This window comes from Mycobacterium sp. pR1184 (assembly GCF_041287235.1).
Taxonomy (GTDB): domain Bacteria; phylum Actinomycetota; class Actinomycetes; order Mycobacteriales; family Mycobacteriaceae; genus Mycobacterium.
On record NZ_JBGGKR010000009.1, the window covers coordinates 56,537 to 257,340 of the forward strand.

General features: G+C 66.2%; 199 protein-coding genes, 1 pseudogene and 2 riboswitches. Of the genes and pseudogenes, 91 read left to right on the forward strand and 109 right to left on the reverse strand.

Annotated elements, in window-relative coordinates; all coding sequences use genetic code 11:
* Nucleotides 1–93: 93 nt before the first annotated feature.
* Nucleotides 94–546, reverse strand: a complete 453-nt coding sequence (locus ACAG21_RS17025) for an SRPBCC family protein (RefSeq protein ID WP_370497433.1) — start codon at nt 544–546, stop codon at nt 94–96.
* Nucleotide 547: 1 nt separating this feature from the next.
* Complete coding sequence (locus ACAG21_RS17030) at nt 548–1,360, reverse strand: SDR family NAD(P)-dependent oxidoreductase (RefSeq protein ID WP_370497434.1); 813 nt, start codon at nt 1,358–1,360, stop codon at nt 548–550.
* 62 nt (nt 1,361–1,422) lie between these two features.
* Here ACAG21_RS17030 and ACAG21_RS17035 point away from each other — a divergent pair, with 62 nt between their 5' ends.
* From ACAG21_RS17035 to ACAG21_RS17050, 4 genes are all read left to right on the forward strand, one after another.
* On the forward strand, nt 1,423–2,046 hold the full coding sequence (locus tag ACAG21_RS17035; protein WP_370497435.1) for a TetR/AcrR family transcriptional regulator: 624 nt from the start codon (nt 1,423–1,425) through the stop codon (nt 2,044–2,046).
* 327 nt (nt 2,047–2,373) lie between these two features.
* Complete coding sequence (locus ACAG21_RS17040) at nt 2,374–3,630, forward strand: glycosyltransferase family 4 protein (protein ID WP_370497436.1); 1,257 nt, start codon at nt 2,374–2,376, stop codon at nt 3,628–3,630.
* Nucleotides 3,624–4,382, forward strand: coding sequence for a class I SAM-dependent methyltransferase (locus ACAG21_RS17045; protein WP_370497437.1), 759 nt, complete (start codon nt 3,624–3,626; stop codon nt 4,380–4,382). Before ACAG21_RS17040 ends, ACAG21_RS17045 begins: the two co-directional genes overlap by 7 nt.
* Nucleotides 4,363–5,445: a prenyltransferase gene (locus ACAG21_RS17050; RefSeq protein ID WP_370497438.1), complete on the forward strand. Its 1,083-nt coding sequence runs from the start codon at nt 4,363–4,365 to the stop codon at nt 5,443–5,445. Before ACAG21_RS17045 ends, ACAG21_RS17050 begins: the two co-directional genes overlap by 20 nt.
* On the opposite strand, the gene ACAG21_RS17055 is transcribed toward ACAG21_RS17050, so the two are convergent.
* Nucleotides 5,426–6,109 carry a class I SAM-dependent methyltransferase gene (locus tag ACAG21_RS17055; RefSeq protein ID WP_370497439.1) on the reverse strand — a complete coding sequence of 228 codons (684 nt, stop codon included), beginning with the start codon at nt 6,107–6,109 and terminating at the stop codon, nt 5,426–5,428. The genes ACAG21_RS17050 and ACAG21_RS17055 overlap by 20 nt on opposite strands.
* A gap of 161 nt (nt 6,110–6,270) precedes the next feature.
* Here ACAG21_RS17055 and ACAG21_RS17060 point away from each other — a divergent pair, with 161 nt between their 5' ends.
* Nucleotides 6,271–6,912 (forward strand): cutinase family protein, encoded by a 642-nt coding sequence (locus tag ACAG21_RS17060; protein WP_370497616.1) that lies wholly within the window; start codon nt 6,271–6,273, stop codon nt 6,910–6,912.
* Here ACAG21_RS17060 and ACAG21_RS17065 read toward each other — a convergent pair.
* A complete protein-coding gene (locus ACAG21_RS17065; RefSeq protein ID WP_370497440.1) occupies nt 6,909–7,706 on the reverse strand; it encodes a glycerophosphodiester phosphodiesterase in 798 nt (265 codons plus the stop codon). The genes ACAG21_RS17060 and ACAG21_RS17065 overlap by 4 nt on opposite strands.
* Before the next feature lie 206 nt (nt 7,707–7,912).
* On the opposite strand from ACAG21_RS17065, the gene ACAG21_RS17070 reads away from it, so the two are divergent.
* Both ACAG21_RS17070 and ACAG21_RS17075 read left to right on the forward strand, forming a co-directional pair.
* A complete protein-coding gene (locus ACAG21_RS17070; RefSeq protein ID WP_370497441.1) occupies nt 7,913–8,554 on the forward strand; it encodes a carboxymuconolactone decarboxylase family protein in 642 nt (213 codons plus the stop codon).
* A gap of 1 nt (nt 8,555) precedes the next feature.
* On the forward strand, nt 8,556–9,251 hold the full coding sequence (locus tag ACAG21_RS17075) for a GntR family transcriptional regulator (protein ID WP_370497442.1): 696 nt from the start codon (nt 8,556–8,558) through the stop codon (nt 9,249–9,251).
* A 23-nt stretch (nt 9,252–9,274) separates the two neighbouring features.
* Here ACAG21_RS17075 and ACAG21_RS17080 read toward each other — a convergent pair whose 3' ends face one another.
* Both ACAG21_RS17080 and ACAG21_RS17085 read right to left on the reverse strand, forming a co-directional pair.
* Nucleotides 9,275–9,514: a hypothetical protein gene (locus ACAG21_RS17080; RefSeq protein WP_370497443.1), complete on the reverse strand. Its 240-nt coding sequence runs from the start codon at nt 9,512–9,514 to the stop codon at nt 9,275–9,277.
* On the reverse strand, nt 9,484–9,957 hold the full coding sequence (locus ACAG21_RS17085; RefSeq protein ID WP_370497444.1) for a hypothetical protein: 474 nt from the start codon (nt 9,955–9,957) through the stop codon (nt 9,484–9,486). Before ACAG21_RS17085 ends, ACAG21_RS17080 begins: the two co-directional genes overlap by 31 nt.
* 660 nt (nt 9,958–10,617) lie before the next feature.
* On the opposite strand from ACAG21_RS17085, the gene ACAG21_RS17090 reads away from it, so the two are divergent.
* Nucleotides 10,618–11,445, forward strand: a complete 828-nt coding sequence (locus ACAG21_RS17090) for a family 16 glycosylhydrolase (RefSeq protein ID WP_370497445.1) — start codon at nt 10,618–10,620, stop codon at nt 11,443–11,445.
* A 6-nt stretch (nt 11,446–11,451) separates the two neighbouring features.
* On the opposite strand, the gene ACAG21_RS17095 is transcribed toward ACAG21_RS17090, so the two are convergent.
* The 3 genes from ACAG21_RS17095 to ACAG21_RS17105 all read right to left on the reverse strand — a co-directional run bounded on the left by ACAG21_RS17095 (nt 11,452) and on the right by ACAG21_RS17105 (nt 14,006).
* Nucleotides 11,452–12,111: a hypothetical protein gene (locus ACAG21_RS17095; protein ID WP_370497446.1), complete on the reverse strand. Its 660-nt coding sequence runs from the start codon at nt 12,109–12,111 to the stop codon at nt 11,452–11,454.
* A gap of 46 nt (nt 12,112–12,157) precedes the next feature.
* Complete coding sequence (locus tag ACAG21_RS17100; RefSeq protein ID WP_370497447.1) at nt 12,158–13,009, reverse strand: LLM class flavin-dependent oxidoreductase; 852 nt, start codon at nt 13,007–13,009, stop codon at nt 12,158–12,160.
* A 157-nt stretch (nt 13,010–13,166) separates the two neighbouring features.
* Complete coding sequence (locus tag ACAG21_RS17105; protein WP_370497448.1) at nt 13,167–14,006, reverse strand: class I SAM-dependent methyltransferase; 840 nt, start codon at nt 14,004–14,006, stop codon at nt 13,167–13,169.
* A 44-nt stretch (nt 14,007–14,050) separates the two neighbouring features.
* Between ACAG21_RS17105 and ACAG21_RS17110 the strand changes: the two genes are divergently transcribed.
* On the forward strand, nt 14,051–15,064 hold the full coding sequence (locus tag ACAG21_RS17110; protein WP_370497449.1) for an NADP-dependent oxidoreductase: 1,014 nt from the start codon (nt 14,051–14,053) through the stop codon (nt 15,062–15,064).
* A gap of 3 nt (nt 15,065–15,067) precedes the next feature.
* Here ACAG21_RS17110 and ACAG21_RS17115 read toward each other — a convergent pair whose 3' ends face one another.
* Nucleotides 15,068–15,436, reverse strand: a complete 369-nt coding sequence (locus ACAG21_RS17115) for a hypothetical protein (RefSeq protein WP_370497450.1) — start codon at nt 15,434–15,436, stop codon at nt 15,068–15,070.
* 131 nt (nt 15,437–15,567) lie between these two features.
* Between ACAG21_RS17115 and ACAG21_RS17120 the strand changes: the two genes are divergently transcribed.
* Both ACAG21_RS17120 and ACAG21_RS17125 read left to right on the forward strand, forming a co-directional pair.
* Nucleotides 15,568–17,025: an amino acid permease gene (locus ACAG21_RS17120; protein WP_370497451.1), complete on the forward strand. Its 1,458-nt coding sequence runs from the start codon at nt 15,568–15,570 to the stop codon at nt 17,023–17,025.
* 115 nt (nt 17,026–17,140) lie between these two features.
* Nucleotides 17,141–17,395: a hypothetical protein gene (locus tag ACAG21_RS17125; RefSeq protein ID WP_342927852.1), complete on the forward strand. Its 255-nt coding sequence runs from the start codon at nt 17,141–17,143 to the stop codon at nt 17,393–17,395.
* Nucleotides 17,396–17,459: 64 nt separating this feature from the next.
* Here the strand turns inward: ACAG21_RS17125 and ACAG21_RS17130 are convergent, their stop codons facing one another.
* The 4 genes from ACAG21_RS17130 to ACAG21_RS17145 form a co-directional block, all read right to left on the reverse strand.
* Nucleotides 17,460–18,914 carry an aldehyde dehydrogenase gene (locus ACAG21_RS17130; RefSeq protein WP_370497452.1) on the reverse strand — a complete coding sequence of 485 codons (1,455 nt, stop codon included), beginning with the start codon at nt 18,912–18,914 and terminating at the stop codon, nt 17,460–17,462.
* 124 nt (nt 18,915–19,038) lie between these two features.
* Entirely contained in the window at nt 19,039–19,509 is a 471-nt protein-coding gene (locus ACAG21_RS17135) for a hypothetical protein (protein WP_370497453.1), read from the reverse strand.
* A gap of 52 nt (nt 19,510–19,561) precedes the next feature.
* On the reverse strand, nt 19,562–20,422 hold the full coding sequence (locus ACAG21_RS17140) for a lysophospholipid acyltransferase family protein (protein ID WP_370497454.1): 861 nt from the start codon (nt 20,420–20,422) through the stop codon (nt 19,562–19,564).
* The gene (locus tag ACAG21_RS17145) at nt 20,415–21,221 is read right to left on the reverse strand and encodes a class I SAM-dependent methyltransferase (protein WP_370497455.1); all 807 of its coding nucleotides are present in this window, start codon (nt 21,219–21,221) and stop codon (nt 20,415–20,417) included. The genes ACAG21_RS17140 and ACAG21_RS17145 overlap by 8 nt, the downstream gene beginning before the upstream one ends.
* Nucleotides 21,222–21,288: 67 nt before the next feature.
* Between ACAG21_RS17145 and ACAG21_RS17150 the strand changes: the two genes are divergently transcribed.
* Together ACAG21_RS17150 and ACAG21_RS17155 are read left to right on the forward strand one after the other, a co-directional pair.
* Nucleotides 21,289–21,861: a TetR family transcriptional regulator gene (locus ACAG21_RS17150; protein WP_370497456.1), complete on the forward strand. Its 573-nt coding sequence runs from the start codon at nt 21,289–21,291 to the stop codon at nt 21,859–21,861.
* A 36-nt stretch (nt 21,862–21,897) separates the two neighbouring features.
* On the forward strand, nt 21,898–23,181 hold the full coding sequence (locus tag ACAG21_RS17155; RefSeq protein WP_370497457.1) for a hydroxyacid-oxoacid transhydrogenase: 1,284 nt from the start codon (nt 21,898–21,900) through the stop codon (nt 23,179–23,181).
* Between the two features lie 6 nt (nt 23,182–23,187).
* On the opposite strand, the gene ACAG21_RS17160 is transcribed toward ACAG21_RS17155, so the two are convergent.
* On the reverse strand, nt 23,188–24,090 hold the full coding sequence (locus tag ACAG21_RS17160; RefSeq protein WP_370497458.1) for an NAD-dependent epimerase/dehydratase family protein: 903 nt from the start codon (nt 24,088–24,090) through the stop codon (nt 23,188–23,190).
* A gap of 59 nt (nt 24,091–24,149) precedes the next feature.
* Here ACAG21_RS17160 and ACAG21_RS17165 point away from each other — a divergent pair, with 59 nt between their 5' ends.
* Entirely contained in the window at nt 24,150–24,971 is an 822-nt protein-coding gene (locus ACAG21_RS17165) for an alpha/beta fold hydrolase (protein ID WP_370497459.1), read from the forward strand.
* Between the two features lie 117 nt (nt 24,972–25,088).
* A complete protein-coding gene (locus tag ACAG21_RS17170; protein WP_370497460.1) occupies nt 25,089–25,877 on the forward strand; it encodes a PE domain-containing protein in 789 nt (262 codons plus the stop codon).
* 11 nt (nt 25,878–25,888) lie between these two features.
* Here ACAG21_RS17170 and ACAG21_RS17175 read toward each other — a convergent pair whose 3' ends face one another.
* Nucleotides 25,889–27,073: an acyl-CoA dehydrogenase family protein gene (locus ACAG21_RS17175; RefSeq protein WP_370497461.1), complete on the reverse strand. Its 1,185-nt coding sequence runs from the start codon at nt 27,071–27,073 to the stop codon at nt 25,889–25,891.
* An 84-nt stretch (nt 27,074–27,157) separates the two neighbouring features.
* Complete coding sequence (locus tag ACAG21_RS17180; RefSeq protein ID WP_370497462.1) at nt 27,158–27,622, reverse strand: winged helix-turn-helix transcriptional regulator; 465 nt, start codon at nt 27,620–27,622, stop codon at nt 27,158–27,160.
* Nucleotides 27,623–27,692: 70 nt separating this feature from the next.
* Here ACAG21_RS17180 and ACAG21_RS17185 point away from each other — a divergent pair, with 70 nt between their 5' ends.
* From ACAG21_RS17185 to ACAG21_RS17195, 3 genes are all read left to right on the forward strand, one after another.
* Nucleotides 27,693–28,568, forward strand: a complete 876-nt coding sequence (locus tag ACAG21_RS17185) for an alpha/beta fold hydrolase (protein ID WP_370497463.1) — start codon at nt 27,693–27,695, stop codon at nt 28,566–28,568.
* A gap of 21 nt (nt 28,569–28,589) precedes the next feature.
* On the forward strand, nt 28,590–28,970 hold the full coding sequence (locus tag ACAG21_RS17190; protein WP_370497464.1) for an NYN domain-containing protein: 381 nt from the start codon (nt 28,590–28,592) through the stop codon (nt 28,968–28,970).
* Nucleotides 28,971–29,047: 77 nt separating this feature from the next.
* The gene (locus tag ACAG21_RS17195; protein WP_370497617.1) at nt 29,048–29,917 is read left to right on the forward strand and encodes an NAD(P)H-dependent flavin oxidoreductase; all 870 of its coding nucleotides are present in this window, start codon (nt 29,048–29,050) and stop codon (nt 29,915–29,917) included.
* On the opposite strand, the gene ACAG21_RS17200 is transcribed toward ACAG21_RS17195, so the two are convergent.
* Nucleotides 29,914–30,225, reverse strand: a complete 312-nt coding sequence (locus ACAG21_RS17200; RefSeq protein ID WP_370497465.1) for a DUF4333 domain-containing protein — start codon at nt 30,223–30,225, stop codon at nt 29,914–29,916. The two genes, ACAG21_RS17195 and ACAG21_RS17200, sit on opposite strands and share 4 nt — an antisense overlap.
* A 155-nt stretch (nt 30,226–30,380) precedes the next feature.
* Complete coding sequence (tpx, locus tag ACAG21_RS17205) at nt 30,381–30,878, reverse strand: thiol peroxidase (RefSeq protein ID WP_370497466.1); 498 nt, start codon at nt 30,876–30,878, stop codon at nt 30,381–30,383.
* 109 nt (nt 30,879–30,987) lie between these two features.
* Between tpx and ACAG21_RS17210 the strand changes: the two genes are divergently transcribed.
* The gene (locus ACAG21_RS17210; RefSeq protein WP_370497467.1) at nt 30,988–31,938 is read left to right on the forward strand and encodes a GlxA family transcriptional regulator; all 951 of its coding nucleotides are present in this window, start codon (nt 30,988–30,990) and stop codon (nt 31,936–31,938) included.
* Nucleotides 31,939–31,956: 18 nt separating this feature from the next.
* Nucleotides 31,957–32,712 carry a DJ-1/PfpI family protein gene (locus ACAG21_RS17215; RefSeq protein WP_370497468.1) on the forward strand — a complete coding sequence of 252 codons (756 nt, stop codon included), beginning with the start codon at nt 31,957–31,959 and terminating at the stop codon, nt 32,710–32,712.
* Here the strand turns inward: ACAG21_RS17215 and ACAG21_RS17220 are convergent.
* On the reverse strand, nt 32,709–33,188 hold the full coding sequence (locus ACAG21_RS17220; RefSeq protein WP_370497469.1) for a nuclear transport factor 2 family protein: 480 nt from the start codon (nt 33,186–33,188) through the stop codon (nt 32,709–32,711). The genes ACAG21_RS17215 and ACAG21_RS17220 overlap by 4 nt on opposite strands.
* 58 nt (nt 33,189–33,246) lie before the next feature.
* Here ACAG21_RS17220 and ACAG21_RS17225 point away from each other — a divergent pair, with 58 nt between their 5' ends.
* The gene (locus tag ACAG21_RS17225; RefSeq protein ID WP_370497470.1) at nt 33,247–34,014 is read left to right on the forward strand and encodes an SDR family oxidoreductase; all 768 of its coding nucleotides are present in this window, start codon (nt 33,247–33,249) and stop codon (nt 34,012–34,014) included.
* A gap of 7 nt (nt 34,015–34,021) precedes the next feature.
* On the opposite strand, the gene ACAG21_RS17230 is transcribed toward ACAG21_RS17225, so the two are convergent.
* The 6 genes from ACAG21_RS17230 to ACAG21_RS17255 form a co-directional block, all read right to left on the reverse strand.
* Nucleotides 34,022–34,774 carry a YqjF family protein gene (locus ACAG21_RS17230; RefSeq protein ID WP_370497471.1) on the reverse strand — a complete coding sequence of 251 codons (753 nt, stop codon included), beginning with the start codon at nt 34,772–34,774 and terminating at the stop codon, nt 34,022–34,024.
* Nucleotides 34,775–34,807: 33 nt separating this feature from the next.
* Complete coding sequence (locus ACAG21_RS17235) at nt 34,808–35,272, reverse strand: STAS/SEC14 domain-containing protein (protein WP_370497472.1); 465 nt, start codon at nt 35,270–35,272, stop codon at nt 34,808–34,810.
* Between the two features lie 21 nt (nt 35,273–35,293).
* Entirely contained in the window at nt 35,294–35,950 is a 657-nt protein-coding gene (locus ACAG21_RS17240; RefSeq protein ID WP_370497473.1) for a hypothetical protein, read from the reverse strand.
* 57 nt (nt 35,951–36,007) lie between these two features.
* Nucleotides 36,008–36,679: a GAP family protein gene (locus ACAG21_RS17245; RefSeq protein ID WP_370497618.1), complete on the reverse strand. Its 672-nt coding sequence runs from the start codon at nt 36,677–36,679 to the stop codon at nt 36,008–36,010.
* 28 nt (nt 36,680–36,707) lie between these two features.
* Nucleotides 36,708–39,035, reverse strand: coding sequence for an arylsulfatase (locus tag ACAG21_RS17250; RefSeq protein WP_370497474.1), 2,328 nt, complete (start codon nt 39,033–39,035; stop codon nt 36,708–36,710).
* A 133-nt stretch (nt 39,036–39,168) separates the two neighbouring features.
* Nucleotides 39,169–40,989, reverse strand: a complete 1,821-nt coding sequence (locus tag ACAG21_RS17255; RefSeq protein ID WP_370497475.1) for a fatty acyl-AMP ligase — start codon at nt 40,987–40,989, stop codon at nt 39,169–39,171.
* Nucleotides 40,990–41,084: 95 nt separating this feature from the next.
* Between ACAG21_RS17255 and ACAG21_RS17260 the strand changes: the two genes are divergently transcribed.
* The 3 genes from ACAG21_RS17260 to ACAG21_RS17270 all read left to right on the forward strand — a co-directional run bounded on the left by ACAG21_RS17260 (nt 41,085) and on the right by ACAG21_RS17270 (nt 44,514).
* Entirely contained in the window at nt 41,085–41,450 is a 366-nt protein-coding gene (locus ACAG21_RS17260; protein WP_370497476.1) for a hypothetical protein, read from the forward strand.
* Between the two features lie 95 nt (nt 41,451–41,545).
* Nucleotides 41,546–42,952: a TIGR00366 family protein gene (locus ACAG21_RS17265; protein WP_370497477.1), complete on the forward strand. Its 1,407-nt coding sequence runs from the start codon at nt 41,546–41,548 to the stop codon at nt 42,950–42,952.
* A gap of 29 nt (nt 42,953–42,981) precedes the next feature.
* Nucleotides 42,982–44,514, forward strand: a complete 1,533-nt coding sequence (locus ACAG21_RS17270) for an allophanate hydrolase (RefSeq protein ID WP_370497478.1) — start codon at nt 42,982–42,984, stop codon at nt 44,512–44,514.
* Between the two features lie 4 nt (nt 44,515–44,518).
* Here the strand turns inward: ACAG21_RS17270 and ACAG21_RS17275 are convergent, their stop codons facing one another.
* Complete coding sequence (locus tag ACAG21_RS17275) at nt 44,519–45,571, reverse strand: serine hydrolase domain-containing protein (protein ID WP_370497619.1); 1,053 nt, start codon at nt 45,569–45,571, stop codon at nt 44,519–44,521.
* A 226-nt stretch (nt 45,572–45,797) separates the two neighbouring features.
* Between ACAG21_RS17275 and ACAG21_RS17280 the strand changes: the two genes are divergently transcribed.
* Nucleotides 45,798–46,244: an SRPBCC family protein gene (locus ACAG21_RS17280; RefSeq protein ID WP_370497479.1), complete on the forward strand. Its 447-nt coding sequence runs from the start codon at nt 45,798–45,800 to the stop codon at nt 46,242–46,244.
* A gap of 14 nt (nt 46,245–46,258) precedes the next feature.
* Here ACAG21_RS17280 and ACAG21_RS17285 read toward each other — a convergent pair whose 3' ends face one another.
* Nucleotides 46,259–46,555 carry a hypothetical protein gene (locus ACAG21_RS17285; RefSeq protein ID WP_370497480.1) on the reverse strand — a complete coding sequence of 99 codons (297 nt, stop codon included), beginning with the start codon at nt 46,553–46,555 and terminating at the stop codon, nt 46,259–46,261.
* 125 nt (nt 46,556–46,680) lie between these two features.
* On the opposite strand from ACAG21_RS17285, the gene ACAG21_RS17290 reads away from it, so the two are divergent.
* On the forward strand, nt 46,681–48,255 hold the full coding sequence (locus tag ACAG21_RS17290) for an FAD-dependent monooxygenase (RefSeq protein WP_370497481.1): 1,575 nt from the start codon (nt 46,681–46,683) through the stop codon (nt 48,253–48,255).
* On the opposite strand, the gene ACAG21_RS17295 is transcribed toward ACAG21_RS17290, so the two are convergent.
* The 4 genes from ACAG21_RS17295 to aceA all read right to left on the reverse strand — a co-directional run bounded on the left by ACAG21_RS17295 (nt 48,239) and on the right by aceA (nt 52,914).
* Nucleotides 48,239–49,405: an LLM class flavin-dependent oxidoreductase gene (locus ACAG21_RS17295; protein WP_370497482.1), complete on the reverse strand. Its 1,167-nt coding sequence runs from the start codon at nt 49,403–49,405 to the stop codon at nt 48,239–48,241. The two genes, ACAG21_RS17290 and ACAG21_RS17295, sit on opposite strands and share 17 nt — an antisense overlap.
* Before the next feature lie 187 nt (nt 49,406–49,592).
* The gene (locus tag ACAG21_RS17300) at nt 49,593–49,982 is read right to left on the reverse strand and encodes a hypothetical protein (RefSeq protein ID WP_370497483.1); all 390 of its coding nucleotides are present in this window, start codon (nt 49,980–49,982) and stop codon (nt 49,593–49,595) included.
* Nucleotides 49,983–50,124: 142 nt separating this feature from the next.
* Nucleotides 50,125–50,352 (reverse strand): hypothetical protein, encoded by a 228-nt coding sequence (locus ACAG21_RS17305; protein WP_370497484.1) that lies wholly within the window; start codon nt 50,350–50,352, stop codon nt 50,125–50,127.
* 261 nt (nt 50,353–50,613) lie between these two features.
* A complete protein-coding gene (gene aceA / locus ACAG21_RS17310; protein WP_370497485.1) occupies nt 50,614–52,914 on the reverse strand; it encodes an isocitrate lyase ICL2 in 2,301 nt (766 codons plus the stop codon).
* Between the two features lie 302 nt (nt 52,915–53,216).
* Between aceA and ACAG21_RS17315 the strand changes: the two genes are divergently transcribed.
* Nucleotides 53,217–53,603 carry a hypothetical protein gene (locus ACAG21_RS17315; protein ID WP_370497486.1) on the forward strand — a complete coding sequence of 129 codons (387 nt, stop codon included), beginning with the start codon at nt 53,217–53,219 and terminating at the stop codon, nt 53,601–53,603.
* On the opposite strand, the gene ACAG21_RS17320 is transcribed toward ACAG21_RS17315, so the two are convergent.
* Complete coding sequence (locus ACAG21_RS17320) at nt 53,600–54,310, reverse strand: MBL fold metallo-hydrolase (protein WP_370497487.1); 711 nt, start codon at nt 54,308–54,310, stop codon at nt 53,600–53,602. The genes ACAG21_RS17315 and ACAG21_RS17320 overlap by 4 nt on opposite strands.
* Nucleotides 54,311–54,369: 59 nt before the next feature.
* On the opposite strand from ACAG21_RS17320, the gene ACAG21_RS17325 reads away from it, so the two are divergent.
* Genes ACAG21_RS17325 through ACAG21_RS17340 form a run of 4 tightly spaced genes read left to right on the forward strand, consistent with a single transcriptional unit; the run spans nt 54,370 to nt 56,825 of the window.
* Nucleotides 54,370–54,696, forward strand: coding sequence for an ArsR/SmtB family transcription factor (locus tag ACAG21_RS17325; RefSeq protein ID WP_370497488.1), 327 nt, complete (start codon nt 54,370–54,372; stop codon nt 54,694–54,696).
* A 49-nt stretch (nt 54,697–54,745) separates the two neighbouring features.
* The gene (locus ACAG21_RS17330) at nt 54,746–55,750 is read left to right on the forward strand and encodes a zinc-binding dehydrogenase (RefSeq protein ID WP_370497489.1); all 1,005 of its coding nucleotides are present in this window, start codon (nt 54,746–54,748) and stop codon (nt 55,748–55,750) included.
* A gap of 44 nt (nt 55,751–55,794) precedes the next feature.
* Nucleotides 55,795–56,238: an SRPBCC family protein gene (locus tag ACAG21_RS17335; protein WP_370497490.1), complete on the forward strand. Its 444-nt coding sequence runs from the start codon at nt 55,795–55,797 to the stop codon at nt 56,236–56,238.
* A gap of 41 nt (nt 56,239–56,279) precedes the next feature.
* Complete coding sequence (locus ACAG21_RS17340; protein ID WP_370497491.1) at nt 56,280–56,825, forward strand: YbhB/YbcL family Raf kinase inhibitor-like protein; 546 nt, start codon at nt 56,280–56,282, stop codon at nt 56,823–56,825.
* A gap of 4 nt (nt 56,826–56,829) precedes the next feature.
* Here the strand turns inward: ACAG21_RS17340 and ACAG21_RS17345 are convergent, their stop codons facing one another.
* Nucleotides 56,830–58,395, reverse strand: coding sequence for a phytoene desaturase family protein (locus ACAG21_RS17345; protein WP_370497492.1), 1,566 nt, complete (start codon nt 58,393–58,395; stop codon nt 56,830–56,832).
* 112 nt (nt 58,396–58,507) lie between these two features.
* Between ACAG21_RS17345 and ACAG21_RS17350 the strand changes: the two genes are divergently transcribed.
* Nucleotides 58,508–59,107, forward strand: a complete 600-nt coding sequence (locus tag ACAG21_RS17350) for a TetR/AcrR family transcriptional regulator (protein WP_370497493.1) — start codon at nt 58,508–58,510, stop codon at nt 59,105–59,107.
* Nucleotides 59,108–59,165: 58 nt separating this feature from the next.
* Here the strand turns inward: ACAG21_RS17350 and ACAG21_RS17355 are convergent, their stop codons facing one another.
* A complete protein-coding gene (locus ACAG21_RS17355) occupies nt 59,166–60,041 on the reverse strand; it encodes a LysR family transcriptional regulator (protein WP_370497494.1) in 876 nt (291 codons plus the stop codon).
* A 95-nt stretch (nt 60,042–60,136) separates the two neighbouring features.
* Here ACAG21_RS17355 and ACAG21_RS17360 point away from each other — a divergent pair, with 95 nt between their 5' ends.
* Nucleotides 60,137–60,529: a tautomerase family protein gene (locus ACAG21_RS17360; protein WP_370497495.1), complete on the forward strand. Its 393-nt coding sequence runs from the start codon at nt 60,137–60,139 to the stop codon at nt 60,527–60,529.
* Nucleotides 60,526–61,485, forward strand: coding sequence for an NAD(P)H-dependent flavin oxidoreductase (locus ACAG21_RS17365; protein ID WP_370497496.1), 960 nt, complete (start codon nt 60,526–60,528; stop codon nt 61,483–61,485). The genes ACAG21_RS17360 and ACAG21_RS17365 overlap by 4 nt, the downstream gene beginning before the upstream one ends.
* Here the strand turns inward: ACAG21_RS17365 and ACAG21_RS17370 are convergent.
* The 3 genes from ACAG21_RS17370 to ACAG21_RS17380 are packed head-to-tail and all read right to left on the reverse strand — an operon-like array spanning nt 61,482 to nt 64,343.
* Nucleotides 61,482–62,195 carry a hypothetical protein gene (locus ACAG21_RS17370; RefSeq protein ID WP_370497497.1) on the reverse strand — a complete coding sequence of 238 codons (714 nt, stop codon included), beginning with the start codon at nt 62,193–62,195 and terminating at the stop codon, nt 61,482–61,484. The genes ACAG21_RS17365 and ACAG21_RS17370 overlap by 4 nt on opposite strands.
* A gap of 8 nt (nt 62,196–62,203) precedes the next feature.
* Nucleotides 62,204–63,646 carry an AMP-binding protein gene (locus ACAG21_RS17375; RefSeq protein WP_370497498.1) on the reverse strand — a complete coding sequence of 481 codons (1,443 nt, stop codon included), beginning with the start codon at nt 63,644–63,646 and terminating at the stop codon, nt 62,204–62,206.
* A gap of 7 nt (nt 63,647–63,653) precedes the next feature.
* Nucleotides 63,654–64,343 (reverse strand): hypothetical protein, encoded by a 690-nt coding sequence (locus tag ACAG21_RS17380; protein WP_370497620.1) that lies wholly within the window; start codon nt 64,341–64,343, stop codon nt 63,654–63,656.
* Nucleotides 64,344–64,537: 194 nt separating this feature from the next.
* Between ACAG21_RS17380 and ACAG21_RS17385 the strand changes: the two genes are divergently transcribed.
* The 5 genes from ACAG21_RS17385 (at nt 64,538) to ACAG21_RS17405 (ending at nt 67,765) form a co-directional block, all read left to right on the forward strand.
* Nucleotides 64,538–65,020 (forward strand): carboxymuconolactone decarboxylase family protein, encoded by a 483-nt coding sequence (locus ACAG21_RS17385; RefSeq protein WP_370497499.1) that lies wholly within the window; start codon nt 64,538–64,540, stop codon nt 65,018–65,020.
* A gap of 30 nt (nt 65,021–65,050) precedes the next feature.
* Nucleotides 65,051–65,680, forward strand: a complete 630-nt coding sequence (locus ACAG21_RS17390; protein WP_370497500.1) for a nitroreductase family protein — start codon at nt 65,051–65,053, stop codon at nt 65,678–65,680.
* Nucleotides 65,680–66,174: an SRPBCC family protein gene (locus ACAG21_RS17395; protein WP_370497501.1), complete on the forward strand. Its 495-nt coding sequence runs from the start codon at nt 65,680–65,682 to the stop codon at nt 66,172–66,174. Before ACAG21_RS17390 ends, ACAG21_RS17395 begins: the two co-directional genes overlap by 1 nt.
* Before the next feature lie 65 nt (nt 66,175–66,239).
* Nucleotides 66,240–66,797: a hypothetical protein gene (locus tag ACAG21_RS17400; RefSeq protein ID WP_370497502.1), complete on the forward strand. Its 558-nt coding sequence runs from the start codon at nt 66,240–66,242 to the stop codon at nt 66,795–66,797.
* 2 nt (nt 66,798–66,799) lie between these two features.
* Nucleotides 66,800–67,765, forward strand: coding sequence for an FAD-dependent oxidoreductase (locus ACAG21_RS17405; protein ID WP_370497503.1), 966 nt, complete (start codon nt 66,800–66,802; stop codon nt 67,763–67,765).
* Here the strand turns inward: ACAG21_RS17405 and ACAG21_RS17410 are convergent.
* The 3 genes from ACAG21_RS17410 to ACAG21_RS17420 form a co-directional block, all read right to left on the reverse strand.
* Nucleotides 67,749–68,168: an anti-sigma factor antagonist gene (locus tag ACAG21_RS17410; protein WP_370497504.1), complete on the reverse strand. Its 420-nt coding sequence runs from the start codon at nt 68,166–68,168 to the stop codon at nt 67,749–67,751. The genes ACAG21_RS17405 and ACAG21_RS17410 overlap by 17 nt on opposite strands.
* A gap of 391 nt (nt 68,169–68,559) precedes the next feature.
* Nucleotides 68,560–68,961 carry a phage holin family protein gene (locus ACAG21_RS17415; RefSeq protein WP_370497505.1) on the reverse strand — a complete coding sequence of 134 codons (402 nt, stop codon included), beginning with the start codon at nt 68,959–68,961 and terminating at the stop codon, nt 68,560–68,562.
* Nucleotides 68,962–69,021: 60 nt separating this feature from the next.
* The gene (locus ACAG21_RS17420; RefSeq protein ID WP_370497506.1) at nt 69,022–70,089 is read right to left on the reverse strand and encodes an amidohydrolase family protein; all 1,068 of its coding nucleotides are present in this window, start codon (nt 70,087–70,089) and stop codon (nt 69,022–69,024) included.
* A gap of 56 nt (nt 70,090–70,145) precedes the next feature.
* Here ACAG21_RS17420 and ACAG21_RS17425 point away from each other — a divergent pair, with 56 nt between their 5' ends.
* A complete protein-coding gene (locus ACAG21_RS17425; protein WP_370497507.1) occupies nt 70,146–71,417 on the forward strand; it encodes an MFS transporter in 1,272 nt (423 codons plus the stop codon).
* A 53-nt stretch (nt 71,418–71,470) separates the two neighbouring features.
* Here the strand turns inward: ACAG21_RS17425 and ACAG21_RS17430 are convergent, their stop codons facing one another.
* Nucleotides 71,471–72,745, reverse strand: a complete 1,275-nt coding sequence (locus ACAG21_RS17430; RefSeq protein ID WP_370497508.1) for a competence/damage-inducible protein A — start codon at nt 72,743–72,745, stop codon at nt 71,471–71,473.
* A 118-nt stretch (nt 72,746–72,863) separates the two neighbouring features.
* Nucleotides 72,864–73,169 carry an MTH1187 family thiamine-binding protein gene (locus ACAG21_RS17435; protein WP_370497509.1) on the reverse strand — a complete coding sequence of 102 codons (306 nt, stop codon included), beginning with the start codon at nt 73,167–73,169 and terminating at the stop codon, nt 72,864–72,866.
* Nucleotides 73,170–73,207: 38 nt separating this feature from the next.
* On the opposite strand from ACAG21_RS17435, the gene dtd reads away from it, so the two are divergent.
* From dtd to ACAG21_RS17450, 3 genes are read left to right on the forward strand one after another with little or no spacing between them, the layout of a single operon-like run.
* A complete protein-coding gene (dtd, locus tag ACAG21_RS17440; protein ID WP_370497510.1) occupies nt 73,208–73,639 on the forward strand; it encodes a D-aminoacyl-tRNA deacylase in 432 nt (143 codons plus the stop codon).
* Between the two features lie 54 nt (nt 73,640–73,693).
* Nucleotides 73,694–74,617 carry a class I SAM-dependent methyltransferase gene (locus tag ACAG21_RS17445; protein WP_370497511.1) on the forward strand — a complete coding sequence of 308 codons (924 nt, stop codon included), beginning with the start codon at nt 73,694–73,696 and terminating at the stop codon, nt 74,615–74,617.
* A gap of 23 nt (nt 74,618–74,640) precedes the next feature.
* Complete coding sequence (locus tag ACAG21_RS17450) at nt 74,641–75,432, forward strand: HAD-IB family hydrolase (RefSeq protein ID WP_370497622.1); 792 nt, start codon at nt 74,641–74,643, stop codon at nt 75,430–75,432.
* Here ACAG21_RS17450 and ACAG21_RS17455 read toward each other — a convergent pair.
* On the reverse strand, nt 75,429–76,454 hold the full coding sequence (locus ACAG21_RS17455; protein ID WP_370497512.1) for an alcohol dehydrogenase catalytic domain-containing protein: 1,026 nt from the start codon (nt 76,452–76,454) through the stop codon (nt 75,429–75,431). The two genes, ACAG21_RS17450 and ACAG21_RS17455, sit on opposite strands and share 4 nt — an antisense overlap.
* Nucleotides 76,455–76,481: 27 nt before the next feature.
* A complete protein-coding gene (locus ACAG21_RS17460; RefSeq protein ID WP_370497513.1) occupies nt 76,482–78,422 on the reverse strand; it encodes a flavin-containing monooxygenase in 1,941 nt (646 codons plus the stop codon).
* A 247-nt stretch (nt 78,423–78,669) separates the two neighbouring features.
* Between ACAG21_RS17460 and pstS the strand changes: the two genes are divergently transcribed.
* The 3 genes from pstS (at nt 78,670) to ACAG21_RS17475 (ending at nt 81,561) form a co-directional block, all read left to right on the forward strand.
* On the forward strand, nt 78,670–79,779 hold the full coding sequence (pstS, locus tag ACAG21_RS17465) for a phosphate ABC transporter substrate-binding protein PstS (protein ID WP_370497514.1): 1,110 nt from the start codon (nt 78,670–78,672) through the stop codon (nt 79,777–79,779).
* A gap of 69 nt (nt 79,780–79,848) precedes the next feature.
* A complete protein-coding gene (locus ACAG21_RS17470) occupies nt 79,849–80,313 on the forward strand; it encodes a hypothetical protein (protein ID WP_370497515.1) in 465 nt (154 codons plus the stop codon).
* A gap of 117 nt (nt 80,314–80,430) precedes the next feature.
* Complete coding sequence (locus tag ACAG21_RS17475) at nt 80,431–81,561, forward strand: nitronate monooxygenase (RefSeq protein ID WP_370497516.1); 1,131 nt, start codon at nt 80,431–80,433, stop codon at nt 81,559–81,561.
* A gap of 6 nt (nt 81,562–81,567) precedes the next feature.
* Here ACAG21_RS17475 and ACAG21_RS17480 read toward each other — a convergent pair whose 3' ends face one another.
* From ACAG21_RS17480 to ACAG21_RS17490, 3 genes are read right to left on the reverse strand one after another with little or no spacing between them, the layout of a single operon-like run.
* Nucleotides 81,568–81,792, reverse strand: a complete 225-nt coding sequence (locus ACAG21_RS17480) for a hypothetical protein (protein ID WP_370497517.1) — start codon at nt 81,790–81,792, stop codon at nt 81,568–81,570.
* Between the two features lie 56 nt (nt 81,793–81,848).
* Nucleotides 81,849–82,139, reverse strand: coding sequence for a hypothetical protein (locus ACAG21_RS17485; RefSeq protein ID WP_370497518.1), 291 nt, complete (start codon nt 82,137–82,139; stop codon nt 81,849–81,851).
* A gap of 5 nt (nt 82,140–82,144) precedes the next feature.
* A complete protein-coding gene (locus ACAG21_RS17490) occupies nt 82,145–82,543 on the reverse strand; it encodes a hypothetical protein (RefSeq protein ID WP_096287895.1) in 399 nt (132 codons plus the stop codon).
* Between the two features lie 288 nt (nt 82,544–82,831).
* Between ACAG21_RS17490 and ACAG21_RS17495 the strand changes: the two genes are divergently transcribed.
* From ACAG21_RS17495 to ACAG21_RS17510, 4 genes are all read left to right on the forward strand, one after another.
* On the forward strand, nt 82,832–84,109 hold the full coding sequence (locus ACAG21_RS17495; protein ID WP_370497519.1) for a cytochrome P450: 1,278 nt from the start codon (nt 82,832–82,834) through the stop codon (nt 84,107–84,109).
* A 24-nt stretch (nt 84,110–84,133) separates the two neighbouring features.
* Complete coding sequence (locus ACAG21_RS17500; protein WP_370497520.1) at nt 84,134–85,147, forward strand: alcohol dehydrogenase catalytic domain-containing protein; 1,014 nt, start codon at nt 84,134–84,136, stop codon at nt 85,145–85,147.
* Between the two features lie 22 nt (nt 85,148–85,169).
* The gene (locus ACAG21_RS17505) at nt 85,170–85,709 is read left to right on the forward strand and encodes a YceI family protein (protein WP_370497623.1); all 540 of its coding nucleotides are present in this window, start codon (nt 85,170–85,172) and stop codon (nt 85,707–85,709) included.
* 96 nt (nt 85,710–85,805) lie between these two features.
* Complete coding sequence (locus tag ACAG21_RS17510; RefSeq protein WP_370497521.1) at nt 85,806–86,735, forward strand: class I SAM-dependent methyltransferase; 930 nt, start codon at nt 85,806–85,808, stop codon at nt 86,733–86,735.
* A gap of 4 nt (nt 86,736–86,739) precedes the next feature.
* Here the strand turns inward: ACAG21_RS17510 and ACAG21_RS17515 are convergent, their stop codons facing one another.
* Entirely contained in the window at nt 86,740–87,861 is a 1,122-nt protein-coding gene (locus ACAG21_RS17515; protein WP_370497522.1) for a hypothetical protein, read from the reverse strand.
* A gap of 638 nt (nt 87,862–88,499) precedes the next feature.
* On the opposite strand from ACAG21_RS17515, the gene ACAG21_RS17520 reads away from it, so the two are divergent.
* The 7 genes from ACAG21_RS17520 to ACAG21_RS17550 all read left to right on the forward strand — a co-directional run bounded on the left by ACAG21_RS17520 (nt 88,500) and on the right by ACAG21_RS17550 (nt 93,809).
* Entirely contained in the window at nt 88,500–89,489 is a 990-nt protein-coding gene (locus tag ACAG21_RS17520) for an esterase family protein (RefSeq protein ID WP_370497523.1), read from the forward strand.
* A gap of 29 nt (nt 89,490–89,518) precedes the next feature.
* The gene (locus ACAG21_RS17525) at nt 89,519–90,091 is read left to right on the forward strand and encodes a chorismate mutase (protein ID WP_370497524.1); all 573 of its coding nucleotides are present in this window, start codon (nt 89,519–89,521) and stop codon (nt 90,089–90,091) included.
* 133 nt (nt 90,092–90,224) lie between these two features.
* Complete coding sequence (gene rpfC / locus ACAG21_RS17530) at nt 90,225–90,638, forward strand: resuscitation-promoting factor RpfC (RefSeq protein ID WP_370497525.1); 414 nt, start codon at nt 90,225–90,227, stop codon at nt 90,636–90,638.
* 34 nt (nt 90,639–90,672) lie between these two features.
* Nucleotides 90,673–91,146, forward strand: coding sequence for an SRPBCC family protein (locus ACAG21_RS17535; protein WP_370497526.1), 474 nt, complete (start codon nt 90,673–90,675; stop codon nt 91,144–91,146).
* Nucleotides 91,147–91,159: 13 nt separating this feature from the next.
* The gene (locus ACAG21_RS17540; protein ID WP_370497527.1) at nt 91,160–92,005 is read left to right on the forward strand and encodes an SDR family oxidoreductase; all 846 of its coding nucleotides are present in this window, start codon (nt 91,160–91,162) and stop codon (nt 92,003–92,005) included.
* Nucleotides 92,006–92,015: 10 nt separating this feature from the next.
* On the forward strand, nt 92,016–92,432 hold the full coding sequence (locus ACAG21_RS17545) for a lipoprotein LpqH (RefSeq protein WP_370497528.1): 417 nt from the start codon (nt 92,016–92,018) through the stop codon (nt 92,430–92,432).
* 54 nt (nt 92,433–92,486) lie between these two features.
* Nucleotides 92,487–93,809: a cytochrome P450 gene (locus ACAG21_RS17550; protein ID WP_370497529.1), complete on the forward strand. Its 1,323-nt coding sequence runs from the start codon at nt 92,487–92,489 to the stop codon at nt 93,807–93,809.
* Here ACAG21_RS17550 and ACAG21_RS17555 read toward each other — a convergent pair.
* A complete protein-coding gene (locus tag ACAG21_RS17555) occupies nt 93,806–94,720 on the reverse strand; it encodes a dienelactone hydrolase family protein (protein WP_370497530.1) in 915 nt (304 codons plus the stop codon). The genes ACAG21_RS17550 and ACAG21_RS17555 overlap by 4 nt on opposite strands.
* Nucleotides 94,721–94,801: 81 nt before the next feature.
* Here ACAG21_RS17555 and ACAG21_RS17560 point away from each other — a divergent pair, with 81 nt between their 5' ends.
* Nucleotides 94,802–95,245, forward strand: a complete 444-nt coding sequence (locus ACAG21_RS17560) for a limonene-1,2-epoxide hydrolase family protein (protein ID WP_370497624.1) — start codon at nt 94,802–94,804, stop codon at nt 95,243–95,245.
* Between the two features lie 1,821 nt (nt 95,246–97,066).
* Entirely contained in the window at nt 97,067–97,240 is a 174-nt protein-coding gene (locus ACAG21_RS17565; RefSeq protein ID WP_370497531.1) for a 5'-phosphate oxidase, read from the forward strand.
* 1,235 nt (nt 97,241–98,475) lie between these two features.
* Here the strand turns inward: ACAG21_RS17565 and ACAG21_RS17570 are convergent.
* The 9 genes from ACAG21_RS17570 to bfr form a co-directional block, all read right to left on the reverse strand.
* Nucleotides 98,476–100,506, reverse strand: a complete 2,031-nt coding sequence (locus ACAG21_RS17570) for an adenylate/guanylate cyclase domain-containing protein (RefSeq protein ID WP_370497532.1) — start codon at nt 100,504–100,506, stop codon at nt 98,476–98,478.
* 147 nt (nt 100,507–100,653) lie between these two features.
* The gene (locus ACAG21_RS17575) at nt 100,654–101,088 is read right to left on the reverse strand and encodes an SRPBCC family protein (protein WP_370497533.1); all 435 of its coding nucleotides are present in this window, start codon (nt 101,086–101,088) and stop codon (nt 100,654–100,656) included.
* Nucleotides 101,088–101,921, reverse strand: coding sequence for a lysophospholipid acyltransferase family protein (locus ACAG21_RS17580; RefSeq protein WP_370497534.1), 834 nt, complete (start codon nt 101,919–101,921; stop codon nt 101,088–101,090). The genes ACAG21_RS17575 and ACAG21_RS17580 overlap by 1 nt, the downstream gene beginning before the upstream one ends.
* Nucleotides 101,922–102,035: 114 nt before the next feature.
* Nucleotides 102,036–103,514 carry a multicopper oxidase family protein gene (locus tag ACAG21_RS17585; protein ID WP_370497535.1) on the reverse strand — a complete coding sequence of 493 codons (1,479 nt, stop codon included), beginning with the start codon at nt 103,512–103,514 and terminating at the stop codon, nt 102,036–102,038.
* Nucleotides 103,515–103,582: 68 nt separating this feature from the next.
* On the reverse strand, nt 103,583–104,707 hold the full coding sequence (locus ACAG21_RS17590; protein WP_370497536.1) for an amidohydrolase family protein: 1,125 nt from the start codon (nt 104,705–104,707) through the stop codon (nt 103,583–103,585).
* Nucleotides 104,708–104,709: 2 nt separating this feature from the next.
* A complete protein-coding gene (locus tag ACAG21_RS17595; protein WP_370497537.1) occupies nt 104,710–106,068 on the reverse strand; it encodes a glutamine synthetase in 1,359 nt (452 codons plus the stop codon).
* Between the two features lie 19 nt (nt 106,069–106,087).
* Entirely contained in the window at nt 106,088–106,582 is a 495-nt protein-coding gene (locus ACAG21_RS17600; protein ID WP_370497538.1) for a carboxymuconolactone decarboxylase family protein, read from the reverse strand.
* 42 nt (nt 106,583–106,624) lie between these two features.
* A complete protein-coding gene (locus tag ACAG21_RS17605; RefSeq protein WP_370497539.1) occupies nt 106,625–108,721 on the reverse strand; it encodes an MDR family MFS transporter in 2,097 nt (698 codons plus the stop codon).
* 90 nt (nt 108,722–108,811) lie between these two features.
* The gene (bfr, locus tag ACAG21_RS17610) at nt 108,812–109,300 is read right to left on the reverse strand and encodes a bacterioferritin (protein WP_096291151.1); all 489 of its coding nucleotides are present in this window, start codon (nt 109,298–109,300) and stop codon (nt 108,812–108,814) included.
* 243 nt (nt 109,301–109,543) lie between these two features.
* Between bfr and ACAG21_RS17615 the strand changes: the two genes are divergently transcribed.
* Nucleotides 109,544–109,741, forward strand: a complete 198-nt coding sequence (locus ACAG21_RS17615) for a bacterioferritin-associated ferredoxin (protein ID WP_370497540.1) — start codon at nt 109,544–109,546, stop codon at nt 109,739–109,741.
* Here ACAG21_RS17615 and ACAG21_RS17620 read toward each other — a convergent pair.
* The 4 genes from ACAG21_RS17620 to ACAG21_RS17635 all read right to left on the reverse strand — a co-directional run bounded on the left by ACAG21_RS17620 (nt 109,738) and on the right by ACAG21_RS17635 (nt 112,700).
* A complete protein-coding gene (locus ACAG21_RS17620) occupies nt 109,738–110,496 on the reverse strand; it encodes an enoyl-CoA hydratase/isomerase family protein (protein ID WP_370497541.1) in 759 nt (252 codons plus the stop codon). The two genes, ACAG21_RS17615 and ACAG21_RS17620, sit on opposite strands and share 4 nt — an antisense overlap.
* 37 nt (nt 110,497–110,533) lie before the next feature.
* Nucleotides 110,534–110,977, reverse strand: a complete 444-nt coding sequence (locus tag ACAG21_RS17625) for a TIGR03618 family F420-dependent PPOX class oxidoreductase (protein ID WP_370497542.1) — start codon at nt 110,975–110,977, stop codon at nt 110,534–110,536.
* Nucleotides 110,978–110,986: 9 nt separating this feature from the next.
* Nucleotides 110,987–111,688: a hypothetical protein gene (locus tag ACAG21_RS17630; protein ID WP_370497543.1), complete on the reverse strand. Its 702-nt coding sequence runs from the start codon at nt 111,686–111,688 to the stop codon at nt 110,987–110,989.
* Between the two features lie 76 nt (nt 111,689–111,764).
* Nucleotides 111,765–112,700, reverse strand: a complete 936-nt coding sequence (locus ACAG21_RS17635; protein WP_370497544.1) for a hydrogen peroxide-inducible genes activator — start codon at nt 112,698–112,700, stop codon at nt 111,765–111,767.
* Between the two features lie 106 nt (nt 112,701–112,806).
* Between ACAG21_RS17635 and ACAG21_RS17640 the strand changes: the two genes are divergently transcribed.
* Genes ACAG21_RS17640 through ACAG21_RS17650 form a run of 3 tightly spaced genes read left to right on the forward strand, consistent with a single transcriptional unit; the run spans nt 112,807 to nt 115,268 of the window.
* Nucleotides 112,807–113,394: a peroxiredoxin gene (locus ACAG21_RS17640; protein ID WP_370497545.1), complete on the forward strand. Its 588-nt coding sequence runs from the start codon at nt 112,807–112,809 to the stop codon at nt 113,392–113,394.
* Between the two features lie 14 nt (nt 113,395–113,408).
* Nucleotides 113,409–113,945, forward strand: coding sequence for an alkyl hydroperoxide reductase (locus ACAG21_RS17645; RefSeq protein ID WP_370497546.1), 537 nt, complete (start codon nt 113,409–113,411; stop codon nt 113,943–113,945).
* 9 nt (nt 113,946–113,954) lie between these two features.
* Complete coding sequence (locus ACAG21_RS17650; RefSeq protein ID WP_370497547.1) at nt 113,955–115,268, forward strand: alpha-amylase family protein; 1,314 nt, start codon at nt 113,955–113,957, stop codon at nt 115,266–115,268.
* Here ACAG21_RS17650 and ACAG21_RS17655 read toward each other — a convergent pair.
* Complete coding sequence (locus tag ACAG21_RS17655; RefSeq protein ID WP_370497548.1) at nt 115,265–115,699, reverse strand: DUF1810 domain-containing protein; 435 nt, start codon at nt 115,697–115,699, stop codon at nt 115,265–115,267. The two genes, ACAG21_RS17650 and ACAG21_RS17655, sit on opposite strands and share 4 nt — an antisense overlap.
* Before the next feature lie 19 nt (nt 115,700–115,718).
* Between ACAG21_RS17655 and ACAG21_RS17660 the strand changes: the two genes are divergently transcribed.
* The 4 genes from ACAG21_RS17660 (at nt 115,719) to ACAG21_RS17675 (ending at nt 120,504) form a co-directional block, all read left to right on the forward strand.
* Nucleotides 115,719–116,954 carry an alpha-hydroxy-acid oxidizing protein gene (locus ACAG21_RS17660; RefSeq protein WP_370497549.1) on the forward strand — a complete coding sequence of 412 codons (1,236 nt, stop codon included), beginning with the start codon at nt 115,719–115,721 and terminating at the stop codon, nt 116,952–116,954.
* Between the two features lie 48 nt (nt 116,955–117,002).
* The gene (locus ACAG21_RS17665; RefSeq protein ID WP_370497550.1) at nt 117,003–117,551 is read left to right on the forward strand and encodes an ABATE domain-containing protein; all 549 of its coding nucleotides are present in this window, start codon (nt 117,003–117,005) and stop codon (nt 117,549–117,551) included.
* A gap of 111 nt (nt 117,552–117,662) precedes the next feature.
* Nucleotides 117,663–119,981, forward strand: a complete 2,319-nt coding sequence (gene lon, locus ACAG21_RS17670; protein ID WP_370497551.1) for an endopeptidase La — start codon at nt 117,663–117,665, stop codon at nt 119,979–119,981.
* A gap of 178 nt (nt 119,982–120,159) precedes the next feature.
* Entirely contained in the window at nt 120,160–120,504 is a 345-nt protein-coding gene (locus ACAG21_RS17675) for a hypothetical protein (RefSeq protein ID WP_370497552.1), read from the forward strand.
* 118 nt (nt 120,505–120,622) lie between these two features.
* On the opposite strand, the gene ACAG21_RS17680 is transcribed toward ACAG21_RS17675, so the two are convergent.
* Nucleotides 120,623–123,889, reverse strand: coding sequence for a LuxR C-terminal-related transcriptional regulator (locus tag ACAG21_RS17680; protein ID WP_370497625.1), 3,267 nt, complete (start codon nt 123,887–123,889; stop codon nt 120,623–120,625).
* Between the two features lie 187 nt (nt 123,890–124,076).
* Between ACAG21_RS17680 and ACAG21_RS17685 the strand changes: the two genes are divergently transcribed.
* From ACAG21_RS17685 to ACAG21_RS17705, 5 genes are read left to right on the forward strand one after another with little or no spacing between them, the layout of a single operon-like run.
* Nucleotides 124,077–125,348 (forward strand): cytochrome P450, encoded by a 1,272-nt coding sequence (locus ACAG21_RS17685; RefSeq protein WP_370497553.1) that lies wholly within the window; start codon nt 124,077–124,079, stop codon nt 125,346–125,348.
* On the forward strand, nt 125,345–125,734 hold the full coding sequence (locus ACAG21_RS17690; RefSeq protein WP_370497554.1) for a nitroreductase family deazaflavin-dependent oxidoreductase: 390 nt from the start codon (nt 125,345–125,347) through the stop codon (nt 125,732–125,734). Before ACAG21_RS17685 ends, ACAG21_RS17690 begins: the two co-directional genes overlap by 4 nt.
* A 41-nt stretch (nt 125,735–125,775) precedes the next feature.
* On the forward strand, nt 125,776–126,108 hold the full coding sequence (locus ACAG21_RS17695) for a TfoX/Sxy family protein (protein WP_370497555.1): 333 nt from the start codon (nt 125,776–125,778) through the stop codon (nt 126,106–126,108).
* A gap of 36 nt (nt 126,109–126,144) precedes the next feature.
* Entirely contained in the window at nt 126,145–126,789 is a 645-nt protein-coding gene (locus ACAG21_RS17700) for an endonuclease (protein ID WP_370497556.1), read from the forward strand.
* The gene (locus ACAG21_RS17705) at nt 126,786–127,520 is read left to right on the forward strand and encodes a DUF72 domain-containing protein (RefSeq protein WP_370497557.1); all 735 of its coding nucleotides are present in this window, start codon (nt 126,786–126,788) and stop codon (nt 127,518–127,520) included. Before ACAG21_RS17700 ends, ACAG21_RS17705 begins: the two co-directional genes overlap by 4 nt.
* Here the strand turns inward: ACAG21_RS17705 and ACAG21_RS17710 are convergent.
* The 3 genes from ACAG21_RS17710 to ACAG21_RS17720 all read right to left on the reverse strand — a co-directional run bounded on the left by ACAG21_RS17710 (nt 127,517) and on the right by ACAG21_RS17720 (nt 133,677).
* Entirely contained in the window at nt 127,517–129,643 is a 2,127-nt protein-coding gene (locus ACAG21_RS17710; RefSeq protein ID WP_370497558.1) for an NAD-dependent epimerase/dehydratase family protein, read from the reverse strand. The two genes, ACAG21_RS17705 and ACAG21_RS17710, sit on opposite strands and share 4 nt — an antisense overlap.
* Nucleotides 129,644–129,751: 108 nt before the next feature.
* Nucleotides 129,752–131,236 carry an acetyl-CoA acetyltransferase gene (locus tag ACAG21_RS17715; RefSeq protein ID WP_370497559.1) on the reverse strand — a complete coding sequence of 495 codons (1,485 nt, stop codon included), beginning with the start codon at nt 131,234–131,236 and terminating at the stop codon, nt 129,752–129,754.
* Nucleotides 131,237–131,283: 47 nt separating this feature from the next.
* A complete protein-coding gene (locus tag ACAG21_RS17720) occupies nt 131,284–133,677 on the reverse strand; it encodes a CaiB/BaiF CoA transferase family protein (RefSeq protein WP_370497560.1) in 2,394 nt (797 codons plus the stop codon).
* 132 nt (nt 133,678–133,809) lie between these two features.
* Between ACAG21_RS17720 and ACAG21_RS17725 the strand changes: the two genes are divergently transcribed.
* Genes ACAG21_RS17725 through ACAG21_RS17745 form a run of 5 tightly spaced genes read left to right on the forward strand, consistent with a single transcriptional unit; the run spans nt 133,810 to nt 139,348 of the window.
* Complete coding sequence (locus tag ACAG21_RS17725) at nt 133,810–134,721, forward strand: undecaprenyl-diphosphate phosphatase (RefSeq protein WP_370497561.1); 912 nt, start codon at nt 133,810–133,812, stop codon at nt 134,719–134,721.
* 23 nt (nt 134,722–134,744) lie between these two features.
* Nucleotides 134,745–135,215, forward strand: a complete 471-nt coding sequence (locus tag ACAG21_RS17730; protein WP_370497562.1) for a DUF427 domain-containing protein — start codon at nt 134,745–134,747, stop codon at nt 135,213–135,215.
* A 42-nt stretch (nt 135,216–135,257) separates the two neighbouring features.
* Nucleotides 135,258–136,106, forward strand: a complete 849-nt coding sequence (locus ACAG21_RS17735) for an SDR family oxidoreductase (protein WP_370497563.1) — start codon at nt 135,258–135,260, stop codon at nt 136,104–136,106.
* A 46-nt stretch (nt 136,107–136,152) separates the two neighbouring features.
* Nucleotides 136,153–138,540, forward strand: a complete 2,388-nt coding sequence (locus tag ACAG21_RS17740) for a phosphoketolase (protein WP_370497564.1) — start codon at nt 136,153–136,155, stop codon at nt 138,538–138,540.
* 37 nt (nt 138,541–138,577) lie between these two features.
* Nucleotides 138,578–139,348 (forward strand): lysostaphin resistance A-like protein, encoded by a 771-nt coding sequence (locus ACAG21_RS17745; RefSeq protein WP_370497565.1) that lies wholly within the window; start codon nt 138,578–138,580, stop codon nt 139,346–139,348.
* A gap of 1 nt (nt 139,349) precedes the next feature.
* Here the strand turns inward: ACAG21_RS17745 and ACAG21_RS17750 are convergent, their stop codons facing one another.
* From ACAG21_RS17750 to modA, 7 genes are all read right to left on the reverse strand, one after another.
* Complete coding sequence (locus ACAG21_RS17750) at nt 139,350–140,369, reverse strand: zinc-binding alcohol dehydrogenase family protein (protein ID WP_370497566.1); 1,020 nt, start codon at nt 140,367–140,369, stop codon at nt 139,350–139,352.
* 55 nt (nt 140,370–140,424) lie between these two features.
* Entirely contained in the window at nt 140,425–140,703 is a 279-nt protein-coding gene (locus ACAG21_RS17755; protein ID WP_096287812.1) for a GlsB/YeaQ/YmgE family stress response membrane protein, read from the reverse strand.
* Nucleotides 140,704–140,888: 185 nt separating this feature from the next.
* A complete protein-coding gene (locus ACAG21_RS17760) occupies nt 140,889–141,188 on the reverse strand; it encodes a GlsB/YeaQ/YmgE family stress response membrane protein (RefSeq protein ID WP_342927745.1) in 300 nt (99 codons plus the stop codon).
* A 77-nt stretch (nt 141,189–141,265) separates the two neighbouring features.
* Complete coding sequence (locus tag ACAG21_RS17765) at nt 141,266–142,312, reverse strand: alanine and proline-rich secreted protein Apa (protein ID WP_370497567.1); 1,047 nt, start codon at nt 142,310–142,312, stop codon at nt 141,266–141,268.
* A 98-nt stretch (nt 142,313–142,410) separates the two neighbouring features.
* Nucleotides 142,411–143,535 (reverse strand): sulfate/molybdate ABC transporter ATP-binding protein, encoded by a 1,125-nt coding sequence (locus ACAG21_RS17770; RefSeq protein ID WP_370497568.1) that lies wholly within the window; start codon nt 143,533–143,535, stop codon nt 142,411–142,413.
* Nucleotides 143,536–143,538: 3 nt separating this feature from the next.
* Nucleotides 143,539–144,333 carry an ABC transporter permease gene (locus ACAG21_RS17775; RefSeq protein WP_370497569.1) on the reverse strand — a complete coding sequence of 265 codons (795 nt, stop codon included), beginning with the start codon at nt 144,331–144,333 and terminating at the stop codon, nt 143,539–143,541.
* Between the two features lie 9 nt (nt 144,334–144,342).
* The gene (gene modA / locus ACAG21_RS17780; protein ID WP_370497570.1) at nt 144,343–145,125 is read right to left on the reverse strand and encodes a molybdate ABC transporter substrate-binding protein; all 783 of its coding nucleotides are present in this window, start codon (nt 145,123–145,125) and stop codon (nt 144,343–144,345) included.
* A 256-nt stretch (nt 145,126–145,381) separates the two neighbouring features.
* On the opposite strand from modA, the gene ACAG21_RS17785 reads away from it, so the two are divergent.
* Both ACAG21_RS17785 and ACAG21_RS17790 read left to right on the forward strand, forming a co-directional pair.
* Nucleotides 145,382–146,059: an SDR family oxidoreductase gene (locus tag ACAG21_RS17785; protein WP_239719764.1), complete on the forward strand. Its 678-nt coding sequence runs from the start codon at nt 145,382–145,384 to the stop codon at nt 146,057–146,059.
* Between the two features lie 269 nt (nt 146,060–146,328).
* A complete protein-coding gene (locus tag ACAG21_RS17790; protein ID WP_370497571.1) occupies nt 146,329–147,717 on the forward strand; it encodes an NAD(P)/FAD-dependent oxidoreductase in 1,389 nt (462 codons plus the stop codon).
* Here ACAG21_RS17790 and ACAG21_RS17795 read toward each other — a convergent pair.
* Entirely contained in the window at nt 147,714–148,142 is a 429-nt protein-coding gene (locus ACAG21_RS17795; RefSeq protein WP_370497572.1) for a PaaI family thioesterase, read from the reverse strand. The genes ACAG21_RS17790 and ACAG21_RS17795 overlap by 4 nt on opposite strands.
* Before the next feature lie 334 nt (nt 148,143–148,476).
* Between ACAG21_RS17795 and ACAG21_RS17800 the strand changes: the two genes are divergently transcribed.
* From ACAG21_RS17800 to ACAG21_RS17840, 9 genes are all read left to right on the forward strand, one after another.
* On the forward strand, nt 148,477–148,869 hold the full coding sequence (locus tag ACAG21_RS17800) for a BlaI/MecI/CopY family transcriptional regulator (protein ID WP_370497573.1): 393 nt from the start codon (nt 148,477–148,479) through the stop codon (nt 148,867–148,869).
* Between the two features lie 38 nt (nt 148,870–148,907).
* Entirely contained in the window at nt 148,908–149,858 is a 951-nt protein-coding gene (locus tag ACAG21_RS17805; RefSeq protein ID WP_370497574.1) for a M56 family metallopeptidase, read from the forward strand.
* A 101-nt stretch (nt 149,859–149,959) separates the two neighbouring features.
* Complete coding sequence (gene gndA, locus ACAG21_RS17810; RefSeq protein WP_370497575.1) at nt 149,960–151,426, forward strand: NADP-dependent phosphogluconate dehydrogenase; 1,467 nt, start codon at nt 149,960–149,962, stop codon at nt 151,424–151,426.
* A gap of 26 nt (nt 151,427–151,452) precedes the next feature.
* Nucleotides 151,453–152,889, forward strand: coding sequence for a GuaB1 family IMP dehydrogenase-related protein (locus ACAG21_RS17815; RefSeq protein WP_370497576.1), 1,437 nt, complete (start codon nt 151,453–151,455; stop codon nt 152,887–152,889).
* Nucleotides 152,890–153,070: 181 nt separating this feature from the next.
* Nucleotides 153,071–154,441 carry a hemolysin family protein gene (locus tag ACAG21_RS17820; RefSeq protein WP_370497577.1) on the forward strand — a complete coding sequence of 457 codons (1,371 nt, stop codon included), beginning with the start codon at nt 153,071–153,073 and terminating at the stop codon, nt 154,439–154,441.
* A complete protein-coding gene (locus tag ACAG21_RS17825) occupies nt 154,438–155,478 on the forward strand; it encodes a hemolysin family protein (RefSeq protein WP_370497578.1) in 1,041 nt (346 codons plus the stop codon). Before ACAG21_RS17820 ends, ACAG21_RS17825 begins: the two co-directional genes overlap by 4 nt.
* Before the next feature lie 285 nt (nt 155,479–155,763).
* The gene (locus ACAG21_RS17830) at nt 155,764–157,950 is read left to right on the forward strand and encodes a malate synthase G (RefSeq protein ID WP_370497579.1); all 2,187 of its coding nucleotides are present in this window, start codon (nt 155,764–155,766) and stop codon (nt 157,948–157,950) included.
* A gap of 53 nt (nt 157,951–158,003) precedes the next feature.
* Nucleotides 158,004–160,067 carry a substrate-binding domain-containing protein gene (locus ACAG21_RS17835; RefSeq protein WP_370497580.1) on the forward strand — a complete coding sequence of 688 codons (2,064 nt, stop codon included), beginning with the start codon at nt 158,004–158,006 and terminating at the stop codon, nt 160,065–160,067.
* 91 nt (nt 160,068–160,158) lie between these two features.
* A complete protein-coding gene (locus tag ACAG21_RS17840) occupies nt 160,159–161,031 on the forward strand; it encodes a haloalkane dehalogenase (protein WP_370497581.1) in 873 nt (290 codons plus the stop codon).
* A 12-nt stretch (nt 161,032–161,043) separates the two neighbouring features.
* On the opposite strand, the gene ACAG21_RS17845 is transcribed toward ACAG21_RS17840, so the two are convergent.
* From ACAG21_RS17845 to ACAG21_RS17910, 14 genes are all read right to left on the reverse strand, one after another.
* The gene (locus tag ACAG21_RS17845; RefSeq protein ID WP_370497582.1) at nt 161,044–162,315 is read right to left on the reverse strand and encodes a DUF222 domain-containing protein; all 1,272 of its coding nucleotides are present in this window, start codon (nt 162,313–162,315) and stop codon (nt 161,044–161,046) included.
* 166 nt (nt 162,316–162,481) lie between these two features.
* A complete protein-coding gene (locus tag ACAG21_RS17850) occupies nt 162,482–162,649 on the reverse strand; it encodes a hypothetical protein (protein ID WP_370497583.1) in 168 nt (55 codons plus the stop codon).
* On the reverse strand, nt 162,622–165,447 hold the full coding sequence (gene gcvP, locus ACAG21_RS17855; protein WP_370497584.1) for an aminomethyl-transferring glycine dehydrogenase: 2,826 nt from the start codon (nt 165,445–165,447) through the stop codon (nt 162,622–162,624). Before gcvP ends, ACAG21_RS17850 begins: the two co-directional genes overlap by 28 nt.
* Nucleotides 165,448–165,480: 33 nt before the next feature.
* A riboswitch (glycine riboswitch) is annotated at nt 165,481–165,602 on the reverse strand.
* Nucleotides 165,603–165,783: 181 nt separating this feature from the next.
* Nucleotides 165,784–166,416 (reverse strand): MerR family transcriptional regulator, encoded by a 633-nt coding sequence (locus ACAG21_RS17860; RefSeq protein WP_370497585.1) that lies wholly within the window; start codon nt 166,414–166,416, stop codon nt 165,784–165,786.
* 248 nt (nt 166,417–166,664) lie between these two features.
* A complete protein-coding gene (locus ACAG21_RS17865; protein ID WP_036469133.1) occupies nt 166,665–167,159 on the reverse strand; it encodes a bifunctional nuclease family protein in 495 nt (164 codons plus the stop codon).
* Between the two features lie 117 nt (nt 167,160–167,276).
* Nucleotides 167,277–168,023: a MerR family transcriptional regulator gene (locus tag ACAG21_RS17870; protein ID WP_370497586.1), complete on the reverse strand. Its 747-nt coding sequence runs from the start codon at nt 168,021–168,023 to the stop codon at nt 167,277–167,279.
* Nucleotides 168,023–168,484: a glycogen accumulation regulator GarA gene (garA, locus tag ACAG21_RS17875; RefSeq protein ID WP_370497626.1), complete on the reverse strand. Its 462-nt coding sequence runs from the start codon at nt 168,482–168,484 to the stop codon at nt 168,023–168,025. Before garA ends, ACAG21_RS17870 begins: the two co-directional genes overlap by 1 nt.
* Nucleotides 168,485–168,693: 209 nt before the next feature.
* Complete coding sequence (gene gcvH, locus ACAG21_RS17880; protein ID WP_370497587.1) at nt 168,694–169,092, reverse strand: glycine cleavage system protein GcvH; 399 nt, start codon at nt 169,090–169,092, stop codon at nt 168,694–168,696.
* A gap of 24 nt (nt 169,093–169,116) precedes the next feature.
* Nucleotides 169,117–169,992: a DUF881 domain-containing protein gene (locus tag ACAG21_RS17885; RefSeq protein ID WP_370497588.1), complete on the reverse strand. Its 876-nt coding sequence runs from the start codon at nt 169,990–169,992 to the stop codon at nt 169,117–169,119.
* 5 nt (nt 169,993–169,997) lie between these two features.
* Entirely contained in the window at nt 169,998–170,330 is a 333-nt protein-coding gene (locus ACAG21_RS17890) for a small basic family protein (RefSeq protein ID WP_096287752.1), read from the reverse strand.
* Between the two features lie 16 nt (nt 170,331–170,346).
* Nucleotides 170,347–171,261 (reverse strand): DUF881 domain-containing protein, encoded by a 915-nt coding sequence (locus tag ACAG21_RS17895; RefSeq protein WP_370497589.1) that lies wholly within the window; start codon nt 171,259–171,261, stop codon nt 170,347–170,349.
* Nucleotides 171,254–171,874 (reverse strand): CDP-alcohol phosphatidyltransferase family protein, encoded by a 621-nt coding sequence (locus ACAG21_RS17900; RefSeq protein WP_370497590.1) that lies wholly within the window; start codon nt 171,872–171,874, stop codon nt 171,254–171,256. Before ACAG21_RS17900 ends, ACAG21_RS17895 begins: the two co-directional genes overlap by 8 nt.
* 63 nt (nt 171,875–171,937) lie before the next feature.
* A complete protein-coding gene (gene secA2, locus ACAG21_RS17905; protein WP_370497591.1) occupies nt 171,938–174,262 on the reverse strand; it encodes an accessory Sec system translocase SecA2 in 2,325 nt (774 codons plus the stop codon).
* A gap of 34 nt (nt 174,263–174,296) precedes the next feature.
* Nucleotides 174,297–175,937: an acetolactate synthase gene (locus ACAG21_RS17910; protein ID WP_370497592.1), complete on the reverse strand. Its 1,641-nt coding sequence runs from the start codon at nt 175,935–175,937 to the stop codon at nt 174,297–174,299.
* Nucleotides 175,938–176,031: 94 nt separating this feature from the next.
* Between ACAG21_RS17910 and ACAG21_RS17915 the strand changes: the two genes are divergently transcribed.
* Entirely contained in the window at nt 176,032–177,951 is a 1,920-nt protein-coding gene (locus ACAG21_RS17915; protein ID WP_370497593.1) for an ABC transporter ATP-binding protein/permease, read from the forward strand.
* Between the two features lie 2 nt (nt 177,952–177,953).
* On the opposite strand, the gene ACAG21_RS17920 is transcribed toward ACAG21_RS17915, so the two are convergent.
* The 3 genes from ACAG21_RS17920 to ACAG21_RS17930 all read right to left on the reverse strand — a co-directional run bounded on the left by ACAG21_RS17920 (nt 177,954) and on the right by ACAG21_RS17930 (nt 180,804).
* Nucleotides 177,954–179,447: an FAD-binding protein gene (locus ACAG21_RS17920; RefSeq protein WP_370497594.1), complete on the reverse strand. Its 1,494-nt coding sequence runs from the start codon at nt 179,445–179,447 to the stop codon at nt 177,954–177,956.
* A gap of 49 nt (nt 179,448–179,496) precedes the next feature.
* Nucleotides 179,497–179,997 carry a VOC family protein gene (locus ACAG21_RS17925; protein WP_370497595.1) on the reverse strand — a complete coding sequence of 167 codons (501 nt, stop codon included), beginning with the start codon at nt 179,995–179,997 and terminating at the stop codon, nt 179,497–179,499.
* Nucleotides 179,998–180,120: 123 nt separating this feature from the next.
* A complete protein-coding gene (locus ACAG21_RS17930) occupies nt 180,121–180,804 on the reverse strand; it encodes a TetR/AcrR family transcriptional regulator (RefSeq protein WP_370497596.1) in 684 nt (227 codons plus the stop codon).
* A 117-nt stretch (nt 180,805–180,921) separates the two neighbouring features.
* Here ACAG21_RS17930 and ACAG21_RS17935 point away from each other — a divergent pair, with 117 nt between their 5' ends.
* Nucleotides 180,922–181,365, forward strand: coding sequence for a nitroreductase/quinone reductase family protein (locus tag ACAG21_RS17935; protein WP_370497597.1), 444 nt, complete (start codon nt 180,922–180,924; stop codon nt 181,363–181,365).
* A 6-nt stretch (nt 181,366–181,371) separates the two neighbouring features.
* On the opposite strand, the gene ACAG21_RS17940 is transcribed toward ACAG21_RS17935, so the two are convergent.
* On the reverse strand, nt 181,372–182,052 hold the full coding sequence (locus ACAG21_RS17940; RefSeq protein WP_370497598.1) for a hypothetical protein: 681 nt from the start codon (nt 182,050–182,052) through the stop codon (nt 181,372–181,374).
* Between the two features lie 119 nt (nt 182,053–182,171).
* The gene (locus ACAG21_RS17945; protein WP_370497599.1) at nt 182,172–183,113 is read right to left on the reverse strand and encodes a sterol desaturase family protein; all 942 of its coding nucleotides are present in this window, start codon (nt 183,111–183,113) and stop codon (nt 182,172–182,174) included.
* Between the two features lie 80 nt (nt 183,114–183,193).
* Between ACAG21_RS17945 and ACAG21_RS17950 the strand changes: the two genes are divergently transcribed.
* Nucleotides 183,194–184,390 carry an NAD(P)/FAD-dependent oxidoreductase gene (locus ACAG21_RS17950; RefSeq protein ID WP_370497600.1) on the forward strand — a complete coding sequence of 399 codons (1,197 nt, stop codon included), beginning with the start codon at nt 183,194–183,196 and terminating at the stop codon, nt 184,388–184,390.
* A gap of 3 nt (nt 184,391–184,393) precedes the next feature.
* Here the strand turns inward: ACAG21_RS17950 and ACAG21_RS17955 are convergent, their stop codons facing one another.
* The 14 genes and pseudogenes from ACAG21_RS17955 to ACAG21_RS18020 all read right to left on the reverse strand — a co-directional run.
* Nucleotides 184,394–185,104, reverse strand: coding sequence for an MgtC/SapB family protein (locus ACAG21_RS17955; protein ID WP_370497601.1), 711 nt, complete (start codon nt 185,102–185,104; stop codon nt 184,394–184,396).
* 153 nt (nt 185,105–185,257) lie between these two features.
* A complete protein-coding gene (locus ACAG21_RS17960) occupies nt 185,258–185,590 on the reverse strand; it encodes a DUF732 domain-containing protein (RefSeq protein WP_370497627.1) in 333 nt (110 codons plus the stop codon).
* 17 nt (nt 185,591–185,607) lie between these two features.
* Nucleotides 185,608–185,931, reverse strand: a complete 324-nt coding sequence (locus tag ACAG21_RS17965; protein WP_370497602.1) for a DUF732 domain-containing protein — start codon at nt 185,929–185,931, stop codon at nt 185,608–185,610.
* A 12-nt stretch (nt 185,932–185,943) separates the two neighbouring features.
* On the reverse strand, nt 185,944–187,344 hold the full coding sequence (locus ACAG21_RS17970; RefSeq protein ID WP_370497603.1) for a PPE family protein: 1,401 nt from the start codon (nt 187,342–187,344) through the stop codon (nt 185,944–185,946).
* 72 nt (nt 187,345–187,416) lie between these two features.
* Complete coding sequence (locus ACAG21_RS17975; RefSeq protein ID WP_370497604.1) at nt 187,417–188,649, reverse strand: PPE family protein; 1,233 nt, start codon at nt 188,647–188,649, stop codon at nt 187,417–187,419.
* A 918-nt stretch (nt 188,650–189,567) separates the two neighbouring features.
* A complete protein-coding gene (locus ACAG21_RS17980) occupies nt 189,568–189,948 on the reverse strand; it encodes a DUF732 domain-containing protein (protein WP_370497605.1) in 381 nt (126 codons plus the stop codon).
* Between the two features lie 6 nt (nt 189,949–189,954).
* Nucleotides 189,955–191,151 (reverse strand): PPE family protein, encoded by a 1,197-nt coding sequence (locus ACAG21_RS17985; RefSeq protein WP_370497606.1) that lies wholly within the window; start codon nt 191,149–191,151, stop codon nt 189,955–189,957.
* A 21-nt stretch (nt 191,152–191,172) separates the two neighbouring features.
* On the reverse strand, nt 191,173–192,378 hold the full coding sequence (locus ACAG21_RS17990; RefSeq protein WP_370497607.1) for a PPE family protein: 1,206 nt from the start codon (nt 192,376–192,378) through the stop codon (nt 191,173–191,175).
* A gap of 353 nt (nt 192,379–192,731) precedes the next feature.
* Nucleotides 192,732–192,904, reverse strand: a riboswitch (M-box (ykoK) riboswitch).
* Between the two features lie 135 nt (nt 192,905–193,039).
* Nucleotides 193,040–194,872, reverse strand: coding sequence for a type VII secretion AAA-ATPase EccA (gene eccA / locus ACAG21_RS17995; RefSeq protein WP_370497608.1), 1,833 nt, complete (start codon nt 194,870–194,872; stop codon nt 193,040–193,042).
* Nucleotides 194,869–196,068 carry a type VII secretion protein EccE gene (gene eccE / locus ACAG21_RS18000; RefSeq protein WP_370497609.1) on the reverse strand — a complete coding sequence of 400 codons (1,200 nt, stop codon included), beginning with the start codon at nt 196,066–196,068 and terminating at the stop codon, nt 194,869–194,871. The genes eccA and eccE overlap by 4 nt, the downstream gene beginning before the upstream one ends.
* A 19-nt stretch (nt 196,069–196,087) precedes the next feature.
* A complete protein-coding gene (locus tag ACAG21_RS18005) occupies nt 196,088–197,983 on the reverse strand; it encodes a S8 family serine peptidase (protein WP_370497610.1) in 1,896 nt (631 codons plus the stop codon).
* Complete coding sequence (gene eccD, locus ACAG21_RS18010) at nt 197,961–199,472, reverse strand: type VII secretion integral membrane protein EccD (protein ID WP_370497611.1); 1,512 nt, start codon at nt 199,470–199,472, stop codon at nt 197,961–197,963. The genes ACAG21_RS18005 and eccD overlap by 23 nt, the downstream gene beginning before the upstream one ends.
* 261 nt (nt 199,473–199,733) lie before the next feature.
* The gene (locus ACAG21_RS18015; RefSeq protein ID WP_370497612.1) at nt 199,734–200,636 is read right to left on the reverse strand and encodes an ESX secretion-associated protein EspG; all 903 of its coding nucleotides are present in this window, start codon (nt 200,634–200,636) and stop codon (nt 199,734–199,736) included.
* A gap of 91 nt (nt 200,637–200,727) precedes the next feature.
* Nucleotides 200,728–200,804, reverse strand: a pseudogene (locus tag ACAG21_RS18020) (type VII secretion protein EsxI); the annotation flags it as partial.

Genomic DNA, 200,804 nt, shown 5'->3' on the forward strand with positions numbered 1-200,804 from the left:
GCCGAACCGGATGGTTCACCCTTGTCGCGAATTACCGCGTGACTGAACCTGATTCGGAGCACTCGTCGATACGGTTGTCTCGTGTGACGAGAATTACCGGCCTTCAGCTGCTTTCACGAGTCGACTAGCAAGGAAGCCAACCACGCCGCGCAGCAGTACGCGCATAATTCGTCCCGTGCCGCGCACACTTTCAGTGAAGGATCCCGTCCAGCGGATATCGGTGCCCCCCGCGAGGTTGGCCGTTAGCAACATCTCGGCCCGGTAGCCGCGTGCCGGCAGTGGTGGTCCGATCTGCAGGTAAACGTGCCGGCGGTCTTGTTCGTAGGTGATCGTCTCTTCTCTCATCAGCATCGGCCAGACACCCACTTTGCGCACCGCGCCGACGCCAGCGGGTGCCGGATCGCCTCGCCGCTCCCAACTCGATTGGACGATAAGTGGTTTCGCCCATTCGGACCAGTGGGCGCCGTCGGTCTCCAGGCCGAATACAGTGGCGGCCGAAGCGCTTGTCGTTCGGTTGATCTCGAATGTGAAGACTTTGCCGGACATCTCACCGGCTCGCAGGCGCCGTCGCGGTCGCGGGCCGCAGCATGCGGGCGCTGATCAAAGCCGAAAGCCAACCGGGTGACAAGCGCCCCCCGGCAGTCATGATCCGGTTGCGCCACCCGGGAACCGCGACGGCGCGGCCTCGGTCGAGCGCGCGCAGGCCGGCGGCCACCACCGGTTCGGGTGCGGCCAGGTGCCGGTAGATCGCGGTGTGCGAGACATCCGATCCCAGCGCATCGACGAATCCCGTCCGGGTGGGTCCCGGGCACAACGCGGTCACCGTGACGCCCGCGCCGCGGGTTTCCGCCCACAAAGCCTGGCTGAGCGACAGCACGAACGCCTTCGAGGCGCCGTAGGTGGCCTGGTAGGTCCCGGGCTGAAACGCGATGGTGGAAGCGACGTTGAGAATGCCGCCGCGACCGCGAGCGATCATGCCGGGCAGTACCGCGTGGGTGAGCCGGACCAGCGCGTCGATATTGACCGCCACCAGCTCGTGCTCGCGGTCGGCGTCCAGTTCCGCGAATCGGCCATAGGTGCCGAACCCGGCGTTGTTGACCAGCACCTCGATCGTGTGCCCCGCCAGGCGGGCCGCGAGGGCATCGACACCGGCCTCGGTGCCGAGGTCGCCGATGACCAGTTCGACCTCGACGGGGTTCGCCTGGCGTACCCGCTGCGCTACCGCGTTGAGCCGGTCCCCGTCACGTCCGGCAAGCAGCAATGACAAGCCGCGCTTGGCCAGCAGGTCGGCGAAGACCGCGCCGAGACCGGAGCTGGCACCCGTGATCACCGCCCACCCGGTCGTTGATTGAGATGACATTTCCACTCCTTCCGAAGATGTGAATGCTCTTAACATAAATGATGCATGTTAATGTCGTCAACATGTCCGGAAAGAAGGCCCCCACGGTGGCGCAGGCGCGCCGGGACAGCTACCATCACGGCGACCTCAAACAAGCGCTGACCAGTGCAGCGCTGGCGCTAGTGGCCGAGCGGGGGCCGAAGGGCTTCACCTTGACCGAGGCGGCCCGGCGGGCGGGCGTCAGCGCCGCGGCGCCATACCGTCACTTCACCGACAAGGCCCACCTGCTCGCTACCGTTGCCGAGCAGGGGTTTCTCGACCTCCACGCCACACTGACCGCCGGCGCCGATGCCGCGCCAGGACCGACCGACAAGCTGATCGAAATCGGTCGCGCTTACGTGCGCTGGGCAATCGGGCATCCGGACCAGTACCGGGTCATGTTCGGCGCGGATACCGACAAAACCAAGCATCCGAGCTTGGCTGTCGCCGCAGTTCAAGCGTTCGGAGTGTTGCTTGACGCAATTGCCGGATGCCAGGCCGCCGGGTTGCTGCGCGGCCGGGCGCCGCGCGAGGTGGCCGGACCGCTGTGGTCGCTCGTGCATGGCATCGCGTCCCTTGCCATCGAGGGCGAGCTACGGAATGTCGAAATCGACCAAGACCCCGAGGACATGGTCTCCGACGTCCTGACCGACTTGTTCAAGCGCTGAACCGGATGCGTCGGCGGCGCCGTCGCCCGGCATCTCAGCAAACAAGGCTGCCGTCGGGTTGGGCACCGCGCGGACCATTGGCTCACAACATGTTCCGACTCTTGGTCGGCTCCGCGCCACCGGGAGCAGTTATCCAGCGGACCTCGCCGTCGAACGAAAATCGCCGCTACCTAGTATTGAAGGGCACCGATGGCGCGTTGCGTCGATTAGCTGATCGAACTATAGTCTGGACACATGTCCAATTTGCTGTCACGGAGTTCGGGAGCCCGTTGATCGCAATGGATTCGGCGCCTCCCGCGTTCGTTAACCAGCAAAGAAGAGTTGAGTATGCGAATTGCCTTGCTGTCCTACCGTAGTAAGACCCATTGCGGCGGACAGGGCGTCTACGTACGACATCTCAGCCACGGTCTGGTGGAACTCGGTCACGATGTCGAAGTGTTCTCCGGGCAGCCGTATCCGGAACTGCTCGATCCTCGGGTGCGATTGACCGAGGTGCCGAGCCTGGATATGTACCGAGAGCCCGACCCGTTCCGGATCCCCCGGCCCAGCGAGATCCACGATTCGATCGACCTGCGGGAACTTCTGACCGTGTGGACGGCGGGCTTTCCCGAGCCGCGGACTTTCACGCTGCGCGTCGCGCGCCTGTTAGCCGAGCGCGCATCCGAGTTCGACGTCGTCCACGACAACCAGAGTCTGGGAACCGGCCTGTTGACCATCGCCGCCACCGGAATGCCGGTGGTGGCCACCGTGCACCACCCCATCACCCGTGACCGGGTGCTCGACGTCGCGGCGGCTAAGTGGTGGCGAAAGCCGTTGGTACGCCGCTGGTATGGATTCCTGGACATGCAGCAACAAGTGGCACGTCAGATCCCGGAGCTCTTGACGGTCTCGTCGTCTTCGGCCGCCGACATCGTCTCCGATTTCGGAGTGCGGCCCGAGCAACTCCACGTGGTGCCGTTGGGCGTGAACACCGAGCTGTTCAAACCGGGTTCGGGTCCGCGCCAGCGCGGCCGGGTGATCGCGATCGCCAGCGCTGACACGCCGCTGAAGGGCGTGGCCACCCTGCTGCACGCGGTCGCTAAGACTCGGGTGAACCGTGATGTCGAGTTGCGGCTCGTCGCCAAGGTGGAACCCAACGGGCCCACCCACAAGCTCATCGCGGAACTGGGGATCTCCGACATCGTGCACATCACCAGCGGGCTCACCGACGCCGAGCTGGCCGCCCTGTTCGCCTCGGCCGAGGTCGCCTGCATACCGTCGCTCTACGAAGGGTTTTCGCTGCCCGCGGTGGAGGCGATGTCGAGTGGTACCCCGATCGTCGCGAGCCGGGTGGGTGCGCTGCCCGAGGTCCTCGGGACCGACGGCGCCTGCGCCGAACTGGTCCCGCCCGCCGACGTCGACGCGCTGACCCGCGCACTCGGCGACCTCCTGGACTCGCCGGAAAAGCGCCGCAGCCTTGGCAAGGCGGGTCGGGCGCGCGCAGTCAGCGTGTTCAGCTGGGAAGCCGTCGCCGCACAGACCGTCCGGATCTATGAGCGCGCGATCGCACGAAGTGCCCTCACCGAAGGCGAATTGCAATGCTGACAGTCGATTTCGATCGCCTCGGCATCGGGCCTTCCAGCAAGGTGATCGACGTAGGCTGCGGAGCCGGCCGGCATGCGTTCGAAGCGTACCGACGCGGTGCCGACATCATCGCGTTCGACCGCGACGAGGCCGAGTTGAAGTCCGTCGAAACCATTCTTCGGGCGATGGCCGAAAACGGCGAAGCGCCCGCCGCAGCAACGGCGGAGGCGGTCGTCGGCGATGCGTTGAGCCTGCCGTATCCAGACGAGACATTCGACTGTGTCATCGCATCCGAGATTCTGGAACATGTCACCCAAGACGACGCGGCGATCGCGGAATTGGTCCGGGTGCTCAAAGTCGGAGGGACCCTAGCGGTTTCCGTGCCCCGCTGGCTTCCCGAACAAGTGTGCTGGCTGCTGTCCGACGAGTATCACGCCAATCTGGGCGGACACATCCGCATCTACCGGGCCAGTGAACTTCGGGACAAGATCGCCGCCAATGGCCTGGAATTAACCCATTCGCATCATGCTCATGCGCTGCATGCGCCGTTCTGGTGGCTGAAATGTGCTGTTGGAGTTGAAAATTCCGACCATCCGGCGGTGACCGCCTACCACAAGCTTCTGGTGTGGGACCTGATGCAGCGGCCGAAGCTCACCCGGTTCGCGGAGTCGGTGCTCAACCCGCTCGTGGGCAAGAGCGTGGCGATGTACTTCATCAAAGCGCAGAAGGCGGGAACCGAAGCAACTCTGGGGAATGCAGTTGCGTCGATATAACCCGCCGGCCGTTCCGGGTGTGTTGAGTCCGGAGCAGTGTCGCCAGACAGCCCTGTCCATCGCCGCCGAGCAGGAGTCGTCGGGTGCCATCCCCTGGTTCCACGGCGGGCACACCGACCCGTGGGATCACGTCGAATCCGCCATGGCGCTCACCGCGGCCGGATTACTGGAACCGGCCCGGGCCGCCTACGAGTGGAGCCGGCGTAATCAGCGGCCGGACGGATCCTGGCCGCTGCAATTCCGTGCGGGAACAATCGAGGACGCCAACAGCGACAGCAATTTCTGCGCCTACATCGCCACCGGCGTCTGGCATTACGTGTTGGTCACCGGTGACAAGTCCTTCGCCACATCGATGTGGCCCATGGTGCACAAGGCCATCGACTTCGTTATCGACCTGCAGGTCGGTTACGGCGAGATCTGTTGGGCGCGAAGCGAAACCGGTCCGGTGCGCGAAGCTCTACTCACCGGTTGTGCCAGCGTGTATCACAGCATCCGGTGCGCATTGGCGCTGGCCGCGCTGGTGAGCGATCCCCAGCCCGAATGGGAGCTGGCCCTGGGCCGGCTGGGCCATGCGCTGGTCGCGCATCCTGAGGCGTTCACCGAAAAGGACCGCTACTCGATGGATTGGTACTACCCCATCCTCGGCAGCGCGCTGCGGGGCCCGGCCGCCGCCGCCCGCATCAAGCACCGCTGGGACGACTTTGTCGTCGACGGCCTTGGCATCCGCTGCGTCGACGACCGGCCGTGGGTGACCGGCGCCGAAACCTGCGAGCTGGTCATGGCGCTCGAGGCGATGGGTCAACGGTCGGTCGCCCACCAGCAATTCGCCGCAATGCAGCATCTGCGTGAAGAAGACGGCTCGTATTGGACGGGATTGGTATTCGCCGACGGTAAGCGCTGGCCCGAGGAACGCACGGCGTGGACGGGCGCGGCGGTGATCTTGGCGGCAGATGCGCTGTCGGACACCACCGGAGGTGCCGGGATCTTCCGCGGCCACGACCTGCCGCTGGGCCTGCAGACCGACTTCGATTGCGAGTGCGTGGTTACCGGCCCGGGTCGGTAATTTCGATCGGCTCGCCGACCTGACCGCTGGTGCGTTCGAGCACCCGTAGCGAGCCGAGCGCGGAGATCTCTCGGAATTGGCCGGAATCTATTGCGCGGCAATAGATGTAATAGGGTGGCCGCCCGCCGTCCTTCGGATCGGGAAACACGTCATGGATGACCAGTGCCCCGCCGACTTGTACCCACTTCGCCCATCCGTTGAAGTCCTCGGTGGCCGCGGCCTCGGAGTGGCCACCGTCGATGAACAAGAACCGTAGCGGTGACCGCCACCCGCGGGCCACGACCGGTGACTTGCCCACGATGGCGACGACGTGGTCGTCCAGCCCGGCGGCGTCGAGCGTGCGACGAAACGTCGGGAGGGTGTCGAACAGTCCGGTGACCTCGTCGACCAACGAGGCATCGTGGTATTCCCAGCCGGCCTGATGTTCCTCGGAGCCGTGATGATGGTCCACCGTGTACAGCACACCGGCCGTCTGCTGTGCCGCTGCACCGAGCAGCAAGGTGGATTTGCCGCAGTAGGTACCGATCTCGACACCGATACCGCCGTCCAGATACCGCAGCGCAGCGTCATAGAGCGCGCGCCCTTCGTCGTCGGGCATGAAGCCCGTGACCTGTTCGGCCAGTGTGAACAAGCGCTCGGGTGCGCTCGTGTTGGTGTTGCTCATCAGCTGAACCTATCGTCCGGCGTGCTTCGACCAACAGCGTGGTCAAAGTCGGTACGCCGAGCCGTTCACCCTGCCAGGCGCAGGCGACGAGTTCGTCTTAACATCGTGCTGTGCGCGCTTTACGTCCCCTCACATCATGTGGTGTGTGCCTCGCGGCGGTCATGATCGCGGGCGCACTGATATTGGCTCCCGCGGTCCTGCCCTTCCGCACGTCGGGTGCCCTGCCGTCGGCCTCCGCCGGCTGTCCTGCGGTTCAAGTGGTGTTCGCCCGTGGCCGATACGAGTCGCCGGGGCCCGGAGTGCTCGGCAACGCGTTCATTAATGCGCTGTCCTCCAAGGTCGGGAACCGCAGCTTCGGCTCCTATGCCGTCAAGTACCCCGCCGATACCCAGGTCGACATCGGCGCCAACGACATGAGTCACCACATCCAGGACATGGCCGCCAATTGCCCGGACACCCGACTCGTGCTCGGTGGCTACTCGCTCGGAGCGGCGGTGACCGATGTGGTGCTCGCCGCGCCGATCGGCGCGTTCGGGTTCGACAGCCCGCTGCCGGCGGGCATGGATCAGCACATTGCCGCGGTTGCGTTGTTCGGCAATGGCAGCCAGTGGGTGGGGCCGATCACGAACTTCAACCCGACCTACAACGACCGGACCATCGAGCTGTGCCACGGCGCCGACCCGGTCTGCAACCCCGCCGACCCGAACACCTGGAAAGAGAACTGGCCACAGCATCTGGCTAGCGCGTACATCGATGCGGGCATGGCCAACCAAGCTGCGGACTTCGCGGCAAGCAAGCTTTAACTCAGCGGCGACCACTCGGCGCGGGCGATCAGCACGTCGCGCAGCAGATCCGCGCGATCGGTGATGATGCCGTCCACGCCGATATCGAGCAGGGCGCCCATCACCGCCGGGTCGTCGACCGTCCAGGCGTGCACCTGACGACCCGACGCGTGAGCGGCCCGGACCAGCGCGGGCGTGATGACCGGCAGGCGACCCAGTCGCGGCGGCAGTTGTAAGCAGTCGCTGTCGTGCAGCAGCCGCCAGGCGTACGCGCGGCTGGCCGGGGTCTTCGCGGCCATGAGTGCCAGGAAGGCGACCGTGCCCGCCGAACTCGCGACCCGTTTGGACAGCAGGCCCAATGCGCGGCGGCGACGCCGGTCGGAGAACGACGTGACCAGCACCCGGTCGTGCGCGTTGAGACGCTCGATGACCTCGACCGTCGGTTCGATGGCCGACTCGGCTTTGATATCGATATTGACCCGCACCTGCGGCAGCGCCACCAGGAGCTCCTCCAGCGCCGGGATCGTCTGCCCCGCACCCAGATCCGCCGTGCGGGCTTCCCGCCACGCAAGGCGGTCGATCGTTTCCGGTAGCCCGCACCGCGCCGGGAGCCGGCGGTCGTGCAGGATCACCGCTACACCGTCTCGGGTGGCACGCACGTCGGTCTCGATGTAGCGGAATCCGAGCTTGGCGGCCTCGTCGAACGCACCCATAGTGTTCATCGGGAACTTGAACGACGTGAATCCCCTGTGCGCCATGGCGATTCGCCCAGTGCTGCGAAGATACTCGCACGCCGGCCCGTCGCCGTGACTCATGGGGCTAAGGCTACGTCGCACGACCGGGATCGGCCGGGGAAAACTGCCGAATTCTTACTGGCGGCCGCGCGGGTGGGCGTCAACCGGCGCCCCCGATCTCGGCTGGACTGTACGCAATCCGGCGCACAGCCGAGCCGTGAAGTGCATTGACGTGGCCGCTGAGGCTGGGATTGAATGCAATCTGCACCCGCCGAGAGGACCCCGCAATGCCGCGCCTGAATCCCGTTCCCAGAGGTGAGGTCGATGACGAGTTCACGCTCAAGATGTACGACTTCATGTTCGGCGACCGCGACCCGGTGGCCCAACCGGGCGCCGTCGGCGGTACTTCCGGGAACTGGTGGACGGTGATGGCACAGTCCCCCGCCGCGCTGCGCCACGCGGTGCGCGGCTTTCGTCTGTACCGCGAAGAAGTCAGCCTCCGGCCCGATCACCGTGAGCTGGGCCAGATCAGGGCGGGCTGGGTGGTGGGTAGCCAATTCGTTTACTCCCAGCATTGCAAGGCGTGCCGGTCGGCAGGGATATCCGAGGAGAAGATCGCTGCGATCCCGTCGTGGCAGACCGCCGACTGCTTTGACCACACCGAGCGCCTGCTGCTTGCCTACGCGGATTGCCTTGCGGGCCAGCAGGGCCGGGTGCCCGAGCAGTTGTTCACCCAACTGCGCGAAGTGTTCACCGACACTGAGATCCTCGAATTCACCTACACCACAACGATGTACGTCATGCACGCGATCATGTCGCGGGCGCTGCGCCTGGAGTTCGACGACGTCGACGACCCGATTGTGGAGGTCCACGACCCCAAGGGCGGCGGGGTACTCGACATCGGGGCCGCGACGTCCGGGGGCCACTGAGATGACCGAGATCGACGGTCGGTCGGACGTGGCCTACCGGCTGATCCGTCGCGCGATCGCGGAGGGCGACTTCGAGCCGGGCTCCCGGCTGGTCGAACAGCGCATCGGCGAGATGTTCGACCTGTCCCGCACCCCGGTACGAGAAGCTTTGCGGGCCTTGGCCGCCGACGGCCTGGTCGTCATCGAGCGCAACCGCGGTGCGGTGGTGGCGACGATGTCCGAGGCCGACATCCGCGACCACTACGAGCTACGCGCCAGGCTGGAATCGCTGGCCGCCGAGCGTGCCGCCGCCCGGATGGATGCCGAGGGAATCGCGGCCCTCGACGCGGCGATTGCGGACTTCGACGCGGGAATCGAGTTGGTGTCGAGCGGCTCGTTGGATGCGGGTTTGCGCCGAATCACAACCGCCAACAATGCTTTTCATCATCGCGTTGTCGAGGGTTCGCGTCATCGAAGGTTGTCGGTGCTGCTCGCGCACGCGGTTGATATTCCGTTGATATATCAGGTGTTCCGCAATCAATCGCGGGGCGATAGGGAACGCTCTAACCTGTTCCATCGAATGGTGCGTGACGCGATCGCGGCAGGTGAACCCGAGCGGGCCGCAGCGTTGATGGCCGAGCACATCATGCAAGGCCGCGACTGTGTTCTGGCGTTGAGATCGCACCCGCATCCCGAAGCCCACACCCATGCCTCGTGATCGGCATAGCGGTGCTGCACACCTCAGGCTTCGTAGCTGACGTGGTACCAGTGCCTGACCGGCTTGTGGCCCGTGTCGGCTTGGCCCGTGTCCGTCGCGCTCAACACATGGACGTAGGTTGCATCGGGGTTGTGGGCTTCGATGTAGCGCTGCAGCTCGTGAATAACCGCGCTGTGCGGCTGGTCGGGATTGGCTAGCGCCCTGACTCGGTGTGTCCGCGGCACACCGAGGATTATGCCGACGTACTCTTCGATGTGCAGCATGCTCTATTGCCTTGTGGCGCCAGCTGATTAGCGGCCTTGCGCACCCGAAGGCCAATGTAGCCGAGTGCCAACCCGGCTCCGATCTCGCCCGCGGCGGTAAGCCAGGAGAACCACGTGACATTGACGCGCGGTCCATAGCTGAAGCTGTCCTGATAGTCAGGCAGAAACGTCGGCAGGACGTGCGCATAGGTGAACAAGGCGGCACTGCCCCAACCAACGAAGGACGCAAATCGGGGGGCCGATCGATGTCGGCGCAGCACCAGCACCAACGCGACAACGACGAGAAGGCCCTGGATCATCCCGCCGGCCATGATCGCGGGCGGAGATGCCGTCATCCCGCGCCGAAAATGATCGACGCCATGCAGTCCGAATGCCGCAACGAACGCGATCATCGCCACGGTCAGGGACCGGTCCGCCGACAGCGGATTCGAGTTGTTGGACATCTTTGTCTCCCAACGTCGTCTACTACGAAGGGTAGTAGACGGGGCCGTGGATGTAAACGGGTTGGGACCAAAGAAAGGCAACGCCGATGATTTCGGCTTCGATTTAAGAATTCGGCGGTGCCAAGACGCCGGTTATGCGTTCGTGATTGCCCTGCGGGCCGACCCGATCATTGGGTATCGAACCGCCCGAATGCTTTACGCGGGAGTGTCGCCGCTCGAATAAACCGTGAAGTGACGGCCACCGACGCCAACTGCGTGGTCAACCTCGGCAGCACCTCGGCGGCCCCGAAATGCCGGGTGACGCCGCATGGATTCGGTGCGTTCGCGCTCGCGTCGCCGGGCTGCGATCCACGCCGGGTGGGACTGAAGGAATATAACCGTCGAACCTGGTGCATTCGCCATGATCCTCAGCTCCTCTCCGCGCAACCGACTCAACCGCAAAGCAACGGGCGTGTTATGTGTTCGTGTCCAGGATGCCCAGCCAATCCTGAGACCAAACCAAGCGTGATCATGAGAATTGACCGTGAATTCATCCCAAATCCCGAGCTAGCGCCGTTCCGCCGTCCGTTTCGGGCGACAGCGATACGAATGCTAGCGACGGCTACCGACACAATTTCCGTTTCGACCCCGTACCGCCCGGGCTGCTATCGTCGCTTGCTTATGCCTGAGATGGACCGTCGCCGGATGATGCTGACGACCGGGATCGGAGTGCTGGCCGCCGCGCTCCCTATCCCCGCGGCCAGCGCTTATCCCGGGCGGATCGCACCGCCCAACGCTCCTAGCGGGCAGGCCGGAAACTACATCTTCTCCGACGAGTTCGATGGTCCGGCCGGGTCGGCCCCCGACCCGTCGAAGTGGGCCATCGCGAAAGCCCGCGAGACGATCAAAGACCCGACGTATTGGGAGCTGCCCGAGCACATCGGGCAGTACCGCGACGACCGCAAGAACGTGTTCGTCGACGGCAATTCCAACCTTGTCTTGCGCGCCGCGAAAGACGGCCCCACCTACTTCAGCGGCAAGGTGCAAAGCCTGTGGCGTGGCGGCGTGGGCCACACCTGGGAAACCCGGGTCAAACTGAACTGCTTGACCCCCGGCGCCTGGCCCGCTTACTGGCTCGGCAACGACGATCAGGGCGAGATCGACGTGATGGAGTGGTACGGCAACGGCAGCTGGCCGTCCGCCACCACCGTCCACGCCAAGGCGAACGGCGGCGAGTGGAAGACCCACAACATCGCCGTCGACAACGCCTGGCACACCTGGCGATGCCAGTGGGACGAGGCCGGCATCAGGTTCTGGAAAGACTATTCCGACGGCGCCCAGCCGTATTTCGACGTGCCGGCCAGCTCGCTGCCGGATTGGCCGTTCAACGGCCCGGGCTACACGGTGTATCCGGTGTTCAACCTCGCCGTCGCCGGCTCCGGTGGCGGCGATCCCGGGCCGGGCAGCTACCCCGCCGACATGCTCGTCGACTACATCCGCGTCTGGTAGCCGGGGTCAGGCCGGTATCCGGTCCCCGGCGAACCACGCGCTGGCCACCGCGTGGGTCTGCGGCGGCGGCAGGTGCGGGTTGCCGGCGCCCAGCTGACCGACTTTGACCGTCCACACCGGCCCGGTGCGGTCGTCGATGCAGGACTGTGCGTCGGGGCGGCATAGCACCGTGGCGTTGGGACCGCCGTTGCTGCACCCGTAGCCGCCGACGTAGCCGTCGTCGCGCCCGCCCCAGGCCCCGCCGTTGCGCAGCAAGCAGCGGGTGCCGTCGTCAAGAACGAGCGCATACGGTTCCGGTGCGGCGGGCGGGTGCACCGGCGGGAGCTGACCGTTATAGGCGACCCGATGCAAACGTTGGTCCCACGGATCGTCCACACACAGCAGCGTGCCCGGCGTCGACGGCCAGCAGGTCGCCGCGCCGGCCACGCTCGGAGAGCACGCATAGACATCGTCGGCCATGGCCGCGGGTGATGCCACGCAGTCGCTGACCACGGCGAGGTTGCCGTCGGGTGGGGTCTCGTGAAAGCCGTTGACGGGCTGCCCCTGGGATCCGACGGCCACCGTGGTGATCTGCTGAGTGGGTGGCGGATCGGCACTTGCCGGCCCGGCGAACCCGGCCATCACCAGGACGGCGACCGGCACCACAGCAACTCGAGAAGCGTTCACCGGGCTAACAATCCCCTACGCGGGCCCGCATTGAAAGGGTGGCGCGCTAGATAGCCGCGACCGGCCGGGTGCCGGAATCCAGAGCTAGGCAGCGTTTCAGCAATGCTTCGGTTGGTGGCTGGCGGAAGGCTAGCACCATCTGCTCGCAACCGAGCCGCTCGAACTCCGGCAACAACGCCAGCTGTTCATCCACCTGGCCGGCTTCGGCCGGATGCAGCGACAGCTGCGCCGAGCGCAGGATCTCGGCCGGGGCGCGTCGCATTTCGGCACACGCTGCGTCGAGCTGGGCGTTCACGGCACCCCATCGCTGCGGCCCCTCGTGTCCGGGCATGTTCCACATGTCGGCGTGACGCGCGACGACGCGCAGCATCTTGGGCTCGCTCCCGCCGATCACGATCGGCGGGTGGGGCTGCTGAAGAGGTTTGGGCTCGCACAGCGCGTCCTCGAGGGTGAAGAACTGCCCGCTGAAGGTGACCGATTCCTGCGTCCAGAGCATGCGAAGCGCGGTCAGCGCCTCGTCGACCATCGCGACGCGAGTGCCGGGGCCGGGAAAGTCGATTCCGTACCCGCGATGTTCGTCCGCTATCCAGCCGGCGCCGATCCCGAAATAGAGGCGGCCACCCGAAATGTGGTCGACGGTGACCGCCATGTTGGCCAGCACCGCCAGGTTCCGGAACGTCACGCTGGACACCAGGCAGCCGATTCGCGCCCGCTTGGTGACCGCGGCCATCGCGGCCAGGGAGGTCCAGCCCTCGAAATTCGGGTCGGTGTTTTCCCGGGGTCCGTAGAAATGGTCGTAATCCCACACCGCTTCGAAACCCAGGCGATCCGCCGTGCGCCACAACTGCTCGAGCTCGCCGTATTGGAAGCTCAGGTCGAATTTGACCGCGATCTGCATAGCGCGATCTTAGGATCGGCGGCGCACTTTGGCAGGGCGAATAGTCGGCATTCCGGTCTTGTCCCCCACTCGTAAGATGCCAGACGCGCCGGATTAATGACATGCCCGATCGGGCGCCAGAATGCGGCTGAATCGGTTGCGCAGGCAGCTAATTGGCTCAGTGCGTCAGCAGGGCCGCGGCACTCCACGGCCTGCTGCCGGGGCGGCGGGGATCTGGTTGGGGCAGCCGTGCCGCCAGACGCATCATCATCGGCAAGCGGCGGAATCGGTGGGCGGCAACAAGCAGCGATTCCACTTCGACGGTGCGCCAGCCCAGCTCTTCGAAATAGGCCACACCATTTTCCGGGGCGAATAGGAACGGCGCATTTTCCAGCAGGCCCGCCATCTTCTTGTTCATCATCTTTCGCAGACCGGGACCGGCGAAGTCGAGCATCCACCAGGTCACCTCGGGCCGGGAGATCGCCCGGGACAGCGAGACGACGTCGGCGTCGTTGAGATACATCACGAGGCCCTCGGTCAGCACCAAAGCCTTCTGCGCACCGTCGAGCGCGTCGTCGAGGAATGCGTCCCGGGCTTGCGGGTCGGCGAGGTCGACGGCGGTACGGCTCAACTGGCAACGCGGCGTCTGATCGGCAAGCAGTTGTGTTTTCTCCGCGAGTAACGCCGGCAAATCCGCCTCTACCCACCCGAGGTCGGCGGGAAGATCCAACCGGTAAGGCCGGGTGTCCAGGCCGGCGGCCAGATTCAACACCCGATCGCAACCGTTGGCGATGGCCTCGGCGATCGCGTCGTCGATCAGTTTGGTGCGCGCGACCAGCCACCAACCATTGCGCGTCGATCGGGGCACGTTGGCGACGATCGCGCGGCCATGTTCACCGGCCAGCATCCCGGCGAGCGAGTCATGAAACAGCGCGTCGGGGCGAGCCGACTCGGTTGCCCGATGCAATGCCGTCCACCGGGCGGTATCGGAAACATGGGTAATCGTGTGTTCCGCCATAGGTTGGGTTATAGCAGCCACGGCCGTCGGCGTAGCGTGCGCTCATGCCTGATCGAAATCGCCGCTTCCTCTTGCGTGAGCGCCCCACCGGACGTATCGGCCCCAACACATTCGAGTTCAGTGAGGAGGCGATCCCCGAAATCGGGGACGGCGAGGCGCTGGTGCGCGTCGAATGGATCTCGCTCGATCCGACCAACCGGACCTGGATCAATGACACTCCGACCTACCTGCCTCCGGTTGCTATCGGCGAGGTCATGCGTGCGGGCGGGCTCGGCCGCGTCGTCGAATCGAAGAACCCCAACTATTCGGTCGGCCAGATCGTGCAAGGTCTCGTCGGATGGCAGGACTACGTCGTGGCGTCGGACACGATGCCGTTGTTCGCGGTCGACGTCGCCGAAGGCATCTCGCCCAGCGCCTACATGGGCGCACTCGGGACGACGGGGCTCACCGCCTGGGTCGGGATCCGCGATATCGGCAAGCCGCAACCCGGCGAGACCGTTGTCGTCTCGGCCGCGGCGGGCGCGGTGGGCTCGGTTGCCGGCCAGCTCGCCAAGGCCGACGGCGCGCGTGTGGTCGGGATCGCCGGCGGCCCCGACAAGTGCCGGCTGCTCACCGAGGAGCTCGGCTTCGACGCGGCCGTCGACTACCGCGCCGACGACTGGCTCGCCCAGCTGCGGGCGGCCACGCCCGACGGCATCGACGTCGACTTCGAGAACGTCGGGGGCGTGATCATGGACGCGGTCTTCGCGCGCCTCAACATTCGCGCGCGGGTGGCGCTGTGCGGCTTGATCTCCGGCTACAACGAGGCCGACCCACCGCCTGGACCGCGCGCATTCGGCAACCTGCTGATCCAGCGCGCGAAGCTGGAGGGCTTCATCGTGCTGGACCACTTGGGCCGCGCACCCGAGGCAACAAGCGAAATCGCCGGGCTGATCGCCGCGGGCAAGCTGACCCCGCTCGAGACCGTGGTGGAGGGTTTCGAACAACTGCCGACCGCGATCAACATGCTGTTCGACGGTAAAAACGTCGGCAAGCTCATGGTCAAGACGTCGAGTTAGGCCCTACAGCCTCGCCACGACGAGAACTTTCGAGTGATCCGCGGGATCGACGCGCACCGGCACCTGCGCGCCAACGTGGATATGCGGGGCCGTCGACAGCTCGACTGAAATCCGGCGGGTGGCACGGTAGGTGTCTTGATCGGGCAACTGCACGTCCAGCTGCAACTCGTGCCACGACCCCAGCATCGTCGTCGCGATGTTTTCCCGGATGGCCACGATCGTCGCGACACCCTGCAGGCCGTCGCGCATCAACCGGTCGCGATCCGCGCCCAGCGCGTTGAGTTCGGCAACGGCGTCGATCGCGTGCTGCTGGTCAGACCTCGTGACCCGCTGTCCCGCACTGGCTTTCTTTGCTCGCTGGAACCAGCCCATGCAGCGCAGCGTACGTCAATTGACAATCGGGATGGTCAGCAGCGGTGTGAGACGACAGGAACTATCGTGTTTGGCTACAACATTGGTTAGCTGGTGGCTACCGACAGCTTGGAACCACTAGGACGTGACATATGGCCGAGGACGTCGCCGAGCTCGATGCTGTTGTGCCCCAGCTCCACCGAGGCCTGTCCAACCGCCACATTCAGCTGATCGCGATCGGGGGCACGATCGGGACCGGTCTCTTCATGGGAGCCGGGCGAACGATCTCCCGGGCCGGCCCGTCGGTGGTCTTGGTGTACGCGATCATCGGTTTCTTCCTGTTTTTCGTGCTGCGCGCGATGGGCGAGCTGCTGTTGTCGAACCTGAACTACAAGTCGTTCGTCGACTTCGCGGCCGACCTATTGGGGCCCGCGGCAGGGTTTTTCGTCGGGTGGTCGTACTGGTTCGCCTGGATCGTCACGGGCATCGCGGAACTCGTCGCGATCGCGGGCTACCTACAGTTCTGGTGGCCCGCTCTCCCGGCCTGGCTGCCGGCGCTGACCGCGTGTGTGCTGATCCTGCTCATCAACCTGTTCAGCGTGCGCAACTTCGGGGAAATCGAATTCTGGTTCGCCTTAATCAAAGTCGTCGCGATCGTCGGTGTCATCGTCGTCGGAGCCATCCTGCTGGCCACCAATTTCGTCTCACCGCAGGGACATCCCGCGACGATCGAAAACCTTTGGAACAACGGCGGATTCTTCGCCACAGGTCTTGCGGGCATGGTCGGCGGATTCCAGATCGCGTTTTTCGCGTTCGTGGGCGTGGAACTCGTCGGCGCCGCGGCGGCCGAGACTGCGAACCCGCGTCGCACTCTGCCGCGCGCGATCAACGCGGTGCCGCTGCGGGTGGCGATTTTCTACATCGGAGCGCTGTTGGTGATCCTCACCGTCGTCGAATGGCGGCGGTTCGGCGCCAACCAGTCCCCGTTTGTCGCGATGTTCTCGCTGGCCGGTCTTGGCGGTGCGGCGTCGATCGTCAACTTCGTCGTGATCACCGCGGCCTGTTCCTCGGCCAACTCCGGGATGTACTCCACCGGCCGCATGCTCTACGGTCTGGCCGACGAAGGGAGCGCGCCGGCGGTTTTCCGCCGTCTGAACCGCGGTGGCGTGCCGGCGCCCGCTCTGTTGGTGACGGCGGCACTGCTGCTGACCGCCATCCCCGTGCTGCACGTCGGCGGTTCGGTGATCGGTGCATTCATGCTGGTGACAACCATTTCGGCGCTATTGTTCATGTTCGTCTGGGCGATGATCCTGGTCAGCTACCTGGTCTACCGCCGCCGGCACGCACAGCGCCATGCGGACTCCGCCTTCAAGATGCCCGGTGGCCGGGTGATGTGCTGGGTCGTTCTCGCCTTCTTCGCATTCGTCACGTGGACGCTCACGACGGAAAAGGACACCGCGATCGCCCTGGCGTGGTTCCCCGTGTGGTTCGTGCTGCTCGCTGCCGGATGGCTGGTGATCCGGCGTCGCCCAACCCATACCGAGCGTTATCGCCAGTTCCTGGTCGAGATGAACGGGTCCGATCGAGGAAACGGTGCGGGCCGAACTTAGCTGTGCGTGACCCGGGGACCGCTGCCGTTGTTGGGATCGGTAGCCGGTGTGGGCGGCTGTACTTGTCGCATCGACGCCGCCAAGGAGGTGGCGCCCCACGAAAGGAAGACAGCAAATGAACATCGTGCCGACCGGCATCCAAGAGCAGATCAACCGCGTCGATCGCCAACGGAGCCTGTACATCGGGATCAGCACCGGGCTGCTCGCGGTCTGGAGCCTGTACCGGCTGGTCTGGATGCTCTACATCGGAATGACGTTTGGCTGGTTTTTCGGGGCGATGGCCTTCCAGCTGGTGCTGTGGGGTGTGATCGGCACCGCAGCGGCGGTGGCGTCCATCGGGTTCCTGACCCGGTACAACAAAGGTTCTTGAAGCTGAGGGGCAGATAGCTCCGAACCTGCCAGGGTTCGGAGCTATCTTGTTGTGGCGCAAGGGTTTACAGCTGGGCCCAGACTGACTTCGTCTTCAGGTAGATCTCGAGACCCTCCCTGCCGAACTCGTGGCCCCAGCCGGACTGCTTGTACCCGCCGAACGGTACATCGTGGTCGAAGACCAACTGGCAGTTCACCTGAACGCTGCCGGCCTGCAGTCTCTTCATGATCCGGTGAGCGCGGCCCAGGTTCTCCGTCCACGCGGTAGCCGCCAGGCCGTATGTCGTGTCATTGGCCATCGCCACGGCTTCGTCCTCGTCGTCGAACGGCAGGATGCTGACCACCGGCCCGAAGATCTCCTCCCGGTACAACCGCATCGCAGGGTCGACGTTGGTGAGCACCGTCGGGTGCACGAAGTAGCCCTTGCGATCCAGCCGATGGCCGCCGGTGACCACCTCGACGCCGTCCTTGCGGCCCTCGTCGATGTAGCCCATCACCCGGGTCAGCTGCTTCTGGCTGATCAGCGGGCCGCTGACGCAGCCCTCCTCGCTCGGAGCGCCCAGCTTGAACGAGTTCGCCATCATCGAGATGCCTTCCACGACGCGGTCGAACACGCCGCGCTGGGCGAAGATTCGCGACCCGCACACGCAGCCCTGGCCGGAGTGCACGAAGATGCCGAGCGAAGCCATCATGATGGCCTTGTCGAGATCGGCGTCGTCGAAGATCAGCACCGGCGACTTGCCGCCGAGTTCTAGCGTGACCTTCTTCAGGTTGTCGGCCGACGCCCGCACGATCGCCTTGCCGACCTCCGTCGAGCCGGTGAAGGCGACCTTCTGCACATCGGGATGTGCGGTGATCGCCGCGCCCGCGGTGTGCCCGTATCCGGTCAGCAAGTTGACGACACCGTCGGGCACGCCGGCCTCGTGGATGAGCCTGTCCAGCAGCACCGCCGACAACGGCGTCTCCTCGGCGGGCTTGACCAGCAGGCTGCCACCCGCGGCCAGGGCCGGCGCCAGTTTCGCGCTCGCATTGAAGATCGGACCGTTCCACGGGAAGATCAGGCCCACCACGCTGTACGGCTCCTTGAGCGTGTACGCGTGCATGTTGACGTAAGTGTCGGTCGCGATGCCGTCGGTCTTCACGTCGTACGCGACGCCGTTGATCTTCGAACACCAACCGGCGTAGTAGCGGAAGAACTCCGAGCAGGTCGACATCTGCAACTGCGCCTGCATCAGTGGCATACCGGTGTTGAGCGAATCGAGCTGGGCGAACTCCTCGGCGTGCTCGTCGATCAATTCGCCGATCCGCCACAACACCTTCGCCCGCTCACGGCCCGGAAGGTCGGACCACACACCCGACTCGAAGGATGCCTTCGCCCGCGCTGCCGCCTCGTTGACCGCGGCTTCACCGCAATCGGTGAATTCGGTGATGGTCTCTTCGGTCGCGGGATTGATGATCGCGATGACCTCACCCGAGCCGGGGCGCTTACCCAGGTCGTCCAGTACTGCCTGCAGAGTCATCTGTTCCCTTCCCGATCAACCCTGATCGAGCCCGGCGCTCCGGTGCCCGCGAATGCTGGGCACTTGCTTAGCATTGTGATCGTAGCCGGGTCAAGATTCCGCCGTGTCGCCCCCTGGGCGTGGTCTAACGCTTGGCTGCGCTGATCGCCTCGCGCACCGCCGAAACGCAGCGCAGCGCATCGGGTTCGGGTCCCAGCCCGACGTAGTAACTACCGTTCTGCTCGCCACCGAAGCCGGTGATCGTGAATCCTGCGGCATCGTCGGAGACCGCCTCGGTGGCCATCGACGCCTGCGCCAACGGCAGGGAAATGACCGTGGTCCCGCGCTTAGTCCCTTCGGTGACCACCAGCAGTTGGGTCGGATGCAGCACCATCGCGGTCCAGTGCTCCTCGTCGGGATCGGCCGGATTGGCGCGTCGCCGCAACAGCTTGCCGAATGCCGAACCGGCCGGCGGGTTTTCGCTGTGCGTCAGCCACACCTGGACATCGTTGAGGTCGACTTGATGGGACGCGGCGTGCTCGGCCAATTTGCCGCAAATCGGGCGAGGCAGCTCGACGATTCGCACCGACCGGGTGTGGCGCACGTACAGCGGCATGGCTGCATCATGCCCGGGGGCTAAGCCGGCCGCCATTCGCACGGACGAGTGTCTAGTGTCCGGGAGCGATCGCCGTGCGCCATGCCAGCGGGTTGAGTCCGCGGTAGGGATCGTCCTCTCGAAGCTGTCGCAACTCCGCCAGGATTTGCTCGAGCGCACGCTGCGTCTGCCGCTTGACGACCTCCACCCAATCGGCCACACCGATGCCCAGGGGTCTGCTGGTATCGATCGGTGCACCGAAGCGTAAGTACATGCGCTGCGGCCGGGGGATCAGCGTCGGGCCGATCCCCCGCACCAACGGCATCGCCATGTCCGACCGACCGCTGAGCCTACGGCTCAGTGCCGCAGCGAATTTCGCGTAGGCGCTATCCCGAGTCGTCAAACTGCGGTAGACGTCGTCGCCGCCGACCAGACCGGCCGGCACGATCGGATAGCCGTTTTCCACGCAGACCCGCGCGAATCCGGAACGTCCTTGCCAGCGCAGCGAGTACTCCTCGCCCTTGAACTTACCGATCTCGCGTCCCCCGCCGGGAAACACCAGAACGGTCTGGTCGTGCGTCATCAGTTCGCGCGCGGTCTCGGGTGCGCCCACCACGCCCCCGAATGCCGCGATCAGATCGGCTGGTAGCCCGCGCATGCGGCCGAATTGTCGATCGGCCAGCGGCCGCACCCGGGCGCCGATCGTGCGCCGCACCGAATCGGAGATCAGAAATACTTCGGAGCCGGCCTGGGTGTGGTTGCCCACCAACAGGAATCGTCCGTCAGCGATCAAGTTCTCGGTGCCGTCGACGTACGGCCGGGAAAGGTCGACGACGGGGCGCAGACGTTCGGTCATCGAGTCGAGCACGGTGCGCAGCGTCTGCACCCGCCGATTCGGCGCCATGATGGCCGCCAGGTCGATGTCGTCAGTCATGGTTGGCTGAGCGGGAGAAGACGACGATGTGCGACGGTAGGCCGAACCGCCTTGGCGGGGGCAGTGTTTGGAGTCTCATGCCGGGATCGGCGGCTCGGCCGAGTTCCTCGAGGGCCGACAGGCTGTACGCGCGCAGAGCGCTGATGAAGCCATCGTGCAGGCCGGGCCAAATCCAGGACCACGGCACTCGCGTCAGATTGACCGGCAGCGCCAGCGCCGGAAAGAGCAAGGTACGCAGGGGTGACTGGCGTTTGAGGTCGATCACCAAGAACCGCCCGCCAACCCGCGTCGCCTCGGCGATCGCACGGCACGCGATCGACGGCGGCAAGTGGTGGAATGCGAGCGCGAATACCACCAGGTCGTAACTGGCGTCGGGCGCGTCGATCGCAGTGGCGTCGATGACCTTGACGTCGGCGCGCGGGTGGCTGCCCAGCTTCCCGGCGGCGATGTTGGCCACCGAATCGGGATTCACGTCGCTGACGGTGACGGTGGCTGTCGGGTGCAATTCCAGAATCTTTGCCGACAGCTTGCCGTGGCCGGCGCCGAGTTCCAGAATCCTCGGGTTGCTGATGTCGGCGACGACCTTCAACGCCGTGCGGGCGTGCTCCTCATGCTGGTTGCTCAGCGTGCCCAACCGGTCGAGCATCCCGATGACCTTCTGCTTGACGGCGTCCGGCACGTCGTCGCGGTCGAGATACTCCAGTGCAGTGGTCTGAAACCGCCGATCCAGCCAGGACGCCCGTGAACCTCCCCTCGGCATCGTCGCAATCGCCTGTTCAAGAACATTCGCCGTTTCCATGGTCGGTCCCTTTCTGGTTCGCCACCACTATAACAAACGAACCAGTTCGTCTGCGTATGATGTTTTCGTGCGAACCAGGACCGAACTCCGCGACGAGATCCTCGCCGCAGCCCGCGCCGAGTTCGCGCAGTACGGGTTGGCCGGTGCGCGCGTCGACCGCATCGCCCGCGTGGCCAGCGCGAGCAAGGAGCGCCTCTACGCGCATTTCGGCGACAAGGAAGCCCTCTTCCGGGACGTTGTTGCCACCGACGGCGCCGAGTTCTTCCGTGCCGTCGAGTTACGCTCGGATGCGGTGCCCGAGTTCGTCGGCGGGGTCTTCGACCTCGCCCAGCGCCGGCCCGAACACATCCGGATGATCACCTGGGCCCAGTTGGAGGGTTTCACGCTCGACAATCCCGAGGTGGACGGCGTGCATCCGCCCGAGAAGGCCATCGCCGCCCTGCGGCAAGCGCAGGCCGACGGACACGTCGACCCGGTGTGGGAACCCGAACAGCTCATCGTCCTGTTGTTCGCTATTGGCTTGAGCTGGGCGCACTTTCCGGATCCCGCAGCCGCTACGACGGATCCCGCCGTCATCGCCAGCCGCCGCGCCGCCGCCGTCGAAGCGGCCTCGCGCGTCGTCGAACCCAAAAAGCGGTAGATTTCCCTCCCGATGGGCTGCTGCGAATTCCCGGCTGTGGCGGACGGCTGTGACGGAGCCTTCACCGTCGACTCTTCCCGCATCACGTTCGGACGCGGCTGCCTCGCGGAGTTGGGTGACCGAGCTGCGGCGCTGGGGTTGCGGCGGGTGGCCCTTTTCTCCGATGCGCGGGTGGCCGGCCTGCCCATCTTCGCCGCGGCGCGTGACTCGCTGGCCGCGGCCGGTTTGGACGTGATCACCTACACCGACGTACACGTGGAACCGACGGACGCGTCCTTCGCCGAGGCGACGCGCTTCGCCCAACAGGCGAAGCCCGACGGTTATGTCTCGCTCGGTGGCGGTTCGGTCATCGACACCTGCAAGGCCGCCAACCTCTACGCCACCTACCCCGCGGACTTCCTGGCTTACGTCAACGCCCCTATCGGCGAAGGCACGCCGGTACCCGGACCGCTCAAGCCGCACATCGCCTGCCCCACCACCGCCGGCACGGGCAGCGAGGTCACCGGGATCGCGATCTTCGATCTGCTGTCGTTGACGGTCAAGACCGGAATCGCCTCCCCCGCGTTGCGGCCCACCGAGGCGCTCGTCGACCCCGATTGCACGGCCAGCCTGCCCGCCGGAGTCGTCGCGGCGGCGGGCCTCGACGTGCTGTCACACGCCTTGGAGTCCTACACCGCGCGTCCCTACGTGCACCGGCCCGCTGCCCCGCGGCCCAGCCTGCGGCCGATGAGCCAGGGCGCCAATCCGTGGAGCGACTTGGGCTGCAGCGAGGCGCTGCGGGTGCTGGGCCGCAACCTAGAGCCGGCGGTTCGAGACGCCTCGGACAGCGCGGCGCGTGAGCAGATGATGTGGGCCGCGACGCTGGCGGGGATCGCCTTCGGCAACGCGGGCGTGCATGCACCGCACGGCATGGCCTACGCGGTTGCCGGGCTGGTGCGCGACTTCCACCCCGCGGGCTACCCGGACGACGAGCCGCTGGTGCCGCACGGCATGTCCGTGATCGTCAACGCGCCCGCGGTATTTCGGTTCACCGCACAGGCCAGCCCGCAACGGCACCTCGAGGCGGCCCGGCTGCTGGGAGCCGACACCTGCGACGCCGGACCCGACGACGCGGGTGAGGTGCTCGCGACCGAACTCATCCGCATCATGCGCGCGGTCGGCATGCCCAACGGGCTTGCCGGGGTGGGCTATACGCCCGACGACATCACCGCCCTCACCGAGGGCGCCTTCCCGCAGCAGCGCCTGCTGCAGAACGCGCCGCGCGAGATGAGCAAGCCGGTTCTGGCCGATTTATTCGGCTCCGCGATGCGCTACTGGTAGCCGCGCTTACGCGCTGACGAGCTCCGGGTGGAACTTGATTGCCATGCGCCGCATGCCGTCACGCCAGTCGACCGTCGCGGCACCGACGAGCTCGCGCATCCGGCTGGCGTCGGTGGGGTTGCCGCGCAGCGCCTGCTCGCTCTCCTCGAACACCGGTTCCTTGCCGACCAGTGATCCGAGGTAGGTGCACCACTCCTGCAGGCTGACGTTCTGCTCGCCGCACCAGTTGAGAGTGGTGGCCGGCACCGATGCCACCTCGAACAGCTTCGGGATGGTGGCGATGATGTCATCCTCGTGGATCGGGGTGTACCGGGCCGGCCCGCCGGCCGGGACCGGAATCGGGATGCCGGCCAGCATCATCTCCATGTGATAGAACGGCCACCCGCCGTTGTCGCCATAGGGGACGTTGAGGCGGGCGATCGTGGTGGGGACGTTCAGGGCGCGCGCCATCGTCCGGGCGACGACCTCGCCGGCGATTTTCGAGATCGAATAGGTGGGGAACAACGGCTTGTGGTTGTCACCCAACGCGGCGTCCTCGGTCCGGACTTCATCGTCCGGTGGGTCGTACACGGCCCCAGATGAGCAGTGCACGAAGGCTTTTGCGCTACGACAATGCGCCATCAGAAGTCCGACGGATTCGGCGTTGGCGGCCAGATCCGTGTCCCAGTGGCCGCTCTTGGCCACCGCGAGATTCAGGACGTAGTCGAAGTCGTTTGGCAGACCGGCGAAATCGCCGGCGGTCAAGTTGACCGTCTGGCACCGCACGCCCGCTTTCTCGAGATCCTCGCGAACCGCGGGATTGGTGAACCGGGCGATGCCCCACACTTCGTTGTCGGTTGCCAGCGCCTTGGCGACGGGGGTGGCAACTTGTCCGGTCGGACCGGTGATCAGGATCTTTGAGCCGCGCATGCGCTGATGGTAAGCGACGCTCGCCGGGCCGCGACCATCGGCGTAACGTCGCGCACGTCATGGCAGATTCGGTGCGGTTCGTCGACGCGAATGGGCTCAGATTCGCCTATCTCGAGGAGGGCTCGGGCCCGCTCGTGCTGATGCTGCACGGTTTCCCCGACACCGCGCATTCCTGGGACCAGCTGCGCCCGGCGATCGCGGCCAAAGGCTATCGCGCGGTGAGTCCGTTCATGCGCGGCTACCACCCCAGCGGGATCCCGCACCGCGACCCCGATCAAGAGACCCTGGCCCGCGATCCGCTGGCATTGATCGACGCGCTCGGGGCGCGCGACGCCATCGTGATCGGGCACGATTGGGGAGCCTCGGCGGCCTACGGTGCGGCCGCGCTCGGCCCGGATCGCGTGAAAAAGCTGTTCGCCGTCGGCATTCCACATCCGGGCGCGCTCAAACCGACGCTGCGCAAGGTCTGGGGCGTCCGCCATTTCGTGGCCTACAAGCTGCCGGGGGCACCGAACCGCTTCGCGCGCAACGACTTCGCCGCGCTACCTGCTATCTGCCGGCGATGGTCTCCGACCTGGAACCCGGATCCGGGTGAATTCGAGGCCGTGCGCGCCAGCTTCGCGAATCCCGCGAGTCTCGATGCCGCGTTCGGCTACTACCGAAAGCTCTCCCCTCTACCGAGCGCGTCGCTGAAGGCGCGGATCAAGGTGCCGACGGTTGTCTTTTCCGGACTGGATGATCCGGTCGCCGAGCCTTCCGATTTTCGGGGCGCCGCCCGGATGTTCGAAGCCGGTTACGTCGTCGAAGAGGTTCCCGGCGGTCATTTCATGCACCGAGAACATCCCGAGGAATTCACCGAACGGTTGTTGACTCACCTTTGACCCGTTCACTCTTCGCTGTGTGGACGAGAATTTGTGCCTTTGGCAGCCGTTCGCCTCGGTAGAATCAATGCAATCCGCCACGGTGCCGGCCCACACATACCTAGGAGCACGACGCACATGACATCCATGTCGCACGATCCGGCCGTCGCCATCATCGGCGGGCAGTTGACGGCAATGGGCGCCGGCGCCTTGGCTTCTGCAGCCGCCGCGGCACCGATGGTGACCGCACTGGTGCCCGCGGGCGCCGAGGAAGTCTCGATGCAGGCCGCGATGGCGTTTGCCGCCGAGGCCAGCAAGACGTTGGCCGCTCACGCTGCTGCCCACCAAGAGATTTCGCGGACCGGCGCCGCGCTGGTGAACATCACCCGGATGTATGCCCAGACCGACGCGACCGCCGCGGGCGCCCTGCAAACCAACGCGGCGCGCACCACCGCCGTCGAATTCCAAAGTGCCGGCGCGCCCATGTCGAGGTCGTTGGCCAGTCCGGCTCCGGCCACCCGGCTGCTGCGCGCCGAAACGGTGCCGGGCGCGGCTGGGACGCCGGCCCGCACACCGGCGTTGGCCAACCTGGTCGAAGGCGCGGCGGTCGCGCCGACACCCGCGGCCGGGGCGGCCTCGATGCCTACCACCATGAATGCGGCATCAACGTTGCTCAGCGCCGGCAGCGCGCCGCTGAGCACCCTGAGTTCGCTCGGCTCGTCGCTGGGCTCGGTCGGCCAGGGCGGCCTCGGCGGCGCTACCGGCGGCGGTGCATCGGCAGGCGGAGCGGCCGCGAGTGCGGCGGGCGCGAGTGGCGCAGCCGCGGGTGGGAGCGGGCCGGCACTGGCGTCCTCGCTGACGAACGACGACGGTACCCCGGAGTCCAAAGACGCCGACGGCAAGCAAACGGGTGAGCAGCTGCTCTGAGGTGCAGCACCTCAGAGCCCCGGCTGATCCTCGATGATGCCCAGCCAGATCTGGGCGGCGTCGATGGCTACCTTCTCGCTGATAAAGGCGTGTTGAGTGCCGGTGTAGATGTCGCGGAACGCGCGCTCGAGGCGAGTGCCCTCGCGGATCGAGCTGGTCCCCGCAACCAGGTGGGCCCATTCGGCGCAGCTTCGGGCCGTATCGGTGGCGTAGACGGCGGCCACCCGCATGTCCGCGCGCAACGCCGGGGTGAGGTCGTCGCCCGCGGCCACCGCGGCCTCGGCGGTGGTGAAGGCGTCGAGCACCAGAAGACGCGCCGCGCGCCAGGCCGCGCGATGGTGTGCGAGGCCCTTCTGGAAGGTGGGGCGGCTGGCCAGCGACGCCATGTCGCTCATCCGGAATTTGGTGGCGGCAAGTTCCTGCACGTCGTCGAGCATGCTCTTGGCCACGCCCAGCGCCCACGATGCGTGGCCGGCGGCGGTGACCGGCATCAGGCCCATTCGGGTGGCCGGCGACGTCCCGCGATGCGGCCGGCGGGCGAAGAGTTCGAAGGTGCGACCGGCCGGCACGAACACATCGGAGACGCTGTAGTCGTAGGACCCGGTTCCCTTGAGCCCCTGGACATGCCAACCGTCGTTGAAGCTGACCTGGTCTCGCGGCAGCACGGCGACGTGCATCTCGGGCAGGCCTTCGCTGATCCAGCGCACCTCGCCGTTGTCCAGCGGCAGAAATCCGGCCGCTACGTATTCGGAATGGCCGATGCCGGAACCGAAACTCCACGAGCCGCTCAGCTGATAACCGCCGTCGACGACGATCCCCTGGCCGTTGGGAAAGAACTGGCCGCCCATCGTCACCCGGTTGTCGTGAGTGGTGAACACTTCGGCGAAGCCCTCGTCGGGCAGATAGGTCGCCGCGGCGAACGACGACGGTAGGTTGGCGATGCCGACCCACCCGAATGAGCCGTCCTGCCAAGCCATTTCAATCCAGGTCTCGATCATTTCGGTAAAGGACGGCTCGAGACCCCCGGCCACCTCGGGGTTGAACGACGACATCAGCCCGCTGGCCCACATCTGCTCCACGATCGGCGTCGAAAGCGTGCGGATCCGCTCGGATTCGCACGCTTGCTCGGCCACGAGGTCGCGCATGCCCCGAGCCAGCGAAACCACGCGGTCGCTCGTATCGGCTAACGACGTCATCGGCGCTCTCCTGTCGATCCCGGGAACTGATACCGGTGACCGTACCAATTACTCAAAGTGTCTAGCCATCGAAATCGCGTGTTACTAGCGCAGTCCGGGGCCGGGGACGGGGTCGACATCGCGCGCGGTAAGGGGGTTGCCGCACGCGTCGCAGGCGAGGCTCACGTGCGCCTCGCCCGGGCAGCCGCGATGCCGGAAGTGCACGGGCGGGCCGTCCGGAGCCATGTACCGATCGCCCCAGTCGCGCAGCGCCATCAACACCGGATAGACGTCGTGGCCTTTCGGGGTGAGCCGATACTCCTCGTAACTGCCGTCGCGGGACTTCGTCTTGGTCAGGATCTCGTGCTCGACGAGGCGGTCCAGCCGGTCCTGCAGCCGGCTGCGCGAAATGCCCAGGGCGGCCTGGAAAGCGTTGAATCGACGTACCCCGTTGAACGCCGTCTTCAGGACCAGCAACGTCCACCGATCCCCCAGGACCACCAGCGGCCTGGTGATCGAGCAGGGGAAATCGGCGAGTTCCTCGTAGCGCATGGCATCGATCTTACCCATAGCGGTTTCAAAAAGAGACCACTCCTGCTACCGTTTGGTCTCGAATTGAGACTGATCCTCGGGAGGGTGTGTGACCACCGCACTGCAAGATTGGCGCCACGGCGGAGACACCGTGGTAATGACCCTGCGGGGTGCGCCGCGCAGGGTCTTCGTCCGTCGGGTTGGCCAGGGCACGCCGCTGGTTCTGCTGCATGGGTTTCCCGCGTCGTCGTTCGAATGGTCGGCGATCGAGCCGGCGTTGGCACGCCATCACGAGGTGATCAGTTTCGACTTCCTCGGCTACGGCGCCAGCGACAAGCCGCTCGGACACCGCTACAGCGTGTTCGAACAGGCCGACCTGGCCGAGGCAGTCATCGCCGCATACGCCGCGTCGGCACCGACGGTGGTCGCCTACGACTACGGCGCGATCGTGGCAACCGAGCTGCTCGCTCGCCGGGAAGAAGGCGGTGCCGACATGAAGCGCTGCATCCTTCTCAACGCCGGGCTATTCGCCGATCGATATCGGCCACGAATCGCGCAGCGCGCCAGCCTGATTCCCGTGGTGGGCGCGCTGCTGGCGCGTCTGTTCACCGAGGCGCTGTTTGTGCGCACCTGGGGTGAGGTGTTCTCCCCCGAGCATCCACTCGACCGCGAACTCGCGGTGCTGCATTATCGCGCCTTCCGGGAAAACGACCCCGGACGTGATATTCAGCGAAAACTGTTGCGCTACATACCAGAACGTGCGGCCCATAGGGTCCGCTTCGAAAGCGCACTCGCCCGCACCACCGTGCCGCTCTCATTCCTTTGGGGCATGCGTGATCCGGTGTCGGGCGCCGCGATCGCCGAGGAACTTCGCAACCGCATGCCGGCGGCCGATCTGATCGAGTACGACGACGCCGGACACTGCCCCCACATCGAGATCCCCGAGCGCGTAGCCGCCGACATCCTGGTGCGGAGCACAGATTAGCGACGGCCCTACTGTGGGCTGGTGCGCTGGATCGTCGATGGGATGAACGTCATCGGCTGCCGCCCGGACGGTTGGTGGCGGGATCGTGACGGTGCGATGGTCGCTTTGGTAGACAGGTTGGACAGCTGGGCCTGCGCACGAGGAGACACGGTGACGGTGGTGTTTGAGCGGCCGCCTTCGACGGCCATCACGTCGACGGTGATCGAGATCGCGCATGCGCCCAAAGCGGCCGCGAACTCAGCCGACGACGAAATCGTCCGGCTGGTTCACGCCGACCCCAGACCGGACGAGATCCGGATCGTCACGTCCGATCGGGCGCTGACCGACCGGGTGCGAAGCCTCGGCGCATCCGTCTTCGGCGCGGAACGCTTCCGCGAGCTCGTCGATCCGCGGGACCGATGACCGCCGGCCGGGTCGAGCCCGCGGCCAACCGCGTCTGCGCACTCGCGCATATCGACATCCCGATCATCCAGGCGCCGATGACCTACATCGCCGGCGCTCAGCTCGCCGCCGCGGTATCCAACGCGGGCGCACTGGGAATCATCGAGACCACCTCCGATCAGGGGCGGGCCGACATTGCGCGGGTGCACACCCTCACCAGCGGTTCGGTGGGCGCGAACATCGCACTGCTGTTCAACCGTGACCCGACGGTCGTAGACCTGCTCGTGGCCAACGGCATTCGGTTCGTCACCACCTCGGCCGGGAGTCCCTCGCTGTTCACCGGGCGGCTGCACGACGCGGGCATCACCGTGTTCCACGTGGTGGGCACCCTGGAGGCGGCCAAGAAAGCCGTCGACGCCGGGGTGGACGGCCTGGTCGTCGAGGGCGTCGAGGGCGGTGGTTTCAAGAACCGATTCGGGGCGTCGACGATGGTGCTGCTGCCCTTGGTGGCCGCGCACGTCGACATCCCGATCGTGGCCGCCGGCGGAATCTGCGACGCCCGATCGATGGCCGCGGCGTTTGTCCTCGGCGCCGAGGCCGTCCAGATGGGCACGCGGTTGCTGGCTTCGGCGGATTCACCGGTGCACGGCAACCTCAAAGACGCCGTCGTGGCGGCCGACGAGACCGGCACCGTACTGCTGCCGCTGGACGGCAAGCGGATGATGCGCGTGATACGGACTCCGGCCGCCGAAAAGCTGGATGAGTCAGCCTCTTTCGAGGAAGGCGGCGCGGCGCTGCAACGCGTCCAGCGCCTGTATTTCGAGGGTGACATGGACGCCAGTGTCGCCAACACCGGTCAGGTCGCCGGCCGGATCGACGACCTCCCGCCGGCCGCCGAGATCATCAAGCAAATGTGGGCCGGGTGCCGTGAGGTGCTGGCCGCCACCGCCGATCGGCTGCGGCCCTAGCTCGGGTGAGTGTTGACGGCGAAGTCGACCTGCTCGCCGTTGACCTTGGTGATCTTCATGTTGGCGGTGTACTCCTTGCCCTCCGGGCCGGTGAAGTGACAGTCGAACTGGACGCCGACTTTGGCCTCGACACCGTCCGGGCAGTGCACATCGGCGGGATGAAAGCCGGTCTGCTTGGAGACGACGTCGACCACCGATTGCGCTGCGCCCTCGGGCTTGACGGTCGATTTGCTGCTGCACCCGGCCAGCGGCACCGCAATCGCGCTGACGAGCACGGCCGCGGACGCGGCTTGGACGAAACGCATCATTGCGCGGTGACTCCTTCGTGTGCCGAGCCCGAGGCTAACGCGACGGGAATCGACAGGCTAACACGCGTCGGGGTCGACGCCACAGCTCAGAAGCAGCGAAAGTTCGTCACTGCAACGAATATTCGCCTTGCCGAGCAACCCGACACCGCAGCGGCCTAGGCGCCCAGCGCGGCCAGCGCCGCGTCGTAGTCGGGCTCCTCGGCGATCTCCGGCACCAGCTGCGCGTAGGCAACGTTGCCGTCGGCGCCGATCACCACGACCGCCCGGCCCAGCAGGCCGGCCATCGGACCGTCGGCGATCGTGATGCCGTAGTCCTCGCCGAAGCTGTCGCGGAATGCCGAGGCCGTGGTGACGTTCTCGATGCCCTCCGCGCCGCAGAACCGCTTCTGCGCGAAAGGCAGGTCCTTGGACACGTTGACCACGGTCGCACCGCCGCCAGCGGCGCGCTCGTTGAATTTCCGCACGCTGGTCGCGCACACCGGGGTGTCGATGGACGGAAAGATGTTCAGCAGCACGGACTTACCGCTGAACTGGTCGCTGCTGACCACGCCCAGATCGGCGCCGGTCAAATTGAACGCTGGGGCTTTGGATCCGACGGCGGGAAGCTCGCCGACGGTGTTGATCGCGTTTCCTCGCAGGGTTATCTGTGCCATGGGCACAGTCTGCCAAGGCCGCTAGAGCGCCTATGGGTCAGGTCCGATGTCCTGATTCGTGGGGTACTAGGCCTAGACGACACACCTGGGTTCGGCCAACACTGAATCCATGGTTCGCAAGGTCGTTATCGTCGGCTTTCCGGGTGTGCAGGCACTCGATGTCGTCGGACCCCACGACGTGTTCACCGGCGCGGCCTTGCTGACCGACGGCGGATACGACGTCGTCCTGGCCTCGATGCGGGACCGGCCGATCACCACCCCGACCGGCCTCGCGTTCGTCGGCGCTCCGCTGCCCGACCCCGACGACCAGATCGACACCCTCGTGCTGCCCGGCGGCGGTGGCGTCGACGCCGCTCGGAAAGACGCCGACCTGTTGGCCTGGATCAAAGCCGCCGCGAGCAGCGCGCGCCGCGTCGTCACCGTCTGCACGGGTGCCTTCCTCGCCGCCGAGGCCGGGCTACTGGACGGCTGCCGCGCCACCACCCACTGGGCCTTCGCCGACCGGCTTGCCAGTGAGTTCCCCAGCGTCGAGGTCGATCCCGATCCGATCTTCGTTCGGAGCTCCGAGCTGGTGTGGACGGCCGCGGGTGTCGCCGCGGGTATCGACCTCGCGCTGTCCCTGGTCGAGGACGACCACGGAACCGAGACCGCGCAGACCGTCGCCCGCTGGATGGTGCTGTACTTGCGCCGTCCCGGTGGGCAGACCCAATTCGCGGCGCCGGTATGGGTGCCGCGCGCCAAACGCGCCTGCATCCGCGAGGTGCAGGAGGTCATCGAGGCACAGCCGGGAGCCGCGCACAGCATCGTGGATCTGGCTCGGCGGGCGACGATGAGCCCGCGGCATTTCACCCGGGTGTTCACCGATGAGGTCGGCGAGGCGCCGGGCCACTACGTCGAACGGGTTCGCACCGAAGCCGCGCGCCGGCAGTTGGAAGAAACCGACGACACCGTCGTCGCGATCGCGGCCCGGTGCGGGTTCGGCACCGCAGAAACCATGCGGCGCAACTTCGTTCGTCGTATCGGCGTTTCTCCGGACCAGTACCGCAAGACATTCGCGTAATCAGAAAGGACCGCATCGATGACTCAGATCGCCTTCGTGGCTTACCCCGGGTTCACTGCGCTGGACATGATCGGCCCGTACGAGGTGCTGCGCAATCTGCCGGGCGCCGAGGTGCGGTTCGTTTGGCACGAATCCGGGCCGATCACCGCGGACTCCGGAGTACTGGTCATAGGTGCCACGCATTCGCTGGCCGAAACCCCCTCGCCCGACGTCATTCTCGTGCCAGGCGGCCCGTCGACTCCAGTGCACGCCCGCGACGAGGTGCTGCTGGACTGGCTGCGCGCGGCACATCAAAGCGCGAGCTGGACGGCGTCGGTGTGCTCGGGCTCGGTGATCCTGGCCGCGGCCGGCCTGCTCGAGGGCCGCCGCGCCACATCTCATTGGCTGGCGATCCCGATGCTGAAGGGATTCGGCGCGATCCCGGTCAGCGACGAGCGGGTCGTGCGCCAGGACAACGTCGTCACCAGTGCCGGCGTGTCCGCAGGACTCGACCTCGCGTTTTGGCTGGCCGGTGAGATCGGGGGCGCGTGCCGCGCCAAGGCGATTCAGCTCGCGATCGAATACGACCCGCAGCCACCGTTTGACTCCGGGCACATGTCGAAGGCATCGGCAACCACGAAAGCCGCTGCCACCGCGCTGCTTTCGAAAGACAGCGCCAAACCGGCCAACCTCAAGGCGACGACGATGATCGCCTGGGATCAGGCGTTGTCGGCGGTCCGGTCACGCCGGCGCAAGCGACAGCCCGACCTCGCCGCGGCTTCTCCGAAGGCCTAGTGCGCGTTGGGTTGCAGGAACTCGGTCGACGCGAACTGCCCGCCCGCTTCCATCCAGGCCGCGACGACGCCCGGCGCATCGCGGTTGGGGTTGTAGATGTCTTCCTCGCTGGAGAACAGGCCGTTGCCGGCGTAGACCAGTCGAGTCCAGTTCGGGAACCAGAACGGTTCCCCGTTCGGGTCGGTCGGGTGGTCGAGCAGGTTCTTGATCATGATGACGACGGCGTCGTTGTCCTCGTCGTAGGCGATCCAGTCGCTGGGAAAACGCATGTGCGGGAACGGCGCCATCACGGCGACGATCCATTCCCTGACCGCCTCGCGGCCGTGAAAGACGCCGTAGTGGTGTTCGATGTAGACAACGTCCTCAGTGAACAAATCCGCAAAAGGCGCCCAGTCGCCAGACGCGCTGCATCCTTCCGCCACGGTTGTGTAGTGCTCTACGGCTTGCTCGATTTCGGCCCTGCTGAAGTTGCCCATAGCGGACACACTAGAACGTGTTCTGGTTTTACGGGGCTCGTCTGAATAGGGATGTCGAATGAGCGTGTTGGAGTTGTTTGATCTGCGCGGCAGGACGGCTCTGGTGACCGGGGCGTCCACCGGTATCGGCAAAAAGGTGGCCGAGGCCTACCTGCAAGCCGGTGCGCGAGTGGCCATTGCGGCACGCCATACCGACGTCTTGGAGACGGTCGCCGGCGAGCTCGCTGCGGCCGGTGACAAGGTCGTGCCGATCACCTGTGACGTGACCCAGCCCGATCAGGTGAGCCGAATGGTCGACCAGGTGGTCGCGGAGTTGGGCGGCATCGACATCGCCGTCTGCAATGCCGGGATCATCAATCTGAAAGCGATGCTGGACATGTCGCCCGAGGAATTCCAGGCCATCCAGGACACGAATGTGAACGGCGTTTTCCTCACCGCGCAGGCGGCGGCGCGCGCGATGGTCGGCCAGGGCCGCGGCGGCGCGATCATCACCACCGCCTCGATGTCGGGCCACATCATCAACATCCCACAGCAGGCGGGCCACTACTGCACCTCCAAGGCCGCGGTCATCCACCTGACCAAAGCGATGGCCGTCGAGCTCGCGCCACACAACATCCGGGTGAACAGCGTCAGCCCGGGCTACATCCTCACCGAGCTCGTCGAACCGATGGCGGAGTATCACCGGCTGTGGGAGCCCAAGATTCCGCTCGGCCGCATCGGCCGGCCGGAGGAACTCGTCGGCCTCTACGTCTACCTGGCCAGCGACGCGTCCAGCTACATGACCGGTTCGGACGTCGTGATCGACGGCGGCTACACGATCCCCTGAGACCTCGTCACCGAACCACGCAGGGACGGCCGAAGCGGGTTCGCACGCCCGGCGAATACAGGCCGCGCAACCGGTTTCCGGCTCGCGGCACCGCACTGGCGTCGATCAGTTCGTCGCTGCACTCGAGGATTTGCGCCGCGCGCAGCGGCCACGGTCCGTGCTCGTTGGGCACCCACCAGGTCCGGCCGGCCCGGCGGGTATGCGCGCCCCAACGAGCGGTGAGCCAGACCTCCAACGGCGTCGGCTCCACCTCGTCGCCGACCGCGACGGTCAGTCGGCTGCGCAGGCCGCGTCGCGGCCACCGCCGCACGCTGTCATAGGTGAGGTGGTGGCCGGCGCGGGTCAGCCGCATCCTGGCCCAGGTGTACGGGACGCCGAGGCCGATCCGGGTGACCGGCACGACGGCCAGTCGAGCGGTTTCCAGCGACCGGAACAGGACGCCATGGCGACCGGCGTCGTCGATCGAATACAGCCGGACGTTGGTCTCGGCGAAGCTGCCAAAGTACGGAAGCGGCAGGGCCGTACCGACCTTGGTGCTCGTCATCATGAACGGGACCAACCCCACATAGGTCAACCCGTCGGCGAATACGTCGGGACGCGTCCCCGGCGGATACAGGTGTGCGACGCTGTCGGGCTGGACCGGCCAGTGCACGAACGTCAGATCGCTCCACTGCTGGTCGAACGTGACCGGGCCAGGCAGCGGCGGTGGTGTGACGGGGTAACCGGCGAGCGACTCGTCAGGTTGCCCGGTTGCGGTCACCTCATCATCGTGACACGCCCGCGGGTCAACGCATCAGGGTCCGGTAAGGATCCATTGCCGCGCTTCGTCCGGCTGCCCCGCGGGAAAATGCCGGATCTCGGCTGACACAAAATGCGAGGCCAGGTGCTCGGCGACATCCCCCAGGTGCGAGTCCGTCACCACCGCAACCTTTTTGACGTGCCGATGATGATCCCGAACGAAGCGGAAGTGGGTGACCATCGATCCAAAACTATCCCAACCCGGGAACGATGCCGCGTTGACGATCAGGCCGGCAAGGTCGCCATGGGTCTCGATCAGGGGGTCAACCGCTTGCGCCAGGTCGACGAAATCTTGCTTGTCGAGCGCGGCCTCCGGTCGCACCTCCAAGATGGAATGCTCTTTGTCCAAATCGTATTCGATCATGGCAGGCTCCTCGATGATCGTGGTGTTCGTCGCCGACGATGGCGATGCGGTCATGATGCCGATCACCGGCAGCAGCCGATAAGGGCCCAAAGGCATCACGCTGCCCAGAGAACGGCCCTATCCCTCGATCTCACCGGAGATTCCGCGCTCGATGCTGGCCTGCGTGGTGGCGGGCAACACGATCAGCCCGTCGAGTTCTTTGCGGGCCGACTCGTAGGCGCGTTGCCGCTCCTGCGATGCGGCGGCGGCGTCCGACGCCATCCGCAACAAACGCTGGGCGCGCGTGATGCGTTGTTGCACATCGCGGGAGAAGTCGTTGCGACGTCTGCGTATCGCCTCGGCCTCGGCGACGTTGAACGCGGTCACGTAATCCTCGACGGAGACTTGATAGCGCGCGGCGGATTCGCGGTCATCGAGCAGATCCTCCGCCTTGACGGGCCGCAACAGGTCCGCACGCAGCTTGGCCTTGTGAAATGCGACGGTCAGCGGATCTCGCAGATCTGTCATCAGTGGGAAGTCGAGCAGCTTGGCGACGTCGAGTTCGTACTCGAGCCAACGGGTGTCGGTGCGGTGGTGCTCGTCGAGGATGCGTCGCAGCGACCTCCACTGCGCGGCTTGACTGTTGGCAGTGGGTTCGGGCGGCGGCGCCGTGGGCTCCAGCGCTTCGGAGGCTCGCCGCTTGTTCGCGCCGAAGGCGCGCACCGCGCCGATGGCCAGGCCTACCAACGGCAGCAGCAGAATGAGGAACTCCGCCAGCCGGATGATCAGACCCATATCGCCAGGATGCCACCACCGGACCGGCGCGGCGGGGACTCAGGCGTCGGCTCCCGGCTACAGAATCCCAAAGCCGTGCAGGGCTTTGATCCCGAACCAGACTCCGAACACGAGCCCCACAATGATCATGATGGGTCGGTCGTTGTGTTGAAGCCAGGTCAGCGTCCGGTCCAACAGGGGGCGTGACCGCCCCGGGAAGAACGCCGCAAGGCCGACGATCAGTAGGTTGCCGATCGCGGCAAGCGCGACGAACAGGATGTACGAAACGACGTTAGTCGCTCGGCCCAGTTCGGCGTTGCCGATCGCGCTGATCGCGGCCAGGGTAAAGACCCATGCTTTTATCGAGACTGCCACGACCCCTGCGCCGATGAGGAACGCTTTTGTGGGCGACGCCGATGTCAGCATGGTCATCCATTTCGGGGGTGGCGCGTCGGGATCGTCGGCACCAAAGAGCTTTCGCGCCATAGTGACCAGGAAAAGCACCGCCACCACTAAAAGGACCGTCGAAACAATCCAGTGGTGGGCGTGGTTCGATTCCGCGTCGCGCTTTCCCCAATGCAGGATCATGCCGAAGATCAGTCCCTGCAGCAGTCGGGTACTGACATGCCCTCCTACCCAGGCTCCGGCAGTCCGGGCGCGGGAAGGCGTGCCCAGCAGCATGATTGTGATGATGAGTTCGATCGGCTCGAAGGCGCTTCCGACAATCAGCGGGAGGAGACTGCTCCACATGTCGGTCACCGGCTGTCTAACGTTTCGACTACTGTGCGCCCAGCGCGGCGCGCAGTTCCGCCTCCGCGATCGCCTCGGCCAGGTCGGCGGGGTGCGGACGCACGGTTACGTCGATTCGGTGGATACCGCCGGTGAACTGAAAGCCGTGCCCGTACGGCGCGACCGGTGAGCCGGTGTCGGTGCCTACATCCAGGGTCTCGCCACTCATCGAGAAACGAAACGGCACGGTTGGCTCGACCCGGCCGTCGGCCACCGTGGTCTCGTTGACGTGCAGCGACACCGATGCTCCTCTGCCGAACCCGCCGCCGTCGTAGTCGAATGAAAGTCCCAGGGAGACTGGACCTTCCGGCAACGGAGCCTGCGCGGCGACCGTCGTCAGCGCATGACCCAGATAGTTGTAGGCGAAATGCGGAATGCCGTCCCGCAGGTACAGCGTCCACCCGCCCATCGCCCCGCCGAGGCAGATCACCACCCCATGCGCGCCGCCCGGCGGGATCTGTAACTGCGCGCGCAGTTCGAACGACGTGCTCGTGTAGCTCAGCGTCGCTGTTTCGGGGATACGCACCTGACCGGCGTAGTACGTGACGGACGTACGATCCGCGAGCAGGCTGGGCCGGTTGGCGGGCAGCGCCCGGGTCAGTGTCGCGTCGTTGAGCGGGTAGACGTCGTATTTGCGCGCTTCGGCGTCGAACACGGCTTTGAGTTCGCTGAGCTTCTCCGGGTATTGCGTGGCCAGGTCGATACCTTGGCTGAAGTCTTCGGTGAGGTCGTAGAGCTCCCAGCGTTCGCCGTCGCCAAACTCTCGCTGGCGCTGGGTCCGGATCCAAGGGAGTCGCCCATGGAAGCACGACGCGATCCAACCGTGGTGGTACACAGCACGATTGCCGAAAATCTCGAAATACTGCGTAGTGCGACGGCTTGCCGCGGCGGCGTCGTCGAACGAGTACCGCATGCTGACACCCTCTATCGGCTTCTGCTCGACGCCGTTGACGCGCGTGGGCATGTCGATGCCGGTGGCCTCCAGGATGGTGGGGACGATGTCGATCACGTGATGGAACTGGCTGCGCTGCTCCCCCGCCGCGCTGATCCCTCGTGGCCAGGAGATGGCGAGCCCGTTGCGGGTCCCGCCGAAGTGCGATGCCACTTGCTTCATCCACTGAAACGGCGCGTCGAGCGCCCACGCCCAGCCGACGTTGTAGTGGTTTTCACAACGCGGCGTGCCGAAGTCGGCCAAGTGCTCCAGCAGCCATTCGGGGTCCTCGGGCAGGCCGTTCTGGAATGCCGGCGAGCTCCACGCCCCGTGCAACGTGCCCTCCGCCGACGCGCCATTGTCGCCGCACACGTAGATGAATAACGTGTTCTCCCACTGGCCCAACTCGTCGATAGCGTCAACCAACCGGCCAACTTGGGCATCGGTATGCGCCAGGAAGCCCGCATAGACCTCCATCAGGCGGCGGGCCACCGGCTTGTACCGATCCTCATAGTCCGCCCAGGCCGGTATCTGCTCGGGCCGCGGTGTCAGCTGCGCGGTCGCCGGAACGATGCCCATCTCGACCTGGCGATCAAAAATGCTTTCCCGCAGCGCATCCCAGCCGTCGTCGAATTGGCCTGCGAATCTCTGCGACCATTCCGGCCACACCTGGTGCGGGCTGTGTGTGGCTCCGGGCGCGAAGTAGACGAAGAACGGCTTCGACGGGGCGGAGCTGCTCTGTAGCCGGATCCAGTCGATCGCCTTCGCCGCAAGATCCTCGGTCAGGTGGTAATCGTCACGGCCGAGGTAGGGCTCGACAGGCGTGGTCTGGTCGTAAAGGGCCGGTTCGTATTGAGATGTATCACCGCCAAGAAAGCCGTAGAAGCGGTCAAACCCGAGGCCGGTCGGCCAGCGGTCGAACGGACCGGCTGGGCCGGTCTCCCATGTCGGTGTGAAATGCGCTTTGCCGAACAGTGCGGTGCCGTAGCCGTTCATCCGCAGAATTTGCGCGATTGTGGCCGTGCTCAGCGGGATTACGCTGTCGTAGCCGGGAAAACCGTAGGCGATCTCGCAAATGGTGCCCATGTGCGCGCTGTGATGGTTGCGACCGGTCAACAGCGCAGCGCGCGTCGGTGAGCACAGGGCGGTGGTATGAAATTGGTTGTACCGCAACCCGGTATTGGCAACACGATCAAGCGACGGCGTCGGAACCGGGCCGCCAAAGGTGGATGCGGCGCCAAATCCGACGTCGTCGAGCAGCACCACGACGACGTTCGGAGCACCGGGCGGTGGATACCTGATCGATGTCCGGACGGCGGTGGATTCCGCTATAGATGGATTGACGATTCCGGCGAATTCGTCTTCCACCCGCGGTAGGTCGACCATCGTGCCTCCCTGACGCGCGCCTCGACTGCGATCATCGAAGTGAGTGAGTTATTGGTCGGGCGAGTTGACCGTAATGGGATGCGGGGACGACCACAATTCCGATTGCAGAATTCACCGGGATTCGACCCAGTCGCTAACGCCAGCTCCCACCCAGATATTGAGCGCGGCTGGCCAACCGCGCCAGCTTTCCACTGGTGGTGCGGGGAATGGCGCCGGCCGGCAACAACCGCACATCGGAAACGGTCAGGCCATGGCGGTGCGATACCGCGGCCCTGATCGCCTCGATCGCCGGCCGCGGATCGTCGCGACTGGTGCCCGCCGCGCGCTCGGCGATGATCACCACGCCACCGTCGTCCGGCAGCGCGAAGGCCGTCACGTAGCCGCGACGCACCATCGGCGACGCCTCGGCGGTGGTGGCCTCGATGTCCTGCGGGTAGTGATTGCGGCCGCCGACGACCACCAGGTCCGCGATGCGGCCGGCCACGTAGAGTTCGCCGTCCAAATACACGGCCAAGTCCCCCGTCCGCAGCCACCAGCGCTCGGCCGCCGCCCCTTCGGCGCGGCTGCCCTCGGCCAGCCGCGATCGCAGGTGCGCGTGGAATGTCCGCTCGGTTTCTTCGGGGCGCCGCCAATAGCCCCGTCCGACGTTGTCACCCTGCAGCCAGACCTCGCCGACCATGCCGTCGGGCAGTTCGTCGGCCGTGTCGGGGTCGACGATCACCGCCCGCAGGCTACGAGCGGGCCGACCGCACGAAACGTGCGCCACCGCGCCCGGCGCGTCCGCGCCGACTTGCACCGCGCGACCCTCGCCCAGCTGTTCACGGTCGAGGTAGACGACCTTCGCCTCGGCGCTGGGCTCGATCGTGGAGATCAACAGCGTCGCCTCCGCGATGCCGTACGAGGGCTTGAATGCGGTGCGCGGCAGGCCGTACGGCGCGAACGTCTTGTTGAACGTCGCGATCGCCTCGATGCTGACCGGTTCGGAGCCGATTATCAGCACGACATTGCTCAGGTCGATATCGTCGCCGGCCGCCGGCAGGCCGCGCTGTGCCGCCCACTCGTAGGCGAAGTTGGGCGCGGCGGTGACCACGTTGCCTTCCCTGGACCCCGCGGCCAACGCCTGGATCCAGCGCAGTGGCCTGCGCACAAACGCGGTCGGCGACATCAGGGTGGAATGCCCGCCGTACACCGCGGGAAAGCCGATCATCGACAGTCCCATGTCGTGGTAGAGCGGGAGCCAGCTCACCCCGTGGGTATTCCGGTTCAGCAGATCGATCGACAAAATCATCTGCGTCAGATTGGTGCCCACAGCCCGGTGAGTGATCTCGACGCCGACCGGCGGCCGGGTCGAACCGGACGTGTACTGCAGGTGGGAAACCCGGTCGATGTCCAGCTCGACGGGGACGAACGACTCCCCCGCCACGTCGGGGATCTGATCGATGACGACGACCTGCGGGCGCGCCTCGGCGCACTGGGCCAGAAAGTCTTCGACCGCGTCTTTGGCCGTGGAGGTCGTCAACACCACGCTCGGCTCGGAATCGCGCAGTGCCGTCTCCAGGCGCTCGGCGTGGCCCGGCAGCTCGGGCGCGAACAACGGCACCGCGATGGCGCCCGCCTTGACCGCGGCGTAGAAGCCGGCGACGTAGTCGAGGCCCTGCGGCGCCAGAATCGCTACCCGGTCGCCGTCGCCCGCGAACTGCTGGATGCGTCCGGCGATGGCCTGCAATCGGACACCCAATTGAGCCCAGGTCACTTCGAGGGTGTGGCCTTGCCCGCGGGCGTGGTCCAGGTAGCGGTACGCGATGGAATCGCCGACATTGTCTACGTTGCGCTCGATCAGAGAAATCAACGTGGTTCCCGGCGGCAACGAGATCTCCCCGTCGGCGTCCAGGCAATCCTCTATTCGTAGCAGGCCTTTTGGAGCCACGGAGTCCTGTCGGGAACCGTCATCCATACCCGCAGTCTAGGTGGGCTGCGATACCGCGCTTCGGATCCGGCCGTCGGCTAGAGTCCGAGTCGACACCGCCGCGGGGGCCTTGAGGAGCAACCGTGGACTCTCCCGATCAGCACCCCGAGGCGCTGGCCCGAGTGCTGGCGTATCGCACTCGGTGGCGGGCCAAGCCGATGCCGGTTCGAGTGAGCCTTGCCGTGCTGGGCGGCTTGCTGCTCGTCGTCTCCATTCCGCTGATCGTGTTACTCCCCGAAGTCGGGATCCCCGGGCTGCTGGTCGCTTTTCGCTTGCTCGCGGTCGAAGCGCTGTGGGCCGCGCGTGCCTATGCGTGGACGGATTGGCGCTTTTCCCAACTGCAGCACTGGTTCCATCGCCAGTCCCGCGGTGTCCGCGCCGCCGTCGTCGTGAGCTTGATTCTGCTGGCGGTGGCAATCGTCGTTGTCTTTGTCTACGAGTTCATCTAAGGCCATGCAGCGGCAACCAATCTAGAGTTACCTGAGCGTTTCCACTAATCAACGAGAGCACGACGCGTGCGCAGCAGCGCGGTGAAGGCGGCCCGATGACGACCACAAAAGAAGAACAAGTCGGGCGTCGCGGCCTCATGCAGCGACTCACGATGCTGTGCGTCCGGTATGTCGAGCGCTTGATGCCGGACCCGTATTTGTTCGCCGTCATTTTGACTCTGATCGTGGTCGGACTTGTTGCGTTACTCGTTCGGGGCGCGACGCCTACCGGGGTGCTCAAAGCGTGGTACGGCGGAGTGTGGGGAGCGCAGAACATCTTCACCTTCGCGTTCCAGATGGTGCTGATTCTGGTCACGGGTTACACCCTGGCCGAGGCGCCTGTCGTGAAACGGGCCATCATCGCACTGGCCAGTAAACCGACGAACCAGGTGCAAGGAGCCTTGCTGTGCTTCGGCGTCAGTAGCGTCTTCTCGCTGTTGAACTGGGGACTGGGCCTGGTGGCGGGTGCACTGGTCGCGCGACAGGTCGCAAAGCGGCTCCCCAACGTGCATTTCGGTTATCTGATCGCGACCGGGTTTATGGGCTACCTGGTTTGGACGCAGGGGTTGTCGTCATCGATCGCGTTGGCCAACACCGATACGACCAGCCCCATCAACGTGATTCACAAGATGACCGGACTGATCGTGCCGTTGAAGTTGACGATCTTCCAGCCCTACAGCTGGGTCGCGGTCATCGCGATGGTCGCGCTGGTTGCCACCACGATCTGGCGGATGGAGCCCGATGAAAGTCTCGAACCCGACCCCGCGGTGTTCGACGAAGAGCCGGTTCCGGATCCGCCGCAGGGTCCGCCGACGTTCGCCGAGCGGCTGGAGAGCCTCTGGATTCTCAACTTTCTCGTATTCGTCGCTGGCATAACGTATTTCGTGGTGAGCGGTTTCGCGCTGAACATCTCGTCGATGATCATGTTGTTCACCGTCACCAGTGCGTTGCTGCATGGCACGCCGATTCGGTTTATTCGCGCGTTCTCCGGCGCGGCGAAAGTGTCGGGCCCATTACTGCTGCAATACCCCCTGTACGGCGGAATCGCGGGCCTGCTGGGCTATTTGCCGGCCGGATCCGGTCGCGCGCTGCAGACGGTGCTCGCCGAGGCCTTGGTGCGCGGCGCGGATCAGTACACGCTGCCGTTCCTGACATTCGTTGGCTCCGTTATCATTTCGCTGTTCGTCCCGTCCGGCGGCGGGCACTGGGCGGTGCAGGGGCCGATCGCGGTGGGCTCGGCGCTGGCCGTTGGCCAGCATTCGCCGGCCTACCTGGGACTGATCTCGATGTCGGTCGCGGTCGGCGAGGGTGTCGCCAACATGATTCAGCCGTTCTGGCTATTGCCGGTGCTGGCGATCGCGAAGCTCAACGTGCGTCAGGTAATGGGCTTTACGGTGATCGCGTTCCTGATCGGTTTCGCGGTGGCCGGCGCAGCGGTCCTCATCGCGCCCCACGTCTTGTGAGGTCGACGCGTCTTTCACCGACCGCGCGGGTGGCCGCCGCGTATCGCACGATCGCCGAGGCCGACCGACCCGAGGTCTGGATCACGCTGCGCGAGCAGGCCGACGTGCGCGACGATGCCGTGGCCGTCGAACACCGCCTCGCCGCGGGCGAGCGGTTGCCCCTGGCGGGGCTGGTGGTCGCCGTCAAGGACAACATCGACGTGGCGGGTCTACCGACCACCGCGGGATGCCGTGAGTTCTCCTACCAGCCGGCGACCACCGCGGTCGCCATCGAACGACTCCGTGAAGCCGGGGCCGTCGTGCTCGGTAAGACCAATCTCGACCAATTCGGTTGCGGGTTGGCCGGCACCCGCAGTCCCTATGGCGCGGTGCGTAATTCGCGTCATCCGGAGTTGGCGTCGGGTGGGTCGAGTTCCGGTTCCGCGGTCGCCGTGGCGCTGGGCATCGCCGATATCGGCATCGGCACCGACACCGCCGGATCGATTCGGGTCCCCGCCGCGCTCAACGGTCTGGTCGGCATCAAACCCACCCTCGGGATCATTCCCACACATGGGGTTGTCCCGGCTTGCGTGAGCTACGACGCCGTCTGCGTGCTGGCGGCCGACCTCGCCCTGGCCGAGACCGCGGTGGCAGTGATGGCCGGACCCGACCCGCGCGACCCGCGCAGTCGCTCGTGGCCCGCCGACGTTCGCCTCGCGGCGCCGGACGCCCCACGGCTGGCGATCCCGGAAGCCGCGAACCTCACCGTACTGCGCCCCGGCTACCGCGAGGCGTTCGCGCAGTCCGTGCGTCGTGCGATCGACGCCGGGTGCAGCGTCGCGCCCGTCGACATCTCCCTCCTGCTGGATGCCGCGTTGCTGCTGTATGACGGTGCGATCGTCGCCGAACGCTATGCGGCGGTCGGCGAATTTCTCGAGACCGCACCGGCGAGCGCGGATCCCGTTGTCGCGTCGATCATCACCTCGGCGCGCGAAGTCACCGGACCCGCGTTCGCCGCCGACCTGGACGCGTTGGTACGTGCGCGGGCCGATGCCGGTCGCCTGCTCGACGGTTTCGACGCATTGCTGCTACCCACCACCACCGAACATCCCACGCTGGATGAGGTATGCGCTGATCCCGTCGGCATCAGCCGTCGCATGGGCACGTATACCAATTTCTGCAATCTGCTCGACATGGCCGCGGTCACCGTGCCCGTCGCGCCGACTCCCGCGGGCACCCCATTCGGCGTGACTATCGTGGTCCCCGCCTTCAATGACCAAATCGCCGCCGATATCGGCGCACGATTGACCGGTACCGCGTCGGAACCGTTGGTGCGCAGCGGCGTCGAGCTGGCGGTATTCGGACAGTGGGTACACCTGCCGCTCAAGGGACTCGGCGCCCGGTTCGTCGAACACATCCGGACACCTGAGGGCCGGACTGGTGAATTGTTCCGGATCTCCGAGGCCGGCCTGGGTAGTTTGGCTGCGGCCCTGCCCGCGTCGATGGCCTTGACCAATCTCGAGCTCGAGGACGGCCGCACGGTCACCGGTGTGACCGCTGAGGCTGGCGAAAGACGTTGGTAGCGAGCTACATCCAGAGTTTCGCCAACGAGTCGGTCAGGGCTTCCGGGATCTGGTCGTCGGTGTTGCAGCTGACGGCGATGGCTGTCTGCCGGTCCTTGCTGACGCGGAATGCGGTGACGAAGCCGGGCGACGCGCCGTCGTGGTCGAGCGTGCCGTCGGCCTTGATGTAGATCCCGGCGCCGTAGTGCACGGGGATGCCGGGCCCGATCTCCACCGCCCCCGCCAGCTGAGCCTCCAGCAGCTTGGGCCCACCCACGCGACCGGTGCGGTAATTGTCGCCCCACTGCACCAGCTGGCTGGGTGAGGCTTGGACCGCCCCGTCGCCGATCTGCTCCCACGCCGAAGTGGTCATCCGGTATCCGTCGCTGCCGCCGGCGTAGGAGACGGCCTTGTGCGGAACTTTCCCGACGGGATCCATCACCATCCCCAGACCGAGCGGACCGAAGATTTCCGTGCTGAGGAACTGCGGCAGCGGCTGCCCCGACACCCGGTGCACGATTTCGCCGAGCAGCAAATAATTGGAGTCGGAGTACCGGAATTGGCCGCCCGGCTGGTAGCCCAGCTTGGGCACCGCCGCCACGGCCTGCAGCGCTTGCTCCTGCGTGGTCCGGTCACTGGTCGCGAACCCCTGCTTGGCCAGCAGCCCTTCGTATTCGGGGATGCCGCTGGTTTGGTGGATCAGTTGGGTGATCGTGACGGTAGCGGCCCATTTGGGGAATTCCGGAAGGTGCTGGGCGAGTGTGTCGTTGAGGGTCAGCTTTCCCGCGTCGGCGAGTAACAGGGCGGCGGTAGCGGTGAACTGCTTGGATACCGAGCCGATGTCGAACACGGTGTCGGGAGTGATCGCGTCGCCGGTCGCGGTGTCGGCGACACCGCGCACTCCGGTCCACACGACGGTGCCCTTGGAACCCACCGCGGCCGAGCAGCCCGGTGCTGTGGCGTTGACCGCGTCGTCGAGCACCCGCTGGCTGTTGGTTTTGATCAGCGAGTTGTCATTCGAGGTGACGGCGGCGCTGCTGGTGGACGTGGGCGGTTTCGATGCGGGGCTGACGGTCACCTTGTCGCAGCTGGCGAGCGATAACACGATCGCGCACAACACCAGCGTCACTCGGGTGTGCCGACGGGGTCGCCGCGCTACACCACGACCACCCGGAACCCGCACACGGTGAGTATGCACGTGAGGCGGCTGGTGTGTGCCGGATTGCGCCGGCCTCGACACCCGCGTCGCCCCAGGTCCGCACCGCGGGGCCGGGTCTACCGCGGTGGCGGTAGGGTACGCGGCTATGTCAGGTCGCAAATTTTCGTTCGAGGTCAATCGGACCTGTAGTGCGCCTGCCGCAACCGTGTTCCGGCTGCTGGCGGATGGCGCCGATTGGTCGAGCTGGGCCAAGCCGGTAGTGCTGCGCTCGAGCTGGGCGCGCCAAGGTGATCCGGCGCCGGGCGGGGTCGGCGCGATTCGTCAGGTCGGGGTGCCTCCGATCCTGGCGCGCGAGGAGATCGTCGAGTACGAGCAGGATCGCCGGCAGGTCTACAAGCTGGTGGGGCCGTCTCCGGCAAAGGACTACCGGGGCGAGGTGGTCTTGACGCCCAACGCGGCCGGGGGCACCGACATCCGCTGGACGGGATCGTTTGTCGAAAGGGTTCGCGGAACCGGACCGGCGACGCGCGCGGCGCTGGGCGGCGCGGTCAAGCTTCTTGCGGATCGGCTTGTGAAGGCGGCCGAGCGCTGACCTGACGGGGCACGCTAGGGGTTGTTGGCCTGTTGTTCGGTCAGCTGCGCCTGCTGCATGTCTTGCTCGAACTGCTGCTGGGCCGCTTCGTTCTGTTGCTCGGCTTGCTGCTCGGACAGCAGCAACTGCTGCTGGGCCAGTTCCTGCTGTAGTTGCGCCTGGTCGTCGTTGTCGTCGGCGGTGAAGCGCACGTGGCCGAAGGTGCCGTCGGTGGCCTGCACGCGTGCCGCGTCGACGGATGCCAGCATCGCGATGCCCGCGACCCCGGCGAAGACGACTCGCATGAACTGGTGGTGACGAGGGGTGCTCATGCTCCAGGTATGCGCCGCGTCGTTAGCTGTGAGCTGGGAAGCGGCTAGTGCCGCGTTATGAAATCCGGCGCTGTCAGGTGCGCCGACGTTTGTCGGCCCGCTGCCCAACAATTAAGCTGGGCTAAGTGATTGACGTCGTCATCGCCGGTGGCGGTCCCAACGGGCTGATGCTGGCCGGCGAACTGGCATTGAACGGGATCCGTCCGGTGGTGCTGGACCCGATGCCCGGCCCCAACCCCATGCGGCGGGCCAACGGCGTTATCGGACAAGGGGTCCGGATCCTCGACCATCGCGGCCTCTACGGCGCACTGGCGGGAACCGCGGACCCGCCCCGGCTCAACCCTCGCCCGATGTTCGCGGCCTTCCCGTTGGATCTCACGTCGATGACCGACTCGCAGGTCTTCCTGCTGCCCGTCCAGCAACCCAAGCTGGTTCAGGTACTCGCCGATCGGGCGCTCCAACACGGTGTCGACATTCGATGGGGTCACGCGCTGACCGGTTTCGACCAGGACGGCGCCGCTGTCACGGTCGACGTCGCCGGGCCCGGCGGCACCTATCAGCTGCGCAGCAAGTACTTGATCGGCGCCGACGGCGGCACCAGCCTGACGCGCAAGCTGGCCGGCATCGCTTTTCCCGGGATGTCGTCGTATGACCTTGTCGTCCGGATGGGATTCGACGTGCTGCCGCCCGCGGAGTGGATCGACCCGGTCAGCGGCGGGCTGGACATCCCCGGGTTCGGCCGGGTGCCGCCGCTGCAGTTCCATCGGGCCGATCAGGGTGTCTTCGCCCACGGCGCGCTCGGCGGCCGTGCGGCGACGATCGTCTTCGAGCTGGACAGAGCGGCCCGCGAGGAACCCTTGGACGGCATCGACGACCAACCACCGATGAGCCTCGCCGAACTCGAAGCCAGCGCCAAGCGGGTGCTGGGTGCCGACGTGCCGCTGCGGCCCGTGTCACCCGACGTGCCGGCCGATCTGCGCAGGTTCTGCGGGATCAACTCCAGAATCGCGTCGCGGTATCGGGCGGGACGGGTCATCCTGGTCGGTGACGCCGCGCATGTCCACTCCCCGATGGGCGGCCCGGGGCTCAACCTGGGCCTGCAGGATGCGGTGAATCTCGGCTGGAAGCTTGCCGCGGTCCTGCGTGGGCGCGTCGAGCCCGAATTGTTGGCGACCTACGAAGCCGAGCGCCGGCCCGCGGCCGAACGCGTCATCATGCACAGCCGCGCGCAGCTGGCACTCGTGCGGCCTGGGCCCGAGGTCACCGCGCTGCGGCAACTGTTTTCCGAACTGCTCACCGATTCCGATATCGCCCGCCGCCTCAGCAACCTGATATCCGGGGCCGAAAACCGTTACGGCACAGACCCCGACCCTCATCCGCTGACCGGACACTGGGTGCCGGAGTTCGGCGTGACCGACCGCGGCCAGACGAGACGCGTGGCGGAGTTGGCCCGCACCGGTCAGCCCCTCCTCATCGATCTCACCGACTCCGGCTGCGTGGCGGACGCGGTCACCGACGCCGCCGACCTGCTCACCGTCGCCGTCGGACATCCGGATGGCGAGGTACCGGCCACCGCATTGTTGGTGCGCCCCGACGGCTACGTGGCGTGGGCATCGTCGGCGACGTCGCCCGATGTCGCCGAACTTCGCCGGGCGCTCACGCGGTGGTTCGGGCTGTGCGCGACTACTTCTTCGAGTTGAGCTCGTCCTGGTACTTCTTGGTCATGTGCTCGACGGCCTGGTTCTGCGACTCCGCCAGCCCTTCGCGGGCTTCGCTGGCCCGCGCCGCCGCATCCAGCGTCGGCTGCGCCTGACCCTGGAAGTGCGGCATCACCTCGGCGGCGAATAATTCGGCGGACCGTTTGGTGGCCGCCGGATTAGCCCACTCGTGGCCCATCTGCAGCATGCAGCCGAAGCCGCCGGACTGATCCCACATCCGCTGCACCTGCGCCCGCGCCCGCTCCGGGGTCCCGATCACGCCCGCGCCGTTCTCGTTGATGACGTCGATCATCTCGTCGATCTGTTCGCCGGGCATCGTCATCTGCGGGAAGGCGGCCACTTTCTGGAAGTACCGGAACCACGGCTCGAGACCGAATTTCACGTCCTCGCGCGCCTGCTTGTCGGTTTCGGCGACATGGAACGGCCCGACCAGGCTCCAGTTCCGGCGATCGACCGCGGTGCCGAACACCGCGGCGCGTTCTTCGACGATGTCCCAGTGATACTGCAGTGCATTGAAGCCCTCGACGGTCAGCGTCGCGCCGATGGACAGCAGGCCGATGCCGTGCCGGCCGGCCAGCCGCGCGCCGGTCGGCGAAGCGACCGCGGCCACCGCCAGTGGGACCCCGCCGTCGGAGTACGGGGCAAGCTGCAGCTTGGCGTTGTGGAGTTCGTGCGTGGGGGTCTTGGCGCTGACCGTTTCCCCGCGCAGCAGCCGGACCACGATGTCGAGGTTGGTGTCCAACAATTCCCGAGTGTCGGTCGGGGTCAGTCCGATCATCGACGAGTCGCTGGGCAGCGAGCCGGGGCCCACCCCGCCGATCACTCGGCCACGGGTGAGGTGATCCAGCATCATCAGCCGGTCGGCGACCCACAGCGGGTTGTGATACGAGAGCGAGATGACCCCGGTACAGAGCTTGATGCGCTTGGTTCGCTCCGCGGCGGCGGCGATGAAGATCTCCGGCGACGCGATGATTTCGCTGCCGGCCGAGTGATGTTCGCCGATCCACGCCTCATCGAAGCCCAGCGCGTCGAGGTGTTGGACGAACTCGAGGTCTCGCTGGATCGCCAACGTCGGGTTGGTGCCCGCGCGGTGGAACGGCGCGATGAAATATCCGAACCTGAGCTTCGCCATCGAAGGTCTCCTTGCTGACGCGTTGCGGAGAACCATAACTCAGGCTGGCGAGCCTCAACATAGATCAGCGGCGCGACGGCGCGGATTGTCTCAGCCGCCGCGTTTTTCGGTGTTGCTCAGCCGAAGGGGCCAGATCGACATGGCCCCCTCGGCTACCGCGAGCAAGTCCTAGTGACGCAAGCCGCGATCAGGTGCCGCCGCAAATGTTGCCGACGCAACCGCCGCCACCACCGGGGCCGCCGCCACCGCCACCGACTCCCGGGATGCTGCCGCTACCGCCGCCGGGCCCGCCACCGCCGGTGGGACCGCCGGGAATGCTGCCGCCTCCCCCGCCCGGTCCGCCACCGCCGGTCGGGCCGCCGGGTACGGTGCCACCACCGCCGCCCGGGCCGCCGCTGCCGCTCGGGCCGCCGGTATCCGGGGCAGTTGACGGCGCGACGCTGGACGTCGTGGTGGTCGGCGTCGTAGTTGTGGTGCTGCTAGGTGCTTTGTTGCCGCCCCCGCTGCAGCCAACCGTCAAAACGAGCATGGCCGCGCCACCGAAAAGCGCAACCGCGGTCCGAGCTTGCGTTCTCATCAGACTCCCCTCGACACTCAGCGAACTCATTCGTTCGTACCCCTTGGGGCCTGTCGCAAACCGCACGACTTTGGTGCGGACATGCCGGTGGCCCATCTCGTAGTCGAGATGGGCCACCGGTTGCTTGATGCGGGCTGGGCGCCTAGCCGCAGTTGAGGCCCGAGATGCAGGCGACCAGGACTGCCTTGTGCACATTGCCGGGGGCGGCGGCCACATGCTGGCTTGCCGGCGTGGCGCTCAACGCGGAGTGGGTCACCGGGGCGGGCGCCGCTGCGGCTGGGCTGGGCCCGACGCCGCCGACTCCGACGACGAGTGCGAGTGCGCCCGCCGCACCGAAGGTCGTGATCGTCATCTTGGTTGAAGACTTCATCGAAGTGTCCTTTCGCTGGTCTGCTGGGTCTGCTGCACGTCTGTTCAATAGCTAATGTACACCTATGCAACTATTGCCGGAAGCGAAAGTAGCCAGTGTGATCGCTTTCACGTCTGGGTCGGTAGCAGCGTCACGCGTCCGCTGTGTGACAGCACAATGGGGCCCTCGTCCGCCACGAACGCGAACCATGACGCGGCTTAGCCGCGTTATCACGAAATACCAAGCCCGCCAAGCAATTCCGCGACGGGTTGGCGGTGACGGCTAGTCTTCCTTGGTGATCAACTTGCGCAGCGCCACCCGATCCTGCTGGAGCAGCTCGGCGATGCGCGGCTTGTTCACCTCGGCGACGATGATCTCGCCGACCTCGGGGTAGACCTGGCTGAAGATCCCGTGGGACTTCATCTTCTCGGTCTGGTACAGGTTGTCCTCGGTCGGCGTCACGTAGTAGACCGCATCGGCCTTGAAGCGATGCACCAGCCACAGGTGGATCAGCGTCATCAGCCGCTTCTGGCGCAGCTTCTCGCTGAAGGTGTTCTGGTCGCGCACCTGAAGGATGCTGCGGCCGTGCCGGTCCTTGATGGGGTCGACGACGACGTTGGCCAGCTGCTCTTGCGGGTCGGAGCCGTCGCCGACGATCCCGAGCTCCAGCACATCCGAGCCGGCGCGGCGCGGCCGCAGCGTGACCCGAAGCTTCTCGCCCAGCTGGTAGTGCTCACTCCACAACGCCAGCCACTCCTCCAGCAGCTTCTTGGGCACCTCGGTCTGCACCAGATGCTGGTGCTGGGTCGACCCCTTGCCCATCGCCTTGGTGGTCGCGGTGCGGCCCGACGATGCGGCCAGCGCGGCGTCGCTGCGCGGACCACCGACCAGTGTCTGCGGCGTCCGGTAGGGCGACTCGACCAGGCGCATCTTGCGCTGCAGCCGGGCCAGCGCCAGCATGCCGTCCTGGCGCAGATTGGTGGCGAACTCCTCGGCGGCGACACCGTCGATCTGATGCCCGCCGTAGGTGATGAAGTTGAAGACGAAGCCCATCTTGCCCAGCTCCACCGGGAACTGCTTCATCTCCTCGTCCGTCATGCCGGTGGTGTCCCAGTTGAACGACGGCGAGAGGTTGTAGGCCAGCATCTGGTCGGGGAACTCGGCGTGAATCGCGTCGGCGAACTGCTTGGCGTCGGCCAGGTCCGCGGTCTTGGTCTCCATCCAGAGGATGTCGGCGAACGGCGCCGCCGCGAGCGATTTGGCGATCGCGTACGGAATGCCGCCGCGCACCTGGTAGTAGCCCTCGGGCGTCCTGGCCAGCTCGGGGCTCCAGTCCGGCGCGGCACCCAGCTCGCGGGCCTTCGCGCGAGCCGCGTAATGCGACGCCCGCGCGGCGAACTTGCGCCACTCGTCGGAGCTCATGGTCGCCGGTTCGTCGTGTTCGCGTTCGCCGAATGCCAGCACTTCGGCCACGGCATCGGCGTAGGTCATCAGCCCGGCGTCGTCCTCCCAGGCCGCGACGAACCGCGACTCGACCTGGTCGAAGAGGTCGTCGATCGAGTGCTGACCGTCCTGCCGCCACTGGGTAACCGCATCGGAGACCAGGCCCAGGATGCCCTGACGCTCGAGCCAGGCGTTGGCGATGCCGTACTCGTCGTCGGCGAGCGCATAGAGAAGGTGACCGTTGAGCTCCTTGACGCCCAGCTCGTAGAAGCGCCGCATCAGCGCGAGGAAACAGGCCTTGTAGGACGGAATGTCCAAGTTGGTCGCGCCGAGCAGGAACGCTTGGTCGCGCTCATCGGAGTTGCTGTCGATCAGGTTCGCCGCTTCGGCGTCGGTCCGCGCGACAATGATGCCCGGCACCCGCATGATGTCGAGCTGGAAGCGGGCGGCGTTGAGGCGCTTGATCTGTTCGTCGGACGGCACCAACACCTTGCCGCCCTGGTGACCGCACTTCTTGGTGCCCGGGCGTTGGTCTTCGATGTGGTAGCCCGGCACGCCGGCTTCCACGAAGCGGCGGATCAGGTTGCGCACGTGCGGGTCACCGCCGTGACCGGTGTCGGCGTCGGCGATGATGAACGGCCGGTAGTCGTACTCCTTGGCCGCCGCGCGCTGCTGATCGCTCATGTGCAGCCGCTGGTATTGCTGGTTTCGGTCGGCGGTCAGCAGCGCGCGCACCAGCACTGCCGCATCCTCGGGCACCTGGCTCAGCGGGTAGCTCGCCAGGTCCGGACCCGGGTCCTCGGTGGTGGACCCCTTGGCGGAGGTAGCCCAGCCGCCGAGGTAGATCCCCTCGATTCCCATTCGCTTCATGCTTACGGCCTGCCCGGGTGAGTACGGGCCGAAGGTGGTGATGCTCTTCTTGGCCGCGAAAAGCTCGCGCAGACGGGGATAGAAGGCCGCCGCGGCTTCCCGGGCCACCGGGTAGTCGGTCGGTATCGTGCCGCGTTGCTCTACTACTTGGCGGGCCGTATAGAGGCGAATCTTCCCGGCAAACCGTGGATCGTCGAAGTATTGCTGCGTGGCGGCGACGTCTTCGTCGAACGGTGCGGGGACCTCGGTGTCCGCGTCGATGATGGCCATGGCTTTACGCTCCCCTTCCAGCACGAGTCCGCTGCACGTGAGTCTATCCCTGGTCCTGTGATTTCCATCATGGTTCATTCGCAGTCTGCCGAGCCGGGCCAAAGCTGTTGTCACACGGCGCACTACGAATTGCCGCGCTGCGCGCCGTCGGCGTGGTGGAACGCCTAAAGGAGTGCGGTGCAACGCTTTTCGTTATGGGGGCGCGCCGTGACGTTCCGCCGACACCTGTCGGCACCTGCGCGCAGCAAACTACATAGACGGATAGATGAAACGACCCAAAGTCAATCCAGCAAACTACGAGTATGGTCGTTCTGGTGCAGACGGAATTGCGGTACGAGCGTTGGTATGTGCTGTTATCCACCCCGCTGGGACTCGGGCCCAACACCAGTGAGGTGCGCATCGTTGACGGGACTCTCCACGTCAAGATGGGCTGGGCGTTCGAGGCCCATATCCCGATCGCGTCGATCACCCGCGCCGAAGCCTCCGATGAGCGGACGTTCACCGCGGGCGTGCACTACTCGAATGGTCGCTGGCTGGTCAACGGTTCGGGCAAAGGACTGTTGGCATTGACGATAGAGCCGCCGGTACAGGCGAAAGTCCCGCTCAGGTCGGTCGCGCTGCGCTCGTTGGTGCTCAGCGTGACCGATCCGGACGCACTCATCGCCGCGTGTACGGTAGCGACCGCCTAGCCCGAACGTTGTTGTAGCCAAGTCCGTTGGCGGCGGATGAAGTCCGCGTCGACTATCTTTCCGTGGCCCGGGACATAGATCGTTTCTCGCCCACCGATCGCCCGCAGTCGATCCAGCGTGGCCGGCCAGGCCGCCACATCGGAGTCGTCGTCGATGAACGGGTCCGCGGACTCTTCGACGAGGTCACCGGTGAACATCACGACGCGGTGATCGTGCTCGTCCAACCCGGGAACCACCACGATCAAGTCCGAAGTGGTGTGGCCACGCCCCGGGTGGGTGATTCTCACATCGCGATCGCCGAGGTCGATTACGGCATCGTAGAGGCCGTGCTGGGGCGGCCGCAGCGCCGCGAGTGCCCGGTCGATCTCGGCGGCGTCCGCACCGTAACTCAGCGCGTGGGCACGAATCTGGTCGTGGGCCGACGAGAGGTAATCGACAACCTCGGGCGCGCAGTAGATCTCGGCGTCGGTGAAATACGAAGATCCCAGCACATGATCGAAATGCTTGTGCGTCAACACAATAGTGGTCACCGGGCCTCCGGTGAGCTGCCGGACGTCCTCATCGATCGCAGCCGCCTCGGTCATCGTGGTGCCGCTGTCGATGAGTAATGCGCCAGCGCGTCCGCGTACCACGCCCACGGTGACGTCGCAGAACGGCAGCCGACAGCGGTGCACGCTGGTGGTCAGTCGTTCCCAGGTGAATCGCATAAGGAGCAATTTAACGGGCCGACTACCCGGGCGGTTGACGTGTCGGGAATTTCCGACATATGGTGTCGGGCGTGGGGACCGCGGACCGCGTATTTCTCGCCCTAGCGAATCCGGTGCGACGGGAGCTGTTGGAGATTTTGACGCGGCAGCAACTTTGTGCGGGGGAACTCAGCGACCGCTTCAAACTCAGCCGCCCCGCGGTCGCCGAGCATCTGAAGGTGCTGCGCGACGCGGGCCTGGTCGTCGGCGAGCCGCAGGGCCGCCGCCGGATCTACCGCCTCACCCCGGAACCACTCGCCGAGCTCGGCGAGTGGCTGCACCCCTTCGAGAAGTTCTGGCGCGGACAGCCGGCCGCGCTGGCCGACGCAGCAGAGGAGCTGGAATGAACCGGACGTCAACACCTGCGACGCTGACGCGGACGGCGCAGGCCTCCTGATGCGCGCAGTCGTGATCACCAGGCACGGCGACCCATCGGTTTTGCAGGTGCAGCAGCGCCCGGACCCACCCCCGCCCGGCCGGGGCCAGTTGCAGGTCGCGGTCCGGGCCGCGGGAGTGAACTTCGCCGATCACCTCGCCCGCGTCGGGCTGTATCCCGACGCTCCAAAACTCCCGGCCGTCGTCGGCTACGAAGTCGCGGGCATCGTCGCGGCCGTCGGCGAGGGCGTCGACCCCGACCGGGTCGGTCAACGGGTTTTGGCGGGAACACGATTCGGCGGGTACGCCGAAACCGTCAACGTGGCCGCGAGCGATTCCGTCGCGCTCCCCGACGCGATGAGCTTCGAACAAGGCGCGGCGGTCCCGGTCAACTATGCAACCGCGTGGGCGGCGTTGCATGGCTACGGCTCACTGCGCCGCGGTGAGCGGGTGTTGATTCACGCCGCGGCCGGCGGCGTTGGGACCGCGGCCATCCAGTTCGCGAAGGCCGCCGGCGCCGAAGTGCACGGCACCGCTTCACCGGCCAAACACTGCAAGCTCGCCGAGTTCGGCGTGGACCGGGCGATCGACTACCGCCGTGACGGCTGGTGGAAGGATCTCGGCCCCTACGACGTGATCCTCGACGCCCTCGGCGGCACGTCACTGCGGCGGTCGTACCGACTGCTGCGACCCGGTGGAAGGCTGGTCGGCTACGGCGTCTCGTCGCTGCAGGAGGGCGAGAAGCGCTCGCTGTTGCGGGCGGCTCCGCAGCTGTTGTCGATGCTGCGCGGATTCAATCTGGCCGACCAGCTCTCCGAGTCGAAGACGGTGATCGGCCTGAACATGCTGCGGCTGTGGGACGACCGCGGCACGCTGCAGCCGTGGATCACACCGTTGACCCGAGCACTGCACGACGGCACCATCGCGCCGATCGTGCATGCGGCCATCCCGTTCGACGAAGCACCCGCCGCGCACCGGATACTGGCGGCACGGGAGAACATCGGGAAGGTGGTTCTGGTGCCCTAGGTCGACGCGTTTGGGTAGCCGCGGCACTGGGTTATCTTGCGAAGATGGCTGTCTCCGATTCGCGCGAACTCGTTATCGAGGCCACCCCCGACGAGATCATGGACGTGCTCTTCGACATCGAATCCTTGCCCGAGTGGTCGTCGGCTCATCAGAAAGTCGAAGTCCTGGAGCGCGATGACCAGGGACATCCGATCCGATCCCGGCAGGTCGTCAAGATCGTGGGCATTTCCGAAGAACAGGAACTCGCCTACACCGTGCACGACGACGGGGTGAGCTGGACGCTGGTGAGCGCCAAACAGCAACGGGCACAAGACGCCCGGTACACACTCACCCCCGACGGCGATTCCACCAGGGTCCGCTTCGAGTTGACCGTGGATCTCACCGTGCCGGTGCCCGGGTTCCTGATCAAGAAGGGAACCAAGGGTCTGATGGACACCGCGACCAAGGGGCTTCGCGAGCGAGTGATCAAAGTCAAAAAGAGCGGCTAGCAGGCTATCTTCTCGGGCCGCGGTTGGCGACACTGGTCGGTATGGGTAGCAGTGAAGCTCGGCGCATCGGCTTGGCCATCGGCGGACTGGCATTGACGCTTGCCGCGGCCGGCACCGCCGGGACGGGCGTCGTGCCAGCGGCGCCGGACGCGCCGTTGACGATCAGCAGTCCGGCCTTCGCCAACGGCGCGCCGATACCGGCGCAATACACCTGCAAAGGGGCCGACGTCGCGCCGCCGTTGACGTGGTCGGCGCCGTTGGGGGCGGCACTGGTGGTCGATGATCCGGATGCGGTCAACGGGGTGTACATCCACTGGATCGTGACCGGGATACCGTTCGGATCCGGCAGCACCTCGGACGGTCAGACTCCCGGCGGCGGCAGCACGCTGCCGAATACGGCCGGCCAGTCCGCTTACAAGGGGCCCTGTCCGCCCGCCGGTACCGGGACCCACCACTACCGCTTCACGCTCTACCAGCTTCCCAACGACTACCAGCTCCCCGGCGGACTGGCCGGTGTGCGCGCCGCGCAGGCCATCGCCGGGGCCGCCACCGCGCAGGCGCAGCTGACCGGAACGTTCGGCGGCTGATCGGCTAGCGGTCGTCCAGAATCTGATAGGCCGCGTTGTAGCCGGGCGTGAATGTAATGCCCGGGCCGCCATGGCATCCCGCGCCGCCCAGGTATAGGCCATCGATCGGAATCGGCATGTCCAGAAAGCCCTTCGGGCCGGGACGGTTGGGTCCCATCAAATCCGGGTGCAACAGGCCATGACAGAAGTCGCCGGCGGGGGCGCCGAACATCGTGTTCATGTGATACGGCGCGAACGTGATATGACGGATCAGGATGTCGGAGAAGTTCGGCGCGAATTTGGTGATCTTGTCGATAACACGCTGTGCCATTTCGTTTTTCAGGTGGCCGTGCTGGTCGCGGTCGACTTCGACCGGGAAGGCGTAAGCATATGCGCTCGCCGCGTGTTTACCCGGTGGTGCCATTGCGGGATCGTGCACCGACGGGATTTGCATGCCCATCGACGGGTTGTCCGGAACGAGTCCCCGCCGGCAGATCTCCCACTGCTGCTGTTGGGTTTCCGGTGAGCCGAAGATCCCCACCGACTGCTGCATGCCCTCCTCGTTGAGGAACTCATACGGTGGCGCGAACTCGGGCAGCCCGTCGAGTGCGAAATGAAGCTGCACGAATGAGGCGCGGTGATCGCGTCCGGACACGCGTGAGATCAACTCGGCCGGAACATGTTCGGGTGCAATGAGTTCGGTGAGTGTCATGTCAGGCGACAGATTGGACACCACGATCGGCGCCGAGATCGTCGAGCCGTCGCGCAATCGGACGCCGGTTGTCTTGCCGTTCTCGACGAGGATCTCCTCGACCCGGGTGCGAAAGCGGATCTCTCCCCCATGGGAGACGAAAAGCTCGCGCAGGTGTTCGGTGAGCGCGCCGATACCACCCTTGAGTTTGGTCATCATCGCGGTGCTGTCGTCGGGGACCGCCAGCGCGAATGCCAGGCACGCGGCGCTGCCCGGTGTGTAGGGGCCGCGGTAGGTGGAGTTGACCGCCAAAAATGCCAGCATTCCGCGCATCACCGCGTGCTTGTCCTTGTCCGGCAGGTAACGGTCGATCACGTCCATCGCCGAGCCGAACAGCATCTCGTGAATCGCCCGGCGTTCGGCGGCATCGGTTGCGCAGGCATACATTTCGTCGATCGTCTTGGGCTGCTGGCACACATCGAAGCGGCCGAGCGCCCGTGCGGGCGCCTGGCTCCAGGCGATCAGCTCGGCCATGCCCATGACGGCCTCCATGCCGTGCTTCTCGTTCAGATGAGCCATCAGCTGCATCGGGTCGCGATAGAAGACCATCGGCTCTTCACCGTTTTCGCCGATGTTGACCGACATCACCTCGGGCTCAATCACGGGCAGCGTGTCGAGTCCGAGGTCCTTGGTGAGCTGGCTCGCCGTCGGGAACTGCACCGAGCCCGCGATCTCGTAACGGAAGCCGTCGATCAATTCGACCGTCGCCGCCATGCCGCCGGCATAGGTGTTGGCTTCCAGGCACACGGTTCGCAGGCCGGCGCGCTGCAGGATCGCCGCCGCGGTCAGCCCGTTGTGCCCGGCGCCCACCACGATCGCGTCATATGTCGTCGTGCTCATGGTCTCGGCCCTGCCTTCCGTCGGTGGTATGCGCGTGACAAGAATATGTCAGTACTGACATGATTGGAAGATGTCAGTTCTGACGCAAACGGTGCGATACGATCGGGCCGCCATGACCGTTCCGATGAATCGCCACCAGCAGCGCCACCGCTCGACACACGAGGCGCTGCGCCAAGCTGCGCTAAAGAGCTTCGCCCGCAAAGGCTTTGCGAACGTGACGGTCACGGAGTTGGCGGCCGAGGCCGGTGTTACCGAACGCACCTTCTTCCGGCACTTCCCGACCAAGGAGTCGGTGCTGTTCCAGGACTACGAGTCGCAGGTGGAATGGCTGGCCGAGGCGCTTGCGCAACGGCCGGCCTCCGAGTCACTGTTCGACGCGGTGCTGGCCAGTGTCGCGGCCTTCCCGCACGACCTCGAAGTGGTCCGGCAGGCCGCGACGGCGCGCACCGAGTTGATCTCTGCCGACCGGATCGCCGGGCACTTGCGGGTGGTGCAGTCATCGTTCGCCGCCGTGCTGACCGATTTCGTCAGCAAGCGGAATCCGGACGCGCCCAACATCGAATTGGCTGCCGAGGTCGCGGGCTCGGCCCTGGCGGCGGCTCTCGTTGTGGCAGTGGAGCATTGGGGTCGCAACGGGTGTACCGGCGACCTCGGCGAGCTGGTTTCGGCCAGTATCGATGTGGTCCGCTCCGGTCTGGCGTCGTTGGCCTGATCCGCCGCCGGCGTTCGCGACGGGAGCCGCAGCGCGGTCCGGGAGCGACTCGCCGAGTTCACGGTTCGCAGGCAGCGGCACTGGCCACCGCGGCCTCGACGAAGCGGCGCAGTTCGCCGTTGCGGGCGCGCGGTAGAAAGGCCAGGGCGACCGGGCTCTGCGGTGCGCCCCGCAACGGGATGAACCGGACGCCGGGATGGATGTTGCGCCGGACGGCGACGTCGGGGATCACGCCGATGCCTCGATCGGCGGCAACGGATTCGATCCACTCGTCGAAATTCGATGTCTCCACTACAGTTTGCGGGCCCTGGCCCGCCGGCCACGACCACGGTCCGGTGGTGCCGCTGGCGACGTTGACCACCAGTGGCCATTGCGGGACGTCGGCCCAGTCCAGCTCCGACTGCTGCGCCAGGCGGGAATGCACCGAACACACCGCCACCCGTGCCTCGTTGAACAGGTGCACGACTCGCACGGCGGTCGAAGTCACGTGGCCGCGCACCACCGCGATGTTCACTCTCCCCTGCTGCACCGCGGCCAGCACATCGTCGGTGCGGATCAAACTGACCGTCGTTGCGTTGGCCCGCTCAAATCGGGCAACGGTGTCTTGGGCCCACGGGTCGGGCAACAACCAACTGAATCCGAGGCGAATACTGGCTTGCCGCCGCACGGCAGCCACGCCGCGTTCGAGTTCGGCCAGCACCCGTTCGACGTGCTCGAAGAACGTCCGTCCGGCGTCGGTCATCTCGACGTGCCGGGAGCTGCGGTCGAGCAGGGTGACGCCGAGCGCGTCTTCCAACTGCGCAATAGTGCGGCTCAGCGCGGGTTGGGTGATCGCGAGCACATCGGATGCTTGCGTGAAGGACTGCAATCGCGCCACCGCTTCGAATGCGCGCAGGTGTCGCAACTCCACTCGGCCGCTGTCCAGCACGCCCATGCCTGACAAGCATAGATGTCGTGCGACAGGCATTTCACTCCTGTTTGCGGTGGACCTAACGTCGTAGCCGAGACGCATGGACCAGAGGAGAGAAAATGCCGTTGCTGTACATCGACCTGATCGAAGGGCGCACCCCGTCGGAGGTCCAGGCGCTGCTGGACGCCGCGCATGACGCCGTCATCGCATCGTTTGCGGTGCCGCCGGGCGACCGCTACCAGGTGGTGCGCACCCATCCCGCGCACGAAATCGTGGCCTGGGACACCGGCCTGGGTATCGACCGGTCGGCTCGGTTGGTGATCGTGCACGTGGTCAGTCGCCGACGCACCCGCGCCATGAAGGAACGATTCTACGAGTTGCTGGCAGCCAACCTGGCCGAGCGGTGTGGGGTCGATCCGGCCGATCTGATCGTGTCCATCACCGAAAATGGGGATGAGGACTGGTCTTTCGGCCACGGTCGGGCGCAGTTCCTCACCGGGGAACTCCAATGAAAACCCGGCTGACCGAATTGTTCGGCATCCAACACCCGATCATCTCGGCGCCGATGGCCATGGCGTCCGGCGGCCGGCTCGCCGCGGCGGTGACGGCGGCCGGCGGGCTCGGCCTGATCGGTGGCGGGTACGGCAACACCGACTGGCTCCGGCACGAGTTCGACCAGGCCGGTGGCGCGAGGGTCGGCTGCGGGTTCATCACCTGGAGCCTGGCGCAGGCGCCCGAACTGCTCGATGAAGCCCTGGAACGGCAACCTGCCGCAATCATGTTGTCATTCGGCGACTTTGGGTCGTTCACCGAGCATATCCACGAGGCGGGCGTGCCGTTGATCGCCCAGGTGCAGAACCTCGAACACGCCCGGCAGGCTCTGGACGGCGGCGCGGACGTCGTCGTCGCGCAGGGCGGTGAGGCCGGCGGCCACGGTATGACCGTCAGGTCCACGTTTACGTTGGTGCCCGATGTCGTCGATCTCGTCGGCGCGCGCTCTCCCGCAGCACTGGTTCTGGCCGCCGGCGGTATCGCCGACGGCCGTGGCCTCGCGGCGGCATTGGCGCTGGGCGCCGACGGTGCGCTGGTCGGCACCCGATTATGGGCCAGCGCCGAGGCGTTGGTGTCGCCTCGGGCTCACCAGCGGGCGGTGGCGGCCAGCGGCGACGATACTTTCCGGACTCGCGTGTACGACGTTGTGCGACAGCTTGCTTGGCCCGCTGACTACAATGCGCGAGCGTTGGGTAACCGATTCCTCGACACCTGGCACGGAAACGAGGACCAGCTGTCTGCTGCCTTACCCGAGGCGGTGGAGACTTTCGAGAAAGCCTCGGCCGCAGAGGATTTCGATGCCGCTGCCATACTCGTCGGCGAAGCGATCGGACTCGTCCGCGATATTCGGCCGGCCGGCGACATCGTAGCCGATATGGCGCGTGACGCTGCCCGGATTCTGGGCCGGGAGGCCTAGTACAACGGCGACCAGTCCGACGTCCGCAGCAATCGGCTCTCCCACTGATCGCGATACTTGAGCGCTTCGAACATGTAGCTGCCCGGCCCGCGGTACTCCGGAGGTACCTCTTTGGTCAGCAGATGCACGAGCGCCGCGTAGTTGTTGGAGTCATCGATCTTCTGCCACAGCACGGCTTCTCGTCGCTGATGGCTCCCGTGCGCGACTTGGAAACAAGCCTGGATGTCCAGAATGCGCATGCGTGCCGGAGCCTGCGACAGCGGCCGATAGTAGATGTCATTCCAGGAGCGGATGTAGTCGTCGAGCGGCGCGTACGGCCAGCCGGTGTCTTCCATGAAGAGACTGAGCGGGTGAGTTCCGGCATCGGTGGGCACGGCCGAAAGATCGACCGACTGCAACGGCGACCACTCCACCGGCAACAGCAGCTTGCCCGTCACCTCGTGACGCAGGTTGTCCAGTTCGCGCATCCACGGCTGCAGATCGCCATGTTGGGCGCGCTGCGCCAGGCTCTCCCAGCAGGCACCGTCGGCGATGCCGGTGATCGTGACGACGGTGTAGGAAGGCCCGGTGCCGTGTGCGTGGTTGGTGTACCAGAGCAGGCGGGCATAGTCGTCGTTGGCCAGCGTGGGCATCCAGCCGTCCCGATAAGCGGCCTCGAATTCCTCTTCCCGGCCGCCCACCACCTTGTGGGTCTCATGCAAAAACAGCACGTGGACTCCTAGGTGCCATCGGCGATCAGCGCGGCGAGCTGATCACGGTTGACCTTGCCGGTTGCGCTGTACGGGATGTGTTCCACGATCGCCAGTCGCTCGGGAAGCTTGAAGTGCGCGATCAACTCGCGACAGTGTGCGCGCAACTCGTCGAGTGTCACCGGGGCGCACACCACGATGGCCGCACCGACGCGTTGCCCCAACTCGCCGTCAGCGATCCCGGCGACCGCGGCGTCATCGACTGCCGGATGTGAGCGCAATGCTTCCTCGACCTCGATCGGTCCGAATTTCTCTCCCCCGCGATTAATTGTGTCCTTCAGTCGGCCGCTAAGGAAGATGTAGCCGTCGGCATCTCGGCGGGCGAGGTCACCGGTGCGCAGCCAGCCGTTGGTGACGTTCTGGGAGCTGTTCACCCACAACTCGCCGACCGCCCCGGCCTCGACCTCGTTGCCCGTATCGGGGTCAACCAAGCGCACCTCGACTCCGGGTAACGCGCGGCCGACCGAACCGGCACGTGCCGGGTCGCGGTGATCGTCGGGCATCAAAGTCGTGTAAGCGCCCAGGGTTTCGGTCTGACCGAATACATTGGCCCACGCCACCTGCGGCAGCGCCGCCATCGCCCTGCGCACCAGACTCAGTGGCGCGGCCGCGGCCCCGTAGGCAATCGCGATCAAAGACGACAGATCGGTGCTCGCGAAGTCGGGGTGGTCGATGATCCGCTGCAGCATCGTCGGCACCATGAAGGTCGTGCTGACGCGGTGCTCTGCCACCAGCCGGAGCCATTCGCCGGCGTCGAAACGCGTTTGCAGGACCGCGGTGTTGCCCGAATACAGGCTGCCCAGCACGCCCAGCGCGCCGCCGACGTGGAACAACGGGACGCTCAGCATGCTCACCGAGGGTTTCGCGCCGACTTGGAAGGGGCGCGACATTCCGGTGATGCGCCGGGTGAGCAGTCGGCCGCCGATGCTGACGGTTTTAGGGAGTCCCGTTGTGCCGCTGGTGAATAGGATCAACGCGTCGCGGTCGTCGGCGTCCGGGGCGACGGCGTCGTGGACGGGGCCGGGCCGGCCCAAATCGCTCACCGTCAACGTGGTGGGGACACCGGCTTCCCGGACCCGCTCGACGTACTGCTCCCCCGCGACAGCCACGTCGGCGCAGCCGGCATTCCTATGCAGGCCCCGCAACTCCGGCGGCGTCAGCGCCGGATTCATCAGCGCGGGTGCGGCGCCGATGCGTGCCGCACCGAGCAATGCGGCGATCGACAGCAGGCCGGCCCCGTCGACGATGGCGATGCGCTGTCCGGGCGTGACGCCGTGGGCGGCCAGGCTCGCCGCGCACTGCCCTACTGCCGTTGCAAGCTCGCCGTAACTGATCGTATCTCCGCCGACGATCAGGGCGGCCCGGGCGGGATCCCCGCCGGCGGCGGCGTCATGGATCGTCCCGATGTTCATCTGAGGCTTAATACAGGGGTGACCACTCGGAGGTGCGCAGCAACCGGCTGGTCCACTGGTCGCGCAGGTCCAGGGCGTCGTACATCCAGGTGCCCGGCGCGCGGTACTCGGCGGGGATATGGCTGCGGAGCAGGTCAAGCAGCGCGTCGGGACGGCTGATGCGCTGCATCAGGATCACCTCGCGTCGCACATGGCTGCCGAGGGCAGGCTGGAATGCCGCATGCATCGTCAGCATGGAAGACGGCTCCTGGAGGCCCTTGGCGTACACCTCGCCGCAGCGGACGATGTACTCCTCGAACTTGTCCTCGTAGGGCCACATGGTGTCTTCCATGTACAGGGTCATCTCGTGCTCACGACCGTCGACCGGCACCTCGTCGAACGGTACGTCGAGCAGCGGTGACCAGGGCAGCGGCATCAGCAGCTTTGCGACGACCTCGTGGCGGAGCTCGTCGAGCCTGCGCATCCAGTCCTGAAGGTCGCCCTTCTGTACTCGCAGGGTCAACTTCTCCCACGCCGCGCCGTCGCGAACGGCGGTCACGGTCACGACCGTGTACGCGGGGCCGCTGCCGTGCGCCTGATTCGCGTACCACAGCAACCGGGCATCGTCGCCGCGCCCGAGCATCGGCATCCAGCCGTCACGGAACGCGGCTTCGAATTCGTCTTCCTTACGGCCGCGGACCGTGTGCAGCTCGTGCATGAACAGCACGCACAAACCTCCATTCGCGGCGGTGGGCTGCAACGCCGCTCCACGGACGGTAACTCCGGCGGATTGACACGTCCAGGCCGGGTTAGTCGTATGCGCAATTACGCCTAGTCGCATGACCTAGACAGCCGAGTTGAGAATCTGGTTTGCTCAACTCGGTACCGTCCTTACCGGGCAGGAGTTCTCCGATGGCAAGGCTCGACGTGCCGGAGGGCCCGGGTGGCGAGGCAGCCATGATCTGGACGCTGCGGCCACAGCTCGGCGGCATGGTCGAACGCATGATCCGCGGTGCGTATCAGCAGAGCATCCTGCCGGCCGACGAGCGTGAGTTGGCGAGAATGCGGATTGCGCAGATCAACGATTGCGTGGCGTGCTCGGGTTTCCGCGCGCAGTCGGTGCTCGACGCCGGTGTCGCACCCGAGTTGTATGACAACGTCGCCGCATACGCCGGCTACCCCGGCTATACGCCACGCCAACGCCTTGCCATCGAGTTCGCGGAGCGGTTCGCCAACGACCATGCGTCGATGGATGACGCGTTCTTCCAACGACTTCGGGAATCCTTCTCCGACGAGGAGATCCTGGACCTCACGCTGTGTGTCGCGGTTTTTCTCGGCCTCGGACGTTCCCTGACCGTGCTGGGCGTCGACCAGTCGTGCGCCATCGACCTCTAACAGACTCGAAAGGGCCCAATGGACTCCCAGATGGACCTAGCCACCGTCGATGAACTGCTGAGCACCACGCGGTCGGTTCGTAAGCGTCTCGACCTGACCCGGCCGGTCGGACGCGAGGTGATTCTGGAATGCATCCAGCTGGCGATGCAGGCACCGACGGCCAGCAATGCACAGGACTGGCGCTGGCTGGTGGTCACCGACGCGGACAAGCGCGCGGCCATCGCCGAGATCTACCGCGGCATCGGGTCGCAGTACCTGGCATACGCGGTCGACAATGCGCCCGACCCGCAGACCCAGCGGGTGTACCAGAGTGCGATGAGCCTGACGGAAACGCTGGGACAGGTTCCGGTGCATGTCATTCCCTGTCTGACCCAGCGCATCGACACGGCGGAGCCCGGCATCGCCGCGGCGGCCTGGGCTTCGATCATCCCGGCGGGCTGGAGCTTTCTGCTGGCGCTGCGCTCGCGCGGGCTGGGCTCGGTGTGGACGACGATGCATCTGTTCAAGGAAAAAGAGGTCGCCGAGCTGCTCGGCATTCCGCCGACCGTCACGCAGGCCGCGCTGTTCCCCGTCGCCTACACGATCGGCACCGACTTCCGCCCGGCCGCGCGGCCGCCGGCGGAGTCCATCACCTACTGGGACGGCTGGACAGACAGCTGATGCAGTCCTACACCGTGCGATTCCACGTCGACGCGCCGCCACACAAGGTGTGGCGGGTGCTGCATCCCCCGGTGCCACCGAACGCGCCACGCCCGCGAGTGCTCACGTGGCCGACCGGCAGCATGGAAATTCTGAACGAGGGCAACGAGGCCGGTGAGGGCCTGGTCCGCACCTGCGTCTTTCCGGTCCCCAGGTACCTGCTGTCCGGCGGCCGGGCGCGGTCGTGGGAGACGGTGACCGAAGCCGAGCTGAACAAGCTGTCGCGCTACGTCGCCGTCGGCGCGCCGCTGTGGTCGCGCGCCGAGGGATATCACCAGCTCGAGGAGCAGCCCGACGGCACCACCGTGCTGACGTTTCACGAGACATATCACGCCTACAACCCGGTGCTGCGCTTCTTTCTCGAGCGCCCGGTGCACGCCAGGATTTCGCGGGACAACCTCGACACCTACGAGCACGCGCTCGGCTACGCCGGCAAGGTCCGACGGCTGCCCTAGGCTTTCGATGCTGCTCGGCCAATCTCACGGAGATGTGAATTAGGTTCTTGACCCCGGTACCCTCGATGTCTATGGGAGTACCTACCGCGGCACGACTGGCTGCGGCGAGTCTGATGGCCGCGGGCTGGGCCGCCGCGTCCACCTTTGTGGCCAGCGCCGACCCGGACGACACACGTGGTCCGGCGCCGGGGCCGGCACCGGGGCAATCAGCGTCACCATCACCCGCGGCGTCGCCGTCGGCATCGCCCTCGCCCGCGCCGCCCGGGGGCGCGCCGAAGACGGTGATGGACAAAGACGGCCTTTACGCGGTGGGTACCGACATAGTGCCGGGCATTTACAGCAGCGGTGGCCCGGTCGGCAACGGCACCTGCTACTGGAAGCGGACCGCCAACCCGGACGGCGCCCTGATCGATAACTCGCTCAGCAAGAAGCCGCAGGTGGTCAAGATCGAGCCGACGGACAAGGCGTTCAAAACGGATGGCTGCCAGCCCTGGCAGCTGACGCCGGACGCCCCGGCACCCGCCGACGTCCCCGGGCCGGTTGCGGGGGCCCAACTGCAGGGCACCCTGGGCACGCTCAACGGCCTGCTGGGGCCGAACGGAATGCGGGTACCCGGCACCTGACCGTGGCCGGTACTCAACAGATTGTCGTCGTCGGTGCGGGAGTCAGCGGACTGACGTCGGCTCTGTGCCTGGCCGAGGCCGGGTGGCCGGTGCGAGTGTGGACCGCCGCACCGCCCAAGCAGACGACATCGGTAGTGGCCGGTGCGGTCTGGGCCCCGCCGCGTCCGGCCGAACGCGCCGCCGAAACAATGGCGTGGGCCCAACATTCGTTGGCGGTGTTTCGCGAACTGGCCGCCGACCCCGATACCGGGGTGCAGCTATCGCCGGCGCTCGGGGTCGGCGAATTGACCGCGACCGAGTCGATGTCGTCGGCGGCGCAGCTGATCCCCGAGTTGCGGCCCGCCCATCCAACCGATCTGCCCGACGGGTTTCGGGTCGGGTTTCGCGCGACCCTGCCGATGATCGACATGCCGCACTACCTCGGCTACCTCACCCAGCGACTCGCCGCGGCCGGCTGCGAGATCGAGGAACACCCGGTGCGGTCACTGGCCGAGGCCGCCGACGCAGCGCCGATCGTGATCAACTGCTCCGGTCTCGGCGCACGTGCGCTGGTGGGCGACGACACGGTGCGGCCACTGTTCGGCCAGCATGTCATCCTCACCAACCCTGGTCTGCGACAACTGTTTCTGGAGATCAACAACGGCCCGGAATGGGTGTGTTACTTCCCGCACCCGCAACGCGTGGTGTGTGGCGGGATCAGCATCCCGGACCGCTGGGACACCACCGCCGAACCCGACATCACCGAACGCATCCTGGCGCGCTGCCGCCGGATCGAGCCGAGGCTTGGCGAGGCCGAGGTGCTGGAGACGATTACCGGGCTACGGCCCGATCGCCGGTCGGTGCGGCTGGCAGCCGAGCCACTCGGGAAGGCGCGCTGCATCCACAACTACGGGCACGGCGGCAATGGTGTGACGTTGTCCTGGGGTTGCGCGCGCGATGTAGTGCGGCTGGTCAATCCTGATCGCTGACCGGCAATAGTGCTGTCTCCACCGACGCGTACGTCGGCAGCAACGGATGCAGTCCGCAGGCGGCGATGGTTCGGGCCATGATGGGCTGGCTGGTAACGAGTCGCAGCGCGACGCCGCGACGGCGACACTCGGCTGCCTCATGCGCCAGCGCGGCATAACCGCATGAGCCCATGAAATCGAGGTCACACACGTCGATGACGAACGGACCGGGCGCGACGGTTTCGGCGGCACCGCGGCTCAGCACGTCCTGCCACGCGGTCTCGTTGCTGGCATCGATGTCGCCGCCGACATGGACCACTACCGACGAACCGGTGCGCCGGGTAACCGTGCGCAAGCCGCTTGGCGCGTGGCCAAGATACGACCCGTTGTGGGGCCGCGCTATTCCGATTGAGGCAGTGTCCATCTCAGCGACATCCCGTCGTCGTGGGCAGTATCGGGCGACGCCGTCCTTCTCCCTAAAAGGCCGGCAGGGTTGTCGTTAAACCGACCCCCGCCGGTTATTACGTCGCTGCTGAGCATATGTGCAATTGACATCTACCGAGGGTATTTGCCCAAATCGACTGGTTTTGCTCGGCGGGCAGACGGCCGAAGTCACTGAAAGCCTTACTATTTCAGAAACGGTAGCCAACGACGAATCGAAACGGTGGAAGATCCGTAAGCATCGTTTACGCGCTTCACGCTCACATTGCCACCATTACGATCAATCGCCTGGGTTGCTTTCGTCGCCGGGCGGGATTTCTGGACTGGGCCGCGGGCTGGGAAGCGACCCCCGCGGTGGCAAGCGGGCCGAGGGATCAACCGCGGGTGCGTCGGTCGACATCGCCGACCACCAGTGACAGCAACCAGCTCACGATCGACAACAGGATCGCGGCCCAGATCGCCGTCCACCAGAAGTGGTCGATCGCCAGTCCCCAGTGCGTGGTGTGTTCGGTGATCCAGGCCGTGAGCCAGAGCATCAACGCGTTGACGACGATGTGGAACAGGCCCAGGGTCACGATGTACAGCGGGATGGACAGGAACGCAACGATCGGCTTGATGAACGCGTTGACCAGTCCGAAGATCACGGCCACGACGAAGATGATGCCGATGCGTTCCAGCGGCGTCTTGCCGCCGACGAAGCTCAGCCCGTGAACGAAGTGGGTGACGATCCACATGGCAAAACCGGTCAAGGCGGCGCGAATCAGAAAGGGGCCCATGCCGCAAGATCCTGCCATCCGAATTGAATGCCCGGCAGGGCCATTCGGCCCAAGCCAGTATCAGTTAAGCGCGTAAAAGCGTTGCGCATTGCGGCTGGCGATCTTCTCCCGCGCCTCTTCGCTGATGTCCGCGCGGGTGCGCAGGTGCTTGGTGCTCTCCGGCCATTCGCCGTCCCAATGCGGGTAGTCGCTGGCGAACATGATGAAGTCGGCGCCCAGCACGTCGATCACGCCGGGCAGGATCGGCTCCTCGGGCTCGCACGTCACAAAGATGTTGCCCGCAGCCAGGTATTCGTGCGGGTCGCGGCGCCAGCCGCGTTCGACCCAATCGCCCCGCTTCTCATAGTGCTCGTGCAGGCGGTCCATGAAGAACGGAACCCAGCCGGCGCCCGCCTCCAGGAAGGCAACCCGCAGTCGGGGATGGCGCTCGAAGACGCCGCCGGAAACCATCGCCGTCATCGCGGTCATCTGGTCGAACGGAAAGCTGATGCAGTGCACCTGAATGTAATTGGTGAAGCGGTCCACGCCGATCTTCGGCAGATGAATTCCGGGTGCGCCGTGAATGCCCAGCGGCATCTCGAGTTCCACCGCGGCGGCATAGAACGCGTCGAGATCGGGGTGATCCAGGTTGCGGGTCTTCAGCGCCGGCGGGACCAGAGTCGCCACCAGCCCGAGCTCCTTGGCCTCGGTCATGACGTCGATGGCCGGTTGCCCGTGCTCGATCGGGGTCACGGCGACGCCGCGCAACCGGCCGCCCGACGAGGCGCAGTAATCCGCGATCCACTGGTTGTAGAGCCGCGCGAATCCCGCCGCGAATGCCGGGTCTTCGAGGCTGGGCGCGCAGAGGCCCAGGCTCGGGTACAGCACCATCGTGTCGATGTGATCGCGGTCGGCGTCGCCCAGCACGCCGTCGGGTGACGAGCAGTTGATGTTGGGCGACTTGCTGATTCCGTGTTCGGGCGGACAGCCGGCGCCCGGGCCGCGATCCTCCGGATAGTTACGGCCTTCGATCATCAGCCGGAGGCGTCGGTCGGTGCTGGGCTTGACGTGGTCGGGCCACCGCTTGATCGCTTCGATCGCCAGCGAGGAATTCTCGGCGACATGTCCATCGGCATCGATGATTCGCATATTCGGCGAACTTACTCCGGCGCCGTGGATGGTCAAACGGCTCGCGGTGCGCCACGATGCTTCACGTGACAACTCAACGGATCAACGCCGATCAGCGAAATTCGTTCATTGCCGCGATGTTGGGCTGGACGATGGACGCCTTCGATTACTTCATCGTGGTGTTCGTCTATGCCGATATCGCCAAGTCCTTCCACATCAGCAAGGCCGAGGTCGCGTTCATTACGACGGCGACCCTGTTCATGCGTCCCGTTGGTGCCTTGATATTCGGGCTCTGGGCCGACCGGGTCGGCCGGCGGCTCCCGCTGATGGTGGACGTGATCTTCTACTCCGTTGTCGGCTTCCTGTGCGCATTCGCGCCCAACTTCACCGTGCTGATGATTTTGCGGTTGCTGTACGGCCTTGGCATGGGCGGGGAATGGGGGCTGGGCGCGGCGCTGGCGATGGAGAAGGTTCCCGTCGAGCGGCGCGGCTTTTTCTCCGGTCTGCTGCAGGAGGGCTATGCCTTCGGCTATCTGCTGGCCAGTATCGGATCGCTGGTGGTGATGGACTGGCTGGGGCTGTCGTGGCGCTGGCTGTTCGGTCTGTCGATCATCCCGGCTCTGATCAGCCTGGTCATCCGCTACCGGGTGCAGGAGTCCGAGGTGTGGGAAGCCGCCCAGGATCAGATGAAGCTCACCAACACCAAAGTCACCGACGTGCTGCGCGACGGCAAGATCGTCCGCCGGTTCTTCTATCTGGTGGCGCTGATGACCGCGTTCAACTGGATGAGCCACGGCACCCAGGACGTCTACCCGACGTTCTTGGGTTCGACGGCCAACCACGGCGCCGGCCTGGACAGCGTGACGGTGAAGTGGATCGTGGTGGTCTACAACATCGGTGCCATCATCGGCGGTCTGTTCTTCGGCTCGATGTCGCAACGGTTCAGCCGCCGCTACACCGTGATTTTCTGCGCGATCCTCGGATTGCCGATCGTGCCGCTGTTCGCGTTCTCCCGGACCGCGGCGATGCTGTGTCTCGGCTCGTTTTTGATGCAGGTCTGCGTGCAGGGTGCCTGGGGTGTGATCCCCGCGCACCTGACCGAGATGTCGCCGGACGCCATCCGCGGCCTCTACCCCGGGGTGACCTACCAGCTCGGCAACCTGCTCGCCGCGTTCAACCTGCCCATCCAGGAACGACTGGCCGAGACGCACGGCTATCCGTTCGCGCTGGCCGCCACGATTGTGCCGGTGCTATGTGCGGTGGCATTCCTGACGTTTATCGGTAAGGACGCGACCGGACTTCGCTTCGGTACCGCCGAAACCGCTTTCCTGCCAACGGAAGCCAAGTGAGCTCGTGGCGATCGCAAGCGCGGCGCAGCCGGGCGACGCGGTCGCCACATGGGTCACAGCGGCGCTTGCTCGCTGAGCGCGCGTCGCAGCATGTGCATCGCAACCGTCGCCGAGCGTTCGCGGACATCGGAACGGTTCCCGGGCAGTCGCATTGTCCGGGTGTCCGTGCGCCCTTCGGCCAGTCGAACCGTGAAGCAGACCGTGCCCACCGGCTTGTCCGGCGTCCCCCCGCCGGGACCGGCGATGCCGGTGATCGCGACCGCGGTATCGGCGCCGAAACGGCGTAATGCGCCGGCGGCCATCGCCTCGGCCACCGGTTCCGATACCGCGCCGTGCGCCCCGATCAATGCGGCGTCGACGCCGAGCAGCTGGATCTTCGCGTCGTTGGAGTAGCTCACCACGCCGCCCATCACGTAGTCCGACGATCCGGGCCGGTCGGTCAGCCGTGCGGCCACCAGTCCCGCGGTGCAGGATTCCGCGGTGGCTATCCGGCGCCCGGCCAGCAGCCGCGCGACCACATCGTCGACCTGTGATCCGTCCTCGGAGTACAGCTGCTGACCGTGCCGGTCGCGCAACAACTGGGTCAGTTGGGCGTAAGCTTGTGCCGCCTCGGGCTCGTAGCGGGTGACCATCTCGATCTCGCCCCGCCGCAGGCAGGTGGTGATCTCCAGCGCGTCGAATCCGGCGACGGAATGCTGCGCGTCACGCAGTGTTTCGGCCAGCCCCGACTCGGGCAGCCCGAACATCCGGATGGTGTCCTGGCGGTAGATCGTCCGCCCGGCGATCGCGTGGCGTGCGGCCGGGGTCTCGATGGCCTTGTGCCACATCGGCTGAAGCTCGCGCGGAGGGCCGGGAAGCACGATCACCGTGGGCTTTCCGGGCACCACGACGCCCGGGGCGGTGCCCACCGGGTCGAGCACCTGCGCGCCGGCGGGAACCATGGCCTGTTTGCGGTTGGCGGCGCGCACCGCGTCGAAGCTCTCCGAATCAAAGTGCGCCATAAGCTTTTTGAGAATGTTGGCGATCTTGTCTTCGACCACTTCATCGAGCAGCAGCTCGCGTTCGCAGAACCGCGCCACCACCTCCACGGTCATGTCGTCGGCCGTCGGGCCCAGTCCCCCGCTGGTGACTATCAAGTCCACGCCCTGTTCGGCCAGGAAGCGCAGTTGTGCCTCGATGTCGGAGGGACGATCGCCACAGATGGTGATGTGGGCCAACTCCACGCCCAACTCGAGCAGCCGGTCGGCGATCCACGGGCCGTTTCGGTCTTGGACGCGTCCGGTGAGGACTTCGGTTCCAGTGACGACGATGCCTGCGCGTGCGCTCACCGGCTTGAGCCTACTGGCGCGTGAACGCGGTATGGCGTCGAGTGTGCATCCCTGGCGTCGGGCGTGCAGTCACGTCGGCGACACGCCGATCGATGCCGCCCCCGACGCACTCCCGACGTCAGTTCTCGGCGAGGTAGCGCTCGACCGTCGCGACCTTCTGGGTCATCGCGTCCGCGACGCCGGCGCGCATGTCCACCTTGATCACCGTGCTGACCCTGGGGGCGCGAGCGGCCACGGCCTGCACGGCGCGCTGCACGACCGCCATCACTTCCTCCCAGGTATCGCCCTCGATCACGGTGAACATCGAATCTGTCTTGTTCGGCAACCCGGAGTCGCGCACCACCCGCACCGCTTCGGCGACGATCTCGCCCACGCCCTCGCCAACGCCGAGCGGGGTGACCGAAAACGCGACAAGGACCGACACGCGTCGAGCCTACCCATCGCGCCTGGCAGCATCGAACCATGCGGGTTCTGGTGCAACGGGTCTCGTCGGCAGCGGTGGCCGTCGACGGTGAGGTGGTCGGTGCCATCCGGCCCGAAGGTCAGGGGCTGCTGGCATTGGTCGGCGTCACCCACACCGACGATGCCGACACGGCGCGACGTCTTGCCGAGAAGCTGTGGAACCTCCGCATTCTCGCCGACGAACGTTCCGCGGCCGATATCGATGCCCCGATCCTGGTGGTCAGCCAATTCACGCTTTATGCCGACACCGCGAAGGGCCGCCGGCCGTCCTGGAACGCGGCGGCTCCCGCTGCGATGGCCGAGCCACTGGTCACGGCATTCGCGGAGGCGTTGCGCGGCTTGGGCGCCCGCGTCGAAACCGGCGTGTTCGGGGCGAATATGCAGGTCGAATTGGTCAACGAGGGGCCAGTAACGGTGTTTCTTGAACTCTGAAGGCGCCCTCGCAGGTACCTTGGATCTTGGTCGAGCCAAACAGGAGGGGCGATCGTGAGCACTGCGCCTGAATCTGGGCCCGCATTCGGCTCGCTCCGCTCCGACGGCGACCAGTGGGACATCGTCAGCAGCGTCGGCTACACCGCGCTCCTGGTGGCGGGATGGCGCGCTGTGCACGCCGTGAGCGCGCAACCGCTGGTCCGCGACGAATACGCGAAGCTGTTCATCGAGGCCTCGCAGGACCCGTATTTGGCCGGTGCGCTTGCCAATCCGGGAAGTACCGACGATGAGACGGCGTTTCCGCGTCTCTACGGTGTGCAAACGCGGTTTTTCGATGACTTCTTCACCTCTGCGACCGACGCGGGCATTCGACAAGCGGTGATCGTTGCCGCGGGGTTGGACTCGCGCGCGTATCGCCTCGAATGGCCTTCCGGGACAAGCGTTTTCGAGATCGACCTGCCGAAAGTCCTGGAATTCAAGGCTCGTGTGCTGGGCGAGCACGGCGCGGTGCCCAAGGCGTCGCGGGTTGAGGTCGCAGCCGACTTGCGCACCGACTGGTCCAGGCCGCTGGAATCGGCCGGCTTCGACACCGAGAGGCCGAGCGCGTGGTCGGTCGAGGGGATATTGCCCTACCTGACCGACGAAGCCCAGAACACGTTGTTCACCCGGATCAGCGGACTCAGCGCACCCGGCAGCCGAATCGCCATCGGCGCACTGGGATCGCGACTGGACCACGATCAGCTCGAAGCGCTGGAAACCAGCCATCCCGGGGTCAATCTGTCCGGCGATGTGGACTTCTCCTCCCTGACGTATGAGCCCAAGGGCGACCCCGCTGAATGGCTGGCCGCACACGGCTGGAGCGTGGCGCCCGTCCGCAACACCCTGGACCTCCAGGCCGGCTACGGCATGACGCCTCCTGCTGTCGACGTGAAGATCGACAGTTTCATGCATTCGCAGTACATAACGGCTACCCGGTAGCGAATGGAGTCGACGTGGTGACCATGACGATGCTCTCGCCCGCCGACGCCCTCGCCGAGATCGCGGCCAGTGCACCAGGACCGCGGATCGGCGCGTTCTTCGATCTCGACGGCACCTTGGTCGACGGCTTCACGGCGGCGGTTCATGTCGGCGACCGGATCCGTCGCCGGCAGGTCGGACTTGGCGAGCTGGTCGGCGTATTCGATGCCGCGCTGCGCTATCGATTCGGCCGCCTGGAATTCGAGCGCCTCATCGTGCGGGCCGCGGGATATCTGCGCGGCGAATCACTGCTCGAGCTCGATGAGCTGGGCGAGCGGTTGTTCGTCGAACGTGTTGCCTCACGCCTATATTCGCACATGCGCGACATCGTGCACGCCCATCAGCAACGCGGGCATACCGTGGTGCTGACTTCCTCGGCACTGTCGATCCAGGCGCTGCCGGTCGCGCGCTTTCTGGGCATTTCCAACGTGCAGTGCAACCGTTTCGAGCTGGACGCGCTTGGACGCCTCACCGGCGAAATCGTCAAACCGGTCGTGTGGGGCACGACGAAAGCGGCTGCGGTGCAACAGTTCTGCACGGAAAATGATGTCGCCGTGCAACACAGCTATTTCTACGCCGACGGCGACGAGGACGCCGCGTCGATGTCGGTGGTCGGCTATCCGCGACCGGTGAATCCTCGCTCGGGCCTAGCCGCGGCGGCGGCGGCGCATGGCTGGCCGGTGATGTGCCTTGCCTCGGTGCGGCGCCGGCCGATGCGGACCCTGCGCTACCTGGCGAACCACGTCCGCCGTGAATCGCCGCGAGACGCGGGCTAGGGCTTCAGTAGAATCTTCACGTCGTCACCGGACCGCGACTCGGCGGTCGCGTACCCTTTGGCCGCTTCGTCCAAGGGCATTGAGGTGGTGAAGATGCCGTCGACGTCGAGCCGGCCCGATTGCAGCAGCGGTATCAACTCCGGCCAGGTGCGCTGGACCGGCGCCGTGGTGAATCGAAGGCTGGTGCTGCGAATCAGGCAGCCCAAGGCGTTGAGCGGGAACGGATTCATATCGTGCACACCGACAACCGAGACGGTGCCCCCGGGCCGGACGAGGTTGATCGCGTCGGTCAGGGAGGAATCTGTGGCGACCGCATCGATCACCGCGTCGGCGCCCCGTCCGCCGGTGGCCGCCATGATCGCCTCGAACGCCGGCGCTTTGACCGGCGTCGCACCCCATCGGACCGCGCGGTCCAACCGGCCATCGACCATATCGATCGCGAAAACCGTTGCAGCACCCTGGAAAAACGCACTACGCAGCGCGCACAAACCCACCGCGCCCAGCCCGATGACCGCGACGGCGCCGCCGAACGGAATATCGGCACGCTGCGCCGCCGCCCAGCCGGTGGCCAGGTTGTCGGTGAGCAACAGAGCCTGTTCGGTGCTGATGCCGTCGGGCATCTTCAGCAGCTGGAAATCGGCGGCCGGCACGGCCAGCAGATCGGCTTGCGCACCACCGAGCAGGCCCCCGCCGAAGATCTGAAAACCGGAGTAGCACATGACCGGATCGCGGGTCGCGCACCCCGGACACTTGCCGCAGCCGGTCACCGATGACACCATGACCTGATCTCCGGCCTTGACGGTGCGCACGTCGGGCCCGACGTCCACCACCGTGCCGACCGCTTCGTGGCCCAGCGCGACCGGGTCGGGCATCGGAAAGTCGGCCTCGTAGAAATGCAAGTCGGATCCGCAGATGCCGGCGGCGGTGACTTCGACGACCGCTCCGTCGGAGCCGGGAAGGACGGGATCGGGGCGGGTGTCGACCCGGATGTTGCGGGGGCCATCGACGACTACCGTGCGCATAGTGCCGTGCTCACTTTCCTGGGGGTATTACGAATTACGTTGTCGCACAACAAATTGAGACCAATCTGGCTCGCGTACCGCGGCCCAGTACTCGTTGAGGCGCCACGGGCTGACGGTGTGGATCTCGCCGTCGGCGTTCTTGAAGTAGGAGTGTTTGACCGCGGGATGGGACCACACCATTTTCTTGATCTGGGTCTGCGTCCGTCGGTGCCAGTCAGTCGCGGCTTCGGCTGTGGGTTCCATCGAGTGCACACCGACGTCGGCCAGCCGCCGCAGACACTGGTCGATATAGCGCATCTGCAGTTCGGACTGGAAGATCAAGCTGCCGCCGTGGGCGAGGTGGGTGCCGGGACCGTAGATGATGAAGAAGTTGGGGAAATCCGGCACCGTGATGCCCAGATAGGCATACGGGCGACTCCCCCACATCTCGTGTAAGTCAATTCCGTTGCGGCCGGTCACCTTTAGTGGCCACAACACATCGGTGTGCCGGAACCCGGTGGCGTAGACGATGATGTCGACCTCGTGCTCGACACCATCTTCGGTGACGACGCCGCGGGGCGTGATCTTCTGGATCGCGGTGCGCACCAGTTCGACGTTGTCGCGCTGCAAGGTCTGCAGCCAGCTGCCGTTGTCCTGCAGTGTGCGTTTGCCGCAGGCGGGATAGTCAGGCATCACCTTGGCCAACAGCTCTTGGGAGTCTGGGCCGTCGCCGACCTGGCTGGTGATCCACTGCGAGAACATCATTGCCGCGGCGGCGTTGATGTCGCTGACGGCCTCGTCGCCCGTGTAGTTCGGGTCGCCCTCGGCGGCGTCGAGGCCCTTGTCCGAGCCGGGCCACAGGACGAGGAAGCGGTACCACCGTCCGTAGAACGGCAGGTTGGTCATCGCCCAGCGCACGCCGTCGCCGACTTCGTCGTGGTACATCGCGTTCGGGAACATCCACTGCGCGGTCCGCTGAAACACGGTGAGGTGCTCGACGTCCCCGGCGATCGCGGGTGCGATCTGAAATCCACTGGCGCCGGCCCCGATCAAGGCAACCCGCTTGCCGCGGACATCGACGCTGTGATCCCAGGCCGCGGAGTGAAAAGACGGCCCGGCAAAGCTTTCGGCCCCGTCGAACTCGGGGATGTGCGGCCGATTCAGTTGGCCGACCGCGGTGATGAGGGCCCGGGCGCGCAGCATCTCGATTTCACCGTCGGCACCGCGCAGCGACACGGTCCACACGCCGGCGTCGTCGTTCCACTCCGCCGCGACGACCTCGGTGTTCCACCGCACATGCTCATTCAGGTCGTGCTTGGCCATGACCTTGGTGAAGTAGTCCTGTAGCTCGTGCTGCTCGGCGAAGAAGTGCGTCCAGTCGTTGTTGGGTTCGAAGCTGTAACAATAGAAGTGATTCGCCACGTCCACCCGGGCTCCGGGATAGCTGTTCTCCCACCATGTTCCGCCGGGGCCGGCGTTCTTTTCCACGATGGTGAAGGCAATGTTGGCTTGTTGGAGACGAACGCCGGCCAAGATGCCGGATTCGCCGCATCCGATGACGAGGACCGGAAGTTCGGCGCCTCGCTCGGCCGGAAGTGCCGCCGGGCGGCGTGGGTCGGTGCCGGCAAGGTCGAGTTCCTCGGCGACCAGGGATTGGTAGTCGTCGGGAACGTGTTCGCAGGCGGCCCAGTCCATCATTTCCCGGATGAGTTCCGGGCTCAGTGGCTCCGGCTCGGGACAGCCGCGGTCGCGATATTCGCTGATGACGGTCAGCGCCTCGGCGCGGGCACGGGCCCTGTCCTCCTCCGACATGAACCCCTGCACCTCGTTGAGGAAGATGCCCATCTGCTTGTAGTCGCGAATGAAGCGCGGGTCACCGGTGATGTGGACGAGCGACAACAGCAGCGTGGGAATGCTGACGTCCTCCAAAGCCGCCGCGATTTCCGGTGTTGACGTGGTGAAAGGCCGGCCGGAGTAAGGACTTCGCATCAAGGCCGTTCCTTTCGGTGGAACCTGGGATCCTATTACGCTACTCAGCGTTTCGTAATTGGCAGCACTACGGTACCCGCTGGCGGCGCAGCGGATCAAGGGTCGTCACCGCATCGTCGGCGGATGGCAAATTTTGGCGGGTGTGACCCTTGTTAATATTTGCTTCGTGACTGCCAGAGATGGCTGGCCAGTGCGCCGCGGACACCGCGGCGGCGCTCCCGTTTCATCGCGACAGATAGGAACGGATTTGAAGCGCAACCGATTTGGCGCCGCGCTCAGTGTTGCGGTCACCAGTGCTCTGCTGTTGTCGGGATGCGGCGGCGGCGACAATGCTGAGGGGAATTCGACGACGCCGACCTCGCCGGTGAAGGTGAATTGCGGCGGCAAGGCGAAGCTGAAAGCGAGTGGATCGACGGCGCAGGCCAACGCGATGACGCGGTTCGTCAAGGCGTTCGAACAGGCGTGCCCCGGCCAGACCCTGGACTACACCGCGAACGGCTCGGGTGCCGGGATCAGTGAATTCACGGGCAACCAAACCGATTTCGGTGGCTCGGACTCACCGCTGGCAGGAAATGAGTACGCGGCGGCCCAGGACCGTTGCGGTTCGCCGGCCTGGGACCTGCCGGTGGTATTCGGGCCGATCGCGATCACCTTCAACGTCAAGGGCTTGGAGTCGCTGAATCTCGATGCCCAGACGGCCGCGAAGATCTTCAAGGGAGTAATTACCACGTGGAACGATCCCGCGATCCAGGCGCTCAATAAGGGCGTGACCCTGCCCGCCGAACCGATTCGCGTTGTGTTCCGCAGCGATCTGTCCGGGACCACGGACAACTTCCAGAAATACCTCGACGCGGCGTCCGGGGGCGTGTGGGGCAAAGGCGCCGGGAAGGCGTTCAACGGCGGTGTCGGTGAGGGCGCCAAAGGCAACGACGGCACCTCGTCGGCGGTCAAGGCCACCGAAGGGGCGATCACCTACAACGAGTGGTCGTTCGCCGAGGCGAAGAACCTGAACATGGCGAAGATCGTCACCGCGGCCGGTCCGGACCCGGTGTCGATCAGCGCCGACTCGGTGAGCAAGACGATCGCGGGTGCGGCCGTCATCGGCCGGGACAACGACATGGTGCTCGACACCGTGTCGTTCTATAACCCCACGCAGTCCGGCGCCTATCCGATCGTGATGGCGACCTATGAAATCGTCTGCTCGAAATATGCGGATCCGCAGGTCGGTACGGCCGTGCGCGCATTCTTGGAGAGCGCTCTCGGTGCCGGCCAGGAAGGCCTGGCGGACAACGGGTACATACCGATTCCCACCGCGTGGAAGTCGTGGTTGTTGGCTTCGGTCAATGCGGTCGCGTGACGTAGTAGTCGGAACCTGTTCCAATCGGCGGATGGCCGCGATATTCGGGCGAACCGGAGGTGGATGAGTGTGGCTGCATTGCTCACTGCCTGCAGCGGCTTCCTCTTCGCCGTTTTGTGGATGGACCTGATGTTCGATGTGCAGGTTCTGGTGCATCGGTCGGCGGGTGAGGAATTGCCCGAGCCCGTGCTCGTATCCATCGCGGGGTATTACCACCGCGCGACCACCACGTCGCGCCCGATGAGCCGGCTGATTGCGCTGGTGATGCTGATTTTGTTGGGCGCGTTCGGGTTTCAGGCAACGCTGGGTCGCGATCCCGCTTGGCTACTGGTGGTGTCGGCCGGGCTTGCGGGCATCCCGATGATGCTGGCGATGACGCAGACGGTTCCCGACGCGATTCGGCTGGGGCAGCGCACCGACAGCGTGGCCGAGCAAAGCCGCCTGGCCCGGTCGGTCTGCCGCGATCACCTGGTCTGCGCGGGATGCATGCTCACGTTCCTGCTGCTGTGGGTGGCCCGGGCCCTGGCGATCTGACCCCTTGCGGCGACACGTCGTAGTTGCGGCGCGCTAGTAAGGGGCCCCTGGCCACGTCATGGGCGCGGGTATTAAACTAGAACACGTTCCAATTCGGCCAGCGTCCCAGGAGTTGTAATGCACACCCCTATTTGCGACGAGCTCGGTATCGAGTTCCCGATCTTCGCCTTCACGCACTGTCGCGATGTCGTGGTGGCGGTCAGCAAGGCCGGGGGCTTCGGCGTGCTCGGCGCGGTGGGCTTCACGCCCGAGCAGCTGGAGATCGAGCTCAACTGGATTGACGAGAACATCGGCGACCACCCGTACGGCGTCGACATCGTGATCCCGAACAAGTACGAGGGCATGGACTCGAACCTGTCCGCCGAAGAACTCACCAAGCAGCTTCAGGCCATGGTTCCGCAGGAGCACCTGGACTTCGGAAAGAAGATCCTCGCCGACCACGGCGTGCCGATCGAGGACAGCGACGGCGACACCTTGCAGCTGCTCGGGTGGACCGAGGCAACCGCGACGCCGCAGGTCGAGGTGGCGCTCAAGCACCCGAAGGTGAAGATGATCGCCAACGCGCTGGGCACCCCGCCGGCCGACATGATCAAGCACATCCACGAGGCCGGGCTCAAGGTGGCCGCGCTGTGTGGTTCTCCCTCGCAGGCGCGCAAGCACGCCGACGCCGGCGTCGACATCATCATCGCCCAGGGCGGTGAGGCCGGCGGGCATTGCGGCGAGGTTGGCTCGATCGTGCTGTGGCCGCAGGTCGTCAAGGAGGTGGCCCCGGTCCCCGTTCTCGGCGCCGGCGGCATCGGCAGCGGACAGCAGATCGCCGCGGCCTTGGCGCTGGGCTGCCAAGGCGCGTGGACCGGCTCGCAATGGCTGATGGTCGAGGAATCGTCGAACACGCCGGTGCAGCAGGCGGCCTACGTCAGGGCCGGCAGCCGCGACACCGTGCGCAGCCGCTCGTTCACCGGCAAGCCCGCCCGGATGCTGCGCAACGACTGGACCGAGGCGTGGGAGAAGCCGGACAACCCCAAGCCGCTCGGAATGCCGCTGCAGTACATGGTTTCCGGCATGGCCGTGCGCGCCACGAACCGCTACCCCAACGAATCCGTCGACGTGGCGTTCAACCCCGTCGGTCAGGTGGTCGGGCAGTTCAGCAAGGTGGAGAAGACGTCGACCGTGATCGAGCGCTGGGTGCAGGAGTACCTGGAGGCGACCAACAAGCTCGACGAGCTCAACGAGGCGGCCAGCGTCTGACCGAAGCTAGTCTTCGTCTACGTCGTACTTGCCGCCGGTGAAGACTTCCTTGGTCCGCTCGACCGCGTGAGTCGCGATGTCGATCGAATTCTCGACGATGCCGCTGACCCCGCCCTTGAGGTCGCCGCGGATGATGTCGCCGGCGTTTTCGACGATGTCCGAGGCCTTTTCGACGGCATTGGTCGCGATGTCCTTGACCGCGTCCACGGCGTCTCTGGGGTTGACCGCCACCGGAGTCTCCTAATCGTTGCGGGATTTGAAAGGAACTTTGGTACGACTCTAGAGGGTCAGTAGTTGACCAGCGAGCGCCAATAGTCCTCGGGTATCTCGGCACCGGAGCGCAGGATTCGTGCCAGCCCGACGGCCATCGCGATCCCGAGCAGGCCCAGCCACAGCCCCGCCAACCCGATCGCCGCCCAGAGCGCCGCGGTGACGGCGGGCCACGGCGACAAGATTGCGAGCACTGGAGCGAAGAAGAAGCCGGTCCCGATGTACCAGGATGAGCCGGCCCGGTCGGACGCCAGCACGAAGCGCAGCCACCGGGGAATTGGGCTCTGCACCGGCCGACGTTCGCCCATGACCGTTATCCCGAGGGTGGGAAGAACCCGGCCCCGGTGAACCAACCCTCTTGCCAGCCTTGAGCACCCAGGCACAACATCGGCAGTCCGCGGTCCGACTGTGCCGCGCTCTGCGGGCCGGGGCACTTCGCGCCGGCCTGCTGGACTCCGTACAGCGGATACGAAATCACCCAGTAGCCGGTGGTCGCGGCGGGGAATTGGTTCGGCGGCGGGAAGTGGCACGCTTCGGCCTGGCCACTGGGGCCGCGTCCGAAAATGAAGCGCTCGTAGTTGTCGCAGGGCGCGCCCAGTGAGGCCTGATAGTTCATATTCGGAACGTCGCCTTCGTAACCGGCTGCCGCACAGGGCGCCACGCTGATGGCTCCACCCGTGATCGCAGCGACGGCGAGTACCTCGCGAATCATGCGCCTCCCACCCTTCCGTTCCCGTCACCTGGCCCTCGGTGCACCGGTGACCTGGACAAAAGCATATCGATTGTGTCGCGGGCCACAAGGCCCGGCTGACCGGCCGGCATCGGCGAACCCGCCGCCGGTGTCCCGGCCGGGCCGGGTGAGGTAGTCACAACTCGGCGACGCTGAACATGTTGCAATTTGCTCGGTCGATGTTGTGCCAATGCTTCCCAACGGTGGTGTTGCAGTGGTTTATTTGGCACAAGACATACGACTAGAAGACTTCGTATCGAGGAGTGGGCCTTGTCAACTAACCAGACGACCACCAAGCCGATCCCGAATCTGCCTCCGGGCTTCGACTTCACCGATCCGGACATCCACGCCGAGCGATTGCCGGTGGAGGAATTGGCCGAGCTGCGACGCACCGCGCCGATCTGGTGGAACGAACAGCCCAGCGGGTGCGGCGGGTTCGACGACGGCGGCTTCTGGGTGGTCTCCAAGCACAAGGACGTCAAAGAGATTTCGCTGCGCAGCGACGTGTTCTCCAGCCTGGAGAACACCGCCTTGCCCCGCTACCGCGAGGGCACCGTCCGCGAGCAGCGCGAGACGGGCAAGTACGTGTTGCTCAACATGGACGCCCCGCAGCACACCCACCTTCGCAAAATCATCTCCCGCGGCTTCACGCCCCGTGCCGTCGAGCGGCTGCGGGAAGACCTGAACGCGCGCGCCCGGCAGATCGTCGCGAACGCGGCCGCCGAAGGCTCCGGCGATTTCGTCGAGCAGGTGTCGTGCGAGCTTCCGCTGCAGGCCATCGCCGGGCTGATGGGCGTGCCCCAGGAGGAGCGCATGAAGCTGTTCCACTGGTCCAACCAGATGGTCGGCGACCAGGACCCCGAATTCGCCCGCAACGATGCGATGGGTGCCTCGGTCGAACTGATCACCTACGCGATGCAGATGGCCGCGGACCGGGCGAAAAACCCCGGCGACGACATCGTCACCAAGCTGGTCCAGGCCGACGTCGACGGCCACAAGCTCTCCGACGACGAGTTCGGCTTCTTTGTCATCCTGCTGGCGGTAGCCGGCAACGAGACGACCAGAAACTCCATCACCCAGGGCATGATGGCCTTCACCGATTTCCCCGACCAGTGGGAGCTGTACAAGCGGGAACGCCCGGCCACCACGGCCGACGAGATCGTCCGGTGGGCAACCCCGGTCACGTCGTTCCAGCGCACCGCCCTCGAGGATTACGAGCTGTCCGGAGTGCAGATCAAGAAGGGTCAGCGAGTGGTGATGGTCTACCGCTCGGCCAACTTCGACGAGGACGTCTTCGAGGACCCATTCACCTTCAACATCCTGCGCAATCCGAACCCGCACGTGGGGTTCGGCGGGACCGGCGCCCACTACTGCATCGGCGCGAACCTGGCGCGCATGACCATCGACCTGATGTTCAACGCGATCGCCGACGCCATGCCCGACATCAAATCCGCCGGCAAGCCGCAGCGGTTGCGATCGGGCTGGCTCAACGGCATCAAGCACTGGCAGGTGGACTACGGGTCCGGGCAATGCCCGGTCGCCCATTGAGGATTCGACGACCGGGGGTAAGTCATGCCGACACATCACGCCGTCCAGATGCAGTCCCCTGGCGGGTCTTTGGAGCTGACAGAGGTTGAGACGAAACCGCCGGGCCGTGACGAAGTACGGCTGAGGGTCACGGCGTGCGGCGTCTGCGGGACCGACCGCGCATTCGCCAATGGCGGCTTTCCCAACATGACGTGGCCGCTGACCCTTGGGCATGAAATCGCCGGAACCATAGCCGAACTCGGCGATGAGGTCGAGGGCTTCGCGGTTGGTGATCGCGTCGCTGTCGGCTGGTTCGGCGGCAACTGCAACCGCTGCGACCCCTGCCGCAGAGGCATTTTCATCCACTGCGCCAACATGAAGGTCCCGAGCTGGCAGTATCCCGGCGGCTATGCGCAGTCGGTGACGGTGCCGGCCAATGCGCTGGCCCGCGTCCCGGCCGAGCTGTCCGATGTGGAGGCGGCGCCGATGGGCTGCGCCGGTGTCACGACCTACAACGCCTTGCGCCACACCAAGGCGCTGCCCGGTGACCGGGTCGCGATTCTCGGTGTCGGCGGGCTCGGCCACCTCGGCGTGCAGTTCTCCCGGGCGATGGGCTTCGAGACCATCGCGATCGCGCGCGGCGCCGGCAAGGAAGCCGACGCCCGGAAGTTGGGTGCCCATCACTACATCGACTCCACTAGTGGTGACGTCGCCCGGGCGCTGCAGGCCTTGGGCGGTGCGAAGGTCGTCCTGGCCACCGCCGCCAACTCCGCGGCAATGGCCGACACGGTCGGTGGGTTGCTGCCCCGGGGCGAATTGATCACCATCGGCGTGACCACGGATCCGCTACCGATCAGTCCGGTACAGCTGATTACGCCGGGTGTGAGCATCATCGGGCACCCGTCCGGCACCTCGAAAGACGTCGAAGACACAATGCATTTCGCCGTGATGTCGGGCGTGCGGGCCTGGATCGAGGAGTTGCCGCTGGCGCAGGCCGCCGAAGGCTACGCGGCGATGGAGCAAGGGCGAGCGCACTACCGCACCGTGTTGACCATGTGAATACAGTCGGTCTGTGACCGACTTGTGGACGCTCGACGCCGCCGACGGCGAACTGCAGCTTCGTACCGGCGTCAAGGGCCGGGCCGCGCGGATGGGCCATCGCCTCACGATCGCGATGACGCGCTGGCAGGCGACGGTGCGATGGGTCGGCTCCGATCCCGTTGCGGCCGAGCTTGCGGTCGAGGCGGACTCGTTCGAGGTGGTCGGCAGCCAGGGTGGCGTCAAGGGCCTCTCGGGTCCCGAGAAGGCGCTGGTGCGGTCGAACGCGTTGAGCTCGTTGGGTGCCGATCGCTTCCCGGAAATCCGCTTCTTTGCCGACGTCATCGAACAGAGCCAAACTGGCTACCTTCTGACCGGCACGCTTGAGATTCGCGGGAAGCAGCGCGAGCACGTAATCGATTTGCACATTGAGGATCTCGACACATGCTGGCGAATGTCCGCCGAGTCCACGGTGCGTCAGTCCGACTACGGCATCAAGCCCTACTCGCTGCTGATGGGCTCGGCGCAGGTCGCCGACGACGTGACGCTGACTTTCACGGCGGTTCACGCCAAGGACGATTGAGCTCCACTGGCGGTACCCATCGGCGCGTGTATCCTCGGTGAGGATTAGTTACCGCTGCTAAATATCTATTGCCTTGTCTCGCCGAAAGGGATCAAAATGCCTCGTACAGAAAACGATTCGTGGGACCTCGCGACCAGCGTCGGGGCGACTGCCACCATGGTGGCCACCGGCCGGGCCGTCGCCACGAGGGCCGAAAAGCCGCTGATGAACGATCCCTTCGCCGAACCCCTGGTGCGGGCTGTGGGAATCGATTTCCTTGCGCGATGGGCCAACGGGGAGATCGACGCGGCCGACATCGACGTCGCCGACGAGGCGTGGGGTTTGCAGCGGATGGCCGACCTGATGAGTGTTCGGACACCGTACTTCGATGCGTTTTTCCGGGACGCGATGGACGCGGGCATCCGCCAGGCCGTCATCCTTGCGTCGGGACTGGACGCGCGAGCCTACCGACTATCTTGGCCGGCCGGGGCAACGGTGTTCGAGATCGACCAGCCTGAAGTGATGCAGTTCAAAAACTCCACGCTGGCCGATCTGGATGTGCAGCCGACGGTCGAATTGCGGGTGGTGCCGATCGATCTGCGCCACGATTGGCCAACGGCGTTGCGCGAAAAGGGTTTTGACGCTGACAAGCCCAGTGCTTGGATTGCCGAGGGGCTGCTTGCGTTCCTACCGCCGGATGCGCAGGATCGCTTGCTGGACAACATCACCGGTCTGAGCACAGCCGGAAGTCGGCTTGCTGCTGAGATCTTCGGTAACCGGCCGGACGAAAACGGTGAGCCGGCGCCGGACATGGTTGCCATCGCCGGCGAGCGTTGGCGTGCGCACGGATTCGATGTGGAACTCGCCGACTTGCGCTACGACGTTGAGCGCAACGACGTTGCTGCGTACCTGACTCGCCACGGCTGGAAGACGGAATCCAAAACGCTCAATGAGCTATTCGCGGCCAACGGCCTGGCCGAAATACCCGCGACCGCGGGAAGTTTGGCCGACGGCACTTATTACTGCACCGCGATTCGGCAGCCCTAGTGCGTTAGGGCTGCGACGGTGCGGCCGGCGTCGTCGGATCGCCGGTGTCGCCGGGGATGTGTTCGAGCACCCTGGTCAGGTAGGGCTGCGGGCCATTCGGGTCGGGCTGCTGCTCGGCCGAAGCGCCTTCGTCCAGCGGGCCGGGATTCGAAACCGGTTCGCCGGCGGCAGCCGGACGCGGTGCGGGCGGCTCGGCGGCCGGCGGTGCCACCGCGGCCGTGACCGCTTCGGCAACAGGTGGCGTCTGCCCGTGCACGACATGCTTGCCGGGCGCTCGTGCGGCGTCGGGAGCAAGCTGAATGCCCACGGCAACCGCAAGGGAAGAGACGAACGTGATGGCGCCGGCGGCCAGCGCGGTCACCGCGCCGGCATACGACAAGTGCCCGGGCCGACGCGGCGGCGTGGCCGGTGTGGATTCGCTGATCTGTGGGATCAGTTGCTCGTCGGTGAACTCGGTGCTTCGGGCCGCGGCCAGCGCCGCTCCGCGCGCGACCGTCACCTGCGCCATGGTCTGCGCGAAGACCGGTACCGGCAAAGCCTTTTCGAGCTGCCAGGAAAATCCGTCGATGTCGCTGTCCGCGCCGACGACGACTACGGCGCCCGGGCGCCATCCGCTGCGGTCGAACATTCCGGTCAGCCAAGAGCGCAGCCCGTCGAAACCGCCGGTGATGTGCTTGACGACGGTTTGGGTGTCGTCGTCATGGGTGTCGACCATGACGACCGTCGCCCATTCGTGTTCGAGCACGCACACCGCGGTCTGTTCGTAGCCGATGACAGGCGCGATCGCCCGGGCCAGGGTCTCGACCGCCTCGAGCTGCCGAACCGGCACCACATTGTCGAATCCGGCGTCGGTCAACGCCTCCAGCAGCAGTGCGGCCTGGGCGGCTGCCTCGTCGTTCCAGGTCACCCCGACGACGCGCAGATGGTGGTCGCTCGAGTTGGCCTGCGCGTCTACCCGCAAGACCTCTTGTGCCACCTGCTCTGCGGTACCCACGGCGGCTACGCCGTCCTCGGCGTGCAGCACCGATTCCTGGTGGTCCAGGATGGTGCCGTCTGCGCCGTGGCCCTCAGCGAGGACCCACCCGAAGGTGGTCGGCGTCAGTGATAGCCCTAGTACCGTGTCCAAAATTTGCACCTCAATCGTCCCGGACTCCGCGGCCCCTGCCGAACCGTCACGCACCATCAAGTCCGCGGTGCGGTGATTCGTAGGGCCGGAACGGACCGGCTTAGCGTTCGGTCTCCATCGGCTTGCTCCGAGAGAGCCTACGCGGTCGGAAGGGGTTCGGCTGCACCGATCTCAGATCCCGGGAAAACTCGCGCGGATCCGACTTCGGCGACGGAATCGACCTAATTGTCGGCCGCGTCAAGTGGCACTGCGCCGCCCCACCAGCCGTGGTTCGCCGTCGTACCACGTGTCATCGCGACTAACGGGCCGGCCGATTGGCGGGAGCCGCGGGGCGTGTCGAAAACGATGGACCGCCACGAATTGACAACGTTTGTAGCCCATGTTGTCGCACTCCACTCCCTGGCGCTTCGCCGTTGACGCGGGCCCGCTACCTGGCGGTTTGTCCGGCCGGGGCGCCGAATGGCGGCGCAGAACCGGGTGAAAGCTATCGCGATCAGTTATCGCACCGGGACTATTTCTCGCGCCAGCCGAAACAAAACCGGGACGACAACGCGTCCCAATCGACATTTCAGCTATTCACACGGTAAATTCTGCCGAGGGCACCACGCGACGACATACGACCGACAAGGGGCGCAGGTATGACAGACGTGAGCGAGAAGATCCGGGCCTGGGGGCGCCGGCTTTTGGTCGGTGTGGCAGCGGCAGTGACCCTGCCGGGTCTGATCGGTCTTGCCGGAGGCGGAGCCAGCGCGAGTGCATTCTCGCGGCCGGGCCTGCCCGTCGAATACCTGCAGGTGCCGTCGGCAGGAATGGGCCGCAGCATCAAGGTCCAGTTCCAGAGCGGCGGCAGTGGCTCACCCGCGGTGTACCTGCTCGACGGATTGCGGGCCCAGGATGACTACAACGGCTGGGACATCAACACCCCGGCGTTCGAGTGGTACTACAAATCCGGGTTGTCGATCGTCATGCCGGTCGGTGGACAGTCCAGCTTCTACACCGACTGGTACCGCCCGGCGTGCGGTAAGGCCGGCTGCTCGACCTACAAGTGGGAGACCTTCCTGACCAGCGAGCTGCCCGGGTACCTCGCATCGGAGAAGGGCGTCAAGGCCAATGGCAGCGCGGCGGTCGGTATCTCGATGGCCGGTGCCTCGTCGATGAACCTGGCGATCTACCACCCCGCTCAGTTCGTCTACGCCGGTTCGCTGTCCGGCTACCTCAGCCCGTCGACCGGGCAGAGCTGGATCGGCCTGGCGATGGGTGACGCCGGTGGCTACAAGAAGGAAGACATGTGGGGGCCGGATAGCGACCCCGCCTGGCAACGCAACGACCCGTTGGTCAACGTCGGCCAGCTCGTCGCCAACAACACCCGGCTCTGGGTGTACTGCGGCAACGGAACTCCGAACGAATTGGGCGGCGCCAACCTGCCGGCCACGTTCCTGGAGAGCAACTTCATGATCGGCGTCAACAAGAAGTTCCAGGATGCCTACAACGCCGCGGGCGGCCATAACGCCGTGTTCAACTTCCCCAACTACGGAACCCACAGCTGGGAGTACTGGGGCGCGCAGCTGAACGCGATGAAGGGTGACCTGCAGAGCACCTTGGGCGCGACGCCCGGAGGCGGCGGATAACCCCGCAATTTCGGATGTCACTACTGCGCTTGACGGCAATCGTCAGGCGCAGTAGTGCGTTAAGGGCACTGCTGGCCGCGCTGCCGGCCGCCACGCTGCTGGCTACCCAGGCGCGAGCCGACACCAGCGCGCTGGCTGAACTGGTCGATGCGGCCGCGCAGCGTTTGCAGGTCGCCGAGGCGGTGGCCGCCTACAAATGGAATGCGCACGTTGCCGTCGAGGATCCGGACCGCGTCCAACAGCAACTCGCCAAGCTGAGTGCCGATGCCGCCGGTGAACACATTGACCCGAACTACGTCAGCCGGGTGTTCGGGGACCAGATCAACGCGACCGAGGCAATCGAGCACACCCGGTTCGCGGAGTGGAAGCTCAACCCGGCCAGTGCGCCCGCGGGTGCGCCCGACCTGTCCGTGTCACGGTCGACGATCGACGGGCTCAACCAGACGATGCTGAACCAGATGGTGATCCACTGGGACCTGCTCCACTCGCCCGCCTGCGTCCCGCAACTCGACGCCGCGAGAGCCGCCGTGACCCGCGCCCGGCTGTTAGACAGGCTCTATCAGCAGGCTCTGGCTCTGGCAACTCAGTCTTATTGCACTTAACCACTCGACCTGCGACAAGCCGCCTTCGGTGGATGACGTGCCGATTTTATTGCCATAGAAATGCCATAAATTTCTTATCTCGCGAATCAATCAAATCGGTAACGCTTTCTGCACACATGCCGAATTGCTTGACATGAGAAACTTGGGGAAGCCTCTCGTGAAGTACGCCGTCGTCGGCGGTTTCATCGCGGCGACGCTAGGTCCGGCGACCGCCGAGGCAGGCGCGGCGCCCACTCCCAACTGGGACGCGATCGCGCAGTGCGAATCCGGCGGCAACTGGCACGCCAACACCGGAAACGGTGCCTACGGCGGGCTGCAATTCAAGCCAGCCACCTGGGCCAGTTATGGCGGCGTCGGCAATCCTGCCGCAGCGTCTCGTGAGCAGCAAATCGCGGTTGCCAACCGGCTTTTCGCTGACCAGGGCGTGGAGCCCTGGCCCAAGTGCGGTGCCAATTCGGGCCTGCCGATCGGGTGGTACTCGCACCCCGCACAGGGCATCAAGGAAATCATCAACGGCCTCATCCAGGCGGCCGTCCCGCACGGATGATCAATTCGGGCGCGGCCTAGGTTCACGCCCAGCCATGTGTTTGGATCGGGCCATGGAAGGTTCGGCGACAGTACATATGGCGGCACCGGCGGACAAGATCTGGAACTTGATTTCCGATGTCCGTAACACCGGGAAGTTCTCGCCGGAGGTCTTTGAAGCCGAGTGGTTGGGTGATGCGACAGGACCGGCCCTAGGCGCCACATTCCGCGGCCATGTCAAACGAAATGAAATCGGCCCGGTTTATTGGACCGTTTGCAAAGTGACCGCGTGCGAGCCCGGCCGTGAATTCGGCTTCTCGGTCCTGCTCGGCGACAAGCCGGTCAACAACTGGCACTACCGGCTGGCGCCGTCGGGCAACGGCACGGACGTGACCGAATCGTTCCGGCTCAGCCCCGCGCCGTGGCTCGGGATCTACTGGTTGTTCGGCGGCTTTCTGCGTAAGCGCCGCAACGTCCGTGATATGACCAAGACGCTGAACCGCATCAAAGATGTGGTCGAGGCGGGCTGACAGGAAGGCGTATATGCCGAGCGTCGTTCAATCGGTCTTCATCACGGGCGCGGGCAGTGGGATGGGCCGTGAAGGAGTCAGGCTCTTCCACGCCAACGGATGGCGGGTCGGTGCGGTCGACCGCAACGCTGACGGTCTGACCGGGCTTCTCGGAGAGCTCGGCGACGAGCGTCTGTGGACTCGCACCGTCGACGTCACGGTCAAGGCCGATCTGGACAGCGCCCTGGCCGACTTCTGCGCCGGCAACGCCAGCGGCGGGCTGGACATGATGTGGAACAACGCCGGGATCGGTGAATCCGGCTGGTTCGAAGACATCCCTTACGAGGCCACGATGCGCGTCGTCGAGGTGAACTACAAAGCCGTGCTGACCGGCGCCTACGGCGCACTGCCCTATCTGAAGAAGACTCCCGGCAGCCTGATGTTCTCGACGTCTTCATCGTCGGCCACCTACGGGATGCCGCGCATCGCGGTCTATTCGTCGACCAAGCACGCGGTCAAGGGACTGACCGAAGCGCTGAGCGTGGAATGGCAGCGCCACGGTGTGCGCGTCGCCGACGTGCTGCCCGGTTTGATCGACACCGCGATCCTGACCACGACGCCCAACCACTCCGCCGACGGCGGTGCGCCGATGACCGGTGATCAGTTGCGCGCCAACGCGCCGAAGAAGGGTTTGATGCGGCTGATGCCGGCGACCAGCGTGGCCGAAGCCGCGTGGGAGGCTTACCACCACCCCAAGCGGCTGCATTGGTATGTGCCGAAGAGCATTCGGATGATCGACCTGCTCAAGGGCCTGAGCCCCGAGTTCGTCCGAGGCCGCATCGCCAAATCGTTGCCCGGGCTGATGCCGAAGCTGCAGTAGAGGAGCTGGAATGGCGCAATACAGGTGGATCGCGGCCGCTGGTGTGCTGGCCGTCGGCCTCGCGGGCTGCGCGGAGCCACAGACCACACCACGTGCCGCCGCGCATCTGAGCATCAACGGGTCCACCCACGCGGCGCGTCCGCCGGCGTGCACGCAGCTGCAGTCCTACCGGACCATCAACATTCCCGACCGCGACGGCCAGGTCGAAGCCGTGGTGCTGCTCAGCGCTGATCGCGCCATCCCGCAATGGGTGAAGATCCGTAACGTCGATGGATTCACCGGAAGCTTCTGGCAGGGCGGAGTGGGTGATGCGCACGTCGATGTGACGAACAGGGCGTACACCATCACCGGCAGCGCCTACGGCATCAACAGCAGCAACCCCAACAAGGTCATCACCACGGACTTCAAGATCACAGCGGAGTGCTGAGAACAGGCCTACGCTTTTGCATACACACCACCTGTCTGCCCCGGGGGAAGCGCTGTGAAGGAATGGTTGCACTGGCTGGCGATGCACGGATTCATTCGTGGCGTCGCGTCCCTGGGGCTCCGTCGCGGTGACATGCAGGCCAGGCTGATCGCCGACCCCTCCGTTGCCGCCGACCCGGTGCCTTTCTACGACGAACTACACGCGATGGGCCCGCTGGTGCGCAGCCGCGTCGGCTATCTGGCGGTCGACCACGAGGTCATCCACGGCCTGCTGCGATCCGACGACTTCCGGGTCCTGGTGCTGGGATCGAACCTGCCGGCTCCGGTGCGATGGCTGGAGCGCCGTGCGCGCGACGATCTGCTGCATCCGCTGCGCGCCCCGTCGCTGCTGGCCACCGAGCCGCCGGATCACACTCGCTATCGCAAGACCGTGTCCGCGGTGTTCACGTCGCGGGCGGTTGCCGCGCTGCGTGACCGAGTAGAGGCGACGGCCGCCAGCCTGTTGGACGAGCTGGCCGACGAGTCCGGTGTGGTGGACGTCGTGGGGCGGTACTGCTCGCGACTCCCGGTCGCCATCATCAGCGACATCCTCGGTGTGCCTGAACGAGATCGGCCGCGCGTCCTGCAGTTCGGCGAGCTAGCCGCTCCGAGTCTGGACATCGGATTGCCGTGGCGCCAATATCGCACGGTGCAGCACGGGATCGCGGGATTCAACGCGTGGCTCGTCGACCATTTGCAGCACCTGCGCCGCTCGCCCGGCGACGACTTAATGAGTCAGCTGATTCAGACCGCCGAAAGTGGCGCGGCCGAAACACGGTTGGACGAAACCGAACTCACCGCGATTGCCGCGCTGGTGTTGGCCGCGGGCTTCGAAACCACGGTTAACCTGTTGGGCAACGGGATTCGGATGCTGCTCGACACACCCGAGCATCTCGAGACGTTGCGTGCGCGTCCCGAGTTATGGCCCAACGCCGTCGAAGAGATATTGCGCCTGGATTCACCGGTGCAACTCACCGTGCGCAAGGCCGTCAACGACGTCGAACTGGTGGGCAGGCCGGTCAACCGCGGCGATGTGGTGTTGCTCTATCTGGCTGCGGCGAACCGGGATCCGTCGGTGTTCCCCGATCCGCATCGGTTCGACATCGAACGCCCCAATGCGGGAAGGCATCTCGCGTTCTCCGGAGGCCGGCACTTCTGCCTGGGCGCCGCCCTTGCCCGCGCCGAGGGCGAGGTGGGACTTCGGGCCTTTTTCGATCGCTTCCCCGAGGTGCGGGCGGCCGGTGCGGGGACCCGCCGGGACACCCGGGTGCTGCGGGGCTGGTCGAATCTGCCGGTGGCGCTCGGGCGGGCGCGATCGATGGCTCCAGTCGACGTCTAGGGAGCCAGGTAGCGGGTCAGCCAGTCCAGCAGGCGCTGCCAGGCGTCGGCCGCGGCGGTGGCGTTGTAGCGGGGACCGGTGTCGTTGAAGAAGGCATGGTCGGCGCCGGGTTCCACCACCAGGTCGTTGACCAGCCCGAACCGGTCAAGGGCGGCCTTGGCCGCCGCTTGCGAGCCGGTGACCCGGGTGTCGAGGGCGCCGTAAATCCCCAGCACCGCCGCCTTGGCTCCGGTGAAGTCGGGGTTGGGCGGCAACGGACCGTAGAACGGCACGGCGGCCGAGACGCCCAACGCGCCGGCGGACAGCAGTTGCCACACCAGTCCCCCGCCGAAGCAGAAACCCACCACCGCAACCTTGCGCCCCGGCGCGCGAAGTTTGACTTCCGCGACGCCGGAGTTCATGTCGTGAACGAACTGTTCCGGCGCGATGGCACCCAGTGCCGCGGTCGCCTCTGCGGGATCCCGGAACGCGCCGGTCCCACCTTTCTCGGACAACAGGTCGATGGCCAGCGCCGAATATCCGGCCCCGGCCAGCCGGCCGGCAACCGATCGCACCCAATCGTTGAGTCCCTTGTTCTCGTGGATGACCAGCACGGCACCCCTGGCATCGGCGGCCTGCGCCCACGCGCCTTGCAACCGACCCGCTGACCCGGCCCATGAGATCGGCGATGTGGGCAATGCCTTCGCCATGCCGGGTGGTTGCGCTGGGCCAGTTGAGATTTCGGGCGCCGGCGCGGGTTTCGAGGTCTCGGCCTGTTCTGCAGCCACGGAGCACGCGGCCAGCAGTGCAGCGGCCGCCGCGGTTCCCAGCCCGAGCAGCGATAGCCGCCGCATGGCCTCGCGTCTGGTCAGCAGCCCGTCGATGTGGTCCGTCGCGATCTCGTCGGCGATATAACGCTGCAGCGGGTTCACCTTCGCGAGTATCCGCCTGCCGCATCGTGGTTGACACCCGCGCGGTGACCGAGTTTATTTGCCGCTATGACAGAAGTTTCTATGATCGCGGTCGAGGACGTCGTACTCGGGCTGTGGCGGGCGCTTTCGCGGCGCGACTGGGATGCGGTCAAGACGTTCTTGGCGGACGACTGCCTCTATGTCGACATGCCGGTTCCCGCGGTGTCGGCGCGCGGGCCCGAAGACATTGTGAAACGCCTCAAAATTGGACTTGAGCACCTGGCGGGGTACGAGAACCACGACGGTGTCCTGCTCTCCAACGGCACCGACGTGATGTACGAACACTCGGAAACCTGGACGTTCAGCTCGGGGGAACAAGGCGTGCTGAGATTCGTCACGGTACATAAGGTCGTCGACGGCAAGATCACGGTCTGGAAAGACTATTGGGACATGAACAGCCTGGTGAGCTTCGCGCCCCCGAACCATTTCGAGGCGTTGGCGAATGCCGATACGTCCTGGGTTTTCGATGCCACGGGTCTGATCTGATCCCTGTTTCATTCGCCGGTGGATGAATAACGGCGCGGATGGTTACCCGTGAGTATCATCTAGCGTGACGCAGCAGATCTCGGTTATGATCGGCACCGGCCGAATCGGTCTGAATGCGGTGGTGGGCGCCTTCAAGCCAGCTATTTGTCGTTCGGAGTCGGGAGCGGCCATTTTTATGCCTCCTGACCCCGCGACCCGGCTTGGCCAAAGCCGGGTGATACCTGGATGAATGGAGTGCAATGTCGCGCATAACCAGCAGAGTCGGTGTCGCTATGATCCTGGGCTTCACGGCAATAACGGCTTCCGGATGTTCGCCCGTCCTGTCGCTTTTCTCCTTCTGATGCCCTGATACGCCAGGAGCCTTCGGCGCTCGGGACCTGATAAGGACGTCGAGTTGCTCGCAATGGCCGGTGCTCGGCGGCGACCAGCCGCCACCGCCGCGGGGTGGAGTGAAGTCGGTATTCGGCTACTCCGAATGTTTGCTGAAGACGGCGTCTCGGCGTGCTCGCCCGGACTTATGTGTTTCGTTCAGCGAGGGCCTCGGTTACTCGCGGACACCTGGCTTTGCAACTCCACCTCGGCTACCGTGGACACCGGCTGGGTCTGAATGTGACGGCGGGCGTCTTCATGCCAGCTATTAATCATCGCGACGTCGGGAATCGGCTTGTTTGCGCCTCCTGACACCATCCAAACCCGGCTCCATTTGGGGCGGGTAAGATCTCGACGAATGGAGTACCTCATGTCCCGCGTAACCAGCAAAGTCAATGTCGCGTTGATTCTCGGCTTTACCGCCGTAGCGGCGTCCGGATGCACGCCGACCTTTTCGCTGTTCTCTTTTTGAGCGCTGAAAGGCTTCCGGGCCGCGACTGACCTTTCGGTGCGTTTGATCTGAACCGATGTGGACTCGTTCGCCGCCAGTCGATACCTAAACTCACACGTCAAGACGTTTTTTTGACGAGGACCGGGCATCCGGGCATGGTTCGCCTCGCCGACACGAGGACATTAATTGTTGGTAAAGCTGGCATGTCTGGCCGATCTCGGGTTAGTATCGGCACCGGCCGAATCGGGTCTGAATGCGATGGTGGGCGCCTTCAAGCCAGCTAATTGTTGTTCGGAGTCGGGAGCGGTCGTTTATGCGCCTCCTGACGCCATCAGCCCGACTCCAACTTGAGTCGGGTGCTAACCGGGACGAATGGAGTGCGTTATGTCACGTGTAACCAGCAAAATTTCTGTTGCCGTAATTCTTGGTTTTACCGCTGTTGCGGCGAGCGGATGCACGCCGGTTCTGTCGCTCATCAACATCTCGATGTAAGCCCGCGCGCTTGTCGCGCTGTGCGCCTCTCACGCGCCGGTAAACACTCCGTAAGCAGTTTGCTACGGCTCAGGCGCCCCGGGCCCGGCATGACGCCCTCGGGTAGGCATCATGGGGTCCGCACGGTCTTCGTTACCTAATCCGCTGACGTCAGTTACTGCGCGCCACGGGCAGAAGCGGCTGATCGCCTGTGGGCGTCTGTCCGGGCCGGGGATGATCCTCGGCCCGGACAAGACGGCGCTGCTTGAGGACGTGCGCCGCTCCGGGCAATAGATACAGCGGTGCTCGAGCCGGGGTGCGCCGGGCTCGTCCCGCTATGGGCGTGCTGCACCCGTCGGCCGTCGGATTCAGGCTGCATAGATGGAAACGAGGGGTTTCCCATCTACACCTTTTCCAAATGGACTTCTTCGGGTTGGGCACCGAGCCATACCGGGATCCGACCAGTCGGTTACCTACGCCGGCTTGGATCTGCGAGGCTTCAATGAGTTCGCGACGGGGAGGAGGACCAGATGCCGCGTTTTGAAACCGAAATGGAGGCCTGCCCTCATTGCCGGCGGGCAGCCGAGGCGACGGTTGAGTACATCCGCGACAGCGACGGCAAGGTCATCCGCAGGCGGGTGCGCGACATTAACTGCCGATACGGCGACTGCCCGGGCAGTGAAGTGCCGCCGCACTGGGGCTAACCATCCTTACCCGTCGTGGAAACGGTCGAAAAGCCGCCCGCGGCCCGTGTCGCGGCGGCTCGGAGTAGCCCGCCGTGGCCGGGAATTGGGCCGTTGCGGTCGCCGATCCGCGGTGCAGCCGGCTGGGTGTCTTGTCGCACCCTATCCGCATCCCTTTGTGCCAACCCATTTCCCGGTGATCTTGATTTGAAAAGCATTGCGCCACAACATATTTAGCGATGACATACCGCATCCCTGGGGTCGGGCTCAGAACCGTACCGATTGAATGCAAGAGGTGAAAAAACTTTGCGGCGATTTCGGGAAAATACTCGTGATCAAGGTCTTTGGCGTCGTATTGTACGTGTGTCTCGGGCAACAGAACGGCTCTCTGGAAACAGATTGTCCTTAGACGAACGGGGGTAACACCATGTCACGTCTCAGCAGTAAATTTGTCGTCGCCTTGATCCTCGGCTTTACCGCGCTTACGGCATCAGGGTGCACGATCCCGCTCACCATCGACCCAGGTGGCTCTGGCCTGGTCTTCACGCCGTAGCAAGGCGCTCATTTGTCGTGGGGTGACTCCGCGATAGTCCCTGTGCCAGCAGGGATTATCGCGGAGCCCTCGCTTCGGGCGCCTGGGCGCAGTTACGCCCGCTGTGCGGGCGGGCTTGCAGTGGGAAGGCATCTCAGTGCCGAACGCATCCCGGATGCGCTCTCTCACGACATTAGTGTGTGAGCTGGCGCGCTGGCTAAGTGTGTTGGTGGGCGGGTGGATTCGAATTCATCCTCGCCGACCAGGCCAACGTGACGCCCAGGGGCCAGTAGTATTGTGGCACAAACGTTTTCGCCCTTTGCGCCGGTGACCGAATTGGTTGGTCGTTATCCTGGAATGCAGGTGAATTGACCGCAATCGATGGTGAGTGGGACCGTGCACCCCGCTGTGGTAAATGCGGTGGCGGCGAGGATCAAGGCGACGATGATCTTGCTCGCGTGACGCGACATGGCAGTTCCCCCGTTCATCTTCGAACGATTTGGTGCCAGATATTATGGACTTGTGTTCTCGAGTGACCCGAGAAGCTTGAGTGTACGCCGCAAGCCGTCTGAACCAAAGGGTTTCGTGGTGCGGACCAACACCGCGCAGGGCCCGCACCGGCGCCGCGAAGGGCGTGTTTATCCAGCGAGCCAACGAGTTTCGCATCAATGGTGCGGCGGCGTTCATTTGGCGAAACATATAACAGGCGCGCGAAAAGCCATTGCTAAGAAGCTAATTCGTGCAGCACGCAGAGCCTGACCGGGTCGCGCTTGCCTTTGACCTTCACCCAGCCATGCCGGCTGACCCGGGCGGCCGTACCGAGTGCTGCCGAGGTGGTTGGGCCGACCACCACCTGACCCGGCTCGGCCAGGTTCTGCAGCCGCGCAGCCAGATTCATGGTGTCCCCGATCGCGGTGAAGCTGCGCATCTGCTCCGCGCCGATGTTGCCCACCAGTGCCGGCCCGGTGTTGATCCCCACCCGAAAACGCGGCCAGTCGGTACGCCCGCCCGCCGCCTCCTCGACGACGGAATGCAGTGCGAGTGCGGCACCCGCGGCGCGTACCGCGTGATCCGCCTGCCGAGCCGGAGCACCCCAGATTGCCATCACCGCGTCGCCGACGAACTGCAGGACGGTCCCGCCCGCTTCGAGAATCACCGGGACGACCGCGCCGTAGTAGGTATTCAGCATCGTGACCACCTGATCCGGCGTCGTCGCTTCCGCAAACGGGGTGAAGCCGTGCAAGTCGGCCATCAACACCGTCACCTCGGTGATCGCGCCGCCCAGCCCGGCCTGATCCGGGTCGGCGAGCAACGCGGTCGCGACCGCAGGCGACATATAGCTGCGGAACAGCCCGTCCAGGTGATGGTAGAGCCGGGCGTTCTCCAGTGCGATCGAGGATTGGGTAGCGAACGAGCGCAGCAGCGCGACATCGGCGTCATCGAAGGCGCCGTCGGGTCGACCCGCCTCGATCACGCCCGCGATCTGGCCCTTGACCATCAGGGGGAGCTCCAGCGGGTGATCCAGGGCCGCGCCGCCGCAGAAGTCGACCTTGCCGTCGCGAACGACGCCCAGACGAAACCGGTCGCCCGGGAAGGCGTCTGCGATGGCCGCCATGACCCGACCGAGTAGGGCGTCCTCGTCCTGGATGACGCTGGATTCCCGGCCCAACGCGATCAGGGTGCCTAGCTTGCGGACGCGCTCGCGCTCGGTGCCCAGCGCCTCCGCGCCGCGCTCAAGGACGGCGACCTGTTGCTCGGACAGCTCGAACCGCTCCGCAAGCCGTGCTGCGGCGGCGCCCGGTGCCACTCGGTCGCCACGCTCGCGGCGCTGCAGCACGTCGACCATCTCCTCCAGCGCCACGGAGTAGTCGCGCCGCAGATCGGCGATGGTCTGCTGGGTGGCCAGCGCATCGAACAGCCCCCGGACCGAGCCTTCGCGGCGGAATTGCACCCGGGCGCTGTAGGCGATGAAGCAGAAGGCCAGCGTCATGAGCACATGCCACAGCCACCACGAGGCGTGCCAGCTCATGCCGAGTGCCAACGCCACCGACGCCTCGGCCAGTAGCACGAAGGCGCTGAGCACCGAGATGACGACGACGGCGGGGCGTCGCCGATAGATCGGGAAGTAGGCCAACGCCGCCGCCGCGAACAGCGCGCCGCCGGCCAGTGCGCCGACCTGCTCCACGCCTTCCAGCTGCGGCTGATTCGGCAGCCGGTCCAGCGTGCCGCACACGATCAGCACCGCGGAGGCGACCATCAGCAACCACACCAGCGCCGTCAAACGCCGGCGCCATGACCAGAGGCGGGCATTTCGCGCCGGGGTGAAATTCACCGACGAGGCCAGCGCGATCATGCCGGCCAAGACGAGACCCATCCGAGTCGGCAACATGAACTCCGCGTCGGAGGTGTCCATCAGCACGCCGGGCGTGAACAGCGCGTGCACCCCGAAAAAGCCGGCGGTCGTGGTAAACACCAGTGACACCAGCCAGAGACGGGCGTCATCCCGTGCGCGCGCCTCCCGGCCGATCAGGACGCCCAACACGACGCATACCAGCGCTGTCGACAGGACGAGCACGAAGTGCGCCGCCCGGTTGTCCCATTCCAGGTCGACTCTGGGTATGCCGAGCAGTAACCACAACGCCAGCATCGGAAGCGACATGTGGATCAGCCAATTCGCGGTGCGGGCCCGGGATCCGGGGCGTGCGGTACCGCTTGTCGCCCTCGGCCGGCGATACCAGCCAATCCGCCGGCTCACGGCCCGCATCGAAAAAGCCACCCCCCTCGCTGGATTGCCTCAGACCAGCCGCCTGGTTCGATTCCAGCAACCGGCATGCTGCGCTGGGAAATTCCCACTGATCGACGACCGGATGACAACGCGCGTAGTCGATTCGAGACGAATCGACTACGACTCAGCGAGTTGCTTGAGGGACCTGAGTGTGCCGGACAGCGTGCGGCCGACCTGACGCACCGCGATTCGATCGGCGATGTAGCCCAGGATCCCACCCGGTGCCTGATACGACAGCCGGAAAGTCACTTTCGTTTGGCCTGCGGCCCCGTCGCGCAGCCGGATGCGCCCCCGCAGCGTGACGCCGGTGATACCCACCCATGCCAGGTCGCGGCGCTCATCGAATTCCACCACCTCGATCAGGCCGCCCACCGGCACCGACCCGATCTTCCAGTGGACGGTATAGCGGGCACCCACGCCGGCAGCCTGCTCGTTCGCCGCTTCCCACCGTTCGAGGTTCGTCATGAACGTCGGGTAGGAGTCCGGGTCGCTGACGATTTTCCAGACGGACGCGCGGTCCGCCTGGATGACGCATCGGCGTTCGACGCGCATCAGCCGATTACCGGCAGACGACGTTTGGCGGCAAGCCGGTCCACGGCGCCCTGCAGACTGGCGATGACCTTGTCATGCACCGCTTGGTCGTCGCCGTCGACGTCGATCGGCTCCTGCACCTCGATCGCGATCTTGGTGGGCAGCGGTATGTGGCCCGCCAGGTCGCCGATGTTCAAACCCCAGGGCAATGCCAGTGATATCGGAATGCTCTTGAGCCGCAGCAACTTATCCGCCATTAGAGCTTTGGCCAGCCACTGCCCGCGGTTGAGGAACAGTGCGCTCTCCTGGCCCCCGACGGCGGCGACGGGGACGATCGGCACGCCTGCCTCCCGGGCCAGCTTGACGTATCCCATTCGGCCGCCGAAGTCGACCTTATGGCGCTCCCACGACGGTCGGAACACTTCATAGTCCCCGCCCGGATACACCAGTAGTGCCGCGCCGGAATCCAATGCCAGACGGGCATTTTCGGGGTTAGCGGCGACCGTGCCGAACTTACGCAGCCAGCCCAGCGGCGGTGCGGAGACGACGAGGTTGTGGGCCAGCTGGTAGAACGGCCGCTCGACGCCGAAGTACGAACAGAACGCGAGCGTGAACACGAAGGTGTCCGGGGGCACGTTGCCGCCGCTGTGATTACCGACCATCAGCACCGGACCTTCGCTGGGGATCCGATCCAACCCCTGCACGTCGGCCCGGAAGTACAGCGACGCGAGCAGCCAGGTGCCCGGCAACTGGTCGCGGATGTAGTCGGGATCCCGCTGGTCGAGATCGGCCTTGGGGACTCTGGACACGACCTGCCGACGGGTCCAGTCAATCGCCTCTCCGACGAGCCCCATGTTCGCGTCCTGTCCTCAGCGTGCCTCGGGCACGACTACCCGGATTGCCGGTCTTTCACACCACCATCCGTAATGAGGACGAAAACCGTTGCACCCCAACGCGGCACCCGGCAGCTAGACGGCGTTGAGCAGCAACATCAGCCCGTAGTCCATGTGAATCTGTTGATGGCAATGCAGCAGCGACAGGCCGGGCTGATCGGCGACGAAATCGATCTCCAGGCTTTGGTAGCCGCCGAGCATCGCGACATCCTTGCGCACCCCGGCCGTTGGGGTGCCGGCGAACCGCGTGATCTCGAAGGTGTGGCGGTGCAAATGCATCGGGTGCAAGTCATCGGTGGCATTGCGAAAGCGCAGCCGGTAGCGCCTGTCGCGCCGCACATCCAGTACGGGTGTGTTGCTGTCCATGGAGAATGAGGCGCCGTTCAGGGTCCAGATGTTGAAGCCGTTGTCCGCCGCGTTGCGTTTCTCGATCAGCATGTCGATCGTGTGGTCGGGTGGCGGGACCCCGGTGGGAGCGCCCGCGGCGAAAAGCCGGTAGTCCCATTGAAACGGCGGGGGCGGCGCCCACAGTGGCTCCCCGCCTCGACCGGCGTATTCGACGACCACGCCCATGCCGTGGCCGCGATCATCGTCGGAGAGATCGCCGAGCACCCACACGCCCGGAGCGGTCATGTCGACCACCGCCGAGATCCGCTCGGCGGCGCCGAGCCAGAGGACTGGGACTCGCGCCGGAGTCGGCACGGGGTTGCCGTCCAGTGCGATCACGGTGAAGGTGTGGCCGGGCAGGGCCAGGCTGCGGCTTTCGGTTGCGCTGCCGTTGAGGACGTGGAGCAGCACCCGCTGCCCCGCCTGGACCCGGATGGGATCGCCGCTGCCCAGCTTGTGCCCGTTGACGGCGAACGCCGAGTAGCTGACTTCATACCCGTGTGGCTCACCGCGGGCCAGTGCGGTCCTCATCGCAGCTTCGCCTTTCTCCTTCAACTCTGGCTCTGCGGTGCCGGCCAGAAAGTCGCTGGCCATGTCGCCCCCGTGGCTGAAGCTTGGCTCAAACTCTTTGAGTGTCAAGAAGATCTCTTGGTCATATGCGCCGGGATTCTGTTTGGGTTCGACGTAGACCGGACCGACCAGGCCGCCGTACTGGCCCCGGGACAGGTCGGCACGCGGGACCACGTGGGTGTGGTAGAAGCGCAAGCCCGCCGGCCCCGGTATAAACGTGATCCGCCGCATCCCGTGTGCGGGGATATACGGCGTGCCCTCTTCGGCGGCGCCATCGACGTCCACACCGAGCCGTTGACCGTGCCAGTGCAATTGCTCGGGGGTGTCGGTGTCGTTGTAGATGTCGACCCAGGCCCGTTGGCCTTCTTTCAAGCGCACCAGCGGGCCGGGGAACTGACCGTTGTAGACGGTGGTGGAGACAATGTGGTCCGGGGCCAGTTCGACCGTGCCGGTGCCGATTCGCAGCGTGTAGTCGGCCTTGCCGTTGGGCGGTGAGGGTGCGGGCGTACGCGAGCAGGCAATGGTTGCTTCGGCCTGAACGGGACCGGCGGCTACTGCAGCCAGCCCGGCCCATTTGAGGAAGTCACGTCTATCCACGAAACGCCTTGTCTGGGGAACCGGCGCCGCGCCGTCTCCCCCTGCGCACGATAGCCGGATTTCTAGTTTCAGTGACCGGCAGCGTCGTCGAGCCGATAGACACGGGCGGCGTTCTCGTGGGAAATCAGATCGACAACGCGCATTGCATCGCGTTCGCACCATTCGCCGTCGGCGACAAATCCGCTCAGAACGCGGTGAATACCCTTGCGCCACAACGCTGCGCCCAAATAGTGCAGTTCTGCCGGCCCGAAACCGTCCGACGAATAAAGGATCTTGTGAAACGGTGCCATCTCCAGCAGACGGGCGATCAACGCCGACGCCCGAGCGCCCAGGTAGTTGATGCTCAACCCACCGTCGAGATAGACGTTGTTGAAAGCCTGGGCGAGGTAGCCCGCCTCGCGCTCGTAGGGGTAGCAGTGCAGCAACATGACCGGGGTGCCTCCGGATTGACGCAGGAAGTCGAGCAGGTATAGCGGATTGGCTTTGTGCAGGTCGCAGTCGCGGTCGCCGAACCCGACGTGGAATTGCAGCGGCTTGCCGAGGCGTAACGCCTGGTGCAACCCGAAACGCAGTAGAACTCGATCCTGTAGCCGGGTTCCGCCGAGGTCACGCCACCGCTGCGCGGCCTGAACTACTTCGGCCGGGCGTGGCTCGGACAGGTCGCCGTCGAAACCGCCGCGGTAGGCCAGGATCGACTTTGTGGCAACGGCACCGGCGGCACGTTCGTGCAAGATCTCGGTAAATGCCGACGCATAATCGCCGGGCGCCCGTGCGGCCTGCTCGGCCACCTGCTCGAGGCGAACGATCTCGTGTACACGATTTCCGGACAGTGCGCACAATTGCGAGATGTCTGTTGTGCCGGCGCCTAATCCGGTGTCCACCAGCCAATCGCTCACTCCGGCGGCGGGCAGAAACAGCCGCGCTAGCTCACTTTCGGTGAATGCGCTGCGGCGCTCCCAATAGACCTGTGGATCAACGTGTTTCGGCAATTCGAGGATGGGGCCACAGTGGGCACGCAGCGCGAAACCCAGCTGTGAGTCGAAACCCGAGCCCGTCAGGGTCTCGGTATTGGCCTCGTTGAGGGCATTCTCGAACCGCCGCAGATCCCCCGGCTCCAACCAGCAGCCGTGGACGTGGTGGTCGATCAATGCCACTTCGCCGATGTGGTCGGCGAGAGCCGGCGAGTCAATCACCGCTAGAGGCTCCACGCCATCCGGAATTTGTCGGCCAGCTGCTCAGGGCCCAGGTCGCCGTAGCGCTCGTGTTCCAGGCGCCGGACCGCGACGACCATGTCGACAGCGGCATCGCCCAGGATAGAACGCATCAGTTTCGAATTATCCAGCGCCGCAATTACTTCGGCTTGATCAGCGGGCAGGCGCACGATGCCGGCAGCGTCGCGGTCCGCGTCGGACAGCTTGGCCGGGTCGATCTCGGCTTCGGGTGGCAGCACCGCCTCGTGAATATTGCCGTCCAGGGCCAGCCCGAGAATCGCGGCGGAGGCGAGGTAGGGGTTCGCCGACGGATCGACAACTTTAACCTCGACATTGGCGCCGTACACCGAGCCGGGACCGTCCTTGACGAATCGCACTGCGGCTTCGCGGTTCTCGGTGCCCCAGCAGGCGTACGCTCCCGCCCAGTTGCCCGGGCGCATCCGCAAACCCGACACGATGGATCCGCACAGGACGCCCTGGGCCTCCGGCAATCCGCGCAACACCCCGGCCACCGCCGCCTCCCCCGCCGCGGCCATGCCCGCCGCGCCGTTCCCGCCGGAAAAGATCGGCTCACCGGGAATGCTCAGCGAGAAGTGCTGGTGTGCACCGCATCCCACGCCGCCGGCGAAGGGTACCGGGGACAGGCTGACGCGCAGCCCATGGCGGCGAGCGGCCCGGGCGATGATGATCCGGGTCAGCACCAGCTGGTCCGCGGCGGCAACCGGGGTCAGTGGCGTCAGCGAGATCTCGAACTGGTTGGCACCGTACTCGGCATGGAACTGCTCGATCCCAACGCCGGCCGTCGTGGCGGCAGCGATCACGTCGCGAACGAATCCTTCGTACTCGAGGACCCCGGCCAGGCCGTACTGCGCCCACAACGTCGACGGCAATCGGTGACCGTCGGCATCGACCAGGACGAATTCGATTTCGTGACCGACGGACGCGGCCATCTCGATGCCGGGCGAGCCGAGCAGTGTTTCGATCCGGCTCAGTGTCCCCCGGGCGCACGCGGGAACCGGTGCGCCGTCCTGCTCGTAGAACTCGGCGGGCGCCCAGGCCACCCCGTCGCCGATGATGCGCAGCGCGGACACGTCGATGCGGATCCGCTGGTCGCCGATCACGTTGACGTCGTCGGTGAACGCGATGCCCGTCTGGTCGATGGCGAAGGCGTGCCAGGAGGGACTGGCGCCCAGACCGGGACCGGCGAAGGTGCTGGTCTGCTGGACCGGCACCGTCTTGGCGAGCGTCAGCCCGGCGGGGTTCACGACGGTGCCGACGACGGTGTCGACGCCCCCGGCTTCCAGTTGGGCGATCGCCGCCGCGGGAAGGGGCGCGGGTCTCATGGCGGCGTGCGCTCGGCGGTTACGCCCGGCTCGGCAGGGTCAGCATGCAGGTCTGGCCGATGTCGAGGGTCCGCAGCATCCGGCCCATCCCCACCCAGAGCGCACACGACATCGCGAGGTCGGCGAGCAGCTCTTCGGAGAAGTGCTCGTTGGCCCGGCTCCAGAAGTCTTCGTCATCGCGCAACTTGGTGTGCTCGGTGCCGAACCGGTGCGCGAACTCCGCGGCCAGCCGCTCCTGCTCGCTGAATCCGGGCCAGGTGCGCCATTCCAGCGCGTGCTCGTAGAGCTCTTCGTCGACGCCGGCGGCCGGCCCGTCGGCGTCGCGCGTGTTCATGCACACGGTGCATTCGTTGTCGTGGGCGATCACGGCGCGCGCGATTTCGCGGGTGCGCATCGGCAGCCGGTTCTTGGTGTACACGGCCTGGCTGAAGTTGGCGATAGCGCCGCCGAGGTCCGGAGACTTCGTGGCCCAGCTGTAGATGTCGTCGTCAGCGAACGTTCCGATTCGGCTCATGGCGTGATGGTACGCCCGCCCCCTTGATTCTTGGAACACGTTCTAGTGTCTGCCGCCTGCACCCGCCGCAAGCCGGGCGGTGCTGGGCGCGTCGTCGTGCCAATCGCGTTGAGCCAGAACGCGGTGGGCGATGTGCTGCAGCGCGGTTTCCACTTCGCGGCGGTCCGGTCGGCCCTGATAACTCGGTGAACGCGAGAGCTTGTCGACGATCCAGCCCAACAGCAACGAATAGACATAATCGACTTGCTGGGCCCCGGCCGGGGTCAGCCACATCTGATCGCCGTTGCGTTGGGCGTAGCCGGTGGCGACCAGGCGAGCGAAGGTGGGCTCGATGACCTCGAACGGGATCCGCATCGAATCGCCGATATCGCTGAGGCGGGCCGTCCCGTACATCTGCCCGAAGCGATAGATGCGCATCACGCCCCACAGGCCGGCCACGTCGAGGCGACAGTCTGGCCGCATCGCGATGCTGCGCAACCGCACGCCAGGATCACCGCGCAGCATGCGCGCGATCGCGTTCTCCAACATCCGTTCTGGAGTGTCGGTGGTCGGCATCCCGAATCCGTCGCCGAGATCGACTGCGCTGTTGTGGATGTCGCGCAGCGGGATCTCCCGCAGGAACAACGCGAGGACAAACCCGACCAGAGCCACCGGCGCGGCCCAGAAGAACACCTCACTCAGCGACTCGGAATAGGCCTGCACGATCGGGGCGGCCACATTATGTGGCTGACGATGCAGGGCGCCCGGTGAACTCACCGCGTCGGGCGATGCGCCGCTGGCCGCCAGGGCCGCGGGCATCCGGCCGTCGAGGAAGTTCGAAAACAGCGAACCGAAGATCGCGGCGCCGAACGAACTGCCGATGGTGCGGAAGAACGTCACACCCGAGGTGGCGACACCGAGATCCTCGAAGTTCGAGGTGTTCTGCACGATGAGGACTAGCACCTGCATCGACAATCCGATGCCGGCACCCAGGATGACCAGGTAGAGGGATTGAACCAGCGCCGAGGTGGACGGGGTCATCCGCGACATCAGCAGAAAAGCCAGAGCCATCAGCGCGGTACCGGCGACCGGAAAGATCTTGTAGCGGCCGGTCTTGCCGACCAGGGTGCCGCTGCCGGTCGAGGTGATCAGCATCCCGACCACCATCGGCAGCGTGCGCAGCCCCGACGTCGTCGCCGAGACGCCGTTGACGTACTGCATGTAGGTCGGCAGGAATGTCATCGCGCCCAACATCGCGAAACCGACTACGAACGACAACACACAGCAGACCGTGAACACCGGGCTGGCGAACAGCCGGGTCGGCAGGATCGGCTGCGGGACATGGCTTTCGACCCAGACGAACGCTGCCAGTGCCACCGCGGCGCCGACGAACAAGCCGATGATCGTCGGCGATCCCCACGGGTAGAGGGTGCCGCCCCAGCTGGTCGCCAGGGTCAGGCCGGCGGCGCCCACGCCGACCAACACGATTCCGCCGTAGTCGATGACGGGCTTGGTGGACGACGCCAGAGCCGGAATGGCCGCTGCGGCAACGAAGATGACCAACACCGAGATCGGAACGTTCACCCAGAACGCCCACCGCCAGGTCAGGTAGTCGGTGAAGTAGCCACCGAGCAACGGGCCGACGACCGTCGTGACCCCGAAGACCGCGCCCAGAATGCCTTGATAGCGGCCACGTTCACGCAGCGGGACAACCTCACCGATCAGTGCGCTGGCCGTGACGGTAATGCCCCCGCCCCCGATGCCCTGCAGCGCCCGCGAGCCCACCAGCATGGCCATCGACCCGGACAGCCCGCACGACACCGACCCGACGACAAAGAACACGATGGCGGCCTGGAACACGCGTTTGCGGCCGAACAGGTCGCCGAGCTTGCCGACCAGCGCGGTGACGATCGTCGACGCCAGCAGGTAGCTGGTGACGACCCAGGATTGATGGCCGGCGTCGCCCAGGTCGGCGACGATGGTCGGCAGGGCAGTCGCGACGATGGTCTGGTCCAGAGCCGCGAGCAACATTCCGAGCACGATCGCGACGAAAATCAGGTTCCGCCGCTGCGGAGTGATCAGCGCACCGCTGGCCGCTGGATCGGCAACGACGGGGTTGGCTTGAGTTGCCGCGCTGGATGTGGCTCTCGGGCTCGTCATGCCTGCCTTCCCCGTCGGCGTTCGATGCTAACGGGTGCCCAGGGTTGACCCGCGGCAATCGCGCCGCGGGTCAGTGAAGCCAAATCGGTGTCAGGCGATCGAGCCCGGCGGCCGGGACACGCATTGCGCCAAGTACAGCTGCTCGCCCAGCTTCTCCATCAGCTGAAGCTGCGTCTCCAGATAGTCGACGTGGTTTTCCTCGTCGGCGATGATCTTTTCCAGCAAGAAGGCGCTGGTGCTGTCTTCTTTTGCGCGGCACATGATCACGCCGGGCTTGAGACGGGCCAAGACCTCGTATTCGATTGCCAGATCCGCCTCGAATTGCTCGCGCAGCGTCTGGCCGATCCGCAGCGAGAACAGGCGCTGGTAGTTCGGCAGGCCGTCCAGCAGCAGGATGCGGTCGGTGATCGCCTCGGCGTGGCGCATTTCGTCGAAAGACTCCGCGCGGGTGTGCTCGGCGATCTCGGTGAAGCCCCAGTTCTCTTGCATTTTCGAGTGCAGGAAGTACTGGTTGATCGCGGTCAGCTCACTGGTCAACTGCTCATTGAGCAGACGCAGAACGTCTGGATCCCCTTGCATGATCACTCCTCCAGTGGTCGGGGCCGTCGTAGCCGGGCGCGGCAAGTGGGCTGTGCTGGGGCTCACCCGTGCGGCCAAGCAGCACTTTGCCACGCACATTGGAATTGTTCCAGCAAGGTATGGCTGCGCTCAGTAGCTGAAATGCTCTTTCGCGCCGTAGTAAGGTTCGTCTAACCTACTTAGGTTAGACTCGGTTAACATGAGGCGTGTTCGGGCGACCGTGGGTGATGGGAAGGGGTGCTGATGTACGTGTGCTTGTGCGTCGGCGTCACCAATCACACCGTGGCCGAATGCGTGGCACGCGGTGCCTCCAGCTCTAAGGAGGTCGCTGCGCTGTGTGGTGCCGGCGGTGACTGCGGGCGGTGCCGGCGGACGCTGAGGGCGATCATCGAGTCGTCGAAGCAAGTTGACGCCGAATTCGAAGCCGCGGGGTCGCTTTAACTATTCTTGCGCTCCGCGAAATCGGCCAAGGCCGCGGCGTTGGCCGCAGTGCCCATCAGCTCGGCGAAATGCGCGTTCTCGCGCGCGGTTGCGGCCGCGATCTCGGGCCGGATCGGTTCTGTCATCGTGTGTTTCACCGCCATCAGGCTTGAAACCGGCCGGGAGGCAAGCACTTCGGCATACCGGCGGGTTTCGGGCAGCAGCTCCTCCGGATCGCAGACCCGCCAGACCAGGCCCATTCGCAGGGCCTCCTGCGCATCCACCCATTCCGACGACATCAACAACCATGCAGCGTTCTGCCGTCCCACCAGCTGTGGCAGCAGGTACGACGACGCCGCCTCGGGGGCCACACCCAGGCTGGTGAACGGGCACTTCAGCCGTGCCGTCGACGACATGAACGCCAGGTCGGCGTAGCCGAGGATGGTGGCGCCGATTCCCACTCCGATACCGTTCACGGCACAGATGAGTGGCTTGGGAAACGCGCTCAAGGCGTCGATCATGCCCGGGAATCCGTGTTTGCCGGGCGCGAAGTCGGGGTCGGTGATGCGCGCCTGCATCTCGGCGAGATCGGTGCCGGCCGAAAAGCCGCGCCCGGTCCCGGTCAACACCACGACCGCGATCTCCGGATCGTCGGCGGCGGCCCACAGCGCCTCCGCGGTGGCGTCGTAGAGCGCTTCGTTGAACGCGTTGAGCGCCTCGGGCCGGTTCAGCGTCAGGGTTCGTACCCGGTTGGTGTCATCGATCAGCAACGTCACCGCTGCAGCCTAACCGCGCCGCCTCACCGGTCTGAGCTCACCCGTTGCTGTAGACGCGGGTGGGCACGATCAGCACCGCCGCGCGACGCTCCATGGCCATCACGCGGTCGTACTCGTCCCAGTCGTCGTGGGTTCCGCCGGCCGCGGTGAAGACCTCGCGCAGCAACAGCCGCAACCGGTCGGCGTCGGCAAGCCAAGGCTGCGAGTCGTCGGGGCCGACCAGCTCGGCGCGGCCTTCGACGGTCGCCCACTGCCAGCCGTTGCGGAATGTGACGGCCAGTTGCGGTCGATCCCGCAGATTGGCGAGTTTGACTTTGCCGTAGGTGGTGAAGCCGAGGACCGATGCACCGGTGTGCGGGTGAGGCAGCAGTCCGACGTTGACCAGCGATGCCTGCACGGTTCCGTCGGCGCGAACCGTCGAGATCACCGCCAGTCCGCTTTCCGCTGCCGCCAGCGCCACAGCGTCCTCGAGTGTTGTCATGTGCGGTCCTCACGCTCCAAAGGCTGCCTTGAACACGTAGCGGCTGGTCGGCACCGTGTCGATATTCTCATTGGCGCCGAATGCGGTCGTGCTGGCGACCATTCGGCCCAGCCGGTCCTGCAGGTCGTCGTCGTCGGCGGCGCCGAAGAATGCTTTGAGATCGGTCACCGCTTCAGTCGGGAACAACTCCTCGACGATGCCCGCGATTCCCGGCGCGTCCGGTGTCAGCGCCCGCACGACCCAGTTCTGGGTATAGCCGAAGGTCGACTGCGTCTCGATGGCCACCGAGGTGTGATTGAGCTGCCAGCGGTTCAGCCACGTTTCCTGGTCCAGCTCCGCGGGTCGGCGCAACAGCGCGATATTGGCGAAACCCGTTGTGCGAGAGCCTGGTTCGCCGCCGGGAAAAGGCAGCGGAACCGACTCGGTGACCAGGTAGGCGGCAAGCCGTTCGCATTCGGCCTCGAGGAGCGTCAGCGCCTTGGCGATCTGCTCGCCGTAGCACTGCTGCGTCCACATGCTCACGACGGCAACAGCGGGTGGGTCCATCGTCGTCAGCGTCATCAGCGAATGCCGCACCGCGTCGTCTTTGACATTGACAGCCAGCCCGGGCAGGCCCAGACCCAACAGCGCGTCCGCGACCGGACCCCGTTGGCGGGCACTCCAATCCTCGTCCGCGTCGGCGCGCCTGAGCACCGCGATCACCTTTTCCATAGGCAGAAACCTACAGTCGGCGCCGCCGAACGCTCAGTGCGGTAGTCCACGCGCTGGCAGCCGCTGCCGAATGACCCTATGTGGCCGGTCGTACTTGCTGTTCACTGCCGACCGACTCGCCGATGATCGCGGCGAGCCGCCGATACGATTCGTCGCGGCCACTCGACGACCGGAACACCAGGCCGATGCGCCGGCCCGGGCGCGGCGACGCGAACTGCGCGAGTCCGAGCTGGCTGCGGGCGGCCTCCACGGGTGCCGCGCTGCGCGGGATCAGGGTGACCCCCAGCCCACCGGCCACGCACTGCACCGCAGTGGCCAGCGACGCGGCCCGGGTGTCGGCGAGTTCGGCTCGCACACCGGCCTTTTGGCAGACGTCGAGGGCTTGATCGCGCAGACAGTGCCCCTCGTCCAGCAGCAGCAGCGGCAAGTCTGCCAACGCCGACGCGGGTACCCGGCGCTTGCCGGCCAGCGGGTGTCCGGGCGGCACCGCGAGCAGGAAATCCTCCTCGTAGATGCCGACCTCCGTGAGTCCGGCGGCGTCCGCGGGCAGCGCGATCAGGGCGGCGTCCAGGGATCCGCCGCGCAGCGCGGTCAGCAGGCGCTCGGTTTGGTCTTCGATCACCCGCAGGCTCAGCGACGGAAGGCGGTCGGCGAGGCCGGCCAGCACGGTGGGCAACAGGTAGGGCGCCACCGTCGGGATCATGCCCAGCCGCAGGGTGCCCTGCAGCGGATCCGACGTTCCGGCCGCGGCGGCGGTGAACGTCTCGGCCGCTTCGACGACCGCCTGGGCCAGTGGGAGTAGCTGCGTGCCTTCGGGGGTCAAGCGGACACGCCGAGTGGAGCGCTCGACGAGATGGGTGCCCAGGCCGGTCTCCAGGGCCGCCAGCGATTGCGACAGCGTCGACTGGCTGACACCGAGAGCTGTTGCGGCACTGCCGAAATGGTGCCTTTCGGCGACCGCGGCGAAGGCGCGCAACCCCGCCAGGGTCGGCTGAAAACTCTTATCGGTCATGGCAATAAGTATAGTGTGATATATCACCTTTACTTCAAGCAGCGCTCCGGGCACCATGGTCGGTGGACACTTAATCTTGACTAATTCCAAATAAGGAGACGCGGACATGACACTGCTCACGATCGGCGACCAGTTCCCCGCCTACGAGCTCACCGGTCTGATCGGCGGCGATCTGTCGAAGGTCGACGCCCAGCAACCCGAGGACTACTTCAAGACCATCTCCAGCAACGACTACGAGGGCAAGTGGCGGATCGTGTTCTTCTGGCCGAAGGACTTCACCTTCGTGTGCCCGACCGAGATCGCCGCGTTCGGCAAGCTGAACGACGAGTTCGAGGATCGCGACGCACAGGTGCTCGGTGTCTCGGTGGACAGCGAGTTCGTGCACTTCCAGTGGCGGGCCCAGCACGAGGACCTCAAGAAGCTGCCGTTCCCGATGCTGTCTGACATCAAGCGTGAACTCGCGCTGGCCACCGGTGTGCTCAATGCCGACGGCGTGGCCGACCGCGTCACCTTCATCGTCGACCCCAACAACGAGATCCAATTCGTCTCGGCGACCGCGGGATCGGTGGGGCGTAACGTGGACGAGGTGCTGCGGGTCCTGGACGCTCTGCAATCCGATGAGCTGTGCGCCTGCAACTGGCGCAAGGGCGACCCAACCCTGAACGCCGGCGAGCTGCTCAAGGCTTCGGCCTAACTCTGGAGGTCGTGATGAGCATCGAGAATCTGAAGGAAGCGCTGCCGGAATACGCCAAGGACCTCAAGCTCAACCTGGGCTCGATCGCCCGGACCACCGTGCTCAGCGACGAACAGTTGTGGGGCACGTTGCTGGCCAGTGCGGCGGCAACGCGAAACTCGCAGGTGCTGGCCGAGATTGGGGCCGAGGCGGCCGACAATTTGTCCGCCGAGGCGTACCAGGCTGCGCTGGGTGCCGCGTCGATCATGGGCATGAACAATGTGTTCTACCGTGGCCGCGGCTTCCTGGAGGGCAAGTACGACGACCTGCGGGCCGGATTGCGGATGAACATCATCGGCAATCCGGGCGTGGACAAGGCGAATTTCGAGCTGTGGTCGTTCGCGGTGTCGTCGATCAACGGGTGTTCGCACTGCGTGGTCGCCCACGAGCACACGCTGCGCGAGGCAGGTGTCGATCGCGAGGTGATCCTGGAAGCTTTGAAGGCCGCAGCGATCGTTTCCGGTGTGGCACAAGCGATCACGGCCGCGCAGACACTTGCCGGCGTCGGCTGATCGTCGCCGGTGGCCGCATCCTGGGTAGCGCACGCGATCTGGTGGCAGATCTATCCCCTGGGCTTCGTGGGAGCGTTTCCCACGCCGCCCGGGGGATCGCAGGCAGGCCCGGGCGAACATCGGCTGCGGCGGCTTGTCGAGTGGTTCGACCACGCCATCGAGCTGGGGGCATCCGGAGTTGCGCTGGGGCCGATCTTCGCCTCGCGCACACACGGCTACGACACGACCGACCATTACCGGATCGACCCCCGGCTCGGTGACGACGGCGATTTCGACTATCTCATCGCCGAGGCCCGAGCCCGCGGCCTACGGGTGCTACTCGACGGTGTCTTCAACCATGTTGGGGTGGACTTCGGCCGCTATCGTGATGCCGCGCATGACGACTCGGCGGCGCACTGGTTTCGGGGCCGTCCCGGGCGGTTTCACACCTTCGAGGGGCATTCCGAACTCATTGCCCTCAATCACGACAACCCCGAGGTCGTCGACTACGTCGCCGACGTGATGTCGCATTGGATGCAGCGGGGCGCCGACGGCTGGCGATTGGACGCGGCTTACGCTGTCCCACAACAGTTTTGGGCAGCAGTGTTACCGCGGGTGCGCGAGCGGCATCCGGACGCATGGTTCGTCGGCGAGCTTATCCACGGCGACTATGCCGCGGTCGTCGAGGAGGCCACCTTCGATTCCGCCACCCAGTACGAACTGTGGAAGGCGATCTGGAGCAGCCTCAACGACGGCAACTTCTTCGAGCTGGATTGGGCGTTGCAGCGTCACAACACGTTTCTGGCGAGCTTCGCGCCGCTGACGTTCATCGGCAATCACGACGTCACTCGCATCGCCAGCCGGTTGGAGAACTCCCGTCATCTGCAGCACGCGCTGGTGCTGCTGCTGACGATCGGCGGGGTGCCCAGCGTGTACGCCGGCGACGAGTTCGGGTTCCGTGCCGTCAAAGAGGAGCGCTACGGCGGCGATGACGCCGTGCGCCCGGAGTTCGGTTCTCCCCCGTTGCCATTGGACGACTTTGGTGCCGAGGTGTGGCGGCTGCACCAGTTCCTGGTTGGACTGCGCCGTCGCCACCCCTGGCTCCATTCCGCCGCCACCACGTCGCTACGGCTGGCCAACCGGCACTATGTCTACGAGACGCGCAGCGGCGACGATGCGCTGGTGGTGGCGCTCAATATCGGCGACGAGCCGTTGCGGCTGGTGCTCTCGGAGCTGGGACCGGCGCGCGCCGAGGTGGTCGCCGGATCGGCGGCCCCGCCCAGCGACGTCGTCGGCGAGGTGACCGTCGAGGCGCACGGTTGGCGAATCCTGCGGTCCGCTTAGCCGCGTAGTCGGGCCAGCGTCAGGGCGTCCTGCTCGCCGCGGTAGTAATTGTCGAGCAGCGTGCGGAAGTCCTGGGGGTCGTCGGCCGCCAGCGCGAACAACGTCATCGACGAACGCAGCTTGAGATCGTCGGGTGAACCGAAGATCTCCGTGATCGAGCGACCTCGCACCTGGTTGACCAGCTGGGTGCACTCATGCAGCCGCGGCCCGAGCACCTCGTGCCCGAGATAGGCCCGGGCCTCCTGCATTGACGAGATGCCGTAGTGCACCGCCGTCGGGCTGCTGCCCAGCCCGCGCAGTTGCGGGAAGACGAACCACATCCAGTGACCACGCTTTCGCCCGTCCCGCAGTTCCTCGACGACGCTGGCGTAAACCGGTTCCTGTGCGACAACGAAACGTGTCAGATCGAAGGGGTCGTCTGCCGAGTCCATAATGACTACGGTGGCATACATGGCCGTCAAACGACGCATGCCCAAAGCCCGCGACCTGGCCCCGCTCATGCAGTTCAAGCGGCCCCAGTTCAACGCGACCACGCGTCGGCTCAGCGCGGCATTCACGATCGAGGATCTGCGCCGTATCGCCAAACGCCGCACCCCCAAGGCGGCATTCGACTACACCGACGGCGCGGCCGAGGACGAGTTGTCCCTCGAGCGTGCCCGACAAGCCTTCCGCGACATCGAATTCCACCCGACGATCCTGCGTGACGTCAGCAATGTGACCGTCGGGTGGGACGTGTTGGGTCAGCCGGTGGCCTTGCCGTTCGGCATCGCGCCGACCGGGTTCACCCGACTGATGCAGACCGAAGGCGAGATCGCCGGAGCGGCGGCGGCGGCCAAGGCCGGCATCCCGTTTTCGCTCTCCACGCTCGGCACCTGCGCGATCGAAGACCTGGTGGCCGCGGTCCCGCAGGGCCGCAAATGGTTTCAGCTATATATGTGGAAGGACCGGGACCGGTCGATGGCGTTGGTCAAGCGCGCCGCCGACGCCGGTTTCGACACCCTGCTGGCCACCGTGGACGTACCGGTCTCCGGGGCGCGGTTCCGGGACAACCGCAACGGGATGACGGTCCCGCCGTCGCTGACGCTGCGCACCGTGCTCGACGCGGTGCCGCACCCGAAGTGGTGGTTCGACCTGCTGACCACCGAGCCGTTGGCGTTCGCGTCACTTGATCGCTGGCCGGGCACCGTCGCGGAGTATCTGAGCACGATGTTCGACCCCAGCCTGACCTTTGACGACCTGGCCTGGATCAAGGAGCAGTGGCCCGGAAAGCTGGTGGTCAAAGGCATTCAGACGCTCGACGACGCGCGGGCGGCCGTGGAGCACGGCGTCGACGGTGTGGTGTTGTCCAATCACGGTGGACGCCAACTGGATCGGGCCCCGGTGCCCTTCCATCTGTTGCCGGCGGTGGCGCGCGAGCTGGGCAAAGACACCGAGATTCTGGTGGACACCGGCATCATGTCGGGTGCCGACATCGTGGCCGCGATCGCGCTGGGCGCACGGTTCACGCTGGTCGGGCGGGCCTATCTCTATGGGCTGATGGCCGGCGGCGAGGCAGGGGTCAACCGCGCGATTGAAATCCTGGAGAGCGGGGTGCTGCGCACGATGCGGTTGTTGGGCGTGCGGAGTCTTGAGGAACTCTCCCCCGCCCACGTCACGCAGCTGCGGCGGTTGGGGCCGGTCGAGTAGGCCGGTCGATCTGTTGCGGGCCCGGCTGAAACCTGTCAAGGTGGTTACGTGCAATTCGGGTTCGTATGCGGCCGGGCCTGCCTCAACTTCGCGGGCACGATGAAACACCGCAACACCTCTCGTGACGAACGGTTGACCGAGCCCTCGGTGCTGTCCGAATGGGCTGTGCAGGCGGGATTGGTGGATGCCGGCATCGAGGTCACCGACGACGATCTGGCGACCGCGATCGCTGTGCGCGAAGCGATCTACCGGACTGTCACCGCGCGGTTGGACGGCCGCGAGCCCGAGCCGGGCGATGTCGACCTGTTGAACGAGCAGGCATCGCAACCTGCGCTGACGCCGCGGCTGCTGCCCAACGGCGACACGTCCCGCGAGGGCACCGCGCCCCAACTGATCGCCACGCTGGCCGCCGACCTGCTCGACCTGCTGGCCGGCCCCGACGTGGCGAACGTCAAGCGCTGCGACCATCCGAACTGCTCGCTGCTCTACGTCGACTCCTCGCGGGCGAAGAACCGACACTGGTGCGGCATGGCCACCTGCGGCAACAAAGTCAAGGTCCAGGCCTTCCGGGCGCGCCAACGCGCATCCGCCAATTGAAGGCCAACTGAAGTCAGGTTGACCCACGTCACACCGCGGGCCCGAGTACCGCCGGGAACAAAAGCCATTCGCCAAAGGTTGAGCGCAACAGACTAAACCTTTGGAGTACTGATGTCTGAACCCAAATCAGTGCCGGTGCTGTTCGTCACCGACACGACAGTGTTGCCCGGAATGGTTGTGCCGATCGAGCTGGACGATGCCGCTCGGGCGGCCGTCGACGCGGCGCGAGCCAGTGAGTCCGGTGAATTGCTGATCGCCCCCCGCCTCGAGGACCGCTATCCCTCGCACGGGGTGATCGCGAAGATCCTGCAGGTCGGACGCATCGCCGGCGGTGGTGGCTCCGCGGCCGTCGTGCGCGGTGAGCGCAGGGCGCAGATCGGCACCGGAGCCTCCGGCCCCGGCCCGGCGTTGTGGGTCGAGGTGACCGAGGTCGACGACGCCGACGTCACCGACGAGGTCAAGGCGCTTGCGGCGGAGTACAAGAAGCTGCTGCTGGCCATGCTGCAACGGCGCGAGGCCTGGCAGATCATCGACTACGTCAACAGCCTGACCGATCCGTCGGCGCTGGCCGACACGTCGGGGTACGCGTCGTATCTGACCGATGTGCAGAAGCGGCAGCTGCTCGAGACGGTGGACGTCGCCGAGCGGCTGCGGGTCCTGATCGACTGGACGGCCGATCATTTGGCCGAAGTCGAGGTCAACGACAAGATCGCCGAGGACGTCCGCGAGGGCATGGAGAAGACGCAGAAGGAGTTTCTGCTGCGCCAGCAGCTCGCCGCGATTCGCAAGGAATTGGGTGAGGGCGAACCCGACGGTTCCGACGACTACCGGGCCCGGGTCGAGGCCGCCGAGCTGCCCGACAAAGTCCGCGAGGCCGCGCTGCGCGAGGTGGGCAAGCTGGAACGCGCCAGCGACCAGAGCCCGGAAAGCGGCTGGATTCGCACCTGGCTGGACACCGTGCTGGACCTGCCGTGGAACGTCCGCACCGAGGACTCGACGGATCTCGCGGCGGCGCGGGCCGTTCTGGACGCCGACCATCACGGACTGGATGACGTCAAGGACCGCATCGTCGAATATCTGGCGGTGCGTTCGCGGCGCGCCCAGCGTGGGCTGCAGGTCGTCGGCGGCCGCGGCTCGGGCGCGGTGATGGTGCTGGCCGGTCCGCCCGGGGTCGGCAAGACGTCGCTGGGCGAGAGCGTGGCCCGGGCGCTGGGCCGCAAGTTCGTGCGTGTCGCGTTGGGCGGCGTGCGCGACGAGGCCGAGATCCGTGGGCACCGGCGCACCTACGTGGGCGCGTTGCCCGGACGGATCGTGCGCGCGATCGGCGAGGCGGGTTCGATGAATCCCGTTGTGTTGCTTGACGAAATCGACAAGGTTGGATCCGATTATCGGGGCGACCCGAGCGCGGCATTGCTCGAGGTGCTGGACCCGGCGCAGAACCACACTTTCCGCGACCACTACCTGGATCTGGACCTCGACCTGTCCGACGTCGTGTTCTTGGCTACTGCCAACGTGATTGAAAACATCCCGTCGGCGCTGCTGGACCGCATGGAACTGGTGGCGATCGACGGCTACACCGAGGACGACAAGGTCGCCATCGCCCGCGAGTACCTGCTGCCGCGGCAGCGCGAGCGGGCGGCGTTGACCAGCGACGAGGTCACCGTCACCGACGCGGCGCTGCGCAAGATCGCCGCCGATTACACCCGCGAGCCGGGGGTTCGGCAATTCGAGCGGCTGCTGGCCAAGGCACTGCGCAAGGTGACGACCAAGATCGCGGACGAACCGGTGCTCATCGACGAGCCCGATCTGGTGGATTACCTTGGCCGGCCGCGGTTTACGCCGGAGTCGGCCGAACGCACCGCGGTGCCGGGCGTTGCCACGGGACTGGCTGTCACCGGCCTGGGCGGCGATGTGCTCTACATCGAAGCCGGGGCCACCGATGGTGAGCCCGGGTTGCAGCTGACCGGTCAATTGGGCGACGTGATGAAGGAGTCGGCGCAGATCGCGCTGTCCTACGTTCGCTCCCACGCGGCCGAATTGGGTGTCGACCCGACGACGCTGGACCGTCGCATTCACGTGCACGTGCCGGCGGGTGCGGTGCCCAAGGATGGCCCGTCGGCCGGGGTCACGATGGTCACCGCGCTGGTGTCGATGGCCAGCGGGCGCCAGGTGCGCTCCGACGTCGGCATGACCGGTGAGGTCACGCTGAACGGCCGGGTGCTGCCGATCGGCGGTGTGAAGCAGAAGCTGCTGGCCGCCCAACGTGCCGGTCTGTCAACGGTTTTCATTCCGCAGCGAAATGAGCCGGACCTGGACGACGTGCCGGCCGAAGTGCTCGAGGCGCTGAGCGTCAAGCCGATGACCGACGTCGCGGAGATCGTCGCGCAGGCGCTGGAACCGGTCGCGCAATCCGCCACGGTGGCCGCCTGACCCTCGCCGGGGGGAGGTTTTAGCCTCCCCCGGGGTGGGGTACGCCTCGGGGCAGAGGGAAACCGGCCGGGGGGTATGACCTCTGCCCGACGTCGACCGAAGGCGCGGGTGACGAACAACAAATCACAACCGCGAGGCTGCCAAAAGGGCAGTTGAGCGGGTGGGTAAGGAGTTCATCATGAGGTTGAACAAAATCGCTGCAGGCACTGTTATCGCCGGTGCGCTGACGTCCGGTGCGCTCGGGATCGGAGCCGGGTTGGCGCAGGCGCACCCGAACGACCCGTGGGTGCCAGGCTGCAATGGGCCGGGCGTCAACTGCACCGGGCCGGGGAATCCGCTTCCCCCTGGACACCGTGGGGCGCCGCCTCCGGGACACTGGAATGACCCGATTGGTTACGGCCTTCCGGCGACCTGGAATCCGCCGAATGTACCGGGCGAATACCCGGTGGTGTGGAACCCGAACGAGCAGGCCTGGGGTGTGTATCTGACGCCTAACGGTGCGTTCGTTCGCTACCCGGCATAAGAATCACTGCGACAGCCGCCCCCGAAAGGGGGCGGCTGCTCGCATTTCGCGGCCTCACGAACCCTCGTCCGGGATGGCGCAGCAAAATTGTTCGCGTCCCGGCCCGGGACCGCGCAAGTCAGCCGCGGTTGGCCGCCTCCCGCACCAGCTGGACACGGGAGGTGAGGTCCAGCTTCGTATAGATGTGCGACAGGTGGGCCTGAACCGTGCGCGGAGACACGAACAGTCGCGCGGCGATGTCCTTGTTGCCCAGGCCCTCGCACACCAACCGCACAACGTCGAGTTCCGCAGGGGTCAGCGACGGCCAGCCGGCATCGGGTCGCTGCCGTTGACTTCTGCTGCGGGTCGCAAACGCTATTGCCTCGTCGATGTTCAGTATCTCGCCGGCGGCCCAGAAAGACTCGAACTCGTCGGATCCCTGCTCGCCTCGCAGCGTGCTGAGCAGTTCACGGTGGCCGTCGTCGTAGATTGCGAATCGCACCATGCCGGCGGTTTTTCGGATCGCGGTGGCCGCCGACAGCAATCGCGTGGCTTCACCATGATTGCCTTGATGGCTGATGGCAGTCGCCAGAACCTCGAGCGTGTCTGGCGCCTGCAGATATGTCCCGCTGTCCTCGACACACGAAAGCGCTTGCCGTGCCAGACGATCCGCCTCGACGGAGCGGTCTTCCTGCAGGGCTACTCGGGCCAACGTAAGCAGCGCGTAGGCCAGGTGCCAGCCCTGAGTCAACGGCATGGATTCCTCGATTGCGGTGCGCGCGGCTGCGAAATCGCCGGTGGCCAGGGCGGCCTCGGCCCATCGGACGCGCTGCCCGGCCGCCAGGATTTCCTGCGGACTCATCTGTCGTCGAGCTGTCTCGCTCGCAACAAGACCCGCCCTTGCCTCGCCTGCCGCCAATTCGGCCGTCGTCAGCGCAGAGTGGCCTATGCCCTGCATGGAGCCGCCGATGTCAGTCTCGGCGGCGATCGCGGCATGCGAGGCGGCTCGCGCCTCGCTGATTTCGCCGGCATAGGCGAGTGCTGAGCCGAGACCGTGCAAACAGGCTGGCACGAGAAACAGCGCCCGGGCAGCTTCCGATTCTGCGAGTACTTCCCGGAACAGCGCGACAGCACCGGGCACGTCGGCAGCCATCAGCCGTGCCCAGCCCAGGCCCAACCGGCATTCTCGCGAGTCGAACGCGTTGCCGATGGCGTCGGCGATGTCACGCCCCTGCTCAGCGGCGGCTCGCACCGCGCGCGCATCGCCGGCACTGATCGCGGCGTAAGCCTGCCACGCGTGGATCTGGCTCAGCCGCCACAAGTCGCCGAGCTCGCCGGCAATGCGTCCGGCCTCGTCGAAGCAGGCCCTTGCCTCCGGCCCGGTCGCCGAGCTGTAGCCGGCAATCAGCCCGTAGGACGTCAGCGCCCGTGCCAGCAAAGCTGGGTCACCGAGTTTACGGGCGATCGCCAGCGCATCCTCGGCGCGTTGCAGACTACCGACGGCCCCGAGCCAGGTACCCAGCCCCGCGGTGTCCGTCAAAGCACGCCCCCATATCGCACGGTCGATCGCCGTTTCCTCGCCAGGACGAATCTCGGCGAACACGGTGTCGAACCACGCCTGGCCCTCGCGGATACGCAGCCGTGATCTCCAGAGCGGGACCAGCGCGGACGCCATCGTCAACGCCCGCTCGACGTCGCGGGTTTCCAGGCACCAGCCCAGCGCGGCGCGCAGGTTGTCCATCTCCAGCTCGGCCTGATCGAGGCGCTGGTCATAGTCCGTGCGCTGCGGCGCATCGAGCGCGGTGGCCATCGTCAGGTAGTAATCGCGGTGACGACCACGTGCGGCGTCGCCTTCTCCGGATGCGCCAAGCTTCTCCTGCGCATATTGGCGGATGGTTTCCAGCAATCGGTAGCGTGTTCCCCGCGGTCCCTCCTCCGCTAACACCAGCGATTTGTCGACCAGCAGGGTCAATTCGTCGAGGATATGAAAGCGCTCCGCCTTTTCGCCTCCGCAGACGAAACACGCTGCCTCTAAATCGAATCCACCCGCGAACACTGAAGTGCGGTGAAATAGCGCTCGTTCTCCTTCGGTCAACAGGGCGTGCGACCAATCAACCGAGGCGTGCAACGTCTGCTGGCGGCGCACCGCCAGCCGCGACCCGCCGGTCAGCAACCGGAAACGATCGTTGAGGCCCTCGACGATTTCCGGCAGCGACAGCGCGCGCACCCGCGCCGCGGCCAGCTCGATAGCCAGGGGAAGACCGTCGAGGCGCCGGCATAGGTCGCGCACCACGCTGATGCTGTCGTCGGTGATGCGGAATTCAGGTCGTGCGCGTCGTGCGCGATCGGTGAACAGGGCGACGGCGTCGTCGTGCAGGGACAGCGACGGCACCCGCCAGCTCACTTCGCCGGCGACCCCGATCGGCTCGCGACTTGTCGCCAATACCTTGAGATTTGGGCAGTGTGCCAGCAGCTCGGCGATAACGGCGGCGGTCCCGTCCAGTAGGTGCTCACAATTATCGACCAACAACAAGGTGGCCCGATCGCCGATAAACCGCGCCACGGTGTCGAGCGTGGAACGTCCCGGCTGATCGGGCAGGCCCAACGCAAGCGCCATGGTCACCCCGATCACGCCGGGGTGTGGGATTGGCGCCAGGTCGACACACCAAGCGCCGCCGGCGAACTCGGTAGCCGTCGTGGTTGCGAGCTGTAGTGCTAGCCGGGTCTTTCCGACTCCGCCCGTGCCGGTCAGCGTGAGCAAGCGGTTGTCCGCCAGAAGGCTTCGCAGCTCAACGATTTCATCGCGACGCCCGATGAAATTGGTCAAATGAACGGGCAGCCGACCGGTGACGGCGTCCTCGGCCACCCGCAGCGGCGGGAACTCGACACTGATATCTGGATGGCACAGCTGCACTACCCGTTCCGCGCGTGGCAGGTCGCGTAGCCGGTGCGTGCCCAGTTCAATCAACCACGCATTCGGCGGAAGGCAATCGGCCGCCAGCTCGGTGGCCGCGCCCGACAGCACGATCTGTCCGCCATGCGCGAGATCACGCAACCGTGCGGCCTTGTTGATGGTGGGTCCGATGTAGTTGCCCTCGTCGCGCAGTTGCACGTCGCCGGTGTGCAGCCCGATGCGCACCCTTATCGGCGTCAGCGGCTCCCGCTGCAACGCCAGCGCACACGCGACGGCGTCCGTCGCGTGGGGGAAAGCCAGAACAAAGCTGTCGCCCTCGCCTTGTTCGACGGGCCGCACCCCCCGATACTCGGCAACGATGCGACCCAGCACCTGATCCAGTCGGGCGACCGCGTCCGCCATTTCGTCGGGAACGGTTTGCCACAGCCTCGTAGAGCCTTCGACGTCTGCCAACAACAGCGTCACTGTTCCCGTAGGCAACATCTCGGCCACAGTCAGGTCGCTTTCGTCAATTTCGTTCATGCTAGCCACGATCCACCAGGCTGCGATGGCAATTCATCAGCCAAATTGCTAACGCAGCTCCTTCAGACACACGGGGTGCGGATACGCAATTCGGCCGATGCCCAGCCGCGGCCGAGTCCGGATAGTCGACTCCGAACCGACTGCAAGGAGCGTCCCTATGACCAAGCACGCTTTGCCGACCCTGGACCGGGTCGAACTTCCGGAGATCGCTTACGACGATGCCTGCACGATCGATGAGGTCCACGATGTACTCCGGCGGGCCCGCGAGCAGAGCCCATTCGCGCTGGGCCCCTTCGGCCCGGAAGTCCTTGCTTATGACCTAGTACGCACGGTGCTACGCGATTCTCGCTTCGCCATGCCGCGAGGACTTGCCCTGGCCGTCCAGGGAATCACCAGTGGACCGGTGTGGGATCGGGTGTGCCGGTTGATCATCAGCCTGGACGGTCGCGAACACCATCGCCTGCGCCGGCTCGTTTCACGGGCCTTCACCCCACGCGCTGCCGATCGAATGCGACAGGCCTGCGTCGAGGTCATCGCCGAACTGATTGCCACACATCGCGACGCCGGTCGCTGTGACATCGTCACCGCCATCGCTCGTCCTTACCCGGTGCCTATCATCTGCGCGATGCTCGGCGCACCGCGTTCCGATTGGCAGTTGTTCTCTGGCTGGGCCGATCACATCGGCTATGCGTTCGGCGTGGACGTTGCGCCGCACACGACCGAGATTCTGGTGGCCTGGGACGAGTTCGACGCATACCTCGACGACTTGATCACCCTGCGCCGTCGCGACCTGTCCGACGACCTGATATCGGACCTGATCCGCGCCGAGGATCAAGGCGACCGCCTCACCCACGAGGAACTGGTCAACTTGACCCTGATCCTGCTCAACGGCGGGACCGACACCACCCGCAATCAGTTGGCAGCCGCCGTACAGGCATTCTGCGGTCAGCCTGACCAGTGGGACGTCCTCGCCGCACATCCCGAGCTCGCGCCGCGGGCCGTCGAGGAGGTGATGCGCCACTCGCCGATCATTCTGAAGACGCTGCGTGTTCCCACCGAGGACGTGCGCCTGGGTGGTTTCATAATCCCCGCCGGCACACCGGTTTTCGCCAACACCGCCGCAGCCAACCGGGATCCCGCGAAATTCGACGCGCCTGATCGCCTGGACATCACTCGCGATGGCCCGCCCGCGATGCTGACGTTCGGTGGCGGCAATCACTATTGCCTTGGCGCGCACCTCGCCCGCGTCGAGCTCGCGGAGGCGCTCGCCACGCTGACACAGATGCTGACGTGTCCGCGCCGCGTCGGCGATGCCCCCTGGAAGCCGATCGCGGGGATTTCCGGGCCCACTCAACTGGTGGTGGATTACCTGCCGCGGTCACACGGGCCTGGCGGCCGGCCTGTGGCTATTGCAGAATCGACGGTATGAGCGGCCTCGGCGATCTCAAACGGCAAGTAGTGCATGGCGTTCAGCGACTGGTGGTCAATCCGGTGGGTCGGCAATTGCCGGTGACAATGCTCGAAACGACCGGCCGCAAGAGCGGGCAGCCTCGCCACACCCCGGTCGGCGGACGTGTGGTGGACAACCAGTTCTGGATGGTCTCCGAGCACGGCGGGCACTCGGACTACGTCCGCAACATCAAGGCCAACCCCGCCGTGCGGGTGCGCCTCGGCGGTGTATGGCGCAACGGCACCGCGCACCTGTTGCCCGACGACGACGCGGCGCGGCGGCTGGGCAATCTGCCGCGGCTCAACAGCGCGGTGGTGCGCATCATGGGCAGCGACCTGCTGACCATTCGGGTCGACCTGGACTGACCGGGCCGGGGGTGTCGGTGCGCACGATTAGCGTCGAACGCATGGCATACGACCTCGAACTCGCCAACCGGATCCGCGAATTGCTGGCACCGCAGCGCGGCGTCGACGAGAAGTCGATGTTCGGCGGGCTGGCTTTCCTCGTCGGCGGAAATATGGCAGTCGCGGCCAGCGGGAAGGGCGGACTGATGGTGCGGGTGCCGCCCGAGGACACCGCCACGCTGCTGGGCCGCCCGCACGTCAGCCCGATGGTGATGGCCGGCCGCGAAACCCGGGGCTGGTTGCGGGTCGCCGCCGAGGGCGTGAAAACCAAACGCCAGCTTGCGAGTTGGATCGACCGTGGTGTCGGGTACGCGCGCAGCCTGCCACCGAAATAACGTTTGCCGGCGCGCGTGGCGGGTACGCGCCGAGCTATGAGCAAGTCGGACGGGTCCAAGCAGCTGGTGCGGCGCGTGCTCAAAGCCGGCGGCAGCACGTACGCCCACGAGGCGGGAATCCGGATCAGCGACAAACCGATGCCGCTGTTTCAGCTGCTGGTGTTGTGCATGCTTGCCAGCAAGCCTATCGATGCCGCCACCGCGATGCGTGCGGCGCGCGAGCTGTTCAAGGCGGGCCTGCGCACGCCCAAGGCGATCCTGGCGGCCGATCGACAACAGATGATCGACGCCTTCGGCCGCGCGCACTACGTGCGCTACGACGAAAGTTCGGCGACCCGCCTCACCGAGATGGCGCAGCGGGTGAGCGACGAGTACTTCGGCGACTTGCGCGAAATCGCCCAGCGCAGTCACCACGACGCCGCGCAGGCGAAGCGATTGCTGAAGGAATTCAAGGGAATAGGCGATACCGGCGCGGATATCTACCTGCGCGAGGTGCAGGATGTTTGGCCGTGGGTCCGTCCGTACTTCGACGACCGTGCCACCGGGACAGCGAAGAAACTGGGACTGCCCGCCGAACCGGCCGAGCTGGGAGCACTGGCGCCACGGACCAACGCTCGGTTGGCTGCCGCGCTCGTCCGGGCGTCGCTGGACAAGGACCTGCGTAGCCGGATGGCCGGTTGACCGTCCGGATCGGCACTTCGGGGTGGTCGTACGACCACTGGATCGACGTGCTCTACCCGCGCGGAACGGCATCCGCGCGCCGGTTGGCCCGATACGCAGAGGTTTTCGACACCGTCGAGCTCAACGCCAGCTTTTACCGCTGGCCCAAGGACTCGACGTTCACGGGTTGGCGCGACCAGTTGCCGCCCGGCTTCACAATGTCAGTCAAGGCCCACCGCGGATTGACCCACTACCGCCGGCTGGGCTCGCCCGAGCCCTGGATCGAGCGGTTCGAGCGGTGTTGGCAGCTGCTGGGTGACCATCACGGTGTGCTGTTGGTCCAGGTGCATCCAGAATTGCAGCGCGACAACGCAACTCAGGCGCGATTGGATTCGTTCCTGGATCGCGTGCCGGCATCGATCCGGGTGGCCGTCGAATTGCGTCACCCGTCCTGGGACGACCCCGCCGTCTACCAGTCGCTGGAGCGCCACCGCGCCGCGTACGTGGTGATGAGCGGTGCGGGGTTGGCCTGCATACCGCGCGCCACCGCCGATCTGGTCTACATCCGCATGCACGGCCCGGACCCGGAGTCGCTCTACGCCGGTTCCTACCCGGACGACGAGTTGCGGTCCTGGGCAGACCGGATCGTGGCATGGGACGGCGAGGGCAGGGACGTGTGGATGTACTTCAACAACGACCTGGGCGGCCACGCCGTCCGCAACGCGCTCTCGTTGCGGGATCTGGTGAGTTAATCCGGCGCGCTGATCTCGTGGGCTGACGTCGGTTCGACCGGCGTCCATTCGCGGTCGATGACATCCGGCGGGCGCTGGGCCTGCAGGCGCTCCCGCTCGGCGCGGCGGCGTTTGATCCGCAACCGGGCATCGGCCGGCATCGTGACCAGTTCATCGCAGGTCAGGTAGTACACGTCATCGACGACATCGATCAGGTCGGTCGTGACTCGTCGAGAGCCCAACTCGCGCAATGTCATTCGAAGCTCGTGTGTGAATCGTAAGGTGGTGTCGTGGGCGAGCTCGCGCGAGGCGCGGGCGTTGGTGGCGATCCGCTGGATCAGCGTCGTGGGTGGTTCTGGTTCGGTGGGCTCGCCGGCCGCCTCGGCGGCCGCGGTCAACAGCATCGCCGGGTCGTCGCCGAAGACCCGGCTGGCCAGTTCGCCGGCTCCGGGCCCGCGGTGCCCGATCTGCGCGATCGCGGCGTCTACCAGCGCAGCGGTCTGGGGCGACAGCGCACGGATGCTGGCGAGGTTGCCTTCGGCGGCCATCGCCCGCAGCGGCGGGTCGGCACGCAGCGCGGCGGCCAGCTCGGCGATCACGTCGGTGACCAGGTCGCTTTCCATGATCGCGTTCACACCGGGCACGCGGTAACCCGCCGCGGTGTGTTCGAGTGCCGCTGCGGTGACACCGGAGTCGATCAACCACAGCGCCGTGAGAATCCAGCCTTGGTGAATGCGGTCTCGCAGCAACCGAACTCGCACGCCCAGGCCCGCGTCGGGCAACAAACTCAGTTGCGTGGCATCGGCATGTTCGGCGGTCACGGCGGCGCTATAGGCCCGCGTGTTGGCCTTGAGATGGCGCATCAGGGCCAGCGATCGCGTCGTTGCGACCGCCTTGGCGACCGACCCGAGCGCTCCGGCTGCCAGCCGCGGTTGGCCGAACGGCAGTACGTCGCCAACCTGCGGCTGACCGACCAACGCGCGCTTGACGAGGGCTTGGTCATCCCAGCCGAGCAGCTGGTTGGCGGCGACGACGTTGGCCGAGACCCCGACATAGGGGCGGTGACCGAACACCGCGATGGCCCTGCTGCCCCATTCGTCGTCGACCACACCGCCCAGCGTCAGCGCCTGGCCCATCACCCGGCTGGCTGTGCGCAACCCGCTCATCTGCACGTCCAGGGTGATCGGGGTCAGCGGCCCGGGCAGCGCCTCGGTGAGGCCGTCGGTGGCGAATACCGGGAAGCGCGGGTCGATGCGGTCGTCGAACTCGCCCTCGACGCCTTCGGGCGCGGCACTGTGCAATTCGTCGGATGGTGTGGGACGCGGCATGACCTCGACCGGAAGTGCCATCTGCACGCCGTGGCTGGTCGCGCCGGCGGCGCCGAGCTTGCGACCGACGAGTCCGCGCGCTGTGTCGACGACCGCATCGAATGCCGGCCAGCCGAACTCGAACTGCCAATCCTCTTGGGCGGCAACGATATCCACCGGAGGAACCAGCTGCGGCCAGTCGCGAATCCGATGACTTCGCGACCGGGGGTCCACGGCGCGCAACACCCGCCACGCGGTCACCACGTTGGTGGTGTCCGGGGTGGCCAGATCCACGAAGCCGGTGCGGTCGGTGTTCAGCGCCAAGACCAGAAACCGCACCAGGTCGTCGAGGTGCAGCACCCGTATCGGCTGAGCGGACACCTTCGTACGCAGCACGGTGGACACCGTGCGGCACACCATCCAGTCGAGTTGGCGGCCCACCGGCGGCGCGATCCGGATGATCAGGCTTGGCCCCAGGCTCGTGGACACCAGGTCCTCGGCCGGCTCGTAGACCTCGGCGGCGCCGGCGGCCTGGGATACGAATAGCAGGCGCGCACCGGCCCGCGCGGCCGCATGCGTCACATGCGCCACACCGTTGATGCCCGCGCTGCCGGGCGCGTCGGGTTCGACCGGCGCTAGATGGATCACCGCGTCGGCTTCGTCCGCCAGTTCTTGCAGGACGGGATCGTTCAGCGGTGCGCAGACGAAGTCGACTGCGGGGTCCAGACGGGCGTCGGGATACTCGGCAATGCCGGAAACCGAATGCCCGGCAGCAATCAGCTGCCGTGCAACCAGCCGCCCGACTGTGCCGGTGGCGTCGGTAACCAGGATGTGCACCTGGGCTCACCTCCCCCAACGTCTGGTTCGACAATATGCGCGCCTCTATCGCCGCGCGACCGTTACCGGGTGAACGGCACTGTGGCCTGGCTTTAATCCCCTGCCGGGCTACTGCAGCGTGGCGCTGCCGTCTGCGGCGACGGCCACCTTGATGCCGCCGATGTCTTCACGAACAGTTGCCTGCGCCGCGTCGGGATCGGCGATGACCGCCAGCGCCCGGGATCCCTCGGGCGTGCGCACAGCAACGAACGCCTTCTCCGGTTGCCCGTCGCGATCGAACGGCGTTGTCCACGCTTCGACTGTGCCGACGCCCTCCCATTGCACCAACCCCTCTCGGGTCGGTTCCCGCTCCACCGCGGATTGCGAGTTCTCCCAACGAAATTCGGCTGGCGGCTCGGTGCCGTAGACCCCGAAGCTGTGCTTGGTCAGGTAACCGCCGTTGGCGGTGATCAGGCCGCGTCGTCCAGGATTGGCCACCAGCAGTTCGGCCACCGTGGCAATCGAGTGCATCACGTAGTTGCTCCACGGGCCGCCGGCGAAGGTCAGGCCACCGGTGACGGTCAGCGGCCGGGCGGGGTCGTCGGTACTCAATCCGAGCTCGGCGGCCGCCACCTGAACGGCGGACGGAAAGCAGGAGTACAGGTCGACGTAGTCGACGTCGTCGATGCCCAGGCCGGCCAGCTGCAGCGCCCGCGCACCGGCGATTCGGATGGCCGCCGACCGGTGCAATTCGTGGCGCTCCGCGATCGACGGGGTGTCGTAGGCGTCAGTGCCGGCGTGCGGATAAATCCAGCGCTCTTCCGGGATGTGCAGGCGCTTGGCCTGCTCGACCGACGTCAGGATCAACGCGGCGCCCTGATCGACCATGTTGTTGGAGTTCATCAGCTTCGTGTAGGGCCAGCTGATCATCCGGTTCTGCGGGCCGGGCTGTGCGATCTCGGCCGCGGTCGCGGGTTTGCGGATCCAGGCGTGCGGATTGCCGACCGCGACGGCGTTGAAGCGGGCCCACAACTCCCCGATGCGGTGGCGGTGGTCCTCGACCGACTCGCCGTTGGCGATGCGCAGCGACTGTTCGAACAACGGGTACACGTAGGCCGGCCGGTCCAGCTTGATCCGGATCTCGGCCTCACCGGCCATTGGCACGTCCTCGCCGCTGACCTGCGCCATCGGCACGGATTCGTCCTGCGCAGTCCACTGCAGCCGGCCGCCCTTGGCCTTGAGCCCGCGCCGGGTGCGCCAGGTTTCGGCGCCGGTGAGCAGCACGACGCCGGCGCGGCCCTGCTGGATGTCCAGGCAGGCCTGGTTGAGCAGCGTCTGCGGGACGTTGCCGCCCACCGGGCTGTACAGCGTCGTGAACTTCGGTGCGCCGATCCGCTCGCCGACCAGCAAGCCGGCGTCGCGGTAGGTCGCCGAGAGCACGTTGACCACCCGGATCGAGTCCACGGTCTCCAGAACGGGGGCGTCGGCGGCCTGCTGAGCTGCGGCGACCATCAGGTCGACGGGTTCGGCCGAACGCGTTTCCGGGTCGATCTCGTCACGGTGGTTGACCTGGCCATAGCCGATCAGCACCGGTGTTTTGGGGTCGACGGGCATGAGATGAATTTATCGTGGCGACGGCGCGGGCCCCGCCGGCGGTGTGCCTACGTGCCGTCGGCGGCCGCGAACAGCACCTGATCGATGATCAGGCGGTCGATCTGTTCGTCGCTCATGCCGAGCAGCGTCCGGCACAGCTCCCGGGTGTCCTGACCGGGCAGGGGTGCGGGCCGCTGCGGGGCCGCCGGGATATGGCGGAACGGCGCCGGCCCGGTCTCGGCCGGCAGCGGCCGCTCGATGAGCGGATGCACCATGTCGCGCAGCAGCTTGCGCTCGACCAGTTGCGGGTCGGCGAGGACGTCCGGTGGACGGTTCATCGGGCCGGCCGCGATCCCGGCCTCCTGCAACACTTCGGCGACTTGCGCCGGGGTTCGGGTGTGAGTCCAGGCGGCCACCAGCCCCACCAACTCCGCGCGACGGGCCGTGCGCGCCCGGCCGGTCGCGAAGCGCGGATCGTCAGCCAGCTCTGGCTGCTCGAAAAGCCCTGTAAGACAACGCCATTCGCTGTCCGAGCAGATCGAGATGACGCACCACTCGTCATCGCCGGCGCACGGGTATACCGCGTGCACACTGGTGTCGTCGCAGACCGCGGCGCCGGCTCCCAGTGCGGCCTGGGTGACATACAGGGTGTCCAGCTGGTTGACGACGACCTCGGCCTGCGAAATGTGGACATGGGCCGGGTCGCCGGTCCGATCGCGGCGGATCAGTGCGGCCAGTGCGGCGATCGCGGTGACCCGCCCCACGATGTGGTCGGGAAAGATCGTCGTCGCGTCGTAGAACGCGTGCCGGGCACCGGCGGCACGCGCTTCGGCGGACGCTTCCTCGGATGTCCACAGACTGGTCACCCCGGTGGTGGCGCGGACCAGCGGTCCGTACCCCATCCGCCTGCTCCACGGCCCCCGGTTTCCGAACGCGCTACTGCCCGCGAGCACGATGCGGGGGTTGATCTCGCGCAGGGCGTCGAATGAAAACCCAAGCGAGGTAAGGGTTCCCGGCTTGAAGTTGGCGAACACCGCGTCGGCCCCGGCGACCAGTCGGCGGAAGATCTCCTTGCCCTGCCCGCTGCGCAGGTCCAGGCCCAGCGCCAGGTGATTGCGGTGAGTCCAGGCGAACGACTCGCTCATCACCGCGCCGACTCGCGACTGCCGCAGCCCGTCGGGATAGTTGGCGCTTTCTACCTTGATGACCTGGGCGCCCAAGTCCCCGTAGAGCCGGCTCAGCTCGCCGCCGGCGACGATCACGCCCAGGTCGAGAATCCTGAGGTCGGTGAACGGATACTCGCCGACCGTGCCCGACGGGGCCGCCGTCACGGGGTCGGCCAGCCAGCGCGGTTCGTCGGCGCCGGCGGCCGGTCCCGGAGTCCGGAAGCCGCAGCGTTCGTCGTCGACCACGAAATATCCCGTCGGCACGTCGGTGCGCACCCCGGGCACCAGCTCGGCGCTGGTGATCGCGCCGACGGCCTGGAAGTGCTCGGAGGCCAGGATCCGCGACGGCGTCAGCACCGCCGAGATCGGTACGCCGTGCGCCTGGCCCTCGGCAACCAGCTCCTTCATGGTCTTGTCGGCGAACAACGCGTCGACCAGCACGCTGATCCGCGGCCATGCGGCGAACCGGGCGCCGAGCGTGTCGTAGCTGGGGTCCTGGAATTCCGCCGGCTCCCCCAGCCACCGGCGCAGGCCACGCCACTGCCGGGGCGCCATCACGCAGAGCCGGACGTAGCCGTCCCGGCACGGGCAGATCGGGTACGGGTCCTGGTTTTTCGGCCGACCCCGCCACGCGCTGGTGCGTTGTCCCGCGGTGGCCTGCCCATGCGCGCCGAATGCCGGGTCCAGCGCCATCACAACCGCGTCGAAACGTGAGAAGTCAATGTAATCGCCTGTGCCACAACGTATTCTGTTGTAATACGCGACGAGCACCGCCCAGGTTGCCTGCACGGCGGCGGTGGCCGAGGCGATGCCGTCGGGCGGCAATACCGGGGTGCCGACGGTCGGGCCGGAGCGCGACAGCGCACCCGACATCGCGAAGAGCACCGGGTCGGTCGCGCGCCACGACGAGCGCGGGCCGGTGGCGCCGAAGTCGGTGATCGAGAGCACGACCAGATGCGGGTAGCGATCGGCCAGTTCGACCGCCGAGGCGCCGAACGTGGCGGCATGATCCGCCGCGTCGACGACGATGTCGGCTCCCCCGACGAGCTCGAAGAAACTGCGGCGGTCGTCGTCGTGGCGCGAATCCAGCACCACGCTGCGCTTGTTGGCGTTGTGCACGGCGAACGGAATGCTGGCACCGGCCAGCGTGGGCCGGTCGTGACGAGCGGGGCTGCCACCCGGTGGTTCGACTTTGACGACGTCGGCTCCCAGGTCGGCAAGCAGGCGGGTCACCGTGTCGCTGACGCCGCCGGACAAGTCGATGATGCGCACCGCGGCGAGCAACTGGTCGGCCATCCGCCCACCGTACCGGCCCCCTGTGGCCAAATGCATAGCCGCCCAACCTGGTTCGGATGGGCTTCGGATCGACCGGGCCGACCGGCTACGCTGCGTAGTTTGTCGTCCGCCGAGGAATGGAGGAGCCGGTCCGTGAGTGCGCACTTGAGTTACGTCGAAGCGCTTTTGGTCGGCGCCGCGCAGGGTGTGACCGAGCTGTTCCCGGTATCCAGCCTCGGCCACTCGATATTGGTGCCGGCCCTGGCCGGCGGCCAATGGGCACGCGACTTGGACGTCTCCGCACCGCAGTCGCCGTACCTGGCGTTCATCGTCGGCCTGCACGTCGCCACCGCCGCCGCGCTGCTGGTGTTCTTCTGGCGCGATTGGCTGCGCGTGCTGTCCGGATTCATTTCCTCGGCGCGGCACCGCCGAATTCAGACGGCCGACGAGCGGTTGGCCTGGCTGATCGTGGCAGCCACTATCCCGGTGGGACTGGCGGGTCTGTTTCTGGAGAAGTTGTTTCGCACCACGCTGGGCAAGCCCATCCCGGCGGCAATTTTCCTGCTGCTCAACGGGATTGCCCTGTACGCCGGCGAGGTGCTGCGCCGCCGCGCCGCGGCCGCGGTCCCCGAACCGGTCGACGCCCCCGTCGGCCACTCCGGCGACGCCGTCGACAGCCGGCTCGCCCAGCTGCCCATCGGGCGGGGCGTGCTGATCGGCGCCGCCCAGATCCTGGCGCTGCTGCCCGGGATCAGCCGATCGGGCATCACGATCGTGGCCGGCCTGTGGCGTGGCTTGTCCCACGAGGACGCCGCCCGCTTCTCCTTTTTGCTGGCGACACCGATCATCCTGGCCGCCGGCGTCTACAAGATCCCCGATCTGTTCGGACCGATGGGCGCCGGGATAGGCGGCCAGGTCCTGGCCGGCAGCCTCGCCTCGTTTGTCTGCGCCTATCTGGCCGTGCGGTTCCTCACCCGGTACTTCGAAACCCGTACCCTGATCCCGTTCGCCATCTACTGCGCGGTGTTCGGGGCCGGCAGCCTCGCCTGGCTCTGCTTGCGTTAGGGGAAGGTACGACCCGTCTTGAGATGAGCGATCAGGAATCAGTGTGGGACTACCCGCGGCCTCCGCGCGTCGAGCCATTCACCGGCTCGATCACCGTTGAGCTGGGCGGCCACGTCATCGCCTCGACCGGCCACGCCTGGCGAGTCCTCGAGACCAGTCACCCGCCGACGTACTACCTGCCACGTGACGCGTTCGCCGACGGCGCGGTGCGCTGCGCATCCGGTAGCTCGTGGTGCGAATGGAAAGGCCGGGCGAGCTACTACGACCTGGTCGGGGGCGACGTCGTCGCCCCCAGGGCGGCGTGGAGTTATCTGAATCCGACCCCGGGCTTCGAGTCGATCGCCGGTGCGCTGGCCGTGATGGCCGCCGCCGTCGACCGGTGCACCGTCAACGGCGAGGTCGTCACCGCGCAGCCCGGTGGCTTTTACGGGGGCTGGATCACCAGCTGGGTCGTCGGGCCGTTCAAGGGTGTCCCCGGTTCGGCGGGCTGGTGAAGGATCATTGCGCGGCACGGCATCGAGTGCTGTGCTAGCCGGATGGCAGACAACGCGGCTCACGCTCTCAAGATTCGCGACAAGGTCATCGTGATCACCGGCGGCGCACGGGGTATCGGGCTGGCCACCGCGACCGCTTTGCACAACCTGGGCGCCAAGGTGGCGATCGGCGACATCGACGAGGTCAGGGTCAAAGAGTCGGGCGCCGCCCTGGGCCTGGACGTGTACGGCAGGCTCGATGTCACCGATCCGCACTCGTTCGCCGAATTTCTCGACACCGTCGAGCGCCAGCTCGGCCCGGTTGACGTGCTGATCAACAACGCCGGCATCATGCCGCTCGGCCGGATCGTCGACGAGCCCGACGCCGTCACCCGTCGTGTGCTGGACATCAACGTCTACGGCGTGATTCTCGGCACCAAGCTGGCCGTCCAGCGCATGGTGCCCCGCCGCACCGGACACGTCATCAACGTCGCCTCGCTCGCGGGGGAGGCGAACATCCCCGGGGCGGCGACCTATTGCGCCAGCAAGCACGCGGTGATCGGCTTCACCGACACGGTCAGGCTCGAATACCGCGGCACCGGCGTGCAGTTCTCCCTCGTCAATCCGACGTTCGTCAACACCGAACTGATCGCCGGAACCCAGGGGGCGAAGGGCCTCAGAAACGCTGAACCGTCCGACATCGCCGACGCGATCATCGAGTTGATCGCCCGGCCCAGGCCGCGGGTCCGGATCACGAAGGTGATGGGGGCGCTGGCCGTTTCCGCGAAGTTCATGCCCCGATCGGTATCCGAGGGCCTCAACCGTCTCCTCGGCGGCGACCACGTCTTCACCGACGCCGTCGACACCGAGAAGCGCCGGGCCTACGAGGCGCGGGCCCGCGGCGAGGATTGATCGCCTCGCGTGGCGACGTTCATCGGGCGCGCGGACAATCGGGCACGTGAGCTTGCAAACCCCGACAACCGCGCCCGAAGCACTCTCCGACGACGAACTCACGCTGATCGACAAGTATTGGCGCGCCGCCAATTACCTGTCGGTCGGACAGATCTATCTGCTGGACAATCCCCTACTCAGCGAGCCGTTGACGGCCGAGCACGTCAAACCCCGGCTGCTAGGGCATTGGGGCACCACACCCGGGCTCAACCTGATCTACGCGCACCTGAACCGGATCATCCGCAATCGGGATGCCAATGTCATCTACGTCACCGGACCGGGCCATGGCGGTCCGGGCCTGGTCGCCAACGCCTACCTCGAAGGCACCTACACCGAGATCTACAGCGGCATCGGCGAGGACACCGAGGGGCTGCGCAAGCTGTTTCGCCAGTTCTCGTTCCCCGGCGGCATCCCCAGCCACGTAGCGGCCCAGACCCCGGGATCCATCCACGAGGGCGGTGAACTCGGCTACGCGCTGGTGCATGCGTTCGGTGCGGCATTCGACAACCCCGACCTGGTGGTCGCCTGCGTGATCGGCGACGGCGAAGCCGAGACGGGTCCGCTGGCGGCGGGCTGGCACTCGAACAAATTCCTCAACCCGGCCGTCGACGGCGCGGTGCTGCCGATCCTGCACCTCAACGGTTACAAGATCGCCAACCCCACCGTGCTGGCCCGCATCCCGCACACCGAACTCGAATCGCTGCTGCGCGGCAACGGCTACCGCCCCATCACCGTCGCCGGCGACGATCCCGACAATGTGCACCGAGAGCTGGCCGCTGCCTTCGACGACGCGTTCGACGACATCGCCGGCATCCAGCGCGCAGCACGCGACGGCCGCCAGACCGACCGGCCGGTATGGCCGATGATCGTGCTGCGCACGCCGAAAGGCTGGACCGGGCCCAAAGAGGTCGACGGCAAGCACGTCGAGGGCACCTGGCGAGCGCACCAGGTTCCCCTCGCCGAGACCCGGGACAATCCCGACCACCGCGCGCAACTCGACGAGTGGATGCGCAGCTATCGGCCCGACGAGTTGTTCGACTCCCACGGCGCGCTGCGCCCCGAGCTGCGCGCGCTGGCGCCACACGGCAACCGCCGGATGAGCGCCAACCCGCATGCCAACGGCGGCTTGCTGCTGCATGACCTGGATCTGCCGGACTTCCGCGACTACGCGGTGCCGGTCGAGCAGCCGGCGGCGTCCACCCACGAGGCCACCCGGGTGCTGGGAACGTTCCTGCGCGACGTCATCACCCACAACCCCGACCGCTTCCGGCTGATGGGGCCCGACGAAACCGCTTCCAACCGGCTGTCGGCCGTGTTCGAATCGACCGACAAGGTGTGGCTGTCGCGAACCGAACCCGACGACGAAGGTCTCGCGCCGGACGGCCGGGTGATGGAGGTGCTCTCCGAGCACCTGTGCCAGGGCTGGCTGGAGGGCTATTTGCTCACCGGGCGGCACGGGTTGTTCAACTGCTACGAGGCGTTCGTGCACATCGTCGACTCGATGCTCAACCAGCACGCGAAATGGCTGGCTACCAGCCGCGAACTGCCGTGGCGGCAGCCGATCGCGTCGCTGAACTACCTGTTGAGCTCCCATGTGTGGCGTCAGGACCACAACGGCGCATCGCATCAGGACCCGGGGTTCATCGACCTGGTCGCCAACAAGCGCGCCGAGATCGTGCGCGTCTATCTGCCGCCGGACGGCAACACCCTGCTGTCGGTGGCCGATCACTGCCTGCGCAGCCGCGACTACATCAATGTCATCGTCGCCGGCAAGCAACCCGCCCTGTCCTATCTCGGCATCGACGACGCGATCGCCCACTGCACCCGCGGCCTGGGGATCTGGGATTGGGCGAGCACCGCGACCGGCGAACCCGACGTGGTGCTGGCGTGCGCCGGCGACATCCCCACCCAGGAGGCGCTCGCCGCCGCCGACATCCTGCGCCGCGAGCTGCCCGACCTGGCCGTGCGGATGGTCAACGTCGTCGACCTGATGCGCCTGCAGCCGGACTCCGAGCATCCACATGGATTGCCGGACAAGGAGTTCGACGCGCTGTTCACCCGCGACAAGCCGGTCATCTTCGCGTATCACGGCTATCCGTGGCTGATCCATCGGCTGTGCTATCGCCGCGTCAACCACCCGCACATCCACGTCCGCGGGTTCAAGGAGCGCGGCACTACCACGACGCCGTTCGACATGGTGATGCTCAACGACCTCGACCGTTTCCATCTGGTCATCGACGTCATCGACCGGGTCGAAGGGCTGGCCGGCCGGGCCGCGCTGCTGCGGCAGCGGATGGTCGATGCGCGGCTGAACGCCCGCCGCTACACCCGCGAGCACGGGGAAGACGACCCGCGGATCGCGAACTGGAAGTGGGAACCTCCGCACTCGTCGTGACCTGGGCGGCAGGGGTGCGCAGGTAAACTCGGCCGGGATGTCTGAGCACGCCACGGCCCTCGATGCCGTTGACCTCCACCCGCTGGTCTCGCAATTGTCGGCGCTGCACCGGCTGCGGCTGTATTTCGACATTGCCGTGGTGGTCGCGGTGCTGGTGCTGACCAACCTGGTCGCGCACTTCACCACGCCGTGGGCGAGTGTCGCGACGGTGCCGGTGGCAGCGGTCGGGCTGGTGGTGTTGATGCGTGCTACCGGTTTGGACTGGGTCGATCTGGGCCTCGGCCGGGAGCATTGGAAATCGGGGCTGGGCTACGCGGTGGCCGCGGTGGCCGTCGTGGCGTCGGTGATCGCGATCGGCGTACTGCTGCCCATGACGCGGCCGATGTTCCTGAACAACCACTACGCGACGGTCTCCGGCGCGCTGATCGCCTCGATGGTCATCATCCCGCTGCAGACCGTGATTCCCGAGGAGCTGGCCTTCCGGGGTGTGCTGCACGGCGCGCTGCATCGGGCCTGGGGATTCCGCGGGGTCGCACTCGGCGGCTCGTTGCTGTTCGGACTGTGGCACGTCGCCACCTCGCTGGGGCTGACCAGCAACAACGTCGGCTTCACCCGGCTGCTCGGCGGCGGGTTCGTCGGCATGGTCGCCGGCGTGACGCTGGCCGTGGTGGCGACCGGCAGCGCGGGCTTCGTGTTCAGCTGGTTGCGCCGGCGCAGCGGCAGCCTGATCGCGCCGATCGCGTTGCACTGGTCATTGAACGGGCTGGGCGCCCTGGCCGCGGCCCTGGTCTGGCATCTGTCGACCTGACCTACACCAGCAACACCGCTGCCCCGGCGATGCGCCCACCGGCCAAATCGCTCAGCGCCCGGGCGGCTTGATCGAGTGGATACTCCGGCGTCGTCACTTCGATGCGGTGCCGGCCCGCGAAATCGAGAAACTCGCGCGCGTCGGCCCGGGTGTTCGACGTGACCGAGCGGATCTGGCGCTCCTGGAACAGGTGACGCTGATAGTTCAGGACCGGGATATCCGACAAGTGGATTCCGGCGATCGCCAACGTGCCGCCGCGGTCCAGCGCCTCGCACGCGGGCAGCACCAGTTCCCCGACCGGAGCGAACAGGATCGCGGCATCCAGCGGCACCGGCGGCGGATCCGCCGCCCCCTGAGCCGATGCCGCACCCAGGGCCAGCGCCAGTTCGCGGGCCTGCTCGCCCCGGGTCATCACGTGCAGTTCGGCGCCCTGGGCCAACGCGACCTGGGCGGTGATGTGCGCGCTGCCGCCGAAGCCGTAAATGCCCAGCCGGCCGCCCGGCGGTAACTGCGCCCGCAGCAGCGAACGGTATCCGATGATGCCGGCGCACAGCAGCGGCGCGAGCTCGCTGTCGCTGTAGCCGCTCGGCAGGTGGTGCGCGAAAGCCGCTGGAACCGTAGCGAATTCGGCGTAACCGCCGTCGGCGTCCCAGCCGGTGTAGCGGGACTGGGGGCAGAGGTTCTCGTCGCCTCGGCGGCAGTATTTGCACACACCGCAGGTGTGGCGCAGCCAGGCGATGCCAACCCGGTCCCCCACTGTGAACCCGTCACCGGCGTCGGCGCCCACCTCGACTACCTCGCCCACCACTTCGTGGCCGGGGGTGACGTGGTTGCGGTGCACCGGAAGGTCGCCCTCAGTGACGTGCAGGTCGGTGCGGCACACCCCGCAGGCCCGCACGGCCACCAGCAACTCCGAGGGCGCCGGCCGCGGCACTTCCGTGGTGACCCGCTGCAGCGGGTCGGTATCCATCGGGCCGGGCCGGCGCACCCGCCATGCGTTCATCGTGGTCGCCGAGGCCATTACCCCATCATGCCGCTATGCGCCGCCACCCCGCATGGGCCCAAAGGCCCTGGCCCTACAGGGTCTTGGTGCGCGACGTGGCGAACTTGTAGATCAACAACAGGATCACCGCGCCGACCAGCGCGCCCAGGAAGGAATGCTGAATGGGCGGGTGAATGTCGAACTGGTGCGGTGGGAAGACGATGCTGCCCAGGGTGCCGCCGACATACGAGCCGACAATGCCGAGCAGCGCGGTGGCGACCCAGCCCATCGGCTGCTTGCCGGGCACCAGCAGGCGCGCGACCAGGCCGACGATCAGACCCAAGACAATCAGCCACACGATATGCAGAATCATGACCGGCTCCTTTGATTTAACTGACAGACGGGACGTAGGGCCGTATACCCCGTCGGAGCCAACTCAACCGCCACGGCGAAAGACCGCTTCTCATGCCGTAATTCGGCTGAATGCAGCGACGCACCAACCCCCGGGCGGGTCGCCGATTCGCGCCGCAACCGGTTTGCCACAGGCGGCCCGGTGGATTAGCTCCTGCGCACCAGGCCGACAATCCAGAGCAGAATCACCGACCCCAGCAACGCGGTGAAGAAGGTGAAGATCCAGCCGCCGGCCGCGGTGTCGAAGAAGAAGCTCAGCAAGAAGCCGCCGATCAGCGCGCCGACGATGCCGATCACGATGTTCATCAAGATTCCGGAGCCGGAACCCTTCATGATCTTGCCCGCGGCCCATCCCGCAAGACCGCCGATGATGATGTAACCGATCAGGCCGACGCTCGTCGTCGTGGTCGATCGTGCCAGGTACTCGGTAGCGGCCATGACATCCATGCGAGTCTCCTTGCGGTTCGTTGCCAGAGCTCAGCCTAAGAGTCGGGGTCGTCGTAGCGGTATACCCCGGTTACGGGTCAGGCGCTGAACGACGTCGGTTGCGGCGCCGGGCTCGGAGTAGGAGTGACCTCGCTCGCGGGTGCCTGGCCCGGCACCTGGCCGGGCACCGGGGCGGGGGCTCCCGGAGCCGGTGCCGGAGATCCCGGAGCCGGACCGGGCGCGCCCGGCGCCGCCGGTGCGCCTGGCGCCGGCGGCGCGGTGAACGGCAGAATCGACTCCGCCAGCGCCTTGGCTCCGACCTTGTCTACCGGGTTGTTGCCGGTGCCGAGCCATACGACAAACCAGCGCTGGGGCGGACCGGCGGCAGCCGCGTTGGGAGCGCTGACCACACCGGTCCAGATCTGACCGTTGGGTTTGCTGGGATCGCTGAACTTGACCTCGTAGAACGACGAGCTTCCGGTGATCCCGTTGGCGCCGGTGAGTGGGGCGGATTCCTGGTTGATCCGGGTGCCGGGATACGGCATGAAGAACTCACCCATGTCCGAGCCCAGCCGGACGGCGGCCTTCGCATCATTGGCTTCCGCACTGGCATAGAGCTTTTGATCCAGGCGGCCCATCACAATGCGGGTGTCGTTTGCCACCGGCGCGGGCTGACCGGGCTGCGGCGGCGGACCGATCATCTTACTGAGCAGCGCTGAACCGTAGTCGAGGTGCGAGGCGTCCGACTCGGCCCACCCGCCGGGAAGCAAGTAGCTGAAGCCGCCGACGACGTTGGTGATGCGGGCGGCGTTGGGGTCGACGGGCGGTGGCGGCGCCGGGGCGTTGGGATCCACCGGCGGGGGCGGCGGCGGCACCGGCGCGTTCGGGTCACCGGCTGCCGGCTGCCCGGCGGGTGCCGGGGCCCCCGGTGCGGGCGCCGCGGTCGTCGGCGCGGGTGCGCCCGCGGCCGGGGCCGGTGCCGGGGCGGCGGTGGTCGTTGCCGGCACCGGAGTCGGGACCTCGGGATCGGCATGAGCGGGAGCCGGCAACGCGAAGGTGACGGCACTGGCACTGGTCACCGTGGCGATCGCCAGCGTCGCCCACAGGCCTTTGCGACGTGTCGAGTGTGAGTCCACCTGATCCATGGCGACGAACCTACCGTGTTACCGCTGTGACGCAAGGATGCCGTGCTGGCGATGCGCGCGATGTTGCCGGAGCGCAACCTTCGGTGAGTCTGCGCAGTTCACTGCGGGTCGGCGCGGTGCGGTACCGCCGGATACAGCGCCACTTCACGCGCCTTGACCGAAAACCACACTCGGTCGCCCGGGGTCAGTTCCAGCTCGGCGGCGGCTTCGGCGGTGATCTCGGCAGCCAGTCCAGGGGCGCCGTCGGGCTGTTCCGAGCCACGTACCACCATCGCGGGTCCGCGGATGCCCAGCTCGGACACGGTGACCTCGACGCAGTTGCGGGGGCTGCCGTGCGGCAGGTCCCGGTAGACGGCCACCGCCGTCGGTCTGAACACCGCGATCGAGTCCTGCCCGTCGGTCAGCTCGGCGCCCAGCCGCTCGGCGGGGGTTCCGTACCAGCGGGCGCCGGAGCGGGTCCGCAGTGAGCCGTCCGGCCCGACGGTTCCGTTGACCAGGTTGACTCCGGCAATGCGGGCCCCGAAATGGCTGCGCGGAGCGGTGAGCACCTCGGACACCGGGCCGACTTCGGCGACCTTGCCGCCCTCGAGCACCAGCGCCCGATCGGCCAGGGTGAACACGTCGAGCAGGTCGTGGGTGATCAGGACGACCGCGCAGCCACTGCGGGCGACCGCGGTCCGCAACACCGCGCGGATGGCTGCGGCCGCCCCGACGTCCAGCCCGGTCAGCGGTTCGTCGAGCAGCAGCACGTCGGGCTCGGCGGCCAACGCTCGCGCGATCGCCACCCGCTGCGCCTGACCGCCAGACAGCTGTCGCGGTTTGCGGTCGGCGAACTGCTCGGCATCTACCTCGCGCAGCCAGCGCCGGGCCGTCTGCTTCTCGGCGGCGCGAGCCGACCGGAAAAGGCCACGACGGCTGTGCGGCCCGAACGCCACGTTGGCGGCGACGCTCAGGTGCGGGAACAGCAGTGGGTCCTGCAGCAGCAGCCCGACCCGGCGGTCGTGCGGTGCCACGTCGATCCCGGCGGCAGTGTCGGTCAGCACCCGATCCCCCAACCGCACCACGCCCTCATCCGGACGAACGAGGCCGGCGATGACGTGCAGGGCGGTCGACTTTCCCGCGCCGTTGGGTCCCAGCACCGCGAGCACCTCGCCCGCAGACACCGAAAACTCGACATCCAACTGGCGGTCGGCGACCACCGCGCGAAGCTGCAGCTCACTCACCGGCTAGCCCGCCGCTGTTCCGGTCAGCCGGCGAGCGCCCAGGCCGAGCACCACCAGCGCGGCCACCGCGACGAGCAGAACCGACAGTGCCACAGCCGCGTTCGCGTCGGTCACCCGCTGCAGATAGATCTCCAGCGGCAGGGTGCGAGTGACTCCTTGGCGCGAACCCGCGAAGGTCAGCGTCGCGCCGAACTCGCCCAGCGAGCGGGCGAACGCCAGCACCGCGCCGGACGTCAGTCCGGGCAACAGCAGCGGCAGGGTGACCCGCCACCACACCGTGCTGGGGCGTGCCCCGAGCGTGGCCGCGACCACCTCATAGTTGGAGCCCGCCGTGCGGGCCGCGCCCTCCAGGGAAATCACCAGAAACGGCAACGAGACAAAGGTCTGCGCCAGCACCACGGCGGTGGTGCTGAAGGCGATGTGCAAGCCCGCGGCTTCCAAGTACTGCCCGAGCAGTCCGAGCCGGCCGAACGCGTACAGCAACGCAATACCACCCACCACCGGCGGCAGTACCAGCGGCAGCAGGATCAGCGGCCGCAGCAGCCGGACCAGCAGGGCCGTACTACGGGCCAGCACCAGTGCCATCGGCACGCCCAACAGCACGCACAGCACGGTGCTCGCGGCCGCGGTCTTGAGGCTGAGCAGCAGCGCCGTCTTGGACGACGCGCTGGTGATCAGCGACCAGAAATTCGGCCAATCGACCTTGATCGCGATCGCCACCAGCGGCAACACCACGAAGGCGGCTCCCACGGCGGCGGGGGCATACACCCAGCGGGGCAGATTCGTAGGCCGGCGCACGGTTGCGGGTCAGGGTTTCGCGAAGCCGTATTGAGCCAGGATCTTTCGGCCGGCGTCAGACGTCACCAGCGTCACGAACTTCTGCGCGGTCGCCGGTTGCGACGCCTTCTTCAACACCCCGATGGGATAGACGTTGACCGCACCTGCGGCTTCGGGAAAGTTGACCGTCGCGACTTTCTCTTTCGCGTTCTTCGCATCCGTGACGTAGACCAGCGCGGCGTCGGCCTGCCCGGTGGTCACTTTGTTCAGGACGTCGGTGACGCTGGTTTCCTCGCTGACCGGGTTGAGGTGCACGCCGGTGCTGTCTTCGATGCGCTGGGTCGCGGCCCCGCAAGGCACCGGCTGCTGGCAGATCACCACGCTGACGCCCGGCGTGGCCAGATCGGCGAAGGAGCCGATGTTGCGCGGGTTTCCCGGCGCGGTGACGATGACCAGCGTGTTGGCGGCGAAATTCGTCGGGTTCCCGGCGAGCAGCCCGGCCTTGACGAGGGTGTCCATCTGCGCGGTGTCCGCCGACGCGAACACGTCGGCGCTTGCACCCTGCGTGAGCTGGGTGGCGAGTTCGGAGGAGCCGGCGAAGTCGAATTCGACGCCGCTACCGGGATTGTCGGCCTTGAACAGCTGACCGAGCTGGGTGAAGGCCGGCTTGAGCGACGCCGCGGCGAACACCACGATCGAGGCGGACGGCGACGACGACTGGCCGGGCGACGACGACGGTTTCGAGCTACAGGCGACCAGGCTCGCGACGGGGATCGTGCATACCAACCAGGCCAGGACCGCGATCCGACGCATGGTCAGACCCTAGCTCGCGGCGAATGAAGCAGTGACGACCAAAGAGTTATCGAAAATTGTCCGCGCGTCGCGGCGTCCTTAGTTTCCCCTTAGAACTACTGTCCAGTAACATTCGGCGTAGATTGACGCCATACGCGCTGAGATCCCAGGCATCGGTCCTGTGGCGTGACACCATCGGAACCACGACCACATCGCCGAGCAGAGCGTTAACGCTGGTGAATGCCAGTGTCTGGGTTCAACGTTGAACACGAGGAGGATGGCTGTGGAGGTGCTGGTCACCGGCGGCGACACGGATCTGGGGCGGACAGTAGCCGAGGGATTTCGCGATGGCGGTCACAAGGTGACCCTCGTGGGCGCACGGCGCGGCGACCTCGAGGTCGCCGCCAAAGAGCTCGACGTCGACGCTATCGTCTGCGACACCACCGACCCGGCCAGCCTCGAAGAGGCTCGTGGGTTGTTCCCCCATCACCTGGACACCATCGTCAATGTGCCCGATAGCGGCTGGAGCGACGGCGACCCGCGCACCTATTCGCTGTCCGACACCGCCGCCGTCTGGCGCAGTTCGCTCGAGGCGACCGTGCTGTCGGCGGTACTGACGGTGCAAGCCGTCGGCGACCATCTGCGCTCGGGTGGCTCCATCATCAGCGTCGTGCCGGAAAACCCGCCGGCGGCCAGTGTCGACGCCGCGATCAAAGCGACGCTGTCGAGCTGGATCTCCGGACAGGCCGGCATTTTCGGCACTCGCGGGATCACGGTGAACGCCGTGGCGAGCGGGCGCAGTGCTCAAGCGGGCTACGAAGGTCTTTCGCGCACACCGCCTTCCGTCGCCGACGAGGTCGCACGGTTGGCGTTGTTCCTGACGACCCCGGCGGCCCGCCACATCACCGGCCAGACCCTGCACGTCAGCCACGGCGCGCTTGCGCGTTTCGCCTAGAAAGCATTAAACGGGGCCAGATCCCTTGTGCCCCTAAGTTTTTGGTGACACGCAACCTGGACACGGCTGCCGACGGCGGCTGTCCGGTATGTAACCAAAGTCGCATTCGGCTTCCGGCATGACGCGAATCACGTTGGCGCGACCAGCGGTAATGGATTGTGTGGTTAATTGCACAGGCTTACGACCTGGGTTTCGGGGCGGCGGAATGACTAGCGTTATAGCTAACTGAGACCGCGCGCCACGAAGCCCCACCAGGAGCACCCAAAGCAATGAGCCCACAGCAAGAAGGCACAGCTGATCCGAAGCGACGCCATCAGGTCGTCATCATCGGATCGGGATTCGGTGGACTCAATGCGGCAAAGAAACTCAAGCACGCCGACGTCGACATCAAATTGATCGCCCGCACCACTCACCACCTGTTCCAGCCGTTGCTGTATCAGGTGGCGACCGGCATCGTGTCCGAAGGCGACATCGCCCCGCCCACCAGGGTGGTCCTGCGCAGGCAGCGCAATGTCCAGGTGCTGCTCGGTGACGTCACACACATCGATCTCGCCGGCAAGTTCGTCGTATCGGACTTGCTGGGTCACACGTACGAAACTCCTTATGACAGCCTGATCGTCGCGGCCGGCGCCGGCCAGTCCTACTTCGGCAACGACCAGTTTGCGGAGTTCGCCCCCGGCATGAAGTCGATCGATGACGCACTCGAGGTGCGGGGCCGCATCCTGAGCGCCTTCGAGCAGGCCGAGCGGTCTCGCGATCCGGAACGGCGGGCCAAACTCTTGACGTTCACCGTCATCGGGGCCGGACCCACTGGCGTCGAAATGGCCGGGCAGATCGCGGAATTGGCGACGCACACCTTGAAAGGGTCGTTCCGGCACATTGACTCCACCCGAGCGCGAGTGATTCTGCTCGACGCCGCCCCCGCGGTGCTGCCGCCGTTCGGCGAGAAGCTGGGCACCCGGGCGCGTGCTCGGCTGGAAAAGATGGGCGTCGAGATCCAGTTGGGCGCGATGGTCACCGACGTCGACCGCAACGGCATCACCGTCAAAGATTCCGACGGCACCATTCGACGTATCGAGTCCGCCTGCAAGGTCTGGTCGGCGGGTGTCCAGGCCAGCGGTCTGGGCAGTGACCTCGCCGACCAGTCGGCGGCCGAACTCGACCGTGCGGGACGAGTCAAGGTGCTGCCCGACCTGTCCGTGCCCGGATATCCCAACGTCTTCGTCATCGGTGACATGGCCGCGGTCGAGGGTGTGCCGGGAGTCGCGCAAGGCGCGATCCAGGGTGCCAAGTATGTCGCCAGCACGATCAAAGCCGAGCTCGCGGGTGCCAACCCGGCCGAGCGGGCGCCCTTCCAGTACTTCGACAAGGGCTCCATGGCCACGGTCTCGCGCTTTTCGGCGGTGGCCAAGGTCGGGCCGCTGGAGTTCAGCGGGTTCATCGCCTGGCTGATGTGGCTGGTGCTGCACCTGGTGTATCTGGTCGGGTTCAAGACCAAGGTCAGCACGCTGCTGTCCTGGACCGTGACCTTCCTCAGCACCCAGCGTGGCCAGCTGACCATCACCGAGCAGCAGGCGTTCGCCCGCACCCGCATCGAACAACTCGCGGTGCTAGCCGCGGAAGCGAAGCGACCTGCCGCTGCCAGACGGGCGAGTTAGCCGACGGGCCCGCGGGGCTCGAGATTCTGCAGTCGTACTTGCCCGCGGGCGACGACCTTTTGGTTGTCGTCGGTGATGGTGACCAACCACAGCTGCTGGCGCCGGCCGCGGTGAATCGGCTCGGTGACGCCGTAGACGGTTCCCGAGCCGATCGAACGCAGGAAGTCTGTGTTGTTGTTTACGCCAACGACCTCGCCGCCGCCCTGGGTGGTGAGCCACGTATAGGCCGACACGCTGGCCATGCTTTCCACCATCGAGCAGTAGACACCGCCATGGACCAGGCCCATCGGCTGCAGCAGTTTCGGTGTGACCTCGAGTTGGGCGCGGGCACCGTCCGGGCCGAGCTCGGTGAATCGCAGGCCCAGCTCGGTATCGAATGGTGCGGTGAAATCGGGCGGGATCACCGCGTCTGGTGACGTTGACACGCTTTGTTGTCTACACCATCGCCGAATCCGGTGATCACGGTCGGTCGTGAAGTGGTGGCAAAGAACAGGCGAGCCCCGTGCGCAAAGGCACGGGGCTCGCCGATCGAGTAGACCGGGGGTCACTGCAGCCCTCAGGACACTCCGGCGGTCTGTTGCGCTCGACCTCCTTGAGTATAGGCAAGGCTGCCCTAACTTTGCAAGAGGTAGGCTGTGAACTATGCCGGCCGGGTGCACGTGTAGCCGTGGTCGGATAACGAATAGCCCGGCCGTCTTTACGACCGCCGGTAGTAAGCCGGAGTACGCTTGTTTCAACGCTGATGGAGATGAACGAACTATGGCCAAGCTGACACGGCTAGGGGACCTGGAACGCGCAGTGATGGACCACTTGTGGTCCATGCCCGAACCGCAGACGGTCCGTCAGGTGCATGAAGCGCTGTCGGCGCGCCGCGACCTCGCCTACACCACGGTGATGACCGTGCTGCAGCGGCTGGCCAAGAAGAACCTGGTATCCCAGATCCGCGACGACCGGGCGCACCGCTACGCACCCGTGCACGGCCGCGACGAGCTGGTCGCCGGGCTGATGGTGGACGCGCTGTCGCAGGCCGAGGACCCTGGCGGCCGGCAGGCCGCGCTGGTGCATTTTGTCGAGCGCGTCGGTGCCGATGAGGCCGAAGCGCTGCGCCGTGCCCTTGCCGAACTGGAAGCCAATCAACGCAATACGCCATGAGCTGGCGCTAGACCGGCGCCCTGAGGGACACTAGTGATGTGTCCGCGATGGCCTTTACCTTCCTCGCGGTGCTGCTGATTGGTCCAACGCCAGCCCTGTTAGCGCGCGCGTCCTGGCCACTGCGTGCCCCGCGTGCGGCGATGGTGCTGTGGCAAGCCATCGCTGTGGCCGCCGTGCTTTCCACGTTCAGCGCCGGCATCGCGATTGCCACCCGAATCCTTATGCCGGGCCCCGACGGGCGTCCCACGGCCAGCGTCGTCGGCGCCGCGGGGCGGCTCGGTTGGCCGCTGTGGACGGCCTACATCGCGGCCTTCGCGCTGACCGTGCTGGTCGGTGTGCGTCTGGTGGTGTCCGTCCTGCGGGTCGCCATCGCCAACCGGCGCCGGCGGGCGCACCACCGAATGCTGGTCGACCTGGTGGGGGTCGGGCACGATGCGGCCCTTTCCCAACCCTGTGCCCGCACCCGCGACCTGCGCGTGCTGGAGGTTGCCGAACCGCTGGCCTACTGCTTACCCGGCGTCCGCAGCCGGGTGGTCGTCAGCGAAGGGACGCTGACCAAGCTCAACAACGACGAAGTCTCGGCCATCCTGACCCATGAGCGGGCGCATCTGCGTGCCCGGCACGACCTGGTGCTGGAAGCGTTCACCGCGGTGCATGCCGCGTTCCCGCGGCTGGTCCGCAGTTCCAATGCGCTGGGCGCGGTGCAGCTGCTGGTCGAGCTGCTCGCCGACGACGCCGCGGTGCGTGCGGCCGGGCGCACTCCCCTGGCCCGCGCACTGGTGGCCTGCGCAGCCGGTCGGGCGCCGTCGGGGGCGCTGGCCGCGGGTGGTCCCAGCACCGTGGTGCGGGTCCGCCGATTGTCCGGGCGGGGCAACAGCGTGATGCTTTCGGCGGCCGCGTACCTGGCCGCGGCGGCCGTTCTGGTGGTGCCCACCATCGCGCTCGCGGTGCCCTGGCTCACCGAGCTCAAGCGACTGTTCAACCTCTAGCGCAGCCCACAGCGAATCCCTTTGGCGGACCGGAACTCCGCTGTGCCACAGTGTGACGGAAACCGTGTAGCAAAAAGTTCTCCAACCTGAGAGGCGAAGACATGAGTGCCTTGGACTCCAAGGATTCGAAGACTGGTACCGCGCAGATCGGCGTCACCGGGCTGGCGGTCATGGGCTCGAATCTCGCCCGCAACTTCGCCCACCACGGCTACACCGTGGCGCTGCACAACCGATCGATCGCCAAGACCGACGCACTGCTCGCCGAGCACGGCGACGAGGGCAAGTTCGTGCGCTCGGAGACCATCGAAGAGTTCCTGGACGCGCTCGAGAAGCCGCGTCGGGTGATCATCATGGTCAAGGCGGGCGACCCCACGGACGCGGTGATCAATGAACTCGCCGACGCCATGGAATCCGGCGACATCATCATCGACGGCGGTAACGCCCTCTACACGGACACCATCCGTCGCGAGAAGGCGATCCGGGAGCGTGGGCTGCACTTCGTCGGCGCCGGCATCTCCGGCGGCGAGGAAGGTGCGCTGAATGGTCCGTCGATCATGCCGGGCGGACCGGCCGAGTCCTACAAATCGCTGGGGCCGCTGCTCGAAGAGATCTCCGCGCACGTCGACGGCGTGCCGTGCTGCACCCACATCGGCCCCGATGGCGCCGGGCACTTCGTGAAGATGGTGCACAACGGCATCGAGTACTCCGACATGCAGTTGATCGGCGAGGCCTACCAGCTGTTGCGCGACGGACTGGGCAAGTCCGCACCCGAGATCGCCGATGTCTTCGCCGAGTGGAACGCCGGCGACCTGGACAGCTATCTCATCGAGATCACCGCCGAGGTGCTCAAGCAAACCGATGCCAAGACCGGCAAGCCGCTGGTGGACCTGATCCTGGACGAGGCCGAACAGAAGGGCACCGGCCGCTGGACGGTGAAGTCCGCGCTTGACCTCGGCGTGCCGGTCACCGGTATCGCCGAGGCGGTCTTCGCCAGGGCGCTGTCGGGTTCGGTGGCCCAGCGCAAGGCCACCACCGGACTGGCCTCCGGCGATCTCGGCGAAAGGCCTTCCGACGCAGCACAATTCACCGAGGATGTGCGCCGCGCGCTGTACGCGTCGAAGATCATCGCCTACGCCCAGGGCTTCAACCAGATCCAGGCCGGCAGCATCGAGTACGACTGGAACATCACCCCCGGCGACATGGCCACCATCTGGCGCGGCGGCTGCATCATCCGGGCCAAATTTCTCAACCGCATCAAAGAGGCCTTCGACGAGAACGCCGACCTGCCGTCGCTGATCGTCGCGCCCTACTTCCGCGAAGCCATCGAGGCATCGATCGACAGCTGGCGCCGCGTTGTGGTCAAAGCCACCGAGCTCGGCATCCCGATCCCCGGGTTCGCCTCGGCGCTGTCGTACTACGACGCCCTGCGCACCGAGCGGCTGCCCGCCGCGCTGACCCAGGGCCTGCGTGACTTCTTCGGCGCCCACACCTACGGACGCATCGATGCCGACCCGGACAAGCGCTTCCACACGCTGTGGAGCGGCGACCGCAGCGAAGTGCCGGCGTAGCGCGGACATAACAGGGGGCGAGTGCGATGAAGTATCTGAACGGCGACCGGCCCGGCTACGACCTGACCTATAACGACGTGTTCATCGTGCCGAACCGGTCCGATATCGCGTCGCGGTTCGATGTCGACCTGTCCAGCAGTGACGGCTCCGGCACCACGATCCCCGTGGTCGTCGCGAACATGACGGCGGTGGCCGGGCGGCGGATGGCCGAAACGGTCGCGCGGCGCGGGGGCATCGTGATCCTGCCGCAGGATCTTCCGATCACGGCGGTTCAGCAGACCGTGGAGTTCGTGAAGAGCCGGGACCTGGTGCTCGACACCCCGGTCGTGCTGTCCCCCGACGATTCGGTGTCCGATGCGCTCGCGCTGATCCACAAGCGGGCGCACGGCGCCGCCGTGGTGGTCTTCGAGGGCCGCCCGATCGGCCTGGTCACCGAGGCGTCGTGCTTCGGCGTGGATCGTTTCGCCCGGGTGCGCGACGTGGCCGTGTCCGACTTCGTCAGCGCCCCGCTGGGCACCGAGCCCCGCAAGATCTTCGACCTGCTGGATCACGCACCGATCGAGGTCGCCGTCATCACCGCCGCGGACGGCAAGCTCGCCGGCGTCCTGACCCGCACGGGAGCGGTGCGCGCCGGTCTCTATACCCCCAATACCGACGCCGTGGGCCGGCTGCGCGTCGGCGCGGCGGTCGGCATCAGCGGTGACGTGGGAGCCAAAGCCCGTTCGCTGGCCGAAGCCGGCGTCGACATGCTGGTCATCGACACCGCGCACGGGCATCAGCAACGGATGCTGGACGCGATCAGATGCGTGGCTTCGCTGGAACTGGACCTGCCGCTGGCCGCCGGCAACGTCGTTTCCGCGCAGGGCACCCGTGACCTGCTGAGTGCGGGAGCCACCATCGTGAAGGTCGGCGTCGGGCCCGGCGCGATGTGCACCACCCGGATGATGACCGGTGTCGGGCGCCCGCAATTCTCCGCCGTACTCGAATGTGCCACTGCTGCAAGGGAACTCGGCGGTCACGTGTGGGCCGACGGCGGGATCCGGCATCCGCGGGATGTCGCGCTGGCGTTGGTCGCCGGGGCGTCGAACGTCATGATCGGGTCGTGGTTCGCCGGCACCTACGAGTCGCCCGGCGACCTGATGCGCGACCGCGACGACCAGCCGTACAAGGAGAGCTACGGCATGGCGTCCAAGCGGGCGGTGGTGGCGCGCAACGCCGCGGACAGCGCGTTCGACCGCGCCCGTAAAGCGTTGTTCGAGGAAGGCATTTCGAGGTCGAGGATGAGTCTGGACCCCGACCGTGGCGGCGTCGAGGATCTGATCGACCACATCACCTCGGGTCTGCGCAGCACCTGCACCTATGTCGGTGCCACGAACCTGGCGGAGCTGCACGAGCAAGCCGTCGTCGGGGTTCAGTCGGCCGCGGGCTTCGCCGAGGGCCACCCGCTGCCGCTGGGGTGGTAAACGGGCCAGATGTCTTCGCTACCATGTGAATTTCTAGATCTGCACGCCCGCAGCAGCGCGCTGCGTGGCATCAACCGAAAGGGATGACGTGCCGCAGGCACCCGTCGAGCCCGTCGGCATCCGGGCAACGCGGAAACCCGCTCGACTTTCATCTCCTGGGCCAGCGCGTTAGCCGCCAGCCATGAATGTCACGGTCACCCTCGTCAGCGTGCTCGCCATCGCGCTGCTCATCTTCGGCAACGCGGTCTTCGTGGCGGCAGAATTCTCGCTGACCGCGCTGGACCGCGCCACCGTCGACGCCAATGCCCGCAAGGGCGGTCGGCGCGACCGCTACATCCAGCGCGCCCAGGACCGGCTGTCCTTCCAGCTCTCGGGTGCCCAGCTCGGCATTTCGATCACCACCCTGGTGACCGGTTATCTGACCGATCCGATGGTCGCCGACCTGCCGCACCCGTGGCTGGACGCTCTCGGCGTGTCGGATCAGCTGGCCGACGGCATCACCGCGTTCATGGTGATGGTGGTCGTGACCTCGGTGTCGATGGTCTTCGGCGAGCTGGTCCCGAAGTATCTGGCCGTGGCTCGCCCGCTGTCGACCGGGCGCGCCGTCGCCGGGTTCCAGCTGATGTTCTCGCTGCTGTTCACTCCGGTGATCCGGCTGACCAACGGCGCAGCGAACTGGATCGTCCGCAAGATGGGTATCGAGCCAGCCGAAGAACTGCGGTCGGCGCGCTCACCGCAGGAGTTGCTCTCGCTGGTGCGTAGCTCGGCCCGCGCCGGAGCCCTGGATCCCGCCACGGCCGCGCTGGTCCGGCGGTCGCTGCAATTCGGCGCCCGCACCGCCGAGGAGCTGATGACGCCGCGGTCGAAGATCGTGGCGTTGCAGACCGACGACACCGTTAGGGACCTGATCGCCACCGCGGCCGAATCCGGGTTCTCCCGCTTCCCCATCGTCGACGGCGATCTCGACGAAACCGTGGGCATCGTGCACGTCAAGCAGGTTTTCAATGTTCCGCCCGCCGAGCGCGCATCGACGCTGCTGACCACGCTCGTGCAGACGGTGCCGGTGGTGCCGTCGACCCTGGACGGTGACGCGGTGATGGCCGAGATCCGGGCCAACCCGTTGCAGACCGCGATGGTCGTCGACGAATACGGCGGCACGGCGGGGATCGTGACGGTCGAGGACCTGATCGAAGAGATCGTCGGCGACGTGCGCGACGAACACGACGATGCCACACCGGATGTCGTGGCCGCGGGCAACGGCTGGCAGGTTTCGGGTTTGCTGCGCACCGACGAGGTGGCCGCCGCCACCGGCTACCGGGCTCCGGAAGGTCCGTACGAAACGATCGGCGGCCTGGTGCTGCGCGAACTCGGCCACATCCCGGAGGTCGGCGAGACCGTCGAGCTGACTGCGCTCGACGGGGATGGCTTGTTGGACAGCGAAATCCGCTGGCAGGCGACCGTGATCCGGATGGACGGCCGCCGGATCGATCAGGTCGTGCTGACCGAACTGAGCAGCCGCAGCGAAACACGCGCCGAGCCGGGCCAGCGATGAACGACACGCTCGGAGTGCTGCTGGCGATCCTGCTGATCGCCACCAACGCCTTCTTCGTCGGCGCTGAGTTCTCGCTGATCTCGGCCCGGCGCGACCGGCTGGAAGCGCTGGCCGAACAGGGCAAGAAACGGGCGGTAACCGTGATCCGCGCCAGTGAGCAATTGGCCTCGATGCTGGCCGGGTCGCAGCTGGGCGTCACGGTGGCCTCGCTGCTGCTGGGCCGTATCGGTGAGTCGGCCGTGGCCAACCTGCTGCATTCGGCTTTCGGGTTGACCGGGATTCCCCTGGCGTTGCGCCACACGTTGTCGTTCGTGATCGCGCTCGCGTTGGTGGTCACACTGCACGTGCTGTTGGGCGAGATGGTGCCCAAGAACATCGCATTGGCCGGTCCGGAACGCACCGCGATGCTGCTGGTCCCGCCGTATCTGGCTTACGTGCGCGTCGCCCGGCCGTTCATCGTCTTCTACAACAAGTGCGCCAACGCGATCCTGCACCTGCTGCGCGTGGAACCCAAAGACGAGCTCGACATCACGGTCTCGCCCGCCGAGCTGAGCGCGATGATCGCCGAATCGGTGTCCGAAGGGCTGCTGGACCCCGAGGAGCACACCCGGCTGACCCGGGCGCTGCAGATCGGCAGTCGCGTGGTCGGCGACGTGGCCGTCCCGCTCGCGGACATCCGGGCGGTGCCGGTTGCGGCGCCGGGGTCCGGGCCGACGGTCGGCGACGTCGAAAGCGCCCTGACGGAGACCGGCTACTCGCGCTTCCCCGTTGCGGCCGCCGACGGCAGATTCATCGGGTACTTGCACATCAAGGACATGCTGCCGCTGGCCGATGACCCGCAGACGGTCATCGACCTCTCGCTGGTGCGCCCGCTGCCGCGGGTGAGCATCACGTTGCCGCTGGCCGATGCCCTGTCGCGGATGCGTCGCACCAACAGCCATCTGGCGCTGGTGACCGACGGCCGCGGCGTCGTGGCGATGGTGGCGATGGAGGACCTAATGGAGGACCTGGTCGGCAACATGCGCGAGGCGCAGTGAAACCGCCGCCCGCCAAAGAGGGTCCCGTCCAGCCCGTATGATTGAACGGCGCCAGTCCAAGAAGGGGTGAGGGCAAGGTGCGGCGGCGGAACACGCGTTGCCGGAAGGCGCTCCCCAGGGCCCGTCGGGAAGCTCGCGGCAAAGCCCGTCACCCGCACCGTGACCTGCTATTGCGGGTTGGACGCCGGCGATCGTTCGGGCCGTCGGCCGGTAGGCTGACGGCGTAGCTAGTTGGGGCCAGTCGGGAGTCGAGTGGGACCGATGAGGCAACTATGGAGGAGAAAAATGACTGACCGCGTGTCGGCGGGGAATCTGCGCGTCGCCCGAGTGCTCTACGACTTCGTGAACAACGAGGCCCTGCCCGGCACCGACATCGACCCTGACAGTTTCTGGGCCGGCGTCGACAAGGTGGTCACCGATCTCACCCCGCAGAACCAGAGTCTGCTGAACACTCGCGACGAACTGCAGGCGCAGATCGACAAGTGGCACCGGCAGCGCGTCATCGAGCCGCTCGACGCCGAGGCCTACCGCCAGTTCCTCACCGACATCGGGTACCTGCAGCCCGAACCTGACGACTTCACGATCACCACGTCGGGGGTGGACGACGAGATCACCACGACCGCCGGCCCGCAGCTGGTGGTGCCGGTGCTCAACGCGCGTTTCGCGCTGAACGCCGCCAACGCCCGCTGGGGCTCCCTGTACGACGCCCTGTACGGCACCGATGTCATCCCGGAGAGCGACGGCGCCGAAAAAGGCAGCAGCTACAACAGGATTCGCGGCGACAAGGTGATCGCCTACGCCCGCAACTTCCTCGACCAGGCGGTGCCGCTGGCGTCGGGCTCGTGGGTGGACGCCACCGGCCTGAGCATCGAGGACGGCCAGCTGAAGATCGCCCTGGGTGCGGAGTCCACGGAGCTGGCCGACCCGGAGAAATTCGTCGGGTACAGCGGCGAGCTCGGTTCCCCCAATTGGTCGGTGCTGCTGGTCAACCACGGACTGCACATCGAGATCCTGATCGATCCCGAGTCGCCGATCGGCAAGACCGATGCGGCCGGCATCAAGGACGTGGTCCTGGAATCGGCCGTCACCACGATCATGGACTTCGAGGACTCGGTGGCCGCCGTCGACGCTGACGACAAGGTGCTGGGCTACCGCAACTGGCTCGGCCTGAACAAGGGCGACCTGTCCGAAGAGGTCAGCAAGGACGGCAAGAGCTTCACCCGCGTGCTCAACGCCGACCGCACCTACGCCACCCCGAACGGTGGCGAGCTGACCCTGCCCGGGCGCAGCCTGCTGTTCGTCCGCAATGTCGGGCACCTGATGACCAACGACGCGATTGTCGACGCCGACGGCAACGAGGTGTTCGAGGGCATCATGGACGCGCTGTTCACCGGTCTGACCGCGATCCACGGACTCAAGACCGGCGACGCCAACGGTCCGCTGACCAACAGCCGTACCGGTTCGATCTACATCGTCAAGCCGAAGATGCATGGCCCCGCCGAGGTGGCGTTCACCTGCGAGCTGTTCAGCCGCGTCGAGGATGTGCTGGGCCTGCCGCAGGGCACGATGAAGGTCGGCATCATGGACGAGGAACGCCGCACCACCGTCAACCTCAAGGCCTGCATCAAAGCGGCCGCCGACCGGGTGGTGTTCATCAACACCGGATTCCTGGACCGCACCGGCGACGAGATCCACACCTCGATGGAGGCCGGTCCGATGATCCGCAAGGGTGCGATGAAGAACACCACCTGGATCAAGGCCTACGAGGACGCCAACGTCGACATCGGGCTGGCCGCCGGCTTCTCCGGCAAGGCCCAGATCGGCAAGGGTATGTGGGCGATGACCGAGCTGATGGCTGACATGGTCGAGCAGAAGATCGCCCAGCCGAGGGCCGGCGCCACCACCGCGTGGGTGCCCTCGCCGACGGCGGCCACGCTGCACGCGATGCACTACCACCAGGTGGACGTGTTCGCCGTGCAGAAGGAGCTCGAGGGCAAGAAGCGCACGACCATCGACGAGTTGCTGACCATCCCGCTGGCCAAGGAACTGGCCTGGGCGCCCGAGGAGATCCGCGAGGAGGTCGACAACAACTGCCAGTCGATCCTGGGCTACGTGGTGCGCTGGGTCGACGCGGGCGTCGGCTGCTCGAAGGTGCCCGACATCCACAACGTGGCCCTGATGGAGGACCGCGCCACGCTGCGGATCTCCAGCCAGCTGCTCGCGAACTGGCTGCGCCACGGCATCATCACCAGCGAAGATGTCCGCGCCAGCCTGGAGCGGATGGCCCCGCTGGTCGATCAGCAGAACGCCGGCGACGCCGCCTACCAACCGATGGCGCCCAACTTCGACGACAGCATCGCGTTCTTGGCCGCCCAGGAACTGATCCTGTCCGGTGCGCAACAACCCAGCGGCTACACCGAGCCGATCCTGCATCGGCGACGGCGTGAGCTCAAAGCCCGCGCCGGTGCCTGATTCGGGCTCACCGGGACAGATGACGATTCGACGCAGAGGCAGCGGTCGCCGCAATGGGTAGGCACAGCATGCCCGGGAAGTCGGCCGACGAGCCTTCCGACGAGTCCACGATCAAGTTCACCGCCCGTGACCTGGTGTCTCGCTACCAAGAGGAGCGGGACAAGCCGGGCCCGCGGGATTCCGACGAGGACGAGGACGACTACGACTACCCGGACGCCGACCTGGACGAGCACGGCGCCGACACGCCCTTCGCGGACGACGAGACCTACGAAGACGACGACCATGCCGACGAGGCTTACCCCGTCGACGACGAATACCCCGAATTCCCTTCTCGGCCAGCCAGTCCCGGGCCGGAGGAATCGAAGCAGCGTCGCGTCCTGGGCGATTGGCGCGGCGGGCACCGCAGCGCCAGCGGGCGACGGGGAGTCAGCATCGGGGTGATCGTGGCCCTGGTCGCGGTGATCGTGGTGGTCGGCACCGTCATTCTGTGGAGCTTCTTCGGCGACGCGTTGTCGCATCGCTCGCACAACGCAGCGGCACGCTGCGTGGGAGGCAAGGAAACCGTTGCCGTCGTTGTCGATCCGTCGATCGTCGACCAGGTGCGGCCGTTCGCGGAAAGCTACAACTCCTCGGCTGGCCCGGTCGGTGACCACTGCATGGTGGTGGACGTCAAACCGGCCGGCTCCGACGCCGTCATCGCCGGCTTCATCGGCAAGTGGCCGGCGGATCTGGGTTCCCAACCGGCGCTGTGGATCCCGGGCAGCTCGGTGTCGGCCGCCCGGCTGTCCGCGGCTGCCGGCCAAAAGACGATCAGCGACAGCCGCTCACTGGTGACGTCGCCGGTGTTACTTGCCGTTCGGCCCGAACTGCAGCAAGCGCTGACCAACCAGAACTGGGGTGCCCTGCCCGGCCTGCAGACCAATCCAAACGCGTTGGCCGGATTGAAGTTACCGGCGTGGGGATCGCTGCGACTGGCGTTGCCGACGAGCGGCAACAGCGACGCGTCCTATTTGGCGGGTGAAGCGGTGGCGGCGGCGTCGGCGCCTCCCGGCGCACCGCCCACCCAGGGCACCGCCGCCGTGCGCTCGCTGACGAGCGCCCAACCCAAGTTGGCCGACAACTCGCTCACCGAGGCGATGAACGCACTGCTGAAGCAGGGTGACCCGGCTACCGCCCCGGTGCATGCCGTCATCACCACCGAGCAACAGCTGTTCCAGCGCGGCGAATCGCTGTCGGACGCCAAGAACACGTTGGCTTCCTGGCTGCCGCAGGGCCCGGCGCCGGTCGCCGACTACCCCACGGTGCTGCTCAGCGGCTCGTGGTTGACGAAGGAACAGACCTCGGCGGCCAGTGAGTTCGCCCACTTCATGCGCAAGCCCGATCAACTCGCGAAGCTGGCCAAGGCCGGCTTCCGAGTGAACGGCGTGAAACCGCCGAGCAGCCCGGTGACGAGTTTCGCCGCACTGCCTTCCACCCTGTCGGTGGGCGACGACACCATGCGCGCCACACTGGCCGATGCGATGGCCGCGCCGACGAGCGGGTTGGCGGCGACGATCATGCTGGACCAGTCGATGCCCGGCGATGAAGGCGGAAAAACCCGGCTGGCCAACGTGATCGCGGCACTGCAAGACCGGATCAAGGCGCTACCGCCGACTGCGATATTGGGACTGTGGACGTTCGACGGCCACGAGGGCCGTTCGGAGGTGGCGACGGGACCGCTGTCCGACCCGGTCAACGGCCAGCCCCGCACGGCGGCGTTGGCCGCGGCGCTGGACAAGCAGTATTCCTCGGCCGGCGGGGCGGTGTCGTTTACCACGCTGCGCATGCTTTACCAGGATATGCAGACCAATTATCGAGCAGGACAATCGAATTCGATCCTGCTGATCACGGCGGGGCCGCATACCGACCAATCCCTCGACGGGCCGGGACTGCAGAATTTCATCCGCACCAGCGCTGACCCGGCCAAACCGATCGCCGTCAACGTCATCGACTTCGGCGCGGATCCGGACCGCGCCACCTGGGAAGCGGTCGCCCAGCTCAGCGGTGGCAGCTATCAGAACATGGCGACGTCGGCCTCCCCCGACCTGACCAACGCGATCGGCACATTCTTGAGCTAGCGATCAACGGTGAAAAACGCCTTCCCCTCGCCTATCGCGGCGCACCTACCGCGGGCCTACCATCGTGAACATCGATGGAGCAGGGAGGGTCATGGAGCAGGAGTTCAAATCGGATTTCACCCCGGATCCACGGCTGTATCCATTCGAGTCGCGCTGGTTCGACAGCTCGCGGGGCCGCATCCACTACATCGACGAAGGAACCGGCCCGCCGCTGCTGCTGTGTCATGGTAACCCGACGTGGAGTTTCCTTTACCGCGACATCATCACCGCTCTTCGTGGCCAATTCCGTTGCATCGCACCGGATTATCTGGGGTTCGGGTTGTCGGATCGCCCGGCCGGGTTCGGGTATAAGGTCGACCAGCATGCCCGGGTGATCGGCGAGTTCGTGGATCATCTGGGACTGGAGGGCTATCTGACGATGGGTCAGGACTGGGGCGGACCGATCAGCATGGCTGTCGCAGTCCAGCGTGCCGAGCGGGTGCGTGGCGTCGTGCTGGGCAACACTTGGTTCTGGCCGGTCGACGTGCTGACGACCAAGATCTTCTCGCGTGTGATGTCGAGCCCCCCAATGCAAAAAGCGATCCTGCAGCGCAACTTCTTCGTCGAACGATTGATCCCCGCGGGCACGGCACAACGGCCGGCAACCGCGGTGATGGACCACTACCGCGGCGTGCAGCCCAGCCCGGCCGCACGCTTGGGGGTGGCCGAGATGCCGAAGGAATTGTTGGCAGCCCGCCCGCTGCTGGAACGGCTGAGCCGCGAGGTACCGGCCAAGCTCGGCGCCAAGCCGACCCTGCTGGTATGGGGCATGAAAGACTTCGCGTTCCGGCCCGGCCCGAGCATCCCGCGGATGCGGGCGACGTTCCCCGACCACATGTTGGTCGAGCTGCCCACGGCCAAGCACTTCATCCAGGAGGATGCGCCCGACGAGATCGCCTCGGCAATCATCAAATGCTTCGGCTGAACTGCGTTGAACCTAGGCGGCATGCTTAGCCAGTGCGATCCCGACTCGCACTTCGATGGCGCTGACCGTGATCGTGGGTGCCCGCGGTGGGGCCGCCGAGCGGTAGGCATGCCCCGTTGGCGTAGTGAATTCGGCTGTGTGGGTGTGGTTTTCGTCGACACCGGTGGTGACCCACCAGCCGTCGGCCTCCTTGGCGTAGTTGCACTGCTCGCACGAGCCGAGACCGTTGGCCGCGGTGGTCGTTCCGGCCGCGGCCCATGGTTGCGCATGGTCGCGATGCCGGATCGGCGCATCGCAATAGGGGGTGCGACAACGTTGATCGCGCAACTCGATGAAGCTGGCCAGACCACGCGGGAAGAGTCGCGCCCGCGACTCCATCGCGATCAGCGCCCCGGAGCGAGGATGTGCATAGAGCCTCCGCAGCGTCGCCCGCGACCGGCGGTCGGCCACGGCGTTAGAGACCAGTGCGCGGGCGACCGCGGCCGGAATGGGGCCGTAGCCGCACACGTCGGCCGGTGCGGTGCCGCCACCTAGCAGCGTTTCGTCCGAGAGGACGAGGTTGACCGCCACCGGCATGGGGACCGCCGCGTCACGCCCGGTGACCCGCTCGACGAGCGTGTCTGCCATCACTTGTCCCCGCGAGCGTCCGTCAGCGCGCATATCGGCCTCGCGCCGCAGCGCCGCGTAGACCGAAACCCCTTGGGCTACTGGCAATAACGCGGTCAGATAGGTCATCGTGTCGGGGGCCGGCCGGATAGTGACGGTGCGTTCGTTCTCGGCCCTGGCGGCACGTTCGACGACGGCATGCGGGTCCAGCCGATAGGCGATCGCCCTGGCGGCCGCGGCCACTCGCGCATCACCCATTCCGTCCAGGCCGGCCGCGTCGGAGCACATTTCGGCATCCAAGGTGCGACGGTCTTCGACGTCCAGGCACGCGCTCTCGCGCACGATCAGGGTGGCCCGCCACTCCGAGAGCGCGCCGTCTTCCAGTGCCGCGAGAGTATGAGGCATCTCGTGCACGAGGGCTTTAGCGAGGCCGAGATGTCGGCTGCCCCGGGCCGGCGAGTCCCGTCGTGCGAGCGCGATCTCGCTGGCCACACCGCGTCCGCGCTGCGCCGCGGGCATTCCGAGGGCCGCTTCGGCAGCACCGCGCGCCGCGTCCAGGGCGGCCGCAGCCCGAGCCTGGGCCGCCGCGGCCGCGGATTTGATTCTTTCCAGCTCCGCGATGCGCTCGATCAGCGCCGATTGGTCGGCTAGCGGATCGATGGCGAATGCTTCGAACATGTGTTCGAGTATACGGCACTCCACTGACTCAAACTTTTGGCAGGGTCGCATGTTGTGGATAAGTGCGGCCGGGACGACCAGCTACTACGCCACGTGCATACGCGCATCAAATCCCCGCATGACAGCGGCCCACTGACAAAACTGCGAACTAGGCGCTGTCTTGCTGTCAAGCCCGGTTGAACGGGCTGGACAACTCGTACTTGAGCGCTGCCCATTCGCGCGACAAGCGCTGGTAGCGGTCCAGGAGCTGCATCAGCTCCGGAAACGTCGCGCCGCGGCTCAGGGCCGCTCGCAGGTGGATTCGGCCTACTCGTAGGTCTCGATCGGCGGGCACGAGCACATGAGATTGCGGTCCCCGTAGGCACCGTCGATGCGGCGCACCGGCGGCCAGACCTTCGGCCGAAAGCCCTTGCCCAGCGGGTAGGCGGCCTCCTCGCGCGTGTACGGGTGCTCCCAGTCGGAGACCAGCAGGCACTCGGCGGTGTGCGGCGCGCCTCGCAGCGGATTGTCGTCGGCGGACCACTCCCCCGAGCCGACGCGATCGATCTCACCGCGGATGGCGATCATCGCCTCGCAGAATGCATCGATCTCGTTGAGGTCCTCGCTCTCGGTGGGCTCCACCATCAGCGTGCCCGCCACCGGGAAGCTCATGGTCGGCGCGTGAAAACCGTAGTCCGCCAACCGCTTTGCCACATCGTCGACGGTCACGCCGGTGGCTTTGGTGATGCCGCGCAGATCCAGGATGCATTCGTGGGCGACCATGCCGTTCTCGCCGGTGTAGAGCACCGGGAAGTACTCGTCGAGCCGGCGGGCGATGTAGTTGGCCGAGGCAATCGCGGTCAGCGATGCCGCCCGCAGTCCGTCGGCGCCCATCATCCGGATGTAGGCCCAGCTGATCGGCAGGATCGACGCCGATCCGTACGGCGCCGACGACACCGGGTGGCCCTCGGGCAATTCGGGTGCGTGCGGGTGGCCCGGCAGGAACGGGGCCAGATGCGCACGCGCGGCGACCGGACCCACACCGGGGCCGCCGCCACCGTGCGGGATGCAGAACGTCTTGTGCAGGTTCAGGTGGCTCACGTCGCCGCCGAACTTGCCTGGCCGCGCCAGGCCGACCAGCGCGTTGAGGTTGGCGCCGTCGACGTACACCTGGCCGCCGGCGTCGTGCACCGCCGCGCAGATCTCGGCGATGTCATGCTCGTACACCCCGTGCGTGGACGGGTAGGTGATCATCAACGCCGACAGCCGATCGGCATGTTCACCGATCTTGGCGCGCAGATCGTCGAGGTTCACGTCGCCGTTGTCGTGGCAACCCACCACGACCACCCGCATTCCGGCCAGGGCGGCCGACGCCGCGTTGGTGCCGTGCGCGCTGGACGGGATCAGGCACACGTCGCGGTGCGGTTCGCCGCGGCTGGCGTGATAGTCATGGATCGCCAACAGGCCGGCGTACTCGCCCTGCGACCCGGCGTTGGGTTGCAGGGACACCGCGTCATAGCCGGTGATGTGCACCAGCCAGGTCTCCAGGTCGCTGATCAGCCGGCGAATGCCCGGGGTGTCGGCCGCCGGAGCGAACGGGTGCAGCCGGGAAAACTCCGGCCAGGTGATCGACTCCATCTCGGCGGCGGCATTGAGCTTCATCGTGCACGAGCCGAGCGGAATCATGCTGCGGTCCAAGGCGATGTCCTTGTCCGCCAGGGTGCGCAGGTAGCGCATCATCGCCGTCTCGGTGTGGTACTGCGTGAAGGCGGGATGGGTGAGGAATTCCGATGTGCGGGTGGCGATATCGGCGCCGGAAGGATCAGCAGGCGACACCCCGAACGCGTCCAGGACCATCGCCACGTGGGCGTCGGTGGTGGCCTCGTCGCAGGACACCGACACGTGGTCGGCGTCGACGCGCCAGAGGTTGACGCCCCTGGCCTTGGCCTTGGCCAGCACTTCGTCCGCGCGTCCCGGCACTCGGGCCAGCACCGTGTCGAAGTACGTCTCGTGCACCAGCGCCTCACCCAGCGCGGCGGCGATGGATTGGGCATGGCCGTGGACCCGGCGGGCGATGGCGGTCAGGCCGTCGGCGCCGTGGTAACTGGCGTACATCGCGGCCATCACCGCCAGCAGTACCTGCGCGGTACAAATGTTGCTGGTCGCCTTGTCGCGGCGGATGTGCTGTTCGCGGGTTTGTAGCGCCAGGCGGTAGGCAGGTGAGCCGTCGCTGTCGACCGAGACGCCGACTAGTCGGCCCGGCAGCTGACGCGCGTGCGCGGTGTGCACCGCCAGATACCCGGCGTGCGGGCCGCCGAATCCCATTGGCACACCGAATCTTTGGGTGCTACCGAAGGCGACGTCGGCACCGATCTCGCCCGGCGGGGTGATCAACGTACACGCCAGTAGGTCGGCGCCGATGGCGACCAGCGCGCCCCGCTCGTGCGCCTCGGCGACCAGCGTGGACCAACCGGTGATGCGGCCGCTGGCCCCGGGCAGTTGGGTGATGATGCCGAAGAAGTCGCCGTCCGGCAGGCCGTCACGCAGGTCAGCGCTGACGATCTCGATCCCCAACGGCGCAGCGCGAGTGGCCAGCACGGCAGCGGTCTGCGCGAAGACGTCGGCGTCGACGGCCAGCCGGCTGGTCTTGGCGCGCGACGCCCGATGCATCAGGGTCATGGCCTCGGCGGCCGCGGTGCCCTCGTCGAGCATCGAGGCGTTGGCGATCTCGAGCCCGGTCAGATCGGCGACCATGGTCTGGAAGTTCAGCAGGGCTTCTAGCCGGCCCTGGCTGATCTCGGGCTGGTACGGCGTGTAGGCCGTGTACCAGGCGGGGTTCTCCATGATGTTGCGCAACAACACCGGCGGGGTGAGCGTGTCGTAATAGCCCTGCCCGATCATCGACACCGCGACCGTATTGGTGTCGGCCAGCGCCCGTAGTTCGGCCAGCGCCTCGGCCTCGCCGGCGGCAGGCGGCAGTGCGCTCAGCCCCGGTGCGAGACCGCTGTCGGAGAGTTTGTCGAGAATGCCGGCCGGAACGGCCTTAGATGCCAGCTCGTCGAGCGAGCCGACCCCGATCACGTCGAGCATGGCCTCAATGGCCTGGCTATCCGGTCCGATATGACGGGCGGCGAAACTGGATTGGTCGACCACGGGTACTCCTGACGTCGGCAGAGGGACTATCGGCCCTCTCCCTCTGTCCTTACCCGGTCACGGGCGCCTGAGAGATTCGGCGCGTAGTCCCCCCAAGCGCCTTTCCCCATCGGCGGGTGTCGCTCGAGGCGACACCGCTTTCCAGAGGCATCGTCACCTTGACGCGGTCCGGGTGCCTGAGAGGTTGACGGAGAGGTGTTGCTCCTTCGGCGTCCATGGCTGGCTGCCACAGAACTCTCCCGCGCGGGCGTGATGCAACGCCCAGTTTACCCGTGAGTGAAGCCCGGTACATGAAATACCCCAACAATGCGTGTCGGGATAACCAACAGTGGGTTGCTATCCGATTTTGCGGTCGCGATGCTTGCGCCGCGAGGCCAGCTCGTCCTCAGGCGCGGCAATCGACTCGCCGCCGTCGGCGCGCTCACCCGGGAAGTCGGCAATCACGCCGGTCAGCTCCCGCATGGCGCCCGAGACTGCGATGCCGAACACGCCCTGGCCGCCCTGCAGCAGGTCGACGACCTCTTCGGCGGAGGTGCACTCGTACACCGTGGTGCCGTCCGAGAACAGGGTGATGTTGGCCAGATCCTCGACCCCGCGCTGACGCAGATGCTCGACGGCGACGCGGATGTTGTGCAGCGAAATGCCGGTATCCAGCAGCCGCTTGACGATCTTGAGCACCAGAATGTCTTTGAAGGAGTACAGCCGCTGGCTGCCGGAACCGGCCGCGCTGCGAATCGACGGCACCACCAACGACGTGCGTGCCCAGTAGTCCAGCTGCCGGTAGGTGATGCCGGCGATCTGGCAGGCGCTCGGCCCGCGGTAGCCGACGAGCTCGTCGGGCACCGAATCGTCAGGAAACAGGCCGGGCTGCACGGGGCCGGTGGCCACGGTGACGCTGGGCTCACCCTTGGTTGCGGCATCCGTTTGGCCAGCAAGGTCCAGCTGTTCTTGACGTGGCTGGTCGCTCACAGTGAATCCTCTCGCCGATCGCGCTCTAGTCACTAGCTGCGTCCACTGGCTGCCTTTACAGCCGCGTTGGCCAAGGCCCGAGTGTTAGAGAGCTTACGCTGTCCAATCGCTGCCGTGCCTTAACTTGTCCTCAAAGTATGGCGGCCGTAAGGGCAAGGGGCGTGCTATCCATCAGGCGTGTCGACATCACAGTGTCAGATGAGACGGATCCGTGATGTCGGTACCCACCTTAACGCGGGGTTTACGGCCTAGGTGGCCTTGAAATCGTCGGGCGACACGCTGTCGAGAAATTCCTTGAATTTCTCGACCTCGTCTTCGCGAACCGCGGTGTTGGACTCCTCGTCGCTCTCGTCCGGGATCAGCAGGCCCGCCTGGGCGAGAACGGCCTCCTCCACGTAGATCGGGACACCGACGCGAAGCGCTATCGCCACCGAGTCCGACGGGCGCGCCGACACGGTGATGTTGCGGTCGAAGACGAGGTCGGCGTAGAAAGTGCCTTCCTGCAGATCGACGATTCGGACCTCTTTGAGTGAATGCCCAAGTGCCGCAATGAGATCGCGAATCAGGTCATGCGTGAGCGGGCGCGGCGGCTCGACGCCTTGTTGTTCGAGCGCAATGGCGGCCGCTTCGGACTGGCCGATCCAAATCGGCAGGTAGCGGTCTCCGTTGGCCTCGCGCAACAACAGCACCGGCTGGTTCTGCGGCTGCTCCACGCGAATGCCGACAACACGAACTTCACCCATTTGTGTCTGCCCTCCGCACATGCCGCCGTGTCCGACTTTCGCTCGGCGTGACGACCCGGTGGGGCACCATTCCTCTCCGTGTGGTCGAACGCCAAGCTGTTGAGGGAAGTCTAGTCCTCAGCGTCGCAGAACGTCGCGAACGGCCGACTTGATCAGCGACGTGTGCAAAGTAATTGCGAGCGCGGCAACCTCACGCGCCAGATCGTCGGCGCGATCGCGGGCGCCGGCCTTGTCGGCCTTGATGAGCGGGCCCGCGATTTGGGCGATCAGATCGGACTGCCGGTCGGCCGCCGAGCGGAACGCACGCAGATGCCGTGGCTCGACGCCGTAGTCGGACAGCGCCCGGGCGCACTGCAAGATCACGACGGTGTGCTCGTCGAAGAATCCGCCCGGACCGGTAGTGACGACCCCCGCTTTGAGCAGCGCGGTCAGTAGGTCTTCGTCCACACCGGCGCGTTCGAGGAGGTCTTCTCGACTCAACCGGACGCGGGTCGGGGCCACCGCGGCGGTGTCGGATCCGGTTTCGGGGGCGGCATCGCCGTCGCTCACCGAAACCAATCGCGGTACGCCATAAGGCGATCCGAACGGTGGCAGCTCGCCGTCGGGCTGGGCGTCGAGCTGGGCCCGGATCACCTTCAGCGGCAGGTAGTGGTCACGCTGTGCGGTGAGAATGAAGCGCAGTCGCGCACAGTCGTAAGCGGTGAATCTGCGGTATCCCGACGCGGCGCGTTGCGGCGTCACCAGTCCTTCAGCTTCCAAGAACCGAATCTTGGAAATCGTGACATCGGGGAAATCCGGCCTCAACAGGTCCAAGACCGCCCCAATCGACATCCCGGCAAGAGCCGAGCTATCGGGTGCGCTCACTAGCCTCCGGATCCTCCGTCGTCGTCACCTTTGGGCCCCGTCAGGAACACCAAGCGGAACTTGCCGATCTGTACTTCGTCACCGTTGGCCAGCACTGCCGAGTCCACCGGCTCGCGATTGACGTATGTGCCGTTGAGGCTACCCACATCGACCACGTGGAATTCGTTGTTTTCCAACCTGAATTCGGCGTGGCGGCGGCTCACCGTCACGTCGTCGAGGAATATGTCGCTGTCGGGGTGCCGTCCGGCCGAGGTGATGGCCTGGTCGAGCAGGAAGCGCGATCCAGCGTTGGGCCCACGCTTGACGACAAGCAACGCCGAACCCGCCGGCAGTCCTTCTACCCCGGAGACCGTGCTCTCGGCGCCCGGTTGGGCGGGCGCGTCCAGTTCGTTCAGGAAGTCGGCGCGGAAGACCGAAGTCGTCTCCACGGTGACTTCGTCAGAAGTCTGGTCGTTGTCCATATCCGTCACGCGCTGCTCCTCACTGGCCGCTGTGGCGTCGTCTGACCGGGCCGTTCGGCCGGCTTCCCACTAGGTTTGTGAACCCTGTATTGCCGATTACTTGCCTTCTAACGCTGATGTGTTGACCGTACCGCGCGGTGGTTCCGAATGCGCTAGCCACCGGCAGGATCGCAAACGGCCGGCCCCCGTGGCAGGGACACTAGCAACCGTCACTCCGTCAATGTGCCGCGGTACGCCTCGGCATCGAGCAGCGCGGAAACGGCGGACTCCCACGCCGAGCCGTCCGACAACTGAATATCCAGCAGCCAGCCGGCACCGTACGGGTCCGAGTTGACCAGCTGCGGGTCGCCTTCCAGATCGCCGTTGACGGCGGTCACTGTGCCGGACACCGGCGCGTACAGGTCCGACACGGATTTCGTCGATTCCACTTCGCCGAAGGATTCGCCCGCGGTCACTTCGGTGCCGACGTCGGGCAGCTGGACGAAAACAACATCGCCCAGCGCCGATTGCGCGAAGTCGGTGATCCCGACCCGCACGGTGTCATCCCCGCTCCGGCGAACCCACTCATGTTCGGCGGTGTAGTGCAGATCGGGTGGGATATCGCTCACGGCAGTCCTGTTCTATTCGGTGTCTCACTTGACGGGCTGAGCGTATTGGTGCGGTTTTGGTTGTCGCAAGGTGGTCACGTTGATGCGGTCGCCCTGCTGCACGGACATCTTTCCGCCGACTCGCTTGATGCTGTCCTCGGCACCACCTGGAATGTTCATCGCCGCGGCCAGCGTGGGCGGATCGCCAATCGCCAGAATCGAATACGGCGGCGACAGCGCCTTGGTGTCGATGGTCAGCGCACCGGGCGTGCCGACCACCCAGGTGTCGACACCCACCCGCACCGACTGGTGTCCGCCGTTGACCTCGATCGCCTCGGCTCCTGCGGCGCGCAATTCATTGATCACGTCGAGCATTACTTCCGGTGATATCCCTGGGCCGGGGTCATCGATCGTGATGGTGACGCCGGGTCCGGTCGCGCCGACCGCGCCCACCAGGATGGACAGCGCGGCCAGCCGGGCCTGCGCGCTCTGGATCGCGGCCTGGTCGGTGTTGCCGGACGCCTGCAACGAATTCAGCGTGTTTTGCAGGTCGTTGACCTCACCGTTCAGCGTGCCCTCGCGCTGCCGCAACGAATCCAGCAGCACCAGCAGATCCGCCGGGCGCGCGGTGTCCAGCGAGTCGCCCGACCGGGTCTGGCGGACCTGGGTGACGATCGCGACGCCCAGCAGCAGACAGAGCAGGGCCGCCAGCGTTCCGAACATCAGCCGCGATCGCCCGCTGCGCAGCATCCCGGATAGCCCGGTGCGCCCTACCGCCCCGATCTCGGGGCGCGGGCGGTGCGCCGGTAACTCGTGGCGACCATGCTGTGCGGCATCGTCGGCTCCGGGCCTGGGATCGTCGTGTTGGGTTGGCGCGTCACGACTTTCGTCGGCCACGCCGTCGGGCTGATCGTGGTTCATTTCCGTTACGCCCCGAACAGTCTGCGCCGCAACGCGGCGGCATTGCCGAAGATCCGGATGCCCAGCACGACGATGATGGCCGTGGACAACTGCGTGCCCACGCCCAACTGATCGCCGACGTAGACGATCAGCGCAGCGACAAAGACGTTGAACACGAACGAAATCACGAAGACTTTGGAGTCGAAGATCCGCTCGAGGTAGGCCCGCAGCCCGCCGAAGACCGCGTCCAGCGCGGCGACCACCGCGATGGGCAGGTACGGCTGGACGACCTCGGGCACGGCGGGATGGAAAACCAGGCCCAACACGATGCCGACCACAAGCGCCGCGATACCGATCATGCGAGGACTTTTCTCACTAGGGCCCAATCTGCTTGGCGAACTTGACTTCCCGGACCGATCCGGCCGGCAGCGAGAGACCGTCGGAGACGTTCACCGCGATGCCGACACCGTAGGAGACCTCCAGCAGCCTAAGACGCTGCAAACCGGGGCTGTTCTCGAAGACGTCCCGCATCCCGTTCGGCGGTCCAACCGCGAGGATCGTGTACGGGCTGCTGGTCGGGTTGTTGTCGACCAGGATCGCTCCCCCGGCCTGGCGGATCGTGACATTCGGCCCGATACGCACCCCGCCGACCGAGATCGCCTCGGCGCCACTGGCCCACAACGAATTGACCACGAGTTGCAGATCGCGGTCGAGGATGATTTGCCGACTCCCGTTCACCCGCTGCTTGGATACGTCGGAAAGGTTCGGGCTGGCACCGGGATCGGTCACCTTCACGGTCAGGCCGGGACCGATGATCGCTGTGCTGGCCGCGGCCAGGCTCAGACTGTCCAGCCGGCTCAGCAGTCGCTGGCCCTCGGCGTCGTCGGCCAGCGCGAGCCGTTGCACGTCGTAGACCTTGCGCGACAGCATGCTGCGCTGCTGAGCCAATTTCGTGTCGGATTCTTCCGTCGATCGCACGCTGCGTGCCAGCAGCTGCTGAGCGGTGCGCACACCCGGTTCGACCGAACGGGCTTGCGCGACCGCGGCGGCGAAGACCGTGGCGACGAGCATTGCCGCCAGGGCTTGCCAGAGCCAGCGGGTGCGCCCACCCTGCGCGGTGCCCGCAGCGGCGCGCCGCTGCGCTGCCGCGGCGTAACCGGGGTCCAGATGCTCCGACAGCAGCGCGCGCAACAGCGAGGGCACCGGAATCAGCGTGGGGCGCGCGGCGGCGTGCGCGCTGCGGCCCGCGTTGGGGTCGTAGCCGCCGAGCAGGCGATCCGGCTCAGCCATGCTCACCCGCTTTGCCGACGATCGGCGCGTGTTGGTTGACCTTGGGCATGCGTCGCATCACCAGGACCATCTGCACCGCGTACAGAACGAATGACCACAGGTAGGCGTACATACCCCAGATCAAAAAGCCCCACCCGCAGGCGCCGATCACCCGGCTCCACAACGTGTCCCAGGTGCCCAGCAGCACGAGCGGGAAGCCGGACATCAAGGCGAACGTCGCGGCCTTGCCGAAGTAGGTCACCGGCAGCGCCGTCAATCCGCGACTGCGCAGCAGGGGCAGTGTCGCCGCCAGCAGTGCGTCACGCACGATCAGGGTGATCACGAACCACCACGGCACAATGCCGCTGATCGCCAGCACGACGGGAACGGTCACCATGTAGAGCCGATCGACCGCCGGGTCCAGCAGCACGCCCAGTCGCGACGATTGATTCAGCGTGCGGGCGATCTTGCCGTCGGCCCAGTCGGAGGCGCCGCTGAACATCAGGATCGCCACCGCCCAGCCGTTGGCGTGGGCGACCAACAGTAGGTAGATGAACACCGGGATGAGCACCAGGCGCAGCGCGCTCAACAGGTTGGGCACTGTCAGCACCCGGTCTGGCGGAACCGGCTCCATGAGGCGTGACATTAGCTCGGTGACAATGTGGTCCGCACCGCGGGACGAGCCGCGCGACGCCGTTTAGCGGAATACCCCGGGCAGGCTCAGGGTGGACAGCGTGTCGTCGGACAGCGGGTTGTCGTTGACCATGTAGGTCCACGTCGACGTCGGTCGCGCCAGCTTGGACAGATCCAGGCCGGGTTCCTTTTCGAGGATGTTGGCGGTCTCGAACGTCTGCTGAGCCGCCTCGATCGCGTCGGCGGCCAGCGACGCGAACGCGTCGACCGCCATCCGGTGGAATTCGTCGAGCGGGTTCTGCCGGCCCAGCGCACGCAGGTGGATGCTCTCGCGGATGTCGGCCAGGAAGGCCAGATGGTCGGCCCAGCCGCGGTCCAGGTGGTAGAGCATGATCTGCCGGCAGATGGTCTCCAGGCGTTCTTCCGAGATCTCCTCGGCTAGCTCCCCGTACCGCTTAGGCGCCAGCTCGGCCAGCTCTTCGCGCGCGGTTGCGGTGCGCAGCAACGTGTTTCGACGATCCACGATGATGGCCCGCTGCTGGGCGGTCAGCTGGTTGTACCGCCAGGTGTTCGCGTGCACGTCGAGCATCCGGCCCTCCGCGACGCGCTGGGCGTGGTCGAGCAACCCGGCCGCCTTGGGGCTGACGATCCGGCCGTCCTCGTCGGTCTGCTCCGGCAGCTTGTTGCGGTCGAGGTTGGCCGCGACGACGTCGTCCTCCCAGCTGGAGAAGAACACCGACGAACCGGGGTCGCCCTGACGTCCGGCGCGGCCGCGCAGCTGGTTGTCCAGTCGCTCGGTGTGATGGCGGCCGGTGCCGACCACGTGCAGCCCGCCCAGCTCGGCGACCCGGTCGTGGTCGGCTTCGTCGGACCCGCCGAGGCGGATATCCGTTCCCCGCCCGGCCATTTGGGTGGACACCGTGACGACGCCGTACTTGCCGGCCTCGGCGATCACCTGAGCTTCCTCGGCGTCGTTCTTGGCATTGAGCACCACCGCCGCTACGCCGCGGCGGACCAGGCGTTCGTGCAGCTCCTCGGACTCAGCCACATCGCGGGTGCCGACCAGCACCGGCTGTCCCGTCTCGTGCACCTGGGCGATGTGCTCGACGATCGCGTCGTTCTTGGCCGCCGCGGTGATGTAGACCCGGTCGGTCTCGTCTTCGCGAATGTTGGGAGTATTCGGCGGAATTGGTGAAACACCCAGCTTGTAGAACTGGCGCAGCTGCTCCCCGGCGGCCAGCGCGGTCCCGGTCATTCCGCACACCGTCGTGTAGCGGTTGATCAGCGCCTGCACCGTGATGGTGTCGAGCACCTCGCCGGTCTCGGTGGTCTCGATGCCTTCCTTGGCCTCGACGGCGGCCTGCAGGCCGTCCGGCCAGCGCTGCAGTTGCGCGATGCGGCCACGCGAGGCGTTGATCAGGTGCACCGCATCGTCGCGGACGATGTAATGCACGTCGCGCTGCAACAGCACGTGGGCGTGCAGCGCGACGTTCACCTCTGTCAGGGTGGTGGCGACATGCTCCTCGGAGTACAGGTCGATGCCGCCGAGCGCCTTTTCGACCTTGCGGGCGCCGACGTCGGTGAGATGCACGTTGCGGCTGTCGGAGTCGGTGTCGTAATCAATCTCCGGGGTGAGCTCGCCGACCAGTTTGATGATCTCGAGCCGCGGCGTTTCCCGGTGCGTGGTGCCGGCCAGCACCAGCGGCACCAGCGCCTCGTCGACCAGCACGGAATCGGCCTCATCGATAAGGGCCACATCGGGATTCGGCGATACCAGGTCGTCGACGTCGGTCACCAGCTGATCCCGCAGCACATCGAAGCCGATCTCGTTGACCGAGGCGTAGGTGACGTCGCAGTCGTAGGCGGCGCGGCGTTCCTCGCTCGTCGACTCGGCGGTGATCCAGCCCACCGTCAGCCCCATCGCCTCGAGCAGCGGGCCCATCCATTCCGCGTCCCGGCGGGCCAGGTAGTCGTTGATGGTCACCACATGGACGTGTCGGCCGGCGATCGCGTATCCGGCGGCAGCGATCGCGCCGGCCAGGGTTTTGCCTTCGCCGGTCGCCATCTCGATCACGTCGCCGTCGAGCATGCGCAGCGCACCCAGCAGCTGAACGTCAAAGGGCCGCAAACCCGTTGACCGCTCCGCGGCCTCCCGCGCGATCGCCAGGAACTGCGAGATGTCCTCGGAGTCCGCCAGATCGTCGAGGTTGAGCAACCCGGTCGCCTTGCGCAGTTTCTCATCGGAGAGGCCGGCTGCCTTCTCGTCGTATTCCGAGGAGTCGCTGACCTGCGAAAGCGAGCGGGAGCGGTTCTTTTCCGTACTGGCGCCGAGCAGCTTCCAAAATCTGCTGCTCAGGCGGCCCGGTTGGGTGCGGGTGGTCTTTGGCACAGGTCAACGGTACGCGGTGAGCTGCGCGGACCCATCAGGCTAGGTTGCTTCGGCGCGGATAAGCGATGCTCGGGTCGGTGAGCACGTTGACGACCGCGGGCAGGCCGCTGGCAAACGAGCGTTCCAGCGCGGGGCGCAGCTCGACCGGCGCCGCGACCAGCTCGCCGTGGCCGCCCAGGGCGCGCACCACCTCGTCGTAGCGGGTGCCCGGACGCAGCTCGGCCACCACGGAGTAGCCGTAGATCGCCTCCATCGGATGCTTTTCCAGTGCCCAGATTCCGTTGTTGCCGATCACCGATACGACCGGAACCTGGTGGCGCACCAGGGTGTCCCACTCCATGCCGCTGAAGCCGAAGGCACCGTCGCCCTGCAGCAGCACGACCTGACGCGCGGGGTGGGCCAGTTTGGCGGCCAGGGCGTAGCCGGGGCCCGAGCCCAGGCAGCCGAACGGGCCGCTGTCCAGCCAGCAGCCGGGCAGATAGCTGTCGATCATCCGGCCGGCGTAGGAGCCGAAGTCACCGGCATCGATGACCACGATCGCGTCGCGGTCCAGCATCGGCGCCAATTCGGCGTACACCCGCATCGGGTGCAGCGGGATCCGGTCGTCGCCCAGATCGGCGGTCTCCTGATCGCGGGCCGCGGTCTCGGCCGACCGCAGCGCGGCGATCCAGTCGCCGTGCTCGCCTGCGCTCCCGGACAGCGCCGAGAGAATGCCCGTCAGGTCGCCGTACAGGCCCGCCGCGATCGGCCGCGGATGCTCCCGATCGGGTTCGGCCCGATCCGCGACGACGAGCTGGGTGTCCGGTCCGAACACCTTGCCGAAGCCGAGCCGAAAATCCATCGGCACCCCGACGACCAGCGCCACGTCCGCCTCGCCCAGCGCTTGGGCGCGGGCCCGCGAGAACGCCAGCGGATGATCGGCAGGCACGACGCCGCGGGCCATGCCGTTCATCAGCACCGGGATCCGGCGCTCCTCGGCCAACCGAAGCAGCGCGTCCTCGGCGTGCCCCCACCACACGTTGGTGCCGGCCATGATCACCGGCCGCCGCGCACCCGCCAGCAGCTGGGTGGCGCGATCCAGCGCGTTGCCGTCCGGAGCTTGCGGCGGTGGCGGCACGGTCAGGGCCCCGGGACGGCCGTCGTCCTCGGCGACGGCGAACACGTGATCCATCGGGAAGTCGACGAATCCGACTCCCGACGGCGCGCCGACGGCGGCCCGCAGCGCCTCGTCGACCAGTCGGCCCGCGTCGGCGGCGGACTGCGCGGTGGCCGCAAAGCGTGCCAGCGGTGCCACGAACGGCACGTGGTCGATCTCCTGCAGCGATCCCATGCCCCAGCGCTGCGCGGGTGCCCGTCCGCCGAGCACCACCAGCGGCGACTGGTTTTGCTGCGCGGCCGCCATCGCGCTCATGCCGTTGGTGACGCCGGGGCCCGCGGTGAGCGCGGCCACGCCCGGCACCCTGGTTACCTTCGACCAGCCCTCGGCGGCGAACGCCGCCGTCTGTTCGTGGCGGGTGTCGATGAGTCGAATGTCCTCGTCGCGGCAGCCGTCGTACAGGGAGAACAGGTGGCCGCCCGACAACGTGAACAGGGTGTCGACACCGCTGGCCCGCAGGCGCCGGGCGATCAACCGGCCGGCATGGACAATCTGGCTGGACGGAGCGTCGATGCTCATCCTGGCAGCCTATCCGGCGGTCTCGGGTACCTTCGCTGGGAAGCATTCGCCACGAGGCTCCTCGAGATGCCTCGATAGCAAGGAGACGTCGAAGTTGGGTCCCACGCTATTCAAGCCATCCATCGACTGGTCGTCGGCACTTGTGGACTCGCTGCAATGGGTCGCCATCGCCTGGGCGATCGGCGCGGTGTGTCTGATCGTCGTGCTGACAGTGTTCAGGTTCTTCACGCCATGGGGCCGCCAGTTCTGGCGGATCACCCGCGGGTATTTCGTCGGCCCGGCCAGCGTCAGGGTGTGGCTGGTACTCGGGGTGCTGCTGCTGTCAGTGCTGCTAGCGGTACGGCTGACGGTGCTGCTCAGTTACCAGGGCAACGACCTGTACACGTCGGTTCAGATCGCCGTCCAGGGCATGGCCGCCGGCGATGACACCGTCAAACAGTCTGGTATTCACGGCTTTTACATGTCGCTGTGGATTTTCAGCATACTGGCCACTCTCTACGTCGTCCGATTCATGCTCGACATCTACATCACCCAGCGGTTCATGATCGCGTGGCGTATCTGGTTGACCGCTCACCTGACCGACGACTGGCTGGATGGCAAGGCCTACTACCGAGATCTCTTCATCGACAACACGATTGACAATCCTGACCAGCGTATCCAGCAGGACATCGACATCTTCACCGCCAACGCCGGTGGCACTCCGAACAACCCGTCCAACGGCACCGGCGGCACCCTGCTGTTCGGGGCCGTCAACGCGGTCGCGTCGGTGATCTCGTTCGCCGCCATCCTGTGGAACCTGTCCGGAGACCTGACGCTCTTTGGCATCACGTTGCCCCGGGCCATGTTCTGGACCGTGCTGGTGTATGTGCTGATCGCGACAATCGTCGCGTTTTGGCTTGGGCGCCCGCTGATTTGGCTCAGCTTCAACAACGAGAAGCTCAACGCCGCGTTCCGTTATGCACTGGTGCGACTGCGCGACGCCGCCGAAGCGGTCGGCTTCTACCGCGGCGAGCGGGTGGAGCGGTCACAGCTGTGGCGGCGCTTCACCCCGATCATCGACAACTATCGCAAGTTCGTCCGCCGGACCATCATCTTCAACGGCTGGAACTGGTCGGTGTCGCAGGCGATTGTGCCGTTGCCGTGGATCATCCAGGCACCGCGGTTGTTCGCCGGCAAGATCAACTTCGGCGACGTCGGCCAGACCGCAACGGCTTTCGGCAACATTCACGACTCGCTGTCCTTCTTCCGGAACAACTACGACGCGTTCGCGTCGTTCCGCGCGGCCATCATCCGGTTGCACGGGTTGGTCGACGCCAATGCCCAGGGCCGCGCACTGCCCGCGGTGCTGGTCAAACCGAGCCAGGACAAGGCGGTCGAGCTGGCCGGAATCGAGGTGCGCACGCCGGCGGGAGATCAGCTGATCGACTCGCTCGACGTCGAGCTGGACACCGGCGACTCGCTGGTGATCACCGGCCGTTCCGGCGCCGGCAAGACCACGCTGCTGCGCAGTCTGGCCGAACTGTGGCCGTACGCCTCGGGAACGTTGTGCCGCCCGGACGGCGACAACGCGACGATGTTCCTCTCGCAGTTGCCATACGTGCCGCTGGGCAGTCTGCGCGGCGTGGTGTGCTACCCGAACCCGCCGGAATCCATCAGCGACGGCGAGCTGCACGAGGTGCTGACCAAGGTGGCGCTGGCCCCGCTGATCCAACGGCTCGACGAGGAGCAGGACTGGGCCAAGGTGCTCTCGCCGGGTGAGCAGCAGCGTGTTGCATTCGCCCGGATTCTGCTCACCAAGCCGCGCGCGGTGTTCCTCGACGAGGCCACCTCCGCGCTCGACGAGGGGCTGGAATTTGCGCTGTATCAACTACTGCGCAACGAACTTCCGGAGTGCGTCGTGGTCAGCGTCAGCCATCGCCACACCGTCGAGCAGCATCACGAACAGGAGCTGCAGCTGCTCGGCGGCGGCCGTTGGCAGCTCGGACCGGTCGGTCAGCAGCCCGCGACGGTGTAGCGTTACGCGTCCACGCCGTGTTGAGCGGCGTGCGTTCCGGCGCGGCGACCGAAGAATGACCCCTCGCCCAGCTGGGTGCCGCTGGCGTAGCCCTTGCCGTCCTGGGCGATGTTGGACGCACACGCCGCGACCGCGTAGAGGCCGGGCACCGGCGTGCCGTCTTCGCGCAACACCTCACCGTCCACCGACGTGGCCAGCCCGCCCATCGTGAACCCCGAGTACATGGCCCGGCCCAACGAGAGGTCGAAGACAGCCCAGGGTCCATTGTCCTGTGCCGCAAGGTATTCCGGTTGCTTGTGGAAATCCGGGTCCTCCCCCTTGGCCGCGAACTCGTTGTAGCGGTCCAGGGTGGCGGCCAGGTTGCCGCCTGGGATACCCAGCGCGTCCTCCAATTCGGCGATGGTCTCGTAGCCGTCGAGGAATTTGATCAGCGGCATTTCCGGCATCTCGGTGTGCGCCTCGTCGACGATCAGGTAGGCCGTCTGCTCCGGCTGTTCGAGGACGAATGCCGAGGTGCGCGAATGGTAGGAGTCCTCGGTGACGAAGCGCTGGCCGTCCTTGTTGACGATTACGCCGGTCAGCAGAATCGCGGGCGGATACGCCGCCGCGGTGATGAACAAGTCGTCCATGTTCTTGGCGACTCCACCCGCCGAGACGCCCATCCTGATGCCCAGGCCGTCGTCGTTGGGGTTGCCAAGGATGTAGGGCGCCACCGTGCCGTGGTGCTTGGTTTTCCGTTCCTGGGCCAGTGCGGGGGTGTACTCGGCGACCATCTCCGGGTTCATCGCAAAACCACCGGCGGCAATGATGACCGACTTTGCTTTGATCGCACCGGTTTCGGTGAAGTGCTTCCAGGCGACGCCGACCACCGCGCCGTTGTCGTCGATAACGAGGTTGGTCGCCCCGGTCTCGTAGCGCACCTGCACCCCCAAGTCGGCGGCGCGTTTGACCAACAGGTCGATGACTATCGCCGCGCCACCCAACTCACCGGGCACCGGGACCGAATGCCCGCGCGGTGCGGGCTTGGCCTGCTCGCAGAAGGGCCACACTTTTTCGTTGCCCGTGTAGCTCAGACCCTCGGTCCCGGGTGGGACGACTACCTTTCCCGGGTAGTAGCTGCGCTCGAACTGGAAGCCCAGATCCTCCAGCCAATTGAAGTGCTCGACGCTGTCGTCGGAGTACACCCGAATCTTCTCGAGGTCGGGCTCGCGAGAAACCGCGACGAGGTACTTGTACATCTCCTCGGGAGTGTCGTCCTGGCCGGTGGCCTGCTGGACCGCGGTGCCGCCGCCCAGGTAGAAGTGGCCGCCGGCCATGGAGGAGGTTCCGCCGGCTGCGGCGGCGCGCTCGAGGACCAGCACCCGCGCACCGGCGGCCGCCGCACTCACCGCGGCGCAGCCTCCGCCGATGCCGAAGCCGATCACGAGGACGTCGACGTCGTCGGACCACGACGTCACGGTGTCCGCCTTGACCGTTGCTGGAATCTCGGTGCTCATCGGCGCCACTCCTCCTCATTGCTGCGCGCTGCATCGTCGCCGGCGCGGCTCACCCTTGCTCCTGTTTGATGTAGTCGTAAAACGCCCTCATCTCGGGCGAGATGTACGCGATCTCCACAAACGGCACACCCGCCTGAGGCGCTGCGATGTACGCGAATTGGATGCCGCCGGGCATCACGCCCTGCTGCACCACTTCGGCGCCGTGGTTGGCGGCGTCGGCCAGCGCCGCGTCGAATTGCTCGGGGGTTTCGGCCGCCATGCAGAGGTGGTGCAAACCTGGTCCGGCGTCACGAAGAAATTCACTATAGATGTTCTCCCCGCTGACCGGTTCTATGAGCTCCAGCTGCATGTCGCCGAGGTAGCTCAAGGAGATGTGGGCGACGAAGTCGGCCGGCTTGCCGCGGTAGCTGCAGCTGTCCGGAGCAAAGTGCACGTCCGGTATCCGGACCCATTTCCGGACGCCTAACAGGCCGGTGAGAGCCGTTTCGGTGGCGTCCAGGTTTCGGGTGACCCAGGCGATCTGTATCGGTGATTGAACGGGTAGCGTCATCGTTTGGCAGGATAGCCCAGTCTGTCGGCCCCTTGAAAGGTCCGGAAATTCTTTGCCGCAATCCGGCGATCGGTGTCCGGAACAGCCGGGTGAACACGTTCTAATTCGGGCCGGTGTGGTGGGTCAGTGCTGGGCGAGCATGTCCACCAACAGCTCGAGCTGGGTGTTGAAGACGGCTTCCGGGTCGGTCAGGGTGTCGGTGCCGTATTGTCCGAACACCTCGAGGCTGATGGCGCCCACTACCCCGGCCCAGAACAAGAAGCACTTGGCGATGACGGCGTCGTCGCCGGGAAAGCTGAACTGTTGCCGGATCCGGTCGAAATCCGATGACATCGGTTGCGGGACAGTGGTATTGGTCAGCCGGATGTCCCCGGTGGTGATCCCGGCGGCGATGGCATCGAAGATGGCTCCCACTACGCGGGTGCCGACTCCGACGGTGCGTTCCGCGGGCGCGTGATATCCGGGCACCGGGCTGCCGTAGAGCAGAGCCCACTGGGCGGGATGCTCGACGGCCCAGCGGCGCGCCGCCCGGGCGATCGCGACGAGGTCGTGGCTCCACACTTCGTCGGCGGAGTCGCGGGCTCGATCCACCGTGTTCGCCAGGTCGGAGTAGGCGTCGATCAGGAGCAGGGTGAGCAGTTCGTCTCGGCTGGACACGTACCGGTACACCGCCGAGGAGACCATGCCCAGATCGCGGGCGATCGCACGGAGCGACAGCCCGGCCGCGCCGCGATCGACCAGGTGCCGACGGCCCAGCTCGACGATGCGCGCCTCGATCTGTTCCCGCGACTCCTGGCGTTTGCCCACGTCATCAGTGTTACACGAACCGAGAACACCGCTCTTGCTTTTCGGCGAGTGTTGTGTCAGCGTGATCAAGCGTGAGAGCACTGCTCTCCGTTTCTGGGCCGGCCGAGAGGATCCACCATGTCCACCCGCTACGAGGAACCCAACCGTGTCGCCCGCGCCGGTAACACCGTGATCCGCTGGCTCGCCGAACTCGGGGTCAGCATCGCGGGGACCCGGGCGCTGCGCGTCCGCGGGCGCAAATCGGGAAAGGCCCGCTCGGTGGTGATCAACCTGTTGACCATTGACGGCGTGGCCTATCTGGTTTCGCCGCGGGGCAATACCCAATGGGCGCGCAACGTGCGCGCGGCCGGGGTCGTCGAGGTCGGGCCGCGGTGGCGTCGCAAACGCCTGACGGCCACCGAGGTCGAGGATGCGGCCAAGCCCCCGGTGCTGAGGCGCTACCTGGACCGGTGGTACTGGCAGGTCAAGGGCTACGTTGCGGGCCTGACGCCGGACTCCACCGAGGACGAGTTCCGCGCGGGTGCCCCATCAGTACCGGTGTTCGTGCTCGGGTCGCGGTGACGCGCGTCAGCCGCCGTTGAGTTGCCCCGCCATGTCCTGGTGGACCTGCTCGGAAGTGGACCGCCACGACACCGCCGCGGGAAAGTCGCCCCACATGCTGTTGAAGATCCCGACGATCTGCCCCGGACCGGCGGCCGAGGCCAGATACACCGGTCCGCCGGAGTCGCCCGGATGGCTCTGGACGCCGTGGGACATGGTGAACCAGCCGTTGTTCACCGCTTCGACGGTCCCGCAGGTCTCACCGGTGGAGACGCCGAAGTGGCAGACCGCTTGCCCGGGCTGCAGCGCCACGTTAGGGCTCGACACCAGCGGCCGTCCGCCCGGCAGGGTGTTGTTCAGCGCAATGTTGGGGTCCAGCGCGATCACTTCGTAGTCGCTGATGGCCTGGTCGACGGCTACGGTCGAGCCGCTGGGGGTGTCGTCGCGGAAGGTCGCGAGATGGCCGATCGGGTTGCGGTTTCTGTCGGTGACGATGTTTCCGGTGCTGCGGCAATGCCCGGCGGTGTAGGCGATTCTCGCGGCCTGATCGACGTAGCCCAGGGTGCACAGCCGGTTGTCCTGCAGGATCTCCATGCCCGGGGACACCACCACCGGGTCTGCGTGGGCGGTGGCTGCCGGCAAGCCTGAGGTGCAGGCCAAGGCGGCGATCGTCGCAGCCAGTACGCGAAGTGCCATGCGGTACACCATGGACGGACTCCGTTCCGTCAAGGCCGGCTGGTGCTCCGACCACAAGTTGAGATTACGTCGTTACTGTTTCGTCATCGACCTTTTCGCGCTAGCCCGGGCTAGCGTTACAGCGACGTCAGCTACGACGACGTCGCCAACCGAACGGAGTCGTCGGTGACAGCGGCCGGGCGCGGAGTCCAGCCGGGCGGTCCGAATACGTAACCCAGCCGGTCGCGCAACCGGCTCGCCGAGCGCCAGTCGCGCGCGATCGCGACGTATTCGCGCGTCTGCAGCTTCCAGATGTTGAAGGTGTCCACCTGCTTGGTGAGACCGTAATGCGGGCGGAACAGCTCGGCCTGGAAGCTGCCGAACAGGCGGTCCCAGATGATCAGGATGCCGCCGTAGTTTTTGTCGAGGTACACCTTGTCCATGCCGTGGTGCACGCGGTGGTGTGACGGCGTATTGAAAACGAACTCGATCGGTCGCGCGAGCTTACCGATCCGCTCGGTGTGCACCCAATACTGGTAAATCAAACTGATAGAGAAGGCGAAGAACACCATCCAGGGTGGAATCCCCAACAGCGGCAACGGAATCCACATCAGGATCTCGCCGCTGTTGTTCCACTTCTGCCGAAGGGCGGTCGCGAAGTTGAAGTATTGGCTGGAGTGGTGGGCCTGGTGAGTGGCCCAGATCAGCCGCACCCGGTGGGCGATTCGGTGGTAGGCGTAGTACAGCAGGTCGACGCCGAGGATCGCGATCACCCAGGTGTACCACTGGTCTGCCCGCAGGTGCCACGGCGCCAGGTAGGCATAGATCGCGGCATACCCGAACAGGGCCAAGCTCTTCCAGCCGGCGGTAGTGGCGATCGAAACCAGCCCCATCGAGATGCTGGCCCACGAATCGCGGTTCAAATACGCTCCGGACGCCGGCCGGGGATCCCCGTCGGCGGCCACCAGCCGGTCGAGCTTGCGCGCCGCGGTCCACTCGAGAATCAGCAGCAGCAGGAAGAACGGAATCGCGAACAGCACCGGGTCCCGCAGCTGCGGGGGCAGCACGGCCAAAAACCCGGTAATCGCACTCACCCAGACAGGTTACGACCTCGCGCACCGTGGTCATCAGCCGATCTGTTGCACCGGCCGCCGGACAGTCCAGACTGTGGCTGATGGCAGACAAGGCGGCGGTGCTGATCATCGGCTCCGGATTCGCGGGATTGTGGGCAGCGTTGGGCGCTGCCCGGCGACTCGACGAGCTCGCGGTTCCGGCGGGGACCGTCGATGTCACCGTGCTCAGCGCTACGCCGTTCCACGACATCCGGGTCCGCAACTACGAGGCCGACTTGAGTGCCTGCCACCTCCCGCTGGCCGAGCTCCTGGACCCCGTCGGGGTGGCCCACGTCGTGACGGAGGTGACCGCGATCGACGCCGGCGCGCGCACTGTCGGCACGGCCGATGGTGCGACGTACGGTTACGACCGGCTGGTGCTGGCCTCGGGTAGCCGGGTGCTCAAACCCGCGGTGCCGGGGCTGCGGGAGTTCGGTTTTGACGTCGACACCTATGCCGGCGCGGTCGCGCTGCAACGGCATCTGCAACGGCTCGCCGACGATCCGCCGGCGGCGGCGGCGACGGTCGTTGTGGTCGGCGCCGGACTGACCGGCATCGAGACGGCATGCGAGCTGCCGAACCGGTTGCGCGCGCTGTTCCCCGGGCATCCCCGGGTGATTCTCGTCGACCGAAATCCACTGGTCGGATCCGATATGGGGGCTGCGGCGCGGCCGATAATAGAAAAAGCGCTGTCGGACAACGGGATCCAGACGAGGACTGGGGTCGGTGTCGATGCGGTCAGCTCTAACGGTGTGACCCTGTCCTCCGGTGAGCAGCTGGCGGCGGCCACGGTGGTGTGGTGCGCCGGGATGAGGGCGAGCTCGCTGACCGAGCAGTTGCCGGTCGAGCGCGACAGCTCGGGCCGGGTGCCCGTCGATGACTATCTGCGGGTGATCGGGGTCGGGTCGGTCTTCGCCGCGGGTGATGTGGCGGCAGCCCGCATGGATGACGAGCACCTGTCGGTGATGTCGTGTCAGCATGGGCGGCCGATGGGTCGTTATGCCGGCTACAACGTCATCAGCGATCTGTGCGGCGAGCCGATGCTTGCCCTTCGAATCCCTTGGTATGTAACGGTTCTCGATCTTGGACCGGCTGGCGCCGTCTACACCGAGGGGTGGGGCCGCGTGGTTGTCGCCACGGGCGCGGACGCCAAGGAGACCAAGCGGACCATCAATTCCAAGCGGATCTATCCCCCATCGACCGGCATCCGTGCCGACCTGTTGGCCGCGGCCGCACCGGACTTGCAGGCGCGGCCGTAGCTGTCAGTCGGCCTGGGCTTCGTCGCCGGCGTACCACTGCACCGCGCGAACTCCGGGCTGCAGGGATAGCTCGGCGACTAAACGCTCGAGCTTGGCCGGTGTATGACCATCCACGAGAAGGTGTGCGGTCAAGGTGATCTCGTCGTCGTCGGAGTGCCCGGTGTGGATGCCGCGCAGCGTCAGGTCGTTGCTGCTGGCGTGCTGGACCAGCTGCGCCCGGGCGTACTTCTCGGATTTCGGGCGACAGATCGCCTGCACCAGAAAGGGTTGGCGGCCTTCGTCTTCCTCGGCGTCGTTGTCATGGTCGATGACTCGCCCCAGTGGGCGGCCCACCACGTGGATGGTGATGACGGCCAGAGTGGCGATCAACGTGAACACCAAGTTCCCGGAGGCGGCCAGCACACCTATCGCCGCGGAGCACCACAAGGTGGCGGCGGTGTTGAGGCCCCGGACGTTGACACCCTCGCGCAGGATCACCCCGCCGCCGAGGAAGCCGATACCGGACACCACATAGGACGCGACCCTGGTGGGGCTGCTGTCCGGGGTGGCGACCGCATACAGCACGAACAGGGTCGCACCCGCAGCCACCAGCGCGTTGGTCCGCAGACCGGCCCGGCGTGCCCGCCACTGCCGTTCGATCCCGATCAGGGCGCCACACCCCACCCCGACGCCCAGCCGGAGCGCGAAATCGGCGACGCTCAACGTCTGCGACATACCGGACTCCTTCCCCCGACGGCATTTCCCAATGCGATGCGGCGGAGTTAACCACTACCGGGTAAACGGCAGATGGATTCCAGCCTGACCTGTTGCGCTCCTGACGCCCGGGCGTAACCCGTTGCGCCGGGCAGACTTCCGTCTACCGCGTCGCTACCCTGCCGAGGCCGGTTTGTTTGCGAGCCGCTGCGGGCAGTAGTACTTCGCCGCTATTCCCACGAACACGGTGGCGTGGTCCGTCGTCAGTCCGGGGTTATTGCGCTGCAGGTTCTGAATCAGTTCCGGCCCGGATTTGCCGGCGCCCATCAAGCCGCACACCGCCTTTCCGAATGCGACGGCCTGACCCGAGTCGGTATAGGTGATACCAGCGCCGCGTACCGTCGCAAGGAAGCCGGCGTCGTCGGAGCCGCCGTCCGGAGCGCCGTACGCGGGCGCGGCCAAGCCGATCATCGCGGCAACACCGAATAGCGCGAGCAGTGGTCGCATGGGGAACCGGCTCTCGCTCACGCCTTCGAAAGTTGGTGCGGGCAATAGAATTTCGCCGAGATCAGCGCGAAATTCGATGCCATCTCCATGTCCATCCCGGGATTGCGGCTCTTGACGTCGTGGAGCAACTCCAAATTGTCCTCTCCGTTGTTCAGGCAGGAACACACCGCCCTGCCGGCCGCGACGGCAGCACCCTCGCTGGAAAAGCTGAATCCGGCCTGGCGCAGAGCAGCAATGAAACCCGCGTCGTCGCCGTTGGGCTCCGGAATCGGATCCGCGTACGCCGGCGCCGCAAAGCCGATCATCGCGGCAACGCCAAGTGCTGTCAGTAACCGTTTCATGTCACTTGTCCCCTACCCTAATTGCGCTTCTTCGGAAGGAACGACCTTGGACTTGCCCTTCTTCAGATGCACCGCGTGGATACCCGGCTTCTTGGCCAGCTGCTCGAGCAGTGCGTCGAGGCCTTTCTCGTCGACGTCGTGATGCTGCACTGTTTCGGGCCTCTCCGAAATCTGTGCCACCAAACGTTTCAGGTGCTCCGGCGAATTCTTGTCCTTGAGGTCTTTGAGTGGTTTCATCCGGTCGCGGACGCTGGCATTGACCACGGTCGGACCTCCAGCGCCCATCGCGCTGCCCAGCATCCCGGCCATCCCCAGTGAACTGAACAAACTGCCCTCACCGAGGGCAGCCGCCGGGATCGCCTCGGGGCCCGCGGCAGTCAGGGCGGCGGCCACCGTCCTGATTGCCGGGGTGGCCGAGGCCCAGCTGGGTGGGACCGTCAACGATCCGACCAACGTGCCACGTGCGAAACCGGCCGTCGGGCTGATGGAGTCGAACAGTGTGCCCCGGCTGAAGCCCAACGCGCCCAGACCGGCCCCCAGCGCATCTTTCGGCAGCGCGCCGTAGGCCGCCGGTGGGGCGAACTTGAGCCACTGCGACACGGGGAAGTTGATCAGCAGTCCAATGTCGTTGTACTGGGTGGTGAGGCCAAGCGGGATCTTCAAGGCGTTGTAGAACTGCGTGTAAAAGTTCGCCCCGCCTGGAACGGTATTCAGCAGGTTCGTCCAGAAGTTCTGGTAGTCCGTGGCCAGCTGCGCGAGCCACGCCAGCGGACCGGTGTAGCCGCTGGGCGTGGTGGCTGCAGCGGCCACCGCATTCGCCGCGTTCCCGGCGCCGGCACTGGATGACGAGGTGACCGCGGCCGCCTGCATGGTCGTGGCCGCCTCATTGGTGGTCTGCGGCGCCGGGCTGAATTCCTCCAGATTGTTGGACGCCGTCGCAGAAGAGGCGAAGTACGTATCCATCGCTTCGCCGTCCTGGGCCCACATTTCGCCGTACTGCGCCTCGGTGGCAGCAATCGCCCCGGTGTTCTGCCCGAAGAGGTTCGTGGCCATCAGCTCCGCGAGCAGTTCACGGTTGGCCGCAATCAAGGGAGGCGGCACGTGGGCGGCGAAGGCCGTCTCATATGCGGCGGCGGCCTGCGTCGCTTGCGCCGCGGTTTGGGCGGCTTGCGCCGCGGTTTGTTGCATCCAGTTGACGTAAGGAGTCGCGGCGGCTGCCATGGCAAGCGATGACGGGCCCACCCAGGGCCCGGTGGTCAGATTCGAGATCACCGACGAGTATGAGGTCGCGATCGACTGCAATTCGGCAGCCAGGTTCTCCCAGGCCGTCGCTGCCGTCACCAATGACTCCGCTCCCGGACCGGCGTACATCCGGCCCGAGTTGAACTCCGGTGGAAAGGCTCCGTAAAACATGTCGTTACCCCTTACTTGACGGCGCGATTCGGGTGGACCATGCCGGGTGGCTGTGCGTCGTGTTCATCGCGATCAGTCCTCCAGAGCCGGTATGACGATGATGGTGGCGGCGGCGGGGTCGGCCTCGGCCACCAGACCACCGAGCGCGGATGCCGTGGCGGCATTCCCGCTCACCGTGTGGGTCGCGGTGGCGGCGACGGCGCGGCCAGCCAGGCTGGACAGCGCCATCTGGCTGAAAACGCCTTCTTCGCCGATCAGCGAGGCGGCCGGCGCGGCAGCCAAATTGGTGGGCAATGACTGCGCGAGCATTCGGATGTTCGGCGCGGCTTCGGTCCAGCCCTGCGGTACCGACATGCTTCCGACCAGGGCTGACTTACCCATCGACCCGCTGACCTGAGCTTCGCTGACGGCGGAGCTGAGCATGGGCCGCACGGCGGCGCCCCTCGTCAACGGCTCCAATTGACCTGAGATGAATTTCGGCCCGGCCAGATAGGCCTGGGCGGCCTGACCGTTTTGTGCCCATGCGTACGTCTGTCCGAAGGAGAGGAATGGACCGCCGGGGATGGTGCTCCACGACTGGGGTGAGAAGACACCGGTGATAGCGCCCCAGATGGTGTTCCAGTTGCTCACCGCCGGCGGCACGGTCAATCCTGTCGACGGGGTCGCCGCCGCGGCCGCGGGTGTCGATGCGGCCTGGGTGAGTTGTAGGGCCGTATTGGTGCCCGAGGTAGAGCTCGACTGAACCAGTGCGGCCGTCTGCATCCCCGTCCCGGAGTCGTTCGTGGTCTGCGGCGGCTCGGCGAACGGCTGCAACCGTGACGCCGTCGCCGACGACCCGGCATAGCCGTACATCGCGGCGGCGTCCTGCGCCCACATCTCCATGTACTGGGCTTCGGTGGCCGCGATCGCCGGCGTGTTCTGTCCCAAGATGTTGGTCGCGATCAACGTCGCAAGCAGGGAGCGGTTGGCCGCGATGACAGGCGGCGGCACCGTCGCCGCGAAGGCCGCCTCGTACGCGCCCGCAGCAAGTTTGGCCTGGATGCCCGCCTGCTCTGCCTGGGCCCCCGTCGCGCTCATCCATTGCACATACGGTGCGGCGGCGGCGGCCATCGCGATCGAGGAGGGGCCGGTCCACGGTCCGACGGTGAGGCTCTGGATCGTCGAGCCATACTGCGCCGCCGTGGAGAACAGCTCCGCGGCTAACTCGTCCCAGGCGGCGGCGGCGGCCAACATCGGCCCCGATCCCGCACCAACGTACATTCGACCGGAGTTGATCTCCGGTGGTAACGCCCCGAAGTCCAACATTTTTACCTCCGCTCCCTCATTTGGCCGCTATGGTAGGCCCGGTTTCGCGGCCCTCGCCGCAAACGCGCCGCAGCTCTAATGAAATACATCGAATCCGCGCTGTATGACACGTGTTTAACGACAACATGTTCGTAACTCTCTCGGCTAAAATTCTCTCGGGTTCTCGTCCGGTCGTGATTCGCCACAAGGGCTCGATGTTGCGGATATTATCGGCAAAAATCATGCGCGGCACGTACCCTACCGGTAATCGCGCTGTAAAAAAGAAATGTCACAGCGTGGAGCGCCAGTGTGAGAACATCGAAGTGATGTAGCTAACATGTGTAGTGGAGTAATCCCATTATAAATGGTATGAAATCACTATTTAGCGAATGCTGACAGCACTGCCTGGGATATCCAGATTTCGGTAAATACCGCGCCGGAGTGACACCATCGCAATCGCGCTTCCGTTATCCGATACTACTGTAACCGACTCTATAGTGACTTACTTCATCCTTTCATTCTGTACATCCAGAAACTAAATTGTGTGTAACGTGAAAGTGCATCAGTAATTCGGGCTGCGCGCCGAATTTGGGAGTCGTTAGAAATACGAGCTGAAATTATCCTAGAACGGCATCCGGCAGCGAATTATGGATACCATGAAATGGTCGCTGGCATTAGGGATTGTAGGCCTACAGGATTCGTGCGGCGCCAAAAGTCCCCTGCGGCAAGCGCATCGCCGGTGCCGGGCTAGGGCTCGGCCGCGCAGGAGGCGACCTGGGCGCGGATCGACGCGCGATGTCCAACGGCAGCGCCGAATTGGCAGGCAATGGTCATATGCAGCTCCCCTACATTTCACCCAACATAAACACGTAGAACTGCTACGACGCTTATTGAGATCTGAAGGTTTGCTGTGAGGGCGAGAGGGGCGAGAGGGCGAGGTCAGCCGCCTCCGCCGCCTCCGCCGCCGCCGGCCGGTCCGGGGTAGGTGCCGGCGCCACGGGGGTCGTTGCCGCCGCTGTCGGTAGAGAGACGCTCCGGGCAGTAGGCCATGGCGGCCGCTTTGGCGAACTGGGCGGCCTTAGTCATGGTGAATGCCGGGTTGAGATCGCGGATGTCGCGGATGATGTCGAGTTCCGAGGTCCCGGAGTTGGCCAGGTCGCAGACCTTTTGGCCGGCTTTGATGGCGTGCCCCGGGTCGTGATAGGTGATGCCCGCGTTGTTGAGCGCGGCGAGGAAGGCGTCGTCAGCCGGATCGGCGTGTGCCGGTGCGGCGAGGCCGATCAGGGTGACGACGCTTGCCAGAAACGATAGGGCCTTCATATGTCGTTAACCGGCGGCGGGCGGACGTCCGATGACGCGGGGCCGGAACCCGTAGATCGGGTCGGCGAACTCATCCTCGTGCGCACCCGGAATACCGGCCAGCGGCACCCCGGGCATCCCCACTGCCCCGGCTTCTTCCATCACCATCGGGGTGGCGGCGCCGAAGCTGTGGTACGCCCCGGCTCCGACCTGAGTCGTGGCCGCAACCGTGCTGACGGTTGCTCCGCTGCCGGCCCAGGTCGGCGGGACCGACAGCGCCCCAACCAGACTCGCCTGTCCTACCGCCGCGGTGGCGGCGGCGCCCGGCAGGCTTGTCGTCGAGGACACAGCAGCCGCGCCACCAAGGCCGGCGGCCAGATCCTCCAGGCCCGAGGTGGTCGCGCCTTGTACGGCGCTGTTCGCGGCCGCGGTGGCGGCGGGATCGATGATCGTGGTCGGGTTCAGAATGCCGTTGGTGGTGAAGGCGTTCGACAGGCCGGACACGCTGTTGTTGTTGAGGAACGCACCCAGCAGATTCGGGTTTGAGTTGCTGAAGATGTTCAGCAGACCGGAAAGTCCCGTGGTGTCCGAGCCCGAGCCGGGCGTGAAGATGCTGTCCCCCGCGCCGGCGGCCAGCGGGGCGGCGAGGGCATTGGCGTTGTTCACCGCGTCGGCCTGCACGACCGTGGCATCCGGGGTGGTATCGGACTGCGGGTCGCTGAACGGCGTCATCTCAGTGGCGGCCCGCGAGGCGGTGGTGTAGCTGGTCATCGCGGCGGCATCCTGCGCCCACATTTCGCCGTACTGGGCCTCGGTGGTCGCGATCGCCCCGCTGTTTTGGCCAATGATGTTGGTAGCCACCAGGTTCGCCAGCAGCGTGCGGTTGGCGGTCACCAGTGGCGGAGGTACGGTTGCCGCGAACGCGGCCTCGTATGCGGCAGCGGCGGCGTTGGCCTGCGCGCCGGCCTGCTCGGCCTGCGCGGCAGTAGTATTCATCCACTCCAGATACGGCTGCAGCGCGGCCGCCATCTTCGCCGACGCCGGCCCCAGCCAGCCCTCGCTGATCAGCGACTTGATCACCGCTTCGTAATTGCTTGCTGCCGAACGCATCTCAGCAGCGATCGCGTTCCATGCCGCCGCGGCGGCCAGCATCGACCCGGACCCAGGTCCGGCGTACATCTTGGCCGAGTTGACTTCCGGCGGTAACGCCCCAAAGTTCAGCATGACATCTCCTCCTGAAGTCTCTTATCCGGCGGCTGGCGGACGCGGCATGACGACGGGCCGAAACCCGTACCTGGGAATGGCGCGACGCAACCTCTTGCCGGTGCCCCCCAGCGGCCCGGCAACACCGCCCGGCCCTCCCGCGGCCGGCGTCCCGGCGGATCCGATGTCACTGAGGCCGGTGACCGGCGCCGGCCCCTGCGCGGCACTGATCGTCGCGGCGTTGCTCCAACTGGGCGGCACCGACATCGAACCGATCAGATGTGCGTTACCGACTCCCGCCGACGCGCCACCCATGCTCACCGACCCCACCGAGTTGGCGGTCAGGCTGGTGGTGGCGGCCTCCGCCCCGGCGCTGAAGTCGTCCAAACCGCCCAGCGTCGTGGCCGTCGTCTGCAGGAAGTTGAAGCCCTCGACCGTTCCAATGATGGATTGCGGGTTGAACGGGCCGCCGGCGAGCGAACCGTTCAGGATCGAGTTGGCGAAGAAGTTACTGCTCAAGAACTGGCCAGCGGCGGTGTTGTTCGTGTTGCCGAAGAATTGGGTGAGGTAATCGTAGAGCGATCCCGGCGCCTGCGGAGCGGCCAGGGCGTTGACGTCATTGGTAGACAAGGGATTACCCGACAACAGCGACTGCGCATTCCCGGTCGCTGAGTTCAACGCCTGAGAGACCGCCTCGTTTTGCCCGGTTGCCGCGTCAGGAGTGGTGTTCGTCTGCGGCGAGGTGAACGGTGTCATCTGCGCCGCGGCGTTCGAGGCGGTAGCGTAGCCGTTCATCGCCCCGGCGTCTTGGGCCCACATCTCCATGTACTGGGCTTCGGTGGCCGCGATCGCCGGGGTGTTCTGCCCGAAGATGTTGGAGGCCACCAGGTTCGCCAGCAAAGTACGGTTGGCCGCAACGACCGGCGGGGGTACCGTCGCGGCGTACGCGGCCTCGAAAGCGGTGGCGGCCGCGTTAGCCTGCATACCCGTCTGCTCGGCCTGGGTGGCAGTGGCGTTGAGCCACGCCAGATACTGCGCGGCCGCGGCCAACATCGACGCCGACGACGGACCGATCCAGCCCGCGCTACTCAGTTCCCGTATCACTGACTCGTAATCGGTTGCTGCGGAACGCATTTCAGCGGCCAGTGCATTCCATGCGGCGGCAGCACCAAGCAACGGCCCCGACCCGGGGCCAGAATACATTCTGGCCGAATTGACTTCCGGCGGTAACGCCGCAAAATCCAGCATGGTTCCCCCTCGGCGCTTAACAGGTGGCCGTTACGGTGGCTGCCTTGGTAGCCGCACACGAACCGGCAGTGGTCTGCACGTTGTCAGAGGTCATCGGAGTTCTCCTCAGGAATAAGGGTGAGCCGGAGGCGCGACCCTTGCCAGGACGTACACCGATTGCGCAACGTGGGTAGGCGACTCGGTGCAAGCCGACAGGCAAGCGCGAGGCCTTGGTCGGCTCGAACGAAACGTCGTCGATCGAGAATCAGGACTATCACCGGGATTAATTTCGTTCTCACCTCCTTGCGGCCTGGGCACACCGAGATGCCTTTATTCTGCACGAAGGGATGGGGACACAGGCGCGTTCGCCAGATCCGGCACCCCTCTCATCAGAGCTTCGGCACCACACTGCGTATCCGGCCAAAGCCAGAAGCCACTTGGGCTCAACCCTTAAGCCGGGAAGAGCTGTCCTGACCCTGGGCGTCTTTCGACGTTTGAGGTCAGTGGCCTATATCCGTAATGGAAGCCTCACCTAACGAGGTGCTTGCACAGGCCATCGTGGCATTCGAGACAGAGTGAGTCAAGCTTGCTGCGAGGCGTTCGCAACAATTCACTGCATCGCCATGCCGAATCCATTCGGCGGCCCCGCCGACGTGTTACGGCAGGTAGTGAAAGGTGATTTTCAGCTCGACTTCTTCTCGGCGACTGCCGCGCTGAGGCCCTCGAGCAGATCATCACCGGTGAGTTCCTTGAACCGCAGCAGCTGAAGCTCGCTGAATTCGGTGGTGTCGCTGGCCAGTACCGCGTCGAGGTCTTCGTCGTCGAGGCGAAAGCTCCGGTGGTCGCGGGCCTTTTCCACCACGTTTCGCACGAAGCCGGCATTACCGAGTGTGTCGATACCGCGGATCAGGTCCCCGTCTTCGGAGTAGCTCTCGTCGGCGTAGAACTTGGCGTACGACGGCCGCAGGGCCTCGGCTGCTTCCTCGGTGATGACGTCTTCGTTCTCCTGGCCCATCAGGCGGGTCAACGCGACCAGCTCGTCCGGCGTGTAACTGAAGAACTCGATTACGGTCGAAAAGCGCCGCCGCAGACCCTGGTTCACGTCGAGCATCTTGTCCATTGCCTTGGCGTAGCCGGCGCCGAAGACCACCAGATCGTCGCGATGGTTCTCCATGTACAGCAGCAGGGTGTTGATGATCGCGTTGCCGTACGGGTCGCCCTGTTGGTAGCCCTTCTCGTGCAGAGTGTGCATCTCGTCGAAGAAGACCGCTCCGCCCAGGGCCTCCTCGAGCATCTCCTCGGTGTTCTTCTCCGCGTCGGCCATGTAGCGGCCCAGCAGCTTGGTGCGGCTGGTTTCCACCACCACGGGCTTGCGCAGCACCGTCAACCCGCACAGTTGCTTGCTGAAGGCACGAGCGACCGAGGTCTTTCCCGTTCCGGGCGGGCCCAGCAACAAGGTGTGGCGCGAGGTGACCGGCACCGGAAGACCCATCTTCGCGCGGGCCAGGTTCACCTTGGTCGTGGACTTGATGAGTTTGATTTCGCGCTTGGCTCGCTCCATGCCCAGCATGGCGTTGAGCTCCTCGTCGCCCTCTTCCAGGTACTTGGCCGCCGTCTCGGCTTGCTTGGCCGCCTCGGTCTGCGCGCGCGTCGGTGCGCTGTCCGGATCCCACGGGTCGGTGCGTGCCTCGATCGTTTCCGGATCGGTCAGCACCAACTGGTAGTTGGGGTTGTCGAGGGCTTCGCGGGCGGGGCCGAACTTGGGGTCGCGGGAGTACACCCGGCGCAGCACCTCGACGGCTTCTTCTTCGCGTCCGAGGTGCCGCAGGCACATGCCCTGGGTGTACAGCGCGACGTTGGCCGCTCCGGGTACCCGATCCGCCTCGATGGCGTCTTGGCTGCGCCGCACCGCCTCCTCGAAGACGCCGAGCGACGCCAGCGCCGTGGTGGCCATCGCCGCGCCGGCCGCCTTCAATTCGGGGTTACGCCAGATCTTTCCCTCGGGGAACTGCGCGAGGACATCCGGCCATCGGCCGGCACGGAAGTAAAGGATTCCCCGCACGTAGGCGATCAGCTCTTCGTCGATGGGTTGGCGGGGCTCGACGCGGTCGAGCAGTTCGGCGGCTTCCTCGTAGCGCTTTGCCTCCGCGAGCACCGCGGCGTACGCGCACGCGAGCGACTCGACGCTGAGCACCGCCAGCCGCAGAAACAGCCCGTCGGAGACGTCCGGATGAAACTGCATTTCCGAGACGCCGAGCCGACGGGTCTCCCAGCCGAACGTGCCTACCGCCGCCCAGGCTCCGGCGATCACTTCGATGCTCTGGTCACCGGCCAACAGCCGTGCCAGCCAGGCGTCGCACATCGCCGGGTCGAGCGTGGTGGCCGTGGTGAACATCCGCAGCGCCACTTGCGGGTTGTGGCTGGGCTGGAGACCGTTGACGGAGATTCCCGACGCCAACAGGCCGGCAACCATTGCGTTGCGGGCGTCCTCCGCCGTCGCTTGCGGGCGGCTCATTGACCTGCGAGCAAGCGCTCAGCGTCCTCCCGCACCTGGCCCACCTGAAGCACTAAGTCGTCGTCGGGGAGCAGTCCCCGGGTGGGCACGACCAGCAGTGGGCGAGTCGTCGGAGCAGGCAGGCTAGCGCGCACTGCGGCCAGCTGGCGACCGGTGAGCCGGTTGAGTCCTGACGACACTCCCCTGGGCAATCGGCTGTCGCTGTGGTAGCGCACCCAACCGGAGACCTCGGGGTGGCCGTCGTCGGCGGTGAGCTGAATGGTCACCACGGTCGCCTCGGCGTCGGGCAGCCACAGCTCCTCCAGCGTCTCGGTGGTGATGTCCGACGGCGTCAACCAGAAGCTGGTCGCGAACCCGTTGAAGTGCTTCAGGTAACGCCAGCCGGGGCGGCTCCAGGTCGGCTCCAGGTCCGCCAGCACGGCGCTGTCGACCTCGGCGATCTCCTCGGAGGTCAGCGGCCGGGGCGTGCAACCAGGCGCGTCCAGATCCTGGACCAGCCGCTCGGTGGCCGCGACCAGTGTGGAAGCCAGCGAATCGCGGGCCGCGACCGCAGCGACGTTGGACTGCGGATTCATCCGCAGCACCAGCCAGGTACGGCGCACGTACGAGGCGGGCTGATCGCTGACCAGTCCCCACTCCTCGGGGCCCAACTTGTCGAGCTTGGACAACTCGGCGGCGTTACCGCCGCGGCGCATCTGCACCGACACGATGTCGATGCCGTCCAGGATGACGTCGAACTGGCGCAGCCCCGCGGCAACCGATCGCACCAGCAGGCTGGCCGGCGGTGCGCTCTTCTGGCGGTGGTGGCGCGATGTCGCGTCGTCGTCGCCGTCCAGCGCGATCACCGTGACCAGTCGGCCGTCGTACTCGCGCACCCCGACCTTGTCGCGCCCGTACCGGCGTTGGTAGTCAAGCGCCGGCGTGCAACCGGCGGCCAGCGTGGTGCCCGGATCGGCGGACCAGTCCCAGAGCCAACCGGCCAGGCCGGAGGTCACCGTCAGGCCGTGATGGGTGACCAGCGACAGCAACGCGATGATCACCGACAGGCCGACACCCACCCACCAGGCGATGTGGTACTTGCCCTGCCACGACTCGGGGCAGTGGCTGGCGATCAACAGGATTCCGACGACGACCAAGAACACGACCGTGACCCGCGCCCACGACAAAGACAACCCAAACCTGCGCTGAGCCTTCATTGCTGTTACTGCTCCGCCCTTATTGTTGCTGCCTACGACGCTTCATCAACGTCGCGATACCGAATACGGCGCCGCCGATCAGCAGTGCGCCGGTCAATCCCCCGGCCGCCACCCACACCGGCAGCATGTCGCGATGCGGAGGCGCCTTCGGCACGTTCAACGGTATCGACAGTTGCTGCGGCGGCTTGAGCGGGCCATCGGGAATGTCCCAGGTCAGTGCCGCCACCGGGTCGACGACACCGTAACCGAGCTGGTTGTCGACGCCGCGGGCCGGTGCACGCGCGGAGCGCTCCAACCGGTTGATCACCTGATACGCCGACAACTGCGGGTACTTGGCGCGCACGAGTGCGGCCACGCCGGAGACGATCGCGGCCGAGAAGCTGGTGCCGCTGGGGACCAGCAGCGAGTTGTCCGGTCCGTCGATCGCGTTGATCAGGCCGTCGTCGCGCGGTGAGAGCCCGATGACGTCGCTTCCGGGCGCCGCGATCCCCACCCACGGTCCAGCCACGCTCGACGGGCCCTGCCCATTGCTGCCCTGGGTCTGTGGGTGGCCCTCGGAATCCACCGCGCCGACGGTCAAGACGTAGTCGCTGAACCAGGAGGGTGTCACCACGGTGGTGACGGCGTTCCAGTCGCGGGGGTCTTTGGGCTTCAGCGGATCGAAGATCGGGTTCTGTTTGCAGTCCTTCTTGCTGGTGTCGCCGGCGGCGGCGACGATGACGGCGTTGCGGTCGACCGCGGCGTAGCGAACAGCCGCTCCCAGCGCCCGCTGGTCGATGATGTTGCGCGCACTCATGCAGGTCACGTCGGAGATGTTGATCACCGAGGCCCCCATGTTGGCGGCGTGCACGATGGCCCGTGCCATTGTCTCGACGCCGGAGATCTTCGCCGAGGTCTGCGGGTCCTCGTCGCCGGTGTAGGCGTCCTTGAGGCCGAAAGCCTGGCTGGACTGGCGGATCGCGATGATGTCGACATCGGGGGCGATGCCGCTATAGGCATCGGGACCCGCGGACCCGGGCGGTGGTGGCGGCGGCGGCGGCGGTGCGGGCGTCGGCGTGGGCGCCAGCGGGTGCGGATTGCCGACATGAATCGTCTGCCCGCCACCGGTGTATGCCGGGATCGTCACCGTGCCGCCGCCGTGGTTGGCGGCACCCGGAGCCGCCGGCGCGGGTGGCGGCCCCGGCGGTGCTCCCTGCGGAGCCTGCGACGGTGAGGCCGGCGCCTGTGCCGGTGCCGGCGCCGGCGCGGCGGGCGGGGGCTCCGACGGCGGTGGCTGCGGCATCCACGGTGGCGGCGGCGGGCCCTCGGAGGGCGGCGTGGCCGGAACCATGGTCACGGTCTGCGGTAACGGAGACAGGGTCACCGTCTGTGGCGGTGGCGCTTTCGGCGGCGCCTCGGTGGTCGGAATCGTCACCGGCTTGCGCGGTCCCGCCACCGGCGGCGGTGCCGCGCCGTTTGCCTGTGCCGCGCCGATCATCGACGCCACGATGGTGCCGTGGGCGTCGCAGTCGGACAGCCCGTCACCGCCCATGATGTAGTCCCCGCCGGGGATCAGGTGCGGGAACCTGGGGTGCGGGGTCACGCCGGTGTCGATGACGGCGACCTTGATGCCGGCGCCGCGGCCGAACTGCCATGCCTCCTGCATGTTCAGCATGTCCATGTACTTGGGCTGCAGCTTGAAATCGGTGCCGGGCAGTACCCCGACCTCGGTGCAGTACGAGTTCTGCTTCATCGGCGCCGGCGGGCCCGGCGGACCGTCCGGCGGCACCGCCGCCGGGTCGATCGTCGGCGGGTTTATCGCATACGCGGGCGGTAACCCGGCTAGTGAACCCGATGTGAGCAGGAGTGCGGCGATCGCCGCACGGGATGCGCGCCTACGCCACACCTTGCCGTTACCGGTACCGGATTGCTGCATAGACATTCATCAACCACAACGCCAGCGGGAAGATCGGCATCAGGCAGACGTATTCGATCCATTCCACGAACTTGCGGAACAGGGGGCTGTAGATGCTGTTCGGCACGACCGCCGCGGACACCAGTCCCGCCGCGGGCAGCAGCACCAGGATCCCCACGCAGACAGAGACCGACAGCGGTGACTGCAGTTCCAGGGCGTACCGCACCACGACCGTCGCGACGATCATCACCGACGTGCCGGCCAGGGTGATCGCCTGCAGGCGATCCACGTAGGAGCGGCCGCGCAGCATCAGGAAGCCAGCACTGAAGCCGGCCAGCAGCAGCGGCAGCCACCGCTCCCCGGTGTGCGGGTCCGCCAGCCCCGCCAGCGAGACCACCATCAGGACGCCGAAGCCGAGCAGCAGTCCGGACAGGAACGATCGGGCACGTTCGGCCTGCAGCAGCACGTCGCGCACCGACGCGGGTCCCTCGAGGACCGGCGGGCCGCCGCCGGTGCGGGTCACGGTGGTGGGCAGATCGGGCCTGGCTTCGAAGACCCAGCGGCTGGTGGCCGAGGGGAACACCGGCAACCGGATACCGGAGAGCCGTCGCGCCATGGCCGGCGCGCACTGGTAGCCGATCACGGAGACCAGCACGATGGTCGTCAGCATCGTCACGGCGCTGGTCATGGCGACCATTCGAGCCAGGGCGGCGATGGTCGTCAGCGAGCTGACGGTGATGATCGCGGTGTACAACCCCAGCCTGCGTCCGGTGAACCGGAGAGCCAGTATCGAGGCAATGGTGAGGACGCCGAAGCCCAGCACCGCGTGCGGAGATCCGACACCGCCCGGTGGTGCCCCGGCCGCGGCGATCGCCAGCGGCGCCAGGCTGCTTACCAACATGATGTCGGCAATGCGCCGATCGGCCTGCGTCTGGGCGCGCATCAGCAGCATCATCGAAACGCCCAGGACGACCGCAGCGATGACCGCGGCGTAAATCGTGGTCAGCCACGAGTTGTGGTGCCAGCGCCACCAGCCCAGCAGGGTCGCGGCGAGCAAAACGCCGCCGGACACCATCGCGGCGCCGACCTGCACGGCGACGACCGGGTCGATCGCGGCGAACCGCTTGCTCAGGTTCTGCGAGACGGCAGTCGAGATGTGCTCGATGACCTGCGAGCGCTTTTCGGTGTCGGGCACGAACCGGATCCACAACCGGTCGCCGTCGAGCACGTCCTGCTCGGACAGCGACTGGGTGGCGCGCAACGGCGAGCCGTCAACCAGGCACAGCGCCCACTTGCCGCGACCCGTCGCCTCCAGCGGAGTCTCGCCGAGCTCGCGCAGGCGGCTGTTGACCACCTTCAACAGCGGGTCGGTCATCACCGACACCGGGGCGTTGGCGTCCAACAGGACGCCAATCTGGACGCCCTCGCCGGCCATGATGCCGACTACGACTGCCCGTGGCTGTGAGATTCCCTCAATATCAGCCTGTGGCGCATCAGCTACCGCAGTCATCGGGCTGCACCCCCTGTCGTGGTGAACGTGTGGCTTGGGATCGCCAGTCGCGGGCAGGTTTCTGTCGACCTACTGACCGAGGTTTCGGAAAGTAGTAGTTCGACCTTTTCCAATTCCATTTACCCCGCCTCGCGATTCGTGAATCCGCTGACACTGACATTAGCTATTTGCTGCTTATTCATAGAGCAGTATGACGTGTTCGTGGCCTGGCCGCACCCTGAGTTCAAAAGCGTTACAAGCCTTAACATTTGATACTTCTTGTTACACCCGGCTGTGGGTCTTCCACTCGCCGTACGGAAGTGTGTCCAGCACGGTCTTGACCCCGACTTGCACCAGTTGCGGGGTCGCCGGACAGATGGCCAGCCAGGCCTCCCCCGAACCCGCGGTCCGGGCCTGTTGGTAAAGCGCGATACGGCCGCCCGAGCCGTCTTTTAGTGAAAGCACCGAGGCGCTGGGCCCCTTGGCGTCGTCACGGTATTGGCGCGCATACACAGCAACCTCGGCTGCCGGGTCTGAAAGCGCCTGGCCCAGCGCGGCGACGGTGGCGGCGCTGATGCCCATCCGGCGCAGGTCGCCGCCCGAGAACACGTTGAAGCCGGATTCTTGCCACGACTTGGTGGCTTCCAGCATGTCGTCTAGCGGCACGTTGACCGCGTTGATCGCGGCGGGCTCGGCGTGGTGGATCGACTCCAGGCCGTCCAGTACGAGGGCGGCGATCGACGCACTGTCCGCGACGGCGACGTCGTCGACGGTGATATCGGCGCCGACGCGAACCGCCGAAACCCAATGCTGGCCGCGCCGGGCGAGGACCACCCGGAACTCGTTGTCCGGGATGTCGCGTGAGCCCGGGGGCTGGTTTTCGTCATCGACGACGCCGTAGAGCAGCTTGCCCCGCGACAGCAGTGCGATGACCTCGAGATCTGGCGCGGCGAGTACCCGCATCCGCGCCGCGACTTCTTCGTTGACCTCGTCGCCGACGACAATGCCCTGCTCCCGCATCACCTTCATGCCGGGGTGATCGTTGAGCCAGTCACTGCTGTCGGTGGATACATAGGGCCGGCACCGCAGCTCCGGAGCGACGTGGCGGATGTCCAATAACGCCTGAAGCATCCAGAAGCCGTCCACGTTGACGGTGATGTCGGTGCGAGTGCTCTGTTGGTCCATTAGTACCCCGGATGGTCGTCGTGCACGGTAACCGCAGGACGCGGCAGCACACCGAACCGATGGTGTGCTGCCGCGCCTGAAGTTTCGGGTGTCAGGCCCAGCTGGACCCGACGGCGCTGTCGGTGCTGGCCATGTTGTTGCCCGCGGTCTGCACCTTCTGCCCGTGCT

Coding starts and splice junctions, on each gene's coding strand:
- ACAG21_RS17545 (WP_370497528.1), top strand. CDS start 92,016: ATGGCGCAATACAGGTGGATCGCGGCCGCTGGTGTGCTGGCCGTCGGC.
- ACAG21_RS17735 (WP_370497563.1), top strand. CDS start 135,258: ATGGCAGACAACGCGGCTCACGCTCTCAAGATTCGCGACAAGGTCATC.
- ACAG21_RS17240 (WP_370497473.1), bottom strand. CDS start 35,950: ATGGGTCTGATCATCCGGCTGGCGGAGTTCCTCATTCTGCTGCTGCCG.
- ACAG21_RS17935 (WP_370497597.1), top strand. CDS start 180,922: ATGTCCACCCGCTACGAGGAACCCAACCGTGTCGCCCGCGCCGGTAAC.
- ACAG21_RS17365 (WP_370497496.1), top strand. CDS start 60,526: ATGAAAACCCGGCTGACCGAATTGTTCGGCATCCAACACCCGATCATC.
- ACAG21_RS17890 (WP_096287752.1), bottom strand. CDS start 170,330: ATGATCGGTATCGCGGCGCTTGTGGTCGGCATCGTGTTGGGCCTGGTT.
- ACAG21_RS17630 (WP_370497543.1), bottom strand. CDS start 111,688: ATGGAAAAGGTGATCGCGGTGCTCAGGCGCGCCGACGCGGACGAGGAT.
- ACAG21_RS17535 (WP_370497526.1), top strand. CDS start 90,673: ATGTGTTTGGATCGGGCCATGGAAGGTTCGGCGACAGTACATATGGCG.
- ACAG21_RS17085 (WP_370497444.1), bottom strand. CDS start 9,957: ATGTCCAACAACTCGAATCCGCTGTCGGCGGACCGGTCCCTGACCGTG.
- ACAG21_RS17145 (WP_370497455.1), bottom strand. CDS start 21,221: ATGGAAACGGCGAATGTTCTTGAACAGGCGATTGCGACGATGCCGAGG.
- ACAG21_RS17140 (WP_370497454.1), bottom strand. CDS start 20,422: ATGACTGACGACATCGACCTGGCGGCCATCATGGCGCCGAATCGGCGG.
- ACAG21_RS17695 (WP_370497555.1), top strand. CDS start 125,776: ATGGCATACGACCTCGAACTCGCCAACCGGATCCGCGAATTGCTGGCA.
- ACAG21_RS17475 (WP_370497516.1), top strand. CDS start 80,431: ATGCACACCCCTATTTGCGACGAGCTCGGTATCGAGTTCCCGATCTTC.
- ACAG21_RS18015 (WP_370497612.1), bottom strand. CDS start 200,636: ATGGACCAACAGAGCACTCGCACCGACATCACCGTCAACGTGGACGGC.
- eccE (WP_370497609.1), bottom strand. CDS start 196,068: ATGAAGGCTCAGCGCAGGTTTGGGTTGTCTTTGTCGTGGGCGCGGGTC.
- ACAG21_RS17345 (WP_370497492.1), bottom strand. CDS start 58,395: ATGAGCACGACGACATATGACGCGATCGTGGTGGGCGCCGGGCACAAC.
- ACAG21_RS17130 (WP_370497452.1), bottom strand. CDS start 18,914: ATGACTCTGCAGGCAGTACTGGACGACCTGGGTAAGCGCCCCGGCTCG.
- ACAG21_RS17135 (WP_370497453.1), bottom strand. CDS start 19,509: ATGCCGCTGTACGTGCGCCACACCCGGTCGGTGCGAATCGTCGAGCTG.
- eccA (WP_370497608.1), bottom strand. CDS start 194,872: ATGAGCCGCCCGCAAGCGACGGCGGAGGACGCCCGCAACGCAATGGTT.
- ACAG21_RS17760 (WP_342927745.1), bottom strand. CDS start 141,188: ATGGATGTCATGGCCGCTACCGAGTACCTGGCACGATCGACCACGACG.
- ACAG21_RS17320 (WP_370497487.1), bottom strand. CDS start 54,310: ATGCGATTCACCTGGGAACGACTGACCACCAGCGTGCACCGCTGTCGG.
- gndA (WP_370497575.1), top strand. CDS start 149,960: ATGAGTGCCTTGGACTCCAAGGATTCGAAGACTGGTACCGCGCAGATC.
- ACAG21_RS17390 (WP_370497500.1), top strand. CDS start 65,051: ATGGACCTAGCCACCGTCGATGAACTGCTGAGCACCACGCGGTCGGTT.
- ACAG21_RS17815 (WP_370497576.1), top strand. CDS start 151,453: ATGAAGTATCTGAACGGCGACCGGCCCGGCTACGACCTGACCTATAAC.
- ACAG21_RS17865 (WP_036469133.1), bottom strand. CDS start 167,159: ATGGGTGAAGTTCGTGTTGTCGGCATTCGCGTGGAGCAGCCGCAGAAC.
- ACAG21_RS17460 (WP_370497513.1), bottom strand. CDS start 78,422: ATGCGAAGTCCTTACTCCGGCCGGCCTTTCACCACGTCAACACCGGAA.
- ACAG21_RS17100 (WP_370497447.1), bottom strand. CDS start 13,009: ATGCAGATCGCGGTCAAATTCGACCTGAGCTTCCAATACGGCGAGCTC.
- ACAG21_RS17675 (WP_370497552.1), top strand. CDS start 120,160: ATGAGGTTGAACAAAATCGCTGCAGGCACTGTTATCGCCGGTGCGCTG.
- garA (WP_370497626.1), bottom strand. CDS start 168,484: ATGGACAACGACCAGACTTCTGACGAAGTCACCGTGGAGACGACTTCG.
- ACAG21_RS17170 (WP_370497460.1), top strand. CDS start 25,089: ATGACATCCATGTCGCACGATCCGGCCGTCGCCATCATCGGCGGGCAG.
- ACAG21_RS17235 (WP_370497472.1), bottom strand. CDS start 35,272: ATGCCTTTGGGCCCTTATCGGCTGCTGCCGGTGATCGGCATCATGACC.
- eccD (WP_370497611.1), bottom strand. CDS start 199,472: ATGACTGCGGTAGCTGATGCGCCACAGGCTGATATTGAGGGAATCTCA.
- ACAG21_RS17305 (WP_370497484.1), bottom strand. CDS start 50,352: ATGAAGTCTTCAACCAAGATGACGATCACGACCTTCGGTGCGGCGGGC.
- ACAG21_RS17355 (WP_370497494.1), bottom strand. CDS start 60,041: ATGGGCGTGCTGGACAGCGGCCGAGTGGAGTTGCGACACCTGCGCGCA.
- ACAG21_RS17840 (WP_370497581.1), top strand. CDS start 160,159: ATGGAGCAGGAGTTCAAATCGGATTTCACCCCGGATCCACGGCTGTAT.
- ACAG21_RS17565 (WP_370497531.1), top strand. CDS start 97,067: ATGCCGCGTTTTGAAACCGAAATGGAGGCCTGCCCTCATTGCCGGCGG.
- ACAG21_RS17050 (WP_370497438.1), top strand. CDS start 4,363: ATGCAGTTGCGTCGATATAACCCGCCGGCCGTTCCGGGTGTGTTGAGT.
- ACAG21_RS17950 (WP_370497600.1), top strand. CDS start 183,194: ATGGCAGACAAGGCGGCGGTGCTGATCATCGGCTCCGGATTCGCGGGA.
- ACAG21_RS17115 (WP_370497450.1), bottom strand. CDS start 15,436: ATGGGCTGGTTCCAGCGAGCAAAGAAAGCCAGTGCGGGACAGCGGGTC.
- modA (WP_370497570.1), bottom strand. CDS start 145,125: ATGCGTCGGATCGCGGTCCTGGCCTGGTTGGTATGCACGATCCCCGTC.
- tpx (WP_370497466.1), bottom strand. CDS start 30,878: ATGGCACAGATAACCCTGCGAGGAAACGCGATCAACACCGTCGGCGAG.
- ACAG21_RS17285 (WP_370497480.1), bottom strand. CDS start 46,555: ATGAGCACCCCTCGTCACCACCAGTTCATGCGAGTCGTCTTCGCCGGG.
- ACAG21_RS17745 (WP_370497565.1), top strand. CDS start 138,578: ATGTCTGAGCACGCCACGGCCCTCGATGCCGTTGACCTCCACCCGCTG.
- ACAG21_RS17035 (WP_370497435.1), top strand. CDS start 1,423: ATGTCCGGAAAGAAGGCCCCCACGGTGGCGCAGGCGCGCCGGGACAGC.
- ACAG21_RS17600 (WP_370497538.1), bottom strand. CDS start 106,582: ATGAGCCGAATCGGAACGTTCGCTGACGACGACATCTACAGCTGGGCC.
- ACAG21_RS17690 (WP_370497554.1), top strand. CDS start 125,345: ATGAGCGGCCTCGGCGATCTCAAACGGCAAGTAGTGCATGGCGTTCAG.
- ACAG21_RS17490 (WP_096287895.1), bottom strand. CDS start 82,543: ATGATTCGCGAGGTACTCGCCGTCGCTGCGATCACGGGTGGAGCCATC.
- ACAG21_RS17715 (WP_370497559.1), bottom strand. CDS start 131,236: ATGCCCGTCGACCCCAAAACACCGGTGCTGATCGGCTATGGCCAGGTC.
- ACAG21_RS17075 (WP_370497442.1), top strand. CDS start 8,556: ATGACCGAGATCGACGGTCGGTCGGACGTGGCCTACCGGCTGATCCGT.
- ACAG21_RS17900 (WP_370497590.1), bottom strand. CDS start 171,874: ATGGAGCCGGTTCCGCCAGACCGGGTGCTGACAGTGCCCAACCTGTTG.
- ACAG21_RS17605 (WP_370497539.1), bottom strand. CDS start 108,721: ATGACGAGCCCGAGAGCCACATCCAGCGCGGCAACTCAAGCCAACCCC.
- ACAG21_RS17175 (WP_370497461.1), bottom strand. CDS start 27,073: ATGACGTCGTTAGCCGATACGAGCGACCGCGTGGTTTCGCTGGCTCGG.
- ACAG21_RS17225 (WP_370497470.1), top strand. CDS start 33,247: ATGAGCGTGTTGGAGTTGTTTGATCTGCGCGGCAGGACGGCTCTGGTG.
- ACAG21_RS17730 (WP_370497562.1), top strand. CDS start 134,745: ATGAGCGATCAGGAATCAGTGTGGGACTACCCGCGGCCTCCGCGCGTC.
- ACAG21_RS17830 (WP_370497579.1), top strand. CDS start 155,764: ATGACTGACCGCGTGTCGGCGGGGAATCTGCGCGTCGCCCGAGTGCTC.
- ACAG21_RS17885 (WP_370497588.1), bottom strand. CDS start 169,992: ATGAACCACGATCAGCCCGACGGCGTGGCCGACGAAAGTCGTGACGCG.
- ACAG21_RS17165 (WP_370497459.1), top strand. CDS start 24,150: ATGGCAGATTCGGTGCGGTTCGTCGACGCGAATGGGCTCAGATTCGCC.
- ACAG21_RS17375 (WP_370497498.1), bottom strand. CDS start 63,646: ATGAACATCGGGACGATCCATGACGCCGCCGCCGGCGGGGATCCCGCC.
- ACAG21_RS17580 (WP_370497534.1), bottom strand. CDS start 101,921: ATGGGGCTCGTCGGAGAGGCGATTGACTGGACCCGTCGGCAGGTCGTG.
- ACAG21_RS17455 (WP_370497512.1), bottom strand. CDS start 76,454: ATGCGCACGGTAGTCGTCGATGGCCCCCGCAACATCCGGGTCGACACC.
- ACAG21_RS17640 (WP_370497545.1), top strand. CDS start 112,807: ATGACACTGCTCACGATCGGCGACCAGTTCCCCGCCTACGAGCTCACC.
- ACAG21_RS17540 (WP_370497527.1), top strand. CDS start 91,160: ATGCCGAGCGTCGTTCAATCGGTCTTCATCACGGGCGCGGGCAGTGGG.
- ACAG21_RS17055 (WP_370497439.1), bottom strand. CDS start 6,109: ATGAGCAACACCAACACGAGCGCACCCGAGCGCTTGTTCACACTGGCC.
- ACAG21_RS17060 (WP_370497616.1), top strand. CDS start 6,271: ATGATCGCGGGCGCACTGATATTGGCTCCCGCGGTCCTGCCCTTCCGC.
- ACAG21_RS17200 (WP_370497465.1), bottom strand. CDS start 30,225: ATGATGCGTTTCGTCCAAGCCGCGTCCGCGGCCGTGCTCGTCAGCGCG.
- ACAG21_RS17645 (WP_370497546.1), top strand. CDS start 113,409: ATGAGCATCGAGAATCTGAAGGAAGCGCTGCCGGAATACGCCAAGGAC.
- ACAG21_RS17985 (WP_370497606.1), bottom strand. CDS start 191,151: ATGCTGAACTTTGGGGCGTTACCGCCGGAAGTCAACTCGGCCAAGATG.
- ACAG21_RS17380 (WP_370497620.1), bottom strand. CDS start 64,343: ATGCACGAGCTGCACACGGTCCGCGGCCGTAAGGAAGACGAATTCGAA.
- ACAG21_RS17800 (WP_370497573.1), top strand. CDS start 148,477: ATGGCCAAGCTGACACGGCTAGGGGACCTGGAACGCGCAGTGATGGAC.
- ACAG21_RS17315 (WP_370497486.1), top strand. CDS start 53,217: ATGGTCGTTCTGGTGCAGACGGAATTGCGGTACGAGCGTTGGTATGTG.
- ACAG21_RS17960 (WP_370497627.1), bottom strand. CDS start 185,590: ATGCGACCACTGCTCGCGCTATTCGGTGTTGCCGCGATGATCGGCTTG.
- ACAG21_RS17940 (WP_370497598.1), bottom strand. CDS start 182,052: ATGGTGTACCGCATGGCACTTCGCGTACTGGCTGCGACGATCGCCGCC.
- ACAG21_RS17325 (WP_370497488.1), top strand. CDS start 54,370: ATGGTGTCGGGCGTGGGGACCGCGGACCGCGTATTTCTCGCCCTAGCG.
- ACAG21_RS17330 (WP_370497489.1), top strand. CDS start 54,746: ATGCGCGCAGTCGTGATCACCAGGCACGGCGACCCATCGGTTTTGCAG.
- ACAG21_RS17160 (WP_370497458.1), bottom strand. CDS start 24,090: ATGCGCGGCTCAAAGATCCTGATCACCGGTCCGACCGGACAAGTTGCC.
- aceA (WP_370497485.1), bottom strand. CDS start 52,914: ATGGCCATCATCGACGCGGACACCGAGGTCCCCGCACCGTTCGACGAA.
- ACAG21_RS17210 (WP_370497467.1), top strand. CDS start 30,988: ATGGTTCGCAAGGTCGTTATCGTCGGCTTTCCGGGTGTGCAGGCACTC.
- ACAG21_RS17785 (WP_239719764.1), top strand. CDS start 145,382: ATGGCTGTGGAGGTGCTGGTCACCGGCGGCGACACGGATCTGGGGCGG.
- ACAG21_RS17825 (WP_370497578.1), top strand. CDS start 154,438: ATGAACGACACGCTCGGAGTGCTGCTGGCGATCCTGCTGATCGCCACC.
- ACAG21_RS17220 (WP_370497469.1), bottom strand. CDS start 33,188: ATGGGCAACTTCAGCAGGGCCGAAATCGAGCAAGCCGTAGAGCACTAC.
- ACAG21_RS17255 (WP_370497475.1), bottom strand. CDS start 40,989: ATGGATGACGGTTCCCGACAGGACTCCGTGGCTCCAAAAGGCCTGCTA.
- ACAG21_RS17400 (WP_370497502.1), top strand. CDS start 66,240: ATGTCTATGGGAGTACCTACCGCGGCACGACTGGCTGCGGCGAGTCTG.
- ACAG21_RS17300 (WP_370497483.1), bottom strand. CDS start 49,982: ATGAGAACGCAAGCTCGGACCGCGGTTGCGCTTTTCGGTGGCGCGGCC.
- ACAG21_RS17080 (WP_370497443.1), bottom strand. CDS start 9,514: ATGCTGCACATCGAAGAGTACGTCGGCATAATCCTCGGTGTGCCGCGG.
- ACAG21_RS17510 (WP_370497521.1), top strand. CDS start 85,806: ATGCCTCGTACAGAAAACGATTCGTGGGACCTCGCGACCAGCGTCGGG.
- ACAG21_RS17340 (WP_370497491.1), top strand. CDS start 56,280: ATGGGTAGCAGTGAAGCTCGGCGCATCGGCTTGGCCATCGGCGGACTG.
- ACAG21_RS17335 (WP_370497490.1), top strand. CDS start 55,795: ATGGCTGTCTCCGATTCGCGCGAACTCGTTATCGAGGCCACCCCCGAC.
- ACAG21_RS17625 (WP_370497542.1), bottom strand. CDS start 110,977: ATGACAACACTCGAGGACGCTGTGGCGCTGGCGGCAGCGGAAAGCGGA.
- ACAG21_RS17245 (WP_370497618.1), bottom strand. CDS start 36,679: ATGTGGAGCAGTCTCCTCCCGCTGATTGTCGGAAGCGCCTTCGAGCCG.
- lon (WP_370497551.1), top strand. CDS start 117,663: ATGTCTGAACCCAAATCAGTGCCGGTGCTGTTCGTCACCGACACGACA.
- bfr (WP_096291151.1), bottom strand. CDS start 109,300: ATGCAAGGGGATCCAGACGTTCTGCGTCTGCTCAATGAGCAGTTGACC.
- ACAG21_RS17975 (WP_370497604.1), bottom strand. CDS start 188,649: ATGTTGGACTTCGGGGCGTTACCACCGGAGATCAACTCCGGTCGAATG.
- ACAG21_RS17925 (WP_370497595.1), bottom strand. CDS start 179,997: ATGACGCTACCCGTTCAATCACCGATACAGATCGCCTGGGTCACCCGA.
- ACAG21_RS17395 (WP_370497501.1), top strand. CDS start 65,680: ATGCAGTCCTACACCGTGCGATTCCACGTCGACGCGCCGCCACACAAG.
- ACAG21_RS17350 (WP_370497493.1), top strand. CDS start 58,508: ATGACCGTTCCGATGAATCGCCACCAGCAGCGCCACCGCTCGACACAC.
- ACAG21_RS17180 (WP_370497462.1), bottom strand. CDS start 27,622: ATGGGTAAGATCGATGCCATGCGCTACGAGGAACTCGCCGATTTCCCC.
- ACAG21_RS17070 (WP_370497441.1), top strand. CDS start 7,913: ATGCCGCGCCTGAATCCCGTTCCCAGAGGTGAGGTCGATGACGAGTTC.
- ACAG21_RS17485 (WP_370497518.1), bottom strand. CDS start 82,139: ATGGGCGAACGTCGGCCGGTGCAGAGCCCAATTCCCCGGTGGCTGCGC.
- ACAG21_RS17425 (WP_370497507.1), top strand. CDS start 70,146: ATGCTTCACGTGACAACTCAACGGATCAACGCCGATCAGCGAAATTCG.
- ACAG21_RS17920 (WP_370497594.1), bottom strand. CDS start 179,447: ATGAGCACCGAGATTCCAGCAACGGTCAAGGCGGACACCGTGACGTCG.
- ACAG21_RS17835 (WP_370497580.1), top strand. CDS start 158,004: ATGGGTAGGCACAGCATGCCCGGGAAGTCGGCCGACGAGCCTTCCGAC.
- ACAG21_RS17685 (WP_370497553.1), top strand. CDS start 124,077: ATGACCAAGCACGCTTTGCCGACCCTGGACCGGGTCGAACTTCCGGAG.
- ACAG21_RS17980 (WP_370497605.1), bottom strand. CDS start 189,948: ATGAAGGCCCTATCGTTTCTGGCAAGCGTCGTCACCCTGATCGGCCTC.
- ACAG21_RS17820 (WP_370497577.1), top strand. CDS start 153,071: ATGAATGTCACGGTCACCCTCGTCAGCGTGCTCGCCATCGCGCTGCTC.
- ACAG21_RS17295 (WP_370497482.1), bottom strand. CDS start 49,405: ATGGCGAAGCTCAGGTTCGGATATTTCATCGCGCCGTTCCACCGCGCG.
- ACAG21_RS17790 (WP_370497571.1), top strand. CDS start 146,329: ATGAGCCCACAGCAAGAAGGCACAGCTGATCCGAAGCGACGCCATCAG.
- ACAG21_RS17090 (WP_370497445.1), top strand. CDS start 10,618: ATGCCTGAGATGGACCGTCGCCGGATGATGCTGACGACCGGGATCGGA.
- ACAG21_RS17845 (WP_370497582.1), bottom strand. CDS start 162,315: ATGTTCGAAGCATTCGCCATCGATCCGCTAGCCGACCAATCGGCGCTG.
- ACAG21_RS17415 (WP_370497505.1), bottom strand. CDS start 68,961: ATGGGCCCCTTTCTGATTCGCGCCGCCTTGACCGGTTTTGCCATGTGG.
- ACAG21_RS17910 (WP_370497592.1), bottom strand. CDS start 175,937: ATGAGCATCGACGCTCCGTCCAGCCAGATTGTCCATGCCGGCCGGTTG.
- ACAG21_RS17065 (WP_370497440.1), bottom strand. CDS start 7,706: ATGAGTCACGGCGACGGGCCGGCGTGCGAGTATCTTCGCAGCACTGGG.
- ACAG21_RS17125 (WP_342927852.1), top strand. CDS start 17,141: ATGAACATCGTGCCGACCGGCATCCAAGAGCAGATCAACCGCGTCGAT.
- ACAG21_RS17660 (WP_370497549.1), top strand. CDS start 115,719: ATGGCCGTCAAACGACGCATGCCCAAAGCCCGCGACCTGGCCCCGCTC.
- ACAG21_RS17635 (WP_370497544.1), bottom strand. CDS start 112,700: ATGACCGATAAGAGTTTTCAGCCGACCCTGGCGGGGTTGCGCGCCTTC.
- ACAG21_RS17955 (WP_370497601.1), bottom strand. CDS start 185,104: ATGTCGCAGACGTTGAGCGTCGCCGATTTCGCGCTCCGGCTGGGCGTC.
- ACAG21_RS17700 (WP_370497556.1), top strand. CDS start 126,145: ATGAGCAAGTCGGACGGGTCCAAGCAGCTGGTGCGGCGCGTGCTCAAA.
- ACAG21_RS17990 (WP_370497607.1), bottom strand. CDS start 192,378: ATGCTGGATTTTGCGGCGTTACCGCCGGAAGTCAATTCGGCCAGAATG.
- ACAG21_RS17110 (WP_370497449.1), top strand. CDS start 14,051: ATGCCTGATCGAAATCGCCGCTTCCTCTTGCGTGAGCGCCCCACCGGA.
- ACAG21_RS18005 (WP_370497610.1), bottom strand. CDS start 197,983: ATGCAGCAATCCGGTACCGGTAACGGCAAGGTGTGGCGTAGGCGCGCA.
- ACAG21_RS17195 (WP_370497617.1), top strand. CDS start 29,048: ATGACCTACATCGCCGGCGCTCAGCTCGCCGCCGCGGTATCCAACGCG.
- ACAG21_RS17265 (WP_370497477.1), top strand. CDS start 41,546: ATGACGACCACAAAAGAAGAACAAGTCGGGCGTCGCGGCCTCATGCAG.
- rpfC (WP_370497525.1), top strand. CDS start 90,225: ATGAGAAACTTGGGGAAGCCTCTCGTGAAGTACGCCGTCGTCGGCGGT.
- ACAG21_RS17655 (WP_370497548.1), bottom strand. CDS start 115,699: ATGGACTCGGCAGACGACCCCTTCGATCTGACACGTTTCGTTGTCGCA.
- ACAG21_RS17030 (WP_370497434.1), bottom strand. CDS start 1,360: ATGTCATCTCAATCAACGACCGGGTGGGCGGTGATCACGGGTGCCAGC.
- ACAG21_RS17595 (WP_370497537.1), bottom strand. CDS start 106,068: ATGAGACCCGCGCCCCTTCCCGCGGCGGCGATCGCCCAACTGGAAGCC.
- ACAG21_RS17420 (WP_370497506.1), bottom strand. CDS start 70,089: ATGCGAATCATCGATGCCGATGGACATGTCGCCGAGAATTCCTCGCTG.
- ACAG21_RS17105 (WP_370497448.1), bottom strand. CDS start 14,006: ATGGCGGAACACACGATTACCCATGTTTCCGATACCGCCCGGTGGACG.
- ACAG21_RS17280 (WP_370497479.1), top strand. CDS start 45,798: ATGTCAGGTCGCAAATTTTCGTTCGAGGTCAATCGGACCTGTAGTGCG.
- ACAG21_RS17520 (WP_370497523.1), top strand. CDS start 88,500: ATGACAGACGTGAGCGAGAAGATCCGGGCCTGGGGGCGCCGGCTTTTG.
- ACAG21_RS17360 (WP_370497495.1), top strand. CDS start 60,137: ATGCCGTTGCTGTACATCGACCTGATCGAAGGGCGCACCCCGTCGGAG.
- ACAG21_RS17895 (WP_370497589.1), bottom strand. CDS start 171,261: ATGGCTGAGCCGGATCGCCTGCTCGGCGGCTACGACCCCAACGCGGGC.
- ACAG21_RS17025 (WP_370497433.1), bottom strand. CDS start 546: ATGTCCGGCAAAGTCTTCACATTCGAGATCAACCGAACGACAAGCGCT.
- ACAG21_RS17500 (WP_370497520.1), top strand. CDS start 84,134: ATGCCGACACATCACGCCGTCCAGATGCAGTCCCCTGGCGGGTCTTTG.
- ACAG21_RS17045 (WP_370497437.1), top strand. CDS start 3,624: ATGCTGACAGTCGATTTCGATCGCCTCGGCATCGGGCCTTCCAGCAAG.
- ACAG21_RS17755 (WP_096287812.1), bottom strand. CDS start 140,703: ATGATTCTGCATATCGTGTGGCTGATTGTCTTGGGTCTGATCGTCGGC.
- ACAG21_RS17750 (WP_370497566.1), bottom strand. CDS start 140,369: ATGGCCTCGGCGACCACGATGAACGCATGGCGGGTGCGCCGGCCCGGC.
- ACAG21_RS17215 (WP_370497468.1), top strand. CDS start 31,957: ATGACTCAGATCGCCTTCGTGGCTTACCCCGGGTTCACTGCGCTGGAC.
- ACAG21_RS17965 (WP_370497602.1), bottom strand. CDS start 185,931: ATGAAACGGTTACTGACAGCACTTGGCGTTGCCGCGATGATCGGCTTT.
- ACAG21_RS17450 (WP_370497622.1), top strand. CDS start 74,641: ATGACGATGCTCTCGCCCGCCGACGCCCTCGCCGAGATCGCGGCCAGT.
- ACAG21_RS17250 (WP_370497474.1), bottom strand. CDS start 39,035: ATGGTCGACCTACCGCGGGTGGAAGACGAATTCGCCGGAATCGTCAAT.
- ACAG21_RS17970 (WP_370497603.1), bottom strand. CDS start 187,344: ATGTTTTACGGAGCCTTTCCACCGGAGTTCAACTCGGGCCGGATGTAC.
- ACAG21_RS17560 (WP_370497624.1), top strand. CDS start 94,802: ATGATCGCGGTCGAGGACGTCGTACTCGGGCTGTGGCGGGCGCTTTCG.
- ACAG21_RS17720 (WP_370497560.1), bottom strand. CDS start 133,677: ATGGCCGACCAGTTGCTCGCCGCGGTGCGCATCATCGACTTGTCCGGC.
- ACAG21_RS17410 (WP_370497504.1), bottom strand. CDS start 68,168: ATGGACACTGCCTCAATCGGAATAGCGCGGCCCCACAACGGGTCGTAT.
- ACAG21_RS17575 (WP_370497533.1), bottom strand. CDS start 101,088: ATGCGCGTCGAACGCCGATGCGTCATCCAGGCGGACCGCGCGTCCGTC.
- ACAG21_RS17765 (WP_370497567.1), bottom strand. CDS start 142,312: ATGGATCAGGTGGACTCACACTCGACACGTCGCAAAGGCCTGTGGGCG.
- ACAG21_RS17385 (WP_370497499.1), top strand. CDS start 64,538: ATGGCAAGGCTCGACGTGCCGGAGGGCCCGGGTGGCGAGGCAGCCATG.
- ACAG21_RS17120 (WP_370497451.1), top strand. CDS start 15,568: ATGGCCGAGGACGTCGCCGAGCTCGATGCTGTTGTGCCCCAGCTCCAC.
- ACAG21_RS17040 (WP_370497436.1), top strand. CDS start 2,374: ATGCGAATTGCCTTGCTGTCCTACCGTAGTAAGACCCATTGCGGCGGA.
- dtd (WP_370497510.1), top strand. CDS start 73,208: ATGCGGGTTCTGGTGCAACGGGTCTCGTCGGCAGCGGTGGCCGTCGAC.
- ACAG21_RS17615 (WP_370497540.1), top strand. CDS start 109,544: ATGTACGTGTGCTTGTGCGTCGGCGTCACCAATCACACCGTGGCCGAA.